Origin of the sequence: Pseudolactococcus laudensis (genome assembly GCF_013449735.1) — a bacterium.
GTDB classification, from domain to species: domain Bacteria; phylum Bacillota; class Bacilli; order Lactobacillales; family Streptococcaceae; genus Pseudolactococcus; species Pseudolactococcus laudensis.
In genome coordinates this window covers 115,344-340,329 of record NZ_JACBNY010000001.1, presented here as the reverse complement: position 1 = coordinate 340,329, position 224,986 = coordinate 115,344, and the positions used below count along the sequence as shown (strand labels likewise).

The following is a 224,986-nucleotide window of genomic DNA, read 5'->3' as shown; positions in this document are numbered from 1 at the left end:
AAGAGGGTCTCCTTTTAAACTTAATTTTTCAAGATAGTCGCTATCTCCAAATAAATTCATCTTCAATACCTCGTTAGCTTATTTTTAATCTATTATACCTCTTTTCATACGTTTTTAGAGGTGCCCTTTATCATAAGTCCTTAGACCAGCTTCAACGTGACCAACAGGTACTTGATGATAAAAAGCCGTGAGTGCTGCCGCAAAAGTCGTTGTCGTATCCCCATGAACCAACACCATATCAGGTTTGACCTGGTCAAAGACCTCATCTAATAAAGCGATTGAACGACTTGTAATTGCAGCTAACGTTTGATTTGGCGTCATGATATTCAAATCATAATCTGTTTTGATAGCAAATGTTTCTAACACCTGATCAAGCATTTCTCGATGTTGTGCAGTCACAACCACACAAGACTCAAATCGTACATCCTTCTCAATTTCTTTTATAATGGGTGCCATTTTTATTGCCTCTGGTCGTGTCCCAAATATTGTCATTATTGTTTTCTTCTTCATATTCCCCCAACACCAAAGTCTATCTAAATTCACTTCAAGACAACGATGCCACAAATTAAATATTATAGCTTATTTTAATTTATTCATTAGTAACTGTCAAGATATTTATTTAAATTATTTCACACTTTTATCTATAACATAGTTTTCAAATTTCAATCCCTATCTCAAACGACTTCCTGTCCTGAAATACCACAAGATAACAGCTTAAAACACTGACTATTCCCGTGATATAAAAACAAAAAAACAAGGTAATGTCGATTTAAAAACGACGTTACCTTGCGGTTTATGATTTGTTTTAACGATTTCTCTCAAACCTTTGTTTCAATTTTCAGCATAGGAAATGATTATCTAATCTCAGCACCAAATTCAACTAATTTCTTGGTGATTTTAGTTACAGCTGCTGAAATTTCATCATCTGTTAATTGATTTTCAGCTGACTGGAAGGTCAAAGTATAGGCCAATGATTTTTTATCTGCCGCAACATTGTCACCAGTATAAACATCGAAAAGTTCTGCTTTAATCAGAGTTTTTACCTTGCTTGACGTAATCACATCGAGGACTTCTTGGTTAGTCGCTGTCCGGTCAACCAAAAGTGCAATATCACGTTTAGAGGCTTGGAATTTTGGAATATCTGTAAAAATGACTTGAGCTGGTTGTTGTGCCAATAAAGCTGTCAAATCAAGACTCGCCACATAAGTTTCTGAAATGTCGTAGGCTTTGGCAGTCGTTGGATGAACTTGACCGATAAAACCAACTTCAACATCATCAACTAAGATACGTGCTGTACGACCTGGATGGAGTTCAGCAATTGTATTGTCTGCTTCAAAGCGGACATTGTCAAATTTAACAAGCAGGTTTTCGACCACACCTTTGGCAGCATAGAAATCATAGCCTTTACCCGTCATGGCAATCGCGACTTGTGGTAATTCTGTTGGACGGTTGTCTGTTTCGTTACCGAATTTAGCAAAAACCTGACCAATTTCGTAGACTGCAATCGTATCATTACCACGCGCCAAATTATAGCGCACGATATCAAGCATGCCACTGATAAGATTCAAACGGAGTGTGCTACGTTCTTCACTCATTGGCATGGCAAGCGCTGTTAAGTTGTCCTTTGGCAATTTCGTGAACTGCACTGCTTTTTCAGCTGTCGTCAATGAATAAGAGATAACTTCTGATAAACCAGCACCTTCAAGATTAGTGCGAACATCACGACGGAAGGCTTGCATAGGTGTCAATTCACCAATCGTATTCCCAGCTTGCGGCAAAGTATTAGGAATATTGTCATAGCCATAAATCCGTGCTACTTCTTCTACAAGGTCAGCTTCGATTGTAATATCCCAACGACGTGGTGGTACAGTTACATCAAACTTTTCACCAGCAACACTTGTTGAAAAGCCAAGTTTATCAAAAATCGCCACAACATCTGTCGAGTTAAGGGTCAAACCAAGAGCTCGGTTGATTTTATCAAGTGTGATAGATACAGTCACATCTTGCGCAACGAAATCATTGCTTGAAACTACGCCTGATGTGATGGTACCACCAGCAAGTTCAACAATCATAGCTGCTGCATAATCTAGCGCCAACTCAACGTCAGCATGGTTAATGCCTTTTTCAAAACGAGCACTTGATTCAGAGCGCAAGTTGAATTTTTGAGACGTTTTACGGATACTTGTCCCGTCAAAAATCGCTGACTCAAGGGCAACACTGGTTGAACTGTCAGTGATTTCAGTGTTTTCGCCTCCCATGACACCCGCAAGTGCCACTGGCTGACCGCCAACTGTGATGACAATGTCTTCTGCTGCTAAATCGCGCACCGCGCCATCCAATGTTGTGAGTTTTTCACCATTTTCAGCTTGACGGACGAGGATTTTCTTGTCGTCGAATTTAGCATAATCAAAGGCATGAAGGGGTTGACCAAAGTAGAGAAGGACGAAGTTGGTCACATCCACAACGTTGTTAATCGGGCGAATGCCCTCGTTCATCAGGCGGTTTTGCAGCCACTGTGGACTTGGGGCAACGGTGATGCCTTCAATGATGCGCATTTTGTAAGTCAAGACTTTGTCTGTCGTGACGTCCACTGCAATTTTTTCTGATGTTTTGGTGTCAGATTCTGTGACAACTTTTTCGTCAAATTTGACTTGTTTGTTATCGTAGATTGCTGCAACTTCATGAGCAACACCACGCATAGATAGCGCATCCGCACGGTTTGGTGTGATGGAAAGTTCCAGCACTTCATCGTTCATCTCAAGGTAATCAAAAATTTCTGCACCATTTTCAGCATCAGCTGGTAGGTAGTAAATCCCTTCAGCGTATGTTTTAGGCACAATGCTTTCTGGGAAGCCAATTTCTTGGAGGCTGCAGATCATGCCAAGACTTTCAACGCCACGGATTTTCCCTTTTTTGATTTTGTGATTACCAGAAATCCGAGCACCTGGCAGGGCAACGATAACTTTAATGCCTGCTTTGATATTGGGCGCACCACAGACGATTTGTGTCGGTTCAACTTCACCAACATTAACTTGACAGATATTCAAGTGTGTTTCTGGAATTTCTTGCGTGCTGAGCACTTCACCAACGACTAATTTTGATAGCCCTTCGCTTCGTGTTTCAACACCCTCAACTTCAATCCCGCTAGTTGACATTTTTTCTGATAGGTCATGTGAAGTCACGTCGATGTTGACGAGCTCTTTTAACCAATTATATGATACTTGCATTTTTTAGACTTTCTCCTTATTTGAACTTCAAGCTAACTTTCTAGGAAAAAAGAGATTTTACGAACCTGCGCAAGCGCAGAACCCTTAAATCCTATTTTTCTACGAAAGTTTGCGACTATGTCGCATCGCTTTTCCGTATCATGTTATTTGAACTTCAAGCTAACTTCCTAGGAAAAAAGAGATTTAACGAACCTGCGCAAGCGCAGAACCCTTAAATCCTATTTTTCTACGAAAGTTTGCGACTATGTCGCATCGCTTTTCCGTATCATGTTATTTAAACTGTTCACTCATCCGTGCATCACCCAGATAAAAACCACGAATATCATTAATCCCATATCTCAGCATGGCAATCCGCTCTTGGCCTAAACCAAAGGCAAAACCTGAATATTTCGTGCTGTCAATACCAGCCATTTCAAGGACATTCGGGTGCACCATACCAGCGCCGAGGACTTCAATCCAGCCGGTCATTTTACAAACGTTACAGCCCTTACCGCCACATTTGAAACATGAAATATCTGCTTCAACAGAAGGCTCTGTAAACGGGAAATAGCTTGGACGCAGACGGATCTTACGTTCTGCACCAAACATTTTCTTAACAAGCGTATCCAACGTCCCTTTGAGGTCACTCATAGCAATATTTTCGTCAATCACAAGCCCTTCAATTTGGTGGAATTGATGACTGTGGGTCGCATCATCTGTGTCACGACGGTAAACACGTCCTGGTGAGATCATTTTAAGTGGCCCTTTGGTAAAGTCGTGCGCATCCATTGTCCGCGCTTGAACAGGACTTGTGTGCGTCCGCAACAAGATGTCAGAAGTGATATAAAAAGTATCTTGCATATCACGCGCCGGGTGATCCTTAGGCAAGTTCATACGCTCAAAGTTATAGTAATCCGTCTCAACTTCGTACCCATCAACGATTTGGTAACCCATGCCAAGGAAAATATCTTCGATTTCTTCCGTTGTTTGGGTCAAAATATGACGATTGCCTTTGGCTACTTTTTTCCCCGGTAAAGTCACATCAAGCGTTTCATTTTCAAGCTTTTTGGCAATGATAGTGGCTTCAATCTCAGACTTTTTGCTTTCTAAAAGACTAGTGATCTCATCTCTGAATTCATTAGCTAGAGCGCCTAATTTAGGGCGTTCCTCATTTGATAAGTCCTTCATCCCTTTGAGAATATCGGTCAACTCACCTTTTTTACCCAGAACTGAAACACGGAAATCATTCAAAGTTTTTTCATCAGCGATTTTGGGCAATTTTTCAAGTGCACTCGTACGCAAATCAGCGATTTTTTCTTGTAAAGTCAATTTTTTATCTTCTTTCTATTTTGGCATTTACTTTTGGTAGATAAGTAATGACAAGAAAAAATACCGCAGTCATCACTCCAACGTAAAGGAGCGAAAACCGCGGTACCATCCTAATTCCTAGATTATCTCTAGCTTAATTATCATTATTTGTTTTGTTGAGAGATTGACATGAATTTCTGCGCCTTGAGGCTAGGAAAATAAATGATTTGTCCGCATAAGCGACGCTTATTTACGGCAAATCCCTAATTTTCTACGCCTCAAAACAGTCGCATCAATATCTTGATTGAAGTGAACTTCACAAACCTGCCGCTAAATGGCTCTCAGTCATAACCATTCTCCCTGTCAACTTATCAGCTTGCTACTCTTTTCAATACATAACCAAATCATACTAAATTTCAGCAAGTCTGTCAAATTTCTGCTAGGCAATCTACTTCTCCAAGCTTTAAAATACGAATGCTTTCCAAACAAGCACGCTTAACAAAATAACCAGACCGGACAGCCTCAGACCACGACCCAACAGCCGGCAATTTTTCCTGATAGTCCATCATCGTCATATCAGCCAACACCGCATCAATAGCGTTTAAATCATCTAGGACAATACCCAAATTATGAACGCGTACAAGTTCCGCTTGCGCCATGTTCGACCTAATGACGACAGGCAGTCCCATTGACAAATACTTAGAAAGCTCAAGTGAATTCGTGTAAGCCTCATATTGCGACCTAGCAGCCGGCACGACACCAAAGCCACCATCTGCCATTGCAGTAAATGGTAGCTGTCCATGATACGACAACTGCTCTTCGTCATAACTAGAGTCGATGACAACCAGTTTTTTGAAGTCTGCTTTAGCATTGAGTGAGCCTTGACATTTAAAATCCGTTAGCCCCATTGCAAGAATTGGTGAAGTTATCCCACCACTATCTCGTAGCTGTTCAGCAAGCTTGCGATTTGCCACAAGCAATAAATCAAAGTCACGTAATTTAGTCATCTCAGGATGCATCCCATCGGACAAATCATCAGTCATCAGCCAAGGCATAACTTCCCAAAGCAAAGCAGCAATTTTGACCCTTGGGATCAACCGAATTTTCTCGATAAAGATTTTTTCAAATCTAGCATCAGCCTGCCACATCGGCCACTGAACAATTACTAAATCATCAGGTTGCACACCTGATAAAAGCGTTGTAACCCGAATCTCGACATCTTCATCAGCAGCATCCCGCAACTGATAAGGCGCATAGTTTATGACACTAAAGCCGACCCCCTCAGCACTCTCAGCAGCTTGTTGATTTAAGATAAAATGCGCATCAGTCGTATTCTGCACATCTGAACCATTTATTTTTGTTATCCAATTGGTCATATTTACTCCTTAGAACTGCTTAATATATCGTCATTTTATCACGTTTGAGACCAAAAAGAAAAAATATCCGCATCATTGCGAATAGCCTTCTTGAAAGATATAACGATTAGTTATCTTGTTTACGATTAAAAATCAAATTCAAGATAATCGCCACAAGGGTTGCCATGACAATCCCGTTATTTAAAAACATTTCAACTGTATTCGGTAAAGCTTGGAAGAGCGTTGTCCTATTAAAGCCAACACCTGACGCGACTGCCATTGCAGCAATAAGCAGATTATGTTCATTTTCAAAATTAACACGACCCAACATCCGAATCCCTTGAATCGTTACCATGCCAAACATGACTAACATAGCGCCACCCAAAACAGGTGCTGGAATAATCTGTGCACAAGCACCAAATTTTGGTAGCAGTCCTAAAATCACGAGGAAACCTGCTGTGTAGAAAATCGGACGGCGCGTTTTGATGCCTGATAACTGAACCAAACCGACATTTTGCGAAAAGCCTGTATAAGGGAAGGTGTTGAAAATCCCACCTAATGCGACTGCTAAGCCTTCTGCTCGGTAACCATTTCTCAATCGTGTTTCAGAGATTTCGTCCCCAGTAATATCTGAAAGCGCTAGGTAAACGCCTGTAGACTCAACCATTGACACCAAAGAAATAATTGTCATCATCAAGATCGATGAAAAATCAAAAATCGGTTTTCCGAAGAAAAATGGTGTCGGAATATGAATCAGCGGTGCTTGCGCAATAGGTGAGAAGTCGACGATACCCATGAAGGCAGCCACGACAGTACCGATGATGAGGCCGATAAGGATAGCAATAGAGCGGACAAAACCTGTTGTAACGGCATGAATGAGCAAAATGACAAGAATCGTCACGACCGCTAAAATCACGCTGGAAAGTTCTGGTTTTGCGATGTTATTCCCCATGTTGCCAATGGCGACTGGAATAAGCGTTAGACCAATTGTTGTAATGACGCTACCTGTTACAAGCGGTGGAAAGAACTTGCGAATTTTCGAGAAAAAACCTGAAATTAAAATGACAATCAAGCCTGAAACAATGATTGAGCCAAAGATAGCACCAGAACCGAGTTTAGCCCCAATGATTGAAAGGGGGGCAACGGATTGAAAAGCAACACCTAGAACAACTGGCAAGCCGATACCGAAGTATTTATTAACTTGGAGTTGTAGAAATGTCGCAACGCCACACATGAAAATATCTGTCGAGATCAGATAAGTTAGTTCTTTTGTTGAGTAACCGAGTGCACCTGCAATCATGATTGGTACTAAGATAGAGCCAGAATACATGGCTAGCAAGTGTTGCATGCCAAGGACTGCTGATTTAGAATGTTTGATTTCTTGAGTTTGCATATTATAAATCCGCCTCCGCAAAGACGACTTGTCCTTGTTCAAATCCTGCGATTCTAGCTAGGCTAACAACAGGGATGCCAGTTTCTTCGACCAAGGCACGGCCTGTCTGAAATGATTTTTCAATCACGATGCCGACGCCTGCGATTTGCGCGCCAGCTTCTTTTAAAATATTAATTAAGCCAAGTGCCGCTTGCCCATTTGCCAAGAAATCATCGATAATCAAAACTTTATCATTTTCTGACAAGAATTTACGTGAAATCTGAACGGTCGATGTAATTTTTTTAGTAAATGAGTAGACTTCAGCAGTTAGCAATTCGTCATTCATCGTCACGTTTTTCGCTTTTTTAGCGAAAATCATCGGAATATTAAGTTCTTCGGCAACATAGCCTGCAGGCACATTCCCACTGGCTTCAATTGTCACAACCTTTGTAATCCCACTATCCGCAAATTTTTGCGCAAAAGCTTGCCCAATTTGTCGCATCAATTTAGGGTCAACTTGGTGTGTTAAAAAACTATCGACTTTTAGGATATCATCTCCCAAAACAGTACCATCATGTTTAATTCTTGAAACTAATGCTTCCATGTTCAACTTTCTATCAATTAAAAAAGGCCTTGCGAAAAAAAGTTCGCAAAGAGCCTGACTCCTTGCTTATTGTTTGGCATTACGGTGCCAAGTAGAGACGCTCGACCAATTACGAGCATAAATAAGCTGTTATTATTAAATCATATATTATGTATCATGTCGTTCACAATCAAGTGAACGATTACAAAAAAACATCAATTGAACTTGATGATTTTATAATATCTATTTTATCATATTTTCTAAAACAAAAAAAGTGAAATAGATTAATTTTTCTCTGGATGCAAGGCAAACATTGGATAACTTTAATCTCATCCAATGATCTCTATAAAGCATCCCCAAAACACACCGAGGTCATAGCAAAAAAGGACAAGAATACCCAAAATAAAAAAAGCCTATAAACAGCTTTGTACTAGGCTCCAAGCCCTTTATGCCAGAAATCGGAATCGAACCGACGACCTTCACCTTACCATGGTGCTGCTCTACCGACTGAGCTATTCCGGCGTGTTTGTATTTTAGATAGTTTGAACTTGTTGCTATGTCTGCTTTTTTTCAAAGAGCAGCATGAGGTAGAAATTCTGCGAATTTCTTTATCCGCAGATTCAAAGCAGTGCTTTGAACTCTACCGACTGAGCTATTCCGGCGTGTTTGTATTTTTTTGACTAAAAATATTACCTTACACTAGTGCTGGAAACAGGAATCGAACCTGCGACCTACGCGTTACGAGTGCGTTGCTCTACCGACTGAGCTATTCCAGCAGGATTAAATATTGTTTTAGTTTAAGATTTTAAAAGCGTTGCTACTCTTGAAAGAGCAACATGCGGTAGAAATTCTGCGAATTTCTTTATCCGCAGATTCAAAGCAGTGCTTTGAACTCTACCGACTGAGCTATTCCAGCAGGATTAAATTTGATTTTGTCCAAGAAGTTTTAGATTCTTTACTTTTCTTGAAAGAGAAACGAGAAACATAAAATCATTTTTTATTAGCGCTTTCAAACCCTACCTTTCTATTTTACCCAAAAATCAACTATTTGACAAGAATTTTAACAAAAAAATAAAGATAGCATTTTGGCTTATCTTTATTTTTCTCAGACACAAATTACATTTTATATTTTTACTCAAGCAACCAATAATAATTCAATCGCACGCGCAGCATCTTCATGAATAACTGGGAAGAATGCCCCTAAGATAGCACCACCAGCGATTGGTTTCTCCCATTTATAAAAAATTAACGCACCGATTGTTGCACCAATCCCGACTGGAATAGAGGCAATTGTTGCCGATAAAATAATGAGTGGTCCTAGAAATCTACCTGCTGAATTCCCTGCACCCATCATAATATCTGCACCAAATGTACAATTGGCTGAATTCACAGTGAATTTCCTAATCGCAATGATCATCGCACCAATGAGTAGACCAATTCCACCACCAGTCAGTAGAGCTAACGGAAAATTCTTAATCGGTGCATCAACACCCATACTCATCAATAGCGCTGGAATTCCAATCCCAACACCTGTCAACAAAGAACCACCTAAGTCCAAAATTCCGACTAGAGACCCTTCTAATATACGTGCAAACAAGAAACTTGCGCCAAAAGCTGCCGCTGCGCCATAACCCTCGCCGTCCATGCCAGCTTTTAACATGGCAACAACTGATACTTCATTAAAAGCACCAACACCATAAGTCACATACATATGAGTACCTGCAAAGGCTGCTGCTCCCATCAGGGCTACTATAATCGGAAAAGCCCAATCTGCATACCAAAAACTCGTTGTTTTTTGGGCTTCTATTTCACGCTGTTCAATTTCCCATTGTTCTTTCGATTCCATTTTTTACCTCCATTTTTATATTACGGATAATTTCTGATTGTCTATTGTTTCACTGTAAATAGATTGTGGAAATTTTGTAACCAGCTAGGAACACCAAGTTTAAACTGCTCAATCAGATTCAAATCGAAACCACGGAAGAAAGCACTCAAAACAAAGAGGATAATAACTGTAACGAATAAGATTTTAGTTAATCTACTCCAACCTAACTCGTCAACACCTTTACCAACAAGAATCCCTAACACAACACCTGGTACAGCATTCCCCATGATTAACTGTGCAAGTCCACCAAATAAAGTTCCCCAGAAACCAGTTCTTTTCCCTGCATCCAAAGCAGCCAACCAAAAAACAATTGGCATCACTGTACTAATGAGTAAAGTTGCGGCTGGCACCAAAACATCTACCGCTGTGACTTGCAGACTTGAAGGAATGGCTGATGATGTCGCATTTAAGAAAGTTACAATCGCAGCACCAATAACAGCACCAACAATCGCCATTCTTTTAGGATTATGCACTGTTTCTGAAATATTTTTATTTCTTGAAAGCAAAGCTGCCGCTGTCCAGTTTGGCAAAATACGGTGAGTCACATCCTGCGTATAAGCCCCCGCACCAACTGCTGATGCCCAGGCATTAAAGAAGAATCCTAAACCGAATGAAAAGTGAGAGGCAGCATCACCTTCACAAGCATTCATTTCGCCCAATGTTCTAAAAGCACCTAGGGCTTGAACCGTAGGTGAATGAAACATTCTTGCTGTACCCAATGCTGCTGCAAACCCCATTAATCCACCGATAATCACGGATTTAAATATTACAATTATAATCTCCAACGTCTTTCCTCCTCATATTTGAACATCCTACTAAGGCTCAGTATCACGTTCTTTTAAAGTCAGCTTTCTTGATATCTTTTTGATGTTTCGTCGTGACTTTTTGATTTTCAACAAATCTGACATCTGACATTGCAATAACAGTCATTGATACATGAACCAACAACGTTACAGTATACTTTGTTTTCTTTCTTGGTAAAAAGAACAAACAAAATTTTTCTATGTAAGATTCTGCTGTTGCTGAAAGGACATCAATGCCCGTCGGAGTAATCTGTAAAAAGACATCTTCACTCCCAACATTATTTTTCTTTGAACTTGTGAAATAGCATATGAAAAGGCACTTTGTTTCGTCGCCCCTTTTCCAGATACAGTCACACTCTCTTCTCTTGTCGTTGTCATAGTTGCCAAATGTCTACGCTCCGAATTTCTTAATATAGGCATCTGCCAATGCTTGACCTAGCTCTTCTGTATCCATAAAGCCAAAGCCTAGTGCTTTAATGCCATCATTAATCGCTGTCACACCCTCACCAACTGAGCGCATACTATGTCTTTCTGGATAGCCATATTTTGTTTTAGCAGTAATTGACCCTGCGCCACCACTCCCACAAAATGAAATACCGAAGTCTGCATCCTCTGATTTCATGACATCGCCTAGGCGCATATCTGCTCCCATTCCCGGAACTACGACTGCTACACCACCTGCTGCCTCAACACCTTTTGCAACATTTTGACCTTTACCTAATCTGTCTGCAATCACTACTTTTACCATTTTATATCTCCTTTTTTTAATTTAATTTTGCTGATTCAAAATGAATTGATAATAAATATTTTTCATCTGGTGATAGATGACCAATTTCTGAAACAATTTTCTCTGCCAATTGCAGCGATGTCGGAGAAATCTCCGAAAATAATTGCGCGTCTACTTCTGGTATTGTTTCGCCAGTTTTAGACCGCTCAACCATCTCATTAACATGATTGAGCAAAATCCGCCATTGCAACTCACTAGGGGTAACACCCATGCCTTTAAGCACAATGTCTATTTTTCGAATGACCTCTTGAACTTCCTGCGAAATCTCTAATTCACGGTATAACGCGACTAATATGTCGTTCATTGCCACTCCTCCTTTCAATGGTATTTATAAAACACTCATAGACTTTTTTACTTGCATCATTAGACCAAAAGGCTCAGAATACAAGGTTATGATTTAATAAAGTATTCCGTGATAGCCCTTATTTCATTGTCATTGATTGACAAATCATGTTGATTGAAAATCACTTCAATATCATCTAACACTTGATTTGAAAAAGCAACCGTTGCTGTTTCTTCGTATTGCGCATCAAACATAATCCGATGAACTGTTAATAAAATATGTAATAGGAAACCCTCACTGAATTCCGAGCGTAGTCTATCTTGAAATGATTGTTTTAAAGCTTCATAAACCATAAACCCTTTGACGATTGTTTCCTGATTTAGCTCTTGGGCTGAAACAGCTTGCGGTACACTCGTAGATTTTATTGTAGGAAAATGGCCTTTTCCTTGTTCTAACAAACTTGTCACCGTTTTTTGAATCAACTGTATGTCTTTCTCAGAAGTCAATGGTTTGACCTGTAAAACCGGAATATCTTGACTGTCAACCGGAAAAGCGCTGATAATTAAGTCTGGCTCAGTCTGTGCGACAATCCGAGCATAGTTTAATACACTCGCAAAGCCAACAATCTCTATTTCTGAAATCACACCGTTTATTTTTTGTTGCAAAAATGACGTCACACCCAATCCTGTAGCACAGACATATACGACACGAATTTTTCTCTCACCATTACCAACTCGTTCTTTTGAAGTCATAAAATGTAGTGTAATGTAAGAGATAAACGAATCATCTTTTGCAATATCAAGATTTAACTCTCGAGCGACAAATTGTCTGACTCTCGTAAATAACAAGAGTTCATTTTCTTTAATTTCCTTTAAAAACGGATTGTAACTATTAATGTAATGGTGTGTTCGTTCCAGACTTAAAGTCAAATGTGCTGCCAAATTTTGAAATAAAATACTATCTTCATTAAACGGGATTTGTGTTGCTTCTGTCACAAATGCTATCATTCGACTCGTTAAGTCTAGAACATTAATCGACGTATTAGAAAGGCTTAAATCGCTATAAACATAATCGTACTCCGCTTGAAGTAAAGGCTGATGATAGATTTTCCCAATTTCGCAAAACAGAGAAACAGTTAAGCCAGAGCGGTTGGTAACGTCTAACGCTTTACCGTTGCCAATTGAACAATTCTCGATGAGTCGAACTAGTGAAATCGTCAACCTAAGCGCTAGGGTGAAGAGTTCAAAATAAGGGGTGTTATGGCTCATTTGCTCAGAAAGACGCGTCGCGATTAATTTTAAAATGGATTCATAATAAACCGAAAAGGCTTGTGGTAGAATTGATTCAAAATAATTGATAACTTCTTCTTTTTCAAAATGATTTAATTTTGACATCATCATAAATAAATCATAGTCAGTAAAGTTTTCTTGAATCAATTTTTCCAACAATAATCGTCGTTTACGTTCTTCACCTTTAACGCGAAAACCTAAATGATTAGCAACGAGTTGAATATCATTGGCAGTGAATAGCGCTTTGATTTGCTGTAAGTCAAAAATAATTGTATTTTTAACGACACCATATTCATCTGAAAATGAGGTTGAGCTAATCGGTTTTTCAAATAATAACAGTTGAATCATCATTTGTTTTTTGCGCATTTCAGCATCAATAGGAGCACACAAGCGTTCAGTGCCTAACAGTTGACTGAGCAATTTTTTACAGGTAACATCATCCCCTTCTACAAAATAACCAAGCCCAGGTTTAGAGACAAGCAACACCTGCTCATTCTTTAGCCATTTTCTAATATTTGCAATATCACTTTTTAACGTCCTGGGGCTGATTTTATTTAAAGCAGCTAACTCTACCGCTGTTTTAGATGCTCGGGATGATAGTAATTCTATCGTCGTGTCAATTTCCCTTTGCGTTAATTGCATTTAATTTCCTCCTTACTTTATTAGTATACTATGGATTGACTTGTTTGAAAATACAGTTAAATTGCACGATTGACTCGTGCAACACTAACATTTTTCGCATTCCAAATATATAATTTTAATGACTTCATATCATAAAAAATCCCTTTAACTTTCGAAAGTTAAAGGGATTTTTTCATTCTCAAGTAGATATAAACTCAATCCTAGCTTTATCTCTGTATTATTTCAATGTTTCTGCCATCATAGCATGTAATGTTTTAACGTCTTCAACTTTTGTATCACCTGTTGTTTTGTCAATGATTGATGAATAAACGTGAGGAATAATCTTCTTAACACCTGCATCTACTGCAATTTGAACGATTTCTTGGAAGTTTTCAAGATCAATCCCACCAGTTGGCTCCAAATAAAAATCGTTCTCTGCACAAGCTTTAGCAACTACTTTGTATTCTTCAATGTGGTCAAGACCTTTCATATTGAAGAACTTGATTGAGCTACCACCGATATCTTTTAATAATGCAATCGCTGTTTCAATCGGAACAATCGCTGCTGGTGCTTGAGATGATAAAGGACCTGTTGCTAAATTAACCATGCCGACAGTTCCCGTTGGTGAAACAAGTCCGTTAATGATCGTATCATCTTGCCCCAAAAGAGCACGGCTTGCGCCGACACCAGTAAAGACTTGGTTAACATGTTGTGGTTGTAAAACTTTTGAGAGACGTGCAACCATTGCTGACTGGTTTGGATCGCCTGCACCAAGACCTACTGATAAAGCATTGTCAGTCGCCTCAATATAACGCTGCATATCTGCAATAGCTGCCTCATCTGTGTCATAATTTTTTGACAGAACGCCAAGGACAACATGACCTTATGCCGCCTCATAACAAGCTTTGGCATTCTCAACTGAATTGGCTAAAACATTTAGACAAAGACGGTCTTCAAGGTAGTTAGGTGTTTTTTTCATTTTATTTTCTCCATTATCTATTTTAAATGATTTATCTCATGACATCCAGATCGTCATATTTCATTTTTTCTTGTATGAAACTTTTGGTTAATATTGGGCTATCGCCATATGTCGTATGTGCTAATTGAGTACTTATTATTGCAAAGTCAACCGTCTCTTGTAATGAACACTGATCAATCAAGCCTTGAATAATACCCGCTGCAAATGCATCTCCTGTACCGATTCGATCATAAGTCGTCACAACTTTATCATCTGAAAAAACAATGTTTTCCTTATCTGCAAGAAAGCCACGAACAAGTTTGAAATAACCTTGAGCAGATTTTTCAGTGCCACAAAAATAAGTCAAATCATAATCATGTACAAAGCGTTGATATAAATCTGCGAGCGATTCATGCTCTTCATCAAAAGGCATCTCTAAAAGCAAAGTTAAATCTTTCTTACCACCAATAACAATATTAGCCTCGTTAAGAATCTGCTTATAGTCTGCAATTAAGCTCGAGCGTTCTTCTGGTTTTACCAAACTCATCCGATAATTAAAATCAAAACAAAGCGGTATCGACATGGCAGTCGTCATTTTAGCAAGTCGTAAAGCATTTTCTCGACCGATTTTTGAAGTGGATAAAGCGATACCACAAATATGCACTAAATCAACGCCAGATAAAGCTGCTTGCATCTGACCATCTGAAATTTCAGTTGTACAAAAAGCACTTTCACTTCGATTAAGATAAGTCACTTGACTCGGACGATTCCCATAACCCATCTCCAAAAGATAGGTTCCAATATGACCACCTTTAAAAATTAAGTGATTATCTTGAACACCTAATTTCCTAATACTCGCCGCCGCAGCATGACCGACTGGATTTTCTGGTAATACCGTAAGCAAACTCGTCTGTACACCATTTCTTGCTAAACCAGATAAGATATTCAACCCTGTGCCACTATAACTCATATCAAGTGTATCTGTTTGGTCAAGCATTTTATAGTGTTGTGGACACAACCGCAACATCACTTCACCAAAAGCTAAAATATTTTTCATGATTGAGACTCCATCACTGTCTGTAATTTGTTGACAATTGCGGACATTTCTGTACGATTAACTGCACGAATATCAAACTCAATGATGCCATTATTGCCTTGATATTCTCGTGTGTAGACAGCCAAATCACCTTCTTTTAAGGCTGCAATAACTTGTAAAGCTGTGATTTTATCTGAGGTTACTTTAACACTCGCTCTGTAAATGTCTCGTCCTGCAGAATCTTGAACTTCTTTTGCTGATAATCCTGAGATCGCATTAAGTTCCGTAACAAATGGCGCGAGACGCGCTTTCATACTATCTCAAGTTTCACTACCATTGTCTAAATAATCTTCTAAAGCAGTGACAAAACCGATGATATTATCCTTGCCTATTTTCATGGCACGTCCAATGCCTTTATTTTGAAGTTGAATCCAAGGAATATAAGGGTCTCGACCAATTACCATAGCACTTGACGGTGCCTCAATTGCTTTAGCACCTGAATAAATGATGAGGTCAGCACCGGCTGCATAATATTTTTTCAAGTTTTCTTCAGCAGCCGCATCAACAATCAAAGGTAAATTGTGTTTTTTAGCGATTTCAGACATCTGCGGAATCGTCAGCATACTTTTTTGAACGGTATGATGACTTTTAATATAGAGCAATGCTGCCGTCTTGTCGGTTATCTCAATTTCAACTTGCTCTGGTGTGCATTCATTTGCCCAGCCAGCCTCTACCAATTGTCCGCCACCTAATGTGACCATGACTTCAACACCTGTACCATAATTGACATTATGGCCTTTGGGTATGATGATTTCGCGTTTAGTTATCCGATTCGTCAAATGATGATAGGTGTGATAAATATCTCCTTGCCCAATCACTGCAGCTGTTGACAAGGCGATACCGCTACTTGCGCTTGAAACAACTGTTGCATTTTCCACGTCTAATAACTTGGCAATATACCGGCCTATCTTAACCGTCAAATCAGCCATTTCAAAAAAGGTTTGCCCTGCCTCTTTTTGAGCTTGTGCGACTTTGTCACTAACTTTTGAAACACCTAAAATTGTCATTTTACCAGAGGCATTAATGACTTGCTTTAAGTTAAATTTTTGATGAATTGTCATTTTTTCTCCTCAATCTATCTCATAGACTTTTCCAGCAATAATCGTAGCTGTCGGCTGAATTTGGACAGAAGTTTTAACCGTTTCCTGATTGGAATCAATTAACTGCTTAGATGAATCATCTGTCACTTTAAATAAAGTAATGTCTGCATCGTAACCGACAGCCAACTCACCTTTACTGCTAAGTCTCAAAGCTTTTGCTGGTGTCTGCGTAACACGATGAATGACTTGTTCAAGTGAATAACCGACATACATCAATTTTTCCATTGTTGTAGCTAGATTATAGACTGGTCCATCCAAACGATTTCTCGAATAAATATCAGTTGAAATAGAGTTTGCTAAGATATTTTCAGATTTTGCTTGCATGGCTACTTGGAAATTAAAACTTTCTGTCCCATGTCCGATATCAAAATGAACGCCTGCCTCATAAGCCTTTTTAGCAAAATCCTTAATCTGACCAGCTCTATCTAAAATGCCATTGTCCTTGCCATTAAAACAGTGTGTGACAATGTCGCCAGCATCCAAATAACTCATCAATTCCTCTAACTCAACTGGCGCTGTACCAATATGTACCATGAGTGGTAAGTTCGCTTTTTTTTGAAGTGACTTTGCCATAATCAAAGGTCTGACACCATTTTGCCCAATGACACTTTTACTCATTCGCGCTTTAATGCCAATAATAAACTCGCTTAACTCTTGGATACGTTCTAAATTCTTAGCCTCATTCACCTTTGTTAAATCAGACAATTCATCCTGAAAAACAATACCGTCTTTTGAAATATTTAAAAGTGCATAAACATTGGTTTTAGATTTTCTGGCCAGTTTGTAAAATTCACCTATATTATTTTCACCGGTTGACCCTGCATCAACAATGGTTGTGACACCATTTTTAACGCCAACCTCATCTGGATAGTCATAATAAAGTGACATTTTTTCATAGCAATGCACATGTGCATCAATCCAGCCAGCAGATATAAACTGCCCTTTAGCATTGAATATTTCCTGACTATCAGCTGCAATCACAGCACTAATCTCTGAAATTTTACCATCCTTAATCGCCACATCAATTGTTTGATGTTCTAACGTTCTAGCATTTTTTATAATTAAATCATACATCCTATATCCTCCTTTCCAACTTATTGCTTAAAACGAAATTTTGTCCAAGGTTGAATATAATCCAGTAACATCAGCTCATTTTCTTGAATCTGAGCTACTTTATTTTTTCGTGAATCCATATGAGGTTCTAAAACAATTTGTAATTCGTTTTTATATTTACCAAAATCATCATTTCCCACAACAACATCACCAAATTGGAAAATTTGTTGATTATCGTGTAATGGATTTTCTTGCTTATAATCTTTTCGAACTTGTGTTGAGCGAACCATTTGTGATGTGATGTCACCTCGTCTAAAATGCTGATTATCAAGTACAATCTCACGCTCCACAGGGTTAGCAGACGATAAAAAATCAACTGTTAACTCAATTTGATAGCGATTGATATTGCCCAGCGCCTCAAGCTCTGCTTCACTCGCATAGGCATTCCCAATAATGACATCATCAATCAGACCCGTCGCAAATAAATGTTTAGCTTGCACCTCAACTGGTAAGTGATGGTGCAATTCAAGTGTTGGTAAACCGTCATTGATATCCCAAGGACCGCCTGTCGCAACTTGACTAGATACAAACGCCGCTGTTCTGATGCCATGCTTTTTAAAACGCTTCGAGCATGATACAAAGAAATCAAGCGGTAATGCACTCCCCTCTTGCGGATAAAAATTATGACAACCATAAATATAAGGTTCATTTGCTTGATAAGTCAAAATATTATCCAAGTAAGCAACATCATTTGACATGTTTAACTCGATAATCAAGCCATATGATTAAATGACAAGGTCGCCTCCTTGTTACCGTCAAAACCAGCGTCCAAGCGCAATCCGTCTGCACCCAATTCAGCAAAGAAACTTAAATCATCATATGAAATTTGTAACTCATCAAAAATATTAGGTGCAATATCCAAAATCACTTCGTAACCTAATTTTTTGGCTGCTGAAATAATCTTAGAAAATTTTTCAGCAACTACTCCCTTACCTTGAGTCACTTCAAGCATAGACATAAAAATGCGTTCAAAACCTTGCGATTTGGCAAACGTGATATAAGCTAAGTCTTCTTCAAATACACTATTATCTGGATAAACTGATAAACCTAATCTTCTAAACATTATTTTTTTTCCTCCATTTGACCCCATGTCTCGGTATGTTTATGATAGCGCCAGAAAATAAGACAGGCACTCATAATTGTCACGACAATTACGAAGTAAAGCAAGTGGGTCAAAACAGTCACCCCCATGCTAAGCAAAATCGCAAGCAAACAAAGCGGGACTATTTTTACCATAGATAGTGTCTTAACAAACATCGGGACATGATTTTTCTCCAAACAAATCATACTGATGATAAAAGTTATGACTGAAATAATCGCTACATCATATGTCATGGCAACTCCTTTAAATTTTGTTCATTATGTTCTTTTGCTCACTAACTCACATCATATTTTTAGGCCAATCAATGACATTTAAAAGTGAACAAATTGAATGACTATGTAACTTTGGCTTTCGCCAAAGATATTTTTTAACCTTCCGCAAGTTCAGAGGCAATCTGTTCTTTTTCAAATACTTTGAAAAACGGATAGTAGATCACTAAACTCACTAAGAAGTTAATCACGACAAGAACGCCAGCCATAATATGCCAGTTTGTTACCATCATCGCACCAATTGGCGAAGGCACTGTAAAGACAGTCCGAGAAACTGTCATCGGCACAATATGTGTAATCGTCGCAACATAAGCGATGACCGTCATTACCATAGGTGAAAGAATAAATGGAATAGTTAAGGTCGGATTCATCACAATCGGTGCCCCAAAAATAATCGGTTCATTAATATTAAATAGACCTGGCAAGAAACCAATTTTTCCTAATTCTTTCAAATATGCAGATTTAGATGTCAAGAATAAGCAGACAAGCGCCAAAGTTGCACCCGCACCACCAATCCAAACAAACCATTGTAAAAACATTTCCGTAAAAATATTTGGCATGTCAGTCGCTGCCACATGATTTGAAAAAGCCTCCATATTATCAGCAATCGAACTTTCCCAGAAAGGACGAATTACCGGTCCCATAATTGCAGGACCATGAATCCCTAAAATCCAGAAGAAACAGATTAAGAATACTGTTACAAGCCCTCCAAGTAAGCTATTTCCTGCAAGGAAACCTTGCAATGGCATCAGTAGATTTGAAAGCGTTGCATTGATATCAAAACCAAGCATATGACGAATGACCCAAAAAAGAATTAAACAAGCACCTGCTGGGAATAGTGCGATAAATGAATTGGCAACTTCTGGTGGCACACCTTCTGGCATTTTAATCGTAATATTTTTAACTTTCATAAAACGATAAATTTCAACAGAAATAAGAGCAGTGACAATCGCGCCAAATAGAGATTGTGCCCCAAGATTTGCAATGTTAAGATAACGACCTGCTGCAACAATTTCAGGTTTATTAGTTAGAAGATTAGTTGTTGATGCTTCCGCCCACAAACGAGCAGGAGCGATACTTGTCACGATAAATGACATCACTGCAATAATCCCAGCCGTTAACTGGTCTAGCTTATAACTCTGAGCAAGTGAACTTGCAATGCCAAATGTTGCATAAAGTGCCAGAATACCAACTGTAAAACGATAGGGAATATCCAAAATAGGCAAGAAAGGTGTTAATTTTTCAGCCACCGCTGGAATTGGAAAATTAAGAAAAATAACGAAGAATGAGCCAACCAAGGTCAATGGCAAAGTCGAGATAATCCCTTTTCTGACAGCAAGCATGTGCCTCTGTCCACCGATTTTAGCAGCAATAGGTGAAACCTTTTGCTCTAAAAATGTAATCAATCCGTTCATACAGACTCCTTATAAGTAAGATATTGAGTCGACTACTTTGTCTATAGATTTTGGCGTGAGTCTCAAACGAACGTCTTCGTTATAATATTAAGCAAGACTTATCCTCAAAGTACCGACTATCGATTAGAGGTAGAAAACATATTTGTAAGCGTTTCCTTACTTTATAGTATAACATTATAATATTATTTTGTCAATAAAAAAAAAAGAAAATCAAGTTTTCTCAAACTTGATAATCTATTAAATAAGGCATCGTCCCAGAATCATAATATGACGTTGTATACTCTACAAGTTGACCCATTTCAGTATAGGCTGATCGTGTCCGATTCAAGACAACATCTGAAACTTTAGGTAAAATTTTAGTCAGTTGTTTCGGTGTTTTTTCAGCACAAAAGGCATCTTCCATATTGAAAATTTCAAACCCTTGCTTAACTAAAAACGAGTAAAATGAAAATTGGTTGGCGCCTTTTTCAGGTAAGAACTCAGATTTTGTCAACGGGAAATAATGTTTAACAAAGATACTCGCAACACCATCTAACTGATACACACGATGAATTTCATAGACATTATCAACATCAAATTTTTCATTTATCGTAGCATTTTCAGACTTGCCAATATAAACGACAGCAGTTTGGACATCTACGCCATGGTCCTTTAAAATTTTTGTAAATGTTTTTGCTTTATTGAAAACATTTATCGGTTGATTACTGATAACTTTAGTTCCCATACCGCTTTGACGATGTAAATAGCCACCTTCAACTAATAAATCTAATGCCTTGCGAACCGTGATTTTACTCACTTCAAAGCGTACTTCTAACTCATTTTCTGTTGGAAAGAAACTCCCCACTTCATACTTGCCATTAATAATATCTGATTTTAAAGCATCAAAGACTTTTTGATATAAAATTTGATTTTTCTGTTTCATGTTCATACTCCTAACTTAACAAAACTTGGCACTACCTCACATTGCCGAATTTGAGCGGCAATAAAATCATGTGCATCCCTAAAAACGACTGTTTCGAACTCACGTTCATCAAATGTCAAATTAAAACGGTAGCTCTCCTCCTCATATTTCACAATATAATCATATGCTTCAAGTGTCTTAACAAAAATATCTGGTCGCTTCTGCTTTACGACATCTTTTTTTGCAAATTTTAGTAAAAATGTTGTCATATATTTAAGAGCGTAATCCAAATCAACATCACCTATAAGCTTAAATATTTGTTGCTCAAAGGGCGTCAGGGCTACACGTTTTTCCACATGATAAAAATAATTGGCTAAATTATTAGCCGTTCTAGCAAAATCAGACGAAAAATGTAGTTCAATGGCATTTGTCTGATTCGCTAGGGTCTGCTGAACTTGCGAGGTTTGAATTTTTGAGACGAGTTCCGAACCTTCTGCCACAAAAAAGGGTTGCTCAAAACTTAGGTGCTGCGGTTCTGTTGCAGGTAAAGTCAAGTCAAAGTCAGCATCAGTAAACACTTGAAATTGAATGGCATAGCGTTTGTCAAGACGTGAGATAAACCCTGCTTGAACAAATTCTTCAATCTGACGTTCTAAATTTTGTTCATTTCCGAATGCCGCTTTTATTTTGCGTAAGGTCACATCATCATGATTGGTCAAAAAATTGATTAATTCTTGAAAAAATGGTCGCTCAGTTAAGCGATTATGATTGAAAATCTTAATTTGCATCTGATAGAGTTCCTATATATTCTAAACCTGAATATGTCGCTAATTCTTCTGGGTTACTCCCTAACTTCCCTACTGGTACAGCCAGTCCGAGCTTATCAAAATAGGCTTGCCAATAGTCTGAGATAAACGTCTCCTTGCTACCAAAAGACATGACCGATTCTGGCAGTTTGACCTGATTGGCAAAAGCGGCAACGACTAACTGCGAGCAATAAAACCCATCTGCATCTGGATAAAAGCTGTTGTTATACGGCTTCCCTAGATGCTTCTTGGCTTCAACTAACACGGTTGGCGCATCAATATCTAACATTCTAAAACACTCAACTTGCGCATGTTCAGATAAAAAATCTGCTAGAGTTTCCTCTATGACACCATATTTAGGCGTTGCATGGATGACGGTTGTTTCACTGGTTGCAATGGCAACATGGCTATAAGCACCGGTAGACTCAGAAATAGCGGCAGCAAATTCATCCCCATCATTAGGGATTGTTTTGACAAACAGTAGGTCAGCTGGTTTTAGTCGTAAGGTCATGATTCTCATTATACCAAATTTTTTCCAGTTTTGTTGTCTTTCTTATATATAAAAAATAATATATAAAAGTACGATTCTGATTGCCTTAGATAAATATGACTGACCTCCCTAAATTTTGCTTTCTAGCTTACATGCATCGCTAAAAAATGCAATTAAAAAAAGCACGCTTGCGCGTACCTTCTTATAAACCGTATTTTTTATTGAAACGGTCCACACGGCCATCGGCTTGTGTGAATTTAGCTTTACCAGTGTAGAATGGGTGTGAATCTGATGATGTTTCCACACGGATTAATGGATATGTGTTACCATCTTCCCACTCAACAGTTTCTTTTGAGCTTTTTGTAGAACCGCTCAAAAATTTGAAACCTGTTGAAGTATCCATAAATACAACTGGTCCATAATTAGGATGGATGTCTGCTTTCATGTTCGATATTTCCTTTCTGCCTTGGGCTGTTTGCCAGTCCAAAGTAATCAATACTAGATTATTCTACCAAAATTCCAACGTGTTTTCAAGTCCAAAAGTCAATTAGTAAGGAGTTTTTTTACACTGATACAGATGCTATCCTTTAAATTAACTAATCCTAAACAAATAAATAAAGAGAAGTGCCGCAAGTGTTTGAACTATGCCGACTAGTACGCCATAAGTTAAAAAGCTAAGCCCTTCTTTCATGAATTTTTTGAAATCTAGTCTCAAGCCAATCGCAGCTAATGCGATTGTTTCAAACCATGTGCCAATTTGATGTGCGCTGTCATTGAAAATATGTGGTAATTTGATACAACTATTTAAGATACAAACGATTAAAAATGCGATAACATACCAGGGAACTGATACTTTTTTCAGATTTGTAACTTGCGTCGTTCCTTGCTTTTTCGTCCGTTGTTGAAAAATGAAAACAACAACAACTAAAAATAATATCCGAGTTATTTTAAATAACATGGCATAACTAACTGTTTCTTGATTGATTAAACTAGCACCTGCAACAACTTGTCCAACAGATTGTAAAGTTCCTCCCAATAAAGCGCTATTCGCTAGTAAGTGTTTCCCGTATAGCATCGCCCCCAACAATGGTAAAGTCAACATCATGACAGTGCCTAACAGATTAACAAGTGTAATTACTTGACCTTTTTCTTCATCTTTTGCCCCAATACTTGGGGCAATGGCACCAATTGCTGAAGACCCACATACAGCGTTTCCACCAGCCATCATCGTTGACATATTGTCAGAAAAACCTAAACTCTTGCCAATTAAAATGGTCGAAATAATCACTGTTGTCATCATCGCCATAATATAGCCTAAACCATTCAAGCCCAAACGACTAATTGTTTGAAAAGTTACTGTAAAGCCTAACAAAACAACTGAATACTCTAGCAAAACACTCTCAGAAAATTTTGTCCCAACTTCTAAAACTTCTTGCTTAAAAAAAGTATTACCTAATACAATGCCAAAAAGGATTGCAAGTGTTGCCCCACCTAAATCTGGCAAGAAAATAGCACTAATTTTGGCAATGATTGCTACTAAGATAGATAACCCTAATCCTGGTAGGATTGTTTTATATTTATGTAATGACTCATATCTCATCATATTTTTTCTCCTTCTGTTCCGATAAATAATTAATTTCTATTACTATTATAAATCAATACTTCCATTATTTTGATTAATTGATATAATAGCTTTAATCAAAAAAAATGATAGGAGTAAATCGATGTTCAAAAAATTAACAACTTTTAAGGTAGTCTATGAAACAAAAAATTTCTCTAAGGCCGCTGAGCTCTTATTCGTCGTACAGCCTACGGTTTCTGCGCAAATTAAACAATTAGAAAATGAGTTAGGAACGACACTTTTCAGACGTAATGGCAGAAAAGAAGTCTTAGCGACGCCACAAGCTGATTTACTATATCAGAAAACAGGAAATCTATTAGATGATTGGGAAGACTTAAAACTCGAGATACAAAATCGAAAAGATAAAATAACAAATTGTAACATCGCTGCATCTCATACATTTTCTATTTACTTATTACCCGATTTGATCATCAGTTTAAAACAGTACTTTCCAAACATTTCTTTTAATATTAAAATGATGAACTCACTCGAGGTTCTAAATGCACTAGAACATCATGACATTGATTTTGGTTTTATCGAAAAGCCCTTATCAGCGAAAAATATACGTCGATTTCCTTTGTTTAACGATCAGCTCGTCTTAGCAGGCAATCCTACGACAGGACCTTGGCTTATCCGGGAAAAAACATCTGGTGTCTACTACTACACACAACGGTACTTAGAAGAAAACGATATTCAAAAAGAAACCATGACCGTCCAAAATAATGAAATCATTATTGCACTTCTTAAAAAGGGGTTTGGTTGTGCCATTATCTCTCAACGTGCAGCTAAAGGGCTAACATATCAAAAACTATCAGAAAAATATAGTCGTCAATTCTATTTAATCACTCGAGACCAGAATGCCTCCCCAGAATTAACAAATGTCATGCAATGGATTCAAAAAAGGGCCGATTTTAAAACAAACAGCAGCAAGAATATTTCTAAAAATGATATTGCTTTAGGTAACAACAAGACCCAATGATTCGCTAGAATAAAGTAGATGATACAAAAGGCATCTGTCATAGCAAAAAAAGCAAGCTACCCAATCAAATAAGTTGGGTAGCTTGCTTTTCTTTTGCCAATTATTTTTACGTAAAGAACACAAAGTCGCATAAAATCAGCGTTTTTATTACCTTCTTTGTATGCTTTCTTATATCATAATCACCTACCATGTTGGTTGACAAATTATTAAAAATGAGACAAAAATAGGCAGTAAAACATTCAAATAACATTTAAAATCGTTCATTGTTTATTTTTAGAGACTTTTATCTCAATTTTCATCAACTAATTTAATATCAACACCTAGCGACGTCATTTTTTCAATGATATTATCGTAACCACGCAAAATGAACTCAACATTTGAAATTTTTGTTTCACCTGTTGCCATCACACCGGCATTGACCAAGGCAGCTCCTGCACGCAAGTCTGTTGCCATCACTTCTGCGCCATGCAAGTCATTCGGCGCATGATAAGTAATTTCACCGTAATTTGCAACGATATTAGCCCCCATACGTGCCAACTCTGCTGCATGGTTAATCCTTTTTTCATAGATAGTATCGATAACTTTACCACGACCATTGGTCATCAAAAGAAGGGGTGTAATTGGCTGTTGCAAGTCTGTCGCAAACCCTGGATAAGGCACGGTTTTAATGCTAACAGATCTAAGATTTTCCGATTTCAACACTTCAATTGAATCATCGCGGACAATCATCTGAACGCCCATCTCTTCAAGCTTGGCAATGAAAGACTCCAGATGCTCGTAAATCACGTTGTTGACTACGACACCGTCGCCAAAAGCTGCCGCAAGGCTTAAATAAGTGCCAGCCTCAATACGGTCAGGAATGACCGTATGACGTGCACCACCTAATTTTTGAACACCATCAATCCGAATAACATCTGTCCCTGCACCACGTACTTTTGCCCCCATGTTATTGAGCAAAGTCGCAACATCAATAATCTCAGGTTCACGTGCAGCATTCTCAATAATCGTCCGACCTTCAGCCTTAACAGCAGCCAACATCGTATTAATCGTCGCACCAACTGAAACCATATCCATGAAGATGGTCGCAGCGTGTAAAGGCGCACCATCAGTCGTTAAATGCATGGCATTTTCTTTAAAAGTCATGCGTGCACCCAAGGCTTCAAATGCCTTAATATGTAGGTCAATTGGACGAGGTCCTAAATCACAACCACCGGGCAAACCAACCGTTGCTTCTCCAAATTTACCCAACAAAGAGCCATTAAAGTAATATGAGGCACGCAAAGAATTAATCTTACCGTAAGGTAGCGGTTTCGATTCAACACCGCGTGGGTCAATAACTACAACTCCTGCTTCGATATCGCGCTCAATCTTAGCGCCCATAATCTCTAAAATTTCAATTAAACTTGCAACATCGGAAATATCCGGTACACCTTCTAAGGTCACCACATCGTCCGCCAAAATGGTTGCAGGAATCAAGGCAACGACTGAATTTTTTGCACCAGAAATCGTCAATTCCCCTGAAATGCGTTTACCACCATTAATTACTATTTTTTTCATTTTTTATTATAATCCAATTCTCAAATGTCAATTTCATGCTTATCTATTTTACCATAAAAATGAAAATTTGACACCTACAAGACCAACAAAAAAGCAGACTATGTTGGCCTACTTTTTCAGTCATTTTCTCTTTTATTCAAAGACAAATTGATTATGATAGAGTTCTGCATAGAAACCGTTTGGCACATGCAAGAGTTCTTGGTGACTGCCTTCTTCAATGACAACACCATCTTTTAGCACGACAATCTTATCTGCATTCAGAATCGTTTTAAGACGATGCGCGATAACAAATGATGTTCGACCAGCAATCGCTGCTTCCATAGCCCATTGAATTTGTTGCTCAGTTACAGTATCAACGTTTGACGTTGCTTCATCCAAAATCAAAAGTTTTGGATTGGTCAAAATCGTCCGAGCAATTGAAATCTGCTGTTTTTGTCCAGTTGAGAAGACGTTTTCGTCATCATCAACGACGGTATCATACTTATCTGGTAGGCTATCAATAAACTCATGGATATGCGTCGTTTTAGCAGCTGTAATGATTTCTTCATCCGTTGCATCAAAACCAAACTTGATATTATCCTTGATAGTGCCACTGAACAGAACTGAATCTTGTAGCACAATCCCAACGCCACGGCGTAATGAGTCCAAATCCATATCGCGGATATCAACGCCGTCAAATTTAATACTGCCATTGTCCACGTCATAAAAACGATTCATCAAATTCATGATAGTCGTTTTACCTGAGCCAGTTGGACCGACAACAGCGACCATTTGGCCTTTTTTAACGTTGATGCTGACATCTTTTAGGATTGGTTTACCTGGCAGATAGCTGAAATCGATGTGGTCGATTTGAACTTCATCTTTAATTCCGTCAAAGATGATGCCATTTTCAGGGCGAACTTCTTCTGGCTCATCAAACATTTCTTGCAAACGACGTGCACCTGTCACTGCCATTTGGAGTTGTGAAAATGACGATGAAATTTGCATGACAGGTTGATAGTATTGTTGTGAATACTGGACGAACATGACAACCAAACCAAGCGCTGCAGCTGTTGACATTGATTTATAATTGAGTGCAATCATAGAACCTGCAAAAATAACGATTGCCAGATTGACAAAGCTCATGCCGTTCATAACTGGCATCAGCATACCCGAATAGACCTGACCTTTAAAAGTCGCTTGACGCACTTTGTTATTTTGCTTGACAAAACCGTCAATAGCATCTTCTTCCAGTCCCTCAACGATGATGACTTTTTGACCTGAAATTTTCTCATCCATATAGGCGTTGAGTTTACCGACTTCATCTTGTTGCAAGTCAATATATTTCTTAGCCTGACGAATGATAATCACAACCAGTAAAATGGCAACTGGCGTTGAGGCAATGGTTACCCACGCTAGAGAGACATTTTGACGGAACATCATGATAATCACACCGATAAACATGGCAACCTGTGTCGCAACAAGCGCGAGTGATTGGTTGAGAGAGTTTTGAATGTTATCCAAGTCTGATGTGAAACGGCTGAGGATATCGCCATCTTGGTGGCGGTCAAAAAATGAAATCGTCAAGCGCTCAAGTTTACCAAATAAACCTTTACGCATTGAGTTTGTTGCATGAGAAACGATTCGTCCAAAAAGAACTTCATACATCAGCATGGCAATCGTCATGAAAACATAAGACATGAGCAATTTCCACATGATGCTGAAAAAGACTGTTTTTTCAGGTGTATGTTTGGCTAAATCAACCAAAGCAGTTACATCCGTCGGCATCCCATTTTTAGTTAATTCACCAATCATAGCCTGAGGAAGTTCTGCTGGAATATGACCGTTAAAGGATGCGACGATTTTTTCAGCACCTTGGTGTTTGAAGTAAGCTGTGACCCATTCACCCAACTGTGTCAGGGCATCACCAATAAAAACGGGCACTTTAACCTGTAAATAAGTGGCAATGATAATCGTTAGTGTGATGATGAAAAATGAGACCTTGAATTTCTTGAAATAATTCCAGAAAAACTTAATCGCTTTACTATATTCTTTCATTAATCATCACTTCCTTTCTGTGTTTCATAGATTTCACGGTAGGTCGCATTGTTTTCAACAAGATCTTTATGCGTTCCGACGCCGATTAATTTACCGGCATCCAGAACAAGTATCTTATCTGCATGGACAACTGATGAAATCTTTTGAGCAATGATAATTTTAGTGGTGTTTGGCAGTTCACCCGCCAAAGCCTCTTGAACTAATTTTTCAGACTTGGCATCTAGTGCAGAGGTTGAGTCATCTAGGATCAAGATTTTAGGCTCCCCAATAACGCCTCGAGCTATAGACATCCGTTGTTTTTGGCCGCCTGAGAAGTTGGTCCCACGTTCTTCAACCGGACTCTCAAAGACATCCGACATTTTTTCAATGAACTCACGGGCTTGCGAGATAGCACTGGCATGTTTCATATCATCAACAGTAGCATCAGCTTTCCCGTGTTTCAAGTTTTGAGCAATTGTTCCTGAAAAGAGAATCGCGCGTTGTAAAACGATAGAAACGGTCTCACGCACGGTGTTTCGGCTGAGATCGCGTAGATCATGACTATCTATTTTGATTGAACCTTCAGTTGGATCAAATAAACGTGGAATGAGTTGAGCAAGCGTTGATTTACCAGCACCAGTTGCCCCAACGACTCCGACTAATTCGCCAGCTTTGATGCTGAAGGAAACATCTTCTAAAGTTGGCTCATCATCTGTCGGATAAGTGAAGGTTACATGGTCAAATTCAAGATTACCTGTCAAATCTTGATCAGGAACATCTTTAAAGGTCATGGCTGGTTCAGTGTTAATGACTTCACCAATCCGTTTCAGTGAGATGAAAGCACGTGATGCCATCATCGACATCATACCACCCATGATAATGGCAAACATGATTTGCATCATGTAAGTCATAAATGAGGCAATGCTTGCCAAATCTTTAGGTTCTTTTTGAACATAAGTTGAAACAAACCAAATCGCACCAAAGATTGCCAGGTAAGCCGCAAAGGTAAAGGCTGGAATCATGGCAGAAAAGATGTAGCTGACAATCAGGTTATGACCGAGCAACTCATCTGAATTGGCATCGAATTTAGCAGCTTGTTCTTTTTCTTGGACGAACGATTTCACCACGCGCGTGCCACGGAGATTTTCCTTGGCAATGCCGTTGAGTTTATCCATCAAGGTTTGGAAAGCGCCGAAATGTTTGCCCATGCTTCCCATGGAAACACCGGTGATCAGGACGATGACGACTACCAAAAGAACAATAATCCACCATAATTTAGGTAACGTTTGAATAGCTAAAATGAATGAGCCAACAAATAAGAGCGGCACACGAAGTAAGACTTGAAATAAAATCATAATCAAGTTCATAACTTGGTTGACGTCATTGGTCATGCGAACAACGAGGTTTCCGGCATTAAATTTTTCAATATTGGCATATGAGAAACTCTGGATTTTGCGGAAAGTTTGTTCCCGCAAATCAGCCGAAACACCTTGAGCAATCTTAGCCGCAAAAATCGTATTCACCACACCAGCTAAGAGGCCAATCCCCGCAATAATAATTAGTTGAATCCCGTAATTGGTTATCTTATCTTTGTCGTTATTAGAGACAGCCTCCAGTACTTTGGTTAAAATTTGTGGCTGCCAAAGCGTCGTACCAACGACCAAAATGACCATAGCAAGTGAGCCTAGCGCCCAAAACTTGTATTGTTTAATTGCTTTAATGAGCATATCTTTCCCTTCTGACTTTCAGTATCAGGCATCTCCATCAAAAATAATCTTTTGCATAGACATCCACAGTATCCTTTTCATTCTAACATATTCTATGAAATTTTTCTGTCTTATGCGTCCAAAATCTGTTATAATAAGAGGATGAAAAATACACGCTATCAAGATTTGAAATTAGCAGAACGTGGCGCCCTCATCAGTATTTGGGCCTATGTCGTCCTTTCTATCCTAAAACTCGTCATTGCCAACACGACGCATTCCGAAAGTTTGCGTGCAGATGGCTTTAATAATATCACCGATATCCTAGGAAATATCGCCGTCCTGATTGGTCTAAAAATCGCACGTCGTCCTGCGGATGATGACCATACCTACGGCCATTGGAAAGTCGAATCCGTCGCTTCTATCATTACTAGCTTTATCATGTTTGCTGTTGGTTTCTTCGTTTTAAAAGATACGATTACAGCCATCATCAATAACGAGCATACACCTGTCGATTTATCTGGTTCAATTGTTGGCATCTTCTCTGCTATTGTCATGTTGATCATTTACTTTTATAACCGTAATCTAGCACTCAAATCTAAAAGCTCCGGGTTGATGAGCGCTGCCAAAGATAACTTATCCGATGCCGTATCTTCCATCGCAACCTCTATTGCCATCTTTGCAGCCAGCTTTAACCTCACAATCATTGACCGACTCATGGCAATTGTCATCACAGTCTTTATCTTCAAAACAGCCTATGATATTTTTGCAGAGGCCGTCTTTAGCCTATCAGACGGTTTTGATGAAACAAAAATCAGTATTTATACAGCTGCCATTGCCAAATTACCTAAAGTTATGGCAGTTAAATTCATTCGCGGTAGAACCTACGGCAGCAATATATTCCTCGACGTCGTCGTCGAAATGTCGCCTGACCTTTCAGTGTACGAAAGTCATGAGGCAACGGAAGTGATTGAAAAAGCTTTAAAACAAGATTACGATGTCTTTGATGTAGATGTACATGTCGAGCCTGCGATATTACCTGACGAGGCACGAGATGCTAGCCTTGCCTTAGTCATTTTAGGATTAGAAGAAAAAGTATTGAATGGCACAGACCCCAACCTACTCTCTGAGCATTTCACAGAAATCAGAGCAGACGGTGTCGAAATTGACAAAGCAGAAAAACTTTTGGAACAACATGAACACCTTGCCATCGGTGGTTTCAAACCTGATCGTATTTCTAAAAAAACCTTTGTCATTACCTACCATTATTTTGAAAAAGGACAAAATTTTGCTGTTACCAGCATTTGGCGTAGACAGACAGACTGGTACTGCGAGGCACGTCAGTTGACCCTAAAAGCAAATTTTTCTAAACTAAGTTAACTCAAAAAAAACTCCCCTCGCATTTTGATGTAAGGGGAGTTTCTTCTATACTTAACTAAGTCATACCTAAATTGTTATTCCTAAAGGATTGTCTTACTTCTATCCAGCCCAAAAACCATTAAATAGACCTTGTTCTAACTCTCTAATCGCGCGTCGTGTAAACGACCCTTCTCGAATAAAATAACTAAATTCATTGACTCTTTTTTTGAGTTCAACTAATGCTTCATCACTGGTATTTTGTAATAAAGTATCAATTTCATCTAACGAAGTAATTGTAAAACCGAGTCCATATTTATTAACTAACACAGCAGTAGCAGATTCTTCCCAAACAATTAAAGGTATACCAAGCGATAAATAGAGGGCAACTTTGTGAGGGGAAGTATAGCGAGAGTAGACTTGATAATTAAATCCTTCATCCCAGAATATACCAAATCTATCTCGTGGTATCCGCTGTAGAAAATTATCAATTCCTAAAAATTCTACCTTTGGACTTATTGGAAATGTCTCTTTTGAGTTTCCATAATATAAAGACCCAAAAACAGAAAGCTCTGTCTGATAATTCCAAGTGCTAATAAAAGGACTTTTATCAAAACTACCAACAAAAGTTAGTTTCTTTTGGAGATGATTAGTAAGCTGTGCCTCAGTATCAGACATCAAGTAATCAAATGGTCCCCTTTGAATCATCATAGACGTATTTCCAAGTTCTTTTAACTTATCAGCCATCGCTTGACCATGAACGATAAGCGCCTCAGCCTGATTGAAAAGCGTATATTCTTTACCAACTTGCTCATAGCTAAATAATTCTTTTGGATACCGCAGTTGCTCCTAATCCAAAATAGAAATTGCAAATCTACAACCCCTAGCTTTTAAATTGCCAATAAAAGTCTTGTCAAAACGAAAACCATTAAGCACAGGATAAAGATATAAAATGATATCTCCAGGTTTTACTGCGGCTGTAATACCATCTATCCTAGCATTCAGTGCTTCGTCTGATTCATTACTGCCATCATATCTAAAAATATAGAGGGGTTTATAACCCATTTGCATCGCAACTTCTCTGACATCAGCATTTACTTTTTGAATGGCATTTGCACCCTCTCCATGTAAAGTAAAAGTAACCCATTTATTCATCTTATCTCTCCTATAATCGTCCAAACAGGACAACATTCCTAATTCTTAATCAATATAAAATTTTAGTATATAGGCTATTTATAGCATCACTTTTCTTAACGATTTGTCTTTTACTAGCAAATCAAATTAATAATAAAATCAAAATGTTATTATATCATTATTTATATAACTTTGTCAAAATAATATTATAAATAGACAGCCAATATATTTACCATCCGACAGTTCATTGAATAGCTTTCTAAAAACAGAATTGATGATTTCAAGAATAATGCAAATCTCTTTTTCTTCTCTCCGAATAAAATTAAGCTGATTTCAAGTACCTTCTTTGATAATACAATCCTTCTGAAATTGTCTTGTATGAGTCATGCATCGATATAAAACAGTTAGTTAACTTAAAAAATCCGACAATGTTTATTACCATTGTCAGATTTCTTAAGTTAGTGTTTTTTAGTTATTTTCTCTTCTTATACATTCTCTGATGCAACTTGTAATGCTTTTTCGTAATCAGGCTCATCAGTCATCTCAGGTAAGATTTCTGCATAAATGATTTGACCCTCTTTGATAACAAAAACACTACGAGCCAAGAGATTAGCCTCAGCCATGACGATACCGTAAAGTTTGCCAAATTCATTATTGGCATCAGATAGAATCGTCATTTCAACACCTTCTGCCGCACACCAGTTGGCTTGTTCTTCTGGCGTATTGTTAGAAATTGATAGGAAAGCAATTTCTTTGTGAGCTGCGGCTTCTTGATTAAAACGACGCGTTTGAACTGAGCAGACGCTGGTATTAATATTTGGAAAAACACTAATAATAGTTGGGCTAGGCAATTTTGACAAAGTCACGATATTTTCGTGTTGATCCTTCAGGCTGAAGTCAGGTGCTTGACCTGTTGTTAGTGGGTTAATCTCTGAAAAGTCTTCACAATTTCTTGTAATAATCATGTTTTGTTCGCTCCTTTATTCTCTTTGATTTTATTATAATAAAAAATCGCTTGAGTTTACACTCAAACGACTTACATATTTACTCAAGCATAAACTCAAAATAGTTTTTATACTTGAACGACTAGTTTTTATAGACGGGCGTTTAATTCAGCACCAAGTTCTTCAAAGCCTGGTTTACCAAGCAAAGCGAACATATTTTTCTTATAAGCTTCAACGCCTGGTTGGTCAAATGGATTAACACCATTGAGGTAACCAGAAAGACCGATAGCGATTTCGAAGAAATAGATAAGGTAACCCAATGTAAACTCATCTTGTTTTTTAATCGTTACAACTGAGTTAGGTACACCACCATCAGTATGAGCAAGGAGCACACCTTGGAAAGCTTTGGTATTGACGAAGTCAACATCTTTTCCTTCAAGGTAGCCAAGACCATCAAGATCTTCTGCTTCTGTTGGGATATTGATGTTCAATGTTGGTTCTTCAATTTTAATAACGGTTTCAAAAAGGTTACGGCTACCTTCTTGGATAGATTGACCGATTGAGTGCAAATCTGTTGAGAAGTTAGCTGATGTTGGGTAAATACCTTTATAGTCTTTACCTTCTGATTCGCCGGCTAATTGTTTCCACCATTCGCTGAAGTATTGCAATGACGGTTCATAGTTAGCCAAGATTTCAATTGTTTTACCTTTACGGTAAAGGATGTTACGAAGAACTGCGTATTGGTAAGCTTGGTTGACTTTCAAGTCTGGTGTGCTATATTCTTCACGGGCTGCAGCTGCACCGTCCATCAAAGCTTGGATATCTGCACCACTTGCTGCGATTGGTAAAAGACCAACCGGTGTCAAGACTGTAAAACGGCCACCAACAGCATCTGGTACGACAAATGATTCCCAACCTTCTGCATCAGCTTGGACTTTAACCGCACCCTTAGCTTTATCAGTTGTTGCATAAATACGTTTGTTCGCTTCTTCTTGACCATATTTTTTAATCAAGAGTTCTTTGAAGACACGGAAAGCGATAGCAGGCTCTGTTGTTGTACCAGATTTTGAAATAACATTAACAGAGAAATCTTTATCACCAACATATTCAACTAATTGTGACAAATAAGTTGAAGAAATTGAGTTACCTGCGTACAAAATTTGTGGTGCTTGGCGTTTTTCTTTAGATTCCAAGTTAACAAATGAGCTGTTCAAGAAGTCAATCGCTGCTTTTGCACCAAGGTAAGACCCACCAATCCCAATGACGATTAAAACATCACTGTCAGATTTGATTTTTTCAGCTGATTTCAAGATACGCGCAAATTCTGCTTTATCGTAATCTTTCGGCAGATCAATCCAGCCTGTGAAGTCTGACCCTTGTCCAGAACCATCGCGCAAGGCAGCATCAAATGCTGTCACTGCTGGTTGTAAGTAGTCAAATTCGTGCTGAGCAACGAACGGTAAAGCTGTTTTGTAATCAAATTTAATGTGTGACATGTTTTCTCCTTAATTAATTGGTGTGGGAACACACGTTTCTCTTAACGCTCATGCGTCAAGTTGGATTTTCTAGCAAACTGTTATCGTTTTCACTAAAAAATCAATTTGATTCATTTTACCGCTTTTTAGGGATTTTTTCAAGGATTTTGTCATGAATTTGTGACTTATTTTTCAATGGTGCAGCAACCATTTTCCAAAAGCTCCTTAATAACAAAATTAGCAGTTCTATTACCAATTTCGTATTCTTTCTTACAACCATCAAAAGCTATACAAAAAAGACTATAACCAATACCGATTAATATCGAAATCGTTTATAGTCTATTTGTTACAAGATGTTTGTCTCAGTCTCGTTTTTAGTTATTTTTCGTGACCATTACTGATTTGAATAAAGACTGTGCAAGATAGTGGGACAAACTCATTAAGCGAACTCTGACCAACAACGGTACCCTTGGTTTCAGGACTGTTAACATACTGCACGCGATAGGAAATATTAGCACCTTTCGATGTATAGTCATTATAAAAAGTTCCCTGCAAGTCGCCCTCAGTTTGCCCTTTCAAATCCTTAATATAAACTCGTCCAAGTGAGTAAACCGCCGTAATATCAGGTATTGTATCTTTTGCGAAATACTGGGTACCTGCTGGTATCGACTGGCTGATAAAGCCACCATAGGGGACTGTATCGCTATAAACTTGTTTTGAAATAACAGGTAGATTTTTAGCTGCTCCGCTAGATTCATCAAAAGTAAACCTTGAAAAATCTGGTACAGTCATTGGCTTACCAAGAGAAAGCTTGATTGTAATCGTATCTACTTTCGATACTTTCTGACCCTTAGCAACTGATTGAGAAATCACCTTGTCTGCCTCAAGCGACTCACTCTCAGCGTATTCGAAAGCGACCTTTACACCTTTTTCCTTACTCCAAGTGTTAATTTGTTCCTTAGTTTGACTTGAAAAGTCTGGAACCTCGATATTTTGTACGACAGGTTCTTTACCTTTAGAGTAATAAAGTGTCAAATTATCTTCACGCTTAAAGGTTTCAGGCGTGACAGCCTGATTTGCAAAAGTTTGTTTGAGATAAGTATCTTTTGCTACTGTCTCCGAATAATCAAGTTGGACAGATGTATTTTCTAGTTTATTTTTCTTGATAAACTCACGCGCCTCAGCAACTGGCATCTTAGAAAAATCTGGGAGTTCAATTTTTTCTTTTGGGTTTGCCCCTAAACTAGCTGTCAGATTAACTGTTTTTTTCTTAGAAATTGTCCTATTTTTATCAGATTCTTTGATAACAATATTGGCTTCTTTCTCAAAATCATAAACACGTTTCACTTCTAATTTGACCTTATGTTCATCTGCCCAAGTTTGTGCTGTACTTACAGATTTCCCTGTAAAATCAGGTAGTTTAACATGTGTCTGACCATAATAAAACCACGCAATCGCAATGACCGCCAAAAGACTTGAACCTGCAATAATGCCTCGTTTTATTTTTTGTTTTTTAGCAAAAGATTGATCTTTGACTACCATATCATCCTCAGAAGAAGAGGCAGCCAGTTCCATCAGAAATGACTCTAAATCATCGTCTGATACGTCAGTTTCGTTGTCTAATTCATCTTCTGACACATCAGTAAAGTTTTCTTCATTTTTTTCGCCTTCGAATGCTTCATGAGAAAAGTCGCTAGTGATAGCGTCTTCTAACATTTCATCAGATACAGCATCAGAGATATCAACTTCAGATAGATCAGGCGTCACATCTTCTAAAGTATCTGAATCGACAGACGCAACTGACGAATTTTCTATATCCGTCTCTGTCACTTCTGTATCGGGCATTACAAGCTTATGCTCTTCGGCATCCTTCTTGTATTTATCGCTCGTAAAATTTGATAAAAAATCACTCATTAATTAAATTTCCTTTTTTCAAACGGTAAGTCACATCAGATTTTTCTGCCACCTCTTGAGAATGTGTCACAACAATGACCGCTTTTTTATTGTCATGTGCCAAACGTTTAAATATTTCGACAATCTCACCTTCACGATCTTCATCAAGGTTCCCAGTTGGCTCATCTGCTAAGATGACATCACTATTGGTTGCAAGTGCTCGAGCTATCGCAATCCGTTGTTGCTCCCCACCTGATAACTCGCTCACTAAACGGTCTGCCTTCTCATGTGTAATCCCGATATAATCTAGTAGATTGTAAGCCACCGTTTTTTGATCAGCAAGTAGTGTATTATCTGTGATATCCATTGCCACAAGGACATTTTCAATCGCTGTTAAATAAGGCACTAGATTATTATTTTGAAAGACAATCGAGATTTTATTGCGACGATAATTTTCAAGTCCGATAGTCTGAATATCGGTTCCTTCAAAAAGAACTTGACCATCTTTTGCCACATCTAAACCAGCAATCATGGCTAGAAAAGTTGTTTTCCCAGAACCGGATTCGCCAACAATCGTGTAGAATTGTCCTTTTTCAAAGCTAACCGATATATCTCTTAAAATATAGCGTTGCATATCACCATCTTGATAGTAATAATTCAGTTTCTTAGTTTCAATAATTGACATAGCTCATTACCCCAACAAAATTTTCTTTGGCTTTAATTTAAAAATATAAAGCGTTGATAAAAGGACTGACACAATAACTGTACTTAAACCTGCAAGCAGATAAGTGACAATATAAAAAGGTGTAAATGAAACAGCATAATTTTTCGCTATTGTATCTGCATCAACCGCTATACCTGTATTGAACATAGCAGATGAACTCATCATACTACCACTCATTCCACCATTTGCAGACTGACCACTATCTGAACTTAGAAAGGCTTCTGACGCGAAACTTCCCAAGAATTTCCCAGTAGTCAGCGAAATAACTAAGGCAATGATAGCTACGGTTAACACTTCAACCATAATTTGCAAAATAACATTCGATTTCTTGTCACCAAGTGATAGATAAATGCCCAATTCGCGTTTGCGGTCTCGCATAAAGAGTAGGATAACCAGTAAAATCAAGACAATTGAAAGCAAAACTGCTGCGATAATAACCGCTTTGGCAATTTTAGAGAGCTTATTGAACTGTCCTGCAATATTATCAAATTCATCTGTTGATGCCATAACTGAATAGTTCTTGGGTAAAAGAGGTTTGGTATCAGCCTTGAACTTATCTAAATCATCAACTGATTTCAGCTGATAAATAGTTGTATAGTAAGGTTTATCAGCTGCGTCAATATCTTCTTGGCTAACACCTGACATCACCTCAGGCATTTCTGCTTGAAGGAATTTTCTAAAGCCTTGTGACATATTATGAACTGCTTTGTTAGGCATGTAGATAGTATTATAATTATCAAAATCAAACATATCTTGCGGTGAGCCACCAGGAAAAGCTGCCGCATGAACAACTGAGTCATTAGATGCTTTACCTGATTGACCAGATTTTTTCTGAACTTGTTCTAGTACATCATAGGTCCCAACAACCTTAAATTTGGTATCAAATGACTTGACTGGCTCTGAACTTTCTGCTTTTTCTGGATTTACCATACCTTCAGTCGTTTGGTCAATGGTCATTTCATCGCCAACGTGAAGGCCGTTTTTCTCAGCAAATTTCTTAGAAATAAAGACGACATTTGCCCCTTTACTTATATCATCTGCTGTAAAAATACTACCATCAACTAGCTTGATTTTTCCTAAAGCAATATCCATGATTTTTGGGTCCTGTACGCCCCTAACCGGAATATAGGTATTAACAAACCCTCCATCTGCGCCATTATCTGGTTCTTCAGCTTTTTTATCTGCTGCTGGGTCATAAGGTTTAAGCAACTTAGAATTATAACCAGTTTGCTCAGAATAATCATAATTTTTGACATAAGGACTATCCGCAATCTTTTGAATGATTTTTTCAGTTAATGCTGAGTATTCATCCGCCGTCATTTGTTCAATGACTTTTTGATTTTTAGGATTACTCCAGTCTATCCCAACGGTTGCAATCGCCCCCATTTGTTCCTTAGTCGTTTTTTCAACATTTTGTGTAGATTGCTGAATAATAACACTACCTGCTAAAATATTACCAAGTACGAAAATAACAGCAAATAGAATCATCGATTTTGACTTTTGTCGTGTCACTGAGCGAATGGCGCGGTTAAAAAAATTCATAATGCTCCTTTAATTAGTATGAGCATTAGCTAAAAGCAAAGTTAACTAAGAGGTTATTGTGCTAATTAACATCGGATTGTTCAGATTTGTTAGGCAATAGAAATCCGTAACAATCGTTTTAATATTTGACATAAAAAACACCTTGAATGCCAAAATGGTACCAGACGACTTCTTAATCCTTAATCCAGTTGTAATTTATATCTCAATCATAACATAATTCTAAATTTTCAACACTAACAAACTTGTCTTTTTTATCAATTATACCTCAAACAAGACTTTCAAAGATATGCTACAATAAAAGATATGAAAACAAATTACGATACAATTATCATTGGTGGCGGACCCGCAGGTATGATGGCAGCAGTTGCCAGCAGCTACTACGGCCACAAAACACTAATGCTAGAAAAAAATAAAAAACTCGGAAAAAAACTCTCTATGACAGGCGGCGGACGCTGCAATGTAACTAATAATGGTACCTTAGAAGAAATTCTCGAAAATATTCCACATGGTGGTAAATTTCTATACAGCACCTTCGCCCAGTTCGACAACCATGATATTATCAACTTCTTTGAAGACAACGGCACGTCTCTCAAAATTGAAGACCACGGTCGCGTCTTTCCGACGACTGACAAATCACAAACGATTATTTCCGCTTTACAAGCTAAAATGGTTGAACAAGGCGTCACGATTTCAACCAACTCCGAAGTCTTATCAACGACCAAAGTAGAAAAAGGCGACTTCTTGATAAAAACAGCTGATACCACCTTCACCTGCCGCAAACTCATCGTCACAACTGGTGGAAAATCTTACCCGTCGACCGGCTCAACCGGCTACGGTCATGATATCGCACGACATTTCAAGCTAAAAGTCACCGATTTAAAACCCGCTGAAAGTCCCTTGACGACAGACTTTCCCCACAAAACCTTACAAGGCATTTCCTTGCGCGAAATTACTTTGACGATTAACCAACACCCTATCACCCACGACCTCCTCTTCACCCACTTTGGCCTATCTGGACCTGCTGCCTTGCGCGCCTCTACTTTTGTGACGGGAAATGGTACTGATGATGTGACACTCGATTTTCTTCCGACATTGTCTGAGGATGATATCTCTGACAAATTTGAACAGCTGCGAGACAAGTCAGTCAAAAATGTTGCAAAGTTACTCCTCCAAGAACGTTTGGCTGAGTTTCTAATCACCACAGCTGGAATTGACTTAGAGGCTAAAGTCAAACAAGTCTCTGTTAAAAAATTATCCGAACTCTTTCATCTCATGAAGTGTTTCCCTATAAAAGTCACTGGTACCATGAGCCTAGCAAAATCTTTTGTCACAGCAGGTGGCGTCGATTTAAGTGAAATCAAGCCCAAAACGTTGATGAGTAAATCTGTAGAAAACTTGCATTTCGCAGGCGAGGTCTTGGATATTAATGCACATACTGGTGGCTACAACATCACCTCAGCGCTTGCAACTGGCTGGGTAGCTGGGATTAGTTAAATCATTTTAGATAAGTAAACTTGTGGGAGATTGCCTACAAGTTTTTTTTCCCTAAAGGGAATAAAAAAACAAGTCATTTTTAAAATGACTTGTTTCAAACTAGTGTTTAAATAATTTCCCAGATTTCACGCGCATATAGCTCGATTGTATCATCACTTGTGAAACGACCTGAGTTGGCGATATTTTTCATCGCCTTAGATTGCCATGTATTCTTATCCTTGTAAAGTTCTGAAATATAGGCTTGCTTAGCCACATAATCATCAAAATCTTCAAGCAAGAAATATTCATCATTATAAGAAATTAAAGCATCCCAAATCTCATGGCCTTCATAGTGAGTATTAGGAATCGTACCATCAGTGAACGCATCAACGACGCGTTTCAATCTCGGATTGGTTTCATAGATATGACGTGAATTATAGTCATGACGTGCATAGTGACCATAAACTGCATCCTTATCCATTCCAAAGATAACAATATTATCCTCTCACCGACTGCATCTTTGATTTCAATATTGGCACCATCAAGTGTCGCTAAAGTAATCGCGCCATTCATCATGAACTTCATGTTAGAAGTACCACTCGCTTCTTTCCCAGCAGTTGAAATTTGCTCAGAAACATCTGCCGCAGGGACAATGAGTTCAGCTAGGCTGACATTGTAATTTTCTAGAAAAACAACTTTTAACTGATTTCTCAAGCTCTCATCGTTGTTAATCAAGTTTGCCAATTCGTTGATGATTTTAATCACTGATTTCGCAAAGTGATAGCCAGGGGCTGCCTTTGCACCGAAGAAAAAGACACGCGGTGTAATCTCTAATGCTGCATTATCTTTCAAATCTTGATAGAGTTTGATGATATGCATGACATTGAGTAGCTGACGCTTGTAGGCATGGAGCCGCTTAACTTGCACATCGAAAATCGCATGAATTGGTAAGTCGATACCTTGTGTTTTCTTGACATAGTCAGCTAAGCGTTGTTTATTCGCCTGCTTGACTTGATAAAAATCAAGCTGAACAGATGCATCGTCTAGAAAGTCTTCTAATTTTAATAACTCATGAATATTTGAACGCCAACCATCACCGATTTGCTTATCTAATAACGCAGACATGCCAGGGTTAGCAATCTGACTCCAACGACGTTGCGCGATACCGTTAGTTTTATTATTAAACTTCTCTGGATAAAGGAGGTAAAAATCTTTAAGGACATCTTCAATCAACAGCTCTGTATGGAGTTTTGCCATACCATTGACCGAATGCCCACCAATAATCGACAAATTCGCCATATGAATCTGATTATTTTGGATAATCCGTGTATGATTAATCACAGGCGCATCAACTTTACCTACCCACGCTTTCACAAACTGACGATCAATTTCACCGACAATCTGGTAAATCCGTGGCACAATCTCTTTAAACAGACCCGCATCCCATTTTTCAAGTGCCTCTGACAAAATCGTATGATTGGTGTAGCTCATGACTTGTGTCGTTGCTGCCCAAGCATCATCCCAATCCAAATCATACTCATCGACCAAAATACGCATCAATTCAGGTACCGCCATTGCAGGGTGTGTGTCATTAATATGCACGGCAACTTTTTCATGAATTTTCGCCATCGGAAGTCCCATCTTAGCGTAAGACGCGACAATCGTCTGCAAACCAGCTGACACCATGAAATATTCCTGAATCAAGCGTAGAGATTGACCCTCACGTGTCGCATTATCTGGATAAAGGACACTTGTAATATCCTCGATACGACGACGATCAGCTAGTGTCGGATAATCCAACTCATATTTCTCTGGAATTTCCACATCCCACAAACGCAGATTATTGACCACATCATTTTTAAAACCAATTTGCGTAATGTCGTAAGGGACAGCGCGAAGGGTCTTAACATTTTCGTAGATAGGTTTTAAATCGCCATTCTCTTGAGGCACGAGATAAACATTACCATAGATTTTGACATCCACTGCCGAGTGGGGCTTCTTAGTTTCCCACACATTACCATCAGAAGATAACCAAGCATCTGGTAGTTCAACTTGGTAGCCATTCACGATTTTTTGTTTAAATAAACCGTACTTATACCGTATGCCATTGCCAAATCCTGGCGCACCGATTGTCGGTAGACTATCCATAAAACAAGACGCTAAACGTCCTAGACCACCATTTCCCAAAGCCATATCACGCTCTGCATCGACCAAATCCATCAAGTCAACACCGATTTCACACAAAGCTTCTTGAACCAAGTCATAAATACCGAGGTTCAAAAGGTTGGTCTGTAACATCTTACCTGGTAAAAACTCGATTGAAAAATAGTAGGCAGTTTTTTTCTGTTCTTTGACAATTTCGTCACGACGACGAAGCCAATCCGGCATGACATAACATTTAATTAGTTTCGCTAATGCAATAAAGCGCTCATCAGCTGTCGCCTCAGTATTTTGAATCATGAAATCTTCATGAAGTTGCATTTTAAAATCTTGGATAATTTTTTCTTTGGTTAATTGCATCACGATAGCCACCTCATCTTATTTAGTATGTTTAAAATGTTTTTTCACATTTATTTCATTTTAACACACTTTTAGGGCAAGGTTCTCTCTAAATTTTCTAATTTCGAGTATTTTAGAGCGACCTTAGTTCAGTAATGATTTATAGAGCTCAAGATAGGCAAGACTTGCCGTATCCCAAGAAAAATCAGCTATCATGGCATTTTTTTGTAAGCTTGACCAAGCAGTTGGATGATTAAAGTAAACATCTAAGGCATAAAAGAGTGTCTGCACCAATTGGTAGCCGGAAAACTCATGAAAACTAAAGCCTGTACCGCTACCATCAAATTCATTATAAGGTAGAACAGTATCTTTCAAACCACCTGTTTCATGTACCAAAGGCAATGTACCATAGCGCATACTCATCATTTGCGATAAACCACATGGCTCAAAGGCTGAAGGCATTAAGAAGAGATCACTACCAGCATAAATCATCTGTGCTAATTCTAAGTTAAAAGTGATATTAGCCGAGAATTTATCCGGATAAGCTTGACCAAAGTAAGCAAAATCATGTTCAAATTTTGGATCACCTGTACCTAATAAGACAACTTGCACATCGCGTTGCAAAATATGAATCATCTCATCAACTACAAGATTAAACCCTTTTTGATAGGTCAATCGACTGACGATACCAATTACAGGCACATCATTTCTAACGGGTAAGCCTAGACGTTCTTGAAGGATTTGTTTATTGGTATATTTACCAGATAAATCTGCTGCATTAAATGGTACTGCAAGATTAGGATCTGTCATTGGATCATAAAGTGCTGTATCAATCCCATTAATCAAGCCGGTTAACTTGCCTGATTCCATGCGCAAAATAACCTCTAAACCTTTACCAAACTCAGGCGTCTTAATCTCCTCAGCATAAGTGGGGGATACAGTGGTCACACGGTCTGCGTAGAGAATCCCCGTTTTTAACCAGTTGAAACAATCCGCCAAACGAACAGTTCCATCATCGTAGCGCTCTGTTCCCATACCAAATAAATCAGGCAGCATATTCGGATCGAAATAACCTTGAAATTCAATATTATGAATGGTTAAGACAGTTTTAATCTGAGAGAAGGCTTGAATCCACTTATACTTTTCCTTAATCAGGAAAGGCAGTAAAGCAGTATGGTAGTCATTGACATGAAGAATATCTGGCACATAATCCAAGCGCTCTATAACTTCTGCAACAGCAAGTTGGAAGAAGGCAAACCGTTCACCATCATCATCATAACCATAAACTTCGTCACGGCCACCAAAATAATCCACATTGTCAACAAAATAGAAAATAGTCCCCTCAAATTCTATTTTTTTAATCCCGACATATTGATGACGCCAACCAACGTCGATAAATGTCCAAAAGACATCCTCAGTTTGTGCACCGTATTTCTCAGCAATCTTTTTATAGTAAGGCAAGATAACTCGCGTTTCAGTTGTCGCATCTTGCTTTAATGATTTAGGTAAGGCACCAATAACATCACCCAAGCCACCCGTTTTAATAAACGGTGCAGCCTCTGCAGCCACTAATAATATCTTCATAAGATTCTATCCTCTGTCACACGACCAAATTTTTCAATAATGATTGGCTTTTCTTTTGTACCAATGACTTGAATACCTGGTGCAATCTCAACTTCTTTATCCAAAATGGCATATGCCACACGAGCACCCGCACCAATTTTGACATTAGGGAAGATGATAGAATCCTTGATAGATGCTTCTTTGTCAAGATGACAACGGCGAGAAATGATAGAATTTTCAACACGTCCCTCAATGACTGAGCCAGAGGCAAATTGTGAGTTAAAAATCTCAGACGAATTGGCAAAATAAGTTGCCTCTTCATTTTTTACTTTCGTATAAACTTTTTGCGTTGCATGCAACAATGACGTGAATTTCTGAGGATCTAGCATATCCATGTTCGCATCATAATACGACTTCACATCATGAATATTTTTCATGTAACCCGCATATTCATAACCAAGTGCGCCAAGTTCCACAAGTTTATTCAACAAGAGAAAACGTAATTTACGTGGTGCTGCTTCGTACTGCTCAACTTCCATCAGACTAATCAAGAAGTCGGTATTGATGATATAAATTCCTGTTGACATTGCAATTAAATCATCTTCACCATAGCGGCTTGCATCATAGTCTTTCACATCTGATACTGTATCTGTTTCATCCAGATCAAGAACGCTGTTAACTGAACTCATCTGTTCTTTCGGCATTTTTTTATAGACAACACTCATCGTCCGTTGATTGACCTCGTGCACATGAATCAACTGCTCTAAGTTGATATTACAGAGAACATCAGCTGTTGAGAAAACGGTGTAAATACTGTGTGACCGACGCAAGAAAGTCAAAAGTTGTGGGTAATAGGTCTGATCCGTAACGGTTTCACCAATATCATCGTTACTATAGAAACCTACGAAGAAATGGTTCAAAAGTGAGTTAAGTCCCCACTCACGACCTGTTCTAATGTGGTCTAAAACAGACGGGACATTTTTTTGTGAGAAAACCCCACAAATATTAGTAATTCCTGCATTAACCAAGTTAGAAAGTTGAAAATCGATCAAGCGATATTTACCATCAAATGGTAATGTGGCAAGTGGTCGTGAATTCACTAATTGGTCTAGTTTATGTGTTCCTAGTGCATTTCCTAAAATAGCACAATATTTACCGATCTTCATCTTCTACCCTCACTTTTTCTTTATACCCTACAACTCCGATTTCTTTCTTCGTACCAATGATTTTAACATTAGTACCGATTCGGCTACCTTCACCAATAATGGCGTTTTTGACAACTGCGCCTGGCTCAATGATACAATTCGTCATGATAAACGAATCCTCTACTTCGGCTGTCTCATGGATATGCACATCCGTTGAGATAATCGAATGTTTCACTGAACCTGAAACAATAGCACCGTCGACAACGAGAGAATCTCGGACTTTTGCTGTCTCACTGATAAAGTTAGGCGGTGCAATTTCATTATGAGAATAAATTTTCCAGCTACGGTCACGGCTATCTAATTCGTTATCTGGTGAAATATACTCCATGTTGGCTTCATGCAAAGATTCAATTGTACCAACGTCTTTCCAATAGCCTGAAAATTCGTAAGCATAGACACGTTCTCCGGCTTCCAAGTAAGTTGGAATGACATTTTTACCAAAGTCAGACATGTCAATTTGATTTTTTTCGCCACTTTGTAGAATTTGACGCAATTCTTTCCAGTTGAAAATGTAAATCCCCATAGAGGCTTTTGTTGATTTAGGAACCTCTGGTTTTTCTTCAAATTCAACGATACGATTAGATGTATCCGTATTCATGATACCAAAACGACTAGCTTCTTCTAATGGCACGTCCATAACAGCCACGGTCAAATTAGCCCGGCTGTCCTTATGCGCATGTAACATGTCGTCATAGTCCATTTTGTAGATATGGTCACCTGACAAGATCAAGACATACTCAGGATCTAGTTTGTCAATGTAGCCAATGTTTTGATAAATAGCATGACTGGTTCCTTCGAACCATTTATTGCCTTCCGTTGCCGAATACGGCTGCAAAATCGTCACGCCACTGTCAATACCATCAAGGCCCCAAGCTGAGCCATTTCCAACATGAGCATTGAGTTCAAGCGGTTCATACTGCGTAATCACACCGACATTTTTAATGCCTGAATTGACACAGTTTGAAAGCGCAAAATCAATAATCCGATAACGGCCACCAAATTGAACTGCTGGTTTAGCAACAGTTGAAGTTAGAGCACCTAAACGCGTGCCTTGCCCCCCTGCTAAAATTAGCGCAAGCATTTCTTCTCTCATACTTTCTCCTTTTTTCCATATACAATTTATATCAAGGCAATATCATGACGCCTGTTGATAAATCATCATGTCCTGCCAGATAGGCTTAATTTTTAGAGTTGTTTTTTAAAGTACATCCAACACATGTTGCCAACTGCCGTTTTTCAAAGACCGTTTGTAAAAGGCATACACACTACCATATGGTGGATAATTTTCAGGTAGTTTAGCCCAGACCGTTCCAGTCTGCTGAATATACAGAGCAGCGTTGACCAAGTCACGCTTCTCATATTTGGAGCGGCTCCCCATTGGGAAATACTCAGCCAGTGATTCCCACTCTACCTGAGTGAGTTGTTTCACGTCCTCTGACGCAATAGCATGACTAGTCGTTTTACGACTTGATTTAGTCACATTCTTAGTTGATTTAGTTGACTTTTTTGCCTTAGTTTTAGCTGCACCATCGGCTTTCGATAGCGTCCAAATCACTGCACCAAGCGCCGGCAATGTAAAGCTCAGCGTGTTTTGATAATCCTTCCACTGACCTTTTTGTGTCGCTGTATCAGCATTGTGTGCTAACCACGAACCGCCAAATTCAGCCATTTCTGAATTTAGCACCTCAGTGTAGGTTCCCGCAAACGGGACCCCAATGGTAAAGTTTGAACGTTCAATCGGTGCCATATTAAAGACACAAATCAACTGATTGCCTGACGCATCTTTCCGAATGAAACTCAGGACACTCTGCGCAGTATTATCAGCGTCAATTACTTCGAACCCTGCGTAATCATGGTCTAGTTCAAATAACTGAGGCGATGCCTGATAAAAATGCGCAAGAGCTGTCGTGAAGGCTTGCATCTGGTCGTTCATCTCATCAGAGACGGCCCATTCTAACTGCCAATCATATTTCCATTCAAGAAACTGCCCGAACTCTTGTCCCATAAACAAGAGATTTTTACCCGGATGACAAATTTGGTAGGCTAACAAGTTTCTCAAACCTGAAAACTGTTGATAGCGGTCGCCCCACATCTTATGCATGAGGGATTTTTTTACCATGAACGACTTCATCATGTGAGAAGGGTAAAATGAAATTTTCATCCATCATATACATGAAACTAAAGGTCAGCAGACTAAAGTGTTGACCACGATAAAGTGGGTCCATCTGATAAAATCTCAAGACGTCGTTCATCCAGCCCATGTTCCATTTGAAATCAAAACCTAGGCCGCCCATTTCAAGCATCCCAGTAATCTTGATTTGACTACTGGCTTCTTCTGCTGCCATGATAACATCTGGATGTGCAAGTTTAATCACACTCGTTAATTTTTTAAAAAATTCTACACCATCATGATTGGTATTAGAACCATCTGGATTTGGCGTCCAAGGACCTTGATCGTAATCAAGATAGAGCATGTTAGACACCGCATCAATTCGAACGCCATCAATATGATAGAAGTCAATCCAAAATTTAAGTGATGAGATTAAGAAAGATTGAACTTGTGGTTTAGACACATCAAAATTTAGTTCTTGCCAACCAACATTACGAGCGCGATTACCATCTTGATACTCATAAGTAGGTGTCCCATCAAAATAGGCAAGTGCATCATCATTTTGTGAGAAATGTCCCGGCACCCAGTCTACGATAACGCCTAGTCCCGCCAAATGCGCTGCCTCGACAAAATCTTGAAACTCTTCTGGTGTACCATAGGTATGCTCTAAAGCAAAATATCCAGTTAACTGGTAGCCCCAGCTCATGCCCAGGGGATGCGTCATGAGGGGCATAAACTCAATATGCGTATAACCGAGTGATTTGACATAGGGAATCAAAGTTGCAGTCAAATCTGAGAAGGTATAAAGTCTACCGTCTTCATGACGTTGCCAAGACCCCGCATGAACTTCATAGATATTCAGTGGTGCACTGAACATGTTGCGCTTGCGACGCGCAGTCAGCCAATCACCATCTTGCCATTCTTTAGGGCTGACATCATAGATTTGTGCAGCCGTATCCGGTCGCTCGCCAAAACGAATTGCGTAAGGATCCATTTTTTCAATCACTTGTCCTGATGCGCGTGTCACCAGATACTTGTAGTAAACACCTAGACTAGCTTGTGTATCAGGTAGTGTCACTTCCCAAACGCCTTTTTCGTTACGTGACATTGGCACAGGATGCTCTCGCCAATCAGTCATGTCTCCAATCAATTGCACCTGTTGCGCATGCGGTGCCCAGACTCGAAAAACACGGCCATTTTCTGTTTGATGACACCCTAAATAGTGTTGCACATGGAAGTTTTCCCCCGTCGTGAACGTTCTTAGCGCCTCATCTGCTAATGTTTATCCCATAAACATCCCTTTATCATAATTTATTTCTTATTTATATATTTTATATTATCATATTACTATTGTAATAGCAAAGAATACCGTAAAAAATGAGAAAAGACTATCTTTTCAGATAGTCTTACATTTAGTTATTTAAATTTATAGATACTTTCAAATGCTCCTAAAAAGAACGGTGAACAATCAACTTCCTCGCTTAAAAAGGTCATGTTACTTAAATCAACCATAATTCCTTGGTTTGATATATTAAAGATGAAGATTGCTGTATCATTAGCGTCTTATCTAATAAGTCCGAAAATTCTATCAGAATAGAACAATGATAGATTTCCAGTTATCAAAACTGGGGCAGATTGTCTAATTTTAATCCATTTTTGATAAATTTTGCTTGTTGATTCATTGACATTTTTCCAAGGGAAGAAAGCTCGATTTTCAGGGTCTTTATGACCGATTAGGCCAGCCTCATCCCCATAATATATGGTTGGAACACCTGGCAAAATCATTAACAAGCCAACTGCTAGATCAAGTTTTGTTAGGTTTTCACCTAAACGCGTTAAAATTCGCTCAGTATCATGTGTGCCAATGTTGTTAAAATTGTTTAAAAAGACATCTGCTGGGTAGTTTTCCGACAACTGCATGAGTTTTCTCGCAGCCGTCTCAGGTGACATCTCGCTTGTCACAAGCCCGATAATAATATCTCGAAAAGGGTAGTTCATCGCTGCATGCAAGGCATCACCATAAATATATTTACGATGTTGCTCATAAGCAATTTTACGTGATGCATCTTCCCAAACTTCACCGATTAAAACTTGCTCAGGATAATTTTCAAGTGTATCCCGAATGCCTTTGATAAAATCATCTGGTAACTCATCTGCGACATCTAGTCGCCAACCGTCAATCCCCAGACCATTCCATTTACTGAGCACGCTATCGCTTTCACCATAGATATACTGCTGAAAACTCTCTTTCGTTTTATCAATGGTTGGTAAATCTTTAATCCCCCACCAAGACTTATAATCATCTGGATATTGATTAAATGTAAACCAATCAAAGTAAGGAGATTGCGTCGTTTGATAAGCGCCTTGACCGCCAGACTTGCCGTCAAAATCAAAATATTTTGAATTTCTACCGACATGTGAAAAGACGCCATCTAAAATAAGCCGCATATCATGCTGGTGTAAGGTGTCAACTAACTGTTTAAAGTCAGCCTCAGTGCCTAAAACAGGATCGATTTTCATGTAATCACTGGTATCATAGCGATGAGAACTTCTTGCCTCAAAAATTGGATTGAAATAAAGCGACGTGACTCCCAGCAATTTGAGGTAGGGTATCTTATCAATAATGCCCGCTATATTGCCACCATAATAAGTCCAATGTGTAATATCACCATTACCTTCTCTAATATAGTAGGGAGGGTCTGTTTCTTTACCGTAGAAAAAGATATTATCTTTGGGATTCTCTAAATGACCTTTCCTAGCAAATGAGTCTGGGAAAATCTGATAGAAAATCGCTTGCCGATACCAGTCTGGCGCCTCTTCACGTTTCAAAAAAATCGTTTGTGTGTAAGGTATAACTGATATTTCATTTACATAAGTTGTACCTGGTCCACCTCCAATTTCGGTAGCCCCATAAAAATACCGGTATTCATGCGTATCGTCAAACTCTGTAATTTGAAAATAATAGTTATAATAACCAATCTCTGTCAAATTAGATAGGGTCATACGAAAAATACCGTCAGAAATAGCCGTCATTTTTTCATAAGATTTAAAGCCATTTTCAAATTGTAAAACGATATTAACCGTAACTTGATGATTGGTTTGAATCATCAGATCAAACTCAATCGTTGTGCCAACAAGAACAGCACCAAATGGTCTTTTATGTTCTTGTAGCCATGAATTGTAGGTGATTTTAGCCATACTTATTCCCCATCGTGGCTGGCAATGATGCACAATTGGCCATCGAATTGCCAATCCAAAATATCACTTGTCAAAATGAAGTGATTACCTTTTTTAACTGGATAACTTACCCCTGCAACATGTAAACTGCCTTGTCCCTCCAAAACTGAACACAGGGTGTAAGGTGCCGTTTTGGCAATAGATACAGGGCCTGAAATCTCCCATTTTTCAACTGTAAAGAAGTCGTTAGAGACATAGGAAGTCTTAACAAAATTTGGTGACTCTATCACGACAGGTGTTGTATTGGCAGGTGCACCGTAATTCAACACATCAATTGATTTGTCAATATGCAGTTCACGCAAATTACCCTGGTCATCTTCCCTATCAAAATCATAGACACGATAGGTCGTATCTGATGATTGTTGTGTTTCTAAAATCAAAATCCCCTTACCAATGGCATGCATAGTACCACTTGGTACATAGAAGAAATCACCAGCCTTAACTTTTACTTTCGTTAATAAGCGATCCCAATCTCCTGCCTCAATCATAGCGCGTAATTCCGCCTTATTTTTGGCATGGTGACCATAGATGATTTCAGCATCAGGCTCCGCCGCGATAATGTACCAACACTCTGTTTTTCCTAACTCACCTTCATGCGCTAAACCATAGGTATCATCTGGATGAACCTGAACACTGAGCCAATCATTAGCATCCAAAATTTTGGTTAAGAGTGGAAACACTTCTTTTTGAGAATTTCCAAATAAATCCCGATGATTTTTGTAAAGTACATCTAAGGTTTGACCGGCAAATTCACCATTTTTTATCGTTGATAAACCATTAGGATGAGCAGAAATCGCCCAATATTCCCCGATTTTATCTGTCGGCAAGTCATATCCAAAAGATTTGAGATGATCGCCACCCCAAATTTTTTCCTGAAAAACTGATTGAAGAAATAATGGTTCTGTCATGTGTCACTTCTTTCTATACTTACTATTATTTTTTTGAAAACGCTCTATTTATATTTTACCAAATATCCCTAAAAAATAGGGAATTGATGCAAATTATTCTGATCCAGCTTTTACACACTATGGACTTGCTTTCTCTAAAAACATATGATAAAATATTCATATGAAAAACATTTCAAATGAAGTCCTTACAGAAATTGTCCATATTCACAAGATTTTAGCCAATCCTTCTCGCGTTAAAATCTTACTACTCTTATCTGAGGGACAACAAAACGTCTCTCAAATTTCTGAGGCTATCGGCTTAGAACAATCTGCCGTCTCCCATCAACTCAAGATACTCAAAGCCCATCAGCTCGTTACTCAAGCCAGAAATGGCAAAGCCATCAATTATCAAATTGGCGATAGCCACATCCTACAACTTCTCAAACTCTCCATTGCCCATGCGCAAGAATTAGAAAGCGACCACATCCATGACTCACAAACATCATCATACGACGCCTAACGCGGAATCTGGCAAACGCATCACGATTGTTTTTGTTTTAAACATCGTTTTCGCTATTCTTGAATTTATTTTCGGCGCCATGTTCGGCTCTGTCGCCATTCTCTCTGATGCCGTCCACGATTCGGGTGATGCGATTGCAGTCGGTTTTGCCTGGTTTTTCGAGAAAGTCTCGCGTAAGAAATCGAATCATTCCTACACCTTAGGCTATCGTCGCTTTTCCTTGCTTGGTGCCTTGATTACTAGTGTCATCCTGCTTATCGGCTCTACACTTGTTATCTTAGAGGCGATTCCTCGGCTGCTACATCCGACACCTGTTCAAACGACAGGAATGTTCTGGCTTGCTGTTATCGCCGTTATTGCCAATGGTTACGGGGCTTATTTGATGACGAGAGGACAATCTCGCAATGAAAGTATCCTTAACCTCCACATGTTAGAGGATGTCCTCGGTTGGATTGCTGTACTAATTTTGTCTATTGTCATGCATTTCAAACCTTGGTATTGGCTAGATCCACTTCTATCCCTATCAATTTCAATCTTTATCTTGACCAAGGCCATTCCTAAATTTATTGGTACGTTGCGAATTTTAATGGAGGCGGCGCCTGAAACGGTTAACTATGCAGCCTTGGTAGCTGAATTAGAAAGCGCACCAGAAATTGATAAAACAACTGAACTTTGTATTTGGTCAATTGACGGTGAAAAACACGCGGCGATGTTACATATGACCATCACCATAACCGACCAAGCCCTCGCCAAATCAGCAGCCCGAACAATCTTAGAAAAACATGACGTTGCCTACTCTGCTATTGAAGTAGACGAGAATATACAGGAACATCAAGCACACAAAGAAAACTAACTTGAAGAGATTAAAAAAATCCCTGAGCAGTATTTGAACTGTTCAGGGATTTTTTGATCATGTGATGTCGGCTAATTATTCACCGATTTTAGTTAAAATAGCATTGATAAACTTAGCATCTTTTTCATCGTTGAAAGCTTTGGCAAGTTCAATTGCTTCGTTAATTGCCACGATACGTGGTGTTTCAGCAAACAAAATCTCAAAAGCACCTAATCTTAAAATCACACGATTAATAGGTGATAGACGTTTTACAGACCAATTTTTCGCTAAATAAGTCGTAATCTTATCGTCAAGTTCTGTTTTCTTAGCACGAACCCCGTAAACTAAAGCCATCATAAATTCTAAATTTGGTTTATGAACATCATCAAACCGGTCTGTCAAAATATAGGCAGCAGCCGGAATAACAACAGTTGGCTCTGGATTAACGTCAGCATTGTCTGCTCCCAAGGCTTGCTTGGTCACGCCACCTTCACGGTTGGGTGTAAAAGAGTAAACAGTGCCTGGCCCTTTGTGTTTAGGCTTAACAACGACTGGGGGTTCATCAACCAATTCTTGACTTGACAGTCTATCGTCATTCGTCAAGGCAAAAACCATCGCATCTTCCACAGTTTCGTCTGGTGTCATTTCAAGTTGATATAGGGCTTGCACAGCACGAATGCGAATTTCATGCTGGCTTAATGGCTTAGTCGACATCCAAAAAGTCCTCATCAAAGAGTTCTTTGAAATCTGGTTTTGGTGTTTTTTCAGGTACAACACCAGCTACGTGAATATTGACTTCGTCAATGACGATATCACTCATATCAAGAACATTGTCTTTGACAACACGTTGCATTTCCATGGCAACATTTGGCACAGAAACACCATAAGTCAAGTAAACATAAATATCTACAACAACTTTGTCATCTTCTTGGTGGACATATACACCACGACCATCTGCTTTTTTGCCAATACGGTCTGCAAAACTTTTATTGCGTAGACCATAGACACCATCAATTTTTGCTACCGCAACTGCAACAATTGTTTCAACAACTTGTGGTGCAATGACGATTTCGCCGAGTGCTTCGGCATTTGTAATTTTATTTGTATCTGTCATAATTTTTCCCCGTTTCTTAAGGACATAGGTGGTGCGGTGACGAATGGTTTCGGAGAGACTATTCATCACCAGTGAACTTCATCACGAATGTGATTAAGCACGTTTCAAGTAAGCACCTGTCTCGGTATTAATTTCAAGTTTTTGACCCACTTCGATAAAGTCAGGAACATTAACAACGAGACCTGTCTCCATCGTAGCTGGTTTACCAGAACCTGTTACAGTTGCGCCTTTAATAGACGGTTGTGTTTCAGTTACTGTCAAAACAACAGTTGTTGGTACTTGAACACCAATCACCTCTGAGCCAAAGAATTGGATTTTCACTTCTTCGTTTTCAAGGATAAATTTCAATTCGTCTGCAACACTTGCTACTGGAATTTCATATTGGTCATAAGTTTCATTATCCATGAAATAAGCTGTATCATCCATTTGATAGAGGTATTGCGCATTGTGTGTTTCAATAATCGCTTGATCAAATTTTTCTTCTGGACGATAAGACGTATCAAAAGTCGAACCAGTCCGGACATCACGAAGTTTCATACGCATAATCGTATTCCCTTTACCAGGTTTGTGGTGACTTGCTTCTAAGACGCGCAAAAGTTTGCCGTCAGTTTCAAAAGTCATGCCCGCCTTGAGTTCGTTTGCTGCTACCATTTTCTATGTTCTCACTTTCATTTTTTGCATATTGATAGGGTACCTTTAAAATCATCAACAACATTTTTAAGGGTACCCTACAGGTTCTCTCCATTTTAACATATTTAGAACTATTTCGCTAGATTTATAACCATTTCGGTGGATTTAGAGGATAATTAGCTCTTTTGGCGCTTGAGTCAGCACTTCAACACCTTGGCTTGTAATCAGTAAATCATCTTCGATTCTGACACCACCAATATTTTCGAGATAAATACCAGGTTCATTTGTGATAACCATATGCTCTACCAAGCGTTCTTGAGATGTCTTTGGAAAATAAGGTATTTCATGAACATCAAGCCCTAGTCCGTGACCGATACCATGCGAAAAGGCTTCACCGTAGCCTGCAGCCTCAATAATATCACGCGCTGCACGGTCATAATCACCGTAAGTCAACCCTGGTGCACTAATATCGGTTACAGCTTGTTGCGCTTGTTGCACGACATGATAAATTTCTTGCATTTTCGGACTCACCTCACCGACAAAGAAAGTCCGCGTCATATCACTCGCATAATGATCGTAATAGCAACCAAAATCAACTGTTACAGTATCTCCAAATTCAATCGGCTTATGCGTTGCACGACCATGTGGCAGAGCACTTCGCTTACCCGATGCAACAATCGTATCAAAACTAATCCCGGATGCACCAAGGTCGCGCATTTTAAAATCTAAAAAGTTTGCGATCTCAATTTCTGTCTTCCCAGGCTCTACATATTTCAGCAAGTCATTAAAAGCTTGGTCTGAAATCGCACAAGCCTTTTTAATCGTAGCGATTTCGCTAGGACTCTTAATTTGTCTTTGCGTTTCTACGAAACTTGTCGTCGCATGGAGCGTCAATCCAGCAAGCTGATGTTGCATGGCTTGAAACTCAGCATAGGTCACACCGTCCTCAAAGCCAACTTGTGAAATCCCTTCTTTTTTTAGCAGTTTAGCAATCTCAACAAATGCTTCCCGTGTTTCAACAATCTCAAAATCTACTGCAACCTCGCGCGCCGCAATACTATAACGTGAATCTGTCAGCAAATACTGAGCCCTTTGCGTCACTAAAATCGTGCCAGCAGTCCCCCAGAAACCACTCAAATAATAAATATTTTTCAAATTTGTGATGATAATCGCATCCAAATTTTCAGATTGCATCCGCATTCTAACACTTGATAGTTTAGGCATTTTTATCTCCTTTATTTGATGATGATTTAATCGTTTGATTATCTTGGAGCAATAGTGCTAACATGACGAAAGCGATGTTGGAACTATGCGAGTAAGCTGTATATCTCGACTCCCAAGATGTCACATATTTTTTCTTGTAGTTGCGTAAGCCTTCAAAATTGTAAAGTGAATCTCCAAATTGATAAATCAAATTAGCAATTCTCTCTGATACAAAAGCACTTCGAGCTGTCCCAACATTAGCAAGTGGTGTCATCCCTAAATCAAATTTAGCGATACCTTCAGCTTGAAAATACTCAAATAGTTTAATAAATAAGAAATCCATAACCCCTCTTGGTGCATCTGCGGTATGTCGCATCAAATCAATGGTAATGAAATCTTTGGTATAAGTCGGCATGATATTGGCAAAGGCAACAATGTCATCTTCTGAGCGTACAACCGCAATTGGTGCTTTCGAAAGATAAGCCTCATCAAAATAGCCTAGAGAAAAGACTTTTTCGCGTCTGCCATCCAACCACTCATCAGAAATTTCTTTCAGTCTCACAAAGAGTTCTGGGGTCAAGTCGTCTTGCGCAATCATTTCCAATTCAAAGCCAGCTTTTTCAACTTGATTGACGGCTTGGCGTTTACTTTTATTTTTCGAACCTGTCAGGGTAAAATCAGTCAGATTAACATGACCTTCTTCACCTTGCTTAATAAAATGATAGCCTAATTCATGTAGTATCAAGGTTGTCTTTTTATCAATTTCATAAAAGACAGGGCGATAACCTAAGCGGTCGGATTCTTGAATAAAGGCTGTCAAAGCTTCTAACAAACAAGTATGGTCTCCTGACGGTGTCCCCATGACTAAAATCTTGTCCTGACGAATTGCAAATTGAATGACTAAACGATTGTCATAGACCCACATCCGCTTATCACCCATAAAAAGAAGTTGACTTTGGGTGTTACCCCCATAGGTCGTCAAAATGTCGAGCGCAACTGTTTCATCCAATTCTGTTCCAATCTTTTGAAACTTGCCTTGTAAATAGCGCATGTAAAGTATCCAAACTGCTGCCACAATGAAGATAGCAAGCAAGCCACTCGCCCACATTTTTTCAGAAGGAAAGAGGAGAAACTCATTGACTTTATGGTGGAGATGATAGTCAGGTCGTGACATGGTACCGACAACGATATAAAGTATCATGAGAACAATGACAAAGAAACTGTCAAAAATAATCGTCTCATAACTTAAAACCAGTTGTTCTCGGTATAATTCACTTTTGATAAAAATGGTCAGTAATAATAATACCGTCAATAAGACAATAGAATACCATGAAAAGTCATCTAAGAAGATGTAAACAACGGTTAATAATTCAATCACAAGGGTCGGAATATAAGCGCGAGAGACACGATTTTTAACGGCACGACTCGTAATTATGAGCAGAAAGCCGAGAATGATTTTTGGCGACTCAGCGATTAAGTTCGCATTCCAAGGCGAGATTTGGCGTAACCATCGCAGTTCTAGGAAGGCTTCAGGTACTGTCGCTGTCAAAACAAGAAAGCCACCGGTTACTGCTGTCATAAATGTCACGACTTTGTGCAGAATCTCGCGACTCAAATTTATTGGAATCCCGCTAAAGCGGGCATCAAATTGGCGTCCTGTCGTCATGACCCAAGAAATAAGTCCAAGTGCAAGTGGCAAGAGATAGTAGGCTAGACGGTAGAGCAAGAGCCAGACAAGAACGATTTCGCGTGGTACACCGAGATGTAGTAGTCCTAACATCATCATGACGTCGAAAGACCCGAGGCCGCCTGGAATCATGGATAAGATACCAATAACTGAGCTTGCTGTGATGAGGACAATTAAGCTAGCTACTGAAATTTTGACATCTAGAACATGCCCGATGACGATGAAGGTGAGCATGACGCCGCTCCACTCAAGGAAACTAGTCAGTAGCAACTCAGCTTGAAGGCGTTTTTTGAGACCGCCTAGATTTTTTCGGGTAAAAAGCAAAACGAGAACAAAATAAACTGCAGCGCCTACGAGCCAGATAGTATATTGGCCTAGAAATTCGTCAACCTGTCCCGTCTGAACTAAAATAAAACCGATTAAACCATATAATGAGAGGCCTGAAAGAGCAAAGAAAAACACTTTTGAAATGTTGGCATGTAGCTTTTCTTTGACGTTTTTACCGTAATAATGACTTCTCAATCCAACAGAAACAGCACCGCCAAAACCTGCGATATTATTTAGCGTATTGATTAACCAAGACATTCTGATAAGCTTAGGCAGGGGATAATCTGTACCAATTAATTGATTGAGTACACGGTCATAATTGAGCATAGGCACAACGCTGATGATCCCCGTTAGGATAACCAACATGATGTCAAATAAATTAAGCCGATCAAAAATCAGGCTAATTTTATCGGGTTGGACTTGTTTGAGTAGGCCAGTGATTTGGGTCAGTGCGATGAAAGCAACTGCAATCACAAAAATGAGTTTAAAATACTTTTGATTTTTCTTAAAAAACTGAACCATTCTGGTCTCTTTCTACTTTTGAAATTAAGAGGTGAGGGATGAGAGATTAGGATGAGGCTTGCAAAAATTTCGTGACAACTTCATTAAAAGTTTTAGGACGAGATTGAGATACCTTATGAAAAGCATCCGGTATCTCTATAAATTGACCGTGACAAGCTTCCGCAATTTTTCTAGAAGATGATAGCTTAATCAAATCATATTGACCTGCAATCACGAGAACTGGCATTTTAAACTTGTTAAGATCAGCCGTTGTGACACCGACATCTTTAATCAGCAATTCTGAGACTGGTGTATTAAAGAAAATATTTTGCAAAATAGATGTCAGTCTAGAGAAAAAATGCATATCTGACAGAGATAAATTCCCTGAATTTAAAACTAATTTGTTAACTCGATCAGGATGATCTTTGGCAAAAACCATGGCGAGATTAGCACCATCAGAAAAGCCTAAAATGTCAGCTTTCTGTATTTTAAGCTGATCCATGACTTCTAAGACATCTTGCGCCATCATTTCAAAATTTAATTGCTGTGAACTGCTTGATTTGCCATGATTTCTAGAATCTATCGCAATCGTGTCAAAAGGCAAGTCCATCTGCGGCTTGAAATACTTGGCGCTCTGGCCATTACCATGCAATAAAATCAGCGGTGTTCCTGTTCCTTTTCGAACATAATGTATTTTCTCGCCATCATGGGTTTTGATATAGACTGATGTTAAGGTATCGGCTTTAACTCGTATTGCCATCAGACTTACTCCTACAATTAATAGTGTGATTAAACGTTTCATACCTATATTTTACACTTTTTTACTGGAAATGTTACAGATAGACTGTGGCATAACCCTCATCATAAACACATTTAAAAAGCAATGGATAAGTTTTTGATAATGTTTTGCATTATCTTCATTATACCACACATCCCTAAATAATCGTTTCAACCTACATCTTACTTATCCTCCTACGACACTCTAAGTTTTTGCATACCATGGCACTAGCGACATCAAATACGGTACGATTTTTTCATCTTTTAGTGCGTCAAGTTCAGACATCCAGCGATAGCTCTGATGCTCTTGGGGATCAAGCACAACCTCTACCGGCTCATTCTCTGATATCCTAGCCGCATCAACTAACCTTGTAAAAACTGTTGCTTTACCAACATCATACTGACTATCTTCATGGATAATCTGACCCAAAGTAATCTCTAAGCCTACTTCTTCTAGGGTCTCTCGTCGCGCCGCTTCTTGGGGCGTTTCACCCGCTTCTACGCTACCACCAGGAATATCCCAAAAATGGGGATAGATATTTTTTTGACCTCTTTTAATTGCAATTCCTTGAAACAGTAGATATTTGTTCTCTTTTTGAATCAAAGCATGGACGATGAGTTTGACAGTCATTTTTTATCCTTTTCGTTTCTTATCTTTTCTTATCTTTTCGATATAATAAAATTATAAATATTTTTATTTGGATCAATCCTTAAACTTTTTTTGTTATTTAAACTGACGTATTCTCCTTAAATTTTTGGTATAATTAAATTCGAAAGGAGGTATATGTATCTAAACCACACAGATATATTAACCGACAAGATTCTTGGAGCAACCTGCTAAACAACGTAAACTCAACATTGATATTCAAAGGTTATGAACTTAAAGATGATGGACGTGTTCATAAAACAAAAGTTGCTCAAACTTTTACGGAAGCACAGAATCGTTTAAAATCTCTCAAAGAAGAGATAGGTACATTGAATTTACACGATAATGTAACGAAATATTGTACTGAAGAGCTTCTGAATGAAGATTACTTTCATGCCGTATTTGAAGCTTGCAAGGGATTATTTGATAGAATAAGAGAATTATCTGGTTTAAATCTAGATGGATACCCTTTAATTGACAAAGCTTTCAATATCGATAAAAAACTTTTTCAACCTAAAATATTTATAAAAGGTAATAATTTATCAAATCAAGATGAAAAAAATCAGTATTACGGATTGATCAGCTCTATAAAAACTTGCCTCTATCTCTACAGAAATCATCAAGCTCATATCCCTAAAATTTATGACAAGCTATCTCTTAAAGATGCTATGAGAGGATTAATTTCTGTTTCTCTCGCTCACGAACTCCTTGACCGTTGTGTTTCCATCAATGATCTTTAAAACCAAATTATTAAATTCAGTAGTTAATTTAGCGAGTTCAATTGTATCTTTATCTAATGACATATTGATGTTATCGCTATTATCTAGAGTATTATCTAATTTTGAGTTTAATTTATTAGCTATTGCAAAAATAGTGTCCTCATAATTGTTTCTAATCATATATCCCCTTAGCCCCCCCACGGGCTTTTTTTATTTACCAAACATCATACTCCTGAATTTAGCTTTCCAGTCCGTCGTACTAGCACCGTTCGAGTTGTTTTGTTTGATATGAGTTAATTATAACACGGTTAAACCGTGCTGTCAATCATAAATTTTACAAAATCAAGGTTTTTTTTATTTTTAACCGTATTATATTGACAAATTGACGGTTTAACCGTAAAATAGTAAGTATGAAAACTAAAGATTTAGGCAATAAACGAATAATGTCTAATAATATAAAAAGACATTTAGCACAGAGAGGACTTAATGTAAAAGACTTCTCTACTGAAATGGATTTCAAATACACTACTGTATTGGATTGGGTAAATGCTAAAACTTATCCTCGCATTGACAAGATAGAACTTATGGCTAGGTACTTTGGCGTAGATAAATCTGACTTAGTAGAAGAATACAATCCTATTAAAGAAAAACAATCTACTACTAAACAAATTCTTGATAATGTTTTTTCTAAGCTAGAAACTAACCGTCAAGACAAAGTAGTTAGTTATGCCCAGTCAGAATTGGAAGAACAAAATAAAGAAAATTTAATTCAATTATTTCCTTATAACGTTCAAGAAAAGTGTTAAATAAATTCGGCAAGAAATATTCGCAAGAAACAATAGAAAACTTCCACTACCATATAAAATCAGCTATGAAGATAGCAGTGCATGAGAAAATAATAGATGAAAACTTCGCAGATTTTGTAAAGGCAAAATCACAAAAAGCACCACGACCTGTTGATGACAAATATCTACAAGAAGATGAATATCTTTCTCTTATTAACGAAACCGAAAGCAACATCAAATATAAGAGCTATTTTACTTTATACCTAATTGCAGTCACTGGTTTACGCTTTGCCGAAGCTCTAGGGCTAACATGGGACGATATCGACTGGGACGATAATATCATCTCTATTAACAAAACTTGGAATTACTCGATAACTAATGACTGGGCAGACACTAAAAACGAATCATCAAAAAGAAAAATACCAGTATCAAGTAAGACTTTAGAAGTTTTGAAAGATTACCAAAGAAACTTTTGGGAATATAACGAATACAATCGGATTATTTTTGGAGTGTCCAACGCAGCATGTAATAAGACTCTCAAAAGATTGACAGGCAAAAATGTACATCCTCACTCTTTAAGACACACTTATGCATCATTTTTAATTTTAAAAGGTATTGACCTAATTTCCATATCAAAAATTTTAGGTCATGAAAATCTCAACATCACTTTAAAAGTATATGCGCATCAGCTTGAAAAACTCGAAAATAAAAACTTTAAACTGATAAATGGCATATTTGATAAACTGTGACCTGTTTGACCTAATTTAGACCTAAAAATTTATACTTTGTATGATTTTGTATGATTTATAAGTATGTAAAAACCGCTTAATATAGCGGTTTTTGTGTTTATATGAACTTGTTAAAAGTTATAAAAAAGGCGGTAGACGGATTTGAACCGACGATCAAGCTTTTGCAGAGCCGTGCCTTACCACTTGGCTATACCGCCACAACCATTCCATTATATAATAGAATAGTAGGTTTTGTCAAGATAGGAATGGTTAATTCCGTATCATTTTTTGTATTTAGTTGGTGATCGTTAACTCATTACCATTTTTTTGGACACCTTCAGGCATGGTCCAATCAGTATTATCGGTCGTTGAGGCCAGATAGGTCATCATTTCACGATAAACATCAAGTGCTAGGTAGAGTTTCGATCCCCAGACTGGTGTCATTCGATTATCATACCCTGACCACACCGCCATTGAATAATGAGGTGTATAGCCGACGAAGTTTTCATCTGGTGCAAGTGAGCTGCCATCATAAGGGCCATCTATATTTTCCATCGCTTGGTCATACTGGGTATCATCATAGTTTGATGTTCCGGTTTTACCAGCCTGATTGAGACCAGGAATAACCCCGTTAGTCATCGTACCGTTTGTAATAACTCCTTTGAGAATGTCTGTCATCACATAAGCTGTCGATGCTTTCATCGCACGCTTCCGCTCAGGTTTCATGGTCGTTTCTTTTCCTTCTGCATCAACAATTTTAGTGACATAGTAAGGTGTCGTATAAATTCCGCCTGCGCTAAACGCTGCATAGGCAGCAGCCATTTTTTCTGAACTTGCGCCAAATTTTCCGCCTTCACCATTGTTATTACTTGAAATGGCATTTGAATATTGCATATTTGGATATTTGATGCCTAAAGTTTCAAGAAAGGCTTGTGACTTATCAAGGCCGACAGATGCTAATGTTTTGACCGCTGGGATATTTCTTGAGCCCCAAACTGCTTTACGAACTGTAATATTGCCTTGATATTGCTTATCCCAGTCATAGACTGGTATATTGGTACCTGGATAAAGATACCAAGTATCACCAATGATATCACCTGTTGATTTATAGACGCCATATTCAAAAGCAGGCGCATAATCTGTTGGGGGTTTCATAGTTGAACCCCAATCTCGGTTTGTCTCAACGGCTTGGTTCAAGCCAAATGTCACATCAGTCGGTTGTTTACGACCACCAAGCTGCGCAATGACAGCGCCAGAATTAACATCAACTATTGTTGATGCAACTTGGAAAAGATCATCTGGGAAATTCACATATTGATCTGTATTGAAGATATCCCAAAGTCTCTGTTGCGCCGCATTATCCAATGGTGTATAAATTTTAAGACCTGCTTTGTTAACATCCAAACCAGTTTTATCTTCTACTTCTAAAATAACTTGTTTGATGTAGTTATCAAGATAACTTGGAATCGATTTGCTAGTTGACGGCGCTTGTAAACCTTCCGTGATAGGTTCAGCAATGGCTTGATCCATTTGTTTTTTCGAAATCTTTTTGTAGCGGTACATGGCACGTAGCACCATATCACGACGTTCTTTTGCTGCTTCCGGATGGGCATAAGGATCGTAAGAATTGGGTGCCTGTGGCATGCCAGCAAGCAGCGCAATTTGCGCCAAATCCAGAGACTTGAGGTCTTTGCCAAAATAACTCTTAGCCGCAGTCAACATCCCGTAGTAACCATTACCTAAGTATGTTTTGTTAATGTAGTAGGTGATGATCTCTTCTTTAGTGTTCTGGCGCTCAAGGTTCACCGCCATCCAAGCTTCTTGCGCTTTACGTTTAATCGTCGCATCTTTGGCTTTAGTCGAGAAGAAAGAGAGCTTAATCAGCTGCTGAGTCAAGGTCGAACCACCTTGCATGCTGTCATTTTGCGTGTTATGAATAACCGATGATATAATCCGAATCGGATCAACACCACGGTGCTGGAAAAAGCGATGATCCTCGATTGAAGTTACGGCATCAACCAACTCCAATGGAATATCCTTTGTGTCAGCTAATTCACGTTTTTCAATCCCCAAATCGACTAGAACCTGGCCATCTTTATCGTAAATAACCGATGACGGTTTAGATTGCAACTTAGACTCTTCCAATTTTGGCGCATCTTTAGCATAATAAACAAAAAGACCAACACCAGCTGCAAAACCGATGATAATGAGCATGAAAACTGAGATGAGACACCATTTGACAACTCTTATGACACGTAAATTCATTTTTCGTTTACTTTTTCGTAGGTTAGAAATGTGAGTCACCTCCTATAATTTTTTGGATGCAGTCGAGATAAGGTATGCTAGGTAATTGGTTAGTTGGAAGTTCATACCCTTTTGTTTCGATGAATGCTAGTGCAATCGATTTTTGACCTTCTTTTTCTTTAAAAAATGGGATTAAGTCGCTTGCTTTAAGCAAGAAAGTCCTTGATAGGGCAGAAAAGTGGAGCAAGACAAAGACGATCCCCTCTTGCTTTAAGACATTTTCCATGTGAACAATTTGATGTTCATGAAAATTTTTAAGCGGAAAACTCGTTTTATTCTGTGTTTCTTTAGCCTCGAAATCCAGATAACGTCCCTGATAAACACCCGAATAATCGGTTGTTGAGGCTTGACGAAAATAAGCTTCTGTAATCTTAGCGCGACTTCGTTTAGGATAATCCACTTTAACAATCTGAACCGGCGTTGGTTTCTTATGAATCACTGCCAAACCATGCATTAAATAATACTCATTTGTGGCATTGATTTCAGCTTCAAAATTCATCCCGCGCTTGCCAAATTTAACTGTTTTAAGTTGTTTAATTTGCTGTTTACGTGCAATCGCAATACCACCAGGATATTTGACCATGACTTCCCCTTCAATACTTTAACTCTAACTGCTATTGTTTCGCTAGGTTTAACCTCTTAATGACTAACACAAGAGGACTTTCTTACCCGCTTTTAATAAAATACAGTTATAATTAGTTTACAGTATTATAGTAGAATATACAAGCATATTGCCGTATTAACCACTAAATATAGCGTTTACATCGATTATCTACTGACGATATATCAATTTTGCTATCAAAATTTTTTTCGGTAGGTGTTGGCATATATTGCGTTATAATGAATCATAGCACAATTTAGAAACGGATACTTTAAAAACATGAAAACATTGCTCATCGTTGGCTATAATGCCTTTGACTTAGGAATTTTTGACGAAAAAGATATGAAATTAACTGTGATTAAGAGAGCGGTTCGCAAAAATTTGGAATCTTTTGCTGCAGATGGTCTAGAATGGTTGATTTTTGGTGGCAACTTAGGTTTTGAATACTGGGTACTTGAAGTGGCTAATGAGATGAAAGAAGATTACGATTTTAAATTTGCGACCATTTTCCCTTTTAAAACACATGGTCAAAATTGGAATGAGGGTAACCAAGCCAAATTAGCCTTGTTTAAGCAAGTTGACTTTGTTCAATATGCCTACGATGACTATCAAAACGCTGGTCAATTTCGAGAGTATCATCACTTTTTAATCAGCAACGCTAATGGTGCATTTGTGTTTTACGATGAAGAAAATGAAACCAAATTGAAGTATTTAGTCGCGCAATTAAATCAAGCAGACAATTTCCCCGTCCGCATGTTACGATTTGATGCCTTGCAAGATATTGCTGATGAAATGGCAGATGAGATGAATCAAGATTAATATCAAAAAAAACTTGCCCACTGCTAAAAAATGGTGGACAAGTTTTTTTATCTCAAGGTGAGGCCTTTTATACCCCAAAATGTATAAACAGTAATCATAAAATTTTGATCTATAATTTATGCTTGCAGACTACTCATCATTACTTTAATAATATCAACAGATGCTTCAAAACTGATCTCTCTGGCGTATTTAAAACTCTGCTGATATTTTTCCCAGAGTTGCCTTTGATAATCAGACGAACGAATCAATTCAACCTGAGATATCCAATTACTATAGGCATTTTGAGTTTTTCTCTTTATTACTGTATTATTTATTGCTTCTTTCAATACTGCCAGATTAATTTCTTCCTGTCTAAATTGCCAGATAGTATATAAATCAAAACGATCACGTGGCCTAGTCGATCCTTCACCACGACTTATAACGGCTTCAAGCTTTTCCGCAAGAACTGTTTCCAAATTATATGAAAGAATATTAATTTCATCATCATCAAATACTGATTTTATTGAAAAATGTATTTCATGAGGTGTTATTTTGTCACGCGTCGTAATATCAATAAATACCACCTCACGTAACATATCAAAGTTTGCATTTATTTTAACTTCAAAACCACCATAATCATCATCCTTTCGAATTGATGCAAGTGATATGACTTGAAACTGAAATCCTCCCTCAGTATCATGATGCAACACATTTTCGAAGATATTTAACAAATTCTCTTTTCTCAATTTAGTGTCTTTTAGTGTAACATCTAAATCCATTGTCGTTCGTTTATCAATACCTATGACATTGCTAATCAAATAACCACATTTGACAATAAAATTATCTTTATAGTCACTATTTGCAATTCGACGTAGTACTTGTTCAATTAAATAAATTTGCTGAACTTGTTGGGCTGGTATATTTTTTTCTTTGGCAATCTTTTTTATTTTAGCTTTAAAACTGTTAGCATTTGTATAGTTCAATCTAATACCTCCAAGTAGGATTGGATCTTGCGCTCTACTTTAAACAGTTTGGCATATTTAAATAGTTGAGAATAATTAATTTTATTTTGTCGCGCATACATTTTAAATGCTGGCGCGATAATTTGGACATCAATTTTATAAATAGATCTTAAACATTCTGCAAGTGTGCGCTCAACTGAGTAAACATTAACAGCTTGCCCCTTAATAGGCATTACTTCAACTATCCCTTCATCATAGTTTGATCTGAGAATAATTGGTTTAATACCATATTCTTTTATTAATTTTGTATTTGTACCATATGGAAAACTCATCATAGGCTCAAAGGGAATTGTCAGCGATAAGCCATGTAACCAAAGGGCAGTTTCAAGTGAGTAAACTCCCTTAGGATATCGGTGCTGTATAGAATAATACTCATCTATGTATACTTTTGGTAAGCGATATAGACCCGGTTCATCTTTTTCTAACTTGCCCTCCCCAATCATTTTCTTCACCGTATAATAACTCACACCTGACTCTTTGACTTGATTAAGTGTGACAAAACCATTATTTTCCTGAAGTAACTCGTAGATGACAGCTTGTTTTTTCATCATTTATCTCTCCTCAATCCCAAGATAATAAGCTAACGTTTTAACACTATGTTAGCATATTATTTTTAAAAATCAAACTTAAAAGCTAACAAAATGATAGTTCGTTAGCTTTTTATTACACAAAATATACATGGCTTATTTACCTCAATCAAAAAATCACAAGACAAACGTGTCTTTTAACGTTTGTCTTGTGATTTTCACTATTATATTTGGTTTAGCGATGTAAAATTGTCAGCACGCATTACCAAATTTTAACACGGTCGCTAGGTTCACGCCACATGCCGTCACCTTCTTGAATATCAAAAGTCTCAAAGAATTCATCTAAGTTACTAGCTTGCACATTAGCACGGAGTTTACCTGGGGCATGGACATCCATTGATAGCAACATTTGTTGGTATTCTTCTGAGGCTTTGAGGCGCCAGATTTCTCCCCACTGGGTGAAAAAGGCTTTCAAATCTGCGTCAGGTTCTCTGAGTGCTGCGGTCATGGCAGCTGTTAATCCGCCGGCATCGGCGATATTCTCTGAAACGACCAGTTTACCATTGACCTTACCGCCAGCGATTTCTAGACCGTCAAACTCAGTAATCATCAGCTCTTGCTTGGCTTCGAAGGCTTTGAAATCTTCATCCGTCCACCAGTTGTTCATATTGCCAAAGGCATCAAAGAGGGCACCGTTATTATCAAAGGCATGAGAGATTTCGTGGGCGATTACCGCACCGATGCCGCCGTAATTTTGACTAGCCGTTTGCTCTGTTGCTGAGTAAAAGGGCTTTTGCAAAATGGCTGCAGGAAAGACGATAGTGTTGCTATCTGGGCTAAAGTAGGCATTGACCATATGCGCTGGCATGTGCCACTCCGTTTTATCGACATCTTCATTGAATTTCGCATAATGATGATGACTACGTGCCACATCAAATCGCGCAATATTGCTATAAAGGCTATCATGAGACACGGTAAATTGCTGATAAATTTCTGGTAATTTATCAGGGAAACCGATAAATACTGTCATGGCATCGAGTTTTTTGATAGCTTTATCAATCGTCGCACGACTCAACCAAGTATTTTTATCCAGACTCTCTTGATAAACTTTAATCATCTCAGAGGTCATGCGTTTCACATCGGCCTTGGCTGCTTCACCAAAATATTTGTGACCATAATATAGGCCAACAGCTTGCGAATACTGACTCGTCGCTAAATCAAAAGCATGTTTTTCTTGACTCCGTGCCTCAGATGTACCCGATAATTTGCGCGAAAACTCAGAACCTAAAATTCGCATATCATCAGACAGATAATAAGTTGAACTTCCGATAAGTTTAACCAACATCCAAGATTTAATCAACTCAAAATTATCCGCATTAACGATATGATCAAAATTTTCATAGAAACGTTTTTCATACACAACGATTTTTTCAGGTAATTTGCCAATCAGCGCTTCGATGATTTGGGAAAATGGTACAGACTTGATGTGCGACGTGAACTCACTGATAGCAATAGGATTATAAAGCTCAGCATACTTAGCCCATTCTTCTGATGTATTAACATACTGGGCTAAGATAGCATCGAATTTGACTGTATTTTCAGCTTGTTGCTGTGCCTCATTTTCTGAAAAACCAAACTCACGTAAAATCGCAACTGTATTGCTCACATAAAAATCAAGCAACTCAGCCTTACGTGGATGTTCATCCGCATAGTACGTCGTATCAGGTAAAATCAAGCCAGCGCCAGAGAATGTCAAGGCATAGTGTACGGCATCTTTCATATCAGTATCGACTGACAAGCCAAACGGTACTGGCACTTGTGAATTTAAAATCAAATTCGAAAATTGACTTGTCAAATCATCAAAATCTGAAATGGCTGAGATTTTTTCCAACTCAGGTTTAACAGGCTCAGTCCCAAACTCAAAACGTTCGATAAAATCGCCTGCTTTTTTGTAGAATTTCGCAAATTCAGTCATGACTGGTTCATCAAATTCATGAATCGTCGCAAAATCGTGCATTAACGTTTTTTCGTTGTTAATCACAAGTTCATCAAAGGCTGCAATTCGTGGTCGGTCTGACGGAATTTCCGTTTTTTCCAACCATTCAGCGTTGACTGCTTCAAATAAATCATCCTGAATTCTAACCATTCTCAAAACCACCTTCTAAAATTTCAATGACACGCAACATCTGCGCATCCGTTATCAACTTGTCTGCACCATTGACCAGAGTCTCGTAAGCCGTATCGTAAATTCGACCGTAATCCCCACTTTCAGAAGGGATATATTTCTCAATTCGGTCACCATTTTGGTTAAGATAAGTCAGATGACCGTAAGCTTGTGGGCTATCCTCGCCAAAACCTGATGTGCCTGGCATAATGCCTGCTTTCAGGTCATTTTCTTGTTGGTCAACATCTTGCTTGATGAAGGTACCTTTGGTCCCTTGGATCAACCATTTAGGATAGGGAACCAATGCCGATTCCGTCACATGGACACTTGCTTTGAGTTGATTAGGATAAAATAAATCCACGGCAAAATGGTCATCAACTGTACTCAAAGGCTGGCGGGTACTTCTAATATCGTACTGCACCTTCTCAGGGCTACCAAATAGACTGACCATTTGGTCCACTAAGTGAACACCATGACCATAAAAAGCACCTTCGAAGTTCGATCCTGTCACAATTGTGTCATCCGCTCGGAAGTGGTCCATGTGAACCTGAATATCAATCACGCGCCCAAGATAACCCGTCTCAATCACTTTTTTAACTGTTAAAAAATCACTATCAAAACGGCGATTTTGGAAAGGCATGAAAAAGAGGTTTGCTTCATTGGCAATAGAAACTAGTGCTTGCATCTCAGAGAGTTTTTCAACTGCTGGCTTATCTAGCAAGACATTTTTACCTGCTTGTAACAATTGTTTAGCTAAGCTAAAATGTGACTGCGCAGGTGTTACAACAACAACCAAATCAATTGTATGATCAGAAATAATATCCTGAATATCAGTTGAAAAAAGGGTCCCTGTTTTTTCCAGAGCAAGTTGCGCCTCAGGGTTTTTCATCAAAGTAGGTGTTACAACACGAGCAATCTCGAAATTATCTCGCATTTTCAAATAAGGTATATGGTAACGATTTGTCGATTTACCAAAACCAACATAAGCTATTTTCAATTTTTTCATGTCTATATTTTAACACAATCACGAAACAAAAGCGGTACTTTAAATTCTATCAAGAAATAACCGTCTGAACAGCACAAGCAATTAGCTTTCTAATTGGACAACAATTCGATTTTGAGAGGGGTCTTCAATCACTAGTCCAGTATCCGTCGCAGCGCGTAATTGACCTAGACTTTCCGCCTTTGTTTTAATTTGTGCCATATGGACTGGATTCACCACATAAACTGTAAAGTCCAATAATCCCAACACCTCATCTTGCGCATGACTGACTAATTTTGACCCTGCCCAACTATTGAAGGCAAAATGATGATGATAACCACCTGATGAAATCCAACTCGCAGCAGGCACCGAAAATTTTTCAGTCATGTCAAATACGTTCTGGTAAAAACTAGTAGCCTCTGGGACTGATGCAACACTCAAATGAATATGACCCATTTTACCTTTTTGTGGAAAGCGAAATGCACTATCTTGATTCTGCTGATGTGCACTTTCAAGTATGCCAGCAACATCTAATTCCTCAGTAATTGAATTGATTTTATCACCTTGCTTATCCCAGACCGATTCACTTTTATCATGATAGACCTCAATGCCATTGCCTTCTGTATCTTCTAAATAAATAGCCTCACTATAGCCATGATTAGCACCACCAATAATTGCAATTTGATGCTTGATTAAGTGATTAAGAAAATCACCTAAATCTGAGCGAGACGGTAAAAGTAAGGCTAAATGATATAAACCATAAGACTTCGATAACTCCGAGTCAACTTGCACAAGGCGAACTAAGGCATCTTGAGTAGACAAAACACCTAGTGTAGCACTTGTACTCTCTCTATCTAACACATCTAGTCCCAAAACTTTTTGATAATATTGGACTTCAACCTCTAAATCACTAACATTTAGGCTGACTGCGCCTAATCTGATATTTGATTGATATGGATACATGGCCATCTCTTTTCTATAAATCATGATAAAATTGTTTACATTTGTAAACTTAACGTTATTATAACGAGTTTTATCATGATAAACAAGTAAAGTAACTTACATTTTCAATCTTTAAAACATCAAAAAAAGTGCCGCAGCACTTTAAATTAATTTTTCTTTATGAAACTGTTCCACGACCTGCTTGCCATCATTGAGTTTTTCCCAGATGACAACTTTTCCTGCTTTCAGAGATTTTTGAACATCAATAATCCGCTGATTACTTGAACCGCGGAATTGCAGCAAGAGATTTTTCTTAGAGAGGTCAAAACGGCCATCAACTAAGATGTCAATATTGGCTAACAACTCGAGTTTATCTGGCGTCTCTAACATGAGCTCATCCCAAGTATAGCCAGTCCATGACCAGATATCCTTGCTAGGTAACTCAGACTTGATTCTTTTCACAAGCGGTAAAACCGTGCCAGTGTTAAGGAATGGCTCGCCACCAAGCAAGGTCAACCCTTGTACGTAAGACAGAGCCATGTCTGCCATGATACGCTCTTCCAACTCAGGCGTATAAGGTACACCAAATCTAAAGTTCCAAGTCGCCTCATTATAGCACCCCTCACAATGAAAAGGACAGCCACTCACATAGAGACTATTGCGCACACCCTCACCGTCAACGAAATTAAGCGGTTTATAATCTGCGATATAACCTTGAGATAAATCTTCAGCTCGCCATTCTTGTGGTTTGGGATTATTCATTTTTTGCCTGATTTCTTCTTGTTGAGATACTGCGCTTTAATCGCTTCAAGTTTCAATTGCTTATCGGATTTTCCGATATTTTTTTCATGAAATTTTTGGACACTTTGCTGTCCCTTATTATCTAATTGATATTTACCCATTTTCTTACCTCATACTAACTTATACTAATCTTAAATATGCAATTTCCGTCGGATAGATGTGCCTTTTGCACCGAATAGTTTTTCTAAGTACCCTAGTTTTGCTGCCATAACTAAATAAACAGCGAATCCAAAGCCACCCGCTATAACTGTTTCCAGCAGAACATGGTCAGGCAGCAACCATTTAACCAAGCTCACGACAATCGCCATGATAAAGGTCATCATCGCAATACCTAAGAACCCACGGAAAGTCACCTTGACCGAAAATTCAGAGACTTGCTGTACTTTGCGCAAGAAGAGATAAACCCCGACGCCAAAGGCAATCGTCGTTGCAATCATAGGACCATAAGCCTCGTAAAGCAAGATTGCCGGTACTTGAATCACCAACTTAATGACGAGCGTCAAACCAAAGTACCGCATCGCAATGCGACTATGGTGCAAGGCTTGTAGCATCGGTGATAACAAGGCATAACTTGCAAGAAGGAAACTCTGTAGAAAGGCAAAGACAAACAAATTGAGCTGGAGTTGGCTTGGAGACACGTAGAAAATCGTGTAGATTTCGCGCGCGAGAATACTCATCCCTACAACGGCTGGCAGCATAAAGATAGCAAACAACTGGAGACTATAACTAATCAGATGCGCTGTCTCTTTTTTGTCACCCTTGACATAGGCTGAGGTGACTAACGGAATACTAACACCGCCCAGAGTCGTTGCCACACCAATCAAAACCATGGTCAATTTATCTGTATTGGCAGAAAAGTAAGAGAAGAAAATCGCCAACTGAGCATCTGTATAGTTTGCAATCATCCGCATCACGTGTGGGAAAGTCGTTTGGTCAATCAGTTTAAAAATTTGAATTGCAGAACCAATCACGATAAACGGAATCGCCTGCGTCAAGGTTTGCGTGAGTAGACTCACCGCATTAATCTGATGTTTAGACGGCCCAGGATTAGCAATATTTGTAATGTCGCCTTGTTTCATCAAAGATAAAATCAAAACAACAGAACTTGCAATCATTCCGATAAAAGCGGCAGTTGTTGACTGCGTTACCGCTGCCACCCAGTCGCCAGAACCGAGTTTCATAATCATAAAAGCAGTGACAAGCATCCAAATGACACGAACAATCTGCTCAAAAAGCTGACTGAGCGCATAAGGTTTCATATTGCTCAACCCTTGGAAATAACCCCGAATGACTGACATGGCCGGAAAAACAAGGACAGCCAAGGATAAACTCTTCATGACTGGAATTAAATCTTTGCCGCCGCCTGATAGTGCCGCAAAAAACGGCGCTAGCATGTACATAATCCCAGCAAAAATCGCCCCCAAAATCACCATGAAGACCAACATTTGACGCACCAGACGATAAGACATATTCCTATCCCCTAGCGCATTATACTTGGCCACTTCCCGAGAAATGGCGACTGGAATACCAGCCGTCGAAATCAAAAGGAAGAGGGCGTAGACGTTATAACCCATGGAAAACAGCGCATTGGCCTGGTCACCATGACTGCCCATCCACGCATACCACGGAATGATATAAACAGCACCCAAAATTTTCGACAGGAAATCACCAGCCGTCATCCAAAAAGTACCTGCCAGAATCTTATTCTGATGATTTTCTGAGTTAGAAATCTCTTCTTCTATGAACTCTGCATTTTCCATTTTAGACAGCCACCCTTAAAAATCATCCTTACGATAACCCATTGCCTGGATATCAATTTTTTTGTCACGCCAGTTAGACTTAATTTTTACCCAAGTTTCGAGATAAACTTTATCGCCTAGCATGACTTCGATATCACGTCTTGCCATTTTACCGACCTTACGAATCATATCGCCACCTTTACCGAGAATAATCCCTTTTTGACTCTTACGCTCAACATAAATCGTCGCCATGATGTGGATTTTCCCTGTGTCTTCATCACGTTTCATCGAATCAACCGTTACAGCAATTGAATGTGGGACTTCTTCACGTGTTAGAATCAAGACTTTTTCCCGAATCATCTCACCAACCAGAAAACGCTCAGGGTGATCAGTAATCATATCATCTGGGAAGTATTTAAAACCTTCTTCAAGATTACTTTTCAGAATCTCAAGGAGTTTTTCTGTATTATTTCCCTCAAGAGCAGAAATCGGCACAACTTCTTTAAAGTCCATTTGTGTACGGAAATCATCGATTTGTGCTAAAAGTTGGTCTGGATGCACTTTATCAATTTTATTAACAACCAAAATCACTGGGACATTGGCTTGCTTCAAGCGCTCAATAATCATATTGTCACCCTTACCACGGGGCTCATCAGCTGGCACCATGAATAAAACCGTATCCACTTCACGCAAAGTTGAATAGGCAGACTCAACCATATAATCACCTAAAGCGTTATGTGGTTTGTGAATCCCAGGCGTATCAATGAAAACAATTTGCTCATTCTCAGTTGTATAAATCCCTTGAATTTTATTACGCGTTGTCTGCGCCTTATCACTCATGATAGCAATTTTTTGCCCCATCACATGATTAAGTAAGGTTGATTTCCCGACATTTGGTCGGCCAATAATTGAAACGAATCCTGATTTAAAAGTCATATTTTTTCTTTCTGTTTTAAGGTAATCTTGACACATACTTGAATGCGTATATTTGTCAACGACTGAATTTATTTTTACTAACTATCCAAGATTGGACAGACTTATTTTATTATAACATAAAAAGCCGTTGCCGACTTTTCAGTTTTGTAACGTGAGCAGTTTACTCTCGTCTTATTTATCGCCTTTATTACGAATCACGAAACCAGGTTTCTTCTCAGTCGCTTTAGGGTGAACTTTTTGTTTATCTTTTTTGTAGTAATCTTTTTTGTTGCGGTCATCACGGTCGCGACCACCACCACGTTTGTCACGGTTGTAACCACCGCCACCACGACGGTCATTACGACCACGGCCACGATTGCCACCACGGCCGCCGCCTTTACCACCTTCACCGTTAAATGGTAATGGTTTTTCAGCAGCGATTTCTACTTTAGGACGTGTATCAGGATCGTTAACTTTGGCTTGTAACAAGAGTGAAACCAAAAGTTTCGCATCGTATTCAGCAAGTAAGTTTTCAGCATCTTGATCAAATTTATCTAATTTAGCTGAGATTTTTGGATCAGTCAAATCACGTTTGATTTCGTCGAAAGCAACAGCGAGGCTAGATTGGTAAGCTTCTTCGCGTGTTGGTGGCTTCATGCCTTTCATTTCTTTCTTAGTCAAACGCTCAATCGCACGTAAGTAACCCATTTCGTTGTTAGACACGAAAGTGATTGACAAACCAGATTTACCAGCACGACCAGTACGGCCGATACGGTGAACATATGATTCTTGGTCTTGTGTGATATCGTAGTTATAAACGTGAGTTACACCAGAGATATCCAAACCACGTGCCGCAACGTCAGTTGCGACTAAAACGTCAAGGTTGTCATTTTTAAAATCACGCAAGACAGCCAAACGTTTTTGTTGAGCCAAGTCGCCATGGATACCCTCAGCACGGTAGCCGAGTAATTTCAAACCACGTGTGATTTCGTCAACACGACGTTTAGTCCGACCAAAAACAATTGCCAATTCAGGTTTTTGCACATCAATCAAACGTGTCAAAACATCGAATTTCTCGAATTCTTTTGTTTTAACATAGTATTGATCGATTAAGTCAGACGTCATTTCTTTCGAAACGATTTTAACGTGTTGTGGGTCTTTCATGAATTTCACGCCGATTTTCTTGATAGCATCAGGCATTGTTGCTGAGAACAAGAGTGTTTGGCGTTCAGCTGGTGTCGCTTTGATGATGAATTCAAGATCATCAATAAAGCCCATGTTCAACATTTCATCTGCTTCATCAAGAATCAATGTTTCGATGTCGCCAAGTTGCAAAGCACGACGTTTAATCAAGTCAACCATACGACCTGGTGTGCCGACAACAACATGTGCACCAGATTTAAGGGCTTTGATTTGTTTGTCGATGCTTGCACCACCAAAGACTGAACGAACTTTGATCCCTTTATCGCGACCAAAGCGGAAAAGTTCTTCTTGTGACTGTACTGCTAATTCACGTGTCGGTGCAATAACAATTGCTTGTAATCCACCGTTAACATCGATTTTATTCAAGGTTGGTAAACCAAAGGCAGCTGTTTTACCAGTACCTGTTTGGGCTTGACCAATCACATCTTTGCCTTCAAGGGCGAGCATGATTGTTTGTTCTTGAATTGGTGTTGGTGTTTCGTAGCCAGCTTTAACAATGGCTGATAGGATGTCTTCTGACAATCCGAGTTCTGTAAATTTCAAGTGTTTCTCCATTCATATAGAAGTGGAGTTTTCGGTTATTTTTTCTAGTTTTCTGTGAGAAGATGCGAGTGTGTCACATCTTCGATAGCTAGTGATGCCTTCAAAATGAGACAGCCACAACTATCAATATATAAAAACTTGTCTGCATTTCAAGCAAACAAGCTCAAAACGCTAAATACAATAGATAACTCTAGACTTCATCAGTCTAAATTCAAACGTTGTCTATCAATCCAAATACTCCATTGGGTGACGGTTGCCCCAATTGGACAACTTAATCAGTATAGCACAATTTTAGAGTAAATGGTAGGGATGCATTCAAGAATACGTTTTCACGATAAATGCGATTTTTTATTCTATCAAACTGACAAGAATTTTAACTGGAAAGATTACTTTTTTCCTAATCTATCCCAATGGTAATCACAGATATGAGAAATCAACGGTTTTTTACCGATTTCGTATTATTTTGTCAAAACAATCCCAATTTCGTCAAAAATCAGCACATTTCTTACCTTTTTCGTATTGTTTCCCAGAAAGAATGCCAATTTCGCAAAATATCAACACTTTTCTTACCTTTTTGGCATTGTTTCCCAGAAAGAATCCCGATTTCGCAAAATATCAACACTTTTCTTACCTTTTTCGTATTGTTTCCCAGAAAGAATGCCAATTTCGCAAAATATCAACACTTTTCTTACCTTTTTCGTATTGTTTCCCAGAAAGAATGCCAATTTCGCAAAATATCAGCACATTTCTTACCTTTTTCGTATTGTTTCCCAGAAAGAAGCCCAATTTCGCAAAATATCAAGCACTCAATACTTGATTTCAAAAGTTTATATTTTAGGGTTCACATCAAAAAATGCCGACACATAAGCATCGACATTTCATTTATTGATTATCTCTCAACAAACGGTGTATCACTCAAGACAACATCCGGATATTTGTCCGCAAACCAGCGTTCTGCAAACTGATTTTCAAACAAGAATAAAGGATTGTCAAACCGGTCTTTAGCCAAAATATTACGTGAGCTAGACATGCGCTCATCCAAATCTTCTGGCTTAATCCAGCGCACTGTCTTTTTGCCCATCGGCGTCATGACCACTTCAGCATTGTACTCGCCCACCATACGATGTTGGAACACTTCAAACTGAAGTTGACCGACAGCACCCAGCATATACTCACCTGTTTGGTAATTTTTATAAAGCTGAATCGCACCCTCTTGTACCAACTGCTCAATCCCTTTATGGAAAGATTTTTGCTTCATAACGTTTTTCGCTGAAACTTTCATGAAAAGTTCTGGTGTAAAAGTTGGTAGTGGCTCAAATTCCACTTTAAGCTGCCCCGTCGTCAGCGTATCGCCAACCTGGTAAGTCCCCGTATCATAAACCCCGATAATGTCACCTGCCACGGCATTTTCCACGTTCTCACGGGCCTCCGCCATAAACTGCGTCACATTACTCAGCTTAACAGCCTTACCAGTACGCGCCAGTTTCACCGACATCCCACGCTCAAACTCGCCTGAAATAATCCGAACAAAAGCGATGCGATCACGGTGACGTGGGTCCATGTTAGCTTGAATTTTGAAAACGAAACCTGAAAACTCAGGGGTCGTAGGTGACACAACCTCATCAGTTGTGGTCTTGTGCCCTTGCGGCTCTGGTGCGTAGTCTAAAAATGAATCTAGGAAAGTTTGCACACCAAAATTCGTCAAAGCTGAGCCAAAGAAGACAGGTGTTAAATCACCAGCAAGAACTGCCTCAGCATCAAAAGGATTTCCAGCTTCCGTCATCAACTCGATATCATCTTTGGCTTGTTGATAGAACGGATTTTGTGCAAAAACTTGATCTCCCTGCTCAAAATCAACAAAACGTGTGTCGCCTTTGTAGAGTTCCAAACGTTTATTGTGCATGTCATAGAGACCTTCAAAGTTTTTACCCATCCCAATCGGCCAGTTCATCGGCGTTGAGAGAATGCCCAAGACATCTTCCAACTCCGCCAACAAATCAAGCGGCTCACGACCATCACGGTCAAGTTTATTGATGAAAGTAAAGACTGGAATACCACGTTGTTTGACAACCTGGAAAAGTTTTTTGGTCTGTGCCTCAATACCCTTGGCACTGTCAATCACCATGACCGCAGCATCTACCGCCATCAAAGTTCGGTAAGTATCTTCTGAAAAATCCTCATGTCCTGGTGTATCTAGGATATTGACGCGCTTGCCGGCATAGTCAAACTGCATCACTGATGAGGTCACTGAAATCCCACGTTGTTTTTCAATATCCATCCAGTCAGACTTGGCAAAGTGACCTGTTTTCTTACCTTTAACAGTTCCCGCCTCACGAATTTCACCACCAAAATAGAGCAACTGCTCAGTAATTGTCGTTTTACCAGCATCCGGGTGACTGATGATAGCAAAAGTGCGTCTACGTTTAATATCTGTTTCTAATGTCATTATTCTTCCTTTAAGTGTCTATATCAACTCTTGTCATGTCTAACTCGATGTCTAGTTTACATAATAATAGTTACCTCAATTTTTTACTCAATTATTACTATTATAGCACATTTCTAAAAGTCCTTTTGTAATAAATTGTCATATTCGTCATTAAAAATTCACGCATCTATCATATTAAGGTTAAAATTATCTGATAGAATAAAGAACATGAAAACTTATAACAGCAACACACACAACACACCAGCAAAACTGTCGATTAAAGCAGTAGCACTTCTAGCTGGCATACTTTTTACTAGCAGCCTATTCGTGACAAACCAATCAGCTAGCGCTGACCAAGTCACTTACACCGTTCAATCTGGTGATACGCTTTCAAGCATTTCAGAAAAATTCTATCATGACCAAACGCACGTTCAAACGATTGCTACAGCTAACAAAATAGATAACATCAGCCTGATTTACGTCGGACAAGAACTCAAATTCGATACAAATGCTAAGGCAAATAGTAAAGCATCCGCTACTACAAGTACAGTGACTAGCTCACCTGCTGCTGCCCCAGTCGCAGCTGTTGCACAACCTGCAGCAAGCATTTCGACCAACAACGGTTTTACCGCAAACTCAGCCAAAGAGGCGATCGCCATGACTGAGTCCGGTGGCTCTTACACGGCACAAAACGGACAATACTACGGTCGTTACCAACTGACATCGTCTTATCTCGGTGGTGACTTCTCGCCATCTAACCAAGAACGTGTCGCCGACGCTTATGTCGCTGGCCGCTACGGCTCGTGGGAGGCTGCTTGGCAGTTCCACCTTGCCAATGGTTGGTATTGATTCATCAACAACTGAAAACATATTGAACAAAAGCGTTTGAGGGCGCTTTTTTTGTTGCTTTCTTTGCTATTGTGTCTTGCATAATAGCTATCTTTTTGCTACTATTATGTTATACATAATAGCAAAGGAAGTGGTCATTATCGACTATATCAATGAAAGTCAACTTCGAAAAGGCATTGTTGAAGGGTTTCTACTCATGATTATCGGACAGTCAGTTGACCTGTACGGTTATGAAATTTCACAAAAATTTGCTGATATTGGGGTTGACGATGTGTCTATGGGGACAATATATCCGATTCTTACCAAGTTTGAGAAAAATAATTGGGTCACAACAGAAACTCGAAAATCTGACGAGGGACCAAGTCGCAAATACTATGCTTTATCAAAAGATGGAAAATTAGCAAAAACAGATTTTATTTCAAGATTTGGCACTTATATCGACATTTTTGAAAGTTTGAGGTAGAAAAATGACTAATCAACCGTATATAAAGCAATTAAAAACCGATACAGTTACTGCTCTAAATGCTTTAAACAAAGAAAACCAAGCCTTTGTTAGAAATTTGATGCTCTCAATGTATGGGGGCAATATTTTTAAAGATGAAACAGCGCTTGGCCTTAAACTAAATGAAATCATCAATGATTTTGCCCAAGCTGAACAAGATGGTCTGTCAGCTGAAGATTTTTTCGGTCATCAGCCTAAAAAGGCAAGTCAAGAAATTCTAGCCGCTATTCCTAATAAAAAAGTTAGCGATGTCATCAAAGATAATCTGTTGCTGTCTTTTCTCACGGTTTTCTTCGTTGCCTTTCTATCTAGTATCAGCACACGCACTATCAATGGCGTTGACCATGCTTATTTCTCAATTCTATCTACGATTTTGACACCTACGCTTATTGCTTTGTTAATCTATCTTGTTTTTAAAGTCATCAGTTTTACCGCATTTGCCAAAGATTTTTTAAAAATAATTGTCCTAGCTTGCTTAATCTTTGCTACACTCTATTTTATCGTCTTCCTCTTTGGACATCCTATTCACTGGCTGAGTTTTGAAGTGCCAATGTTTTGGATTGATTGCCAATTGATTGCTACATTGCTTTACCTGACAAGCGTGATTATCATCACCATATTAACAATTCGTAAAAGCAGAAAATCATCATCACTATAAGAAAGAAAGGAAGTATCAATGACAAAAACGAAACAACTCATGAAAAATCCTATCAGATTTTAAACTCCTTAACACCTGATAATGGTAAATTTTTCTTTGATTTGATGAGTTATTTACGAACAAAAGGATTTCTCAAAAATGCCTTAAGTCTTGAACTTAAAATCAATGAAATCGCAAATGATTTAAAAATCGCTGATTTAGAAGGTCTTTCAGCAGAAACTTTTTTCGGCAATCAGCCAAAAGAAACAGCACAGGAAATTCTAAAATCCTTGCCCAATGATAAGATCAGCCACCTATTCAAAACACATTTCTTACTCTTGATATCATTTTTAGGTACAATACTATTTATTTCTAGTACCTATACATATGAAATGAATGGCATCGACCATTATTATATCTCACTTTTAGCCGTCCTCATCATGACGATTTATTTGATTCTCTTTACCTTTATCATCACATCATCCATAATAAGTCATGGTGTCTTTAATCAAAAAATGCGTAGAAGAACGCATTACCTCATTTGGGTGGTTACGATGCTTGGTCTAATTATTCCGAGGCTACTTCATGTATTTCATCTTGATATTTGGCGCTATGAAATTCCTGCTTATTGGCAAGGCACTGCACTCAAGATTATCATGACCACTATTGTAGTCTACGTCATCCAGCAGTTTCCTATAGTTGAAATATTTAAAACGCGAAATAGATTTTAAAATATATAATTGTCTAACTTGCTTTATTTGACTGCATCATTATACTCAGAAAGAGTTTGAGTAAAGTAAATCCCTAAACTGGACTCAATATCCAAAATATAAGGAGCATTACAGAATGATTTCCGACATTAATTGAAACAGTTTATGACCTATTTCTGTATTATTTTTAGATAAATCGTAGAGTAGTAAGAAAAATACCAATTTCGTATTCTTTTGCCAAAACAATACGAAATCGGTAAAAATACAATGATTTCTCTATAAACTCGCACTCTTTCTACAATAGAAAAAAGAGAAAAGCAAACTCGCAGGTTTGCTTTTCTCTTTTGCTAACTAAGGACTTCTGTCCTAGCTTTTATTTATCATGATACAACTTCAAAATCCAACTCTTCATTCACCTGCAACTGCCCTGTTTTCTCCAAATAGGCAATCATCAGGTCTTGAATCGTCAAGCCTGTGTCTTGCACGACTTCTGCTGCTTTATAAGCATTGTACTCACCACCACCGACTGCTCGATAGTTATTGAGCGCAACACTCAGGACATCCGTGTCTTGAACTGGCTGACCTTGGTAAGTCAGCTCGCGCACACGACTGCCGACTGGCTGAGATACATCCAGTGTATAGCCCAGACCATAATAGAAATCGTAATTATAATGCTCCGTTTTCGGCACCAACCACTTAGGATTGATGACGATTTCTCCCGCCTCCAAGGCAAAATACTCGGCTGTCTTCTCAAGATTTTGCTTGAGTTGCTGACCTGTCACCTTCATCAGAAAAAGGGTATTATCATAAGGATAATTTCTCAGAATATCCCGGACTTTCACATCTTGCGGCAAATACAGAGTATTGTTATTCATGCTGACGATTGAAATATCAGCCCCTGTCGCAAGCCTTTGAACATGCGCGGTGAGCGCGAGGATCGCGTTGCTGGTTTGTGCCAAGTCTAGGTGACTTTGCACCGCAACTTCGGTATCGAGATGAACGATAGGTCTATCCAAGTAACGATTGACCTCAGTCTGGAGGTCGTCCAAGGCTGCTTTCAAGTCAGGAGATTGGTTAATCCCTGGCGTTTTCAGCTCACTTGTGATGCTCGGTTGTAGCGTATCGTCAAAATTAACGGCAATCTCAAAGTATTTGCGTGCCATGTTGGGTGGCTGCAAGGTATAAGTCCCGTGGACAGATTGCCCCTCGATTGTCGCGTGCTGATGTCCTGTTAAAAGGAGGTCAAAATCCAGTTCTTCTAGAAGTTGATAACCAACATTTTCGACGGTATCCGACAAGCGCTCACCTGTTGCCAAGTCAGACTCAAAGCCACCGTGATAAATCCCAACCACAAAGTCAACTTGAGGTTTCAAGCGCTCAAGCTCAGCTTTCATGGCTGGAAAAACTGGTGTAATTTGGATATCTGCGATATTTTCAGGATTTTCCCAGATATTAACATAGTCCGTGACAGCACCTATCAAGCCAATTTTCAAGCCATTGCCCAGTGTCTTTATCTGAGCTGGAAAGAGTTGCGCACCAGACTTGTCTAAGACATTGACCGCTGTGACTTGGGCATCTAGGTTTGAGAGATTTTCTTTTAGAAAATCAAAACCGTAGTTAAAGTCGTGATTGCCTAGTGTAATGACATCATAGCCACCGGCATTCATGACTTTAGCGATACCATTGTCAGACCGTTTTTGATTTTGAAAATAATTGATAAACGGTGAACCTTGGAAAATATCACCACCGTCAATGACGAGGGTATTCTCATCCTTATCAAAGTCAGCGATAGTCTGCATCAGCCCCATGCCTTGTGCCTCATCTGAGAGGTAATCGGTTGGGTAGAGATAGCCATGCACATCACTGGTATAATAAATCTTCATTTTTTTCATGAAAAGATTATCCTTTCAACAAATAAGACCGAATTTGATCAGAAATTTGCTCAATCACAAGGATTAAGACAAAGAGACCAATCAAGATAGAGCCAACCTGCGGCCACTTATAAGCACTCATGGCGAAAATCATTGGTGCACCGATACCGCCAGCGCCTACAAGCCCTAAAATACTAGCATCCCGCAAGTTCATATCCAAACGATAGAGCAAGATAGACAAGAAATCAGGCATGAGCTGAGGCATGACGCCAAATCGAATTTTTTGGAAGGGTGTTGCACCTGCTGCCTCCATGGACTCCAAAATCCCTTGGTCCAAGTCCTCAATGGTTTCAATGAAGAGTTTAGAAATCATCCCAATCGACATGAGGCCTAAAGTCAAAGCACCCGCAGATGGCCCAGGCCCTGTCACGCGGATAAACATTAAGCCGTAGACAAAAGGTGGAACAGTCCGCAAAGCCATGATGAAAAAGCGAATCACGTAGGCAACCCAAGCCGGCATCATATTGGTTGCTGATAAAAATGATAAAGGTATGGCGATAATCGCGCCAATTAAAGTCCCCAAAATGGCAATGGCAATGGTTTGGAGCAAGAGATAGCCGACGCCTGAAGTGTCAAGTGCAAAGAGGAATTTCAAGTCTGGGTGGAAAATCCCTTTGAAGATATTTCCTGCAATCGCAGTGCCTTTTTCTGACATTCCTGACATATTCATCACGGTCATTGACCAGACGAAGATGCCTGCTACAATAGCGAAAATCACCAGATAATACGGCCAACGACGAGGACTCTGTGCATATTTTTCTTTTATTAAATCTGTCATGTCATCCTCCTTAGGTCAGCTTACGACGAATCACTTGACTTACCAGTTCAATCGTCATCACGGTCACAAGTAAAGCAAGTAAAATCATGCCCACACTCGTATAGTCTCGATTATTTACCCGATCATTCAAAATCATCCCGATACCGCCGGCACCGACATAACCCAAAATCGCGGCATATCTGACATTTCCTTCAAAGTTAAAGAGGGTTGTTGACAGATAAATCGGCATAATTTGTGGCGCAATAGCAAAGGTGAAGGCTTTCAATTTCGTCGCCCCCATTGATTCCATAGCCTCAAAAGCTCCCATATCAACCGTTTCAATCACTTCAAACATTTGTTTACCCATGTAAGAAAACGAGAAGATGAAAATGGCAAGCGTTCCTGCAAAAGTGCCCAGACCAAAAATGTAAGTGGCGATTAAAGCTGTCACAAGCGTTGGTAATGTCCGCAGGAAGGTAAAGATAATCCGCACGATTTTATTAAACCAAACGTTATGTACGATGTTGCTGGATGCCAAAATCGCAAATGGAATCGCCAGAACACTCCCGAGAATTGAACCGATAAAACTCATTTTTATCGTGTCAAGCAAAGGTTTGATAACCTTAGGCAGGTAACCTGTATCTGGTGGTACCATTCTTTTCAGCATGTCAAAGAAATTCGAGCCGCGCTCGATGAGTGCTGAGAATTGGAAATTCGTAAATTTGATTGAGAAAATCAAGAGAGCTAGGAAAATGAGCCAAGCGATTGGTGTGCGCGTTGCTTTTTCATAAACGACCTCACCCGAGTCCAAGACTAATTTTTTAGGCTTGAAAATTTTATCATACATCCTAAGCCTCTTTTCTGTAAACATCATCTAAAATGTCTTGCGTCACGCTACTAGATGGCCCGTCGAAAACGATTCTACCTTTTTTTACAGCGATAATGCGGTCTGTATATTCAAGCGCCAACTCCACATGGTGGATATTAATCAAGACTGTTTTATTTAACTCTTGATTAATCCGTTTAAAATCATCCATGACTTCACGCGCCGTCACTGGGTCAAGTGCAGCTACCGGCTCATCCGCCAAAAGAATGTCAGCATCTTGAGCCAATGCTCGCGCTAAAGAGACACGTTGTTGCTGACCACCTGAGAGTTGGTCTGCGCGGATATAAGCCTTGTCAAGAATGCCCACACGATTTAAGGCATCAAGCGCTTTGAGTTTATCCTCTTTAGAAAAGAGACCAAAACAGACTTTTAGAAAAGACATATTAGGCACACGAGAGCTTAGGACATTACGGATAACAGATACACGTGGCACGAGATTATAAGACTGAAAAATCATCCCGACGTATTTGCGGAATTCACGCAGACCTTTGCCTTTTAGTTTGGCAACATCTGTATCATTGACGATGAGTGTACCTGTTGTGATATTATTTAAGGCATTAATAGTGCGGATAAGCGTTGACTTCCCAGCACCAGAGGTACCGATGATGCCCACAAATTCGCCTTGTTCAATTTCAAGATTGATATCTTCAAGACCGCGGGTACCGTTGGGGTAAACTTTTGAAACATTTTCGAACTTAATCATTTAGCTGATTGCTCCTTATTAGTAGGGGGATAAGATGACTGCTTTGCTAGTATCAACAGAGCGATGAAACTGTCCTAGACACGAAAAACAAACAGTCAACGCTTGTCTGACTGCTTGTTTTTTTGCGTTTTAGTTAGTCACGCTAATATCTAGCTTATTTAGCGTTTTTTTGCAACAATTGTTCTGCTGCAAATTCTGATTTATAATCAGATTCTTTTGCATCTTTGTATCCTTCATGTGAATAGACAGCAAGTACTTTTTTACCTTCGTCAGTTTTTGCCATGTCTTTAATCGCTGCTTGCAAGGCTTTTTGGAAGTCTGGTGTCATGATTTTAGACTCTTTTGAAACCAAGATTCCGTCGTTATAAATCGCTGGTGTGACACCGATAACGTTTGTTTCAGCCCAGATAGACTCTTTTTGACCGTAAGTTGATGTCCAAGCATCAGCGTAATCACGGCGTGCATCTGCATACATTGGTAATACATCGATTTGTCCTGAGGCAAGACGTGCCAAACCAGAACCATAAGAATCGATTGTCACTGTATGTGCTAAATCAGTCACTGTATGTTTGAAGTTGTCGTTTAACCAAAGTGAAGGATAAACATATCCTGCCGCTGAGGTAGTTGAAGAAAGTCCCCAGTTAGCATCTTTTAAATCATTCCATGTTAATTTTTCGCCAGCGTTGACTTTTTTAGCCAAGGCTTGACCTTTCTCAGATGGACCGGTAACTAAGATTGAACGGTAGCTTGTCGCTTGTTTATCCGTTGGCTCAGTCGCTTTACCATCATTCCAATCTTTAGCGTCACTAGAGTCTTTATTGAGACCCGCACGTGTCGCAGTCAAGATAACATTCACGTCGTCTTTATACAAAGCATAAGTCGAACCCGGAACACCGTAACCTACATCAGCAGCGCCAGAGGCTAAAGCCTCACCGACTGCCTCAAAGTTTGTGCCGACAGAGACATCAACTTTTTTCACATTGTAACCTTGTTTCTTCAGCTCATCTTGTAACAATGATGCCATAGGTTTCGTTGCGACAGCAATATCATCTGGGTTTCTAGAAGGGACAAACGAAATTTTCAAATCGTCAATTGTCTTATCTTCTGATTTTTTATCAGAAGATTTACTACCACAAGCTGCCAATGCTGCAACTGCAAACAAAGCAACACCTGCTGTAACGAGACCACGTGTCAATCCTTTTTTCATGAAAATGGATACTCCTCAATATTTTTTGCAACCTAAATATCAAAGACAATTCTCTGACATTTGACTACTTGTCTATTATATAATACTTTTGTCTTTTTGGTACCTTTTTTTAACTATTTCTTTTAATATTTTTCGAACAACTTTTCAAATAAATACATCTAAAGTGTTATTTTTTTGGCAGACAAAAAGAGACGATAACACCTTTTATTATAAAGCGTTTTCGTCTCTGTATCTTTGTTTTTTTATTTTGAAAGAGCTTATATTACAATTGATTGACAATTTCCGCTAAACGCATAGAATTACTGCCTTTAAGCAAGACTTGGTCAGCCAGTTTTAGCTCATTAAGCAAGTCTTGAGACAGGATATCATGTTCATCTTTTTCATCATCTTTACGGAAATATTTGACCGTTTCAGGTGGGAAAATTTCTTGAGCGAGCTGTGCTAAAGATAACATATTTTCCCCATAAAGATAGAGTAAATCTAGTTTTTCTGGATTAAGTGCGGTAATCATCTCTGCATGTAGTTGCGCCGTCTGATCGCCCAATTCTTTCATATCTGCTAAAACAGCAATTTTTCTACCTTCAGGATTACGTGCAATGGTTTGGAAAGTTTCTAAAATCAATCGCATAGCTGTTGGGTTGGCATTATAGACATCTGATAAAACATCCGCTCCATTGCTTGCTTTAAGCCACTCAACACGATTTTTAGTCAAGTTAAGACTTGCCAGAGCTTTCTTGATATGTTGTGGCGAAACACCTTCTAAAGTCCCGACATAGGCTGCAATCATGGCATTAGTCGCATTAAATTTCCCAGGAACTGGAATTGTCAAATCCTCATCTAAGAAATTAACGGTAAAGCTCAGGTGGTCTTTATGCTCATAAAGGGCTGTCAGGTGAATATCCGCGTCTGCACCAAACCGCGTGATTTTCTGATTTTCAGGTAAATAGGCGTTGATAATTTTATCTGCTGGAGCAATGAGTTCACCGCCATGGACCAGGCCGTCGATAATCTGCATCTTGCCTTCAGCTATTTTCTCGCGGGTGCCGAAAAACTCGAGGTGGCTTTCACCAATCAGCGTGATGACTGCTAGTTTTGGTTTGGCAAGAGTAGACAGTAAATGAATGTCGCCCATGTGGTCTTGACCCATTTCAAGCACCAGTTTTTCAGTGTCATCAGGCATGTGGAGAACGGTGTAGGGGAGGCCAATCTCGTTATTGTAGTTGCCCTGCGTTTTGTAGGTCTTGTAAGTCGTCGCAAGAATTTGCGCAGTCATATCCTTGGTCGTCGTCTTGCCGTTACTGCCGGTAATGGCGATGACATCAACCGCGGTTTTAGCTAGATAATATCGTGCTAAATCCTGAAAAGCCTGCTCAGTATTTTCAACTAAAATGTGAGGAAATGCCACATCTTGCTCTGAAAACGTGACAACAGCACCGTTTTCAAAAGCCGTTGGGATGAAGTCATGACCATCACGCGCACCCTTTAGGGGTAGGAAAATGTCGCCAGGCTTGATGAGCCGACTGTCGAACTCGATATTGCCAAGCACACGATTCTCATATTTTGAAACATCGTTTTGCGCCTTAACGGCGTCTGCTACTTCATGTAAGGTTAAATTCATAAGTACACCTGATTCTTTTTCATATCTTTTATTTTATCAAAAAAATGCCGAGATTACTCGACATTTATCATGCCTCAATCATGAGTAGACATAATTGACGCCTGAAATTAAAAATGAGCAGCTCACGCAATAGGTAACAACCCAAGGCATGATTAACTGCTCACAAGTGTCTAACAAACTTATTTCTTCTCTTTATAGCCTTGGTCTTCTAACAGTTTGATACTGTTTTTAAGACTAATACCTTTAGAAATATCACCACCGTCAGTTGATACGCCCACTAACTCTTTAGCTTTTTTCATATCAACTACCGTATAATCAATCTCGACTTTTTCGGTGACAGCATCTTCACCATAGGTTAGCTCATCTTTGACACCTTTGATATCATTGTATGACTTGAGAACATCTTTCAGGCGTTCTTTTGCCTCTTCTGCTGATTTAACGCCCATCGCGCTATAAGGAATAATATTTTCAGATGTTTGTTTTGTCACTTTGTCACCTTTAGCATAGTAAGTCAGAACGATTTTAACACCTTTTTCTTCTTTTTCGTAGCTTACTTTTTGTTCTTTAGCAGACATACTACATGCTGTCAAAACAAAGACACCGATAATGACGATAACAGATAGCAATCCTTTTTTCATTTTTTTCATACAGACTTCCTCCTAAATTTTATAACTTATTATAACATATTTTATTATATTTTTTTTATAAAATAAAAACTTTTCGAGGTATAAAATCCTTTAACCTTGCCAACTAAATTAAAAAGCTAGTCTTGCTTTTTTACAACACTAGCTCAAAACTTATTCTCAATCATGTTCAAGGCTTATTTCTTCTCTTTAAACCCTTGTTCTTTTAATAATTTAATACTGCTTTTCAGACTAACACCTTTAGAAAAGTCGCCATCATCAGTCATCGTACCCGTCAGTTCCATTGCTTTTGCCATATCTACAACCGTATAATCAACCACGACTTTTTCTGTGACAGAATCTTCACCGTAAACCAACTGGTCCTTGACGCCTTTGAGCTTATTATAAGACTTGGCAAGCTCTTCCAGTTGTTCTTTTGCCTCATCAGCAGTCTTAACCCCTATTTCACTATAAGGAATAATATTTTCAGACGTCTGCTTCGTCACCGTATCTCCCTTAGCATAATAGGTCAGAATAATTTTGACACCGTTCTCTTCTTTTTCCATCTTCACTTTTTGTTCTTTTGCGACAAGACTACAGGCAGTCAAAATGATTAAGCCAACAGCTACCGCAACGGATAGTAATCCCTTTTTCCACTTTTTCATAAACAATCCCTCCCAAAAAATTCCTTAACTCATTATACCACATCTATGACAATAAAATGATAAAATAAAGAAATTTAGCAGGAAATTTAACTTACTTGAAATTGGTTCTGACGAACAATCTAATAAGCTAGACAAAAGCTACATTTTTTGTACAATCTCTTTTGCCAAAACAATGCGAAACCAGTGAAAAATTCGCTGATTCTATTAGCAAAGCCATACAAAAAAAGAAAAGCAAACTGGCAGTTTTAAGTTCATTACCGAGTTTGATTTTCTCTTTTAGTGACTGAAGACTTTTGTCCTAGCCTCATTTTTATTTCATGACGTGATATCTGCTGCTACTTACAGTTCTTTACCATTACTTTTAATCACTTTTTGATACCAATCAAAAGAGTCTTTCTTACTGCGACTCAGTGTGCCTTTACCGTCGTTATCTTTATCGACATAAATCATACCATAACGTTTTTTCATCTCGCCAGTTCCGGCAGAAACCAAATCAATAAAGCCCCACGGTGTGTAGCCAAGTAAGTCAACCCCATCTATTTCGACGGCATCTATCATTTGTTCAATGTGGGCACGTAGATAAGCAATGCGATAGTCATCGTGAATCTTGCCATCGACAACTTCATCTACTGCACCAAAACCATTTTCAACAATAAACAATGGCAATTCATAGCGCTCGTTAAACCAGTTCATCACATAGCGTAAGCCAAGCGGGTCAATCTGCCACCCCCATTCGCTCGCGTCAACATAAGGGTTCCGAATCAACTCCTTCGCCTCGTCGTAATCAAAACCAGCACCATTATCCGTGTCTTTCACCGCAAAGCTCCTGTAGTAAGAAAAGCCAATGTAGTCCACTGTTCCTGCTGCCAAATCTTTTTTATCAGCCTCAGTGATGTCAAGTTTGAAACCACGACGCTTGAAGTAAGCCGTCAGGTAGCTCGGATAATGACCACGCGCATGCACATCGCTAAACCAGTAACGGCGCTGCATGGCAACCTGCGCCTTCATGATGTCCCGCGGATCCATGCTCGCCGGATAAATCGGACACATGGCAATCATACTCCCAATTTGAAACTCAGGATTGATGTCATGACCGATTTTGACAGCTTTCGCACTTGCCACAAGCTCATAGTGAGCAGCCTGATACATAACGGGTTCTCTATCTTCGTCGTCAGTAAATTTAAGCCCTGAATTTGTAAACGGTGCAAAATCTTCGGCATAGTTGGCTTGATTATTAATCTCGTTGAAGGTCATCCAATACTTGACCTTGTTTTTGTAACGTTTAAAGACAGTCTCCGCAAAACGAACAAAGAAGTCTATCAGTTGACGATTCCGCCAACCACCATATTCAGTCACCAAGTGATAAGGCATTTCAAAATGCGACAGCGTAATAACTGGCTCAATCCCATATTTCAGACATTCATCAAACAAGTCGTCATAAAATTGCAGACCTGCTTCATTAGGCTCTAGCTCATCACCGTTTGGAAAAATCCGTGTCCAAGCGATAGAAGTCCTAAAACACTTGAGCCCAAGTTCTGCAAATAAAGCCACATCTTCTTTATAGCGATGATAAAAATCAATTGCTTCATGATTGGGATAATTTTCATCGGGCAAGACACCATCTGTAATCCGGCGTGCCACACCATTAGCACCAACTGTCATAACATCCGCAACAGAAACACCTTTACCACCTGCTTGCCAGCCACCCTCAAGTTGATGTGCAGCGACCGCCCCACCCCATAAAAAATCATTTCTTAAAGTCATTTTTTCTCTCCAATAGTTTTTCTCAATAATTTACCAAGCGACTATTGACTAATCTCTTGCAAAAGTTTATTACAAGAGACTCAAATCATCGCCATTGCTTGTGATAACGTCTTTGTACCAATAGTAAGAATCTTTCGGAATGCGTTTCAGTGAACCTGTCATTGTTTCATCTTGATCAACATAGACGAAACCGTAGCGTTTTTGGTAGCCGTTGAGCCAGCTCAAAAGGTCGGTATAGCTCCAAGTGGTGTAACCGATGACGTCAACGCCGTCAGAAATTGCTTCTTTGATAGCTAGGACGTGTTTTTTCAAGAAGTCAATGCGGTAATCATCGTGGACTTGGCCGTCTTCTAGTTTGTCGTATTCGCCCAAACCATTTTCCGTGATGAGGATTGGCAAGCGGTAACGTGAGGCGATGCGGCGCAAGGCGATTCTTAAACCAACTGGGTCAATGGCCCAATCCCAGTTTGTCGTTTCAAGAAAAGGATTGGTCACACTTTTTTGTAGGCCAAGGATACCGGATGCTTTAGCCGTTCCTTTTTTTCCTGTCGTGTTCATCTGATAGCTGTCTTTATTTTCAACACCGCCATCAATTGGGTTCCAAGTATTCGTTCCGCTTTGATAGTAGTTCAAGCCCATAAAGTCAGGTTTGGCAGATTTGAGTAATTCAGCATCACCAGGTGCAAACTCAGGCGCCAGACCTCTTGCTTTCAAGTAATTCCAAGCAACGATTGGGTATTCACCGTAGGCATAAACATCCATCCAGAAGTGTGCACCCAATTCTTCAGCGTTTTCTGCTGCCAAAACATTTAAAGGATTTGAATCAAAAGCATATTGTGGTGAATAGGCAAATGAAGGGCCAATTTTACCGTCAATATTCATGTCATGAAATTTATTAATGACTGCCGCATTTGCCAAATTCGCATGGTGGTTAACTTGATAAAAAAGTTTTGGATCTTTTTTACCAGGTGGGTGTGTGGCAATTTGCCATCCCATGTGTGTGAAGATATTTTGCTCATTCAATGACACCCAGTATTTCACGCGATCACCATAGGCTTTAAACAAAGTCTCAGCATAGTTCACGAAATCTGGAATGATTTTGCGCGATTCCCAGCCACCGTAGGCATCTTGAAGTGCTTGCGGGAGATCCCAATGATAAATGGTCACCAAGGATTCAATCCCATTGGCTAATAGATCGTCAATTAAATCGCTGTAGAATTTCAGGCCCGCTTCATTCACTTCACCTGTGCCGTTTGGAAAAATACGTGTCCAAGCGATTGAGAAACGGTAGGCTTTCATGCCCATCTCAGCCATGAGTTTGACATCTTCTTGATAACGGTGGTAATGGTCAACGGCGACATTGCCATTGGTGCCTTTAAAAGTCTTGCCTGGAATGCGAACGAAATCATCCCAGACAGACAAGCCTTTCCCGTCTTCATCGTAAGCGCCCTCTACTTGATAGGCTGCAGATGCACTCACCCAAAGAAAGTCTTTGGGAAATGTTGCTAAATTTTTATGTTCCATGTAACTCCTTCGACATGCTTTGCAATTTAAATATATAGTGATTTAAAGAAAAAGTCAATGATCTCATGACTTTTCCTGTAGCTTTCAATGTGTTATATGATATTTCGATTCAATCAAGAAACTTGATGCTTAAACTTCTTCTTTTAGGCTGTTTGCCGCAACAACAAACGGGAACCAAATGGCAAATGTTGCTGCAAATGAGACAGCTGTTACAAGAATCGCACGCCAGTCAAAACCTGTCGCCATGAAAGCATTAAGAAATGGTGGTGTTACCCACGGCACTGACAAGACAACTGGTGAAACCAAGTGTAAGACTGTCGCAACATATCCGATCGTTACTGACACCATTGGTGCTAATAAAATTGGAATGAAGAAAAGAGAATTCAAAACTAATGGCATCCCGAACATAACAGGTTCATTGATATTGAAAATACCTGGGGCAACAGACAGTTTGGCAACTGTCTTATAGTCGTCACGTTTAGAGAACCAAAGGATAGCAATGATCAATGACAAAGTACCACACGTTCCACCGAAACTTGAATAGGCATCCCATGATCCGCGTACCCAAAGCGTCAAGAAATTTCCGTCGATTGCATGCGCTTTATCGATTGCACCTTTAGCGACAAGATCATTAACACCTTGTAAACCAACTTTATTGTAGACTTCCATATTGGCAAGTTGAAGTGGTCCCCAAATGCTATCTAGTACAGGTCCTAATACATTTGTGCCATGAATACCAAAGAACCAGAAAAGTGAGACGAAGAAAGTAACAATTAATACCGAAACAAGTGATTGTGATAAGGCTTGGAATGGTTCAGCGATATATTTACTGATCAAGAAGATCATATCGTTCCCAGTCCATACTTTGATAAAGTAGTAAACGATTGAAACAGCATAAACTGAAACAATTGTTGGGATGATAGCCAAGAAAGCTTTGGATACTGCTGGGGGTACTGAATCAGGCATCTTAATTGTGATATCAGCAAGCATGAGTTTGGCGTAAATAACGACAGCAACTCCTCCCATAAGGATAACCGCAAAGTAGGCGCCTGAATCCATATGAGCGACTGAAATGCCCATTTTCCAAGTTGCAATGCCCTGTGCTGCAATATTATTGTTAACTGTTGTCATCGCTTTTTCAGAAAGACCAGCAGTTGCTAACGACAAAATATTAGGCAGACCTGAAATTAACGCCGCAACCCCAACAATCCCACCAGCAAGTTCATTGACTTTGTACGCTTTCGAAAGGTTGTAACCCCATGAAAAAGCAAAAATAAGACCGATAACTGTCAAAGTCCCCTGACTAACAACATTCGAGATGCCAGCAAGTTGTTCAAAGACTGGTGTATGCGAAAGTGTCCAGGAACCATCAGATGCGCCACGTTGTACAAATTGTTGGACTGCAGCTGGTACTGTGCCAATCAGAACCGATATTAACGTTGCCATTGCCCCTACCATCGTCGCTGGCATCATACCAACGAATGAGTCACGCAGAGCAACTAAGTGTTTTTGCGAACCGATTTTTGCCGCGACTGGAACAAGATGCTTTTCCAACCAATATTGTAATGCATTCATAAATTATTCTCCTTTTATTTCATCAACTGACAAGCTTTACATTTAAAAAATGAACGAGTAGTCATCGTTTTCAGAGAAAAAACTAGAAGTATTTGGCAGCCCTGCCCTAATCTCTATCGTTTTACCCCTTTAATCATCTTGTACAATTCAATGATTGCTTTCGCAAAATCAGCACAAGCAAATGTCAGCATCCAATGGTTTTAGACGTGCACCATCATCTCCTACAAGAATTTCTAAAATATTACAACAGTAAGCGCTTACTTGTACCTAGTATAAACCAGACGATGACAAAATGATATAGTTTTTAATCAGGAAGAAACTTGTTACATAAGTTGAAACAAAATGATAATTCCCTTCCATAACTTGATTAGCGATGCCAATAATTGTCGTTGTTTTTTTAAAAATCCGTAGCATTTCCAAAAGCGCAAAAAAAAAACGATTACAACCTTGAAATTCACATTCCCTAAGGTTTGTTATCGTTTCCCTAGCCATTCTAAAATAATTATTGTGCCACTCGCACATGATGCGCCAAAATTTCAATCAAAGCTAAAACTGGTAACTGTGTCGTCAAAATTAACTTATTAATCGACTTGTTACTAGCATATTCATCAATCATATAGTAGGAAAAATTTAGGTCTGACAGCTTTGAAATAGTGGATTTTTCGTCATTCGTAATTGAAATAATTTTCACACCATTCTGCTTAAACTGCAGTACTCGTTCCATAATACCTTTATTCTCACCTGTAACAGATAAAACAATGAGGCAGGCATTCTGATAGCCACCATCCGTAATAGCGATTGCCTGAATACCAACACTATTAAAATATCGATAACCATACTTAGACAAAGCGCCGCTAGTGCCGGCTCCCCTAAATACCGTGTAAGCACTATCCTCAATCATCTGACAGGCTTGCGCCAATTTTTTCTGAAATGTCGCCCCCGTCAAACCTTTCAAAAAGGAATTGAGCTCCAGAAAATTAGCATAGTAGCTCTCCAAAGAAGGTTCATAGTGATTAGCCTGCATCATATGGAATTTAAGTTCTGAAAAACCCGCAAATCCCAAATGCCGGCAAAATCTGACAATGGTTGCTGCTGACACGTGTGTCATTTGGGCTAATTCTCGAATTGTCATCTTGCTGACATCAGCCATATGCTCCATCAAAAAATTGTAGATTTGAAATTCCGTCTCGTTTAATTTTTTGATTTTTTCAATTTCAAACATGATATGTCCTTTCGCTCTTTCATATAGGGACATATAAGACATTGTCTAAAATCCACTTAATCCGAAAGCTTACTCTCCCGAATGTTAAAGGCTTCAAGCGCTAACTCAACCAATTTTTCAATCAAATCCGAGTAGGCTAACCCCATGTTCTCCCACAAAAGAGGATACATTGAAAACTGCGTGAAACCAGGAATCGCATTAATTTCATTCAGATAAATCTGTTGATCAGCAGTCATGAAGAAGTCACAGCGCGACAAGCCTGTTCCTGCAACTGCACGATAAGCAATTTCCGCGTATTTTCGCATCGCCGCCATGGTTGCCTCAGGAATACTCGCCGGAATCGCCATAGTGATCTGATTGTCGATATATTTGGCATTGTAATCGTAAAACGCCACATCTTTGACCACTTCGCCGGGCAAGGTCGTCATCACATCAGAATTGCCAAGCACCGCCACCTCGATTTCACGCGCATCAAGCCCTTGCTCGATGAGAATGCGACTGTCGAATTTTAGTGCTGCTTCTATGGCAGAACGTAAGTCAGATTCAGATGCGACTTTGGAGATGCCGACAGACGACCCCATATTGGCCGGTTTAACAAAGACTGGATAAGTCAAAGTCGCCGTCACTTCAACGATTTTAGCGTCAAGTTCAGCTAAATCCGTCAAAGCAACATACGGTACTTGTGGTACACCGACAGACTCAAAGACATGCTTGGCCATGATTTTATCCATGGTCACACTAGCTGAAGTAATGTTCGGCCCCACATAAGGCATCTTGAGTACCTCAAGAAAACCCTGAATTGAGCCATCTTCACCCATAGGACCATGAAGGACAGGAAAAACAACAGCTCCTGCTTCATAAATACTAGCAGGTGACACGATATCAGCCGCAACAACCGTTGCGTTGGTCATTAATTTCGTTCCCCGAACAGGTGTCTCAGTGAAAACTTGTGTTTTGACAAACTCACCCGTTTGCGTGATAAAAAACGTCTTCACCACAAACTTGTCGTAGTTAACCGCAAACATCACACTCTCCGCTGATAATACCGATACCTCACGCTCAGCACTACGACCGCCATATAATAAAATCAAACTTTGTTTTGACATCTTGTCTCCTTGAAATAATCTAGTCAAATTTATTATATCACAAAAGCGACGGTGCGATTTGATAAAAATTCCCTCAGTATGACACTATCATACTGAGGGAAATATTTTATATATCTTGACAACAATACACACAATGATATAATTAGTGTATAAATATATCAGGAGGTAAAGATATGACAACAAGTACAATTAATTTTAAAATTGATGATGAATTAAAAAAAGAATTTCAAAAACTATCAAAAGAGTTAGGCTTAACAACAACATCATTTTTAACAATGTTTGTCAAAAAAGCTGTTACTGAACAGGGTGCTCCTTTTGAAGTCCGAGTCCAAAATAAAGTTTATAAGCAGTTGTGGCAAGAAGAACAAGAAAAAATACTAGGTATCATTGAAGACGATGCTAAAGAGATACCTGGGGATTATTTTGAAAAAGTAAAGGCAAAGTACACGCATGACTAAGTTTACCATCAAAACAACAAACCGATTTGACCGACATCTAGCTACCTTAGACAAACGTTTAGGTTTAAATTTTGATGAAATTATGTCTGTTATTGAGGAAATCAAAGTCGCCAAAGACATTCTAAAAGAATTTGGTACATTGCCACAGGAATATGTCTATTATTTGCATCGTTTAGAGGACGAACCTTGGGCTGGCTTTATGGAATTTCATGTTGCTGATGATGTGCTAGTTGTCTACGCAGATGTCACAGCGAAACACGAAATTCGTCTAGTTGGCATTTATAATCATGAACGACTTAGACAAGGCAAGCTTGACTAAATAAACGAAAATGCTCTCCCAGACCTTGTATCTGGGAGAGCATTTTATTTTTATTAGTTTTTTAAATCTCCTGCCGATTCTCGACAGCCTTACTGAGCGTGACTTCATCAGCATACTCAATATCACTGCCAACAGCAAGACCACGCGCCAGACGCGTCACCTTAATCCCCGCGGGCTTAATGATGCGCGCCAAATACATGGCAGTCGCCTCACCATCACTTGTCGCATTGGTGGCAATAATCACCTCAGCGACCTGACTATCCATCAATCGCGTAATTAAGGTTTTAACATTAATATCATCAGGGCTGACACCATTCATCGGACTAATCGTGCCATGCAGGACATGGTAGAGACCGTTATATTCACGAATCTTTTCCATAGCAAGGACATCCTTTGATTCCTCAACCACAAAGATAGTCGTTCGATCGCGCGATTCGTCACTGCAGATGTTACAAGGGTCCGCATCCGTCAGATTCCCGCAGATGCTACAGAAGTGGAGATCGCGTTTAGCCGACAAAAGATTGGCTGCAAACTGATTAACATCATCGTCTGACATACCAATCGTATAAAAAGCAAGACGAGTTGCCGTTTTTTGACCAATACCGGGTAATTTTGCGTAAGACTCGATTAGCTTGGCAATTGGTTCTGGATAATAAGCCATATTTGAGCCTTTCATTTTTAGGTTTTATTTGAAATCGTACATTGAATTGTAGAGATTGACAATATCTCGTGTGATGTTTTGATTGGCATGAGTCGTTGTGCCGTCAGGTTTAATAATCGTATCAGGTACCATGACACCAATCGCGATTTGTGGTTTTTCAGACGGTGCATATGCCACGACATTATTCACTGACAGATAGACTTGATTGCCATTGGCATCGAGTTTATACGTCTCTGATGTTCCGGTTTTCGCATTAATATTAACACTCGCATTTGCCATAATATCTTTACCAGTCGCCATGTTACCACCATGCGTGACTTGATACATGCCTTGCTGGAGCAAGCTCACATTTTCAATTGAAATATCAACCATATTAAGTGTTTTGGTTTCGATTTTCTTAGTCAGAGCGCCGAGTGAACCGTCTGTATTGCTGTCATAGACACCTTCTATCAGATGAGGAGCAACGCGCTTACCGTCATTGGCAATGGTCGCTGCATACTGGGCTAACTGCAAAGGCGTATAGTTATCATACTGACCGAAACTTTCATCCAAGTAGTTGGCTGCTGTTTCATCTTCACCGTTAAAGCCTGGTGACTCACCTGGAATATCAAGGCCTGTCGGAACACCTAAGCCAAATTCACCATAAGTTTTTCGGAATTTTTTAAAGGAATCCTCAAGTTTTGAGGTGTAGATTGTCATGTTGGGGTGGTAGGGCTGACCTAGAATGTCTAGTGCAGTCTGAATCATATAGGTATTAGATGAATATTCCAAAGCCTGAACAGCAGAAATCGGTGTTGACATCCCATTTGTGAACCAAGACTGTTTCACTTGTGAACCTTGAATTTGAATCGGTTGGTCATTTAAGACTTGATTACCAGATAACACACCATTTTGCCAACCTGCAGCGATTGTACCCATTTTGACCACAGACCCTGGAATGAAAACATTTTGAATCGTACCAAGCGTATCATCTGAGAGCTCACCAGTTTTTATGTCATAATGAATCCCACCAAGAGCATAAATAGCTCCAGTAGTTGGGTTCATGACCACAGCGTAGGCACCTTCTGAATGACCACCAAAACCTTCAGCTTGAAGGATAGCAAAATTATTTTTCAGAATATCCTGCACACCTTGTTGGAATTTCGAATCAATGGTCAATTTCAGGTTCTTGCCTTTTTCGCCTTGTTTCAGGACTTTTTCGCCTGTCACATTACCATTTTTATCAACCGTAATTTGTTTCACAGCATTGGTACCATGAAGTTCATCTTCATAGCCTTTTTCCAAGTATGAAGTGCCGACACGATCATTGCGTGAATAACCTTTTTTCAGATAGTCATCCAGACTTTCTGCCGGAATACCTGTTTTTTCACTGGTAACAGTCCCTAAGATGCTGGTCAAAGGCGAATCTGCATACTCTCGCTCCCAAGTCGTACCAACTGAAATCCCTTTAAATGACCGCTCATTTTCAGCAATTGTCGCTTGTTGTTCAGCGGTGAAATTCCCTGACGCAATAATGGTCGTCGCAAAATTAGACGTAGCGTTCATTCGCTTATAAAGTTTGGCAGCTAATTCTGTATCCGCATCATAAGCAATCTCTTCATCAGTCACTTTTTTGACATATTTAGCATAGATTTCTCCCTCAGACAATTTTTCGCCTGTTTTAGAATTAATGCGTTCTTTTGCCGGGACACGCTCTTGAACCTTAGCTAAATTTTCAGGATCAGCTAAGAAGAAATCCTTTTTATCACGCTCAGTCAAGGTATCTGTTTTGACAGACTCTGGAATTACACTGACAAGCTTAATCGCAACTTGTCGCATTTCTTCTGCTGTCATCGTATTACTACGCGTAAAATTAATCGTCTGTACCGCTTGATTCGATACCAAAGGCACGCCATTGGCGTCATAAATTTGACCACGGGCTGTTCCTTCAGTAACCGTTGATAAAGATCCCGATGTCTCAAGTTTCTTGTCATAAAAGCTTTTATTAGCAATTTGCATCTGATATAGTCTACCAACCAAAATCAGGAATAAAGCAAAAATAAGGAAAAACAAGACATTAATACGTTTTAAGATAGCCTTAGAAGGATTTTCTAAGACTTTAGGTGATTTATTTTTTTGAGAACTATTTTTTGATTTCATTACTTACCATTATACGATACTTTTGTCTAAAAAAAAACTGCCAACCTCGCTAAAAGTTGGCAATTCAAATTGATTGACTTGATGTTACGGGCTTAGACTTCCTTTATCAAGAAAGTCAGCCTGTATGACCAGGCGATTCTCGCCATCAATATCAGTACAGGTATACAGAGTGAGTTGCGCTTGACCAACCTTATCCGCCATAGCCTGATAGGTCGCGTTGAAGTTACCTTGCCCATCATCAATAAAGAGTTTTGTAATCTTAAATCGGTATTGCGTTTGTTCAGATGCTTGATTAACTTTAATCTCATCACCGATTTTTAATTTCAGTTTTTCCAATACAATTGGCTGTTTCATATCAAAACTGCCGTCTTCATTGACTAAAAGCGGACTGAAATAATCTGTCGCTGATAGATAAGTACTGTGGGCAGATAAAACATAATTATTCACACCTAATTTTTGGGTTGTTTTATTGGTACAAGCATATATCGCCTTATCAAATCCGGTGCCGTCTTCTTTCCCTCTACCTTTTACAATCGGCAAATCCAAGCCAACCTTGTCAATAATGACTTGGCCTATAAAATTTAGGCTCTCATCAAAATCAAGCATACTTTCTTGCATCGGTATGGTCTGTTCTTTAGAATCATTAGCTTCCTTCGAATATTCCGATAGTAACTGCCGATCAATCGCAACTTGCGAATGTGATGTTTTTGGTTTTTCAACCTTGGTATCAGGGATAAGACACCAAATTGCTAACACCATCATCAAACTAGCGACAATTAATACAATCGTGCTCACACGATTTTTAGTCTTTTTAGACGCTTTTTTTATGATTTCTACTAGCTGCTTAGGTCTCACGTTTCTATCCCACTTTACATTTCTTTTTTCATATCTACCATAATTATACTATAAAACAAAAATGATAGAAGATAATAAAAACCAAGCAACCCTAGAACTGTCACTTAGTTTTTAAACATCCTATTGATTAGTCTGCTTTGCGAATTTTATAAGCAACAGAACCTAACATTGAAAGTGCACTAACTTCTAAAAGCGCAAAAGGTGCTACTGTTGACTCTTTTGCTACTGGTGTTGCATTTGTTTTAGCCACCGCACCTTTAGGTGCTGATATTGTCGGCAAGTTTTTAGCAACTGTCGCAGTAGGTTGTGATGTTGCACCAGCCACTAACAAATCAATACTTTTATTGATTAATGCTGCGTCGTGGTCAACTGAATCTTGAAGTTGAGCTGCAGTCTGGCCTGTCATTCTTAAAAAATAAACCACTTCATCTGGTGTCAACGATTCAAAGTCAGCTATCTCTGCCTCATAAGCATTGACATCAAATGGTGCACCTTTTTTATCAACTAAACTAGCTTGAATGCTGCCCATGATTCAGGTGTGTAATCAGCTTCTTTCAAAGCTTTATATCTTGCAATCGCAGCTTTGATTCCTGATAAATTAATGTTTGCAACTTCTGATTTTTTAACCAAAAGTGTATCAATTGCGTTATTTAAGTTTTTAGCAAACAAATCAAGCTCAGCTTGAATCTCAGCTTCTGTTGATCCATTCTCAGTAATATTGGCAGAAACCTCAGACGGAGTTAACGCTTTCATTTGTTTGATCATTTCTTCAAACTGTTTTGTTTTTGGCTCAACTACTTTCAAAGTAGCCCAAGATGTTGCTGTATAATCTGCTTCAACCAAAGCGTTGTACTTCGCAATCACTGCATCAGCTTTACTAAAATCAATACTTTGTGTTGCAGCTTGTGCCACAAGTGTCCCAGAAAAATCTGTCGGTGCCGCCAATACTGCTGCCCCAGTCAATGCAGTCGCAATTGTAACCGCTGTCAAAACTTTTTTGCTTTTTGAAAATCCCATAATTTCCTCTTTTTCTTTTTTAAAATTGTTAATGTGCTAAACTTTATGCAACATCTACTCCCATAAACATCATGAATTCATCACAGCTCGCAAGCCACCAACTATTGCGCCGTAATGCCTAATCAGACATGACCTTCCTCCTCACCACTTATAAATTTAATCTTCTAAGCCCCTCAACTAAAGATTACAAGTAAAAATGAGTATGCGCTTTGCACCACTACACTCGTTATCTTAACATAAATTTTATATTTTTTAAAGAATAAACTGGCATTTTGTCCATATTTTTTATTTTATGATACTTTTATTCATTTTAATGCCAGTGAGATGCTAAATAGATGAGAACTATCTCAAGTTTACAGGGGATGCATCCGCTATACCTATAACAAAATAAGGTACTTGTTACACGTCTGCTACCATTCTCAGGAATAAAAAAACCACTACATAAGCAGTGGTTTGATTTATATTATTTGTCTTCCAAGTAATATTGAGCTGTTTTGTTCAAGTTATCGTCGAATTCGAATACCAATGGTGGGAAGTTTGGAATTTCGAATTTCAAGATTTCTTCAGCGCTCATTTTGTTGATGTGTTTGACAAGGGCACGAATTGAGTTACCGTGTGCGCCAACGAAAACGTTTTTGCCATCTTTAAGTGCTGGTGCAATTTGGTCTTCCCAGAAAGGCAAAGCACGTTCAAGTGTCAACTCAAGGTTTTCAGCATCTGGTACGATTGAATCTTCAAGGTGTGCGTAACGACGGTCACCATGTGAAGAAAATTCAGCATCATGAGCCATTGGATCTGGGCTCACGTTGTATGAACGACGCCAGATAAGAACTTGTTCGTCACCATATTGAACAGCCGCATCAGCTTTGTTAAGACCTGTCAAAGCACCGTAATGACGCTCGTTTAAACGCCAAGATTTTTCAACTGGTACCCAAAGTTGGTCAGAATATTCAAGGACATAGTTAGTTGTTTTGATCGCACGTTTAAGAACTGACGTGAAAGCAATATCGAATTCGATACCAGCATTTTTAATCAACTCACCAGCTTTTTTCGCTTCTGCAACACCTTGCTCAGCAAGATCTACGTCAGCCCAACCAGTAAAGAGGTTCTTTTCGTTCCATTCAGACAAGCCGTGGCGTGCGAATACTAATTTTACCATGTTTTTAATTTCTCCTGTAAGATATTAAGTTTTGTTTTTGCTAAGATATCAATGTGTAACGACTATTTGTCAATCCACCAATCAAATTACAAAGCACAAAACTCAAATGATTTTAAAACAATACCCTATTATTTTACACTATTTTTGAATGATTTACCACTATTTTTGAGCGCATTTTCATGATTTTTTCAAGATTTATCTCAAAACTTATTCTGCTCAAAATAGTTTTCCAGACTGCGTTTGTAGGATTTAGCAACTTCTGATAAGACTTGACCTTTTTTCTTGATAAAAATCAAGGTATTGGCATTGCCATCTTCTAATGGAATTACTCGGATACCGTGAACACTTTCTTTATCGATAAATCCTGAGCCAGTGGCATAGGCATCTGTACGCTCTAATATACCATTAAGTGATGCTCGGTCTGTCACATTATATATCTTAGTATTTTCAAAGGTTTCAACCAAGTCTTCTGAATAATAGAGAAATTGCTCATTTTCTTGCGTAAATCGAGCCCGACTTAAATGTCTCAATTCATCATTAGTCACAAACTCTTTATTGGCTAGAGGATGAGATTGCCGCAGATAGATATGCGTTTTAAAAGTCATCAACTCTTCAAACTCAAGATCCAACTTATCTAGCATTCGGGTGATCCCTAAGCGATTGTGATTATTTAAGTAAGCAATTCCAACATCGGACAAACCGTCTGATACCTCACTCAAAATGTTATAAGTTGTTGATTCAAATAATCTAATATTTTTGATCTCAGGATTTTTTTCAGAAAACTCAACTGAAACTGGCGCCAAAAAATCATAATGCTGACTGGCAACTGAAAAGCTATGTTGCATTGTCGTCGGCGCTAGATATTTAGCCTCAAAGGTATCAAAATCACGTAAAACACTCTGAGCTTGCTCATAAAAACGCTCTCCAGAAATCGTCAAACTCACGCCAGTATTAAGACGCTCAAAAATCTTGAATCCTAATTCAGTTTCAAGATCCTTAACAGCGATAGACATTGACGGCTGACTGACATAGAGTTGTTCACTTGCCTCTCGAAAAGTACCTGTATTAGCGATTGCGACGACATATCTTAATTGCTTAATGTTCATTTTTACTCCAATAAAAAGTGTATAACATACATTATACACTTTTTTTACTTATTTATCAGCTGGTTCTGCCGTTTAAAAGGCTCTAGCTTATAGTTGAATTCGGTACTAACTCATTGATTTCTCTTTGTCTTTTCTTGGTCATTCCTTGTAAAATCAACTGGTATGCGTTTTGTATCATAGCTTTAATCGTCTCATCAGGAACTTGACCCGCAAGGTCAATCGAATTCCAATGTACCTTATTCATATAGTAACCCGGTACGATTTCAGCGTATTGCTCTCGCAGTAATTCACCATCTTCGGGTTTTAACTTAACTGTTAAAATCCGTTTTCCTGACTTATCTTGTCCTAGCATGCCAAACATTTTATCATCTAGTAGTAAACGCGTCGCGCCCCACTCTGCTTTATAATCAGTATGAGCCGCTGGAAACGTCTCTGCATAAGTACAAATATCAACTTCTTTCATCTACTAGAGTCCCTTCAACTTATATTAAGAAACAGAAGGTTTTTGTTTCTGATTTTGCCACAACTCACAGCTGTACTTTTCGCACCAAAGCTCGAAATCTGCTTCATCAGACTTGGTCTTCTTGATAAAGATATCATCAACCTCAACATCTAAAGCTTTGGCAATTTTGAAAGCCAAATCTAAAGACGGGTCATACTTATTATTTTCCACAGCATTAATTGACTGTCGAGTGGAATGCGTCAGACGCGCCAAGTCTTCCTGAGAAAATTTCATCGCCTTGCGCAATTTTTTAATATTATTCTCCATGGAACCTCCTTCTTAAATCTATTTCCCGATGCATATTGTCAAAAGACCTTTACATATTTTCATTGTATTATAAATTCGTGTTTTTGACAAGAAATTCAGTTTCATTTAGCAAAGCCATCAAAAAATAGGTAAGTAAGCACTACACTGGCTAATCTGCGAATAACGCAAGATATTCTGGATACCCAGCCTGAACCAAATCTGCTTTTGGAATAAAACATAGTGCTGCTGAATTAATACAGTAGCGTAGACCACCTGTTTCTTTAGGACCATCTTCAAAAACGTGTCCAAGATGTGAGTCCGCATCAGCCGAACGAACCTCAGTTCTATCTCTACCGATAATTGAGCGGTCTAGCTTTTCAATGATTTCCAAGGTATCAATTGGCTTACTAAAGGCCGGCCAACCACAACCTGCATCAAATTTATCCGTTGATGAAAATAAGGGTTTCCCCGAAACAACATCAACAAAGATACCATCTTGCCACCAATCATCATATTTGCCAGTAAACGGTCTCTCCGTTGCTGACTCTTGTGTGACAGCATATTCTTCCTGGGTCAAGCGTTTCTTGAGTTCCTTTTGATCGTATTTTGTCATAGCGACACCTCTTTCTGCGATTCATCTTAACGAACTACGCCCGCTCAAAGGCTTTCTACGATTTCTCTTCGTGAAATCTTGAAACTTGACCTACGCTGGCGCTTCGTCCAAGCGGGGTCATTCGCGAACTGCGTCCGCTCAAAGGCTTTTACTCATTCGATAAGACTAATATCTTTTAAAATCAACGGCCTTTTGAGGCTGCTTTAACACCTAAATTACCAAGTACTTGACTGATGAAAACAATCACCAAAACAAAGACAAGGGATAAGAAAGTCACATCACCACGACCACGTTGATACCCTTGTTGCAATGCCATTGAGCCTAGACCACCACCACCGACAGTGCCAGCCATTGCTGTCAAACCAATCAAATTAATTACTGTAAAGCTCGACGCCCGAATAATTGACACTAAACCTTCTTTTAAATAGACACGATAAATAATGCCGAAATTCCCGACACCCATGGCACGCGCAGCTTCCACAACACCCGGATCAACTTCAAGTAAGGCATTTTGAATCTGACGAGCAAAAAACGGAATCGTACCTAACACCAATGGTACTGTAACGGCAGCTGTCCCAACAGAAGTGCCAACAAGGAAACGCGTCACTGGCATAATCACAGCCAATAAAATGATAAAAGGAATAGAACGACCAATATTGACAATCTTATCCAAAATCGTATAAATCAAACGTTGCGGCGTCAGACCACCTTCATCAGTCATCAACAAAATGACACCTAAAATCAAGCCCAAAATCCCCGCAATCACTCCCGTGATAAAAGTCATTTGCAAGGTTTCAAGCGTTGCAGTCCAAAAATCAGGCCACAACTCGGCAGCATTTGGAAAAAGTTGATTAATCATTTGGCACCTCTGTTTCTTTTACTTCTGAGCGTTTAATTTCAGAAATTCGCACTTGTCGTTCTGCTAAATAGTTAGTAATCGCCTCCAAATCAGGCTGCTTACCATTCTCACCCTCAAGCGTCACAATCATCGTACCAATCGGCACATTTTGCAGAAACTCGATATTACCATACAAAATATCTGCCGTCACAGCAAACCGCTTGTAAAGCTCAATAATAACTGGTTCCGTCGCATTTGAAAATTTAAGCTCATAGACAGGTTGGTCTGTATGCGCCAATAATTTCTTCTCAGCCTGCTCGACATGCGTCGCCGTTCTGATGAAGTCTCGCGTCAAATCCGCTTTAGGTTCATTGAAAATGTCAATCACATTGCCACGCTCAATCACACGACCATTTTCCATGACCGCCACCTTATTACAAATTTCCTTAACCACTTGCATTTCATGCGTTATGATGACAATGGTAATGCCTAGTTTATGGTTCACCTCTTGGAGCAATTCTAGAATTGATAACGTTGTCTTTGGATCAAGAGCAGAAGTTGCTTCATCACAAAGTAAAATTTTGGGGTCATTAGCCAAGGCACGTGCAATTGCAACACGTTGCTTTTGACCACCTGATAATTGACTCGGATAGGCGTCTTTTTTATCTAAAATACCAACTAGCGCCAATAAATGTGCCACCTTAACTTCAATTTCATGTTTGGACAAGCCTGACCCTTTTAAAGGAAAAGCAACGTTATCAGCAATCGTCCGTGATGCCATTAAATTAAAATGTTGGAAAATCATCCCAATCTTTTTACGCTCTTCACGCAAGTCACGATTGGATAATTCAACCAGATTTTTTCCTTCAATACTCACGACACCCTGCGTTGGCTTTTGAAGTAAATTAATAACTCGAACAAGCGTTGATTTTCCCGCACCTGAATAACCGACAATGCCGTAGATATCCCCTTTGTCAACTTTCAGTGAGACATTATCAACCGCAACAACTTCACGATCTTTCTGTGTGAATTTTACACTAATATCTTTTAAATTTATCATATCCATTATTTTACCATTTTCTCAGACAATCTGTCGCCCTTTTTGATAGATGATTCCCTATTAATAACCCAGCAAAAAGCCTGAGTATAAAACTCAGGCCCTAAGCGATAAAGGTGTAACGGTTTTACACGTCTTATTTTGCGCCTTCCCAAGCTGGGTAGTCGTTTGTTTTCTCAATCAATTTCGCAATTTCTGGTGTTTGATAAGCTTTGACAATTTTCTTGAAGTCTTCTTTATCTTTGTCTTCTTTGCGAACAGCGATGATATTTTTATACAGGTCACTTACTTTATCCAAGTGATCTGTGTCAATATAAATCGCAGATTTTTTAGGTGTTGTATGCAATTGGTCAGTCACATAGTTAGTGTTGATAAAGGCAGCTGTCACATCTGGTAACGTCGCAACCAATTGGTCTGCTTGAATTGGTTTAATCTCAATTTTAGTGTTGTAAGATTCGATATCTTTCACTTCTGGTGAATCAGGCGCATCTTTTTTAAGTTTGATAATATTAAGTGTTTCGAGCGCTTGAAGTGCACGACCACCATTTGTTGGGTCATTTGGAATGGCGACTGTATCGCCATCCTTCAAATCTTTTGGATCTTTAATTTTTTCAGAGTAAAGACCAAATGGTGAAATCAAAGTATAACCGATATAAGTTAAATCTTTTTTGTTTTCTTTATTGTAGTTGTTCAAATAAGCCACATGTTGGAAACTATTCAAGTCAAGAGACCCGTCAGCAAGTGCTGGATTTTCTTCTGTATAGCCACTAAATAATTTCACATCAATTTTAATCTTGTCATCTTTTAGAGAATCACTGACTTTTTCCCAGATTTCTTTTTGTTGGTCACTTGCGACACCTACAACATAGGTTTTAACACCGTCTTTTTTAGCGCCACAGGCTGCAAGTGTTCCTATTGCAAAAACAGCAACAAGTGCCGTCAAAACTTTAGTCCATTTTTTCATGTATTCATTCCTCCAAAATTTGTTATCTCATTAGTTAACTAAAACTAGTATAACACTAACTTGACTATCCTCGTCTTACCAAAATTTTATAACAGACTTCAATTTTTTCTATATCAAATCTCTAAATAATTTCTCTTTATGGTTTGGATACTCTGAGCTAATCGATTGGTTTCTGAGTTATTTAATGGTGGTAAAATACGTCGTATAACGCCATCTTTCAAGTTAAATTCTGTTAAAGTGGCATAAAAACAATTTTCAGACTCATCATAAGATGAAACTGGTAACAACTCTCTCGTGTCTGTTTTTAAAACACGAATGATGCGTGCCACACTTGATGAAATACCGAAGGCAGTATGATGCTTGGCAGCGTAAATCTCCCAACCTGTACCAGTCGCCAACTTTTCAACTTCACTCGACACATTAAGTGCGACTTGGCTTTCACCATGCTCTCCAATGACTAGCACATCATCGCGTTCTGCTCGATGTTTCAAACGATTAGTATCAATCAATGTCCCACTTCCGATAATTTTTGCTTTATCAAAGCCAGTCATATTTGCCAAATATAGAGCTATGACATCGCAAGGATTAGTAATTGAAATGACGATGCCTGAAAAACCAGATGCCTTTAATTTTGGTGATATATCTTCAACAATTTTAGATGTCACGCGCAATTCTGCCAGTCGGTCTGTCGCTGTTTCCAACACTCTAATGTCTCCTGCACAAAAAACGACGATTGCTGCATTTTCAAGGGCAGCATAGTCATTTTTGATAAGTTTAACATGATGATTTAAATTTTGTACGGTATCTGATAACTCAAGATACTCAGCTTGGACCTTCATTTCATTTGTATCAATCAAGACTAGCTCATCGGCTAATCCTTGTAGACAAAGCGTATAAGCTAGTGTTGCACCGACATGTCCCATGCCAATAATTCCGATTTTCATCCTATTTCCCCACTTTCAACTTCTGTGCTTAGCAATTGTAACTATGCTGTTGCGAGTTCCAAATAATAGCGCTTGCATTTACATTAGTATCATGATAAACTAATATTGTAAAAAATACAAACACAAGGGGTACCGCAAACGCGGTTGAGATTTACCCTCAGAACCTGATGCGGTTAATACCGCCGTAGGGATGTGTCAATTTGATGAATCAATCGAATGACTTCTGATGACCCCTCCTTGTGAAATATAAGGAGATTTTTTTATGTCACAAACTCAAGTTTTCAGCATTCGCATCTTAGCTGAGGTAGCGATTGTCGCTGCGTTGGCTATGGCGCTTTCTCTCATCCCACTCCAAGTTGCCTGGTTTGAGATCAGCCTAGGGACGACACTCATCGTCTTGATTTCATTACGTCACGGAACACTTGTTGGGCTGATAACCGGACTCATCTGGGGTCTACTTCATTTCGCCTTAGGTACAGCCTACTTTCTTAGTGTGCCACAAGTCTTGATTGAGTACGTTTTGGCTTTCACTTTTACGGGATTCGCAGGACTAGCACGGAAACCTTTTGCTCAAACAGGCAAGAATCGCTATATTGTTCTTGCGGTCATCATCGGTGCTTTTGCCAAATACTTCTGGCACTTTGTCGCCGGTGTCATCTTCTGGAGCGACTATGCTTGGAAAGGTTGGGGAGCAGTTAGCTACTCTTTAATTATCAACGGTATGAGTGGTATCATGACAGCCCTTGCTGCAATCATCATTCTCATTGCGGTTAAGAAAGCCTATCCTAAATTGTTTAATTGCTAATCGAAAGCGCTGTTCAGGCGCTTTTTTTATGCGCTTTTTTTATATTTTGATATAATAAAATAATACAAACAAAATATAAGGTGGTTAAACAAAACATGTCATGGCTTATTAGACTTATCAAAGGAGTGGTCATTGCTCTAGGTTTCATTTTACCGGGTGTTTCAGGCGGTGTTCTAGCAGCTATTTTAGGGATTTACGAGCGGATGTTATCCTTTCTTGCACACATTCGTCGCAACTTCAAGGCAGATTTTTTCTATTTCCTACCTGTCGGGATTGGTGGCATTTTAGGGATTGGGCTCCTATCACGACCGCTTGAATTCTTGTTAGCTCATTATCAAGTTATCGTCCTCTGGGGTTTTGCGGGAGCTATTGTTGGGAGCTTACCCGCCTTGTGGCAAGAGGCAGAAAGTCAGTCACAGCGCGATAAAATTGACTGGTCTTGGTTGATTGGCACATTTGTTGCTAGTCTTGTCATTTTATATAGCATGCCCTATATCTTCGGCACACTACCTGCCAATTTTGTAACCTTCATCTTAGCTGGTGCTTTGATTGCTTTAGGTGTCTTAATTCCAGGTCTCTCGCCTTCCAACCTCCTTTTGATTTTGGGTCTCTACTCACCCATGTTAGTCGGATTTAAAAACTTTGATTTACTCAATGTTTTCCTACCGATTGCAATTGGCGGTATCCTTGCCGTGCTACTCTTTGCTAAAAGTATGGAGCATCTCCTTGAACATCATCATTCACGGGTCTTTCATTTCATTTTAGGTATCGTATCTGCCTCTACCGTACTTATCCTCGTGCCAAATAGCAAGAGCGCTGAAAGTATCAGCTATGCCGGAAGTAACCTACTTACCCTTGTGTTAGCTGCCATTTTCACAGCCCTGGGGCTGTGGTTAGGTCTATGGATGAGCAAACTCGAGGAGCGCTATAAATGAAAAAAGGGAAGTTGAAGAAAATACTGGTCGAACAGATCTTGGATAAGGCAGGGATTGCCCATGAGCCGCTCGCCTTAAATGCTTTAAAAGACGACCTGCCGGAGGGTATCTCTAAAGCTGATATTTATAAAACGTTGGCTTTAACAGGCAACAATGGACCGGTGATTGGCATCATCCCATTAACGCAGCATTTATCTGAGAAAAAACTCGCTAAAGTTTCCGGTAATAAAAAAGTCAGCATGATTCCTCAGAAAGATTTGCAAAAAACAACGGGTTATGTCCACGGTGCTAATAATCCTGTCGGGATTCGTCAAAAGCATCCTTTTCCGATTTTTATTGACGAAGTTGCGCTAAGCAAAGACTTCATGATTGTCTCTGCTGGCGAAGTAGGGCGCAGCATTAGCATTCAACCCCAACTTTTAGCCGATTTTGTTAAGGCAAGTTTTGTGGATATTTCAGAGTAAACAGCAGGACTTTTTAACCAATGTTTTAGTGATTGGTATAATAAAAGCATGCAATGAACACGTATGCTCCCAGTAGAATCGTTTAAGACGGTAGCTATTAATGAGTTGAAAATAACTGTCTAACTTGCTAAAGTTAAGAGACGGTTATTTTTTCTTGTCGTTTTTATGCAGTATTACAACCAAACTCGTCAAGACAAGGATAACCGTACAAACCTTAGAGATGATTTGAATTGCTCCAAATACTGTCAACAATTAACTCTATTTACTTACCGACTTGTCAAATCATATTTTTTATTGTATACTTAAAAAATAGTTTAGGTTTACAAATAAACCCAAACGCCATTAAGAAAGGAAAGTGTCTCACCATACTTGACATTTTGAGACATCAGACAAAAAGACATGACAAACAATAAAGTACAACGCTTGGCAATCATTGCCATTGCAACAGCATTTCTTGCCGTCGCAAGTCAACTAACGATTCCACTACCACTTGTCCCCCTTACACTTCAAACCCTCGCAGTAGGTATTATTGCAACACTACTAAAACCATTGGATAGTATTTTAGCGATTTGTCTCTATCTCATTCTTGGTGCCATTGGTATCCCAGTTTTTGCTGGAGGCGCTGCAGGTTTTGGTGTGATTCTTGGACCAACAGGTGGATTTTTGATTGGTTTCTTACTTCAATCTCAACAAGTTTCACTATTGGGTCAAACTGCTTTTATGGTGAAAAGCACACGTGGTAAATTAATTCTATATAGCGCAGCCAACATTATCGGTGCTGCTTGGTGTTTAGCCTTAGGCACGATTTGGTTATCACTTGTCGCACGTCTATCACTTCAAGTTGCTTTTAAAGCTGGTTTCCTACCTTTCATTATTCCTGGTATTGTCAAAGCAATTCTTGCTGCCTTCATCGGCTATGCACTTCGTCGCGCTTTAAAAACACATCCTTATTTCGCAGTTGCGCCTGCCAAACAAGCTGACAAAGTCGAAAAAACAGAAGTAGCCGAAAAAGTTTAACCTATCTTTGTCAAGATTCAGGTATGAATGAGTAGACTGCTGTCGAGTTGTATTTTCAAGTTAAAAAAGTTAAAATAGTCATATGCTCATGAAACTATTGATTACGCTTTATCCGATAATAATATTTACGCTCATCGCTATCTTTTTTAACTTTTTTAAAATCAGAAAACATCTGCCGTTTAACGTACCCGATGTCGTGACTTTTTTCTTGATTTTCGGTCTCCATTATTTTTCACGCCAAGTGACGCACGTCAGTATCCTGCCTTATTTCTTACTGCTTGTCTCAGCTTTGGCGCTTATCTTGCTCCTACTCGATTTATTTTATTATCGAGAATTTAGTGCAAAAAAATTCCTACATTTTTTCTGGAGAGTGACCTTCTTTATGACCTTACTCCTCTATATTTGTATGGTTTTCGTCATCTTTACCAATTAAAAAATATCGTCAGATTTCAATCATCTGACGATATTTTTTTACTTCTTGAGTTCGTCCACTAATTTTTGGAACTCTTCATTGGTCAAGGTTACACCCTTTCCCATTTTTGTATAATCTGGCGACCATTGACGGATATCAAATTTAGCGGGTGCACCATTCCAAGAAACACGCGTCAGCTCTTTTTTCCAGCCTTTTTCGTTTTCAGACAAGACAATCAAGTGCTCTTCAATTTCAAATTTAAATTCGCTCATTTTATGCTTTACTCCTTTGTTTTTACTATACTCATTTAAGTATATATCTTATTATACGAAATCTAGACCAATTTATCTCAAAATATGTTATAATTTTTGTATGAAAAATTTATTTAAAGGAATTCGCAACTTCTTTTCAGGGAAGTCTGCGCATCAAAAACAGGATTATACTAAAATTGATCTTGAAGTTCTGGCCAATCTCGAACTTGCCCACTCCTTTAATCATGCCGTTTATCTTCATTTCAATGAAAAAAATGGTGACCTTGTTAGTTTCACTGGCAGCATCTCGAGTATCACTGAGCGACAAGTTGTCGTAAAAGACTTACAATCCAATCAAATTCGGATTATTCTTTTGAGCAAAATCAGAAAAGTAACGTTTGTGCCAGAGAATGTCAGAAAATCAATTATAGATAAGAAAAACGCTTAGAATTTATTTTAAAATTCTAGGCGTTTTATTTCGATACCGGTTCGTGCTTTAACAGCATCAATCGCATGATGATATCGACTGAGATACCCCCCCTGGTCGCGACCATCACCTGTATCATCGAGCAAAACAACTTTATCCATTAACCCAAACTCAGCTAGCTGGCGCATTAACTCGTCATGAAAAGCTTGTCGAGATGACTCCCATGCCATATTACGGAAACCATCATTGACATAGGTTGTAATCGGTGGAATAACCAAAATCAAATCCATCTGCTCATTGCGAATTGTTTGTTGGAACAAGGGCTCAAGCTGCTCTTGCTCTGCCTTGCTCAAGTATAGTTTGGCATAAACGCGCGTCACAATGGCATCCGTATCAAGAAAAACAATGCCTTGGTTTGCTGGTGAATTTATTTCGTGTGAATTCGCATCATACTGACCTGTAATCAAGCGGGCATAGTCATCCATCCCCAGTTCATTATCATCAAGATTAGCTCGTTCTTCATAAATTCTAGCATATTCTTCAGAAAAAGGTGCATTAATCGAGCGGGCAAGCCGACGCACCAGAGTCGTTTTGCCAGTTGAGGCTGAGCCCATAATTGTCACAACTTTTGAAAACTGACGACGAAAAACGCGATTGATTTCCTGCCAATAGGTTTGCGGATTTTGCCGAATCATGGTTGCAGAAATCTGGATATCCTTGCGATCAGCTATTTCGACTGCATAGGTATTACCATCGTTTTTGGGGAAACGCTTGCTCAATTCAGTGACGTAATCTGCTTCACCAACGTAAAAAGTGACCTCAAGATTTTCCGATATGGTGTTGGCACGAATCAGATCAAACAGCCGATTAGTCCAGTCATCCCAGCCATGTGGCATTTCAGGAATACCATTCTCGTCAAGTTTCGCCACTTTAATCACGGGTTCATCATTAAAGGCTTCCCTTAGATAACGAAAGCGTTTCTCCAAATGCAGACCGATTTGCGAGCCACGATCACCATCGTATCCTGAGACAATTAGTAAAACGCCCTCATTTAGAGCGGCAGTTTTATAGATTTGCTGCTGATGTCCAGTATGTAGCGGCGCGAAGGTACCAAAATAAACCCCAATTTTTTTTCCGGTTAATCTGCCTTTTGAGATGTTATTTGTGTTCATATTCGCCCAATCTCTCTTGATTTTTAAGACTATTATATCAAAAAAAGCGAGGATTCTCGCTTTTTGACTGAATTAGATTCTTGATTACTCGTTTAAAATCCTTGTGGAAATCCCAGAATCAGGCGAATCAAATAGTATAAAAAATTGATACCACCCATACTCAAAAGTAACTTTAAATAAAAGCGTTTTTTCTTAACTAAATATAAAACTAGGATAAGAAAGAAAACTGGTACTAGCCAAAATAAGGCATGAAAAGTAAACGCTCTTGTCATATGACCTGATAACAGACTACAAAAAGCGCGTGTCATACCACAACATGGACAAGGTATGTTTGTCACCAAACGAAAAGGACACCTATAATTTATTTCCAAGAGCCAAACTCTGAATCAAAATAAAAATCAGGTCCATCATAGTTACTCAGTTTTACCAAAGCAATAATAGCGTCAACAAGAGCAGCAATGGCACAACCACCAAAGGTTAAGATGTATAAAATACCTATCCCAACTTGACCTCGTAAAAAACGATGCACTCCCAATTCTCCGGCAAGCCAAGCTAAGAGGACATATGCAATTTTTGAAACACGCTTTGTATTTGGACCATAGTCAGGGACTGAAAAAGTTTGAGATTGTGTTTTACTCACAACTATATTGTCACCGCTACCATAAACTTCAACACTGTCTCCAACTTTAGGAAATGTATAGTTCAGCTTATCTGGTGAAATACTTAAAATTTCCTTATCATCTAGTCCAATTAAGACTTCATTTTCCTTAATACCAATAATCTCTGCCATACCATGAAACCCTCTTTCTTAGTTTTAAGTAACAAAATATTTACAAATAAATTATATCAGGCAGATTTATGTTTGTCAATTTTATATCTGATCATATAAAAAAGCTAGTTTTTTTAAACTAGCTTTAACTTTTTAGGCTCTAACCGTTTTAGCCGTCCCATTTTTTTCATACAAATTAATCAAGCCTGACCCATTTTTACGGATCATATCACCTGGTTCTACAGCTGTTGGCACGGTCATGGTTAGAAGTTCCATCGGATTTGGTGCTCGATCAATGCGTTCACCGTCCTCGTTTCGGAGATTTTCTACTGTGGCTGTGAAATGACGGAAACCTGGACCGTAAAATTCGATTTCATCACCTTCTGTAATCACATTACGTTGACGAACGGTTGCAGTCATAGTCTTGGCATCAAAAGCAACAACTTCACCAACAAATTTGTACTGCGGAATTTTCCGACGCGCACCAAATAATTGCTCTTCTTCACTTGGTGTTTGGTAGTAAAAACCAGTCGCAAGCTCGCGCTGGGCTACTTTCCAGAGTTCATCAACCAAGGCTGGTTTAATCGCTTCAAAGGCTTCGGGACTTTCCAAGTAAGTATCCACTGCTTTTTTATAGACATTGCTGACAGTTGACACATAATGAATGGACTTCATTCGACCTTCGATTTTAAAGGAATTGACGCCATTTTCAATCAAATCTGGGACGTGTTCAATCATGCTCATGTCAACCGCACTCATTGAGAAATCCTCAGGAATTTCGCCTTGAACGGAGCGGCGTTCAGCCCCAAAAGGCATATCATAGAGGTCATATTTCCAGCGGCAAGACTGTGAACAGCCACCACGATTGGCATCCCGGTGACTCATGTAGTTTGATAGGACACAGCGACCAGAGTAAGAAATACACATAGCACCATGAACAAAAGCTTCGATTTCAACATCTGTGTGCTTCCGAATCTCAGCTAACTCAGCCATCGAAACTTCACGCGCCAATACGACACGTTCCAGACCAAGACCTTTCCAAAATTCTAGTGTTTCATAGTTGGTGGCACTGGCTTGTGTTGACAGATGAATAGGTAACCCCGGTGCTTCACTAGCTGCAATGGCAATCAGGGCTGGATCACTGACGATAACGGCTGAAATACCGATATCACGGAGGGTGCGGAACCACTCGCCTGCACCGATTTCATTGCCTTCATGTGTGACCATGTTAGCCGCGACATAGACTTTTGCGTTGTGCGCTTGTGCGAAAGCCACACCTTCACGCATTTCATCAAAGCTGAAATTCCCCGCTCTTGAGCGCAAACCATAAGCATCACCGCCGATATAGACCGCATCTGCCCCATAACTAATGGCAACCTTTAATTTTTCCAATGTCCCGGCAGGTGCCAATACCTCAGGACGTGTGAGTTGTTTGTGTGACATTAAATGTTTCTCCTATTTTCAAGATAGTGAGTAAGTTGAAAAGATCTCAATACACATCGACATTTCTATCGTTTTCATGTAGATAGTGCCGACAACGAGACCAAAACTGTTACTTTAACTCAATCATTATACCATAATTTAATAAAATGCTCGAAAAAATCATAATTTGCTTTTAAATTAAGTCTTAAGACTGATTAATTTTAGACTAAGAAAAGTTACAATAAAATGAAAATTATTTTTTAAAAAAATAAAAAAAGGAATGTATTATGACACTTATGGAAGTAAAAAATGTGCAACGAGTATTCGGTAAGGGAGAATCCGAGTTTATTGCACTGAACGATGTTTCCCTTACCATTGAAAAGGGAGAATCCGTCGCAATTATTGGCAAAAGTGGCTCTGGTAAGTCTACTCTGATGCATATTTTAGCCTTATTAGACCGACCAACCAAGGGGGAAATCATCCTAGACGGCAAAGATGTTACCCAAATTAAAGAAAAACAGCTTAACCATGTTCGCAATCAGCAATTTGGATTTGTCTTTCAACAGTTTTTCATGAATGCTAAGGATAGTGTACTGGATAATGTCACACTTCCCTTAAAAATTTCAGGTGTCCCTGCCAAACGACGGAAAGAATTAGCCATGAAGGCCTTACAACAAGTTGATTTAGCAGAAAAAGCCAAAAGTAAAGCCAATGATTTATCAGGTGGTCAAAAACAACGCGTCTGTGTGGCACGCGCCATTATTAATCAACCTCAAGTGATTTTTGCGGATGAGCCAACTGGGAATTTGGACAGTACGACGGGTGAACGTATTGAAAATTTATTATTTGACCTCAATCAATCACAAGGAATTACCTTAATTATCGTGACTCACGATGAGGATTTAGCGGCTAGATGTGACCGAAAAATTCGGATGCGTGATGGCAAGATTATTGAAGAGGTGAAATAAATGAAATTTGTAGATATTATAAAAACAGCAACTGCTAACTTGCTGAGAAGTAAAACACGCACTATCTTAACGATGATAGCCATTTTTATTGGTGCATTCACCATTGCCATGACCATTGGGATGAATATCGGTGTCAATGATTTTGTCACCCAACAAGTCGGAAGTATCGGGGGTGAGCAAACATTATTTGTGCAACCTGACGTTGGAACAACTGAAGAGGGCCCTCAAAAATACGAGGCTAAAACTGCTGACACAAATGGTGGCACTGTCCTAACTCTCAAAGACTTAGAAAAAATTAAAGCGGTCAAAGGGATTGACGCTGTTACGGTCATCCCTCTATCTAGTGCTGACTACATCTCTGGTGCCAATCATCAGAAATATGTGCTGTCGACAATGGTAGATGTGGGTGCTAAAAACCAAATCGCAACTGGACGTAGCGTCAATCAAGATGATAAAGAAGCTGAAATTACACTAGAGAAAGATTTAGTTAAGGCCTTAGGCTACAAGTCTGAAAAGGCAGCGCTGAATCAAACTGTTGAAATTGGTGTGACTTCACCAGCAACAGGCGAACAAAAAACATTCAAGGCTAAAATTGTTGGCATCAAGAAATTCACTCTCGTCCAAGGAGGGTTGTCAACGGTCAATCAAGCATTTGACCAAGCAACTACAAATTTTCACGAAGCAGGGTTACCTGATTCAATGAAAAACCAGTACTACGGTTTCTTCACAAATTCAAAACCTGACACTTCTAAAGCAGACATGATAAAAATCAAAAAGCAGTCACCAAACTCGGTTACCATGCTGAAACACTTGAAGACCAAATCACGACAATTCGACAAGTTGTCAATGCCATTACAGGCACACTGATTCTCTTTGGCTCTATTGCGCTTATTGCAGCAAGTTTTGGCATCATCAACACGCTCTTTATGTCTGTCCAAGAACGAACACGTGAAATCGGATTGATGAAAGCCATGGGACTTAGTCGCGGTAAAGTCTTCTTACTCTTTAGTATTGAAGCAATTTTGATTGGCTTTTTCGGTTCTTTGTTCGGCATTCTCGCTGCCATACCTGCCGGTCACCTTATCAACGATATGGGGACAAAATCATTCTTAAAAGGCCTAGAAGGACTTAAACTCATCGACTTTAATCCCCTGGCTATATTAAGTATCATGTGTCTTATCATGTTTATCGCTTTCCTTGCTGGTACCTTACCAGCAAGAAGGGCGGCAAAACTTGATGCCATTACTGCTTTGAGATACGAGTAAAGCTGATGAAAACTCAGTATAGGTACTAGACTTTTTCATTCTATATTAGGTAAGGTTTTGTATTTTGAAACTTCTTCAAAGAAAAACGCCAACAGTTTGATCAGACTGTTAGCGTTTTTTTGGCTCAAATACCAATCGTTTACTGAATATCATCCGGTTCTAAATCATAGAAACCATGTCCCAAAGTCCGACCTGCTGGATGTAGGCTGCGGATTTCTTCATCGAGGGCAAAGGCTTGAATAGGTGTTAACTCGCCTGCCTCTAGCAATTTTCTCGCTTGAACAAATCGTTCGGCAATCTTAACAAAGGTATCACCTGGCGTGTAGATGCCATCTAACTTCCAGTGGGTGTAATTCAAATCGCTCAAGGTAGCAAGTTCGGTCATCATGTCAACATCATCGGAAGCAAAAATGTGAGTGCCGTGACTATCTTCATAGATTGAATAATGCGTTGTTTCATCCTTAGGCTCGCTCAAAAATAGGTTTCTGGCTTTGGATTTTTCTTCATCAGTTTTGATGAAATTATAGTAATTTTCCAGAAGTGGGCGTTTAGATTGATGAATAATCGTTGCACCATAGACCAAAATTTCACCGAAAATCTCAAGATTCTCAGCCATTTTAATCAGCTCTTCTTTTGGCAACTCACGTGATAGGACAGCACCGATAGCGCCTTGTTGTCCCCAGAAATTCACTTGGCGACTACTTGTTACCATGGTTGAGGCATCATAAATGTAAGGAAGCTCATATTTATCACGATTCAAGACGAAAATCACACCTGTATCGCCGACTGCGATTTGATCGACTTTGATGTCTTGTAAAAAATCAAGATAAGGCTTGATTGTTGCCATTTTTTCAGGGTGCATAATCGCATTGACTGCTACTGTTACTTGCGCTCCTGCTGCATGTGCCAGTTCTGTAATGGCACGGATTTCATCCCAAGTGAAAGTATTTGGTAAGCGAAGAGCGTACTCACTTTCCCCAATATAGAGCGTGTTAATCCCCAAATCAAGTAATGCTTTAGCTTGTGCGAGATTTTCTGCTGTTGCAGTTATCTTTATTTTCTTAGTCATAAATTTATTATAACAAGAAAAGACATTTTCGTCTGATATTTTTTATCAAAAAACCAGAGAAATGTCTATCATTTATTTGTTAATAAACAGAAAATTTATGAATAACACGGTTTTGTAACCAAGATGTAATATTTTAACTGAATTGTAAAGTGTATTTATGTCTTAGCGTGGTATCATAAGGAAGTACGATAAGGGAGACAGTATGGAAGCACCTAAATACGATGAAGATTTAGATTACTGGCAAGCGCCTACGCGCGAATATTACAGAGAAGAAAAGGCATCGGATGATAAGATGATGGCCGAAAGATTTAACGAGATTGCCTTTTTCTTCAATATTGCTGTATTTTCAATCTTCATGATTTTAAGTTGCGCCATACTCTCGGCATTTATGTCAAGTTTCTTGAGCGTACTACTATCGATTGCATTATCTCTTACGATGTTGAAAGTTTCAAAAAAAGCAATCAAAACATTCCTACGGATTATAAAGAAATAAGCCACAAGGCTTATTTCTTTTGCTTTCTAAAGATTTTCTCTATCCATTCAATCTTAAAATCTGTCAACATCTATTTTACAATAAACAAAAAAAGTCTCGGAAACCCGAGACTTTTCATATAAATTATTTAACGAAGTCCAAAAGTGCCAAGAAGCTGTCAGCTTCAAGTGATGCACCACCAACAAGGGCGCCGTCAACGTTTTCTTTGCTCATGTATTCAGCAACATTTTCAGGTTTAACTGAACCACCGTATTGGATACGAACAGCTTCAGAAACTGCTTTACCGTAAAGTTTTTCAACTGTTGTACGAACAACACCACAAGTTTCATCAGCAGTGTTAGCATCAGCTGATTTACCAGTACCGATTGCCCAGATTGGTTCGTAAGCAATAACAAGGTTAGAAACTTGTTCAGGTGTAAGGTCTTTCAAAGCTGCAGTGATTTGACCTTCAACCCATTCAGCTGTTTTACCAGCTTCATAAGTTTCAAGCGTTTCACCACAACAAATGATTGGTGTCACACCGTTTGCGATAATAGCTTTCGCTTTTTTGTTGATGTCTTCATCAGTTTCGTGGAAATATTCACGACGTTCAGAGTGACCGATGATAATGTATTCGATACCAAGGTCAGCGATTGCTGCTGGAGAGTTTTCACCAGTGAAAGCTCCTGCATTTTCAAAGTAAGCATTTTGTGCAGCCAATTGGATAACATCATCTTTCAAGATGTCAGCAAGTGGTGCAAGGAACAAAGCTGGGCTACCGATAACAGTATCCACAAGGTCAGCAGATGGTGCTTTACCTTTTACTGCTTCAGCGAAAGCTTTTGCTTCAGCCAAAGTTTTATTCATTTTCCAGTTACCAGCGATAATCGGTTTACGTGACATGAGTCCACCTCTAAAATTTTATTATTTGGAACTATACTTGACTTGCGTCAATATAAAATCCATGCACTATTATTTTAACATAAAAAGCGATAATATTCACAATAAAGTGCGATATAGCTGAAAATCTACTGAAAATTTACCAAAAAAATCTCGCGTTAACGAGATTTTTTAATAGCAACCAAATTATAGTGCCTCAACCGCCTCTTTAATCGCCGTCACTAACTTGATATCTGTAAGCCCAGTGACAGATTTAATCACCTCAGTCAAGTCTTCTGTCGCCAAACGTTTTTGAAGTTCAACTGCTTGAGCATCTGAATCGTCTGTATATTTGAAAATCTTCGCAACTGTTGCCAGATGTGTTGCAAAGGACAGATTCCGGTCATTTAATTCTCGGATAGGACGAATGAACCGTTCATCGTAGCCTAATTTGCGAATAGGTGTACGAGCAACACGAGAGATATCATCAGACAAGTGAGGATTAACGAAACGCCCCCGAATTTTCTCATGATAAGCGCTAAGCTCCGATTCGTTGAATAAATCCCATTTGGCCAACAAAAGCTCACGCGTTTCTTGTTGCGTTTGCAGGAGCGCAGACATCACACGCTCGTCCTTTAAAGCACCGTCTATCGTTTCACTACCATAGTAAAAACCATTATAAGCAACTGTCGCGTGTCCCGTATTAACTGAGAAAAGCTTACGTTCGATGAAAGGCTCTAAATCCGTCGCATAATGGACGCCAGTCAAATGTATCAAAGTATTGCGGATTTGACTTTGGTCGATGACCCATTCGCTAAAGGGTTCCACGACGACGAACAATGGATCTGCATGAGTTTGACCGGGTACAATTCGGTCAACTGCAGCATTTGGAAACCCAATATAAGTAGCAGCGTATGCCTTATTTTCTTCTGTCAGAAAGGCATCAACCTTAGTTTTCAAAAACTCTGAGCCACCTATCATGTTTTCACAAGCGATAAAATCAAGGGGTGCCACAATCTTAGCAGCTTGACGTGCTTGAATGCCTTTGGCAATGAGTTCTGCGATAAAGGGGAGGATATTAGGACCGATAGCTGTTGTCACAATATTAGCATTTTTAATGGCCTCAATGACTGTCTCTGGTTGTTTGGCATTGTTAAGACCAGAGACATGATTAATCGGAATCCGTGTCGCTGCATCCTCTGCCAGCTCTATTTCATAATTGCCACGTTCGTTTAGGGCATTAATAATCGTTTCATTGACATCGACAAACACAACTTCGAAATCATTCTTGTGTAAAATTTCTCCGATAAAACCTCGTCCAATATTTCCTGCACCAAAATGTACTTCTTTTTTCATGTTATACCCTTTCTATTTCTTGAATAATTTCACAAGTAACTATTTAAATAAAACAACTTTTCAGTCATTCTAAATTTGCTAGACTTTCAATTCCTTTGCTAAGACTTAAACTTCTACCGAATTAAGTAAGTCTGCAATTTCCTCTGCCGTTTGGGCATCCGCTAGTTTGACAACATTATCAACATCTGCACAAAAAATCGAAATTTTCTGAATCAAATCTAGATGTTCATTACCAACACCAGCAATACCAAAAAGCATCGTCGCAATTTTCGGCTCTGCATCATCCCCAAAGTTCACGCCACGTGGCACTTGCACAATGGTAATCCCAGTTTTTAAAACTTCTTTCTTAGCAGCGTCCGTTCCATGAGGAATCGCAATGAAATTTCCCATATAAACCGAAAGTTCACGATTGCGCTCTATCATAGCAGGAATATAATCTGCCGTGACATAGCCTCCCGCAAGTAACTGTTCCCCACAAAATATAATCGCCTCCTCTTGTGTTTCAAAGACTTGACCTAACTTAATTAAATTCGTTTGTATTTCCATTTTTACCTCTTTCTGCGCCTTCACTTTATGAAGGTTTGAAACTTGACATGCCATTTTGTGTTCCTGCCAAGTGGGGTATCCGCTCAAAGTCTTTCCCTTTAATTTCCCTCTTGATACTTTAATTGTAATCGCTTTCTATACGAGCGTAAATAAAAGCCTTGTCACAAAAACTTGTGACAAGACTTAGTAGGGTGTTAGGCAATTTATTGCTCTTCTGTCGTATATTTAGTAAAACTTTCACCGATAATTTTATTCAATAGTTCATAGACAATCTCATAATTACCCGAGCTGTAAATCGTCGTGTAAAGGGTATTTTCGATGATAGAACTTGAGATTTTACCCAAGATATAATTATAAATCTCATCAATGGATTGTGGTGCTGTCAAAAATAAAATCCGATTAGCAGTCATAGGTTCTTTATCCATACCCATCACTTCAATCTCTTACGTTAAATCAAAGATTTTAAATTCCGGGCGTGGCACAACTTTGGAAATACCATGAATCAAAACCAAATTAGTTTTGGGAATCCCAAACGATGTCCGTTTAAAACGTTCTAGCAAATCCCAGTCAATTAAATTATCAGCACGCATGAGGTCATAAATTGTTTCGTTAAAATCAGCAATATTAGTCAGTTCAGAAATACTAAAATTCTGTAAAATGACCTGACTTTTCAAAAAGAAATCTTGAAAATCAAGTGGATTTTCAATCATTGTGTCATTTTGTGGGCGTGGTGTCCGCTTTGCTCTTAACTTACGAATATCACGCGCAATACCCGAGACATTGGACAAACCGATACTCGAACTCAATTGGATAAATGACACCGATGATAATTCTTTCGCATCATCTTCAATTTTCTCAGTCGTAAAAATGATGTCAAAATTCGATAAATCTTCCTGATGCATCTGACTGACTTGAATAATCTTAATTGATGTAATGAAAGGAAACTGAGTCTGCAGATTACGTGCTAGAATAGCCATTGACACACGCCCTCGACTGGTAATCAGAAGCGCCGTCATCTGGAAAACACGACTAGAACGCTCCAAGGTCGCTAAAAAATGGAGCGTAATTAAAGCCACTTCATGCTTTGAAAATTTCTTATCAAAAACATCAGCTAGGCAACGACTAATCACCTTAAACAAACGTGCGTGTTCTTCTTGAACACGAATAACCAAATCATTTTTATCATCCGAAAAAAGCTGAGGTAGGGTAAAACTACTGCGCAAATGCGTATTTAACAAGGCAAAAATTTTCTCATCTCGACTGAAATTAAGACCAGTGGTTACACTAACATCTTCAATAAACTGGCGAACTTTATAAGAAAAACTCGTATCATATTTTTCATTAAATAGAAAGTTCCCACCTTTATCAAAATGCAAGACATCTACCATATGAGATAGATACATAATTTCTGGAAGATTCAATCGAAAATCAGGCAAGTTTTGAACAATTTTGGTCACAAAATCCAAGGCTTTTTTCGACGGTCTAAACTGATAATGATTTTCAATCAGATGTTGCTGTCCCAAGCGCTCTAAAGTCACAATGAAAAACAGTCTTAAAATCCCTTGCGTGCGATCTGAAATATTGCTAATCTTTGAGCGTTCGAAAGCAATTGTGACACTCTCAAAATATGCTTTCTGAAAAAGCTGAACGACTTTATTTTCTTGGTAAATAGCATCACTAAAATTAAAAATATCACGCGTTGACAAATTGCTAACGAGACAAGATACGAGGAGCGTTCGTTTACTGTACTCGCTTGCGATAACTTCTAATCCTCCCTCCCGTACAAGACCATTGCCTGCGAAGGTCAGATTTTTTTCGATGATTTTCAAATCGTTTGTAGCTGTCGGCTGGCTAATAGCAAAGCGTGACATGAAGTCTGCTAACTTGGCCTGCTCGAAAATCAACAAAATTAACTCCATAAAATGGCGCTCATTTTGGGTATAGTCCTCCACCACGCGCTTATCGGTTAAGTTAGATAACTCACCTTTAAGGCTGTAAAACTGGTCGATTTTGATTAGGCTGACTTGGTAGTTGGGTAGGAAATCTTGCAAATTTTGTAAGTCTCTGTAAAGCGTTCTGCGACTTACACCGACAACGTCAAGTAGCTCAGCAATGCTGACTTGTCCTTTCTTGACAATTTCATCGATAATCTGCTGTTCGCGTTTCGTGACGAGCATGACGCCTCCTTTAATGTCTGAAATCGTAATTAAATTGTACTCTAGATAGAGACCACAAAAACCCGACTTGCGGGTCTTGTGTTTTTAAATTTTTCTGACTATTTCTTCATTCGTGCTACCATTTTATCATACTCAGGTGTTGTTATCAAACTGTCAACGCTGAGATGTTGCGCGTTAGGTGCATGATGTTTTGCAATTTCAGTATTGTCTTTTGTCGTCACAACAACAATATTCGGCGCATTATAGGCTGCGAGTGCTAGAAACTCGACATCTGAAACCGGAATCTTCACATCGTGATTTCTGAAAATCGCTAGAATCGTTTCTTTGCCCATAGTCGCGCTACCGACAGATGTTGCATCATGTGCAAAGACAACCTCATCAATCAAATTCAAGTCAATCTCATCAATCACTTCAGCAACCGCTTGTTTGACTGGTGCTTGCGCTGCACTACCGACACCAGTCAAACTTTCGATAATCTCATCATATTTGGGTGAATTCAAGAAATTAGATACCGCAACTCTTGTTGAACTTGGTGCCATTTGCGCTGCACGCGGCGCCAACTCTTCTTGCGTCACGACCAAGGTATCTGCCGCATCAGACAAATTCGCAATCGCCCGATTGGTCACATCAATGTTGAGACCTGCTTTTTTAACTTTATCACGGAGGATAGACGCACCCATTGCAGAAGACCCCATGCCTGCATCGCAGGCAAAAATGATGTGTTTGATGTCGCCTAGGTTGCTAAGTGGTACAACTACAGATGATGTTTGCACTTGCCCTTTAGCGACTGCTTTATTAGCAGCAAGATCAGCTTGTGCAGTGGCGAGTGCTGTATCGTCTACCATTGATTTATCATTTTTTAGAATGATTGCAGAAACTAAGAACGAAACTGCCGCTGCTGCAAGGACACCTAATAAAACAGTGATATGTGGCCAAAGACCTTTTGGTGCCATTGCCTCAATCGCAATAATAGAACCAGGTGATGCTGGAGATGTCAAAGCAGACCCTAGAATTGAATTCGTAAATGTCCCTGTTACACCACCAGCAATTACTGCAAGGAAAAGTGCAGGTTTCATCATCACATATGGAAAGTATATTTCATGAATACCACCCAAGAAATGGATGATGATAGCACCAGGTGCAGTCGCTTTTGCTGAACCTTTACCGAAGAACATGAATGCTAACAAGAGACCAAGACCTGGCCCAGGGTTTGCCTCAAGTAAGAATAAAATAGATTTACCAGTCGCTGCGACTTGTTCAGTTCCGATTGGTGTTAAAATACCGTGGTTAATCGCGTTATTCAGGAAAAGAATTTTGGCTGGTTCAATAAAGATATTGGCAAGTGGTAAAAGATGTGCATTGATAATCGTCTCCACACCTTTTGCCATGGGATGTGTCAAAGCCTCAACAATTGGTCCAATTAAAGTATAGCCAAATAGTGCTAGGGCAAAGCCTAGAATACCTGCTGAGAAGTTATTCACCAGCATTTCAAAACCGGCTTTGATTTTAGGTTGAACAGTTTGGTCAAATTTTTTCATTAACCAGCCGGCAAGTGGCCCCATAGCCATTGCCCCGATAAACATCGGAATGTCTGTTCCGACAATGACACCCATAGCAGCAATCGCACCAACAACACCGCCACGACCATCACCATAGATGTTTTTACCACCTGTATAGGCAATAAGTAACGGTAATAGATAACTGAGCATCGGTCCGACTAGCTCAGCAAAGTTCTTATTGGGTAAATAACCTGTTGGAATAAAGAGTGCGGTGATAATCCCCCAAGCAATAAATCCACCTATATTGGGCATAACCATGCCTGAGAGTGCTGTTCCCAAACGCTGAACTGCAACTTTTAAGTTGAATTGTGACTCGTTCATATTTTTCTCCTCATATGTTCAAATGCATGAACACGATTTTTAAGTCTGACGTTGAAACAAGTTAAAGTGTTCAATAAAAATAGCATTGCTTGTTTCAAGTATCGGTTAACTTACAAACTCATTGTAACCGTTTCCACTTAAAGGAACAATAAAAGCCTTGACACAAAAAAGTGTGTCAAGACTTATAACCTTGTAAAATTTGAACGTGAATTGTTGCTTTCTTGGGTGGATTTTTAGCAATTTCTAGTTTGTCTGCCTCAGAAATCCGCCATTCTAATGGACTCATAGATAAAAAATCCTGCTGGAGATTTTTGGGGAGCTCAAACTCATATTTGACTTCTTTTTGCGTCAGACCAGGGAAGTTTTCAGTGAATTTTGCTAAGACATCACGGTTATCATAATCTACCGGTAAACCAAAAGCAGAGCGCAATTCTTGCAAATAATATCGGTCAGGAATAACCTTTATCACTTGAGCACCATGTCCTAAAACGCGATTAAACTCTCGATAGTTTGACGGTGTGAAGATGTTCAGGACTGTTGCCATACTTTGGTCAGCAAAGGGGAGATTGGTGAGATCTGATAGGCTGAAGAAGGCTTGCATGTCAGTCAAGTCGGTCGCCATATTGACTCCGTCTAAGGCAATGTCAAAACCAAATTTATGTCCGGCTACATCTAGCAATTCTAAAAAGCTACCTTCGCCACTGCCAACGTCTAGCAGGTTACCCGGAGTAAGCATGGTTTGAATCTCGCTTAAAACTGGGGCGTACATGCCAGCTTGAATCAGTTTGCGACGTGGTTCAAACATTTTGCGCGTGTAGTGGGTGGTGTCTGGTTTGATAGTCAGGAAATTCACCACACCTTTTTTGCTGATGTTATAAGTATGACGGTTGTCACAGATTAGGGCATAATGATCAAGATGAAAAGATGTGTGACATAGAGGGCATCTTAATAAGTCAATGTTTTGTGCCAAATAGTGGGCGGTTTTATCAATTTTCTTTAACATTTAGTTTTAGCACTTTCCACTTCCAGTGTGAGACTGTTTCTAAGCTGCGGAAGTATATCAGCCATTATCAACATCTCATCACTCACAGTTTCGATTTTATCACCAGGTTTAAAATGATAGACTTCATAGGTAATCAAATCACGAAATTTCGACACACAAGTCCAATCCAACTCAGGAAGTGTTCGCTTGGTTTCGTCTGAAATTTCTCTTATATTGTAAGCGACATGTTCTAGGTCAATCATATAGTCAACATCAATTTGCTGACCAACTGTCTTTTTCAAGAGTTTAACATGGTCTAGCATCATATTAATGAGATATAAATCAGCTTTCAAATAATTGTACAACTAGACCATCCTACCCTTCTAATAGATTCTTTTGTCTATTATAGCATAGAAACTGATGCCTACTCAAGTTATACTTTTTTTGACATATTTTTATCATATATTATTTGAATTAAGGTATATTTCATTTAACTATGATACCTTATAACATATAGTATATTTTATATAAATACTACTTTTTTATCACTAATTATGCGTAATTTATGGCTTAATTCCTGACATTCCATCAACTATTTTATAACATTGTTAAAAATCAATAAAAATATATTATCCTAGTTTTTTTATAACTAATTATAATAAAAAAAAACAGTAATTTTTTTGTCAAATAATCGAAAAAAGATTAGCTTATCATTAGAAATTTTAAATGAATTGCGCTATAATAAAAACAAGTTTTATTTCCTATTATACCTGATATCACTCTTATTTGATATCAGGGTTTCCGATATATGGTATTGATGAACTCAAACTCCCATCTGATAATATCCATTAAAAAAAACAAGGAGAGCATTAGAAATGAAAAATTTTCTATTAGATAAAGACTCACATTATATCTTAAAAATGATCAGTTTGCTTAACGCCGCTCCCAATCATGAGCTTGCATTGAGTGAGCTGGAGACAGAGTTGGGCCTCGCAAAACAAACTGTTAAAAGTTATTTTAACAAGCTACTCGACTACTGTCACGAACAGGGACTAACGACTTTTTCAGTCAAAGCCAATCATTTCAAAATGGCACAAGGAACACCTTTCAATCTATTTAAGCTCCACCATTACTTGGTCGAAAAATCAGTCAAGTATCAAATGATGTATCGTATTTTTTCTGATACTTCTACAACTTTTACAAGCTTGCATAAAGATTTAGAAATTAGCCGTAGTAAATGTTCCGTTCATATAAAACAGTTAAATGACTACCTAGATTTCTACAACTGCTACATTAATTTTCTACAAAGAAAACCCATGCATGGTGAAGAATACCAAATTAGATTTATCTACCATAACCTTTTTTGGGGATTAGATTTGGAACAAATTATCCAGAAAACACCAAGTCTCGAGGCAGCAAGTCAGCTTGTCATTGATTTTGTACCAAATATCGATTATTCTACTTTTTTGAGAATCAAATTGAGTTTCTACGTTTTTCAAGTCAATACAAGACATGGTTCTTTCCTAACACCAGATGAGGATATATTTGCAATACCAGATTCACCTTATGTCACATTTGATGATTTTTTCGACAAAATTGAGGCTGTTGGTTTCCTTGATACCTGTCCTGATTTCGAGACCAAACAACGAGAAGGTCGTTACCTCTACTTTATATTTTGTCGCGCGAACTTAATCATGTTGGAAACTTTTCAAACAACTGACTTCCAGATTGAACGCTCAAAATCACCAGAAGTACATGATTTGATTACCCAATTCCAAAAAAATATTACCTTTAGCTTGTCACCAGAAGAGTTAAACTACCTCCACTACAATCTCACCCTCATGAACAAAGAGGCTGAAATTTTTAGAGGGCGAAATAAAATCTTCGACCTAGAAGAAACAGCTGAAGAAATTTATCGATCAGAAGCAATAACTTTTGAATTTATCAACGACTTTGTTATCGAACTCCGAGACCATAATATTAAAATTCAGAAACTCATTTTAAATTTCCCTAACCTATATTATCACTACATTATCCTCTTTAAAAACATCCTTAGAAAACACAAGAAACCGCTTAAGATATTGGTTCAAACAAACTCATCGCCACTCCATCGTGAAATGCTGATTTCTAAAATTCAAGATACGACTCCTGCACCTATCATAGTATATACCTTTAATCAGCTCAAAGGCGAAAAGCCAGATGCCATCATCTCAAATTGGATGCCAGAAAATAAATATGCCGACGTGCCGTTCTTCTCAACTTCCTTATTTTACTCAAATTGGAACAAGGCAGAACTTGATAATTTCTTAAACAAACTCTCAGACCGTAAAAATAATTTTTGCCGCTCAACTAACTAATCAAAACTGCCAACTTTCCGAGCAGACACAGGTATGTTATAATCAAAGTAATTGAAAAAACAGATTGGAGACACACCCTTGTTAATCAGAGAATTTTGTGCTGAAAACTTTACCGATATTCCTCGAGCGGTCGCTGCTGGTGCTGAACGCATTGAGCTCTGCGACAACCTCGCAGTTGGCGGCACAACCCCAAGCTACGGCGTCATCAAAGAAACCGCCGACTACCTCAAGGATACCAAAACAACCTTTGCTAGTATGATCCGCCCACGTGGTGGCGACTTCGTCTACAACTCTATCGAGCTACGCATCATGGAATCTGACATTCTGAAAGCCGTTGAAGCTGGCACAAGTGAGTTGGTATTTGGTGCGCTAACAGATGATAATAGCTTAGACCTAGAAGCTTTGGAAACGCTAATGATAGCGAGCCAAGGCCTTCCCGTAACTTTTCATATGGCATTTGACGAGATTCCGACAGACCTACAAAAATCTGCCCTAGACGAACTCGTCAACCTCGGGTTTGATAAGATTCTCATGCACGGTGATAGCCTTGACAAACCCATCAATACAGCTAAAATAGCCGAACTCGTCAGCTATGCAGCGGGCCGTATCCAGATTTTAGCAGGTGGTGGCGTGAGCGCTGCCAATGCTGAAACAATTTCAGCAGAGACTGGCAGTCCTTATGTACACGGTACAAAAATTGTAATCCTTTAAGTTTTAAATAAAAAAAGCCTCAGATTTCAAGATAGAAATCTGAGGCTTTTTCTATTATAGCAGTTCAACCGCTTAAAAGTCTTTAACCAAATGTTTTTCTGAAATAGCTTTGACTTTTTCAACACGGCGAATATATTTTTCTTCTGGAAGAAAATCAGTCGTCATCCAAGTCCGAACAATCTCAAGCGCAAGCGCTGAACCAATGATTTTACCGCCTAAACATAAGACATTACTATCTGTATGCTCACGCGCCAATTTCGCACAGAAAGGGTCTTGACACACAACGGCATCAATACCATAAATTCGATTAGCAATTAAGGCAGAGCCATAGCCCACACCATCAACAAAAATGCCACGAACTTTTTCCTGACTGACTTTGAGAGCTGCCGGATAGACGAAATCTGACAAATCAACCGCAGTTGTGTCATAAGGTCCCATATCATCGACCTCATGCCCCATTGTTTCTAGTAATGCCTTAATTTCTGCTTTTAACTCGACCCCTGCGTGATCACTTGCCATGATAATTTTCATTTTTTCGTTTTTCTACTCGACTTTCTCTATTTTTGGTGCTTAATCTTCGATGCGATAAACATCGCGATCTTTCGTTTCTTGGATATTACGGTAATTGCTCCGCAATTTATCTTGTAATAAATCTTTTTCTGCTGGTGAAATTTTGATTGGTTCTTCTAAAATCAACCAAGTAATCGTTTGGTTCAATGGTGGTGTCGTCATTGATCCCTTATAAGTCCAGAAAGTCTGATTTTGGGGTAACAATTTATTGATATCAAAGTCAACCAACTTATGGGGAGCATCTAACAAAGTTAAGATACTGTCATCTGTACAGTCTTCATCGACATCGGCAAATACAGCCAAAACCAGTTGGTTAATATCAACACTCTCAAAAGCAAAGTGAATCTCTGCTGCATGTCTTTTACCATCAACCAAATGCTCAGCACCATCATGAAAATGGAAACGGTTGAGCATATATTCATGACCACGCCATTGCAAATCACCATCCGCATAGATCTGAATCCCTATCGGCGTATCTTTCACAATAACTTCTTGATCACTCGGCAAATTAATTTGCAAAGATGTATCAACCTTAGCTAGCAACTGATCCGTCTGCACATCAATCGGCGACTGAGGGATCAAAGTATTATCAGCAAGCGCCCACTTCTCTTGGTGCCTGTAATCTAGATGTTTCATCATGGCAACTCCTTTAATGATGAGCGGATTTATCCGCGAAGAATTTAGGGAAGTTGCTACGTACAACGTGGCTTAGCGATTTAGCATTGGCACTTTGCGCTTTAGCGCATTACGTGCCCTGCTATGTACAGTAGACTTGATTTTTGAAAAAAATCTTAGTCGCTGGACAATCACTTAGCCGTTGGACCGGCAACTCCTTTAATGATGAGCGGGGAAATCCGCTATAAATTCGATAAATATCTCTTTATAAAAGATAGAACAAGATAGGAATATAGACTTTAAAAATAAAAGTCACTTAATTTAGTATTCATTTCAAACTCTATCTCATCTATCATACCATATTTTGATTGGATACCTAAAATTTTTCATCCGAAATATATGATTTGTTGTGATAAAAGGCAACATCGCTAGGCTATTTTCTAATATTATCATCATCTAATATCAATCAATATAAGATTTCCTAGATAGATATCTTGCGACCATTCACCGAATTATCCGAATAATCAACACTTTTTTAAAAATAAAACACATTTTATTAAGCTAAAACCCTCATGATTATGGTAAGATATGAGAAAGAAAAAAGTAAAGTCGCAATTTAACTGACAAGACACGGAGAAAACATGCTAAATACAGTCCTTTCACTTCAAGCACAGAAAAATAAACAGCAAAAAATCACAATGTTAACTGCCTACGACTTCACAACAGCCAAACTCTTTGATGAGGCTGGTATCAATATGCTTTTGGTCGGTGATTCTCTCGGAATGGTCATGCTGGGGTATGAGGATACCTTGAGCGTGACAATGGCTGATATGCTCCATCACACCAAGGCTGTCTCACGCGCTGCAAAAAGTGCTTTTGTTGTGGCCGATTTACCCTTTTTATCTTACCATGTTAGCACCGAAACTGCCGTCATCAATGCTGGCCGCTTGATTCAAGAAGGTGGCGCAAATGCCGTCAAACTAGAAGGCGGCGAGGCTTTTGCCGATGTCATCACTGCTATCACAAGAGCCGCTATCTCAGTCGTCGCACATCTCGGTCTAACCCCACAATCTGTCAACGCCTTTGGTGGTTTCAAAGTACAAGGGCGCACCGAAACCGATGCACGACAAGTGATTAAAGATCCCCTTGCCGTGCAACATGCCGGTGCTTTTGCAGTTGTCTTAGAAGGTATTCCCTCACTATTGGGCGAGTTCATCAGCCAACTTTTACACATCCCGTGCATTGGCATCGGTGCAGGCAACGCAACTGACGGTCAAGTCCTAGTCTATCAAGACATGCTAGGTATGATCGATACCCTGCAACCAAAATTTGTTCGTCGTTTTGCTGAAGGTGGTAGGCTCTTCAAGGATGCTGTCACTAGCTACCAAAAAAATGTCCAGTCTGGCGATTTTCCAAACGAGACTGAGAGCTACAAAATTGATGCCGATATCATCCAAAAGTTAAAACAAGAATTCAGTACAACTAGTAGCATAGAAGGAGAAAAATCGTGACAATTTCAACTGCCACAACCATTTCGGAGCTCAAATCAAAACTCACATCATGGCGATCTGCGCATCAAACAGTTGGTTTCGTCCCAACCATGGGCTTTTTACATGAAGGACACCAAAGCCTTATCCGTAAGGCCGCCTCTGAGAATGACCGAGTCGTCGTTAGTATTTTTGTCAACCCAACTCAGTTTGCTGCAGGTGAAGATTTGGCAACCTATCCACGAGATCTCGCACAAGACCAACTCAAATGTCTGGAGGCAGGTGCTGACCTCATCTTTACACCTCACGTTTCTGAGATGTATCCGTCTGGCTTTAATACCTATGTCACAACATCTGGCGTCAGTGAGCTCCTAGAAGGCAAAAGCCGGCCTACGCATTTTCGCGGCGTCACAACAATCGTCACCAAACTCTTCAATCTCGTCCAACCAAACAAAGCTTACTTCGGACAAAAAGATGCCCAGCAAGTAGCCGTGCTACAACAAATGGTGCGTGACCTCAACCAAGATCTTGACTTGATTGTCTGCCCGATTATTCGCGAGGCAGACGGCCTAGCTAAAAGTTCACGCAACACCTATCTCAGCACAGATGCTCGACAACAGGCCGTCGTCTTATTCCAAGCGCTAACACTAGCCGAAACCCTCATTTCAAACGGCGAGCTCAAAACGAGCAATATTATAGCTGCCCTCAACACACATATCCAAGCCCAATCCCTAACCCAAATAGACTATATCAAAATCGTCGACCCTACCACCCTACAAGACATCGACAACATCACCACAGACATCTTACTGCTACTTGCCGTTTATGTTGACCAAACACGACTGATCGATAACAAACTGATACATTTGGAGGCCTAACACATGCTACTAGATATGCTGAAATGCAAAATTCACCGCGCCACCGTCACACAGGCCGAATTGGACTATGTCGGTAGTATCACTATCGACGCTAAATTATTAGCAGCGTCAGGCTTACTCCGCTATGAAAAAGTACACATCGTGAACATTAATAATGGCGAGCGCTTTGAGACCTACGTGATTGAAGGCCCAGCAGACACAGGCGTCATCTGCCTCAATGGTGCAGCTGCTAGAAAAGTCCAAGTCCAGGATAAAATCATCATCATGGCCTATGCGCAAGTCACACCAGAAGAGGCTAGAGTTCTCAAACCGCAAGTCGTCTTTGTCACAGATGACAACAAAGTAGAGAAAATCACAGATTACGAAAAAATCGGTAAAATTGGGTATTAAAAAATAGCGCGTGAAACGCTATTTTTTATTTTAATTTCCATTTTGGATAAAGCACACCCAGAAAGACAGCAAGTAGAACAAAAATACCTGCAATCAGTTTATTCTGGAAAGTTAGCAGGCTCACTACTAGCTCAACCAGACTAACCGCAAACACCAGATTTCGAATCAACTTGCTCGCTGCCAAATTTTTAGCACTTGCTTTAAGTGGGTAGAGATTGGTCAAGATTTGATAATCCTGAGATTGACGAATCGGAAACAGTTGAAAAACAAGTAAGTAATCAAAAATTAAAGCGAGTAACAAAGCAAAAATATCCGCATGAATAAAGATAAGCGAAAGCACAGCAAGTCCTAGCAAACGCAACATAAGCATCCAATAATCACCACTTCGCAAAAAAGTTCTGATAAAAAGATAATCATAGGTCATTTTTGACTTAGGCAGCAGAACATCCAGATACTTGCGGCGTTTAGCCTGCTGCTGTAAGCCCTTGACATCTGTAAACTGGCTAAATACCTTCAGCACCGCATTTTGACGATTTTTTTCATAATTGATAAGTGATTGCCACTGAATCAACTCATTTTGAACAAAGGACTGCGCTTTTTTTGAAAGCAGAAAATATTTAACCGCGATTAAGACGATAGCCCAGACTAGCGTTAAGGGAAGTGGCAATTTAATAAGCGGACTGATAATAACCGTCATCAAAACAATCACAACCGCTGGAAAAACTAACGATTTTTTCACTGCGCTTATCAGATAGGCTTGAACAGCTTTTTCTTTTGCTAGGAGAAATTGTTGGTCTGCGCGTTCGACAAACGTTGCTAATCGTCCGAAAAACAACACCATTATAGAGATTAGGGCTGCTATCACATAACCCGGTAACCAGTGAGCCGGTAATTTTTTCAAGAAATCAGCATACTGGTAAGCTAGAAAACCAATGAGAAACATGAGAACAAGAACAAAATGGTCGTTAAATACATAGCGAAGATATTTAAGATTCTGCGCTCGCCAGTTGCCACGCCTTTTGGCAAATAAATCATAGATGTCTTTAGCCATGCGCCTGCCAACTTTCATCAGTCAAAGCGACATAAATCTCATCAAGACTTGCCTCAGGCAAGTTAAATTTCACACGTAATGCCGCTAAATCACCGTCTGCAATGACTCGACCCTCATGTAAGACGATAAATTTATCACAGAACCTCTCTGCAGTTGATAAAATATGCGTCGACATCAAGATAGATGCCCCTGTTTTTTTCATCTCTAACATCAGGTCAATCAAGTCATTTATAGCAAGGGGGTCAAGCCCCAAAAATGGTTCATCAATAATATAAAGTGACGGCTCTGTTAAAAAAGCACAGATAATCATCACTTTTTGTTTCATCCCCTTAGAAAAATTCGCCGGAAACCAGTCTAACTTATCAGAAAGTCTAAATGTTTTCAGTAATTTTTCAGCACGTGACATAGCCACTTCTGGCGCAACATCATAGGCTAGTGCAGTGACTTCAATATGCTCACGCAAGGTCAATTCTTCATATAAAGACGGTTGCTCAGGAATAAAACCAATTTTTTTACGGTAGGTTTCAGCGTCCTCACGGATACTCAAACCATCTAGCAAAATCTGACCTTGATAGGGTGTCAGCAACCCAATAATCTCCTGGATTGTCGTCGACTTACCTGCACCGTTTAGGCCAATCAAGCCGACAAGTTCACCGTCATTGACCGTAAAATCCACGTCTTTCAGAACGGTCGTCCCGAAATAACCACCTGTTAAATTTTCAATTTTTAATGTCATATGCGCTCTCTATACTCTTTTTTACATAAAATGCTATAATGTAATTATAACAAAATTCAGAAAAGAAACGGTAAAATTCATGACAGATTGCATTTTTTGTAAAATTATCTCTGGGGATATTCCCTCTTATCAAATTTATGAAGACGATGATGTTCTAGCCTTTCTCGATATCACACAAACGACTAAAGGCCATACGCTAGTAGTTCCAAAAAAACATATCCGAAACGTTTTAGAAATGACTGCTGAAGATGCTGCGACTCTATTTTCTAAAATCCCTGAAATCGCTGCTCACATTACCAAAACATTAGGTGCAAGCGGTATGAATATTCTTCAAAATAATGAAACTATAGCAGGACAAACTGTTTTTCATGCGCACGTTCACTTGATTCCGCGTTATAGCAAAGATGACGGTTTCACGGCTAACTTCACTGAACACGACATCGACTTAAACACACTTCAGAGCACTCTGACCACCCCTTAATTTGTTGACATGGCATCAGACATCTAGCACCATTAACTACTTTGAGCAGACGCAAATTCGCGAATGACTACGCTTGAACGGAGTATAAACATAGAAAGGAAAGCTGACATGAGTATTATTGACTATTTTAAAGACTTAAAAGCTATCGGTGGTGATTTTATTTCAGAGACAGCTGAAGCTAAGAAACATTTGGATACAGTCAAGTTTGAACTTGGCTATGCACAATTTGTCATGGATGATATCAAAAAAGACATCAAAGAATATCAGTTCCAAGCACAGCCAAGAATTGATGCGATTAACACACTATCGACTAAAATTCAAAACGAGCTCTCAAAATAATTGAGAACTCGTTTTTTTATGTACTTAATGATAGCTTATCTTGAAACTATTAACGGCAATGATTAATACAACACTTACTTAAAATTGATTACGAGCAAACTTTCGCCCCCAGAACACTCCGAATAATTCAGCAGTCACCATGGCACCAATAAAAAGTAGCAACATGCCTGTGTTTTGAATATAATGAAAGGTATGCTCAGAGAACCAAAGCGTTAATATAACAACTGCGAGACAAATATTAGACGCAATCATTTCTTTTATTCTATCATCTTTTATCAAGACAAAGCTCAAGCATAACATCCCAACAAACATCATGTAGTCGCCCATTACCGTCATTCCAATCGCCTGGAATGCAAACAAAATAGCAAAGGCAGCCATCATGTAACACCATACAAATTTTAACATAAAATAACACCCCTTAAAAAGCAATAATAACAGAATATCAAGTTTTGACTATCTGATATTATAGAAAAAATAACGAAACAAGATTTAAAACCCTGTCAATACTTCTGATCTAGACAATAAATCATGAAATTATCGCTATCTATCACCTAAAAAACATCCTAAAATACGGAAATATCTTAGTCTTATTAAATCTTATACAAACTCTGCCCTAATGTCAACTAAAATAATAATAAGAAACGCTAAAATTTTCTTATTATTACTAAGCCAGTCATAGCAAATGATAACAATCCTTTATAAATCACTGTTCCTATTTTCTTTTAATAACAGTTTTTTATTTGTAAAAAAAATCACGAATTAAACGTCTTCTCTATCATTTTAAAGTCTATTACCAAATCAATTTTAAAACAAAGAAAAAAGCCATTCGTAACTGAATAGCTTTTTAATAGTCGTTTGAATTAGAAGTTTGGATCTACTTTGATACCAGGACCAAAAGTAGTTGTCACTGTCAAGCTTTGGATGTAAGTTCCTTTAGCAGTTGCTGGTTTCGCAGCAGCGATAACAGCGTTGATTGCTTTGAAGTTTTCAACCAATTTTTCAGTTTCGAATGACACTTTACCAATAGCAACGTGTACGATACCAGCTTTTTCAGCACGGTAAGTTACTTTACCAGCTTTAACTTCTTCAACTGCTTTAGTAACGTCCATTGTTACAGTACCAGTTTTAGGGTTAGGCATAAGGTTACGTGGTCCAAGCACACGACCAAGACGACCAACAACAGCCATCATGTCAGGTGTCGCTACGACAACGTCGAAGTCAAACCAACCACCGTTGATTTTTTCAACGTATTCCATTTCACCAACATAGTCAGCGCCAGCAGCTTTAGCTTCTTCAGCTTTTTCACCCTTAGCGAAAACCAAAACTTTAGCTGTTTTACCAGTTCCGTTTGGCAATACCATTGCGCCACGGATTTGTTGGTCAGCTTTTTTAACGTCGATGTTCAAGTTGTAAGCAACTTCAACAGTCGCGTCAAATTTAGCGAAGTTAGTTTCTTGTGCCAATGCAACAGCTTCTTCAACTGTGTATACTTTAGTTGCTTCTACTTTTTCCAAAGCAGCACGCAATTGTTTGCTTTTTTTAGCCATTATAAATTTCTCCTTGTGGTTTTAGCGGTTGCAAGCAACCTTCCACCGCTTCATCATAGTCGATCGGTGGTTTACATCATTCAGACATCAGTCTGAAAGCAGCTTTTTGATACTCTCTATCATTCAAAAGTGACCCAAAGTCATGTCTGAAATTACGACAGAAAAATCGAAAATTAACCTTCGACAGTGAAGCCCATTGAACGTGCTGTTCCTTCGATCATGCGCATTGCAGATTCGACAGATGAAGCGTTAAGGTCTTCCATTTTAGTTTCAGCAATTTGTTGTACTTGTGCTTTAGTAACAGTTGCCACTTTAACAGTGTTAGGTGTACCAGAACCTTTTTCAACGCCTGCTGCTTTTTTAAGCAAAACAGCTGCTGGTGGTGTTTTTGTAACGAAAGTAAATGATTTATCTTCGTATACTGAGATCACAACTGGAATGATCATGCCAGCTTGGTCAGCTGTACGTGCATTAAATTCTTTTGTGAAGCCCATGATATTGACACCAGCTTGACCAAGTGCTGGTCCTACTGGTGGAGCTGGTGTTGCTTTTCCGGCTGGAATTTGCAATTTAACGATGTTTTGTACTTCTTTAGCCACGATAATTTCCTCCTAATAATGATTTCTTGCGAAATCTCTTCTCGTGATGTGGTTTAATGGACGAATGCCCTCCCACGCAGTCTGCTTTTTATAAAGCATACCATAATATTGTACCGCTATTTTTGTATCTTGTCAAGTTATTTATCACTTGATTTTCTGAGTCTGATTGTACTAAAATATCCTCTGTTTTATGGTACTGGTTTTCTCCCGTTTAATTGTTAAACAGATTGATAGTGCTGATTTATCAGGTCGTTTAAGTCTTTTATCTATGTTTAGACGCCTTCTATTTTCATATTTGTTCTATCTTTATTATTAATACTTTAAGTATTTTTGTGTCATCTTCCCCAGAAATTTTAAAACAATACAAAATTGGTAAAAATAAGTTGTTTTTTGCTGAAAAATTCAGGGTCGTTCAGCGAATAACACTAAAAGAGGGAAGTAAACTGATAGTTTTACTTCCCTCTTTTAGGACTGAGACCTTTTATCCCTAGCTCATTTAAATAAATCAAGCAAGGTCACACTCACCCCGCTAAATACAACTCCCAAATCTCATCAAAAGTTGATAGATTAAAGGCAAAGTTTGCATGAGTTTCCATATAAGTCGAAATTTCATCGAAACTTGAAGATTGTTTTGGAAATGTCGTGTCATCATAAACCAGGTTTGCAAGTTTGGTGATATCATCGACTTCTTTATGCGCCCGATGTTTCATCAAAAAAGTATAAAAACTCATTTCTCCCCCCATTGTTTGGCTAGAAAATCATGTCTCATTTGTGAACTTTGGGCATATCGAGTTGGATTCTTTTTATAAAAACCTTGGTGGTAACTTTCTGCTGGCCAGAAGGTCTGACTCGGTTCAATCGCCACAACAATCGGAAAATCAAAGCGTCCTGAAGCCTGCAACTGCGCTTTACTTTCAGTCGCTACCTGTGCTTGCTCGACATTGTCATAAAAAATCACTGGGCGATAGTTATCGCCGCGGTCTTGAAATTGGCCGAAAGCATCCGTCGGGTCAGTCAGCGTCCAATAAAGTGCAACTAAAGCCTCATAACTGACGATGTCATTATCAAAAATAATCTCGACAGCCTCAGTATGGCCGGTTTGGTGACTCAAAACATCTTCATAGGTTGGGTTTTGCGTGGTACCACTTGTATAGCCGCTCAGGACACTCAGAATGCCTGGCATTTCCTCAAAGGGTTGCACCATACACCAAAAGCAGCCACCTGCAAAAATTGCTCGTTCTTGACTCATAGTAATGTCGTTCCTGTCTCATCTTGTTTGATTTTGCCTTGTTTCATTAGACCACCTAATGCTTTTTTAAATTGACCTTTTGAAATGGCAAACGTTGCTTTGATATCCTCTGGTGCTGATTTATCGTAGAAAGGCATATGACCTCCTTGTTGTTCCAAGTAAGTCATAATCAGCTGTGCATCAGCATCCAGCATCTCGTAAGAGCGCGGTTTAAGGCTGAGATTTAACGTTTTATCGATTTCACGATAGCCAATCACGCGTACATCAAGTTCTTGTCCCAAGCGCGGCTCAGAAAAGCGCTCATTTGGATGAATAAAGCCAAGCATATTATTTTCCGGCAGATAAACAAAGCTACCAGAGAATTTATTGCGGTAGACAATGGCGTGTAAATTCTGGTTTTGCATGTTATCATAAGCTTTGCCAGCCATCTGAACAAAGGTTTCAGGATAGGCTAGCTCTCCCCAGATACGGTCTTTATTGTCAACATCCAGCTTAACGTACAGCTTATCGCCTTTTTTCGGCCACAACTCTTTAAGTTCAGGCAAAATATCAACGGAAACGACGACGTCTTTTTCAGGAATGTTGACATCCAGAAAAACACCTAAGTCTTTTCTGACATCAGTTACAGTCCCCCAACCGTAAGTGTCTCGTGTGGCTGCAGGTTCTGTTAAAGTCAAGCGTTGCTTGCCGGCCTTGTCCGTGTAGGCGAAGCCTGTCACATCGTCGCCAATCGCAAAGTCACCTTCAGTTTTCGGTAATCTGAAAATCAGACCATCTTTTTGAATGTAGTAATTTTGCTCATTTTCATCGGTGATTTTTCCGGTAATCATAGTTGCCATAAGGGCATTTAAATCTGTCATAGTATCCTCTTTATTTTCATATCTCATTGGTTAAATAGATGCAATTTTCTCCATTATACCATAAAAAGCAGACTGTTTCTTGACAGCCGTCCAGAGTTGTGTGCGCTCGAAAGTATCAAAAAACCACACAAATGATCTGTGCGGTTCTATAATACTTAAACTGTCAAAAGCTCTTCTTCTTTATTGGCAGTGTGTTGGTCGATTTCTTTAACCGCAGCATCTGTCACTTTTTGAATTTCTTTTTCAAGTGTTTTCAACTCATCTTCAGTGATTTCTTTTGCTTTTTCAGATTTCTTAGCATCATTCATGGCATCTTTACGGATGTTACGAATCGCTACTTTACCACCTTCAGCTGTTTTCTTCACTTCTTTTGCTAATTCTTTACGACGTTCTTCAGTCAGAGCTGGAATTACCAAACGAATCACATTCCCGTCAGATTGAGGATTAATTCCCAAATCACTCGCATTCAATGCAGCCTCGATATCTTTAATCACTGTTTTGTCAAACGGTGTAATCAAAAGCACACGCGCTTCAGGCACAGAAATCCCTGCCAATTGGTTCAAAGGCGTTGGTGCACCATAATAGTCCACAGTAATGCGGTCAAGCAAGCTCGCATTAGCACGGCCAGCACGAATGCTACCAAATTCACGTTGCAAGCTGTCAATAGATTGTTTCATACGGTCTTGAGCCGTTGTTACGATGTCATTTGTCATGATAGTCTTCCTTTTATATTTCCTTCAAAATTAATTAGACACGGTTGTTCCAATATGTTCACCCAGAACGACACGTTTGATGTTACCATTTTCATTGAGATTAAAGACAACAAGGTCGATATTGTTATCCATAGACAAGCTAGATGCCGTTGAATCCATAATCTTCAAGCCCTGTTTCAACACTTCAATATGCGTCAACTCCTCAAATTTAATCGCAGCCGCATTGGTGCGTGGGTCATCATTGTAAACCCCATCAACCCCATTTTTAGCCATGAGAATGGCATCTGCACCAATTTCAGCGGCTCTGAGAGCAGCCGTCGTATCCGTTGAGAAATAAGGCGACCCAGTTCCAGCAGCAAAAATCACGATACGCTCTTTTTCAAGATGGCGCAAAGCACGTCCCCGAACATAAGGTTCAGCTAATTGTTGCATATTAATCGCAGTTTGAACACGTGTTGTCACACCAACTCGCTCAAGCGCATCCGCCATGACAAGGGCATTCATGACAGTTCCCAACATACCTGTATAGTCAGCTGGAACACGTTCCATACCTGCTGCAGCAGCTTCTTCACCACGCCACAGATTACCACCACCGATAACCAAGGCAATTTCGATACCTAAATCGTGAACTTCTTTCAGCTCATTGGCGATTTCCTCAACCGTCGCAATATCAATACCGACACCGCGTTCACCCGCAAGTGCTTCTCCGGAAAGTTTGATGAGGACGCGTTTATATTTTACTTGAGACATAATTCACCTTTCATACTGTTCATTTCATACTTTATCTTATCCATTTTACCACAAAATTGAAGAATTTTTAAAAATCATAATCAGATTTCTAAGTTTATTTCAAATTGATTGACTCGTCACAATACACAAGACGATATCTTTCAATATCATTTTAGCAACAACAAGTCCATTTTACGATACCTAGTAAGCAATAAAAAAACTTCCCTATGCAATGGCATCAAGGAAGTCTTCAATCTTTTTTAGGCTAGTGCCTTAAATTTTTCAACGTCACGCGCGATGACAAGTTCTTCATCTGTCGGAATGACAAGTACTTTTACTTTAGCATCTGGCGTTGAGATGATACCATCCGCACCAAAAACGTTTTTGCTTTCGTCAATGTCTAAGCCAAACCATGATAAACCATCAACAACTGCTTTCCGAACGACATCTGAATTTTCACCAATACCCGCTGTAAAGACAAGGGCATCCGCACCATTTAATACAGCTAAATATTGACCGATATATTTTTGAAGTCGATTGATATACATATCGAAAGCCAGTTTAGCCTTCTCATCTCCTGCTTCACAAGCAGAGATGATGTCACGCATATCAGATGAAATTTCAGAAATACCTGCCAAACCAGACTTTTTATTAAAGATATCAATAACTTCAGCTACATCCGTGATACCTGTTTTAGTCATAATGTAAGGAATAATTGAGGCATCTAATTCACCAGTCCGTGTGCCCATCATAACACCAGCAAGAGGTGTAAAGCCCATAGATGTATCAACTGATTTGCCACCATCGATAGCTGTCAAACTACCGCCATTACCGATATGTGCTGTAATAAGTTTAAGCTCTTCGGGTGCCTTACCAAGACACTCAGCAGCTTTTTGCGCCACATACATGTGACTCGTACCATGCGCACCGTACTTGCGGACTGCATATTTATCGTAGTATTCATTTGGCACAGGATAACGATAAGCAACTGCAGGCATAGTTGAGTGAAATGCGGTATCAAAGACAGCGACGTGAGTCGCTTCTGGCAACAACGCACAGAAAGCATAGATACCGGCAGCATTAGCTGGATTATGTAATGGTGCTAAATCTGATAAGGCTTCAATTTGGTTAGCTACTTCATTAGTAATCAAAACTGAATCTTTAAACAGTTCACCACCAGCAACGACACGGTGACCAGTACCAGTGATTTCTGAAAAGTGAGCAATAATGTTCAAATTTTTGAGGTCATTCATTAAAATTGCCACAGCCTCTGTATGGTTGTGAATATTTTTTACCGTGACATGTTTATCCCCTTCAAAACTAACTGTCGAAACCGACTCCGGCAAGCCAATCCGCTCAATCAGTCCTTTAGCTATCACTGTTTCCTCTGGCATTTGGTAAAGCTGCCATTTAAGACTTGAGCTACCGGCATTAATCGCAATTGTTTTTGACATTTTACATTCTCTCCTAGATTAAGATGTTGAGGCGACTGTTCTGAGACTATGAAAAATAGGAAAAGACGTCAAGACACAACAGTGTCTGCGTACTTTTATCTTTTTTCCTAGTCTCAAGGAGCCGAAACTCAGTTAAATAAGATGTTGAGGCGACTGTTTTGGTGGCAGCCGTTTTGGTCATTTCAACGACTCCAGTACCTCAGATGTTTTTAAGTAATGCATCAGATATCGTTTACTATCTAAAAAAACGCTTGTGTTGAAAACGTTTTCCATTAAATTATATCATATTTTGACGAAATTGCGTCATAAAAGACTGCACAATTTCCGGATTTGTCAAACTTGTCAAAGGAAAAACAAACGGTGCTTTACCTTGTGCTGATTTCTGTAAAACAAAGATCGCCTTGCTATTATTTTCAGTGACAATGTCTTCTGGTAAGGTAATAACAGCAGCGACGCGTGCATAGTCCTGCAACCATTTTTTCAACAAATTGGCCTGCGGACTTGATAGCAAATCACTTGGTGCAACAAAAATGGCATATCCTTCTGCCTTTAGGTATTTGAAACCTTGCGCCATCAATAAATGGTGGGCATAAGTATGCTCTAGCTGACTACCAACTACTGAGCGTTTGGCAATCTCATCATCAGGATAGTAACCAACTGGTAAATCTGATAATAATAAATCAACAGGTTCAATGACTTGTGGTCGGACCGCATCAATCTGTAAAAATTGGGCTGAAGTTTGCATGACATCAGCAATACTAGCCGACAAGTCAATCATTAAGTCATCAACTTCAAAACCAGTATAGGTCAAGTCTTTATCTGGCATCCCAGTCAATAATGTCTCTGCTAAATTACCTGTACCAGAGCCTAATTCCAAAATAGACAAGCTAGTTTCAGTGGTCAAGGTCTCAATCATAAACTTAATAATATAACCAATCGCGTCGGGTGTTAATTGGTGATTGGCTTGCAAGTGCATTTCTTTTGCACCTTTTACTAAAGCAAATTGATAGACTTTTTGCCATTCTAGTTTTGTCAAATTGAGTGCTCGCAATTGCTCATTACGGTGTTGCAAGTCATCCGAGACAGCTTTACCAAGATAGCTTACATTTTGCTCAATCAAAGCATCGTAAAAATGTGTGGCTAAATGTGTTTCAAGTTGCTGAACATTGGCTAATAACAGACCAAATGCCGTTTCAATTTTTTCCATATTCATAACCTTTATTATATACTCAATTAAGTAAATAAAGCAAACATTTTTTGCTATTTACCACTACTTCCTCGCAGTCAAGTCTTGATTTGTTGGGGAAATATCTCAAAATTTTCGTTCCCTTTCTTTCCTTATATGAGTCTACCACAATCCGATTCTTGAACTTTAAGCTTTGGTTTAAGTCTCATTTAAGCATGCTTGGTTATACTTAAATCATTCCTAAAATATTTTTTCATAATAACTCCCCAAAAAAATCTCGTAGGCTTGTATAGTCTACGAGATTTTTTATTTTAAACTGTTGTTTCCCAAACCATATCAAACCAAATGGCACCACCATGTGCCGATTTCGATTGACCATCGTTAATAAAGCCATTTTTTTCATAGTAGGGAATCAGATAATCATGACAAGTCAAGGTAATCCCTTCACGTTTTTGCTCATATGCGAGGTCTTTCAAAGCTGCGATTAATTTCGTCCCAACAGCTTGACCTTGAAAAATATCTGCAACAGATAAACTAGTGACTGCAATATAGCCACCTGTTGTGGGATTTTCAGTCACGGTTTGAAACAAATCATCCGTCAAATGTCGCGCATGAATCACTGGTCCCTCTATGTAGCCTGCGACTTGACCATCAATTTCGGCTACTAAAAAGGTATCCGGTATTTTAGCTATTCTTGCCTTAATCGCCTCGTAACTTGCCGCCTCACTCTCTGAAAAATTCGCGATTTCTATGCTATAAGCAACTTCTAGGTCTGCTGGGGTGACATGTCTAATATTCATCTCTTTCTCCTCTTTTTTATATCTTTTTCCGCTGTATGAGACAAACGCCAACTTTAATAAAAAATTGGCGTTTGTTTTATTTTATTTAAGTTTACTGAACATTACTTGTCAGTTGTGATAAGAGTGTTTCAAAGGCATATTCATACTTTTGAATATCACCAGCACCCATAAAGACATAGACAGCATTGTCATGGTCAAGTAAAGGTGACACATTATCAACAGTAATGACTTTAGCTGGCTTTTCGATTTTCACTGCTAGATCTTCAACCTTGACATCACCATGGTCAACTTCACGCGCTGAGCCATAGATTTGTGCTAAATAAACGGCATCAGCTTGGTTTAAGCTTGTCGCAAACTCATCAATCAAGGCAATTGTTCGTGTGAAAGTGTGCGGCTGAAAGACAGCGACAATTTCTTTATCCGGATATTTTTGGCGCGCTGCGTCCACCGTCGCTTCAATTTCAGTCGGATGGTGCGCAAAATCATCGATTATGACTTGGTCACCAATTCGTTTTTCTGTGAATCGACGTTTAACGCCACCAAATGTCGCCATGTATTTGGCAACTTCTTCAGCGTCAAAACCATCTTGATGTATCACGGCAACAACTGCTAAGGCATTCAAGATATTATGTTTGCCATATGTTGGCACGACAAATTCACCGATTTTTTGGTCGTGGAAATAGGCTGTGAATTTTGAGCCACTTGTTGTCCGCGTCACATCTTTAGCAATATAGTCATCGCTATCAGAGAAACCATAACGATAAATTGGCACATTAGCCTTTATTTTTTGTAAATATTTATCATCGCCATAAACAAATACACCTTTAGTAACTTGTTTTGCATAGGTTTGGAAGGCGTCAAAAACATCATCAATACCTGTGAAATAGTCAGGATGGTCGAAATCGACATTAGTAATAATTGTGTACTCAGGATGGTAAGGTAGGAAATGACGCTCATACTCATCAGATTCAAAAACAAAGAATTTAGAATCTGCAGAACCACGACCTGTGCCATCACCGATTAGATAAGACGTGTCTGTCACGTGACGCATCACATGCGCTAAAAGACCAGTTGTTGATGTTTTACCGTGCGCACCAGCGACACCGATTGAGGTGAAGTTAGTCATAAATTGGCCAAGAAACTCATGGTAGCGAACAAAGTGGTAACCGTTTTTATTAGCGTAAGCTACTTCAATATTATTATCATCTCGGAAAGCATTGCCGACAATAATTTCAACGTCTGGCGTGATATTTTTAGTGTCGAATGGCAGAAGTGGAATACCCGCCAATTCTAATCCACGTTGGGTAAAGTAATAATCAGTTGAATCAGACCCTTGAACTTTGTGCCCCATTTGATGTAGCATGAGCGCAAGTGCTGACATACCTGACCCTTTGATTCCAATAAAATGATAAGTTTTTTGTGACATTTGTCTACTCTTTTAAGCTGGGTTGGGCAATCGTGTAGATAGCGGTGGAAATTTCCACCGCTATCTACACGATTGCCCAACAAAACTCTATTCCTTCCTAATTTAAACTTCGAGCTCACTTTTGTACAAAATAAATCATTTTCTACAAAAGATTATGACATCGTCGTCCTGCTCTCAGTGTTATTTTCTAGCGATAACGAATTGTCATCTTTGTGTCCCTTGATTACCTTGCATTAATCAACTGTATCAAAACCATCACGATGCTGATGTTTACTAGCAAAATAATCTTGTTTTGGCTCATCAAATAAAGAGCCGTTTGACTCCCGAGCGGCAGTCTTGTCAAAGCCTGAGACTGATTTCCCTAATGAATGTTGCGTTTGAGCAACTTTTTTATTAGCTAAACCTTTGATACCTAACTCATCTGCTGATGCCCGTTCCAATGGATTGACATAAGGTTTAACCGGTTTAGGCGCAACCGCATTTTCACGTGCGCGCTTTCTGGCATCTTCAACCAAGGTTGATTTCTTCTTAATCGGCACTTGATTTGCAGACGACGCCTTAAAATTTTTGCTCAACGGACGTTTTCCAGCGACTGTTGGCGTTTGACGACGCGTCTCAAAAGAACCGAATTGCTCCTCTTCAGCAGATGCCTCAGAGACACTACCAGACGATGCATAATTACCAGTAGACGACTCAAAACGCTCGAGAGAGGCATCTGGATTTTTGGTTAAAAGTTGTTGATTGGTCATAATAACCCGATTATCTGGTGTTAACACCGCATCATCGGGCATAATCGGAAATGTAATTTTATTTTTGTAATACGAATTTTCCATAATTGGCCTTACTTTCACTTGAGTTAAAGAATGTTTTAATAGCACCAGTCGATTAAAGAATCATTCGACAAGAGATACCAACTACATTGTACCAAAATTTTGAGGAATAGTCTCGGCTTATACGAATTTCTCCCACTCAAAGCCCCAAAATAGACTTCATTTCATCCTTAGAAATCGTACTATCATCCGCACCACCATCTAAAACTGTCGATACCATATCACGCTTGCTATCCTGCAACGCCATGATTTTCTCCTCAATCGTACCTCGGGTAATCAAGCGAATGACTTCTACCGTTTTCGTTTGGCCCATGCGGTGAGCACGTGAAATAGCTTGCTCTTCGACAGACGGATTCCACCACAAGTCAATCAAAATGACGACATCAGCAGACGTTAAGTTAAGACCTGTCCCGCCAGCCTTGAGCGAAATCAAAAACGCATCTCGTGAACCAGCATTAAAAGCCTTGACCATTTTCATCCTATCTTTAATCGGTGTTGAACCCGTCAATTGATAGCTCGAAATCCCTACTTCTTCCAATTGTCTCTCGATATGTGGAAACATTTTTCTAAACTGAGAAAAAATTAGTGGTCTGTGTCCTGCATCCTTGATTTGCTGCAAGAGCTCTGCCAAACTTTTGAGTTTACCTGATGTTCCTGTATAATCAGGCATGAATAAAGCAGGTGTATCACAAATTTGACGTAGGCGTGTAATTCCCGCCAGAATTTCGATCTTCGAACGTGAAAATTCATAGTCGTTCATATTTCTCACGCGATTTTGAATGGCCTCAAGCTGCGCTAGATAGATAATTTTTTGCGACTCCTCAAGCTCACTATACTGAATCATTTCAAGCTTGTCTGGTAATTCCAGAAGAACATCTTCTTTACGACGACGCATCACAAATGGTTGAATCATACGAGAAATCGCATCATGTTTCAGTTTACGAAATTTCTTTCGGTCACCTAAAATCCCCGGCATGATGATTTGGAAAATCGCCCAAATTTCGTCAACACGATTTTCAATAGGTGTACCAGATAAAGCAAAGGTATGGTCAACTTTGAGTTGAGACAATGCTTTGTTTGTCTTAGAATTAAAGTTTTTAACCGTCTGCGCCTCATCAATTAGTAAATAATTTAACTCAAGCGCTTGATAGGTATTCACATCTTTCAAAAAACTACCATAACTCGTGATAAAAATCTGCGTCTTGGGATTGCTGATTAACGTTGAACGTTCATGTTTAGTACCATCCACAACGACAACTTCAAGGTCTGGTGCAAATTTAGCAAACTCACTCGACCAGTTATAAATCAAACTAGACGGTGAAACAATCAAGGCAACATCGCCTTGGGCCAAATTGCTTGCCAGATAAGTAATCGACTGCAAAGTTTTACCTAATCCCATATCATCGGCAAGTACACCACCCATATGGTAGCTACTCAACATATTCATCCAACGCACACCGTCTTCTTGATAGGGGCGTAAAGTCGCCTTAATTTGTTCTGGTTTTTGATATGGAAAAGCGTGTGGATTGGTCAAATTCTCATATAAAGTTTCAAATTTTTTCGAAAATGAGACCCCATCCTTGTCACCAAAAATTTTAGAGAGTTGGAAGGTTTTAAAAGTCGGAACAGCAATTTTGCCTTCTCCAACCTGAACAGCATCTGACATATCTGTCAAGACTTGCTTGACCGCATCAAATTGCTCATCTAGCAAGATAAGTTGACCTGACTCTGTCACATAATAACCAGCATTTTCTTGAAGTCTCGCCACAAGTTTTGAAAATTCTTGCTCAGGCACATGAGGCATACTGAAATTGATTTCTAACAAACCACCATTTTGGTCAATATCAATATCAAAATTCTCTGTGATTTGTAATTCTTGAATGCTTGGTGAAAGTGTAACGTCTCCTAATTTAGCAAATTGTGGCAAAATTTCAGTGAAAAACTCATAGATTTCCTCACCTTTAGGTGGCACTGTCTGCGTATCAAAACCGACTGGAAAGCCAGAGCGTTTGACCAAATCAAAAATGCGTTTTTCTAAACGTAGATGCCGTGAAAAATCAAGAGTATCTAAATCTCTAAAACTTGTAATTTTAAAATCGCCATAATCAAAAGCAATCTGCAAGGTTAAGAAACCATCTAAGTCAAAGCTAAACTGAGGTTTAAATGGTCGGATTTTAAAGGCACTAGGTGCATCAACGTATCCTAATTTTTCAAAAATTTGTAAAGCCTGAGCTAATTTATCCTTGTCGTCATAATCAAAATGAATCATTCTCAAGTCGTCTGTTGCCATTGGCACCTTGGATAAAAGATTCAATATCTCCAACTGCTCAGCATCCAACTGATAGAAAACATGGTCCCGATAGATAATCTCACCGTCAAAGAAGGTTTGATATGGCATCTCTTTAATCGTTAACTCAATGACATCATCCAGAGGTTTAACCTCGAATTGATACAAGTCACCTTCATCATCTAATGGCAAAACACTAAAATATCTGACTGGTTTTTCTGATATTTTCATCGAAAAATCCATAGCCGCAGTCAAGGCTAATAACTCAGGTAATAGTCCTGCATGAGGGACAAAATATCGCCCCAACTTACGAAAAAGATTCGTCAAGGCCATTTCTTCATGGCTCGGCGTGATTTTCAATAGATAACTTAGAAAATCTTGACTGGCTTTATCAAAATGTGACAGCATTAGTGTCACATAGTGTGAGCTCCCAATCAGATAAGTGCCACCTTTTCTAAGCAAGGTAATAAAATGCGGAATATCTTTAATGATATAAGAGCGAGACATGGTAGATAGACGAATTTTGAACGTAAAAGCTAAAAAGTTACCACTATAATAAAAGGACTCCATTAACTGAGGGTCAGAAACTTCAACCTCTAAAATCATTTTTTCCGATTGGTTTGCCCATTTATCTTCATTGACTTTAGCTAAAAAGTCAGCGGATGCTTGCAATTCTTTTGATTTTTCGACCTCAGCTTCGTAGGCTTTCTTTTCTTCTTCAATTGCTTCAATATCTGCTTTTTTCAGATATTCTTCGACAGCAGCAATATGTTGACAATAGCGTTTATTACGTTGAAAGACATCACAAAAACACAAGTCATTTTGCCCGTCTAGGTCATAAACGACTTGTTCACCATCAACATCAGCCGAAAGTTTCATTCCACTGACAGACACATCGGTCATCAGTCCTTTGTCAAAAAGTTCCGCACCCTCGGCACGGATGCGCGCTGGCATCATTCGGCTCATATCATTTGTCCCATCTTCAAAGCATCTCTCAAAAGGCTAATACTCAAAACTTCCTATCTTTATTTTAGTTGGCATCGGCGTGATGGCACGCTTCTTTTTGTTGCTATTTCTTTGCCAAATGCGCTTAAATTTTGGCACTATTATACCATATTTTCTAGAAAATTTCAGAGATTTTCTATATCTTAAAATATGTCACTTTCGTGAATAATTGCAACTTAACTGTGCTTGTGTTCCAACCAAAGGTGATATTCACGACCTTGTAGTCACACAACATTTTCCATCATTTTTAAAAAAGCTTGAATTAAAACATTTCGGTCTGCAATCCATTGCTTTCGCTCATCACGTAAATGGACGCGATTGGACAGAAAAATTACGGCTTGTTGGGTTTTTAAGTTTAACAGAATGAAAGTACCAGTGTATCCTGTGTGCAGTAACCATTGTCCCACTTGGTTTTTGGAAGTTTCTGCTGAGGTTTCAAGACCTACCAAATCCCAAGCTAAGCTCCTAGCTTTGTTTGCTTTTGCGTAATCTTGCATTAGCGTTAGGTAGGCTGGGTTGGCAAAATAGGCTTGAGAAAAAGCAATCAGGTCGTCTAAGTCTGAGAAGAGACCGGCTGAGCCAGTATGACGACCTAAGACCTGAGCTTTAGGGTCGTGGACAAGTCCTTTAGGCAAATCCCAAGCTGTCGCAACTGTTTTATCAGGCGCGACAAAACTTGTATGGTGCATATTAAATGGCTTAAAAACACGGTCTTGCAGAATATCTGCCAAATCTTGTCCGTAAATCGCCTCTAACATGAAACCTAGTAAAATAAAATTCACATCTGTATAGTGAAACGTCTTATCTGATGTGACAGTTACCTGATTGAGCGCTGCTCGTAGTTCGTCGTAAGCTAGGTTATGACGATTTTCTATAAAGGGGTCAATACCTGAGGTGTGGGTTAAAAGCTGCCGAATGGTAAGCGTGGTGCTGCCTGATCCTTTAAAATCTGGGTAATAATCCGTGAGCAACTCATCAAGTCCGACTTTCCCTGACAAGATTAAATTAATCATCAATGTGCCAGTGCCGACTACTTTTGAGACACTGGCCAAGTCATATGTCATATCAGCTTGTAACAGCACTGGTTCAGGTTTCAGGCGTTCATAGCCAAAGACATGTTTTTCTATATCCTGTCCGTTGATAATTGCAAAAGACGCACCCGGGAAAATTCCAAATGCGACGTAAACTTTTACAAGTTCTAAAGGACTGTCTGGCGTTGCTACAATCATTTCACAAACCATATTTCTATATTTTGACCATCTGTTAAGGTCAAAATTTTACCTTTTTTATCAACATAATAATCTAAGCCTAAGTCATCTAATTGGCTCGCAATTTGATGCAAATCAACTTCTGGTGCGACTTCAAATTCGATGATTTCTAAATCCCAGACTTCTTCTGGATTGGCTAACAAATCCGGTCCTTGCGCCTCAAAATATGAAATTTTTCCAAAAGGCAACTGCACAGCGTTTTTCTTCTCAGTTAAACCAAATCCCTCAACATAAAAGGCTAAAGTATTTTTTATGTTACTCGTATTGAGTTGAATCTCCGTGATTTTAATATCCAGAGAATCAGACTGGATCGGCACAATTTCAAAAACATCACCTTCTGGTGAAGTTGCCTCAAACCCTTCTGTAAACTCTGGACTTTCAATCACAATTTTACGCAATTTTTTCACGCCATTTACAGCACGTGTTCGCATACTAGGTGATTCTTCCAAAATCAATCGAGTATCCATGCGAGTTTTAGCTGATTTACTACCGAGCATTGCTAAGGCATTTTCTTCTGAGATAACTTTCAATCCCAAAGTTTCCTTATAAAACGCTAAGTTCAAATCGCGATTATTCACACGAATAACTGGTACGGCTTTGGTAATATTATCAAAAACTGTCTTCATTTTCTCTCTTTTTCTCACTTTTCTCACGTCATTAAAGTTATTTCAGACTTTAACTCAGAGGCAATTTAGTTTTTTGGATATTTTCTGTTATCTCTATTATAGTCAACTCTGTCAAATTTTACAAAAATTTATCATTTTTTTACGTTAATTTATTAACTAGCGGTTAGCAAAAACAAAGATAATAATGAACTTTTTCACAAACACGCAGCATCGGTAGACTTTTTAAGAAAAAATATTGTGAAAACTTATTAAATATGTTATCTTATAAACATGAATTATTTAGAAATTGCTAAAAATAAAGCTAAGCAACAGCCACAATTGCCCACTCTTGAGACACACAACCAAACTTGGAAAACACGTCTCACCTTCATCTGGGCCCTTGTTTTATGGCAGATCTCATCCGCCTTACCGGCAATCACTTCGAATCGACAAGGACATTTTGAACTTTGGAAAATCGGACTCTTCCTAGTACTCTTCGCCGCTTGCGTCTGGCTATCTTACATCTGGGCGCTTAAATTTCACTTGATCCCTAAAATTAACTGGCGCTACTTCCAACTCAGCAAAATCTCTGCTGGCTTTGGACTCATGTTTGTATCAGCATTAATTTCAAGTATCATCATGATGTTAACCGGGACAAATGGTACTGAAAATCAAGATATCATCAACAGCATCGGTAAAGTATTACCACCACTTGTCTTTGTTATTATGGCAACGTCTGCTGGATTTTTCGAAGAATTAATTTTTAGAGTGAGTCTATTTGAACTCTTGTTTAATAAATGGCCTAAAGTAGCAGCTATTTTTGCCTGGGCACTCTTTACCGCAGCTCATCGCCCGACTGATTTTGCAAGTTTTATGACTTATGGGTTGATGAGTCTCGTTTTAACAGGACTATATGCCAAATATCGTAACTTTTACCTTAATCTATCTGTTCACTTCCTTTGGAATGCCTTAGGGATGGTTGGCTTTTTCTTAACTAAGTAAATTTTTACTATTATATCATGTCAAATAAAAAGAGGCTATAAATGATTTCTGACCTTAATAGAAATTATTCATAGTCTTTTTCTATGTCATTCTCTGAAAAAAATTTAGGACAACATTCTTGTTCATTGAAAATCTTACCACTTTCGTATTGTTTTGGTAAAACATTACGAAAGTGGTAAGAAAAGTGCCGTTTTTGTGCGAAATTGGAATTCTTTTGCCAAAACAATACGAAATCGGTAAAAATAAGTTGTTTTTCGTGAGAAACTCAAATTCATTCAGCCAACAATACGAAAAAAGAGAAAAGTAAACTTACCAGTTTACTTCAGACTGAAGACAAACTCCAATAATATTTGAAGTTTGTCTTTTTTCTTTGTAAAATAAAGGTATCAAGTCAGTGATTAGGGAGGTTTTAGGCATGTTTCATAAACAAACAATGATTGGCCGTGGTCAAATGGGCTTCTATTCTCTTGAAGATCTGGTGCCCCAAGACCATCTTTTACGGCATATTGATCAATATGTTGATTTTGACTTTATTTATGATTTAGTTGTGGATAAATACAGCCTTGAACATGGCAGACCAAGCCTTGATCCTGTTATGTTGATTAAAATTCCGATTATCCAATACCTCTTTGGTATCCAAAGTATGCGTCAAACAATTAAAGAAATTGAAGTCAATATGGCTTATCGTTGGTTTCTTGGGCTTGATTTTCAAGATGACGTGCCACATTTCACAACTTTTGGTAAAAATTATAGCCGACGTTTCAAAGACACTGACTTATTTGAACAGATTTTCTATCACATTTTGGATCAAGCTTTTGCGGCTAAATTAGTTGAACCGAAACTAATTTATCTTGACGGGACACATATCAAAGCACATGCCAACCGCAATAAATTTGTTAATCAAGAAGTTGCGGTTGAAGCTTTGATCTATCAAGAAAGTTTAGAGAAAGAAATTGATGAGGTGCGGGCGAAAGTTGAAAAAAAGCCCTTCAAAAAGTCAGAAGAAAAAATCGTCAAAAATAATAAAGTGTCAACGACAGATTCTGATAGTGGCTGGTTTCATAAAGGGGAACACAAAGAAGTTTTTGCTTATTCGGCCCAAGTTGCTTGTGATACTAACGGTTGGGTACTAGGTTATACAGCAGATCGTGGTAACCTCCATGACAGTCGGACATTCTTTGATTTGTACGCTAAACTGATTCAAAAATTTCCAGAAATTGATACAGTTGTCGCAGATGCAGGCTATAAAACACCTGCCATCGCTAAAAAATTGATAGATGATGGTCGAACGGGATTGTTCCCTTACACACGACCACGTGGGAAAAAGGGACTTTTCCGCAAACAAGATTATAGTTACGACTATTTAAGCAATACATATATCTGTCCAAATGGTAAGCAATTGATTTATAAAACGACCAGACGTGATGGTTATCAGGAATATCGTACGACTAAAACAAACTGCATCACTTGTCCGCTTTTGACACAATGTACGCTTTCACAAACCAAGCAAAAGACTGTATTCAGACATATTTGGCAGCTTTATCTGGATAAGATTGAGCAGAATCGATTAACAACTTGGGGTAAAGTAACATATAATCGACGAAAAGAAACGATTGAACGATTATTTGGGACTGCCAAAGAGCACCACAATCTCAGATATACACATGAAAATGGCCGAGATAAGATGCATATGAAACTTGGTCTTACTTTTGCGTGCCTGAACATGAAGAAAATGGCGAAAATCATGGCTAATCGAGATAGAGGGAGGGCGTTTATTTCCCATTTTCAGATGATATTTAAGGTTATGAACTATCAAAAAGCACAATTCGCTTAGGAATTGTGCTTTTGTCTTCAATCTGAAGTAAACTTACCAGTTTACTTTTCTCTTTCAGTGACTAAGGGACTTTTGTCCCAGCCTCTTTTTTAGCTATTATCAGTTAAATAATAATGACTTACATGAAAATAATTTTGAACAAGGCAATGGCAGAAATACCAGCCAAGATTGGTGCCACAACGGGAACCCAAGCATACCACCATTTTGAATCAGACTTGCTTTCGCCAAGGATTGATTTTGGAAGGACTGCATGAAGGATACGTGGACCAAGGTCACGCGCTGGGTTAAGACCTGGACCAGTAGGACCACCGAGTGATGCAACAAGTGTCATCACAAGGAAACCAAGTGCCAAATGCGCTACTGCAAGTGAACTAGCATTACCAGTTGTTAAACCAACAATACCTTGTTGAACTTTAGTTGCAATATCCATATCCGCAACTTTCGTTCCAGCAGCACCTTGCGATGACAACAATTTGTCAATAGCAGGAATAACTTCAGCACCAAAGAAGTTTTTAGTCAGACCAAGTGCCGCGAAGAAAAGCACAAATGAACCAAAGAACTCGTTTAAGAAACCGTTGATTGTCGCACCACTACGTGATGTTCCAGTGCCATCATCAACGTTATCAATTGTTGAGAAAGTCCCAAGAATATGATTTGAGTTTGTTGTTTTTAAGTAGTAAGGGCGATAAACCATTACGATAACTGCTTGACCAACGATTGCCCCAAGTAATTGTGCCACGATGTATTGTGCCACGTGTGCCCAAGGGAAGAAACCTGAAACGGCAAGACCAAGTGTGAAGGCTGGGTTGATGTGGTTACCTGAAACATTACCAAACATCAAAGCAGGAATCATAACCCCGCAACCATAACCCCAAGCAATGGTCATCCAACCTGAAGCGAATCCTTTAGTTCCTTTGAGGTCAACGTTTGCGACCGCGCCGTTACCGAGGATAATGAGAATTGCTGTTCCGAGGAATTCAGCAAGATATTTTGTCATCCATGTTACGTCCATTTTTGTGCGTAATCTCCTTTGTTAAGTTATTGAGTTAACTGATACGAGATTTCAAAAAAAAAACCTCAAAATTCAAAACTCAATTGTTAATGATAAGTACCTTATAAGTTTATCAGAAAATACTAGACGTGTAAAGTCATACTGAACACTTTCATGAAAATTTAAGGTTCATTTAAGACCTTTTGATTGACCTTTTTGTTATAATTTTGTAGAATGCTTGTTTTATTCAGACAATTTGACCGATAAAAACTCTAATTTAAGGGGACACGATGCAATTCAATCACTTTTCTATTATTGACAAATCATTTGACCAAGAACTGAGCGATTTGACTAGTCTTGGATTTAAATTTGATACCTCATCTACTGCCAAAGTAAATCTTAAAAATTGGCTGCTGACTGCGCCGATTGCGATGACAAGTTTAGCAGCTACTAACCAAGAAACAGTCCGTGATTTTTTAGATTCCGAAACACCATTAACTTGGAACATTTTTTATGCCATTAGTTTACAGTTGCTTGATTTTGTAGCGAATTTTGACTTTCAACTGACAGAGGCAATCACTTTTGCTAACTCTATCAACTTACCTTTAGTTGACTTATCTGCTGAGACATCTCCAAAACAACTGATATCTGCTATCTATCTTTTGATGAATTCCCGTCGTCAAACTGGTATGACCTTAGTCGAACACTGGGTATCCGAAGGCTTGTTGCCGCTTGATAACCACTACCATTTTTTCAATGATAAGAGCCTAGCAACCTTTGATACTAGCCAGCTCATTCGTGAAGTGGTTTATGTGGAAAGTTCAGTTGACACGCAAAATCGCGGTGAGTATGATTTAGTTAAAGTCGAGATTATTCGGCCACTATTTGACGGCAAGGTGCCTGCGATTATGACGGCAAGTCCTTATCATTTTGGCACCAATATCAAAGCAAATGACGATAAATTGCATCAAATGAATGTAGACTTAGTCGAAAAACCGCTTGATAGAATTGCGATTTCTGAGTCGACCCTCACACTGCCTGATTATCCGGCTACTGAGATACCGTCTGCAGACAACAACCAAGCTACTGAGCACTTCACCCACACTTGGACCTACTCGCTTAACGACTATTTCCTCGCGCGCGGTTTCGCATCGATATACGTCGCGAGTGTCGGCACACGTGATTCTGATGGTTTCCAGACCTCAGGTGATTACCAACAGATTGCCGGTGTGACTGCTGTCATTGACTGGCTGAACGGTCGCGCACGCGCCTTTACCAATCGCCAAAAAACACATATTTTAACCGCAGATTGGGCAAATGGTCACGTCGCCATGACCGGCAAATCTTATCTCGGCACCCTCGCTTACGGCGCCGCAACGACAGGCGTTGCAGGCCTCGACGTCATCCTAGCAGAGGCTGGTATCACGAACTGGTACGACTACTACCGTGAAAAAGGCCTCGTCCGAAGTCCTGGCGGCTACCCTGGTGAAGACCTCGATGTTCTCGCTGAACTGACTTACTCTCGTAACCTCGATGCCGCAGATTTCTTGGTCAATAATCCTGCCTACCAAAAACAACTCGCTGACATGAGCCAGGCGCTAGCTCGCACCTCTGGCGATTATAATGCCTACTGGCACGCTAGAAATTATCTGCCACATGTGGATAAGGTTAAAGCTGACATCCTTATCGTGCATGGCTTGCAAGATTTCAATGTCACGCCCTCTCATGCCTTTAACTTTTGGCATGCGCTACCTGAACATGTTACCAAACATGCTTTTCTACATCAAGGTAGCCATATCTACATGAATAACTGGCAGTCTATTGATTTTTCTGAAACAATCAATGCCTACTTTTCAGCTAAATTATTAGAACGTGACTTAACGCTTGATTTACCACCTGTCATTTGGCAAAAAAACAATGTCGCCCAATCTTTTGAGGAACTACCTGAGTTTGGTGGGCATGATATTGAAGTCTTGCCACTTGGTTTTGCAGGTGAGCTTGACCAGTTTGAGAATCACTATCCTGCTGAAATATTTGATCAATATAGTAAAAATTTCCAAACGTTTAAAACGGATTTATTTGAAGACAAGGCAAATGCTGCCATTATTGATGTGCATCTCCCTGAAACTTTACAAATCAATGGCCAGATTGTGCTTGACTTGCGGCTGAAACTCAATGATACAAAAGGGATGCTGTCGGCTCAGGTTTTAGATTTCGGCTCCAAGAAACGTCTGACGGATGTCAGCACGCTGCTTGAGCCCAAGACCATTGACCGAGGGCGGAACTTTATGTTGGATGATTTGCGTGATCTGACTTTGGTGGATAAGCCTTATCAGGTCGTGACTAAGGGCTTTATGAATCTACAAAATCGCCAGCAACTGACGGAGATTAATTCTGTTATTGCGGATGAGTGGTTTCGGGTTGAGTTGCGTTTGCAGCCGACGATTTATGATTTTGAGGCGGGGGATACGCTGCGACTTGTGCTTTATAGCACGGATTTTGAGCATACGGTTCGCGATAATCGTGAGGTTAGCTATACCATTAATCTGGAAAAATCACGCCTTTATCTGCCCAAAACAAAAAAAGAAAGACATAAGATATGACCACTATCGGTATTCTAGGCTCTCAATATTTAAGTACACCTGAGCTGCCTTTTCATCAATTTCCTGTAACTTATACACGAACTGCTTTTATCGACGCCTTGCAAAGCGTCGGGGCAACTGTGATTATGATTCCGATTGACCGTGATCTGGATAAGCTCGCTGACTATATCAAACTGGTGGATAAAGTCTTGCTAACAGGTGGTGAAGATGTTGCGCCGCTGTTTTATGGTCAAGACCCGCATCCTTTGCTTGGCAATATCAATCCTGAGCGTGACCGTTTTGAGATTGCGGCTATCCATGAAGTCATTAAGCAAGAAAAAGCCTTGCTTGGTGTTTGCCGTGGTCATCAGTTGCTTAACGTCGCACTTGGAGGTACTTTGTATCAGGATGTCAGCCTTTATCGAAATCCTGAAGTTGCAACCCTGAAACATATGCAAGCCCCAACTAAATCACAATTTACGACACATTTCGTTAATGTTGCTCCAACATCAAGCCTTAATTTTCTACCTGAAACCTATCATGTCAACTCTTATCATCATCAGATGATTGACCGGTTGGCTGATGATTTGACAACGATTGTCACGGCTAGTGACGGCGTTATCGAGGCTGTCGAAAACAAAGCCAAACGTTTACTAGGTGTCCAATGGCATCCAGAAGGAACTTGGGACACAATATCTGACGAACGCACCATTTTTGATTTCTTTGTTAATCAACTTTGAATCTAAATATTTCAAAAACATCAAGTAACTTATTCAAATTACTTGGTGTTTTTTACGGAATATTCTGTCAATTATGCTATACTGTATTTAAAATATTTTTTAGGAGATACCATTGAAAATAAACCCTAAACTGAGTATTGATGCCTATACCCTCAAAATAATTGCCATTATCGCGATGACACTCGACCATATCGGCGGTACATTTGAAAATCATTTATCTCTTACTGCACGTGTGCTACTCATGACGCCTGGTGGCTTAACTTTTCCAATTATGGCTTTTTTGCTAGTTGAAGGCTACCAGCATACACGTAGTGTCCCAAAATATGGGCAACGACTTTTAATTTTTGCTTTTGTAGCACTCATACCTTATATGCTGGCTTTTCAAGTGCCAATTTTAGACGTACTATTTACGCTATTTTTAGGACTCATCACCTTCTATTTATATGATAATATGACAAATCGCATCGGTTATTGGTTTACCTTTGCTGGCTTTGTCTTACTTTCATCTATTTGTGACTGGATGCTCATGGGTATTCCTATGATTTTATGCTACCACGCTATTAAAGACCCACTTAAACGACTCATTATTCCAATTTTGTTTCCTATTATCTTAACTGGTTTGGATATCTTTGCCACCTTAAATATGGATACAAGTCAGACACTTATAACACTGTTACCCGAAATACTTTATGTGGTGATTGGTTGTGGTGCAACAATTCCCTTGCTCTATCATTATAACGGTGAACGAGGTAAACCAATGAAATACTTTTTCTACGCCTTTTATCCAGCCCACCTCTTAATCTTAGCCATCATTCGGATAAGCTTTTTCTAAAGCATTCAAAAATGACCTCAACAGTGAGGTCATTTTTTTTCATTTCACAAACTGCGCCAAGTGATTGACAGCTTTTTCCTTGCCTAGAAGATAAATCGTATCAGGCAGCTCAGGACCATGCATCTCGCCAGAAACAGCGATTCGAATCGGCATGAAAAGATTTTTCCCTTTGATACCTGTTTCTTTTTGCACTTCCTTGATCAGCGGGAAAATGTTGTCTTTAACATAATCCGCATCCGCCAAACCTTCAAGTTTTTCTTTAAAGGCTTTGATGACAATAGGTGCAGTCTCAGTTTCTAGTACTTCTTTTGCAGCATCGGAAAGTGATGGAAACTCAGCATAAAAGAGATCCGTTAAAGGCACGATTTCATCTACTGATTTTAACTGGGGTTGATAAAGCTCAACCAAATGTTTAGACTTGTCATCCAAACGACCAGCAGCTTCCAAGAATGGTTTCGCCATGTCAAAAATCTTATCCAAATCAGCATGTTTGATGTAATCATTATCTAACCAGTCTAGTTTCTTTTGGTCAAATGCTGCGGGTGATTTAGACAAACGATTTTCATCGAACAAGTCAATTAATTGAGTTTGAGAGAAGATTTCCTCTTCGCCACCAGGATTCCAGCCCAACAAAGCGATAAAGTTGAAAACAGCTTCTGGTAAATAACCTTTTTTACGATAGTCCTCTATAAATTGTAAGGTATTAGTATCACGTTTTGATAATTTTTTACCAGTCTCAGAGTTGATAATCAGAGTCATGTGACCAAACTCAGGAGCATCCCAGCCAAGGGCTTCATAAATCATTAATTGTTTAGGCGTGTTTGCAATATGGTCGTCGCCACGAATGACATGAGAAATTTGCATATCATGATCGTCAACAACAACAGCAAAGTTATAAGTTGGATAGCCATCACGTTTTTGAATGACCCAATCACCACCGATATTTTTACCTTCGAATTCAATATCGCCTTTAACGATATCATGCCACTTGTAGATAGAGCCTTCTGGCACTCTAATTCGAACAGTTGGCACGATACCCTCAGCCTCACGCTGTGCCACATAGTCTGCAATCTCAGACTCAGATAGACCAGCATATTCGCTGATATATACTGGTGGAAGACCTTTTGCTTCTTGTGCTTCACGGTCAGCTGCAATTTCTTCTTCTGTCTTATAAGATTTATAAGCCTTACCTGATGCGAGTAACTCATCGATATAAGTTTGATAAAGTGACAAGCGTTCAGATTGGCGGTAGTTCTCATGTGTTTCAGGTGATTCATCCCAATCAATACCAAGCCAACGCAAGTTATCTAGCTGTGAACGCTCGCCATCTTCAACATGGCGTTTACGGTCTGTATCTTCGATACGGATGATAAAATCTCCACCATGATGACGGGCATACAGATAGTTAAAAAGTGCAGTCCGAGCATTTCCGATGTGTAATAAGCCAGTAGGTGATGGTGCATAACGCACACGAATTTTGTTTGTCATTTTTACGTCCTTAATCTAACTTATAAACCAAGATTGGTTTATAAACTTTTGTTTCAATCGTCATTCCTATTTTACCAAAATATCAAAAAAAGCGCTAACTTTCTTGCTGCGCTTTAATCTTCTTTATCTTTCTTGTGCTGGTCATGGTCATACAGACTACCAAATAATACACCAAGACAAATACCTAGAGCTAAATTTTTAAAAATCAAGCCTAAACTAACGCCCAAAGCGAGACCGGTCTCTATGCCTGAATTATTATTTTTTTCTTCAGGGTATTTCTCCTGACTTTAAACTTGACTAATCAAGACGACCGCTTCACAAGCCATGCCTTCACGACGACCGACAAAACCTAATTTTTCAGTTGTTGTCGCTTTGATATTGATGTTGGCAATATCTGTCTGTAAAATTCTGGCGATATTTTGTTTCATTTGTTGTAGATGTGGTGCCATTTTAGGTGCCTCAGCCAAAATCGTGGCATCAATATTGCCAATCTCATAGCCTTTTTCAATCATTTTTTGATAAATATCAGCTAAGATTTGTGTTGAGGCGATGCCTTCCGTTTCTGGATTAGTATCCGGAAAGGCATGACCAATGTCCCCCATACCCAATGCCCCAATGATAGCATCCGTGATCGCGTGTAAAAGCACATCTGCATCTGAATGGCCTAAAAGTCCTGTCTCATGCGGAATGTTCACACCTCCGATAATCAACTGACGACCATTTACCAACTGATGCACGTCATAACCGTGGCCGATTTTAAGTGAGGGCATCAAATAATCCTCCTAGTGGGTTGCCAGATGAGCCTGAGTGGCCGTCTGTTATGATGTAGTTTTTCATGATGTTGGCAAAGGTTTCAATGTTAAGGCTTTGCACGTAGATTTCGCCGGTGCCACGGAAGGTGTTGACGATACCTTCACCAGTGCCTATGGATTGCACGAAACCATTTTCCAGGTGAATATTGTAGTCCAATGTGTCTGACCAAGCGACGACATGTGCATTATCAATTGTGATTTCTTGACTTTGGAGTTCGATTTTTTTAATGCTACCAAAGGCATTTACAAGTAATGTGCCAATGCCATTTGTCGTCATAACGAATAGCCCACCTTGTCCGCCGAAAAAGGCTTTTCCAACACTTTGCCGTTCCATGGTGTACTGAGCACTACCGTCAAGCGCCAGAAAGGCGCCGTCGTTTAGACGATATTGTTTGCTACCGAGGTCTAAGGGCATAACTTGACCAGGCGTTGAAGGGGCTAGTGCGATGATACCGTTATCGTTATTTGACACTGCTTTGGTGATAAATACACTTTCACCTGATGTCATAGCACGACCCGCTGCTTTAAACAGCTTACCAATACCACTTCCTTTTGCATTCAACTCAGACGTTAGCGTTACTGCGGCATTATGATAAATCATACTGCCACGCTGAATGTAGGCAAACTCTCCTGTTTCCAGTGCAATTTCAATCATCGGAAACTGCATATTGCTGTCAATCGTGTACTTCATTTTGTTATCAGCCATAATCTCCACTCCATTCTTTTGATTGTTGTTTATCAAAAATTTAAAGGTACATTTTCGCTACAAATATAAGCCTTTTTCAACACTTTCATCGATAAGCTCTTCAACAAGCTGCCAGAGTTTCTCAGAGTCTTGCTGAATAAAAGATTTCTTTTTCAAGACCATCTCTGATGTGATGTTATCAGGATTATAATTATTTTCTGATACAACCAAATGATTAATGAGTGGCGTTATGGCGTCTATAGCTCTTGCATATCTTGATTCATTACTGTTACCATGTTCAAACTCTTGCCATAAAGCTTGTAAATCTTTTGATTGGTCCTGAGGTAGTTTACCAAAACTAGTCTTAATCGACGCTAATTCTCTTTCTTGGGAAGTTGCCTTGCCTGAATCATCAAAAACCCAGGTATCTCCTGCATAGATTTCTCCCAAATCATGAAGTAATAACATTGTCATTACTTTTTCCATGTTGAGCTCACTCGGATAATACTCTTTTAATAGCGTTGCAACAATTGCAACTTGCCAAGAATGTTCCGCACTATTTTCAAAACGCTTGTCTAGCGTTCTATTAAAGCGTGTCACTGCTTTTAATTTCTCGATTTCGCCTATAAAAGATACTTGTTTTTCTATTCTTCTCAAAGACATATCCTTTCAATATAAAGCTAGTCTATCAAAAAAGTTATAACATTACCTCAGGCCTCAGACCGATGTGTCAAAATCGCTTGACCAAAAATCAAATCTTCTGGCGTCGTGATTTTGATATTTTCATAAGAGCCTGGGACAATGGTAACAGGCTTATCAGAAAAGACCTCAACTAAACTCGCATCGTCAGTTCCCAGAAACGCTTTCGAATGCGCATCCTGATGAACTTTTTGGATGAGACTGGTCTCAAAAAATTGTGGTGTCTGAGCCCCCCAGAGATTTTCACGTGGTACAGTTTGACTGATTTGCTCCTGATGATTGACCTGCTTAATTGTATCTTTTACCGGCACTGCCAAAATCGCATTATTATAGGCTTTTAAGGCTGCTAATTCAGATAGCGTGACAAATGGCCGCGCCCCATCATGAATCATAACAGCATCCTCCGAAACTTCTTCAAGCGCATGTCTAACCGAATCTTGGCGTTCTGCGCCACCAACAACAAAGCATACCCTATCTGATAAAAAATCAGTAAAATAAGATTTCTCTTCAGCTTTTCCAACCAAAATCACTTGCTTACAATCTGAATCTGACAAGAATAACTCTAACCCATATTGAAAAATCGCCTTATCTGCTAAGGTCAAAAAAATCTTATTACAAGCAGCAGCCATTCGACTTCCTGAACCCGCAGCTAAAAGCACTGCACTATAGGCTTTATGAACCTGCCCAATCATCGTGCCAATTCTCCAAAAATCATGCGACCAGCTGATGTTTGAAGTGACTTAGTCACCTCGATTTTAACTGTTTTATCAATTAAATCAGCCGTCTCTTCAACAACAATCATCGTACCATCTGGCAGATAACCTATCCCTTGACGACGCTCCGTCCCTTTTTTCACAATTTGAATGTCGAGCGTATCACCGACAATAAGCTGCGGTTTTACCGCATTTGCTAAATCGTTGATATTTAAAACTTGCACGCCTTGAATTTCAGCTACTTTATTGAGATTGAAATCATTGGTAACCAGTGCTGCACCAGTTTCTGATGCATAACGTAAAAGCTTAGTATCGACTTCATGAATATCAGAATAGTCCTTGCTCGTTACTGTGACTTTCGCAATTTCCTTCATGTCATTGACTAAATCAAGTCCTCTACGACCTTTGGCACGCTTTAAGTTATCATTACTGTCAGACAATAGTTGCAACTCTAACAAAACAAAGTTAGGCACGATAATTTCACCGTCCAAAAAGCCTGTTTTCAAAATATCAAAAATCCGACCGTCAATCAGAACACTTGTATCCAACAGTTTAGCGTAATTTTTATTTTTACGTTTTTCTCTCTTCTCGGGTTTCTCTGCTTTTTCAGCCACCGCTGCTTTTTTTCGACTGAAAAATTTGAAAATATCAGCCTCACGTTTTGACGAAATGCTATACCCAACATAAATCGTCAGCATCATCAATAAAAACGGAATAATCGTTGATAAAATCGGCGTCCGCAAAATCCATAGTGGGATACTTGCAATGGCGCCAATGACAAGACCAATCACTCCCCCCATAAATCCCCAAGTAATTTTAGGAATATTGATAGTTGCAATCGTTTGGTCAATTTTTTCGACAAAGTTCAGCAGTAGTCTGATAAATATAAAAGAAAAAATCAGAAAAATAATTGCGCCAATTAAACTATTGACCACTGCGTTGTTTTCAAATTGCCTTTGATGGACGAGTACCCAAAATTCGGGTAAAAACGTATCGCCAAGCGTAGCGCCGACAATAGCCATCAAGGCGTGAATGATGATCCTCTTCATACATTCATTCCTCCTTCAAGATGTTGAGGCGACTGTTTTGAGACTATGAAAAATAGGAAAAGACGTCAAGACACGTCAGCGTCTGCGTACTTTTATCTTTTTCCTAGTCTCAAGGAGCCGAAACTCAAGTGCGATTGTATGATAGATTGGTTGCGCTACCATACTTGAAAAATAAAGATGTGTCACCCAAAGGTACACATCCTTATTTTATCATAATTAGCATAAAAATACCTTGATTAAGCGAATACCTTCTGCAAAACTTCCGCTAAAGTTGTGACGCCAATTACCTCTATTGAGGGTGGTATATCTAAACCTGCTAAAGAATTTTTAGGGGCATATAGTTTCTTAAAGCCTAATTTTGCTGCCTCATTAATTCGACTCTCGATACGATTGACACGACGAATCTCCCCAGTCAATCCGATTTCACCGATAAAGGCGACATCTGGTGCAGTCGGTTTTTCTTTATAACTTGAGGCGATAGCTACTGCAATCGCTAAGTCAATTGCTGGTTCATCAAGTTTCACACCACCTGCTGATTTGAGGTAGGCATCTTGATTTTGGAGCAAGAGATTGGCGCGTTTCTCAAGCACTGCCATAATCAAGCTGACGCGATTAAAGTCAAGACCCGAGGTTGTCCGTCTGGCATTACCAAAAATTGTTGGTGTGACGAGCGCCTGAATCTCAACTAAAATCGGTCTTGTACCTTCCATAGAGACGACGATAGCTGAACCTGTCGCCCCTTCTAAACGTTCTTCCAAAAAGATTTCACTTGGATTGGTGACTTCAACGAGTCCTTGAGATTGCATCTCAAAAATACCGATTTCATTGGTTGAACCAAACCGGTTTTTCACTGCCCGCAAGATCCGAAAGGTATGTTGGCGCTCCCCTTCAAAATAAAGCACCGTATCTACCATATGCTCTAGCATTCTAGGACCGGCAAGGCTACCTTCCTTGGTCACATGACCGACGATAAAGGTGGCGATATTATTGGTTTTTGCGATTTGGAGTAACTCTGCAGTCACTTCTCGTACTTGACTCACCGAACCTTGTACACCTGTGATTTCAGGGCTCATCACGGTTTGGATAGAGTCAATAACTAGAAAATCCGGCTGTAATTTTTCAATTTCAGTTCGGATGTTCTGCATATTATTTTCTGCATAAAGGTAAAAATCAGAATCCAAATCACCCAAACGTTCTGCTCGCATTTTAATTTGTTGGGCTGATTCCTCGCCTGAAACGTAAAGGACACGCCCAATATTAGCCAACTGCACTGAAACTTGTAAAAGAATGGTTGATTTTCCAATACCCGGGTCACCACCGATAAGAATCAGGCTACCTGGTACGACACCGCCACCAAGTACACGATTAAATTCTCCCATATCTGTCAAAACGCGTGGTGTATCCAAGCTCTCGACTTCACCTAGTTTAACAGGTCGTGTTTTTTCCCCTGTCAGGGTCACACGCGCATTTTTGACCTCTTTAGCCTCAACTTCTTCGACAAAAGAGTTCCATGCGCCACAATTAGGACAGCGACCCAGATATTTGGGTGACTGATACCCACAAGATTGGCAGACGAATTTTGATTTTGCTTTCGCCATATTATGCCCCTGTGCTACCAAAGCCACCGATGCGTGTACCTTCAGCACTATCTGCATCTGCTAATAGAAATGGTGCAAAAACGCCTTGGACGATGCGTTCGCCTTTGGCAACTTCTACGATTTGGTCGGTGATGTTTTTCATTTGAGCAAAGATATGTCCTTCGTTATCTGGATTGCCGTAGTAATCACCGTCAATAACACCAACGCTGTTAATCAAAACTAGACCTTTTTTTCGTGGATTAGATGAGCGGTCATAGAGGTAGAGGACTTCTCCTGGTTGCATATAGGCTTTGATACCTGTCGGAATGAGTTTGATTTCACCTGGGTTTAGGCTGATTGTTTCTGCTGCGATAAAGTCGTAACCTGCTGCGTGTACAGTACTTCTAAGGGGTAGGTCGATTCCTGCATTTTCATAAGCTGTAACGCGTTCAAATCCTCTTGTTTTCATGATTTCTCCAATATTTTAATTTCTATATCCTATTATACGAAAAAAGCCGAGAAAAATCTCAGACTCTTTTCGTTATTAATTTTACTTGGCAAATTGGGCTTGCTGTAACTGATAATAATAGCCATGTCTCGCCATTAAGTCGTCATGGCTACCTATTTCAACGATTTGGCCTTGATTTAAGACTAAAATCTGGTCGGCATTTCGAATTGTTGATAGGCGGTGGGCAATAACGAAACTTGTGCGTCCGGTCATCATAGTTAAGAAGGCCTGTGAAATTTTTTGCTCTGTCAAGGTATCTACTGAACTTGTTGCCTCATCTAAAATCAGCATATCAGGCTCGCTAATCATCGTTCGAGCAATGGTTAGAAGTTGGCGTTGACCTTCAGAAATTTTAAGAGCGTGAGCGCCAATCTGGGTCTCTAGCTTTTCTGGTAGGCGCATGACAAAGTCATACATGTGAGCTTGTTTCAAGGCTGCATAAATCTCATCATCTGTCGCATCTTCGCGACCATAGCAAAGATTAGCGCGTAAGGAGCTGCCAAACAACCAAGTTTCTTGCAGCACCATACCAAAGCTTTGACGCAAACTATCGCGTGTGAAATCTCTGATGTCAGTACCGTCAATTGAAATTGACCCTTTATCGACATCGTAAAAACGCATCAAGAGATTGATCAGGGTTGATTTACCTGCACCAGTTTTTCCGACGATGGCAATCATTTCACCAGGGGCGACCTTGAGTGAAAAATCAGTAATCAAGGACTGTCCAGGATTATAACCAAAGCTGACATCTTGAAAGTCAATTTCACCTTTGGCGTGTTCCAAAACTTGCGCATCTGGTGCATCTGGTTGCTCTATCGGTTGATTCATGAGTTCTTGGGTGCGTTTCAAGCCAGCAAATGCTGTCTGAATCTGTGTTGTAATCCCTGAAATCTCAATAAAAGGTTTAGAAAACTGAGTGGCATAAATTGTAAAGCTAGAAATCACACCAATCGTCACTGTTGCAGACCCGTTGAGCGCCATAATACCCCCAACGCAGCCCACTGATAGATAAGCCAAATGGTCAACAAAGCGTGATAGGGGATTCGTCAATGAAGAAGAAAACTGTGCTTTTTGACCTTTGACATAAAGTTCTTGATTCAAGTCTTCAAATTGCGCTTGATTGACTGTTTCGCGTTGAAAAGCTTTGACTGTTTTTTGATTGCCAATCATTTCTGTAATATAACCTGAGATGTCTCCGATAATTTGCTGTTGGCTAACGAAGTCTTGCTGTGATGCTCGTGCAACTAGCCAAGACACTAAGAAAATAATCGGTGTCGAAATCAGAACGACCAATGTCAAAATCGGGCTCAAATATAACATAAAGACTAGCGCAACAATGACAACTGTGATACCAGAGAAAAGCTGGTTAAAAACGGCTGCGCTTGCTACTGAAATGTTATCCATATCATTCGTGAAACGACTGACAATATCACCATGAGCCGTTTGGTCATAGTAGCGTAACGGTAACTGATTCAGGTGTTCGTAAACATCTTTACGTAAAACAGCGACTGAGCGATAGGATAGGCGATTACTCAAGCGTTGAATGAGCCACTGACTAACGACCGTCACGAGTAAGACACCCACAAGTAGCGTTAAAATATGACGAAGTGTTGAGAAGTTAACCTGACCTTGATTAACCATTTGGTCGACACTTAAACCAATGTAATAGGTTGTCAAAACGACTGTAATACCACTAGCTAATCCAAAAATAATCGATAAGATAAGCTCTAAACGAAAGGCGAGTAGGTAGGGTAAAAAGAACCGCCATGAGGCTTTTTGATTTGTTTTAGTCATGTTCTTCCTCCTGAGATGCAACAATAGCTTGGTATTCAGGCGAGCTTGCAAGTAGCGATTCGTGGCTACCTTTGCCAACTAAACGACCGCTATCTAAGACTAAGATTTCTTTAGCTTGTTGAATCGAGCGAACGCGTTGAGAAATAATAATCATAGCACTATCTAAATCTCGTGCGAGCGCTTGTCGCAAGTCTAAATCGGTCTGATAATCTAAGGCAGAAAGTGAATCATCCAAAATTAAGAGATTAGGCTTACGAATTAAGGCGCGTGCAATCGTTAGGCGTTGGCGTTGACCACCTGAAAAGTTTTTACCATTTTCCATGACCATAGTATTTAGTCCTTCTGGTAATTTTTCGACAAATTCACGACACTGGGCCGTTTCCAAAGCTTGGAAACAGTCTTCGTCTGTTGCATCTGCTTTTCCCCACTGCAGATTCTCACGAATCGTGCCATGAAAGAGCACTGCGGTCTGTGGACCGAAAGCTGTTTGGTGGCGCAGAGCCGCCAAATCCCATTCTCGAACATCTAAACCATTGACTAGGATACGCCCTGCTGCTACATCGTAAAAACGTGGGATGAGCTGGGTCAATGTGGATTTACCACTACCGGTTGGGCCTGTGATGCCTATGAACTCACCGGGTTTAAGGCTAAAGTTGATGTCTTGCAAAGCCAGACCGCCGTTTGCATCGTAGCGAAAGTCGACGTTTTCAAAATGGATGAAATCTGGCTGACTAGGGGCAGTTTTTGCTTGTTCGGGCTGAGTCAAAGAAGGGGTCGTCTCAAAGACTTGGTTAATACGTGCACCAGAGGCTGCTGCGCGTGTAAAGATGACCACTAGGTTGGAAACAACGATTAGAGCCAATAGCATCTGATTCATGTAGTTGATTAAGGCTAGGACTTCACCGGGTGCTAGGTGGCCGGTGTTGACCTTAAAGCCACCGATATAAATTAAGGCAACAATACCGAGGTTCATGACTAGGGTCGTTGCAGGTGATAATAGGGCCGATAAATTGGTCACGCGTTGGTAAATATTTACCAAATCATCGGTCGCATCATCAAAACGCTTGACATCTTCTTTTCGACGAGCAAAAGCACGGATCACGCGCACACCGCTAAGATTTTGATTGACCAGTTCATTTAACTGGTCCAATTTTTCTTGGACACGTTTATAAAGTGGCACGCTGTAGCGCACAATGAAAAATAAAATGACAAAAAAAATCGGCAATAAAATTAAATAAAGCAAACCTGTTTGCCAATCAATATAAAAGGCCATGATGATAGAGCCGATGCTTAAAAATGGTGCACGAACAACCAAACGAATTAACATGGCTAAAGCGAGTTGAAGTTGATTAATATCACTGGTTAGGCGTGTAATCAGCGTATCTGTTCCAAATTGATTTAAATCTTGGTGAGACAGTTGGTTGATTTTCTTCATGAGTTGTGTGCGTAATTCTGTACCAAAGCCTTGCGATGCAATTGAGGCATAATACTGACAAATAACCGCACAAATCATGCCAATGACTGACATGGCAACCATCCAAGCTGTCATTTGCCAAACTGTGGCCTGATGACCTGCTCTCACGCCTTGGTCAATCAAGCGTGCCATAAATAAAGGCAGTACCAATTCAAAAACGGCCTCCAAAAACTTGAAAAAGGGCCCCAAAATAATCTGCTTTCGGTATGCCTTTGCATGACGCAATAAATGTATCACAAGATTCCCCTATCTTTTTTAAATTACCTCTATTGTAGCTTAAATACTAACGGATAGCAAAAAAATTCTGTGAATTTAATGCCAAAAATTTGCCTGATAATGGCTCACTGCAAGCAAAAAAGCCGCTCACAACTGTCGGCTTTCCTTCTTATTTTCAGGGCATAACAACTTATTCTTAAAGATGTCATCGCTCTGAATTTCTTTTTACGAAAGTGTCGTCTCTCTTATAGACTGAATACCTTTATGATAGCAGATAAGATGATCATCATTGACACATTTATATCAACTTTAAATTGGCTATATCACATGAAAAATTAAATTCATTTACTATTTAATTAAAAACTGTCTTTTTTGTCAATTTTACATTATAATGGTTCTAGCTAAATACTTCAAAACAAAGTGTTTTTTAGTTACAGGGGGAAAAATGAAAACGCAACTGAATCAAATTGGAAAATCCGCACTTTCAATCATTAATAGCACAATTATTGTATTGCCATTTATGATTTTTATTCAAATTGCCAATCAGCATACTTTTATTTCAGTACTGCCGTTTGTTTTATTCTATACATTCAGAATGACTGGTATTTTCTTAATCAGAGGGATTAAAACGAGCTTTAATAGTTACACGTTACTCCATTTTTCATTGTATTGTGGGAGCTTAGGCTGTTTATTAGGGGTGTTGGGCACGCTTTATTTTCCTTTATACATTATTTCAGGGATTCTATTAGGCTTAAGTGCTGCTTGGCTACCGATGTCAAATACTTCAGTCACTTACTTTCTCAAAAAAAATAATCGGTTGACGAAAACTCATTTGCCTCTTTTATTAGGCATGTTTCTACTGATTGGTTGTTCACTCTTCTTTCCAGCTCCGTTTAAATACTTAGGGTTCTTTCTTTTATATGGTATCCTATATTTATTTTCTTTTCGTAACTTGTCACAACTGACTGATTATGAGGTTGATATACATGATTTAGAAGGCATATCTTATAAGTACTTGGTGCTCTTTTTCTCTTTTTTCAGTTTGATTTTCTTTTTGCGAGCTAGTCGACTTCTCTTTAATCATGTTGAGTTTGACTATTTCATCTATGGTTTCTTTTTCTTAATCATCCTATACACGATTGCCACTAGCATTTTCAAGGATAAAATTCATAGAAAAATTTCAGCCGATTTAACTTACTTAACCTATATCAATGGTGCTGTGGGGAATTATTTATTCTTGTTCTGTTCTTTGTATGCCGCTGGATATTACGGTCACAAGCAGTTGTTCTTGCAATTTTATCTGCCTTACGTTTTTGGGATTATTCTTGCTGCGAAAATCCGACCACTGTTAGGTCACTATGCTAAGCAATATGCTTTATTAGGTATCCTGTTCGGGTTAATCACTATCGTGTTTACGCCTTTCTTTCCAATTGGTGTGCTTTTAACGAGTACGTTTAAGGGGGCATTAAACGCTTGGATAACTGCACAATATGAAGAAATCGAGACTGTTTCTGAGGATAAAAGAATTTGGGTCAAATATAGTTTGCAGAATATCGGAAGTATTTTACATCAATTTTTATTAATGCTTTTGGGCTCATTCATTATTCTCGATAAAGGGCTATCTCTTAAAAGTTTTTTTGTTATCACAAGTACGCCGGTGCAGACATTGAAAAGTATGCAGCTTATGACTTCTTGGAACGTGATTGCGACATCTTTGATTATCTTGATTATTTTGATTTATGGTTTTGTGTATTTACGACCTAGGAAACGTTAAAATAGCAACAATATCATGTTCTGGTGCTGAAAAACACTAAAAAACAAAAAAACGAAGAGAGTCTCCTCTTTTCGGTTTTTTAAATATCTAATGAGATTAAAGCGCAGCTCTTTTCTACAAAGAAATATGCTGCATTAACTTTTGGTAGGAAACAAAAGAAGGGTGTTGCATTAATTTACTGTCTTCAATTGTCAAAGATTGTTGCTCAATAATCTTTCTAGTTAAATCGTTAGAAAAGGTCACAAAATCATTGTTTGTTGCCGCATTATAATCTAGTGAAAAGTATTTTGACTGACGATAATAGGGTTTCAATTGGTCTGCATTAATTTTTTCAGGTTGATCAGCAAAGTATTCATCATAACGTGCGGTTTGAATTTTACCATCCATTACGGTTAATTGAAGTCTACCTATCAGTCCGTCACCAAAATCTTCGGTGTAGCCAATATATTTGGTTTTAGAGGGTTGTTTGATTTCTTCTGACAATTCAGTTGCAATCGCCATCAAGCCTTGTCTGGCAGTGGTCGATGACCCTTTTACAGTTTCAAAATTACCTGTAACGCGATTTTCTTCACGCATTTGTTTTTCAACAAAGGTAATACCATTAACCACTGTCACAAGAGTTGTATCTGTTCTTGGATTTTTTGCTTGAAGAAAGGCATAGTCAGAAAGGCGTTTATTAGCACCGGCATATTTTGAGGCATAATAATTTTCAGCAGCATATTCGTTAAATTCAATATTAATGATTTTATTTGTTTCATCTGTTACGATTTCGACGATGCCTTTATTTCCAACATCAAAATAGCCTTCATTTGTAAAATAATTCCCTTCCAGTAACCCTAATGGCGGCTGATTTGACCAAAACATTTTCTTTAATTTCTCTTCATAAGAGAAAAACGGTTTCGGATTGGAGCCAAATGTCGTTTGGGTAGCACCTGTGACAACATCATATTGATAAGTTGTATTTTCAAAGTCTAGTTCATTGGCTTTTTTTTCTTCGGTTGACGGCGTGACTTCAGATTCAGACAAAGTATAACTGAATTTCACTGGTTTGGAAACTTCGCTAGAAGGCTCCATATTTTTTTTGTAAACTTTATAACCGACAAGTCCGATAATACTGCATAAAAAGAAGGCAGTCAGAAAATGTCTTTTTCTCATAAAATTTCTCCCTTTATGTTGTCATTAGGCATTAAAGCGGTAGCCGCTGCCCCAAATTGTTTCAATTGGCATTTCTGATAATTTAGCTTTTTTTAACTTTTCCCTGACTCGTCCAACATGCACGACAACTGTGTAAATTTCGCCATCCAAATCATCCATGTCCCAGATTTGACGAAAGAGCTGTTCTTTCGTCCAAACACGATTAGGATGCACCATGAAAAAGAGTAATAAGTCAAATTCTTTTGCAGGAAAGAAAATCTCTTTTCCTAACACAAATGCTCTCCTAGCACTTGTATTGATTACAATTGCTCCTCTTTCGATGGTATCAAGGACCGGGTCTGATTGCGTCAAAAGTTGATAGCGTTTAATATGCGCTTGAACACGAGCGACTAATTCACTTGGACTAAATGGTTTTGTCATGTAATCATCTGCGCCTAAGCCTAAACCTCTGACTTTATCGATGTCTTCTTTTTTTGCTGAGACAATCATTAGTGGGATATTCTTTTTTTCCCTAATCTTACGACAAATCTCAAAACCATCCATTAATGGCAACATGATATCAATGATAACCAAATCAAACACTTCCGTTAATGCTCGATTCAGACCTACCAGACCATCATTCGCGATTTCGGCAGTCATATGATTGATTTCTAAACAATCTTTTTGTAGTTCTGCAATACTTGTATCATCTTCAATCAGTAAAATACGTGGTACTTCTTTTGACACTTGGCTATCCTCCTCAAGCTTTCTTTAGTAAAACCACAACGGTTGTTCCCTGGTAAATTTGACTTTCAATCATGACACTACCTTCATGCATCTCTATGATTTGTTTCACAATAGCAAGTCCTAAGCCACTGCCACCTGTGTCAGTTGGTCGTGACACTTCACCTCGATAAAAATGATTAAAAACAAATGGTAGCTGCTCAGCTGAAATTCCCTGGCCATTATCAGACACGCGAACCTCAACCATATCTGCAGTCTCAGAAATACCAAGTTGAACAGAAAGTGGTCTATCGTTAACTTTAAATTTCAAGCTATTTTCTATTAAATTGATAAAAACTCGGTTTAACTGTATACGGTCAGCCATTACATAACTTGCTTTTAATTCTTGACTAGATAATTGAAGTGAAATTTCGGTTGCTTGTATTTGAAACTCTTCAATGATGTGTTTCAAAAACTCGTTAAGATTAATTCGCTCAAAATTAAGAGGAATAGCAGCTGCATCTAATTTCGAATATAAAAATAATTCTTCAATTAAATCATTTAACGACAGGGCTTTTGTACGAATAGTTTGTAAATACTTATCCCGTTTTTCTGGTGTCGTTGCCACGCCATCCAATAGTCCTTCAACATAGCCGATAATTGATGTGATAGGTGTTTTCAAATCATGCGATATACTCGCAACAAGTGTTTTACGATTCTCTTCAAGTTTTACTTGTTCTTCTGTTGAATGAATCAATGCGCCACGCATTTTTTCAAAGTCATCTGTCAGTTGTTTTACTTCCATCGCTGTTTGTTTCATAGGATTTGTTACCGAAACTTCTAAGTGACCATTTCGTATTTCAGACATACCTGCACCAAGATTTTCCAATGGATTGATGATGGTTTTTTTTAATAAGTGATTTAGAAAAAGCAGGCCGCCAAATGCTACTAGTAAAATTATCACGCTAACTAATACGCCCCACTTTGTCATAAACTCTAAAAAGTTATTTTCTTTTATTAAAATCAATAAACTACCGGTATCGTGATTTTTAAAATAAAAATCATATTTCATATACCGATATAAACGACCTGCATTATCTATTGTGCCTCTTGTTTTGATATTGTTCACATCAAATTGAGGGAAATGAACGACTAGTGATTTTTCTACTAAGTCCTGGGAATAGTAACATATCTTTGTATCTTGACGAACAACAACACCTAATTCCTTATGTTCAAATGTTTGAATCATTTCTTTTAATTCACCACTCGGTTCAAGTAGTTGTTCAGGGTCAGACTTGGCTATCTCTCGTAATTTGATATATGCCAATTCCTCTTCTGGGTTTAGCGAGCGTTGCTGTGTAAATGTCTTATACAAGGTATTGGGACTTGGTACTTTTCCAGTATTTATATAAAAAGCAATACCTATGATTGAAAATAATGACAGACAAGCGATTGCTATACCGCCAATATATGAAATGAGGAATCGTTTTTTTATTGTCATTTTTTCTCCTTCACTTCATTTTATGGCAAAAACAATCGCTTTAAGATACCCACATTACCAGTGCAGTACTTTTAGAAACTAAATTCAGGATTGAAATTACCTGTATAAGGTTCATGTTCTACGAATACTGTAATATCTTGACCAGTTTGATCTTTCCCCATTCGTTTATAAGTGAATTTTTTATTGTTTAGTTCTGTTAATTCTAGCGCTGCACCATGTTTGTTTTGACCAATTGATACGTGTGCTCGAATTTTATTATGATTCAACACGTCAAAGTAGCCAAAATCACCACGGCTAACGCCTGTTTCTAAATTGTAAAATTCATATTCATTTGTATCCGCTACAAATTTAGCCAAACTAATAAAGTTTTTATTGAATTCCGTAACATCATTACCCGATTCATCAAGAACTTTGGTGCCATTCCACAATGTTTCACCTAAAATGTCTGTACCAGCAGTTTTAGTTTCTATTGTGCCAGTTGTTGTATCTAATGTCTTTTCTTTTTCTGTAAATGCTAGTTTACTTTTAAGATAAGGCACATGCTCCACAAATACATCTACTTCATTACCTTCTTTGTCTTTACCTTTTCTCGAATAAGTAAACATTTCATCCGTTAATTCAGTTATACCAACAACTGCTTGATAATTCATCGTATCAGAAATCAGAATTCGCTTTGCACCATCATTGGTAATGAAAAATGTGCCACGGTCTCCACGGGTTTCACCAGTTTGTGCGTCGAAAAATTCATAGCGTCCTGTTTCAGCATCGTATTTCGCTAAACCAATAAGTTGGCATTTTCAGCTGTTAAATCGTTCTTATCTTTGTCATAGACTTTTGTCCCTTGCCAATCGGTTTTACCTAAGTTTTTTGTTAACTTATCCCCTTTTGTTTCGTTCTTCTTAGCATTCGATTGTTCTGTTTGTTGGCTGCTTCCTTTTGAATCTAACGATTCCTGAGTAGCAGCACTGCAACCTGCCAAGAGCAAAGCGAGACTAGATACACCTACGATAATTGTTTTTTTGTTCATGGTTGTTTTCCCTTCAATATATAAAGTTGGTTTTCTTATTGCTTATCTTTATTATATAGAAGGGATGTAAATATATTATAACAATAAAGCAAACAATTTATAAACATTTTATCTATTATATCGGTGTATTTCGAAAATAAAAAAACATAGATTTCATTTTTGAGTAGGATACACTATTCAATATATTTTGAAAATGAATAAAAAAATAGCATTTCAAGCTTATGATTAAGCTTGAAATGCTATTGTTTATTAACCTGTATGAAGTCTTATTTCACCTCTTTAAAAATAACGTGCTTACGCAATTTTGGAGAGTATTTTTTAAGTTCAAGACGGTCAGGGTTGTTACGTTTGTTTTTTTGAGTCAGGTACAAACGTTCGCCAGATTCTTTGTGTTCAAGAGTAATATTTACGCGCATCTTAGTTTGTCCTTTCTATTATTTTGTAACTTTTTTACCTTTGTAATATCCTTTGAGGGATACACGGTGGCCGCGGCTGTAATCACCAGTTGTTTCATCAAATGAAACTGTTGGTGCTGTCATTTTATAGTGCGTACGACGTTTGTTTTTCTTAGATTTCGATGTGTGACGTGCAGGTACTGCCATTGTCTTAAATCTCCTTTGGTTTTATTAGATAATGTTGCCTTGATTTCTCAATACTTATCTATTCTATCAAAGTCTAGACGAGAAATCAAGCATTTTTGTCAAGTATTTTTACTTGACGTGATTTCAGCCTGAGTTTTCATCTTCATCACTTGATTAAAGCATAAAACCAGCAGCACCGTTACCACGACCATGACCACGGCGACGCCCGTGTGATGAATGTAAACCGAAAAACTGACCAGACTGCCAGACAGAACGCTCCCAATCGGATCTGTAATGGTCACAAAACCTGAGTAAGTCCCGATTTTCTCCTCATTCATCAGATCGGCGCGCAGACTTTGTGAGGACGGCACGAGGATCATCTCACCGATCGTCATGACAATGGATGCTAGGATGAGCGGTATAAAGCTGTTCATTAAAAAGGCGGCAGCAAATCCTAGCCCTTGTAATAAGGCACCGGTGGTGAGGCTTTTTCGCTCTGACCACTTGCTGGTGAGTTGGTTGACAAAGGTCATGCTGAAGATAATAATCAGGGTATTTAACATGACAAATAGGGTCAACATTCTCTGACCATAAATTTCAAAGCCAAAAATCGTCGTCGTTTTGAAACTGTCTGACAAGTGAACTGGAAGATAGAAGTCAATATTGCCAAAAATCACCTTGTTTAAGATGACGGCGCCGATAAACAACAGAAAGATTTTATCCCGCGCCACGACGCCATAGTTTTGAATGAAACTTTCGCGTTCTTTTTTGGCTTTAGGTGCTGGCACGAAACTCTCGCTGATTAGGAAATACTTGATACTGCCATTAATCAGTTGCGCGATTAGCAAACCTAAAAGCAACTCAAACAAGTAATCTCTGAACAGCCAGCCACTGAGTGCTGCCCCAAAGGTAATCGAGACATTGATAATCCAGTAACTCAGACTGTAGACATATTTTCGGTTACTTTCATCCGAGACATCAATGATCATGGCATTATCTGCCGCGGACTCAAAAGAAAAACCGAAATTTAAGAGAAAAAAACCAACAAATGTTGTCCAAGGATTTTGGAAGATCGGACTATTTGAGAACACCGCAATTAAGGCACCCACAACTGAAATTGTCGAGCCGATGAGGAGAATTGGTCTTCTACCATGTCTATCTGCCAAGTGCCCGCCATAAAGTCCGATGAAAAAACTAGAGACACTTGAAATAATGAGGAGTACACCCGTAATCGCCGCACCTAGATAATGATTGTAGTAAATCGTCATACTTGATCCGACGGTGCTGTAGCCCAAAACCCCGATAAAAGTCATGAGAATTCGGAGTTTGAGCGTCCGATTGAGTCGCATAAATGTTGTCATGAAAAACTTCCTATTCCTAAAGTTATTTCTTAATTATAGCAAAAAAAGCCTTATTTGTCGGCTTTTTTCTGGTATCTTATAGTTTTTCAAGATCAGCAATCCGCGCTTGGGTCGTATCAAATTTTGTTTGATAATCGGCTTGTTTAGCTTGTTCTTTTTCGACAACTTCTGGTTTGGCATTGGCAACGAATTTCTCGTTAGAGAGTTTACGTGAGACCATGTCCAATTCTTTTTGCCATTTGGCTAATTCTTTTGTCAAACGGGCAATTTCATCTGTGATGTTAATCAAGCCTGCAAGTGGCAAGTAAATTTCAACGTTTGATAGAATCGCTGTCATAGCTTGCGCTGGCGCTATGATGTCAGCAGAAATCTCTAAGGTTTCCGGATTTGTGAAACGTGTTAGATAGTTGCTATTCTCTTTCAAGAATGTTTCAATTTCAGCATTTTCTGTCTTGATCAGAATTGGCACTGCCTTGCTTGGTGCTGTATTCACTTCCGCACGGATATTTCGAACTGACTTGATGATGTCTTTCAAGACTTCCACACCACGAACGGCTGCATCATCTGAAAATTCTGGACGAACTTCTGGATAGGCTGCAACAACTAAGCTACCCTCAATCAAGCCGAGATTTTCCGAAATTTCTTCAGTCACAAATGGCATGATTGGGTGGAGAAGGCGTAGAATTTGGTCAAGAACATAGACAAGGACACTACGTGTCACATCTTTTTCTGCCTCATCTTCACCGTAAAGGACTTCTTTAGTCAACTCAACATACCAGTTAGCAAAGTCTTCCCAAATGAAGTTATAGAGGGCACGGCCTGCTTCACCAAATTCAAACTTATCGAAGTTTTTCGTGACATGGTCAATCGTTTCATTGAGTTTGGTCAAGATCCAACGATCCGTCACATTGCCTGCTGTTTTTTGGGCGACTTTATCAACATTAGCATAAGTATCCGCTGCGCTGAGCGTTTCCTTGTTCATGATGATGTAGCGTGAAATGTTCCAGATTTTGTTAATGAAATTCCAAGCAGCATCCATTTTTTCATAAGAGAAACGGACGTCTTGACCTGGTGCAGAACCATTTGACAAGAACCAACGCAAGGCATCAGCACCGTATTTTTCGATGACGTCCATTGGGTCAATGCCGTTACCTAAGGATTTAGACATTTTACGACCTTCTTCATCCCGAATCAAACCGTGGATGAGAACGTCTTTAAATGGGCGTTCGTTTGTAAATTCCAAACTTTGGAAAATCATGCGGCTGACCCAAAAGAAGATGATATCATATCCCGTAACAAGCGTTGACGTTGGGAAGTAACGCTTGAAGTCTTCGGCTTCCTCATCTGGCCACCCCATGGTTGAAAACGGCCATAAAGCTGATGAGAACCATGTATCTAAAACGTCAGAATCCTGTGTCCAACCGTCACCTTCTGGCGCTGTTTCGCCGACGTACATCTCGCCGTCTGCGTTATACCAAGCAGGAATTTGATGTCCCCACCAGAGTTGGCGTGAGATTACCCAGTCATGGACGTTTTCCATCCATTGTGTGAAGGTGTCGTTAAAGCGTGGTGGGAAGAACTCGACTGCGTTATCTGTTTTTTGGTTAGCGATAGCATTTTTAGCTAGCTCATCCATTTTAACAAACCATTGCGTTGATAAACGTGGTTCCACAACGGCACCTGAACGCTCAGAGTGACCGACACTGTGGACCATTTTCTCGATTTTAACAAGTTGACCCATCTCGTCGAGTTTGGCAACGATTTGTTTGCGTGCTTCAAAGCGATCCATATCCGCAAATTCTGCCGCAAGCTCATTCATTGTGCCGTCATCGTTCATGACATTAATCATTGGCAAATTATGACCTTGGGCGTTGAGGCGTTCAACAACATCAAAGTCGTTGGGGTCATGCGCTGGTGTGATTTTAACGACACCTGTGCCTTTTTCCATATCCGCGTGTTCATCTGTGAGGACTGGGATTTCACGGTTAACAAAAGGTACGGTCACAGTTTTACCGATAATATCTTGGTAGCGTTCATCTTTGGCATTGACAATAACTGCCACATCGCCGAGCAGGGTCTCTGGACGTGTTGTTGCGATTTCAACATTGCCTGAACCATCTGTCAAAGGATAAGTGATATGGTAGAACGCACCTTCGACATCTTGGTGGATAACTTCGATATCTGAAAGCGCTGTGCGGGCTGCTGGATCCCAGTTGATAATGAATTCACCACGGTAGATAAAGCCTTTTTCGTAAAGTTTAACGAAAACTTTTTTAACCGCTTTTGATAGGCCTTCATCTAGGGTAAAACGTTCGCGTGAATAATCAAGCGATAGCCCCATTTTGCCCCATTGTTCTTTGATCGTTGCGGCATATTCGTCTTTCCATTCCCTGACTTTTTCTAGGAATTTTTCACGACCGAGGTCATAGCGTGAAATACCTTGCTCACGCAAACGTTCTTCAACTTTAGCTTGCGTGGCAATGCCGGCATGGTCCATCCCTGGTAACCAAAGCGTGTCATAGCCTTGCATGCGTTTGGCACGGATGATAATATCTTGCAGCGTTGTATCCCAAGCGTGTCCGAGGTGAAGTTTACCTGTGACATTTGGTGGTGGGATGACGATGCTATAGGGTTTGGCTTTTTTATCGCCACTTGGTTTGAAGACGTCAGCTGCTAGCCATTTGTCATAGCGACCTGCTTCTACTTCTGTTGGGTTGAATTTTGTTGATAGTTCTGTCATGTTATACTCCTGTTTCTTTGTTTTTTGAAATGTGTTCAAACCATAATTATTCGATTTTGATATTTTCCTTATCTGGTTCTCAATTCTCTAACAACCAGTCTAAAGCATTTTTCTTCAAAATACCATTGTAATTCGCTGTTTTGTGTATCGTATCGAGTGTCAAAAGATATTTAGGATAGGCGTCTGAGATGTTTTCCAAACTGCGTAATTCTCTTGTCAATGCACTTTCATCCAGTGTTTGTAACGCGACTTGATAATAGACCAAGCTATTATCACTATTCAGACAAACAAAATCGACTTCTAGACTGCCTTGCTTGCCAACATAGACTTCTTTGTATCTTCTTTTTAGTTCTAAAAAGATGATGTTCTCTAAAATATGACCGGCATCTTCTTTTTTATCTGGTAAAATCATTTCACGAAAGCCCAAGTCTACAACGTAATATTTTTCTAGACGTTGTAGTAACTTTCTCCCTTTAATATCATATCGAGGTGCGGGATATAAAATTAAACCATTGACAAAGGCGTCTACATATTTTTCTACTGTATTATTAGATACTGAGACATTTTGAGATTTCAAAGTATTAGCAATTTTATTAATAGAAACTTCCGAACCAATGGCACTGACTAAAAATCGTAGCACCCTTTCCAGAATCCCTTGTTCAGTAATTTTATATCGTGTCATGATATCTTTCAGCGTGATATCATTGTAGGCACTTCTCAAGTAGAAATTTCTTTCCTCTTCATCATCTTTATTGACCAAATAAGGAAAGGCGCTCTTTTGATATTTGTCATATACTTCTGTCAATGATAAATCCGTGTGTGCGCTATAAAATTCTTTAAAAGAAAGGGGTAAGATCGATAACTCAATGTAACGTCCTGTCAATAGTGTTGCCAATTCACCACTCATAAAATAGGCATTACTACCTGTGATATAAATATCTAAGTTGGGTTGCAAATTTAAACTATTAACAACTTCTTCGAATTTTTCGACAATCTGTATCTCATCTAAAAAGATATAATATTTTTGTTCTTTTGTTCTTTTGATATCTTTTCTTGGATATAATCATTCAGGGAAAGAAAGTTCCTGAGTTCGTAATATCTTAAATCTTCAAAGTTTAGATGGATGATTTGTTCATCTGTGACATGCTCAGTTTTTAAATGGTCCTTAAATAGCTCAAATAAAGTGGATTTCCCACTTCTTCTGACGCCGGAGATAATTTTGATTAGGCCATTTTCTTGATGCTTAATCAACCAATTCAGATAAGTTTCTCTCTTGATCACTGTTTTTTCCTCCTGTACGATTATGTGCATTTGAGACCATTATAACACAAAATATCATTAGGGTGAAAATATCGCCGGGATACCCCTCTTATTTTCAGTATAGTGAAAATAAGAGGGGTTATCAACATAATTTTCAGTCAAGTGAAATTTATGGATAAAAATTTCAAAATCTCTGTCTGTGGCAAATTACTTTTATCACCTACCCAACAAACTTAACATTAATCACAATAATCGCATCGATCAATATCAAAAGCAGCACGGTAAACACAATATGTCGTTTTTTATGCATGAAAATGATAGCGACAAATTCGCGGATGAAAGCGTTGGGGAGGAAATATCTAGCTGTTCTGCTACCGATACCGTCACTGTTTAGACCAACTTTCTTAGCAAACAGACCTGCTCGAAAGATATGGTAATCGTTGCTGACAAAAGCACTTTGATACGGCTTACCTTGACTTCTTTCGTCCATTAGGTTTTTTGAAAACTGCAAATTTTGTAGGGTCGTTTTACTGTTTTCTTCCGTGATAATCTCAGCTTTCGGCACACCTTGTGACAAGGCATAGTTTTCCATGGCTACCGCCTCTGGCATTTTTTCGTCTTGACCTTGCCCCCCACTCATGATGAGTAGCGGCTGCTTTCCAGTTCTTGCTTGCTGTTGGTTCGCAAACGCCAAGGCTGCATCTATTCTGCCCGCGAGCAACGGTGTAACTGTCTTACCGTTGAGTAGACCTGAACCCAGAACAATGAGATAGTATTTATTGAACTTGGGTTTGATGTGATTGAAGAGTAGACTGCTGGTTAGAATGGTCATAAAGCTAAAGAAATAATAGATTAGGAAAATGACGATAACCATGTAGATATATTCAAAAACGCTGCCTTTTTTGAGCAATAAATGCTGAAAAAGGATGAGGAAAAGCCCTGCTATGCCTAGTAAAAGTGTCAGCATGTTGCCGAGACTTCGGCTCTCTTTTTTCAAGACGATACGAGCATTCCAAAGGAGGTAAACAATTAAGGCATAACCGCCAAAAGAAAGTAGCACAAAGGCCATGAGGCCGATGATGAGGCTGAGAAGGATTGGCAGTGGTGTCGAGAATGGAAAGCAAAGGATGACAATGTAGCCAATGGTAATGACGATGCTCAAATTAAAGACATAACCCGTGAGTAGGCGGCGTTTGTCTTTATGAATGATGCGATAGGAGACTAGCCAAGAGCCCAAGACCATGACTAGCATAAAGGTAAAGAATGCGCCTAAATCTATCTTGCTGTAAGTGATAATGGTGTCAACCAACAGGACTGTCCCTAACCATAGGGCGAGCGCAGTCAGACGAAATTTGACTTTTTTAATGCGAACTAAGACCAGATAAACGATAAGCGCCAAGATCAAAATAAGGTCTGGAATGATAACCATGTGGATGCCTTTCTATCAATTAAACGTGTTGATGGCGATGGTGACTGTCCAAGCGCGGACAAAAAGCGCCCTAATCTATTATGATTAGGGCGCTTTCACGTGGTACCACCTAAATTCCCAGACATCATGTTTCTGGACACTCATTTTTTTATTTATACTCACTTAACTCTTGAGTATACGATTGTCAAGAAGCAACAATCATGAGGACGTTTGTAGGATTTTCAGCACCCTCCTACACTCTTTATAAACGCAGTCTCACGATACTCTTCTCGTTTCCTTTATTCTATCAATTTTTAATTAGAAAGGCAATCCTTTTGTGAATTTACCAAGTTTTTGCTCTGTTGTTTTATCAATGTCCACCAAGGCTGCATTAACGGCTTGTGTGATCATGTCTGACAAGGTTTCTGAATCTTCTGGGTCAATCAAGTCTGGTGAGATATCAATCTGTGTCATTTTACGGTCACCTGTGAAGGCAACTTTTACCAAGTCTTGAGCAGACGTACCATAAAAGGTTGTCGCTTCAATTTCAGCTTGCGCAATTTTCATATTTTTTTGCAAGTCTTGAGCTTGTTTCATCATTTTTTGCATATTCATCATCGTAATCTATATCTCCTTAATTCATGCGCCTTGATGGCTTTTGTTTTTTATCGTCTTCTTTTTCCTTACTTTTTTAGATAGGTAATAGAAGCGAACTGATTATTTCAATTATAGCATTTTCTATCTTTAATTTGTAGTTAGACATAGCCTATGCATCCTCTGACAATAAGTTAAAAATACCACCTAATATAGTAAGCCATCTTGTTTTGAAAGGTTATCTAATATCATCACAAGTTTACTAAAATTATCATTAACAACCGAATTTTTTAAGAAGGCATATTGCACGTAAAACATCTCTTTATCTTCCGGAACTAATGAAATTTCAACTAGTCCTTTCATATTTTGAAAGGGGAGATAAGGCGTCATCAATGTAATGCCAACATTTGATTTGACAAGTTGACCTATTGTATTAATATCAGAAAAATGAACCAAGACTTTGGCTTTCCCGTGATACTTATCATTTAAATGATCAAAAGCTTTGGTATGCGACAAACCGTCTTCCAATAAGATAAACGGATAGGCTAACGCTTCTTCAAATGTAATTTGAGATTTTTGAGCTAACGGATTATCTTCTGAGACATAAATTTTAAATTCATAACTGTAGAGTAATTTGATGTTTAAATCAGGATGTTCGATAGGCGTCACACTCCCAAGTAAACTAAGTTCTAGGTGACCTGATAGCAGTTGACTGAGTAAATCTGTCGAACTTCCCGAAATCAATTCAAAATTTGATATGAAATCAACATTATCTTCCGTCTTAAAGAGTTTAGAGAAAACTCTTGTTTTGATCAATGATGGAAAACCAACATAAACTTTTTGCTGTTTCGCATGTTCAATGGCTTTTTCAATCATCTTAAATTCTTCCAAAATACTCTTCAGTTGGTTCTTTAGAATTTGTCCTTCTCTGGTTAAAAGAACTGAGCGATGAAGAGAACTTTTTTCTATTAAATTGCATCCATAATACTCTTCAAGCCTTTTTACAGCGTAACTAATACTGGGTTGACTAACATTAAACTTTTTTGCCACTAATGTAAATGAGAGCATATCTCCCAAGAAACTAAAATACTCGAAATCTCTTAAATTCATTTTGAATTTTCCCCTTGTTTTACATTCTAGCATATTATAGAGAATATGTTAGCCTAATTTTTTAGTAAAATTTATAGGTTATAAGCAAATTATATGGTAGCTATTCGAGTTGACTATAAACTATTTCAAGCGATACACTATGACATGTAATCAATATTTTAATTTTGGGGGAGCAAATGAGTAGCTATCAGGTCATCATCATACCATACTTAAATAAAGGGTCGACAGTTGATGCAACTGTCTAAAAAGTAAGTCAATCGACTTATTTTATACCTACACGCACCAACCTTTTTTAGAATTTTAAGCCTAATGCTTCTGATACTAAAAATAGCGATAAAAAAGAAAGAGAGCAATACACATGAATAACTGGACAAATGAAATTATTAACCGTTTAGACACTGCCTACAATGCACGTTTTGAAAAAGAAAAATCATTGGTTTTCTTGAATGATGCTTATCAAAACTTGCTCTTCCTTAAATTAAAATATGCCATTGATGAAGATGCTGAACTCTCTAACTTCGCAACTTCTTTCATGGAAGTCAGAGATTTATTTATCAATGAGTTGAGCGACCGCTATCCAGAGAATTATGCCCAAGTTGCTTGCCAAATTCAAAAATTGCATGACTTAAATGGTCACATGTCACCAAACATCTAGGAAGAGGTCTACCAACCATTGAATAACACGAATCAAAAATTATTTAACAAAGGCTTCATTGCGATTACTTTTATTAACTTTATTGTCTACTTAGTCTACTACCTTCTGATGGTCATTATTGCCGTGATCGCACAGAGTAACTTACATGCCTCACTAGGTCAAGCAGGATTAGCATCTGGTATTTATATTATCGGGACTTTGCTTGCGCGATTACTCATTGGTAAAAAACTAGAGTTAATCGGCAGAAAAGCGACTTTAAGATACGGCGCTTTGTTTTATTTGCTTACAACAATTGCTTATCTTTACGTACCAGCTATTCCCGTGCTCTATCTCGTCAGATTTTTAAATGGTTTTGGCTATGGTGCCTTATCAACTGCGACAAACACCATTGTCACTGCCTATATTCCTAAAGCTAAACATGGTGAAGGTATCAATTACTATGGTCTCAGTACAAGTCTAGCAGCGGCTATTGGTCCTTTTCTTGGCCTGATTTTATTAAATACAACCGATTTTCACTTTATTGTCGCTTTTTCAATTGTCCTCGTTTTTATTATCACAATTATGTGCTATTTATTCCCAGTTAAAAACGTGAAACTCTCAGAAGAACACATCAAAGCACTTAATAAAAGTTCTTTCGATAGCTTCATTGAAAAAAAAGCATTATTTATTGCCTTTATGGCCTTCTTAATGGGGCTTTCTTACTCAAGTGTCCTCGCTTTCCTATCATCCTATGTCAAAGTCATTGATTTAGTACAGGTCAGCTCCTTATTTTTCGTTGTTTATGCCTTGGTCATCACGTTTACTCGACCACTTTCAGGCAAAATATTTGATAATCTTGGCGAAAAATTTGTCATGTATCCAAGTTACTTATTTTTGAGTGTCGGCCTCATTTTACTGAGCATGACAACCAGCAGTTGGTTGCTCCTAGTTTCAGGTGGTGTCATTGGTCTCGGCTACGGTACTTTCATGTCAAATGGACAAGCCGTTTCTTTAAAGACTGTTAAAGACGAGCATCGGATCAGCGTTGCCCTCTCTACTTATTTTATTGGGCTAGACCTTGGTTTGGGTATCGGTCCTTATGTACTAGGGGAATTAAGAACTTTCCTATCTTTCCAAAACATCTACTTAGTTGCAAGTATTTTACCAATCATTTGTATGGTACTTTATAAAATTTATACGTCTAAGAAAGCTGTCAAAGCAGCACTATAAAATACTATCAAGACGCTAGGACAAAATTCCTCAAAAAATAGGCTATGAGCAATCTTCAATATTAATTGGAATTGACCATAGCCTATTTTTGTATAGCTTTTTTGATACATTGTAGCGTAGCGTGATCATGTTGTAAGAGGTAATACCAAATCGGTATTCTTTTGGCAAAACAATACGAAATTGGTTAAAAATTCGCTGATTCTTTACCAAATCGGTATTCTTTTGGCAAAACAATGCGAAATTGGTAAATAAAATTCTGATGTGAACCTTAAAACACAAAAAAACCGAGCGCTAGGCTCGGTTATTAGTGCGGAGAAAGGGACTTGAACCCTCACGACCAAAGTAGGTCACAGGATCCTTAATCCTGCGCGTCTGCCAATTCCGCCATCTCCGCGAAACAGTACTTTATTAGTATATCAAAGTAGCTGGCACTCGTCAAGAGTTTTTAAAAAAGTTTTTTATTTTAGACAATCAATAATTAACTTGATCAAACAAGCCGTCAGGTAAATCATAGAATCCTTTGCCAGCTTTATAGTTTTCAAATTTGCCTAGCAAAAATTTATAGGCATCCATCCGGCTTTCATAACGAATGATCGCATCTTTAGCGCGTTCATCGTCTGTTTCATCCGCAACCTCTTGGCTTTGGTTCATGGCCATTTCATTGACCATGATTTGTGTTGCTACCCAATCTTCAAATTCTTGCATAAATTCTTGTTCATATGTCATATCTAACACTCCTTTATCTTTCTTTTCTCTCAGCAATTCTGAGCATTAATCTTCTAGCACTTTCTGATAGGCCCAACGGGCGCCTTCAAACATCACCACACCGCATTTTTCAAAGCCGAGTTTGGTCAAAATATGCTGCATGATCTGATTATCTGGATGCGTGTCGACACGAAAATCTTGATAAGTACTGAACGTCTCAAAAACTGAGGTCAAAAATCGCTGTCCCAGAGCCTGGCCGCGAAATGCTGTTGATACCGCCATGCGATGAACGGTCACATAGTCGTGATTATCGTTACGCCACGCGCCTTGAATTAAATCATAAGCGGGGTCGAACCCAGCAATCACCGCCCCATATGCTGCAACTTTACCGGCCACTTTCAGAACATAAGCCACATCATTTTCAATGTCCGTCCTAATATCTGATATAGCAGGATAGGCGCTTTTTTGCCACTGGTCAATCCCTTGCGCCTTCAAATAGGCACGCGCACTCTCTATCACTGCCACAATTTCTGACAGATCCGTCAATTTGGCTTTTTCAATCATTTGCGCACCAACTTCACAACTGCCTCCGTCCGCGCCGTGTGCGGGAACATATCAACTGACTGGATATATTTGACATCATAAACCGACGCTAACTTAACCAGATCACGCGCCAAAGTCGACACATTACAGGACACATAAACCATTTTTTCAGGCTGCGTCGCAATAATAGTGTCTAGCAACTTGTCGTCCAGCCCCGTCCGAGGCGGATCAACGATCAAGGCGGTCGCTCTGAACCCTTCAGCCACCCACTTAGGCATCACCGTTTCAGCCGTCCCGACTTCATAAATCCCGTCCGGCACATTGACCTTAGCGTCCTCTATCGATTCCGCAATGACATCCATGCCACGAATACTTCTAACCTTGCCCACAAAGGCGCGGCCAATGGTACCAGTCCCAGAATAGGCATCTATTAAATCATCGTCAGCACTCGCATCCATCGCCTTTACCGCCTCGCGGTAAAGCACATTAGTCTGTTCAGGATTGAGTTGATAGAAGGCCCGCGGGCTGAGTTCAAAGGTATAATCAAGCACGCCTTCTAAAATCGCACGCTCGCCCCAAAGCATCTCCGTCTCATCGCCATAAATCTCAGACGACTTCTTACGATTGATATTCAAAGCAATCGTTTTAATCTCAGGAAATTTCTCCGTCAAACTCGCAATCGTTCGCGTCAACTCAACCGGAGTCGATGAGATGAAAATAAGCTGAACTTCCCCAGTATGATTAGCCCGACGGACCATAACCGTCCGAATGCCATCGAACTTTCTTTCATTATAGATTGGAATTCGATGAAAAGTCAGAAGTTCAGTGACTTCATTAATAATCGCTTGCGTTGTTTCATCTTGCACCAAACAGTTTTTGATTTCAACTAACTTATGCGAATTCTCTGCGAAAAGCCCTGCTCTGACTTTCTCGCCTAAAAACCGTGTTTGAAATTGTAACTTAGCCCGATAGTGCTCGGGTTTTTTCATCCCTATCGTCTTACGGACTTCGTAAGTTTCATAACCTTCAGGTTTAAACTTTTGTAGCGCCTGTCTCAGCACATCTTGCTTAAAAAGCAGCTGTTGCGGATAAGCCAAGTGCATGATCTGACAGCCGCCACACTGCTTATAGATATCACACATCGGCACAACGCGGTGAGGTGATTTTTTATTGAGTTTGAGGACTTTTGCCGTCGCATAATTGCGCTCGCTAGTCACGATTTCCGCATACACATCTTCGCCCTTGAGCGCACCCGGCACGAAAACCGTCGTTCCCTTAAAATTACCAACGCCTTCGCCATTGATACCGATTTTTTTGATTTTTAGTGGAATTTTTTGCTTAATTTTAAGAGTCATGTACCCATTTTACCATTTTTTTACGTATAATAAAGTATGCCTAAAATTATTTCACTTGAGAAGAAAAAACGTTTATATAAGGTCGTTTTTGACGATGAGCGCACGATTTATGTGACTGAGGATACGATTGTTCGGTTCTTTTTGTCAAAAGGTGCTGTGTTTGAAAACGCTGAAATTGAGAAAATTGCTGAATTTGCTGATTTTTCTAGGGGAAAAAATCTGGGACTCTACTATATTTCTTTCAAGCAACGGACTAAAAAAGAAGTCATTCGTTACTTGATCGACCATGAGATTCCAAATGTGCAAATCGCTAAAATCATTGATGCGCTTGAGGCATCACGTTTTATTGACGATCCTGCTTATGCTGAGTCCTTTGTTCGCGGCAAAGTCCTAGGTAAGTCAGCTGGCCCTTATCAAATTCAGCAAAAATTGGTTGATAAAGGCATTGATAAAACTTTGGCACTAGAAAAGTTAGAACTTCTTTACGACTTTGACATACAAGTTGAAGTCGCAACGCATCTGGCTGAAAAATTAGTCATGAGCAAGTATAGTCGCCTGCCACTCAAGGCCCTGAAAATGAAGATTGCAACGAATCTGACAAGTAAAGGCTTTTCCTACGATATTAGTAAGATTGCTATTGATAATTTAGAACTCGAATCCGATGAAGACAATGAATCAGAACTCTTGCAAAAAGAATTAGATAAAATCATGCGCAAATACAGCCGAAAATATGACGGCTATGACCTCAAACAACGCGTCAGCAATGCCCTTGCCAGAAAAGGTTTTGACTTTGATGTCATTAATCGCGAGTTGCGCGAAATTGATTTTTAAACCAAAAAAAGCTCAGATTTTGAGCTTTTTAATCCGCTTTAAAATAAGGTGCTAGACTTTGGATTTCAGATTTTGTCAGCGCGCGATAATCACCTGGTTTCAAGCTCTCATCTAACTGTATCGGCCCGATTTGAGTTCTCACCAGTTTGGTCACGAGTTTCCCAACACTTAAAAACATCTTGCGAATCTGTCGGTTTTTTCCCTCGCTAATGCTGACAATGGCGGTGTGGTCTGAAAGGATTACTAATTGAGCAGGGGCTAATGACACATCCCCATCTATCACTAGACCTGCTCTGAATTTTCTGACGTCGTCAGGTTCTAGGGGTTCCTTCACCTCTACTTGATAGACTTTTTCAACGTGGGCTTCAGGTTTGATCAAATTGCGCCCCAACTTGCCGTTGTCGGTGATGAGAAGTAGGCCTTGAGATAGAAAATCGAGACGTCCAATGATGTAGAGGTTGGTTTTGTCGATGTCGTTTGGCAAGACGTCGAAAACGACTGGCAATTCAGCATCCTTGTTGGCTGAGAGGGTGCGCATAGCTTTGTTGACCATGAAATATCGATGTGGTGGAAAGTTGATTTTACGACCATCTAGAGTAAGGTGATGTATGCTACTATCGACCTGTTCATTACGCGCTGTTATGACCTGACCGTTAACTGATACGCGGTGCTCACGCATGATTTTTTTGATGTCGGACTTTTTGACAGCAGCATATTGGCTTAAAACGTCATCTATTCGCATTTTGAATTCCTATTTCTTGACCTTTTTTGACTTTTAAAATATAATTTAATTATAAGCGTATACTCAGTTGGGTAATAAAGCGAATGAGGCTTTTAAACTATTTTTCAACGACGAAGTGGCGAGAAATAATTTGAAGTATTTGCTTTATTAACCGTAATGAATATATTATACCTATTTGGGATAGAAAAAGCGAGGTAAACCTATGGCTTTTACAAATACAATCGCCCGTTATGCAAGTTTCGGCACTATTCAATCCATCCCTGGCGAAGTCATCGACAGTTTTTGGTACATCATTGACAACAACCTCAAAGGCGTTTTCATCTTGGAAAATACGATTAACTTTGAATTGATGAACAACCACGGGACGCTTTCAGTTCGCTTTTCGCAAGACGATGACCCTAACACGTCTATGGTTATTGACTTTAATTACGAATTTGACAACGACTGGCCACGACTATTTCATGCCGTTGATAACATGGGGCGTGAAACAATCATGACACCAATGGAAATGTAAGCATTAGCCAAATCACAACACACAAACTGACCGTTAAACGTCAGTTTTTTTGTCTTCTCGCATCCTCCAGACACTCGCAGACAAACAAAAAACACTTTTCTATTTTTGGTTTTTTTGTCTACTCGCATCTTCCTGATGCTCGCAGACAAACAAAAAACAAGCCTCGTAAGACTTGCCTTCAAATTTTTTTATTCAGAATCGTTTGCTACGAATGGAAGCAAAGCCATGATACGTGCGCGTTTGATTGCTGTTACAACTTTGCGTTGGTTTTTAGCAGAAGTACCAGTAACGCGACGTGGTAAAATTTTACCACGTTCTGAGATGAAACGTTTCAAAAGCTCAGTGTCTTTGTAGTCAACGTTTTCGATTTTGTTAGCTGCGATAAAGTCAACTTTTTTGCGGCGTTTGAAGCCACCACGACGTTGTTGTGCCATGTGTTTTCTCCTTATATTATTCTAGGCAGTTAATCTGCCCATCATTGATTAAAACGGTAGATCATCATCACTCAAGTTCATGGGTGTGCCACCAGAAAACGGATCGCTATCGCGGCCAAAGTCTGGAGTGGCAGGTGAACTCTGAGTTTGTGACGGTTGATTGCCACCGAAGTTTGCGTTTGTAGGTTGAGACTGTGAAGGTGTGTAACCTCCGCCTTGTTGACCACCTTCGCGCGCGCTACGACTTTCTAGCATTTGGAAATTATCAGCAACCACTTCAGTCACGTAAACACGTTGACCTTGGGCATTCTCATAATTACGCGTTTGGATACGACCAGTAACGCCCAGAAGCGCACCTTTTTTCGCCCAATTTGCTAGATTTTCTGCAGCTTGACGCCAGATGACAACATTAATGAAATCCGCTTCACGCTCACCATTAGCATTCTTGAAGGCACGATTAACCGCAAGGGTAAAAGTAGCCACTGCTTGATTGGCAGGTGTGTAACGAAGTTCAACGTCTTTGGTCAAACGACCTACTAAAACAACATTATTAATCATGTTTTGTCCTTCCTGAAAACTAAAGTGTGCTTAGAATTAAGCTTCAACCTTAGTGATCATGTGACGTAAGATGTCGCCATTGATTTTCGCAAGACGGTCAAATTCGCTTGTTGCAGCTGAAGCTGAATCAGCTTCAAGTGTTACAAGACGGTACAAACCTTCGCGGAAATCATTGATTTCGTACGCAAGACGACGTTTTTCCCAATCTTTTGATTCAGAAATAGTTGCACCATTTTCTGTCAAGATTGTGTCAAAACGTTCAACAAGCGCTGTTTTGGCATCTTCGTCAATGTTCGGACGAATAATGTAAAGAATTTCGTACTTTGTAGTAGCCATTGATGTATCTCCTCCTTTTGGTCTAATGACTCGGGGCTTTTCCCCGAGTAAGTGAGGGTTGCTCACAAGTATCCATTATAACATAAAACTCGAAGTTTTGGCAAGTTTTTTATTTTTTTTGGAGGCGAGAGATTATCAATCCTAAACTAAAAACCTAGAATTAACTAGGTTTTATACTTTTTTTCAGTAAGTTTGCTTAATTTAACATATTTGTTGTAAATGAATAGGCATGATTTAGCTCTTCTTCATTATGGTAGGTGAATAGATTATTCTCACGCATGTCATCCATCGTCGGTTGCTCAATGACTCGACCATCTGTCAAAGTCATTTTTGAAAATTTAAAATTATTATTTTTGTCAGATTCAGCACTTTTCACACCATATATTAAGATTGACGGATTTTTTATGGGATTAAGTTGCAAGGTTACGGCTGCTCCGGCAAAGAAAAGAATTGGTACTAAGGCATACAATATATACCATTTATTCGTAAACAGTTTCTTTTTAGTCATCTTTAATTCTCCTATTTTCTCTTAACATCCCCTCTGCACACTTATCGCCTTAATTATACACTTAAAACTTAAAGCAAACTTAATTTACCTTAATCTAATCATTAAATTTCTGTGCAAACAAAAACTGGGAGCAGATTAAAATCCACTACCAGTCTATTCGTCTATATCGTTAGGATTTTCTTTTTCTGAAAAACCAACCAATCACATAAAACAAGGTATAAATTACTGTCAAGAACAAAAGATAAATCCCACAATACATTGCAATCACCTGAAACCAACCCCAAGTATAATACATTTGGTACCAGTCATCATGCACCTTTGTCAAAACATTCCAAAACCATGAGATAAGTAACATTGACACGATAATTGAAAAATTAAAAACCAAGGCACTCAAAAATTTTCTGCAACGTTTGCCCTGTATAGCACCCTCGAAAGCGTAAGAGCTGGGAATGAGAAACAACAGCACCTCCATATTATAGGCGCTAACTGTTCCTCCCTCCGTAAGCTTGAGCAACACGAAAGCCAGCAACATTATAAGAATCGGCATAAAACTTGTCCATGACTTTACCTTTTTCATCCACCAAATACCGCTGAAATACCTGCATAGACTAACAAAATCGCGCCGAGAACAATCCGATATTTACCAAAGAAAGTGAAATCGTGTTTCTTGATATAATCCATCAAGAATTTAATGACCACAATAGACACCAGAAAAGCTGTCACACTAGCAACCATTAAAATGGCAAACTGCGACAAACTAAAGCCCACTCCGCTGAACATGAATTTGACGATTTTCAAAAGACTCGCACCGAACATAACCGGAATCCCAAGGAAAAATGTAAACTCAGTCGCAACGAAACGTGACGCTCCTAGGATAATCGCGCCAAGAATGGTCACACCTGAACGAGATGTACCTGGCATTAATGACAAGACCTGAATCAAGCCAATATAAAAAGCAAAGCGATACGACATTCTATCAAGGTTAGTCAAAGTATCTGGACGTGTTTTCGCCCACTTCTCCACGTAAATGAAAGCAAAACCGTAAATAATCAACATGAATGCGATAGGAACAAATTTATGAAAATGCGCATCCAACCAATCATCCAGTGGCAAGCCAATAATGACTGCCGGAATACATGCAATAATCACTTTCAACCAAAGTTGCCATGTTAATTGGGTCTCACGTGGTGTCTTACTTGAATCAAAGGGATTGAGTTTTTTAAAATAAATCACAACAACCGCTAAAATCGCACCTAGCTGAATCACGACATTAAACATATTCATGAACTCAGTGGATTGTTTGAGCTTGATAAATTCATCAGCTAGAATCAAATGTCCAGTCGAGCTAATCGGTAACCACTCCGTGATACCTTCAATAATCCCTAAAATAATTGCTTTTATAAATTCCATTTTATCTACTTTCTCATGTTTAATTTACACGTTTGAACTTCAAGCTAACTTCTTATCAACGCCTAAGTGATAAATCACTTAGGCACGTTGCCTTTGGCTTTTCCGTACGCCGCTAAAGCGACAACTGCAATGCCATAGGAAAATAGATGATTTCTGAACCTGCGCAAGCGCAGAAGTTTCACCAGCGAATCGCAGGAGCACCATAAATCCCTAATTTTCTACAGAAGTTTACGACGATGTCGTACCGCTTTCAGTATCATTTATTTTACAACTGTTTGATTTTATTATAACAAAACCCTTTCAAATTTTGTGAATAATTACTGATTTTTAACAATAATCCTATCAACAAGCAAAATACTGACTTATCTATATTGAACATTCTGTCAATTTTTAGTAGAATTAAGAGATAACCTATAGAGATTAGAAAGAGACCTATGAAAAAAATATTTTCACTTATCTTTGCGACACTTCTTGTCTTCAGTCTTGTACCAGCAACACTTGTCAGTGCTGCTAGTGATGACAATGAATTCCGTGTCGGCATGGAGGCAGGCTACCCGCCTTTTAACTGGACCCAGAAAACACAAGCTAATGGTGCTGTCAAAATTGACGGTAGTAACCAATACGCTAACGGCTATGATGTTCAAATCGCTAAGAAAATCGCTGAAAAACTAGACAAAAAATTAGTGATTGTCAAAACGAAATGGGACGGCCTCTTGCCTGCCCTCACTTCTGGTAAAATCGATGCCATTATCGCTGGGATGAGCCCGACTGCTGAACGTAAAAAAGAGATTGATTTCTCACAAAATTACTATACAAGTCAGTTAGTTGTCATGGTCAGAAAAGATGGTAAATATGCTAATGCGACGTCTATCAATGACTTCAAAGGTGCTAAAATTACTGGTCAACAAGGTGTCTTCCATTACGATTTAATTCCACAGATGATAGGTGCCACACAAGAACCTGCTATGGGCGATTTTTCGGCCATGCGCGTTGCCCTCGAGGCAGGTCCCATTGACGGCTATGTCGGCGAACGTCCTGAAGGGATTACGGCTGAGTCAAAAAATTCAAAATTTAAAATGATTACTTTTTCTGAAGGGAATGGTTTCAAAACCAACCCTGATGATACGCAAACGGCTGTCGGTCTACGCAAGGGTGATAAAAATCTCGAAAAAATCAATGAAGTGCTTGCCACAATGAGTCAGGCTGAACAAACTAAAATCATGGACGACATGGTTGGTCTCCAAACTCAATCTGATAAAGAAACTGGGTTTTGGGCACAAGTTGGTGCAATTATCAAAGACAATGGTGGTGACTTCGTCCGTGCTGCTGGCATGACTTTATTCATTTCAATTATCGGGACTTTTATCGGTACCTTTATCGGTCTTTTGATTGGGGTCTTCCGCACCGCTAAAAAATCTGCTAATCGTGCACTTGCTTTGCTGCAAACTCTTGTCGGTTGGGTTATCAATATCTACGTTGAAATTTTCCGTGGTACGCCTATGATTGTACAAGCCATGGTCATCTACTATGGTTCTGCGCAGTTCCTCGGTCTTTCTATGGATAAGACTTTAGCCGCTCTCATCATCGTCTCAATTAATACAGGGGCTTACATGAGTGAAATCGTACGTGGTGGGATTTTCTCTGTTGATACAGGTCAATTCGAGGCCGCAAGTGCTTTGGGAATGAATCACGGGCAAACCATGCGTAAGATTGTCTTGCCACAGGTCATCCGTAACATTCTCCCTGCGACAGGTAATGAATTTGTCATCAACATCAAGGATACATCTGTTTTGAATGTCATTTCTATCACAGAGCTTTTCTTCCAAGGGAACACGGTTGCACAACAAAACTACCAGTATTTCCAAACTTTTACTATCATAGCAGCCATTTACTTCATCTTGACTTTCATAGTCACACGTATTTTAAGATTTGTTGAGAAAAAACTTGACTCTGAAAGCTATACGACGGGTGCTAATCAAATGCAACTGCCATTAAAAGAAGCTACTATTGAGTTAGGAGGCGAAAAATGAGAGATATCGTACTTGACATTAAAAATCTCAAAAAATCATTCGGGCAAAACGAAGTCCTCAAGGATATCCACATGACCGTTGCCTCTGGTGAAGTTATCTCTATCATTGGTAGCTCAGGTAGCGGTAAATCAACCCTACTTCGCTCAATCAACTTGCTAGAGCAACCAACATCTGGCGAAATCATCTACAAAGGCGAAAACGTCCTCAAAAAAGGCTACGACCTTAACAAATACCGCACCCACCTGGGCATGGTATTCCAATCTTTCAACCTTTTCAATAACCTAGATGTCCTAGAAAATGTTATCGTGGCACAAACAACCGTGCTGAAACGTCAGCGTGCCGAGGCGAAAAAAATCGCTTTAGAAAACCTGACTGCTGTTGGCATGGATCGATTTGTTAATGCCAAACCAAGTCAACTCTCAGGTGGTCAAAAACAACGTGTTGCAATCGCTCGCGCGTTGTCTATGAATCCTGATGTTCTCTTATTTGACGAACCAACTAGCGCCCTCGACCCTGAAATGGTCGGCGAAGTTCTGAAAACAATGAAAGAGCTAGCTGAAAGCGGCTTGACCATGGTTATCGTGACACACGAAATGGCCTTCGCCCGCGAAGTGTCTGACCGTGTCATTTTCATGAATAAAGGTGTCGTCGCTGAAAGTGGCACACCAGAAGAAATCTTTGTCAATCCAAAAGAAGAACGAACAAAAGAATTTTTGACACGGTTCTTGCAGGATTAAAAATAAGACAAGACTAAAAAGTAATATTTATTTTAAAAGATAGAAAAAGCGCTTGAAATTCGTTTTAAAAACGTCATTTCACGCGCTTTTTCTGTTCATTTCAGGAATTGAAATCCTGAAATGAACAGAAACTTATAAGAACTCTTGTCTCCAAGGTGTCAATTTTTGGTAATATTCGGCTTTATTGATACTATCAAATAATACCATCTTGTGTTTGACTACTTTTTTACCTTCAATCATACACTCTGGAAAGATATTATTTGGATCCCAACCTTCACGAGTTGATAAGACTTCACGTAATTTTTTATAGATAGCAAATTTGAAATCAGAAGAAATATTAACTTTTGAAATTCCTAAACGGACTGCTTCACTGATTTCTGAATCGGGATTATTTGAGCCACCGTGTAAAACTAATGGAATGCTGATTTCTTGTGTAATTGATTTCAACACATCCATGTTAAGTTTTGGTTCAAATCCTTTTGGATAAATACCATGTGCCGTACCTATCGCAACTGCTAAAGTATCAACACCAGTCGTTTCAACAAAGTGTTTCGCATCTTTAGGATCTGTATAGGTAATTCCATCAACACCTTCTTCCATTGTTGCACCCATACTCCCAATTGTTCCTAGCTCACCTTCTACCGAAATCCCTAACAAGTGACAAATATCCACCACTTCTTTCGTTATTTTCAGATTCTCTTCAAAAGGTAGTAGCGAACCATCAATCATAACTGAAGTGAAACCACAACGAATTGCACGCAATACCGAGGTCATACTGTCACCATGATCTAAATGTAAAACAAAGGGGATGTTACTATTTGAAAGTCGTGCAACAACGTACTTAAAGAAATCATCTTTAGCAAATGTCAATTCATCTGGATGAACTTCGATAATTGCTGGCGAAAGATTCTCTTCTGCTGTTTCAACTACCGTTTGAAATAATTCATTATCTGAAATGTTGTACGCACCAACTGCAAAGCCTTGTTTTTTTGCTATTTCTAACATTTGTTTCATATTGATTAACATAATTTTTTCTCCTTGGATTTTTAAATATCTAAGTGATTAAGCTACTTTATTATCACTTAAACTTTGGATATTTGAGTTCGTAAATTTTAGAGTTTTGTCGTAAATAACTAAATTCATCGGATACAGCATCCAATCCGTTATTTTTAAAAAACAAAACTTAGTTATAATTATTTAAAGTGATTGATTAATTGAACCAGATAAATTTAAATATTTTTGAATTTCATCTTTTGCTGCTTGAATTGTTCCGTGAATTAAAGTAGGGTATTCAATATCGTTATCTACTTTAATAGCTTGTCTAACATACTCACGTTGTGCTTTCATAATATCTGTACCAATATTAATTTTATTAATACCTGATTTTATAGATTGCAACAGATTTTCTTCTCCCGCACCGCTACCACCGTGGATTACTAAAGGTAAATGAGTCGCCTTCTTTATCTGCTCCACAATATCAAACCGAAATTCAGGAATATAATTCTCGGGGTAATCCCCATGTGTTGTCCCAAAAGATATCGCAAGACAATCTACCCCTGTTTCTTGAATAAATCGAATAGCTTCATCCGGATTCGTATACATTGAATCAACTGTCCAATTTCCTTCTGCCACACTCCCCATGTGGCCTACTTCGGCTTCTACACTCGCATCATAAATTTCCGCCAGCTTTACAATCTCTTTGGTAATTGCAATATTTTCTTCAAATTCATGAGTAGAGGCATCAATCATCACACTGAGCATCCCTTGTTGTAACACTTGTTTGACATGAGGGACATGCTTACCGTGATCTAAATTAATCGCCACCTCTATCGAAGAGTCTTGACACATTTTCTTAATGCCTTCTGCCATATATTTGTAATCAATATGCTTTTCAAGATGTTCTTGCAATAAATCAATAATAATCGGTGCACGGTTTTCCTCTGCTACATCAATAATCGCTTTGCAAGTTTCTAGATTAAAAGCATTGATTGCCAACACAGCGTAATGATTTGCATTTGCCTTTTTCAACATAGATTTCATCGAAGTATACATTTTTTATACGCCCTCCTTACTAAAGGTTTAGTTAAATGTAATTGAAGCAATGTCGAGCTCTTCTTCCTTGATATCTTCTAATTTCACGTCTTCTTTCGGCTCTTTTTTCAAAATGAAAAGTAAGATTCCCATTGCCAATGAACCTGCAAACAAAGATAGAAAAGCCATCAATGGATTTGACATTGTTGGTACTATGAACATACCACCACTTGGAACTTTCGATCCAACATTAAATGTCATTGATAAGGCGCCGCAAATACTACATCCAAGCATACTAGAAGCAATAATACGAATTGGATCTACCGCTGCTAACGGAATGACCCCCTCAGTGATCATACAAATTCCCATTGGAAAAGCGATTCCGATATTATCTTGTTCTTCTGTAGTAAACTTTTTCGTATGAAATAGTTTTGAAAGCACAAGGGCAATGGTCACTCCAAATGGTGGTACCATTGAACACAGAACCTTTACAGCTTCTGGTTGATAAATTTTTTCAAGCAACATCCCATCGGCAAATAGACTAGCTACTTTATTGACTGGTCCTCCAAAGTCAAAACCAACCATCAGACCCATAATTCCACCAAAAACAAAGCGACCACTACCTTGTAGGCCAACTAAAAATTCATGTAATGCATCAGTTGCCCATACAATCGGAACACCGAATACAAAGTACATCAAGACACCAATAATCACTGTTGAAAAAAGTGGAATTATCAGCATTGGTAGCAAACCTTCTGCCCATTTGGGTACTTTTAGATGTGTTTTTAATAATAAGACAAACCAACCGACGATGAACCCACCGAGCATACCACCTAAAAATCCAGCACCTATCGAGTTGGCAATTAGTCCCATAAATAGACCTGGTGCAATCCCTGGCCTATCTGCAATAGAATAAGCGATTGCTCCGGAAATAACTGGCGCCAATAATCCCATTCCTAAAACACCAAGTGAAACAAGTGCATCCCAGGCAGAGTAAGATTTGGAATAATCCGTAATAACTTGACCACCAGTAAAATTACCTATTGCGATTAATAAACCAGCTGTAACGACTAAAGGCAACATATACGAGATCGCTGTTAGGGCGTGTTTCTTTAATTGCATTTTCTTCAACATTCTCTTTATCCTCCATAAGTTTTGACTATTTTATTGATTAATCCTTTTGGGGATTTAATCACAACATTAGTTGGCACATCAACAATCGGTTTACCTATAAATCGTTCTCGTCCATTAACTTTAATGTTGGCTGCAACGATAACCACATCTGCTTCGTCAATTTCACTTTGTGTTAAAGCATCTTTGTCAGAAAGCTTTTATATGCAACAAAACCAATTCCTATTGAAACTATATCTGAAACAATTTTTGTCGCTGAAAGTACAATCTATTCCTATTTAAAACCGATTCGTGCACTCGTCAAGAAATATAATCTTAGACTAAAAAACAGAACAAATCTCGGACTCTCCATAGAAGGCAATGAAATCGACAAACGAAGATTAATCACTAATGTCCTTGTAGAGCATAACTTTACTGAATACATCTCAGGTTATACAGAAATAGAACAAAAACTTTTTCAAGATATTGAACTTGAGAAAATTAACTATATTTTCGATTACTATTTCGGTAACTTTATAACTGAAATCACCGATTTCAAAAGAAAAAATATTTTATTTCATATTGCACTTTGCATTTCAAGATGTAAATCTAACTATAGCTTAAAACTAGATACAATCAATAAAGTGGCCTTACCAGATACAATGATTGATAATTTCGAAAAAATGTTAAAAGCCTATGAAGATGAATTTGATATACTCATACCTAAAACTGAAAGAAATTATCTAGCTTATCATATTTTAGGAAATGCAGTTGAAATTTGGGCAACGCCATCAAAAAGAGAACTACAAGTTGAATAATATGTTACTATTTTATTGAAAAATATTGATGATTTTTTCCATAATAAATTTGAACTTAGCAAAGACACCCTGCTAATTAGCGATATGCTATGGCACATCAATGCTATACTAAAATTAAAATACTTCCAGAGAATGGAAAAAAATCCGATACTTAATGATATAAAAACAAATTATCCTTTGTCTTATGAGGCAACTTCGACTTGCGTCTCTATATTAGGCGAAAAATTTCCATTTGAATTTACACCTGATGATATTGGTTATATCACTCTTCATATTGAAGCGGCTATTAAACGAAAACAAGTTTCATTTTCTAAACGTAAACGAATCTTACTTGTTTGTGGAAGTGGGAATGCAACCAGTAGGATTCTTCAAGCAGAACTTGAAACTAATATCCCCAATATTGAGATAGTTGATAAAAGCTCATTGAAAAACTATCAGCATATACTTTTAACTAAGCCTGTTGATTGTATTATTTCAACTTTACCAATTATTGACAGTATTGTGCCAACGTTAATCGTAGACATTTCTAATATCAATAAAGAAATACAAATAATAAGCGACTTCTTAGCTAATCTAGACTATCATCCTACCAAAAAATCATGGCACCTTTTTGATAAACAACTCTTTTTTCCAAATTTACATATGTATTCAAAATTTGAAGCTATTAAATATGTCTGTGATAACTTGGAACAAGATGGTTTCGTCTCAGATAATTTCTACGATGATGTCATTGCGAGAGAAAATATTGCTGAAACTTATATTAGAAACGGCATAGCTATTTCTCACCCTCTTGATTTTCCTTCACCAGTCACAAAGATTGCTATTGCAACTTTTAATACACCGATTAATTGGAGCAATACAAGAAAACAAGTAAAATTATTATTCCTAATAATTCCTGGCGAGAAATATATCGATGAACTTGACTATTTTTTTGATTTATTGCTACCAATTCTAGACAACAAACAAAAAAGGCAACAATTACAAAAAGCAACTAACCTCCTGTCGTTTATCAATCATTTTGAAAAGATTTAATCCCTCAGCACTATATCTCTACTAAAAATAATATTCACATTTATATTAGTCACAGCACAAATAAAATTAAGTATAAAGTGAATACCTTAACAGCCTAGTTTTCTATCTACTCACCTTAATATAAAACACGCTTGTATAATTAAAATGGTACCTATAAAATGGACACTGAAAAAAAACACCTTTTCTGTAGTGCTCCCATTTGAGAATACGCTTCAGTGCATTTTCAAAATAGATATTATCAATGAGCGTTTTTGAAATGGTGTTGATTTGATGATAGAAACTAGCTTGTTCGACTGAATTTAAGTTATTCCAATGGCGAATAATCCAATTTGGTAGCGTTCTATCTTCAATTCTTAGTTTAAAAAGTTCTAGTTCGATATCTAGCCTAATTCTGATAACAATAAAGGCGCTATCCCTTTCTAGGAGTAGCGCCTTTATTTTGTCCTCCTTTGAATTCAGGGTAGACTATTTTTTTAATATTGAATAGGTGTTTTTTCACTTTGTCCTTGACATGGGGGTCCACAATATAACACGACAAGGGTGCTTTCCTTCTTCTCTCAATATTTTCGATAGATATCATAATCTCCTATCGAAATGACGTAGAACGTTACTAACTTTAGATGTTTCTTTTAAGACTGTTCATCATCTTTAAGCATTATTTTACCAAGTTTAAACCAAGACAAGAAACTTACCGCAGCGACTGATAACCAGCTTAACATGAGATACAAGATGTTTTGGGTTTCTCCTGTTTCTGGCATAATCGGTTCAGTTTTTGGAGAAGTAGGTTCTTCTGACTTAGCCGATGCATACATAAAGCTAAAAGTATGATTCTCATGGTCCAAAATCTGTAAGCAAGTTACTACAGCTACTTTTGGCGAAAGTTCATCAGCGCAAACTCTTTCCGAGGGCGCAAAAATAGTAGACACTAGACTCAAGACGAGTAAGAGTGGAAAGATAATTTGTCTAATTTTAGACTGATTTGTCTTTTTCATGATAATGCCCTCTATCTTAACGATACTTAAATATGCAAATAGATAAAAAACTGTTCATCAAGCAGAAGTCGAGATCAGATGATTGCGCCTAAAGTCTCTTCTTCTTATCCAATTAACCTTGTCTATTTTTAATAAAAATTTATTTTATTACTATTATTCAAATGATTATGTTTATTTTATATCTTTATTCTAACATCTTACTAGTTTTTTGCAAGATAATATAAATAGAAAATGAGTTTATTTTGACATTCAAAACAAAGCATACGAGATTTAACAAATAACCATTGTCCTATTTCAAGGCATTGACGTCAAAAAAATCAGCTCTCACGGATTTAAATTAGGGAATAATTATATTTTAATTTTTTAATTTATCATTTAGCATCCTAACTTGGTGGACTGCCTTAATTAATAAAATTATTTTCTTTTTTTAACGAATAGAGGTAACCAAATCAAAACTAGGAAAAAAATAATCAAACTATTTATCAATAGTTCTGGCATTTCCAAAATATGGCTGCGCCCTAGCCAAAAAAGTACTATGATTATCGTACAAACGATGTTGAGCATCATTGTCTTCTTTTTATTCATGTGCCTCTCCTAATTTTCTACGGAAGTTTACGACTGCGTCGTACCACTTTCAGTATTATGATTTAGTCCTCTATTACTTCTACCACATCACCAAATAAAGCTTGAGCTTGGTCAATCACGCCATTTTTTTCAGTTGTTGCAGTCTCTTGTGGCGCTTCGTCTCCTCCCGCTGCTTGTTGCTTGCGGAGCTGAGCATATTCTGTTCTGATTGCAAGCCAGTCAGCATCCGTCAGCGCAATAATTTCAGGTGCAAATCCGACGATATTTGACATGAAGTTACCAAATTGGACTTGTAACTCTTGATTTTGCATAGCCTTTTGCGCTGTAAATTCACTTTTGAATGTTACGACGACGAATTGCTCAGAGGCTGCCACGGCTGATGTATTTTGTAGCATGGACTTACCAAAGCCACTATCGAAAGAATTGATGACCTCTTCCCAAGCGCCTTGAATAGCAGTCCGTGCCTCATTTGTCGCCTCAGATAGCGCTTTGAAAACGAAATCTTTACTGAAATAATTTCCGCTCGCTTTTGGTGTGACTTTTTTCTCTGACAATGGTTGCTGAGGAGCTTGAGACGACTGAAACTGACCTGATTGGAGTTGACTTGTTAACTCTGACACTTGCCGTTGTAAATCTGCAATCACTTGTGAGTAGTCTGCAGTTTTGAGGGTTTCTGACAAACGCATGGTCATCACATCTGCTGCAATTTTTTCCTGCGTTGTATTTTTCAGAGTTTGCAAAGTCTCCGTTGCAATATCAATCCAGGCAAAAATCTGAGCCTTATCCACATTTACCGTAGGGGTTTCAGCTAAGAGCATATCTCGGAAATGCGCCATTAGGTCCTCAGTGAAACGAATCATGTTCTTGCCGTCGGCAAATATCGTATCCAGTTGGGTTAGGGCATCTTCAACCTGCTGGTCAGCAATGGCGGAGATATAGGCATCTAAAGCTTGCTTTGAGATAGCGCCAGTCACGAGAAGAGCGACGTCCAGTGTCAAGCCATTTTCCGCGAAACTCAGGGCCTGGTCTAAGGTCGAGAGCGCATCACGCATACCACCGTCGGCAGCATTTGCAATCAAGGCAACAGCTGACTCGTCGAAGGTCACGCCTTCTGCCGTCAGAACTTCTGATAGATGCTGGGTGATATCATGGCTAGTAATGGCACGGAAGGCAAAGCGCTGCACGCGCGAAAGAATCGTCGCAGGAATTTTTTGAATCTCAGTCGTTGCCAGAACAAAGACAACATTTTCCGTCGGCTCTTCCAGCGTTTTCAGGAGGGCGTTAAAAGCGCCCGTTGTCAGCATATGCACTTCATCGATAATATAGACCTTATACTTGGCACGGGACGGTGCGTAGGTTGACTTATCCCGAATGTCACGGATTTCATCAACACCATTATTTGATGCTGCATCCAGCTCAATGACATCTTCCAATGAACCATTGGTTACCGCCTGACAAATCTCACAAACATTACAAGGCTCGCCGTCTGTTTGGTTAGGACAGTTAATCGCCTTAGCAAAAATTTTAGCGGCAGATGTCTTCCCTGTACCACGTGGCCCCGAAAAGAGATAGGCGTGGGAAATCTGTTCCGTGATAATAGCGTTTTTTAGGGTTCTCGCCACCACTTCTTGGCCGACCATTTCGTCAAAGCGTTGGCTGCGATATTTACGATATAGGGCTTGATAACTCATTTTACTGCCTCATTTTTTAGGGTGAATTGATTAAACTGCCAGTCTGTTTTCTCGATCAAAATCTCGGTAAATTGTTCTAAGAACGCTTGCTCCAACTGTCCATAATCAGCAACGACAGCTGAATCTAAATCTAACACACCGACGAGGTGACCATTTTTATACATCGGAACAACAATCTCAGAGCGTGCTGCGGAGTCACAGGCGATATAATTGGCATGTTGTGTCACATCTGGTACAATCATTGTTTGTGCTTTTTCAGCAGCCTCACCACATACGCCTTTACCTAGGGTAATATTGACACATGAAACGCCACCTTGAAAAGGGCCTAAGACAAGTTTCTCACCGTCAAATAGATAGAATCCGATAAAAATTGAACGAGGTAAAACACCACGCAATAAAGCACTGGCATTACTGAGATTGGATAAAACATTGCCCGTTTCATCAAGCAGCGCATCAATTTGTCGGAGTGCTAAGTCGTACTTTTCTGTTTTCGTCATATTTCCACCTATTTTTTGCTATAATATAACTATTATAACAAATTTTGGAGATAAACATGAACCTTGATGATATTCGCTCAGATATTGATACCTTAGATGCTCAATTAGTCCAGCTATTAGAGGCACGAATGGCCTTAGTTTCACAAGTGGCTACCTTTAAAAAAATGACTGGTGGTATGGTGCTAGATAATTCACGTGAACTCGTGATTTTAGACCGTGTGGCGAGTCAAGTTGAAAATCCTGATTATACAGAGACAGTCGTCAACACTTTTAAAGACATTTTGAAAAATTCACGCGCTTATCAAGAGAAAGTGTTAAAAAATTGAAAAGTTATTATCAAAATATCGCGATTTGGTCAGGTTTGGCTATTCTAATTGGCCTTGGTGCTGGTGTATTAGACGCGCTATTCGGTCGCGTCTTGATTGGTGTAACAGACTTCCGGCTACAACACTTTAACAATCTGATTCCTTTTTTACCATTAATTGGGGTACTGATTGTTTTTTTGTATCATCGATTTGGTAAAACAGCCAGCCAAGGTATGGGGCTAGTCTTTAGTGTGGGACATCAATCCGATGATGTGATTCCAAAGCGCCTCATACCGCTCGCCATGGTAGCAACCTGGCTGACACATCTATTTGGTGGCTCTGCAGGTCGTGAAGGTGTCGCCGTTCAAATTGGGGCAACCTTTGCGAACTTTCTGGGTGATGTCTTTAAGGTTAAAAATCGTCATATTATCGTGATGATTGGGATGGCAGCTGGTTTCGGCGGTCTCTTTCAAACACCTTTTGCAGCGACATTATTTGCACTCGAGGCGCTGATTGCTGGTGCCATCTATTATCGAGCAATTGTTCCTGCCCTCATCGCAAGTACTGTCGCGGCTCAGACCTCACATTTTTTGGGGTTAGAAAAATTTTCATTTACACTAACTAATTTACCAGTCCTTGATGCTAACCTCATTGCTAAACTACTGCTCATGGGGGCGATTTTCGGCCTCACGGGCTTTGCATTTGCTTGGCTCTTAACATTTGCTAAATCTCGCTTGACGATTTTGTTACCAAATCCTTACGTCAAAGTTGCCGCTTGCGGCGTTATTCTCTCGTTGCTTTTCACCATGCTCGGACACGGGCGCTACTCGGGCCTTGGTACTAACCTAATTACAGCAGCATTTGGTGGTGGGCAGATATTTGCTTGGGATTTTGCTCTGAAACTGCTATTGACGGTCCTGACGCTTGCAATCGGCTTTCAAGGTGGCGAAGTGACGCCTTTGTTCGCCATTGGGGCTGCGCTTGGTACAACGCTCGGTTTGGCGCTTGGCCTTCCCGTCACCTTCGTTGCCGCACTTGGCTATGCTGCGGTCTTTGCCTCAGCCACCAACACCTTTTGGGCGCCGATTCTGATTGGCTGCGAAGTCTTTGGCTATGCGCTCATGCCTTACCTCATGATAGTCGTCATCATAAGCTACATGCTCAACTTCAACAAATCCATCTACACCGCACAAGACATGCTTCAGAACATGTTCGAGGTGAAAAAGAAAGATTGAAAAATAAATAAAAGACTGTGAACGTATCCCCTGACTTATCGGGGGTGTTGACAGTCTTTTTCTATTTTCAGATTTAAACAGTAATCTCCACCTTATTGCCATAAGGGTCAAGGACGACAGATTCATAATAGCCATCACCATTTGTACGGGGGTATCCGACAACCTCAAAGCCTTCTTGGGCTAGGCGATTTGTTAAATCATCTACTTGCTCTTTTGTGCCAACTGACATGGCTAGGTGGGCGTAACCAAAGTCATCTTTTACTTTTCTTTCTGCGATATCAGGACGTGTCATAATCTCTAAACGCGTTTCATCATCAAAACTAAGAAAATAGGATTTAAATTCAGTTTTCTTGTTATGATAAAGGGCATTGCTTTTAGCGCCAAAATAAGTGATATAAAAGTCACGCATTGTCTCTAGGTTACGCGTCCATAATGCTAAATGATTAATTTTCATTTCAATTCTCCTATCAAGCCAAAAGGATCTCAAAAGTTTAAAACTTCTGAAATCCTTTTGTTTTATGACTTGTTCTGTCTTTTTTCTCACATCAGGATAGATACCTGATTGGTTTAGACTTCGAACAACAAGTCGCCATAAGATGGCATTGGCCATGCTTCTTTGTCAACAATCATTTCTAATTTGTCAACTGGTGCACGAAGTGCATCCATGGCTTTAAAGACAACTTCATTGTAAAAACGAGCTTGTACCTTGCCTTCTTCTTTCTGTGTCGCCTCTGCTGTTACTTTCTCAAGTTCAGAGAGCGCTACTTTAGTTTCTTTCAACAACTCAGAAACTTCTGTCAGGATACTCGCTTGAACTGTTGCATCACAACCAGCTGCCTTAACGGCAAGTACAGTATCCGCCAATGATTTTGTATACTTAATGACAGCAGGGATGATTTGTTTAGTCGCCATATCAATCATCGTAAGTGCTTCAATATTGATAACTTTACCATAATTTTCGTACTTAACTTCTTCACGCGCTTTTAATTCTGTTGGCGATAAGACACCATACTTGTTAAATAACGCGATAACATCAGCATCTCCCAAAACTTCAGTTGCATCTACCATTGTTTTCAGATTTGGCAAGCCACGTTTTTCAGCTTCTACAACCCACTCATCAGAGTAGCCATCTCCATTGAAGATAATGCGTTTGTGTTCTTTGGCATATTCTGCAATCAAAGCATCAACTGCTGCATCAAAGTCTTCTGCGTTCGACAAACGTTCTGATGCATCATCAAAGGCTTCGGCAACAATCGTATTCAAGACAATATTTGGTGACGCAATTGAATCACGTGAGCCAACCATACGGAACTCAAACTTATTACCTGTGAAGGCAAATGGTGATGTCCGGTTACGGTCAGTCGCATCTTTCGAAATATCACGAAGTGCAGAAGACCCCGTCGCCAACACGCCACCTTTAATAGAGGTTGCAGCTGATCCACTTGCCACGTATTGGTCCATAATATCTTCTAATTGTGAGCCAAGGAAGATTGAGATGATCGCTGGCGGCGCTTCATTGGCACCTAAACGATGGTCATTACCTGGGTCGGCAGCTGATTCACGGAGCAAGCCAGCGTATTTATCCACTGCTTTAATGATACACGCAAGAACTAACAAGAACTGCTTGTTTTCATGTGGTCGTGAGCTAGGTTCAAGTAAGTTTTCACCTTCATTTGTCACAAGTGACCAGTTATTATGTTTACCAGAACCATTGACACCCGCAAATGGTTTTTCGTGCAAAAGACACTTCATGTCATGACGACAAGCAATGCGTTTCAAGGTTTGCATCACCACTTGGTTTTGGTCAACAGCAACATTGGCATTGGCATAAATTGGCGCAATTTCATGTTGAGCTGGTGCCACTTCGTTATGCTGTGTTTTTGATGTCACGCCAGCTTTCCAAAGTTCTTCATTGACATCTTTCATAAAGCCAGCGACACGTTGGCGGATTGTCCCAAAGTAATGGTCATCCAATTCCTGACCTTTAGGCGCAGCAGCACCAAACAAAGTACGGCCAGCGTAAATCAAATCTTTACGTTTTAAGAAAGTCGCTTCGTCGACTAAGAAATACTCTTGCTCAGCACCAACGGAAGGTGCCACACGAGTTGCAGTCGTATTGCCAAAAAGGCGAAGTAATTTAATAGATGAATCAGAAATAACTTGCATAGAGCGGAGCAATGGTGCTTTTTGGTCCAATGCTTCACCGTTATAAGAATAAAATGCCGTTGGAATCAAAAGCGTTGTACCAGCCGCATCATGACGAACGAATACTGGAGAAGTCGTATCCCAAACTGTGTAGCCACGCGCTTCAAATGTCGCACGCAAACCACCTGAAGGGAACGATGAGCCATCTGGTTCACCTTTAATCAATTCTTTTCCAGAAAAAGCAGTCAAGACACTACCATCTGCTTTAGGTGCTGTGATAAACGAATCTTGTTTTTCAGCTGTTACACCTGTCAATGGCTGGAACAAATGCGCAAAGTGAGTTGCACCTTTGCCAATCGCCCATTCTCTGATCTCATTTGCAATGACATCTGCTGTCGCAAGATCAAGATCTTTGCCTTCTTCAATCGATTTTTTAAATTGTTTGTAAATGGTCTTTGGCAGACGTTGCTGCATGACCGCATCCGTGAAAACATCTTCAGCAAAGATTTCCGGAATATTGACTTTCTCCATCGTTAAGTTCTCCTGACATTTTATATGTTATAACTTCTAACACCATCATTATACATTATTTTTTTATTGATTGCAACAATAGTTGTAATTTTTAGAATTTTCTTTTTACTATACGCATTTAAGTAAAGAAAACGAACGACATTTTTGAGATATTTTCTGTCAATAAGGTCAACGGCTAAACGGTAAAACCGCTAAGCCACGTTGCCCATAGCTTTTCCGTAAATCGCTAAAACGATAACTTCAATGCCAGAGGCGATTAGGTGTAGGCGTACAGGTGTACGCCAAGGCTTTTGTCCCACGCCTAAATGGTAAAGCCACTAAGGTACGTGGTACATAGCTATTTATCTAAGCGCTAAAGCGCAAAGATAATAGCCAAACGAAGAAGTGACCGAAAATAGCCAAAAATGTTTGTTTTATTTGCTTAAATGGGTATACCGTTCGTTTTTAACAATTTATAAAAAAGCACACCAGTTCTCATATACTGAGTACTGATGTGCTTCGGTCTATTTAATATAGATAGAGATAGTTGTCAATCTCCCATTGAGAGACGAATTGGGCGTAAGAGGCCCACTCTACTTTTTTCGTTTCTACAAAGTTGGTGTAAATATGTTGACCTAAAGCAGCTTTTACCACGTCATCTTCACGTAGGGCTTTCACTGCATTGTGCAAGGTTGACGGTAGGTCTGTGATACCGACTGCCTTACGCTCATCACCTGACATCATATAGATATTATTTTCAACTGGCGCTGGCGCTTCGAGTTTCCGCTCAATTCCGTCCAGACCACATTCTAGCAAAACAGCTAGTGCCAAGTAAGGATTCGCTGTTGGATCAACTGCTCGAAGTTCAAGGCGCGTTCCTTTTCCACGTGAAGCAGGAACACGAACTAGCGGTGAACGATTGCGACCTGCCCATGCGATATAAACAGGGGCTTCATAACCTGGAACGAGTCGTTTATAAGAATTTACCGTCGGGTTGGTAATGGCGGTGAAATTATAGGCATGGTCTAAGATACCACCCAAGAAATGGTAGGCTGTCTCTGATAACTCCAACTCACCTTTTGGATCGTAAAAGGCATTGTTGCCTTCTTGGTCAAAAAGGGACATGTTACAATGCATGCCACTGCCATTGATGCCAAATTTTGGTTTAGCCATGAAGGTCGCGTAAAGACCATGCTCACGGGCAATCGTTTTGACGACCAGTTTAAAGATTTGGATGTTGTCGCAGGCTTCCAGGACATTGGTGTACTTGAAGTCGATTTCGTGCTGACCGACGGCCACCTCATGGTGACTGGCTTCGACTTCGAAACCAAGGTCAGTTAGGACGTTGACGATTTCACGGCGGGTATTATCCGCTGTATCAGTCGGTGCAAGGTCAAAATAGCCGCCTTGGTCATTGACTTCAAGGGTCGGATTGCCTTTTTCGTCAAGTTTGAACAAGAAAAATTCAGGCTCAGGGCCAAGGTTGAACGACTTGAAACCAGTCGTTTCCATGTGGGTCAGAGCACGTTTGAGGTTTCCACGAGGGTCTCCCGCAAATGGTGTGCCGTCGGGATTGTAGACATCACAAATCAAGCCTGCGACTTTGCCGTTCTCATCTCCCCAAGGGAAGATAATCCAAGTATCGAGGTCAGGGTAGAGATACATGTCTGATTCATTAATGCGAACAAAACCTTCAATGGAAGAACCGTCAAACATCATTTTGTTATCCAAAATTTTCTCTAGCTGTTCTTCTGTTGCGGGTACTTCTACGTTTTTAAGCGTCCCTAAGATGTCTGTAAACATCAGGCGCAAGAAGGTGACATTTTTCTCTTTGACTTCGCTAAGAATGTCTGCAGGTGTGATCGTCATGTTAAAGAACTCCTTTATTTGAACTTCAAGCTAACTTTTCAAGCAAGTCAGCTATTAATTATGTAAGAAAAGCGTGCTGAACACGCATTCTTTTTTATCGCTGATGCTGATTAGCGCAACGTTGATTTGGGTTTATTAAATCTTGATTGTTGCATGATTTCTTGTTCTAAGATTTTGCGTACTTCAGCGTCAGAAATGGACTTACTTTTGACTTTATCCAAATCTTCCTTGCTTTGCTCATAAACGCGCTTGATGCCCGCAATGTTTAAGCCGTCATTGAGGTAGTCCTTAATTTCTAGTAGGACATCCATATCGTTTAGCGAATACATTCGGCGATTACCTTCATTTCTCGCTGGGAAAATCAAACCTTGATCTTCGTAGTAACGAATTTGACGCGCTGTCAGATCTGTTAACTGCATAACCGTGCCAATTGGAAAAACTGCCATTGACCGTCGTAGCTCACGTTCTTTCACTAACATACACCTCCTCTATCTTCTCATTATATAAAGACTTTTCAGAAAAGTCAACGGTTAATGTGAGATAAAATCACATCTCGGATTAACCGCTTTTGAATCTTTTTATAGCTTAATAATCATCATTATTTCGGATAATTTCACCTTGATAATCAATCATACCGGGTGCGACCATTTGTATATCAAAGCCGGCATCTTCAAAAATATGACTGGCACGGTAGGCTTTATTAGTCGTGCGACAGATGACATAGTAAGATTTAGTTGGATCTAGCTCAAACTTACCGTCCTCTACATCATCAATCGGAATGTTGATGGCTGTCGGAATATGAAAGCTCTCAAACTGCTCACGTGGGCGGACATCCAACACATCTAATCTAGGAATATCAAGTTTTTCAAATTTTTCTAATGGTATCAGATTAAAGGTCATCACTCAGTCTCCTTTATACTCGTAACCAAAATGCGCATAGGCCTTGGCAGTCGCACAACGTCCTTGACGGGTCCGAACCAAAAAGCCAGACTGTATCAAATAAGGCTCGTACATATCTTCCAGAGTTTCGCGTTCTTCCGATATATTAACCGCGAGCGTCCCTAGACCGACCGGACCACCATTGTACATCTCGATCATTGTTTTAAGAATTTTTTGGTCGACATAATCAAGTCCTGAGGCATCTACATCTAACATGGTCAAGGCTTGGCGGGTGATGTCATCGTCAATGAGACCTGTTCCCTTAATTTGCGCATAGTCTCTGACACGTTTGAGCAGGCGGTTAGCGATACGCGGTGTCCCACGACTCCGACGGGCCATTTCAAAAGCGCCATCCCCTGTGATGTCAACTTCAAAAATATCTGCGGTACGCTCGATGATTTCGGTCAAATCTTCCAGATCGTAATAAGCCATATGGGCATTGATCCCGAAACGCGCCCGCAAAGGGTTTGAGAGCATGCCTGCACGCGTTGTTGCACCAATCAAAGTAAAGGGCGGTAGCTCCAAATGAACGCTACGACTGGCATCTGCGCCACCAATCATGATGTCAATATAGAAATCCTCCATGGCACTGTAAAGTACTTCCTCGACAGACATAGGCAGACGGTGGATTTCGTCAATGAAGAGGACGTCGCCAGCTTCTAGCTCATTCAAAATTGCGACTAGGTCGCCAGCTTTTTCGATGGCAGGTCCAGAGGTCTGTTTAATGTTGACGCCGAGTTCATTTGCAATTACGAATGCCATGGTCGTTTTACCTAAACCTGGTGGGCCAAAAAGTAAGACATGGTCCAATGATTCTTCACGCAGTTTGGCTGCCTTGATGAAAATATCTAGTTGTTCTTTGATTTTATCTTGACCGATATACTGATTTAGGTATTGTGGTCTAAGGGTCCGTTCGACTAATGTCTCGTCTTGTTCCAGATCGTAGTCCTGTAACTCCCCTGATGTTAATTTGTCGTTTTCCATATCTTTATTGTATCAAAAAATAATGATTAAGTCGTTAAAGATTAGCTATATCACAAGGGTTATCCTTGTGAAGATATTAATTGGTTTCTAATCGGATACTCCTTCTAAATTGTCATACAAAAATAAAAAAACTAATCTTGTGATTAGTCATTTCATCATTAATTTGAGGGCGGTTTTGATGTAGCCTTCGGTTGAGTCTTGTGTGCCTTCGAGCTTTTTTTGTACTTTCTTGAGCTCAGTTGCTTTATAACCCAAGGCAACTAAAGCTTCTAAAGCGTCGTCCAACTCTGTACTTGCTACTGTTTGTGATGTTGTAACGTCAGTTGTAACATTCTCAAATTTCCCTTCAAGGTCTAGGACCATTTGACTGGCAGTTTTTTTGCCAACACCTGGGAATTTGGTCAGGTACTTGATGTCGCCACTGTCTATGGCAGTGACTAAACCAATGTTGTCATCAGCTGCGATAATGGCGAGCGCTGATTTTGGGCCGATACCTGACACGGAAATCAGTTGTAAAAAGAGGCGTTTTTCTGTTTCGTCCATAAAGCCATAGAGGGTGTGGGCGTCGTCGCGAATGACTTGGTGGACGTAGACTTTGATGTCGGCATTCACGAAGTTTGAAAAGCTATAAGGATTTGCGACATGTAGTAGATAGCCTACGCCTGAGACGTCAAGCACGATGTAGGTCGGCGTGATTTTGACGAGGGTACCTTTGAGATATTCGTACATAATTTCCTTCTATATTAAGTGAGGTGAGTTTAAAATCGGATGTTCCAAGAGATTTTGTGAGTCTACCAACTCGCAAGTTCGTAGGCCCTAAGTTTATTTAGGATAACTTGGAGTTCGTGCTGATTTTTAAAACTGGGTATTCCAACCGCCTTTGTGTGTTTGTTGAATGCGTCTGAACATTTTTTCAAGGTCGGTATTTGAAAAGGCGACGAGGGCTGGTCTGCCGTGGGGACAGTTATAGGGATTCTCACAATGTGCCAATTGCTGCAATAAATCACGCGCACTGGCAGGATCTATATACATATTGGCTTTAATCGAGCTTTTACAAGCAATCATAATCGCCAAATCTTCTCGATATTTTTTAACCGAAACTTCACGCCCGTCCAATAACAAATCAATCAATTCATAAGTGGCAGACTCAATCTCATCATCTTGCATCCAAATCGGATGTTCCCGTAAAATCAGCTGATTGTCGCCATAGGCATCCAAGAAGACACCAGCTTCAGCGAGCAAGTCTTTTTTCTCAAGAACAGTCAACAAGTCATTTTGTGGGAGATTGATAAAAATCGGCGCTAAAAGTTGTTGCTGGTCATAATTGACTTGACCGATTTTATCCCGGTAATATTCATATTTCACTCGTTCTTGTGCGGCATGCTGGTCGACGATATATAGACCTTCTGGCGACTGACATAATAGATAAGTGCCATGCATTTGTGCTAAAAACTCGAGTTCTGGGAAAGTTTGATTGCTCTTTGACGCTTCATCAGATTGCAACTCAACCGATTCTGTCACTACAAACTCTCGTGGTGGCTCAGATTCAGTCTCAGACTTATCATCTATGGCTTTAACATTAGCTTCTTCTAAATCCAACAACGTTTCTGGCACTTTTTCAAACGTTGCATTTTCTTTCACGTAGAAGTCTTGGCGCTCCGTATCATAATATAAGGACTTGTTTTGCAAAGGCAACTGTGTCTGCTCGTGTTTTGGTGTTGGAAAGACTGGCTTAGTCTGCTTCGTTAAATTCTCCAGTGCATCTGGAATCAAGGTTTGTGGCTGAAAAGCCTGACTAATGGCTTGAGAAATCAAGCCCATTAACTCGCGCTCTTTTGAGATTCTGACTTCTTGCTTGGTTGGGTGGACATTGACATCTGCCAAAAATGGATCAATTTTAATGTCGATGACCGCAATCGGAAAGCGCCCCACCATGAGTTTCGAGCCGTAGCCATCGACAATTGCGCGGTTGATCAAAAAGTTTTTGATGTAGCGACCATTGAGCAAAACGGTGATGTAATTTCGATTGGCGCGGGTCAGCTCAGGTAGGCTGACATAGCCCGTCACATCAAAGTCCAGGTCTTGCGCCGAAATCGCGATCATTTTTTTGGCAGTCGAAATGCCGTAAACACCAGCCAATGCTTGCTTCAAGTCGCCCGTTCCAGCCGTCTTCATCATCTCACGACCATCATTAATCAGCGTAAAAGCCACCTCAGGATGCGCAAGGCTCAGGCGATTGATGATGTCCGTGATATGCCCAAGCTCCGCTTGCAAACTCTTGATGTATTTGAGGCGGGCGGGTGTATTATAGAAGAGATTTTCAACTTTTATCCGTGTTCCGACGCGTTTGGGTGCTGGACTATTTTGGATGATCTCGCCACCTTTAGCGACAAGCAAAGTCCCACTTTCATCTCCATTATCAGCTACTGATGTATTAATCGTTAGCTCACTAACACTAGCGATAGAAGGCAAAGCCTCACCCCTAAACCCAAGCGTCCGAATACGAAAGAGGTCATCGACATCTTTGATTTTACTTGTGGCATGACGCTTGAGGGCAAGCGCCACTTCATCGTGGGCAATTCCTTCACCATTATCAATGATTTCAATTGACTTAAGGCCAGACTCTTCAATCTTGACTGTGATTTGTGTTGACTTGGCATCAATGGCATTTTCTAGTAATTCTTTCACCACACTAGCCGGTCGTTCAATCACTTCACCCGCTGCGATTTTATTGGCTAAATTATCATCTAATTCGATGATTTTTTGATGTTTTTCCTGTTTTGTCATAGGTTTATTATATCACAAATCTATTTGCTGCTTGATACCATAGACAATGTCTTTAATCAGCCTCACCTAAAATTTGTCGGATACCAGAATCAATCGGTGTGATCGTAAATTCTGGAAAGGCTGCTTTAAATTTATCAGAACCGAAGTGATTGTCAACCTGATAGCGTGGCAATAGTTCTTGAAGTTCTTTTAGGTTATGATTGACATAGCTACCTAATTTGAATTGCCACAGCTTAATGACTGAATACTCCAGCTTTTCGCCTGTTATAGACTGTGCTAGGGCGATCATCTCTTGATAGGTTAAGCTATCCTCACAGGGAAGATGCCAGGTTTGACCATAGGCGCTTTCCTATTACCAAGCAAGGCCATAGCACGACTAGCATCTGGTGTCCAAATCAAGGTTCTCAGCGTTGACGCACTGACTGGCACTTTAATGCTTTTTTTGTTTTTTATTGGGTTAAAGATCATGGTGTTGGTGATACTCTGTGTTTTTCCAGGTCCATAAAATTCAGGTGCGCGACAGATAAGCGCCTGTAAGTCACTTGTTGCCATTGCTTGCAAGACCATTTCTGCCAATTGGGCACGTACTGCTGATTTCCTGCCTACAGGTTCAAATGGGCTATTTTCATCTTGAATTGCTGCTGTTTTGGCATACATATAGGTGTTATCAAAGAATACAAGTTTACTTTGGTTCATTTGACAGGCTTTGATGACATTGGCCATCATTAATGGAAATTGTGCTTCCCACAGCTTTGAATCCATGGGCAATCCAGCTGTCAAGTAGACGATATCACTGCCGGCGATGGCCTTGTTCGCCTCTTCGTACTTCAGTAAGTCAGCTGATACTAGCTCATCAGTAGCATTGACCCGTATGGGTTTACGACTGACCAAGCGGATATCTTTTGTGTAGGTTTGATGTAAGGCTTTCGCCATTTCTTGGCCAATCTGACCGTTGCTGCCTAGGATGGTTTGCATGCGTTCAACTCCTCTATGAGTAATTTAGCGACGGCACGGACTGAAAATGGGTTTTGACCTGTGATGAACTGGCCATCCTGTAGTGCGTAGGATTTGTAAAATCGTTTTTTCTGGAAGTTAGCACCGTGTGCTGTTGCTAAGGTTCGATTTAAGAAAGGGACGACTTTTTTCTTGCCCGCAATGATTTCTTCTGATGTTGTAAAGCCTGTTATCTTTTTGCCTGCAATGAGATAATGGCCTTGCTCATCTTTAAGGTTCAGTAGACCTGCAATGCCGTGGCAGACAGAGGTTAGATAACCTCCAGCCTTGTAAATCGAGCGAGCAATGGCTTGGATCTCTGCGTTTTCTGGAAAATCCCACATCACGCCATGCCCACCGGTAAAGTAGATAGCAGAATAATCGGCAGGGTTGATTTGATCTGGTTTTAAGGTATTTCTGAGTCCTCTGTCTAAGAAATCCTGACTTTCATAGATTTTCCAGATTGACGCATCCATATATGCCATGCTTCGTGGGTCAAGCGGGACTAAGCCACCTTTTGGACTGACAAAATCATAAGCAATACCTTGCTTTTGAAGTTCCTCTACAAACTCTGCACTCTCACCTAACCACAATCCTGTTGCTTCATTTGTGCCTTGGTAGCGGCTGACATTTGTTTCTACTATCAATACTTTTATCATGCGTTTCTACTTTCTTGTGTCATTATCGTTGTGACTTGGGTTAAGAAGTGTTGTAATTTCGAAATTTCGGCGGTGTCGTGATTCAGATAATAAAAATTCTTGGTGCCTTCTGAACGATAAGCCACAATTTTAGCTTGTCTCAATATTTTTAAATGGTGTGAAATTGCTGGACGCGATAAACCAGTCGCTTCAATCATTTCTCCTACTTGTATTCCCTGACACGTCTCCTCCTCCAGTAACCTGATAATGATGGCCTGCCTTTTCTCATCCCCTAATGCGATGAGAAAATCGCTCACGTCTGTTAGCTCTTTTTTCATATGATAATACTTGTTCAC

Annotated in this window: 211 protein-coding genes, 4 tRNA genes, 12 pseudogenes and 2 riboswitches; of the genes and pseudogenes, 48 read left to right on the top strand and 179 right to left on the bottom strand. The window is 39.2% G+C overall.

The window, feature by feature from the left end:
* Positions 1–126: 126 nt before the first annotated feature.
* The 26 genes and pseudogenes from HZR21_RS01695 to HZR21_RS01570 all read right to left on the bottom strand — a co-directional run.
* A pseudogene (locus HZR21_RS01695) lies at positions 127–510 on the bottom strand (UDP-N-acetylglucosamine 2-epimerase); the annotation flags it as partial.
* A gap of 344 nt (positions 511–854) precedes the next feature.
* Positions 855–3,227, bottom strand: coding sequence for a phenylalanine--tRNA ligase subunit beta (gene pheT / locus HZR21_RS01690; protein WP_180745834.1), 2,373 nt, complete (start codon positions 3,225–3,227; stop codon positions 855–857).
* 270 nt (positions 3,228–3,497) lie between these two features.
* Positions 3,498–4,535: a phenylalanine--tRNA ligase subunit alpha gene (gene pheS, locus HZR21_RS01685; protein WP_180745832.1), complete on the bottom strand. Its 1,038-nt coding sequence runs from the start codon at positions 4,533–4,535 to the stop codon at positions 3,498–3,500.
* A gap of 407 nt (positions 4,536–4,942) precedes the next feature.
* The gene (locus HZR21_RS01680; protein WP_180745830.1) at positions 4,943–5,890 is read right to left on the bottom strand and encodes a glycosyltransferase; all 948 of its coding nucleotides are present in this window, start codon (positions 5,888–5,890) and stop codon (positions 4,943–4,945) included.
* A 106-nt stretch (positions 5,891–5,996) separates the two neighbouring features.
* Positions 5,997–7,262, bottom strand: a complete 1,266-nt coding sequence (locus HZR21_RS01675; RefSeq protein ID WP_180745828.1) for a nucleobase:cation symporter-2 family protein — start codon at positions 7,260–7,262, stop codon at positions 5,997–5,999.
* 1 nt (position 7,263) lies between these two features.
* Positions 7,264–7,845, bottom strand: coding sequence for a xanthine phosphoribosyltransferase (locus HZR21_RS01670; RefSeq protein ID WP_180745826.1), 582 nt, complete (start codon positions 7,843–7,845; stop codon positions 7,264–7,266).
* Positions 7,846–7,894: 49 nt separating this feature from the next.
* Positions 7,895–7,990: riboswitch (purine riboswitch) on the bottom strand.
* Between the two features lie 283 nt (positions 7,991–8,273).
* Positions 8,274–8,346, bottom strand: a tRNA-Thr gene (locus HZR21_RS01665).
* Positions 8,347–8,527: 181 nt separating this feature from the next.
* Positions 8,528–8,600, bottom strand: a tRNA-Thr gene (locus tag HZR21_RS01660).
* Between the two features lie 359 nt (positions 8,601–8,959).
* Positions 8,960–9,670, bottom strand: a complete 711-nt coding sequence (locus HZR21_RS01655; RefSeq protein WP_180745824.1) for a DUF4310 family protein — start codon at positions 9,668–9,670, stop codon at positions 8,960–8,962.
* A 41-nt stretch (positions 9,671–9,711) separates the two neighbouring features.
* Positions 9,712–10,494: a DUF4311 domain-containing protein gene (locus HZR21_RS01650; protein ID WP_180745822.1), complete on the bottom strand. Its 783-nt coding sequence runs from the start codon at positions 10,492–10,494 to the stop codon at positions 9,712–9,714.
* A 193-nt stretch (positions 10,495–10,687) separates the two neighbouring features.
* Positions 10,688–10,890, bottom strand: a pseudogene (locus tag HZR21_RS12125) (DUF4312 family protein); the annotation flags it as partial.
* A gap of 13 nt (positions 10,891–10,903) precedes the next feature.
* Positions 10,904–11,260, bottom strand: coding sequence for an SFCGS family glycine-rich protein (locus tag HZR21_RS01640; RefSeq protein WP_031366655.1), 357 nt, complete (start codon positions 11,258–11,260; stop codon positions 10,904–10,906).
* A 16-nt stretch (positions 11,261–11,276) separates the two neighbouring features.
* Complete coding sequence (locus HZR21_RS01635; RefSeq protein WP_180745820.1) at positions 11,277–11,603, bottom strand: PRD domain-containing protein; 327 nt, start codon at positions 11,601–11,603, stop codon at positions 11,277–11,279.
* Positions 11,604–11,689: 86 nt separating this feature from the next.
* Positions 11,690–13,513, bottom strand: a complete 1,824-nt coding sequence (locus tag HZR21_RS01630) for a BglG family transcription antiterminator (protein ID WP_180745818.1) — start codon at positions 13,511–13,513, stop codon at positions 11,690–11,692.
* Positions 13,514–13,730: 217 nt separating this feature from the next.
* Positions 13,731–14,471, bottom strand: a pseudogene (gene dagF / locus HZR21_RS01625) (2-dehydro-3-deoxy-phosphogluconate aldolase).
* A gap of 31 nt (positions 14,472–14,502) precedes the next feature.
* Positions 14,503–15,507, bottom strand: coding sequence for a sugar kinase (locus tag HZR21_RS01620; RefSeq protein WP_180745816.1), 1,005 nt, complete (start codon positions 15,505–15,507; stop codon positions 14,503–14,505).
* Positions 15,504–16,607: pseudogene (locus tag HZR21_RS01615) on the bottom strand (DgaE family pyridoxal phosphate-dependent ammonia lyase). The gene HZR21_RS01620 and the pseudogene HZR21_RS01615 overlap by 4 nt, the downstream one beginning before the upstream one ends.
* Positions 16,608–16,616: 9 nt before the next feature.
* Complete coding sequence (locus tag HZR21_RS01610) at positions 16,617–17,720, bottom strand: amidohydrolase/deacetylase family metallohydrolase (protein ID WP_180745814.1); 1,104 nt, start codon at positions 17,718–17,720, stop codon at positions 16,617–16,619.
* A gap of 20 nt (positions 17,721–17,740) precedes the next feature.
* Positions 17,741–18,822, bottom strand: a pseudogene (locus HZR21_RS01605) (DUF871 domain-containing protein).
* Positions 18,822–19,094, bottom strand: coding sequence for a hypothetical protein (locus HZR21_RS01600; protein ID WP_180745812.1), 273 nt, complete (start codon positions 19,092–19,094; stop codon positions 18,822–18,824). The pseudogene HZR21_RS01605 and the gene HZR21_RS01600 overlap by 1 nt, the downstream one beginning before the upstream one ends.
* A 134-nt stretch (positions 19,095–19,228) precedes the next feature.
* Complete coding sequence (locus HZR21_RS01595; protein WP_180745810.1) at positions 19,229–20,545, bottom strand: PTS sugar transporter subunit IIC; 1,317 nt, start codon at positions 20,543–20,545, stop codon at positions 19,229–19,231.
* 220 nt (positions 20,546–20,765) lie between these two features.
* Positions 20,766–21,467, bottom strand: coding sequence for a GntR family transcriptional regulator (locus HZR21_RS01590; protein WP_246307769.1), 702 nt, complete (start codon positions 21,465–21,467; stop codon positions 20,766–20,768).
* Positions 21,468–21,469: 2 nt separating this feature from the next.
* A complete protein-coding gene (locus HZR21_RS01585) occupies positions 21,470–22,234 on the bottom strand; it encodes a DUF1803 domain-containing protein (RefSeq protein ID WP_180745806.1) in 765 nt (254 codons plus the stop codon).
* Positions 22,224–22,763 (bottom strand): YiiX/YebB-like N1pC/P60 family cysteine hydrolase, encoded by a 540-nt coding sequence (locus HZR21_RS01580; RefSeq protein ID WP_180745804.1) that lies wholly within the window; start codon positions 22,761–22,763, stop codon positions 22,224–22,226. Before HZR21_RS01580 ends, HZR21_RS01585 begins: the two co-directional genes overlap by 11 nt.
* A gap of 181 nt (positions 22,764–22,944) precedes the next feature.
* Positions 22,945–23,187 carry a type B 50S ribosomal protein L31 gene (locus tag HZR21_RS01575; protein WP_003138626.1) on the bottom strand — a complete coding sequence of 81 codons (243 nt, stop codon included), beginning with the start codon at positions 23,185–23,187 and terminating at the stop codon, positions 22,945–22,947.
* A gap of 147 nt (positions 23,188–23,334) precedes the next feature.
* Positions 23,335–24,342, bottom strand: a complete 1,008-nt coding sequence (locus HZR21_RS01570) for a YeiH family protein (RefSeq protein WP_180745862.1) — start codon at positions 24,340–24,342, stop codon at positions 23,335–23,337.
* A 124-nt stretch (positions 24,343–24,466) separates the two neighbouring features.
* Between HZR21_RS01570 and HZR21_RS01565 the strand changes: the two genes are divergently transcribed.
* Positions 24,467–25,342, top strand: coding sequence for a LysR substrate-binding domain-containing protein (locus HZR21_RS01565; RefSeq protein WP_180745802.1), 876 nt, complete (start codon positions 24,467–24,469; stop codon positions 25,340–25,342).
* Positions 25,343–25,630: 288 nt separating this feature from the next.
* On the opposite strand, the gene murA is transcribed toward HZR21_RS01565, so the two are convergent.
* From murA to HZR21_RS01550, 3 genes are all read right to left on the bottom strand, one after another.
* Positions 25,631–26,899: a UDP-N-acetylglucosamine 1-carboxyvinyltransferase gene (gene murA, locus HZR21_RS01560; RefSeq protein ID WP_180745800.1), complete on the bottom strand. Its 1,269-nt coding sequence runs from the start codon at positions 26,897–26,899 to the stop codon at positions 25,631–25,633.
* A 132-nt stretch (positions 26,900–27,031) separates the two neighbouring features.
* A complete protein-coding gene (locus HZR21_RS01555; RefSeq protein WP_180745799.1) occupies positions 27,032–28,936 on the bottom strand; it encodes an ABC transporter ATP-binding protein in 1,905 nt (634 codons plus the stop codon).
* On the bottom strand, positions 28,936–30,642 hold the full coding sequence (locus HZR21_RS01550) for an ABC transporter ATP-binding protein (protein WP_180745797.1): 1,707 nt from the start codon (positions 30,640–30,642) through the stop codon (positions 28,936–28,938). The genes HZR21_RS01555 and HZR21_RS01550 overlap by 1 nt, the downstream gene beginning before the upstream one ends.
* Positions 30,643–30,783: 141 nt before the next feature.
* Here HZR21_RS01550 and HZR21_RS01545 point away from each other — a divergent pair, with 141 nt between their 5' ends.
* Complete coding sequence (locus HZR21_RS01545; RefSeq protein WP_180745795.1) at positions 30,784–31,998, top strand: cation diffusion facilitator family transporter; 1,215 nt, start codon at positions 30,784–30,786, stop codon at positions 31,996–31,998.
* A gap of 99 nt (positions 31,999–32,097) precedes the next feature.
* Here the strand turns inward: HZR21_RS01545 and HZR21_RS01540 are convergent, their stop codons facing one another.
* The 7 genes and pseudogenes from HZR21_RS01540 to HZR21_RS01510 all read right to left on the bottom strand — a co-directional run bounded on the left by HZR21_RS01540 (position 32,098) and on the right by HZR21_RS01510 (position 39,686).
* Positions 32,098–32,652 carry a glycosyltransferase gene (locus HZR21_RS01540; RefSeq protein ID WP_483605843.1) on the bottom strand — a complete coding sequence of 185 codons (555 nt, stop codon included), beginning with the start codon at positions 32,650–32,652 and terminating at the stop codon, positions 32,098–32,100.
* A gap of 33 nt (positions 32,653–32,685) precedes the next feature.
* Positions 32,686–33,129 (bottom strand): annotated as a pseudogene (locus HZR21_RS01535) (glycosyltransferase); the annotation flags it as partial.
* A gap of 464 nt (positions 33,130–33,593) precedes the next feature.
* Entirely contained in the window at positions 33,594–34,073 is a 480-nt protein-coding gene (locus HZR21_RS01530; RefSeq protein WP_180745790.1) for a thiol peroxidase, read from the bottom strand.
* A gap of 128 nt (positions 34,074–34,201) precedes the next feature.
* The gene (locus HZR21_RS01525; RefSeq protein ID WP_180745788.1) at positions 34,202–35,548 is read right to left on the bottom strand and encodes a glucose-6-phosphate isomerase; all 1,347 of its coding nucleotides are present in this window, start codon (positions 35,546–35,548) and stop codon (positions 34,202–34,204) included.
* A 357-nt stretch (positions 35,549–35,905) separates the two neighbouring features.
* Positions 35,906–37,441 carry a PASTA domain-containing protein gene (locus HZR21_RS01520; protein ID WP_180745786.1) on the bottom strand — a complete coding sequence of 512 codons (1,536 nt, stop codon included), beginning with the start codon at positions 37,439–37,441 and terminating at the stop codon, positions 35,906–35,908.
* Positions 37,434–38,105, bottom strand: a complete 672-nt coding sequence (locus HZR21_RS01515) for an ABC transporter ATP-binding protein (protein WP_180745784.1) — start codon at positions 38,103–38,105, stop codon at positions 37,434–37,436. The genes HZR21_RS01520 and HZR21_RS01515 overlap by 8 nt, the downstream gene beginning before the upstream one ends.
* Before the next feature lie 6 nt (positions 38,106–38,111).
* Positions 38,112–39,686, bottom strand: a complete 1,575-nt coding sequence (locus tag HZR21_RS01510; RefSeq protein ID WP_180745782.1) for an FtsX-like permease family protein — start codon at positions 39,684–39,686, stop codon at positions 38,112–38,114.
* Between the two features lie 303 nt (positions 39,687–39,989).
* Between HZR21_RS01510 and HZR21_RS01505 the strand changes: the two genes are divergently transcribed.
* A complete protein-coding gene (locus HZR21_RS01505) occupies positions 39,990–41,180 on the top strand; it encodes a BaiN/RdsA family NAD(P)/FAD-dependent oxidoreductase (RefSeq protein ID WP_180745780.1) in 1,191 nt (396 codons plus the stop codon).
* Between the two features lie 106 nt (positions 41,181–41,286).
* On the opposite strand, the pseudogene HZR21_RS01500 reads toward HZR21_RS01505, so the two are convergent.
* The 8 genes and pseudogenes from HZR21_RS01500 to manA form a co-directional block, all read right to left on the bottom strand.
* Positions 41,287–43,679 (bottom strand): annotated as a pseudogene (locus tag HZR21_RS01500) (glycogen/starch/alpha-glucan phosphorylase).
* 123 nt (positions 43,680–43,802) lie between these two features.
* Positions 43,803–45,242, bottom strand: coding sequence for a glycogen synthase GlgA (gene glgA / locus HZR21_RS01495; protein ID WP_180745778.1), 1,440 nt, complete (start codon positions 45,240–45,242; stop codon positions 43,803–43,805).
* Positions 45,239–46,387: a glucose-1-phosphate adenylyltransferase subunit GlgD gene (glgD, locus tag HZR21_RS01490; protein WP_180745776.1), complete on the bottom strand. Its 1,149-nt coding sequence runs from the start codon at positions 46,385–46,387 to the stop codon at positions 45,239–45,241. Before glgD ends, glgA begins: the two co-directional genes overlap by 4 nt.
* Positions 46,374–47,519, bottom strand: a complete 1,146-nt coding sequence (locus HZR21_RS01485) for a glucose-1-phosphate adenylyltransferase (protein WP_180745774.1) — start codon at positions 47,517–47,519, stop codon at positions 46,374–46,376. Before HZR21_RS01485 ends, glgD begins: the two co-directional genes overlap by 14 nt.
* A gap of 105 nt (positions 47,520–47,624) precedes the next feature.
* A complete protein-coding gene (locus HZR21_RS11680; RefSeq protein ID WP_246307773.1) occupies positions 47,625–47,804 on the bottom strand; it encodes a transposase in 180 nt (59 codons plus the stop codon).
* A gap of 123 nt (positions 47,805–47,927) precedes the next feature.
* A pseudogene (glgB, locus tag HZR21_RS11675) lies at positions 47,928–49,767 on the bottom strand (1,4-alpha-glucan branching protein GlgB); the annotation flags it as partial.
* A 332-nt stretch (positions 49,768–50,099) separates the two neighbouring features.
* Positions 50,100–51,734: a glycoside hydrolase family 13 protein gene (locus tag HZR21_RS01475; RefSeq protein WP_180745772.1), complete on the bottom strand. Its 1,635-nt coding sequence runs from the start codon at positions 51,732–51,734 to the stop codon at positions 50,100–50,102.
* Between the two features lie 2 nt (positions 51,735–51,736).
* On the bottom strand, positions 51,737–52,681 hold the full coding sequence (gene manA / locus HZR21_RS01470; protein WP_180745770.1) for a mannose-6-phosphate isomerase, class I: 945 nt from the start codon (positions 52,679–52,681) through the stop codon (positions 51,737–51,739).
* A gap of 160 nt (positions 52,682–52,841) precedes the next feature.
* Here manA and HZR21_RS01465 point away from each other — a divergent pair, with 160 nt between their 5' ends.
* Together HZR21_RS01465 and HZR21_RS01460 are read left to right on the top strand one after the other, a co-directional pair.
* Positions 52,842–53,180, top strand: a complete 339-nt coding sequence (locus tag HZR21_RS01465; protein WP_180745768.1) for an ArsR/SmtB family transcription factor — start codon at positions 52,842–52,844, stop codon at positions 53,178–53,180.
* A complete protein-coding gene (locus HZR21_RS01460) occupies positions 53,149–54,033 on the top strand; it encodes a cation diffusion facilitator family transporter (protein WP_180745766.1) in 885 nt (294 codons plus the stop codon). Before HZR21_RS01465 ends, HZR21_RS01460 begins: the two co-directional genes overlap by 32 nt.
* A gap of 75 nt (positions 54,034–54,108) precedes the next feature.
* Here the strand turns inward: HZR21_RS01460 and nusB are convergent, their stop codons facing one another.
* From nusB to HZR21_RS01425, 7 genes are all read right to left on the bottom strand, one after another.
* Complete coding sequence (nusB, locus tag HZR21_RS01455; RefSeq protein WP_180745764.1) at positions 54,109–54,726, bottom strand: transcription antitermination factor NusB; 618 nt, start codon at positions 54,724–54,726, stop codon at positions 54,109–54,111.
* Positions 54,716–55,126, bottom strand: coding sequence for an Asp23/Gls24 family envelope stress response protein (locus tag HZR21_RS01450; RefSeq protein ID WP_180745860.1), 411 nt, complete (start codon positions 55,124–55,126; stop codon positions 54,716–54,718). The genes nusB and HZR21_RS01450 overlap by 11 nt, the downstream gene beginning before the upstream one ends.
* A gap of 93 nt (positions 55,127–55,219) precedes the next feature.
* The gene (gene efp, locus HZR21_RS01445) at positions 55,220–55,777 is read right to left on the bottom strand and encodes an elongation factor P (RefSeq protein WP_003138870.1); all 558 of its coding nucleotides are present in this window, start codon (positions 55,775–55,777) and stop codon (positions 55,220–55,222) included.
* A 144-nt stretch (positions 55,778–55,921) separates the two neighbouring features.
* A complete protein-coding gene (locus HZR21_RS01440) occupies positions 55,922–56,980 on the bottom strand; it encodes a M24 family metallopeptidase (protein WP_180745762.1) in 1,059 nt (352 codons plus the stop codon).
* The gene (gene mprF, locus HZR21_RS01435) at positions 56,973–59,495 is read right to left on the bottom strand and encodes a bifunctional lysylphosphatidylglycerol flippase/synthetase MprF (protein ID WP_180745760.1); all 2,523 of its coding nucleotides are present in this window, start codon (positions 59,493–59,495) and stop codon (positions 56,973–56,975) included. The genes HZR21_RS01440 and mprF overlap by 8 nt, the downstream gene beginning before the upstream one ends.
* 46 nt (positions 59,496–59,541) lie before the next feature.
* Entirely contained in the window at positions 59,542–60,234 is a 693-nt protein-coding gene (locus HZR21_RS01430) for an alpha/beta fold hydrolase (RefSeq protein WP_180745758.1), read from the bottom strand.
* A 222-nt stretch (positions 60,235–60,456) separates the two neighbouring features.
* On the bottom strand, positions 60,457–60,882 hold the full coding sequence (locus HZR21_RS01425) for an NUDIX hydrolase (RefSeq protein WP_180745756.1): 426 nt from the start codon (positions 60,880–60,882) through the stop codon (positions 60,457–60,459).
* A gap of 227 nt (positions 60,883–61,109) precedes the next feature.
* Here HZR21_RS01425 and HZR21_RS01420 point away from each other — a divergent pair, with 227 nt between their 5' ends.
* The 3 genes from HZR21_RS01420 (at position 61,110) to HZR21_RS01410 (ending at position 63,150) form a co-directional block, all read left to right on the top strand.
* Complete coding sequence (locus HZR21_RS01420) at positions 61,110–61,637, top strand: TIGR02391 family protein (RefSeq protein ID WP_246307768.1); 528 nt, start codon at positions 61,110–61,112, stop codon at positions 61,635–61,637.
* 389 nt (positions 61,638–62,026) lie between these two features.
* A complete protein-coding gene (locus HZR21_RS01415; protein ID WP_246307767.1) occupies positions 62,027–62,422 on the top strand; it encodes a helix-turn-helix domain-containing protein in 396 nt (131 codons plus the stop codon).
* A 65-nt stretch (positions 62,423–62,487) separates the two neighbouring features.
* On the top strand, positions 62,488–63,150 hold the full coding sequence (locus HZR21_RS01410) for a site-specific integrase (RefSeq protein ID WP_180745755.1): 663 nt from the start codon (positions 62,488–62,490) through the stop codon (positions 63,148–63,150).
* Positions 63,151–63,276: 126 nt separating this feature from the next.
* Here the strand turns inward: HZR21_RS01410 and HZR21_RS01405 are convergent.
* The 3 genes from HZR21_RS01405 to recU form a co-directional block, all read right to left on the bottom strand.
* A tRNA-Cys gene (locus HZR21_RS01405) sits at positions 63,277–63,347 on the bottom strand.
* A gap of 76 nt (positions 63,348–63,423) precedes the next feature.
* Entirely contained in the window at positions 63,424–65,394 is a 1,971-nt protein-coding gene (locus HZR21_RS01400; RefSeq protein ID WP_180745753.1) for a PBP1A family penicillin-binding protein, read from the bottom strand.
* Positions 65,395–65,416: 22 nt separating this feature from the next.
* Complete coding sequence (gene recU / locus HZR21_RS01395; protein ID WP_180745751.1) at positions 65,417–66,016, bottom strand: Holliday junction resolvase RecU; 600 nt, start codon at positions 66,014–66,016, stop codon at positions 65,417–65,419.
* 297 nt (positions 66,017–66,313) lie between these two features.
* Here recU and HZR21_RS01390 point away from each other — a divergent pair, with 297 nt between their 5' ends.
* Positions 66,314–66,853, top strand: coding sequence for an SLOG family protein (locus HZR21_RS01390; RefSeq protein WP_003138882.1), 540 nt, complete (start codon positions 66,314–66,316; stop codon positions 66,851–66,853).
* 116 nt (positions 66,854–66,969) lie between these two features.
* Here HZR21_RS01390 and HZR21_RS01385 read toward each other — a convergent pair whose 3' ends face one another.
* The 11 genes from HZR21_RS01385 to HZR21_RS01335 all read right to left on the bottom strand — a co-directional run bounded on the left by HZR21_RS01385 (position 66,970) and on the right by HZR21_RS01335 (position 80,116).
* Complete coding sequence (locus tag HZR21_RS01385; protein ID WP_180745749.1) at positions 66,970–67,815, bottom strand: nucleotidyl transferase AbiEii/AbiGii toxin family protein; 846 nt, start codon at positions 67,813–67,815, stop codon at positions 66,970–66,972.
* Positions 67,812–68,402, bottom strand: a complete 591-nt coding sequence (locus HZR21_RS01380) for a type IV toxin-antitoxin system AbiEi family antitoxin domain-containing protein (protein ID WP_219605544.1) — start codon at positions 68,400–68,402, stop codon at positions 67,812–67,814. Before HZR21_RS01380 ends, HZR21_RS01385 begins: the two co-directional genes overlap by 4 nt.
* 241 nt (positions 68,403–68,643) lie before the next feature.
* Positions 68,644–70,527 carry an endopeptidase PepO gene (gene pepO, locus HZR21_RS01375; RefSeq protein WP_180745745.1) on the bottom strand — a complete coding sequence of 628 codons (1,884 nt, stop codon included), beginning with the start codon at positions 70,525–70,527 and terminating at the stop codon, positions 68,644–68,646.
* Positions 70,520–71,551, bottom strand: a complete 1,032-nt coding sequence (locus HZR21_RS01370; RefSeq protein ID WP_180745743.1) for a Gfo/Idh/MocA family oxidoreductase — start codon at positions 71,549–71,551, stop codon at positions 70,520–70,522. Before HZR21_RS01370 ends, pepO begins: the two co-directional genes overlap by 8 nt.
* Before the next feature lie 81 nt (positions 71,552–71,632).
* Positions 71,633–72,514 carry a VOC family protein gene (locus tag HZR21_RS01365; RefSeq protein ID WP_246307766.1) on the bottom strand — a complete coding sequence of 294 codons (882 nt, stop codon included), beginning with the start codon at positions 72,512–72,514 and terminating at the stop codon, positions 71,633–71,635.
* A gap of 117 nt (positions 72,515–72,631) precedes the next feature.
* On the bottom strand, positions 72,632–73,231 hold the full coding sequence (gene nrdG / locus HZR21_RS01360; RefSeq protein ID WP_180745741.1) for an anaerobic ribonucleoside-triphosphate reductase activating protein: 600 nt from the start codon (positions 73,229–73,231) through the stop codon (positions 72,632–72,634).
* Positions 73,228–73,371, bottom strand: coding sequence for a hypothetical protein (locus HZR21_RS01355; protein ID WP_003138887.1), 144 nt, complete (start codon positions 73,369–73,371; stop codon positions 73,228–73,230). Before HZR21_RS01355 ends, nrdG begins: the two co-directional genes overlap by 4 nt.
* 30 nt (positions 73,372–73,401) lie before the next feature.
* On the bottom strand, positions 73,402–75,030 hold the full coding sequence (locus tag HZR21_RS01350; protein WP_180745739.1) for a putative polysaccharide biosynthesis protein: 1,629 nt from the start codon (positions 75,028–75,030) through the stop codon (positions 73,402–73,404).
* Between the two features lie 15 nt (positions 75,031–75,045).
* Positions 75,046–75,945, bottom strand: a complete 900-nt coding sequence (era, locus tag HZR21_RS01345) for a GTPase Era (RefSeq protein ID WP_031366560.1) — start codon at positions 75,943–75,945, stop codon at positions 75,046–75,048.
* Positions 75,946–76,116: 171 nt separating this feature from the next.
* Entirely contained in the window at positions 76,117–77,670 is a 1,554-nt protein-coding gene (cshA, locus tag HZR21_RS01340; RefSeq protein WP_180745737.1) for a degradosome RNA helicase CshA, read from the bottom strand.
* An 889-nt stretch (positions 77,671–78,559) separates the two neighbouring features.
* Positions 78,560–80,116, bottom strand: a complete 1,557-nt coding sequence (locus tag HZR21_RS01335) for a peptide chain release factor 3 (protein WP_180745735.1) — start codon at positions 80,114–80,116, stop codon at positions 78,560–78,562.
* Positions 80,117–80,323: 207 nt separating this feature from the next.
* Between HZR21_RS01335 and apf the strand changes: the two genes are divergently transcribed.
* The 4 genes from apf to HZR21_RS01315 all read left to right on the top strand — a co-directional run bounded on the left by apf (position 80,324) and on the right by HZR21_RS01315 (position 82,814).
* A complete protein-coding gene (apf, locus tag HZR21_RS01330) occupies positions 80,324–80,944 on the top strand; it encodes an aggregation-promoting factor (RefSeq protein ID WP_180745733.1) in 621 nt (206 codons plus the stop codon).
* A gap of 106 nt (positions 80,945–81,050) precedes the next feature.
* Complete coding sequence (locus HZR21_RS01325; RefSeq protein WP_180745731.1) at positions 81,051–81,407, top strand: PadR family transcriptional regulator; 357 nt, start codon at positions 81,051–81,053, stop codon at positions 81,405–81,407.
* A gap of 4 nt (positions 81,408–81,411) precedes the next feature.
* Positions 81,412–82,104, top strand: coding sequence for a hypothetical protein (locus HZR21_RS01320; RefSeq protein WP_180745729.1), 693 nt, complete (start codon positions 81,412–81,414; stop codon positions 82,102–82,104).
* A gap of 101 nt (positions 82,105–82,205) precedes the next feature.
* On the top strand, positions 82,206–82,814 hold the full coding sequence (locus HZR21_RS01315; RefSeq protein WP_180745727.1) for a hypothetical protein: 609 nt from the start codon (positions 82,206–82,208) through the stop codon (positions 82,812–82,814).
* A 359-nt stretch (positions 82,815–83,173) separates the two neighbouring features.
* Here the strand turns inward: HZR21_RS01315 and HZR21_RS01310 are convergent, their stop codons facing one another.
* From HZR21_RS01310 to HZR21_RS01250, 13 genes are all read right to left on the bottom strand, one after another.
* Positions 83,174–84,685 (bottom strand): bifunctional metallophosphatase/5'-nucleotidase, encoded by a 1,512-nt coding sequence (locus tag HZR21_RS01310; protein WP_180745725.1) that lies wholly within the window; start codon positions 84,683–84,685, stop codon positions 83,174–83,176.
* A 7-nt stretch (positions 84,686–84,692) separates the two neighbouring features.
* Positions 84,693–85,502, bottom strand: coding sequence for a phosphonate ABC transporter, permease protein PhnE (gene phnE / locus HZR21_RS01305; RefSeq protein ID WP_180745724.1), 810 nt, complete (start codon positions 85,500–85,502; stop codon positions 84,693–84,695).
* A 10-nt stretch (positions 85,503–85,512) separates the two neighbouring features.
* Complete coding sequence (gene phnE / locus HZR21_RS01300) at positions 85,513–86,328, bottom strand: phosphonate ABC transporter, permease protein PhnE (protein WP_180745722.1); 816 nt, start codon at positions 86,326–86,328, stop codon at positions 85,513–85,515.
* A 1-nt stretch (position 86,329) separates the two neighbouring features.
* Positions 86,330–87,070, bottom strand: coding sequence for a phosphonate ABC transporter ATP-binding protein (gene phnC / locus HZR21_RS01295; RefSeq protein ID WP_180745720.1), 741 nt, complete (start codon positions 87,068–87,070; stop codon positions 86,330–86,332).
* Between the two features lie 154 nt (positions 87,071–87,224).
* Positions 87,225–88,277: a phosphate/phosphite/phosphonate ABC transporter substrate-binding protein gene (locus HZR21_RS01290; RefSeq protein WP_180745718.1), complete on the bottom strand. Its 1,053-nt coding sequence runs from the start codon at positions 88,275–88,277 to the stop codon at positions 87,225–87,227.
* A 262-nt stretch (positions 88,278–88,539) separates the two neighbouring features.
* On the bottom strand, positions 88,540–89,895 hold the full coding sequence (locus tag HZR21_RS01285) for a UDP-N-acetylmuramoyl-tripeptide--D-alanyl-D-alanine ligase (RefSeq protein ID WP_180745716.1): 1,356 nt from the start codon (positions 89,893–89,895) through the stop codon (positions 88,540–88,542).
* Positions 89,896–90,074: 179 nt separating this feature from the next.
* Positions 90,075–90,542 carry a YehR family lipoprotein gene (locus HZR21_RS01280; RefSeq protein WP_003138912.1) on the bottom strand — a complete coding sequence of 156 codons (468 nt, stop codon included), beginning with the start codon at positions 90,540–90,542 and terminating at the stop codon, positions 90,075–90,077.
* Between the two features lie 173 nt (positions 90,543–90,715).
* Positions 90,716–91,183 (bottom strand): YehR family lipoprotein, encoded by a 468-nt coding sequence (locus HZR21_RS01275; RefSeq protein WP_180745714.1) that lies wholly within the window; start codon positions 91,181–91,183, stop codon positions 90,716–90,718.
* A 339-nt stretch (positions 91,184–91,522) separates the two neighbouring features.
* A complete protein-coding gene (locus tag HZR21_RS01270; protein WP_180745712.1) occupies positions 91,523–92,947 on the bottom strand; it encodes a 6-phospho-beta-glucosidase in 1,425 nt (474 codons plus the stop codon).
* Positions 92,948–93,016: 69 nt separating this feature from the next.
* The gene (locus HZR21_RS01265) at positions 93,017–94,471 is read right to left on the bottom strand and encodes a glycoside hydrolase family 1 protein (protein WP_180745710.1); all 1,455 of its coding nucleotides are present in this window, start codon (positions 94,469–94,471) and stop codon (positions 93,017–93,019) included.
* 129 nt (positions 94,472–94,600) lie between these two features.
* Positions 94,601–96,046: a PTS sugar transporter subunit IIC gene (locus HZR21_RS01260; RefSeq protein ID WP_180745708.1), complete on the bottom strand. Its 1,446-nt coding sequence runs from the start codon at positions 96,044–96,046 to the stop codon at positions 94,601–94,603.
* A 502-nt stretch (positions 96,047–96,548) separates the two neighbouring features.
* The gene (locus tag HZR21_RS01255) at positions 96,549–97,268 is read right to left on the bottom strand and encodes a MurR/RpiR family transcriptional regulator (protein ID WP_180745706.1); all 720 of its coding nucleotides are present in this window, start codon (positions 97,266–97,268) and stop codon (positions 96,549–96,551) included.
* A gap of 56 nt (positions 97,269–97,324) precedes the next feature.
* On the bottom strand, positions 97,325–98,374 hold the full coding sequence (locus HZR21_RS01250) for a D-alanine--D-alanine ligase (protein ID WP_180745704.1): 1,050 nt from the start codon (positions 98,372–98,374) through the stop codon (positions 97,325–97,327).
* A 173-nt stretch (positions 98,375–98,547) separates the two neighbouring features.
* Between HZR21_RS01250 and HZR21_RS01245 the strand changes: the two genes are divergently transcribed.
* Positions 98,548–98,832, top strand: coding sequence for a type II toxin-antitoxin system RelB/DinJ family antitoxin (locus HZR21_RS01245; RefSeq protein WP_180745702.1), 285 nt, complete (start codon positions 98,548–98,550; stop codon positions 98,830–98,832).
* A complete protein-coding gene (locus HZR21_RS01240; RefSeq protein WP_180745700.1) occupies positions 98,825–99,151 on the top strand; it encodes a type II toxin-antitoxin system YafQ family toxin in 327 nt (108 codons plus the stop codon). The genes HZR21_RS01245 and HZR21_RS01240 overlap by 8 nt, the downstream gene beginning before the upstream one ends.
* Positions 99,152–99,212: 61 nt before the next feature.
* On the opposite strand, the gene recR is transcribed toward HZR21_RS01240, so the two are convergent.
* From recR to HZR21_RS01170, 14 genes are all read right to left on the bottom strand, one after another.
* Positions 99,213–99,812, bottom strand: a complete 600-nt coding sequence (gene recR / locus HZR21_RS01235; RefSeq protein ID WP_031366547.1) for a recombination mediator RecR — start codon at positions 99,810–99,812, stop codon at positions 99,213–99,215.
* A gap of 24 nt (positions 99,813–99,836) precedes the next feature.
* On the bottom strand, positions 99,837–101,951 hold the full coding sequence (locus tag HZR21_RS01230) for a penicillin-binding transpeptidase domain-containing protein (RefSeq protein ID WP_180745698.1): 2,115 nt from the start codon (positions 101,949–101,951) through the stop codon (positions 99,837–99,839).
* Between the two features lie 84 nt (positions 101,952–102,035).
* Positions 102,036–102,713: a sortase domain-containing protein gene (locus tag HZR21_RS01225; RefSeq protein ID WP_180745696.1), complete on the bottom strand. Its 678-nt coding sequence runs from the start codon at positions 102,711–102,713 to the stop codon at positions 102,036–102,038.
* 220 nt (positions 102,714–102,933) lie between these two features.
* Entirely contained in the window at positions 102,934–103,335 is a 402-nt protein-coding gene (locus HZR21_RS01220; RefSeq protein ID WP_180745694.1) for a hypothetical protein, read from the bottom strand.
* The gene (locus HZR21_RS01215) at positions 103,311–103,823 is read right to left on the bottom strand and encodes a hypothetical protein (protein WP_180745692.1); all 513 of its coding nucleotides are present in this window, start codon (positions 103,821–103,823) and stop codon (positions 103,311–103,313) included. The genes HZR21_RS01220 and HZR21_RS01215 overlap by 25 nt, the downstream gene beginning before the upstream one ends.
* A 463-nt stretch (positions 103,824–104,286) precedes the next feature.
* Positions 104,287–104,982, bottom strand: coding sequence for a phosphoglycerate mutase (locus HZR21_RS01210; protein ID WP_003138937.1), 696 nt, complete (start codon positions 104,980–104,982; stop codon positions 104,287–104,289).
* A gap of 200 nt (positions 104,983–105,182) precedes the next feature.
* A complete protein-coding gene (locus HZR21_RS01205) occupies positions 105,183–106,088 on the bottom strand; it encodes a LysR family transcriptional regulator (protein ID WP_180745690.1) in 906 nt (301 codons plus the stop codon).
* An 82-nt stretch (positions 106,089–106,170) separates the two neighbouring features.
* Positions 106,171–106,551, bottom strand: a complete 381-nt coding sequence (locus tag HZR21_RS01200; protein WP_180745688.1) for an MmcQ/YjbR family DNA-binding protein — start codon at positions 106,549–106,551, stop codon at positions 106,171–106,173.
* Between the two features lie 24 nt (positions 106,552–106,575).
* Positions 106,576–106,857, bottom strand: a complete 282-nt coding sequence (locus HZR21_RS01195) for a helix-turn-helix transcriptional regulator (protein ID WP_003138942.1) — start codon at positions 106,855–106,857, stop codon at positions 106,576–106,578.
* Between the two features lie 148 nt (positions 106,858–107,005).
* Positions 107,006–107,449, bottom strand: coding sequence for a peptide-methionine (R)-S-oxide reductase MsrB (gene msrB, locus HZR21_RS01190; protein ID WP_180745687.1), 444 nt, complete (start codon positions 107,447–107,449; stop codon positions 107,006–107,008).
* Between the two features lie 181 nt (positions 107,450–107,630).
* A complete protein-coding gene (locus HZR21_RS01185; RefSeq protein ID WP_180745685.1) occupies positions 107,631–108,308 on the bottom strand; it encodes a methionine ABC transporter permease in 678 nt (225 codons plus the stop codon).
* The gene (locus tag HZR21_RS01180; protein ID WP_180745683.1) at positions 108,301–109,347 is read right to left on the bottom strand and encodes a methionine ABC transporter ATP-binding protein; all 1,047 of its coding nucleotides are present in this window, start codon (positions 109,345–109,347) and stop codon (positions 108,301–108,303) included. The genes HZR21_RS01185 and HZR21_RS01180 overlap by 8 nt, the downstream gene beginning before the upstream one ends.
* 133 nt (positions 109,348–109,480) lie before the next feature.
* A complete protein-coding gene (locus tag HZR21_RS01175; RefSeq protein WP_180745681.1) occupies positions 109,481–110,308 on the bottom strand; it encodes a MetQ/NlpA family ABC transporter substrate-binding protein in 828 nt (275 codons plus the stop codon).
* 113 nt (positions 110,309–110,421) lie between these two features.
* On the bottom strand, positions 110,422–111,252 hold the full coding sequence (locus HZR21_RS01170) for a lactate/malate family dehydrogenase (protein ID WP_180745679.1): 831 nt from the start codon (positions 111,250–111,252) through the stop codon (positions 110,422–110,424).
* A gap of 115 nt (positions 111,253–111,367) precedes the next feature.
* Positions 111,368–111,460: riboswitch (TPP riboswitch) on the top strand.
* Positions 111,461–111,514: 54 nt separating this feature from the next.
* On the opposite strand from HZR21_RS01170, the gene thiT reads away from it, so the two are divergent.
* The 5 genes from thiT (at position 111,515) to HZR21_RS01145 (ending at position 114,906) form a co-directional block, all read left to right on the top strand.
* Positions 111,515–112,057 (top strand): energy-coupled thiamine transporter ThiT, encoded by a 543-nt coding sequence (gene thiT / locus HZR21_RS01165; RefSeq protein ID WP_003138950.1) that lies wholly within the window; start codon positions 111,515–111,517, stop codon positions 112,055–112,057.
* A 62-nt stretch (positions 112,058–112,119) separates the two neighbouring features.
* On the top strand, positions 112,120–112,992 hold the full coding sequence (locus HZR21_RS01160; protein ID WP_483605841.1) for a DUF368 domain-containing protein: 873 nt from the start codon (positions 112,120–112,122) through the stop codon (positions 112,990–112,992).
* Positions 112,989–113,456 (top strand): aminoacyl-tRNA deacylase, encoded by a 468-nt coding sequence (locus HZR21_RS01155; protein WP_180745675.1) that lies wholly within the window; start codon positions 112,989–112,991, stop codon positions 113,454–113,456. Before HZR21_RS01160 ends, HZR21_RS01155 begins: the two co-directional genes overlap by 4 nt.
* Before the next feature lie 399 nt (positions 113,457–113,855).
* The gene (locus tag HZR21_RS01150) at positions 113,856–114,473 is read left to right on the top strand and encodes a biotin transporter BioY (RefSeq protein WP_180745673.1); all 618 of its coding nucleotides are present in this window, start codon (positions 113,856–113,858) and stop codon (positions 114,471–114,473) included.
* Between the two features lie 82 nt (positions 114,474–114,555).
* Positions 114,556–114,906, top strand: a complete 351-nt coding sequence (locus HZR21_RS01145; protein WP_180745671.1) for a DUF3397 family protein — start codon at positions 114,556–114,558, stop codon at positions 114,904–114,906.
* 38 nt (positions 114,907–114,944) lie between these two features.
* Here HZR21_RS01145 and HZR21_RS01140 read toward each other — a convergent pair whose 3' ends face one another.
* The gene (locus HZR21_RS01140) at positions 114,945–115,157 is read right to left on the bottom strand and encodes a YdbC family protein (RefSeq protein WP_003138959.1); all 213 of its coding nucleotides are present in this window, start codon (positions 115,155–115,157) and stop codon (positions 114,945–114,947) included.
* A 100-nt stretch (positions 115,158–115,257) separates the two neighbouring features.
* Between HZR21_RS01140 and HZR21_RS01135 the strand changes: the two genes are divergently transcribed.
* A complete protein-coding gene (locus HZR21_RS01135) occupies positions 115,258–115,584 on the top strand; it encodes a hypothetical protein (RefSeq protein ID WP_003138961.1) in 327 nt (108 codons plus the stop codon).
* 8 nt (positions 115,585–115,592) lie between these two features.
* On the opposite strand, the gene HZR21_RS01130 is transcribed toward HZR21_RS01135, so the two are convergent.
* The 4 genes from HZR21_RS01130 to HZR21_RS01115 form a co-directional block, all read right to left on the bottom strand.
* Positions 115,593–116,735: a nicotinamide-nucleotide adenylyltransferase gene (locus HZR21_RS01130; RefSeq protein ID WP_180745669.1), complete on the bottom strand. Its 1,143-nt coding sequence runs from the start codon at positions 116,733–116,735 to the stop codon at positions 115,593–115,595.
* 92 nt (positions 116,736–116,827) lie between these two features.
* Positions 116,828–117,076 carry a DUF2752 domain-containing protein gene (locus HZR21_RS12120; protein WP_374940017.1) on the bottom strand — a complete coding sequence of 83 codons (249 nt, stop codon included), beginning with the start codon at positions 117,074–117,076 and terminating at the stop codon, positions 116,828–116,830.
* Between the two features lie 20 nt (positions 117,077–117,096).
* A complete protein-coding gene (locus HZR21_RS01120) occupies positions 117,097–117,525 on the bottom strand; it encodes a TM2 domain-containing protein (protein ID WP_180745665.1) in 429 nt (142 codons plus the stop codon).
* Between the two features lie 132 nt (positions 117,526–117,657).
* The gene (locus HZR21_RS01115; RefSeq protein WP_180745663.1) at positions 117,658–118,947 is read right to left on the bottom strand and encodes a peptidase U32 family protein; all 1,290 of its coding nucleotides are present in this window, start codon (positions 118,945–118,947) and stop codon (positions 117,658–117,660) included.
* A gap of 266 nt (positions 118,948–119,213) precedes the next feature.
* Here HZR21_RS01115 and HZR21_RS01110 point away from each other — a divergent pair, with 266 nt between their 5' ends.
* The 3 genes from HZR21_RS01110 to HZR21_RS11670 are packed head-to-tail and all read left to right on the top strand — an operon-like array spanning position 119,214 to position 121,159.
* Complete coding sequence (locus tag HZR21_RS01110) at positions 119,214–119,894, top strand: ABC transporter ATP-binding protein (protein ID WP_180745661.1); 681 nt, start codon at positions 119,214–119,216, stop codon at positions 119,892–119,894.
* Positions 119,895–120,761, top strand: coding sequence for an ABC transporter permease (locus HZR21_RS01105; protein ID WP_246307765.1), 867 nt, complete (start codon positions 119,895–119,897; stop codon positions 120,759–120,761).
* Between the two features lie 59 nt (positions 120,762–120,820).
* Positions 120,821–121,159: an ABC transporter permease gene (locus HZR21_RS11670; protein WP_246307764.1), complete on the top strand. Its 339-nt coding sequence runs from the start codon at positions 120,821–120,823 to the stop codon at positions 121,157–121,159.
* Between the two features lie 139 nt (positions 121,160–121,298).
* Here the strand turns inward: HZR21_RS11670 and HZR21_RS01100 are convergent, their stop codons facing one another.
* Entirely contained in the window at positions 121,299–122,228 is a 930-nt protein-coding gene (locus HZR21_RS01100) for a peptidase U32 family protein (RefSeq protein WP_180745659.1), read from the bottom strand.
* A 202-nt stretch (positions 122,229–122,430) separates the two neighbouring features.
* On the opposite strand from HZR21_RS01100, the gene HZR21_RS01095 reads away from it, so the two are divergent.
* Positions 122,431–122,721: a DUF3270 family protein gene (locus HZR21_RS01095; protein ID WP_180745657.1), complete on the top strand. Its 291-nt coding sequence runs from the start codon at positions 122,431–122,433 to the stop codon at positions 122,719–122,721.
* Positions 122,722–122,844: 123 nt separating this feature from the next.
* Here the strand turns inward: HZR21_RS01095 and tpiA are convergent, their stop codons facing one another.
* The 8 genes from tpiA to HZR21_RS01055 all read right to left on the bottom strand — a co-directional run bounded on the left by tpiA (position 122,845) and on the right by HZR21_RS01055 (position 130,885).
* Positions 122,845–123,603: a triose-phosphate isomerase gene (tpiA, locus tag HZR21_RS01090; protein ID WP_003139524.1), complete on the bottom strand. Its 759-nt coding sequence runs from the start codon at positions 123,601–123,603 to the stop codon at positions 122,845–122,847.
* 183 nt (positions 123,604–123,786) lie between these two features.
* On the bottom strand, positions 123,787–124,935 hold the full coding sequence (locus HZR21_RS01085) for a mannitol-1-phosphate 5-dehydrogenase (protein WP_180745655.1): 1,149 nt from the start codon (positions 124,933–124,935) through the stop codon (positions 123,787–123,789).
* A gap of 105 nt (positions 124,936–125,040) precedes the next feature.
* On the bottom strand, positions 125,041–125,481 hold the full coding sequence (locus HZR21_RS01080) for a PTS mannitol transporter subunit IIA (RefSeq protein WP_180745653.1): 441 nt from the start codon (positions 125,479–125,481) through the stop codon (positions 125,041–125,043).
* Between the two features lie 203 nt (positions 125,482–125,684).
* Positions 125,685–125,906, bottom strand: coding sequence for a hypothetical protein (locus tag HZR21_RS01075; protein WP_180745651.1), 222 nt, complete (start codon positions 125,904–125,906; stop codon positions 125,685–125,687).
* Between the two features lie 18 nt (positions 125,907–125,924).
* Entirely contained in the window at positions 125,925–127,658 is a 1,734-nt protein-coding gene (locus HZR21_RS01070; protein ID WP_180745648.1) for a BglG family transcription antiterminator, read from the bottom strand.
* Between the two features lie 98 nt (positions 127,659–127,756).
* Positions 127,757–129,538 carry a PTS mannitol transporter subunit IIBC gene (locus HZR21_RS01065; RefSeq protein WP_180745646.1) on the bottom strand — a complete coding sequence of 594 codons (1,782 nt, stop codon included), beginning with the start codon at positions 129,536–129,538 and terminating at the stop codon, positions 127,757–127,759.
* 175 nt (positions 129,539–129,713) lie between these two features.
* Positions 129,714–130,541, bottom strand: coding sequence for a putative RNA methyltransferase (locus tag HZR21_RS01060; RefSeq protein WP_180745644.1), 828 nt, complete (start codon positions 130,539–130,541; stop codon positions 129,714–129,716).
* Positions 130,535–130,885, bottom strand: a complete 351-nt coding sequence (locus tag HZR21_RS01055) for a hypothetical protein (RefSeq protein ID WP_003139515.1) — start codon at positions 130,883–130,885, stop codon at positions 130,535–130,537. The genes HZR21_RS01060 and HZR21_RS01055 overlap by 7 nt, the downstream gene beginning before the upstream one ends.
* A gap of 510 nt (positions 130,886–131,395) precedes the next feature.
* On the opposite strand from HZR21_RS01055, the gene HZR21_RS01050 reads away from it, so the two are divergent.
* Positions 131,396–132,877 (top strand): helix-turn-helix domain-containing protein, encoded by a 1,482-nt coding sequence (locus tag HZR21_RS01050; RefSeq protein WP_180745642.1) that lies wholly within the window; start codon positions 131,396–131,398, stop codon positions 132,875–132,877.
* A gap of 78 nt (positions 132,878–132,955) precedes the next feature.
* The gene (locus HZR21_RS01045; protein WP_180745852.1) at positions 132,956–133,588 is read left to right on the top strand and encodes a copper homeostasis protein CutC; all 633 of its coding nucleotides are present in this window, start codon (positions 132,956–132,958) and stop codon (positions 133,586–133,588) included.
* Positions 133,589–133,660: 72 nt separating this feature from the next.
* Here HZR21_RS01045 and HZR21_RS01040 read toward each other — a convergent pair whose 3' ends face one another.
* Positions 133,661–134,119 carry an RpiB/LacA/LacB family sugar-phosphate isomerase gene (locus HZR21_RS01040; protein WP_180745641.1) on the bottom strand — a complete coding sequence of 153 codons (459 nt, stop codon included), beginning with the start codon at positions 134,117–134,119 and terminating at the stop codon, positions 133,661–133,663.
* A gap of 39 nt (positions 134,120–134,158) precedes the next feature.
* Positions 134,159–134,797, bottom strand: a complete 639-nt coding sequence (locus tag HZR21_RS01035) for a carbonic anhydrase family protein (RefSeq protein WP_003139510.1) — start codon at positions 134,795–134,797, stop codon at positions 134,159–134,161.
* A gap of 617 nt (positions 134,798–135,414) precedes the next feature.
* On the opposite strand from HZR21_RS01035, the gene panB reads away from it, so the two are divergent.
* Genes panB through panD form a run of 3 tightly spaced genes read left to right on the top strand, consistent with a single transcriptional unit; the run spans position 135,415 to position 137,528 of the window.
* Positions 135,415–136,284: a 3-methyl-2-oxobutanoate hydroxymethyltransferase gene (panB, locus tag HZR21_RS01030; RefSeq protein WP_180745639.1), complete on the top strand. Its 870-nt coding sequence runs from the start codon at positions 135,415–135,417 to the stop codon at positions 136,282–136,284.
* Positions 136,285–136,286: 2 nt separating this feature from the next.
* A complete protein-coding gene (gene panC / locus HZR21_RS01025; protein ID WP_374940016.1) occupies positions 136,287–137,138 on the top strand; it encodes a pantoate--beta-alanine ligase in 852 nt (283 codons plus the stop codon).
* Positions 137,139–137,141: 3 nt separating this feature from the next.
* Positions 137,142–137,528 (top strand): aspartate 1-decarboxylase, encoded by a 387-nt coding sequence (gene panD / locus HZR21_RS01020; protein WP_180745635.1) that lies wholly within the window; start codon positions 137,142–137,144, stop codon positions 137,526–137,528.
* Positions 137,529–137,553: 25 nt separating this feature from the next.
* On the opposite strand, the gene HZR21_RS01015 is transcribed toward panD, so the two are convergent.
* Positions 137,554–138,579, bottom strand: coding sequence for an ABC transporter permease (locus tag HZR21_RS01015; protein ID WP_180745633.1), 1,026 nt, complete (start codon positions 138,577–138,579; stop codon positions 137,554–137,556).
* Complete coding sequence (locus tag HZR21_RS01010) at positions 138,572–139,315, bottom strand: ABC transporter ATP-binding protein (protein ID WP_003139501.1); 744 nt, start codon at positions 139,313–139,315, stop codon at positions 138,572–138,574. The genes HZR21_RS01015 and HZR21_RS01010 overlap by 8 nt, the downstream gene beginning before the upstream one ends.
* 79 nt (positions 139,316–139,394) lie before the next feature.
* On the opposite strand from HZR21_RS01010, the gene HZR21_RS01005 reads away from it, so the two are divergent.
* The gene (locus HZR21_RS01005) at positions 139,395–139,796 is read left to right on the top strand and encodes an HIT family protein (RefSeq protein WP_003139499.1); all 402 of its coding nucleotides are present in this window, start codon (positions 139,395–139,397) and stop codon (positions 139,794–139,796) included.
* 108 nt (positions 139,797–139,904) lie between these two features.
* A complete protein-coding gene (locus tag HZR21_RS01000; RefSeq protein WP_003139497.1) occupies positions 139,905–140,135 on the top strand; it encodes a hypothetical protein in 231 nt (76 codons plus the stop codon).
* A gap of 78 nt (positions 140,136–140,213) precedes the next feature.
* Here the strand turns inward: HZR21_RS01000 and HZR21_RS00995 are convergent, their stop codons facing one another.
* From HZR21_RS00995 to HZR21_RS00920, 16 genes are all read right to left on the bottom strand, one after another.
* The gene (locus HZR21_RS00995; RefSeq protein ID WP_040526111.1) at positions 140,214–140,540 is read right to left on the bottom strand and encodes a hypothetical protein; all 327 of its coding nucleotides are present in this window, start codon (positions 140,538–140,540) and stop codon (positions 140,214–140,216) included.
* 455 nt (positions 140,541–140,995) lie between these two features.
* Positions 140,996–141,682 (bottom strand): 50S ribosomal protein L1, encoded by a 687-nt coding sequence (gene rplA / locus HZR21_RS00990; protein WP_180745631.1) that lies wholly within the window; start codon positions 141,680–141,682, stop codon positions 140,996–140,998.
* A gap of 173 nt (positions 141,683–141,855) precedes the next feature.
* Positions 141,856–142,281 carry a 50S ribosomal protein L11 gene (gene rplK, locus HZR21_RS00985; RefSeq protein WP_180745629.1) on the bottom strand — a complete coding sequence of 142 codons (426 nt, stop codon included), beginning with the start codon at positions 142,279–142,281 and terminating at the stop codon, positions 141,856–141,858.
* Positions 142,282–142,802: 521 nt separating this feature from the next.
* The gene (locus HZR21_RS00980; RefSeq protein ID WP_003139486.1) at positions 142,803–143,012 is read right to left on the bottom strand and encodes a YozE family protein; all 210 of its coding nucleotides are present in this window, start codon (positions 143,010–143,012) and stop codon (positions 142,803–142,805) included.
* Positions 143,009–143,530 (bottom strand): peptide-methionine (S)-S-oxide reductase MsrA, encoded by a 522-nt coding sequence (msrA, locus tag HZR21_RS00975; protein ID WP_180745627.1) that lies wholly within the window; start codon positions 143,528–143,530, stop codon positions 143,009–143,011. Before msrA ends, HZR21_RS00980 begins: the two co-directional genes overlap by 4 nt.
* Positions 143,527–144,390 carry a CvfB family protein gene (locus HZR21_RS00970; protein ID WP_180745625.1) on the bottom strand — a complete coding sequence of 288 codons (864 nt, stop codon included), beginning with the start codon at positions 144,388–144,390 and terminating at the stop codon, positions 143,527–143,529. The genes msrA and HZR21_RS00970 overlap by 4 nt, the downstream gene beginning before the upstream one ends.
* A gap of 155 nt (positions 144,391–144,545) precedes the next feature.
* Positions 144,546–145,103 (bottom strand): ribosome recycling factor, encoded by a 558-nt coding sequence (gene frr, locus HZR21_RS00965; RefSeq protein WP_003139483.1) that lies wholly within the window; start codon positions 145,101–145,103, stop codon positions 144,546–144,548.
* Between the two features lie 30 nt (positions 145,104–145,133).
* A complete protein-coding gene (gene pyrH / locus HZR21_RS00960) occupies positions 145,134–145,853 on the bottom strand; it encodes a UMP kinase (RefSeq protein WP_003139482.1) in 720 nt (239 codons plus the stop codon).
* A gap of 239 nt (positions 145,854–146,092) precedes the next feature.
* Positions 146,093–147,286: an acetate kinase gene (locus tag HZR21_RS00955; protein WP_003139481.1), complete on the bottom strand. Its 1,194-nt coding sequence runs from the start codon at positions 147,284–147,286 to the stop codon at positions 146,093–146,095.
* A gap of 277 nt (positions 147,287–147,563) precedes the next feature.
* Entirely contained in the window at positions 147,564–148,499 is a 936-nt protein-coding gene (locus tag HZR21_RS00950) for a class I SAM-dependent methyltransferase (RefSeq protein WP_180745623.1), read from the bottom strand.
* A 284-nt stretch (positions 148,500–148,783) separates the two neighbouring features.
* A complete protein-coding gene (locus HZR21_RS00945; RefSeq protein WP_180745621.1) occupies positions 148,784–149,272 on the bottom strand; it encodes a GNAT family N-acetyltransferase in 489 nt (162 codons plus the stop codon).
* A 91-nt stretch (positions 149,273–149,363) separates the two neighbouring features.
* A complete protein-coding gene (gene murC / locus HZR21_RS00940; protein ID WP_180745619.1) occupies positions 149,364–150,698 on the bottom strand; it encodes a UDP-N-acetylmuramate--L-alanine ligase in 1,335 nt (444 codons plus the stop codon).
* Between the two features lie 233 nt (positions 150,699–150,931).
* The gene (locus HZR21_RS00935; protein WP_003139477.1) at positions 150,932–151,531 is read right to left on the bottom strand and encodes a hypothetical protein; all 600 of its coding nucleotides are present in this window, start codon (positions 151,529–151,531) and stop codon (positions 150,932–150,934) included.
* Positions 151,532–151,667: 136 nt separating this feature from the next.
* Positions 151,668–154,769 carry a DEAD/DEAH box helicase gene (locus HZR21_RS00930; protein WP_246307763.1) on the bottom strand — a complete coding sequence of 1,034 codons (3,102 nt, stop codon included), beginning with the start codon at positions 154,767–154,769 and terminating at the stop codon, positions 151,668–151,670.
* Between the two features lie 275 nt (positions 154,770–155,044).
* Positions 155,045–156,049, bottom strand: a complete 1,005-nt coding sequence (locus tag HZR21_RS00925; protein ID WP_180745615.1) for a serine hydrolase domain-containing protein — start codon at positions 156,047–156,049, stop codon at positions 155,045–155,047.
* Positions 156,046–156,714, bottom strand: a complete 669-nt coding sequence (locus HZR21_RS00920; RefSeq protein ID WP_180745613.1) for a CppA N-terminal domain-containing protein — start codon at positions 156,712–156,714, stop codon at positions 156,046–156,048. Before HZR21_RS00920 ends, HZR21_RS00925 begins: the two co-directional genes overlap by 4 nt.
* 270 nt (positions 156,715–156,984) lie before the next feature.
* Here HZR21_RS00920 and HZR21_RS00915 point away from each other — a divergent pair, with 270 nt between their 5' ends.
* On the top strand, positions 156,985–157,695 hold the full coding sequence (locus HZR21_RS00915; RefSeq protein WP_180745611.1) for a CPBP family intramembrane glutamic endopeptidase: 711 nt from the start codon (positions 156,985–156,987) through the stop codon (positions 157,693–157,695).
* Positions 157,696–158,110: 415 nt separating this feature from the next.
* Positions 158,111–159,529: an IS1182 family transposase gene (locus tag HZR21_RS00910; protein WP_180745609.1), complete on the top strand. Its 1,419-nt coding sequence runs from the start codon at positions 158,111–158,113 to the stop codon at positions 159,527–159,529.
* A 118-nt stretch (positions 159,530–159,647) separates the two neighbouring features.
* Here HZR21_RS00910 and gla read toward each other — a convergent pair whose 3' ends face one another.
* Positions 159,648–160,541 carry an aquaglyceroporin Gla gene (gene gla / locus HZR21_RS00905; RefSeq protein ID WP_180745607.1) on the bottom strand — a complete coding sequence of 298 codons (894 nt, stop codon included), beginning with the start codon at positions 160,539–160,541 and terminating at the stop codon, positions 159,648–159,650.
* A 269-nt stretch (positions 160,542–160,810) separates the two neighbouring features.
* Between gla and HZR21_RS00900 the strand changes: the two genes are divergently transcribed.
* The 3 genes from HZR21_RS00900 (at position 160,811) to HZR21_RS00890 (ending at position 164,674) form a co-directional block, all read left to right on the top strand.
* Entirely contained in the window at positions 160,811–163,123 is a 2,313-nt protein-coding gene (locus HZR21_RS00900; RefSeq protein ID WP_180745605.1) for a Xaa-Pro dipeptidyl-peptidase, read from the top strand.
* Complete coding sequence (locus HZR21_RS00895; RefSeq protein WP_003140572.1) at positions 163,120–163,842, top strand: gamma-glutamyl-gamma-aminobutyrate hydrolase family protein; 723 nt, start codon at positions 163,120–163,122, stop codon at positions 163,840–163,842. Before HZR21_RS00900 ends, HZR21_RS00895 begins: the two co-directional genes overlap by 4 nt.
* A gap of 112 nt (positions 163,843–163,954) precedes the next feature.
* Positions 163,955–164,674 (top strand): TraX family protein, encoded by a 720-nt coding sequence (locus HZR21_RS00890; RefSeq protein ID WP_219605538.1) that lies wholly within the window; start codon positions 163,955–163,957, stop codon positions 164,672–164,674.
* A 39-nt stretch (positions 164,675–164,713) separates the two neighbouring features.
* On the opposite strand, the gene gltX is transcribed toward HZR21_RS00890, so the two are convergent.
* The 11 genes from gltX to HZR21_RS00840 all read right to left on the bottom strand — a co-directional run bounded on the left by gltX (position 164,714) and on the right by HZR21_RS00840 (position 175,710).
* Complete coding sequence (gene gltX / locus HZR21_RS00885) at positions 164,714–166,162, bottom strand: glutamate--tRNA ligase (RefSeq protein WP_180745603.1); 1,449 nt, start codon at positions 166,160–166,162, stop codon at positions 164,714–164,716.
* Positions 166,163–166,275: 113 nt separating this feature from the next.
* Positions 166,276–166,407, bottom strand: a complete 132-nt coding sequence (locus tag HZR21_RS12230; protein WP_483605838.1) for a glycine zipper domain-containing protein — start codon at positions 166,405–166,407, stop codon at positions 166,276–166,278.
* Between the two features lie 42 nt (positions 166,408–166,449).
* Positions 166,450–166,932, bottom strand: coding sequence for a 2-C-methyl-D-erythritol 2,4-cyclodiphosphate synthase (gene ispF / locus HZR21_RS00880; protein ID WP_180745601.1), 483 nt, complete (start codon positions 166,930–166,932; stop codon positions 166,450–166,452).
* Positions 166,919–167,680, bottom strand: coding sequence for a TIGR00266 family protein (locus tag HZR21_RS00875; RefSeq protein WP_003140582.1), 762 nt, complete (start codon positions 167,678–167,680; stop codon positions 166,919–166,921). The genes ispF and HZR21_RS00875 overlap by 14 nt, the downstream gene beginning before the upstream one ends.
* Before the next feature lie 57 nt (positions 167,681–167,737).
* Positions 167,738–168,316, bottom strand: a complete 579-nt coding sequence (locus HZR21_RS00870) for an HD domain-containing protein (RefSeq protein WP_180745599.1) — start codon at positions 168,314–168,316, stop codon at positions 167,738–167,740.
* Between the two features lie 53 nt (positions 168,317–168,369).
* Complete coding sequence (ispD, locus tag HZR21_RS00865) at positions 168,370–169,050, bottom strand: 2-C-methyl-D-erythritol 4-phosphate cytidylyltransferase (protein ID WP_180745597.1); 681 nt, start codon at positions 169,048–169,050, stop codon at positions 168,370–168,372.
* Positions 169,047–170,120 carry a PIN/TRAM domain-containing protein gene (locus tag HZR21_RS00860; protein WP_003140587.1) on the bottom strand — a complete coding sequence of 358 codons (1,074 nt, stop codon included), beginning with the start codon at positions 170,118–170,120 and terminating at the stop codon, positions 169,047–169,049. Before HZR21_RS00860 ends, ispD begins: the two co-directional genes overlap by 4 nt.
* A gap of 236 nt (positions 170,121–170,356) precedes the next feature.
* Positions 170,357–171,718, bottom strand: a complete 1,362-nt coding sequence (radA, locus tag HZR21_RS00855) for a DNA repair protein RadA (RefSeq protein WP_180745595.1) — start codon at positions 171,716–171,718, stop codon at positions 170,357–170,359.
* Between the two features lies 1 nt (position 171,719).
* Positions 171,720–172,166, bottom strand: a complete 447-nt coding sequence (locus HZR21_RS00850; RefSeq protein WP_180745593.1) for a dUTP diphosphatase — start codon at positions 172,164–172,166, stop codon at positions 171,720–171,722.
* An 81-nt stretch (positions 172,167–172,247) separates the two neighbouring features.
* Positions 172,248–173,999 carry an ABC transporter ATP-binding protein gene (locus HZR21_RS00845; protein WP_180745591.1) on the bottom strand — a complete coding sequence of 584 codons (1,752 nt, stop codon included), beginning with the start codon at positions 173,997–173,999 and terminating at the stop codon, positions 172,248–172,250.
* Positions 173,992–175,710 carry an ABC transporter ATP-binding protein gene (locus tag HZR21_RS00840; protein ID WP_180745589.1) on the bottom strand — a complete coding sequence of 573 codons (1,719 nt, stop codon included), beginning with the start codon at positions 175,708–175,710 and terminating at the stop codon, positions 173,992–173,994. Before HZR21_RS00840 ends, HZR21_RS00845 begins: the two co-directional genes overlap by 8 nt.
* Positions 175,711–176,134: 424 nt before the next feature.
* On the opposite strand from HZR21_RS00840, the gene HZR21_RS00835 reads away from it, so the two are divergent.
* Positions 176,135–177,463: a hypothetical protein gene (locus HZR21_RS00835; RefSeq protein ID WP_180745587.1), complete on the top strand. Its 1,329-nt coding sequence runs from the start codon at positions 176,135–176,137 to the stop codon at positions 177,461–177,463.
* Positions 177,464–177,577: 114 nt separating this feature from the next.
* Here HZR21_RS00835 and HZR21_RS00830 read toward each other — a convergent pair whose 3' ends face one another.
* The 12 genes and pseudogenes from HZR21_RS00830 to HZR21_RS00775 form a co-directional block, all read right to left on the bottom strand.
* Positions 177,578–178,618, bottom strand: coding sequence for a hypothetical protein (locus HZR21_RS00830; protein ID WP_180745585.1), 1,041 nt, complete (start codon positions 178,616–178,618; stop codon positions 177,578–177,580).
* A 24-nt stretch (positions 178,619–178,642) separates the two neighbouring features.
* Complete coding sequence (locus HZR21_RS00825; protein ID WP_180745583.1) at positions 178,643–179,344, bottom strand: response regulator transcription factor; 702 nt, start codon at positions 179,342–179,344, stop codon at positions 178,643–178,645.
* A gap of 13 nt (positions 179,345–179,357) precedes the next feature.
* The gene (locus tag HZR21_RS00820) at positions 179,358–180,821 is read right to left on the bottom strand and encodes a sensor histidine kinase (RefSeq protein ID WP_180745581.1); all 1,464 of its coding nucleotides are present in this window, start codon (positions 180,819–180,821) and stop codon (positions 179,358–179,360) included.
* A gap of 71 nt (positions 180,822–180,892) precedes the next feature.
* Positions 180,893–181,848 (bottom strand): annotated as a pseudogene (locus HZR21_RS00815) (DUF4822 domain-containing protein).
* A gap of 266 nt (positions 181,849–182,114) precedes the next feature.
* Positions 182,115–182,264 (bottom strand): 50S ribosomal protein L33, encoded by a 150-nt coding sequence (gene rpmG, locus HZR21_RS00810; protein ID WP_003135293.1) that lies wholly within the window; start codon positions 182,262–182,264, stop codon positions 182,115–182,117.
* An 18-nt stretch (positions 182,265–182,282) separates the two neighbouring features.
* Positions 182,283–182,450 carry a 50S ribosomal protein L32 gene (gene rpmF / locus HZR21_RS00805; RefSeq protein ID WP_003138753.1) on the bottom strand — a complete coding sequence of 56 codons (168 nt, stop codon included), beginning with the start codon at positions 182,448–182,450 and terminating at the stop codon, positions 182,283–182,285.
* Positions 182,451–182,548: 98 nt separating this feature from the next.
* Entirely contained in the window at positions 182,549–183,790 is a 1,242-nt protein-coding gene (locus HZR21_RS00800; protein WP_180745579.1) for an MDR family MFS transporter, read from the bottom strand.
* 76 nt (positions 183,791–183,866) lie between these two features.
* Positions 183,867–186,530 (bottom strand): valine--tRNA ligase, encoded by a 2,664-nt coding sequence (locus tag HZR21_RS00795; RefSeq protein ID WP_180745577.1) that lies wholly within the window; start codon positions 186,528–186,530, stop codon positions 183,867–183,869.
* Between the two features lie 79 nt (positions 186,531–186,609).
* Positions 186,610–187,841 (bottom strand): annotated as a pseudogene (locus HZR21_RS00790) (ATP-binding protein).
* A 169-nt stretch (positions 187,842–188,010) separates the two neighbouring features.
* Positions 188,011–189,219 (bottom strand): YdcF family protein, encoded by a 1,209-nt coding sequence (locus tag HZR21_RS00785; RefSeq protein WP_180745568.1) that lies wholly within the window; start codon positions 189,217–189,219, stop codon positions 188,011–188,013.
* A 297-nt stretch (positions 189,220–189,516) separates the two neighbouring features.
* Positions 189,517–189,816 (bottom strand): YbaB/EbfC family nucleoid-associated protein, encoded by a 300-nt coding sequence (locus HZR21_RS00780; RefSeq protein ID WP_180745566.1) that lies wholly within the window; start codon positions 189,814–189,816, stop codon positions 189,517–189,519.
* Positions 189,817–189,999: 183 nt separating this feature from the next.
* Positions 190,000–190,902 (bottom strand): LysR family transcriptional regulator, encoded by a 903-nt coding sequence (locus HZR21_RS00775; RefSeq protein WP_180745564.1) that lies wholly within the window; start codon positions 190,900–190,902, stop codon positions 190,000–190,002.
* A gap of 358 nt (positions 190,903–191,260) precedes the next feature.
* On the opposite strand from HZR21_RS00775, the gene HZR21_RS00770 reads away from it, so the two are divergent.
* Together HZR21_RS00770 and HZR21_RS00765 are read left to right on the top strand one after the other, a co-directional pair.
* Positions 191,261–191,557 (top strand): hypothetical protein, encoded by a 297-nt coding sequence (locus HZR21_RS00770; RefSeq protein ID WP_180745562.1) that lies wholly within the window; start codon positions 191,261–191,263, stop codon positions 191,555–191,557.
* 18 nt (positions 191,558–191,575) lie between these two features.
* The gene (locus HZR21_RS00765) at positions 191,576–192,766 is read left to right on the top strand and encodes an MFS transporter (protein ID WP_180745560.1); all 1,191 of its coding nucleotides are present in this window, start codon (positions 191,576–191,578) and stop codon (positions 192,764–192,766) included.
* A 308-nt stretch (positions 192,767–193,074) separates the two neighbouring features.
* On the opposite strand, the gene HZR21_RS00760 is transcribed toward HZR21_RS00765, so the two are convergent.
* The 4 genes from HZR21_RS00760 to rlmD form a co-directional block, all read right to left on the bottom strand.
* Positions 193,075–193,160: transfer RNA gene (locus HZR21_RS00760), tRNA-Leu, on the bottom strand.
* 77 nt (positions 193,161–193,237) lie between these two features.
* Entirely contained in the window at positions 193,238–193,492 is a 255-nt protein-coding gene (locus HZR21_RS00755) for a DUF1912 family protein (RefSeq protein ID WP_180745558.1), read from the bottom strand.
* Between the two features lie 45 nt (positions 193,493–193,537).
* Entirely contained in the window at positions 193,538–194,035 is a 498-nt protein-coding gene (locus tag HZR21_RS00750; RefSeq protein WP_180745556.1) for a GNAT family N-acetyltransferase, read from the bottom strand.
* Positions 194,032–195,369, bottom strand: a complete 1,338-nt coding sequence (rlmD, locus tag HZR21_RS00745) for a 23S rRNA (uracil(1939)-C(5))-methyltransferase RlmD (protein ID WP_180745554.1) — start codon at positions 195,367–195,369, stop codon at positions 194,032–194,034. The genes HZR21_RS00750 and rlmD overlap by 4 nt, the downstream gene beginning before the upstream one ends.
* 36 nt (positions 195,370–195,405) lie before the next feature.
* Between rlmD and recX the strand changes: the two genes are divergently transcribed.
* Positions 195,406–196,200 (top strand): recombination regulator RecX, encoded by a 795-nt coding sequence (gene recX, locus HZR21_RS00740; protein ID WP_180745552.1) that lies wholly within the window; start codon positions 195,406–195,408, stop codon positions 196,198–196,200.
* A gap of 28 nt (positions 196,201–196,228) precedes the next feature.
* Here the strand turns inward: recX and HZR21_RS00735 are convergent, their stop codons facing one another.
* Positions 196,229–196,942 (bottom strand): pseudouridine synthase, encoded by a 714-nt coding sequence (locus HZR21_RS00735; RefSeq protein WP_180745551.1) that lies wholly within the window; start codon positions 196,940–196,942, stop codon positions 196,229–196,231.
* 202 nt (positions 196,943–197,144) lie between these two features.
* On the opposite strand from HZR21_RS00735, the gene HZR21_RS00730 reads away from it, so the two are divergent.
* On the top strand, positions 197,145–197,456 hold the full coding sequence (locus tag HZR21_RS00730) for a DUF960 domain-containing protein (protein WP_003140391.1): 312 nt from the start codon (positions 197,145–197,147) through the stop codon (positions 197,454–197,456).
* Positions 197,457–197,644: 188 nt separating this feature from the next.
* On the opposite strand, the gene rpsR is transcribed toward HZR21_RS00730, so the two are convergent.
* The 6 genes from rpsR to HZR21_RS00700 all read right to left on the bottom strand — a co-directional run bounded on the left by rpsR (position 197,645) and on the right by HZR21_RS00700 (position 200,702).
* Entirely contained in the window at positions 197,645–197,890 is a 246-nt protein-coding gene (rpsR, locus tag HZR21_RS00725) for a 30S ribosomal protein S18 (protein ID WP_003140392.1), read from the bottom strand.
* Positions 197,891–197,938: 48 nt separating this feature from the next.
* On the bottom strand, positions 197,939–198,448 hold the full coding sequence (ssb, locus tag HZR21_RS00720; RefSeq protein WP_003140394.1) for a single-stranded DNA-binding protein: 510 nt from the start codon (positions 198,446–198,448) through the stop codon (positions 197,939–197,941).
* Positions 198,449–198,484: 36 nt separating this feature from the next.
* Positions 198,485–198,784: a 30S ribosomal protein S6 gene (gene rpsF, locus HZR21_RS00715; RefSeq protein WP_003140396.1), complete on the bottom strand. Its 300-nt coding sequence runs from the start codon at positions 198,782–198,784 to the stop codon at positions 198,485–198,487.
* 196 nt (positions 198,785–198,980) lie between these two features.
* On the bottom strand, positions 198,981–199,292 hold the full coding sequence (locus tag HZR21_RS00710) for a hypothetical protein (protein WP_003140397.1): 312 nt from the start codon (positions 199,290–199,292) through the stop codon (positions 198,981–198,983).
* 169 nt (positions 199,293–199,461) lie between these two features.
* The gene (locus HZR21_RS00705; protein WP_180745549.1) at positions 199,462–199,839 is read right to left on the bottom strand and encodes a hypothetical protein; all 378 of its coding nucleotides are present in this window, start codon (positions 199,837–199,839) and stop codon (positions 199,462–199,464) included.
* A gap of 26 nt (positions 199,840–199,865) precedes the next feature.
* A complete protein-coding gene (locus HZR21_RS00700; RefSeq protein WP_180745547.1) occupies positions 199,866–200,702 on the bottom strand; it encodes an undecaprenyl-diphosphate phosphatase in 837 nt (278 codons plus the stop codon).
* 434 nt (positions 200,703–201,136) lie between these two features.
* Here HZR21_RS00700 and HZR21_RS00695 point away from each other — a divergent pair, with 434 nt between their 5' ends.
* Positions 201,137–202,732, top strand: coding sequence for an ABC transporter substrate-binding protein/permease (locus HZR21_RS00695; RefSeq protein WP_180745545.1), 1,596 nt, complete (start codon positions 201,137–201,139; stop codon positions 202,730–202,732).
* Entirely contained in the window at positions 202,729–203,469 is a 741-nt protein-coding gene (locus tag HZR21_RS00690) for an amino acid ABC transporter ATP-binding protein (RefSeq protein WP_180745543.1), read from the top strand. Before HZR21_RS00695 ends, HZR21_RS00690 begins: the two co-directional genes overlap by 4 nt.
* Positions 203,470–203,601: 132 nt before the next feature.
* Here HZR21_RS00690 and HZR21_RS00685 read toward each other — a convergent pair whose 3' ends face one another.
* The 4 genes and pseudogenes from HZR21_RS00685 to HZR21_RS00670 all read right to left on the bottom strand — a co-directional run.
* Positions 203,602–204,495 (bottom strand): ketose-bisphosphate aldolase, encoded by an 894-nt coding sequence (locus tag HZR21_RS00685; protein WP_180745541.1) that lies wholly within the window; start codon positions 204,493–204,495, stop codon positions 203,602–203,604.
* A 171-nt stretch (positions 204,496–204,666) separates the two neighbouring features.
* On the bottom strand, positions 204,667–205,521 hold the full coding sequence (locus HZR21_RS00680) for a class II fructose-bisphosphate aldolase (RefSeq protein ID WP_180745539.1): 855 nt from the start codon (positions 205,519–205,521) through the stop codon (positions 204,667–204,669).
* A 27-nt stretch (positions 205,522–205,548) separates the two neighbouring features.
* On the bottom strand, positions 205,549–206,634 hold the full coding sequence (locus HZR21_RS00675; protein ID WP_180745537.1) for a PTS fructose transporter subunit IIC: 1,086 nt from the start codon (positions 206,632–206,634) through the stop codon (positions 205,549–205,551).
* A gap of 5 nt (positions 206,635–206,639) precedes the next feature.
* Positions 206,640–206,816 (bottom strand): annotated as a pseudogene (locus HZR21_RS00670) (PTS fructose transporter subunit IIB); the annotation flags it as partial.
* Here HZR21_RS00670 and HZR21_RS11995 point away from each other — a divergent pair.
* Together HZR21_RS11995 and HZR21_RS00655 are read left to right on the top strand one after the other, a co-directional pair.
* Positions 206,814–207,428, top strand: a complete 615-nt coding sequence (locus HZR21_RS11995) for a PRD domain-containing protein (RefSeq protein ID WP_343037642.1) — start codon at positions 206,814–206,816, stop codon at positions 207,426–207,428. The pseudogene HZR21_RS00670 and the gene HZR21_RS11995 sit on opposite strands and share 3 nt — an antisense overlap.
* 15 nt (positions 207,429–207,443) lie before the next feature.
* The gene (locus HZR21_RS00655) at positions 207,444–208,460 is read left to right on the top strand and encodes a BglG family transcription antiterminator (RefSeq protein ID WP_180745533.1); all 1,017 of its coding nucleotides are present in this window, start codon (positions 207,444–207,446) and stop codon (positions 208,458–208,460) included.
* A gap of 629 nt (positions 208,461–209,089) precedes the next feature.
* Here HZR21_RS00655 and HZR21_RS00650 read toward each other — a convergent pair.
* The 3 genes from HZR21_RS00650 to HZR21_RS00640 all read right to left on the bottom strand — a co-directional run bounded on the left by HZR21_RS00650 (position 209,090) and on the right by HZR21_RS00640 (position 212,225).
* Complete coding sequence (locus HZR21_RS00650) at positions 209,090–209,452, bottom strand: hypothetical protein (protein ID WP_180745531.1); 363 nt, start codon at positions 209,450–209,452, stop codon at positions 209,090–209,092.
* A 647-nt stretch (positions 209,453–210,099) separates the two neighbouring features.
* Positions 210,100–211,728, bottom strand: coding sequence for a DNA polymerase III subunit gamma/tau (gene dnaX, locus HZR21_RS00645; RefSeq protein WP_003140403.1), 1,629 nt, complete (start codon positions 211,726–211,728; stop codon positions 210,100–210,102).
* Entirely contained in the window at positions 211,725–212,225 is a 501-nt protein-coding gene (locus HZR21_RS00640) for a free L-methionine (R)-S-oxide reductase MsrC (RefSeq protein ID WP_180745529.1), read from the bottom strand. The genes dnaX and HZR21_RS00640 overlap by 4 nt, the downstream gene beginning before the upstream one ends.
* A gap of 56 nt (positions 212,226–212,281) precedes the next feature.
* On the opposite strand from HZR21_RS00640, the gene HZR21_RS00635 reads away from it, so the two are divergent.
* Positions 212,282–212,551, top strand: a complete 270-nt coding sequence (locus HZR21_RS00635; RefSeq protein ID WP_180745527.1) for a chorismate mutase — start codon at positions 212,282–212,284, stop codon at positions 212,549–212,551.
* Entirely contained in the window at positions 212,548–213,765 is a 1,218-nt protein-coding gene (locus HZR21_RS00630; RefSeq protein WP_180745525.1) for a chloride channel protein, read from the top strand. Before HZR21_RS00635 ends, HZR21_RS00630 begins: the two co-directional genes overlap by 4 nt.
* A gap of 73 nt (positions 213,766–213,838) precedes the next feature.
* Here HZR21_RS00630 and HZR21_RS00625 read toward each other — a convergent pair whose 3' ends face one another.
* The 11 genes and pseudogenes from HZR21_RS00625 to HZR21_RS00575 form a co-directional block, all read right to left on the bottom strand.
* Complete coding sequence (locus tag HZR21_RS00625) at positions 213,839–214,219, bottom strand: VOC family protein (RefSeq protein ID WP_180745523.1); 381 nt, start codon at positions 214,217–214,219, stop codon at positions 213,839–213,841.
* Between the two features lie 113 nt (positions 214,220–214,332).
* Entirely contained in the window at positions 214,333–216,441 is a 2,109-nt protein-coding gene (locus tag HZR21_RS00620; RefSeq protein ID WP_180745521.1) for a glutamine synthetase III family protein, read from the bottom strand.
* A 507-nt stretch (positions 216,442–216,948) separates the two neighbouring features.
* Positions 216,949–218,289: a type I glutamate--ammonia ligase gene (glnA, locus tag HZR21_RS00615; RefSeq protein WP_180745519.1), complete on the bottom strand. Its 1,341-nt coding sequence runs from the start codon at positions 218,287–218,289 to the stop codon at positions 216,949–216,951.
* Positions 218,290–218,399: 110 nt separating this feature from the next.
* On the bottom strand, positions 218,400–218,762 hold the full coding sequence (locus tag HZR21_RS00610; protein ID WP_040526482.1) for a MerR family transcriptional regulator: 363 nt from the start codon (positions 218,760–218,762) through the stop codon (positions 218,400–218,402).
* Positions 218,763–218,874: 112 nt separating this feature from the next.
* Positions 218,875–219,189, bottom strand: a complete 315-nt coding sequence (locus HZR21_RS00605; protein WP_003140413.1) for a rhodanese-like domain-containing protein — start codon at positions 219,187–219,189, stop codon at positions 218,875–218,877.
* 3 nt (positions 219,190–219,192) lie between these two features.
* Positions 219,193–220,212: a Holliday junction branch migration DNA helicase RuvB gene (ruvB, locus tag HZR21_RS00600; RefSeq protein WP_180745517.1), complete on the bottom strand. Its 1,020-nt coding sequence runs from the start codon at positions 220,210–220,212 to the stop codon at positions 219,193–219,195.
* A 147-nt stretch (positions 220,213–220,359) separates the two neighbouring features.
* Entirely contained in the window at positions 220,360–220,941 is a 582-nt protein-coding gene (gene ruvA / locus HZR21_RS00595; protein ID WP_180745515.1) for a Holliday junction branch migration protein RuvA, read from the bottom strand.
* 126 nt (positions 220,942–221,067) lie between these two features.
* Complete coding sequence (gene mutL / locus HZR21_RS00590; protein ID WP_180745513.1) at positions 221,068–222,999, bottom strand: DNA mismatch repair endonuclease MutL; 1,932 nt, start codon at positions 222,997–222,999, stop codon at positions 221,068–221,070.
* A gap of 52 nt (positions 223,000–223,051) precedes the next feature.
* Positions 223,052–223,974, bottom strand: a pseudogene (locus HZR21_RS00585) (NAD-dependent epimerase/dehydratase family protein).
* Positions 223,959–224,651 carry a type 1 glutamine amidotransferase domain-containing protein gene (locus HZR21_RS00580; protein ID WP_180745511.1) on the bottom strand — a complete coding sequence of 231 codons (693 nt, stop codon included), beginning with the start codon at positions 224,649–224,651 and terminating at the stop codon, positions 223,959–223,961. Before HZR21_RS00580 ends, HZR21_RS00585 begins: the two are co-directional and overlap by 16 nt.
* A complete protein-coding gene (locus HZR21_RS00575) occupies positions 224,648–224,968 on the bottom strand; it encodes an ArsR/SmtB family transcription factor (RefSeq protein WP_180745846.1) in 321 nt (106 codons plus the stop codon). The genes HZR21_RS00580 and HZR21_RS00575 overlap by 4 nt, the downstream gene beginning before the upstream one ends.
* Positions 224,969–224,986: the final 18 nt, after the last annotated feature.

What these genes read in the sequence shown, in the direction of transcription:
- HZR21_RS01355 (WP_003138887.1), bottom strand. Translation starts at nt 73,371, where the DNA reads ATGGGTAAATATCAATTAGATAATAAGGGACAGCAAAGTGTCCAAAAA.
- HZR21_RS00845 (WP_180745591.1), bottom strand. Translation starts at nt 173,999, where the DNA reads ATGACTAAAACAAATCAAAAAGCCTCATGGCGGTTCTTTTTACCCTAC.
- HZR21_RS01505 (WP_180745780.1), top strand. Translation starts at nt 39,990, where the DNA reads ATGAAAACAAATTACGATACAATTATCATTGGTGGCGGACCCGCAGGT.
- HZR21_RS01545 (WP_180745795.1), top strand. Translation starts at nt 30,784, where the DNA reads ATGAAAAATACACGCTATCAAGATTTGAAATTAGCAGAACGTGGCGCC.
- ruvB (WP_180745517.1), bottom strand. Translation starts at nt 220,212, where the DNA reads ATGGAAAACGACAAATTAACATCAGGGGAGTTACAGGACTACGATCTG.
- HZR21_RS00775 (WP_180745564.1), bottom strand. Translation starts at nt 190,902, where the DNA reads ATGAATTTAAGAGATTTCGAGTATTTTAGTTTCTTGGGAGATATGCTC.
- frr (WP_003139483.1), bottom strand. Translation starts at nt 145,103, where the DNA reads ATGACAAATGACATCGTAACAACGGCTCAAGACCGTATGAAACAATCT.
- HZR21_RS01635 (WP_180745820.1), bottom strand. Translation starts at nt 11,603, where the DNA reads ATGAACGACATATTAGTCGCGTTATACCGTGAATTAGAGATTTCGCAG.
- HZR21_RS01525 (WP_180745788.1), bottom strand. Translation starts at nt 35,548, where the DNA reads ATGTCACACATTAAATTTGATTACAAAACAGCTTTACCGTTCGTTGCT.
- HZR21_RS00635 (WP_180745527.1), top strand. Translation starts at nt 212,282, where the DNA reads ATGAACCTTGATGATATTCGCTCAGATATTGATACCTTAGATGCTCAA.
- HZR21_RS01610 (WP_180745814.1), bottom strand. Translation starts at nt 17,720, where the DNA reads ATGTATGATTTAATTATAAAAAATGCTAGAACGTTAGAACATCAAACA.
- HZR21_RS01275 (WP_180745714.1), bottom strand. Translation starts at nt 91,183, where the DNA reads ATGAAAAAGTGGAAAAAGGGATTACTATCCGTTGCGGTAGCTGTTGGC.
- HZR21_RS01170 (WP_180745679.1), bottom strand. Translation starts at nt 111,252, where the DNA reads ATGAAAATCGGAATTATTGGCATGGGACATGTCGGTGCAACACTAGCT.
- HZR21_RS01260 (WP_180745708.1), bottom strand. Translation starts at nt 96,046, where the DNA reads ATGAATGCATTACAATATTGGTTGGAAAAGCATCTTGTTCCAGTCGCG.
- HZR21_RS01000 (WP_003139497.1), top strand. Translation starts at nt 139,905, where the DNA reads ATGAGTATTATTGACTATTTTAAAGACTTAAAAGCTATCGGTGGTGAT.
- manA (WP_180745770.1), bottom strand. Translation starts at nt 52,681, where the DNA reads ATGACAGAACCATTATTTCTTCAATCAGTTTTTCAGGAAAAAATTTGG.
- HZR21_RS00680 (WP_180745539.1), bottom strand. Translation starts at nt 205,521, where the DNA reads ATGTATACTTCGATGAAATCTATGTTGAAAAAGGCAAATGCAAATCAT.
- HZR21_RS01680 (WP_180745830.1), bottom strand. Translation starts at nt 5,890, where the DNA reads ATGACCAATTGGATAACAAAAATAAATGGTTCAGATGTGCAGAATACG.
- pyrH (WP_003139482.1), bottom strand. Translation starts at nt 145,853, where the DNA reads ATGTCTCAAGTAAAATATAAACGCGTCCTCATCAAACTTTCCGGAGAA.
- HZR21_RS01250 (WP_180745704.1), bottom strand. Translation starts at nt 98,374, where the DNA reads ATGTCAAAACAAAGTTTGATTTTATTATATGGCGGTCGTAGTGCTGAG.
- HZR21_RS00755 (WP_180745558.1), bottom strand. Translation starts at nt 193,492, where the DNA reads ATGACATATGAACAAGAATTTATGCAAGAATTTGAAGATTGGGTAGCA.
- HZR21_RS00675 (WP_180745537.1), bottom strand. Translation starts at nt 206,634, where the DNA reads ATGTTGAAGAAAATGCAATTAAAGAAACACGCCCTAACAGCGATCTCG.
- HZR21_RS01155 (WP_180745675.1), top strand. Translation starts at nt 112,989, where the DNA reads ATGAAAAAAGGGAAGTTGAAGAAAATACTGGTCGAACAGATCTTGGAT.
- HZR21_RS01410 (WP_180745755.1), top strand. Translation starts at nt 62,488, where the DNA reads ATGAAGATAGCAGTGCATGAGAAAATAATAGATGAAAACTTCGCAGAT.
- mutL (WP_180745513.1), bottom strand. Translation starts at nt 222,999, where the DNA reads ATGACAAAACAGGAAAAACATCAAAAAATCATCGAATTAGATGATAAT.
- HZR21_RS01310 (WP_180745725.1), bottom strand. Translation starts at nt 84,685, where the DNA reads ATGAAAAAAATGAAGATTTATTATACCAGTGATGTGCATGGCTATCTC.
- HZR21_RS00800 (WP_180745579.1), bottom strand. Translation starts at nt 183,790, where the DNA reads ATGACAACATTTATGCGACTCAATCGGACGCTCAAACTCCGAATTCTC.
- tpiA (WP_003139524.1), bottom strand. Translation starts at nt 123,603, where the DNA reads ATGTCACGTAAACCGATTATCGCTGGTAACTGGAAAATGAATAAAACT.
- HZR21_RS00900 (WP_180745605.1), top strand. Translation starts at nt 160,811, where the DNA reads ATGCAATTCAATCACTTTTCTATTATTGACAAATCATTTGACCAAGAA.
- HZR21_RS01120 (WP_180745665.1), bottom strand. Translation starts at nt 117,525, where the DNA reads ATGGCAGAGATTATTGGTATTAAGGAAAATGAAGTCTTAATTGGACTA.
- HZR21_RS00795 (WP_180745577.1), bottom strand. Translation starts at nt 186,530, where the DNA reads ATGACAGAACTATCAACAAAATTCAACCCAACAGAAGTAGAAGCAGGT.
- HZR21_RS00935 (WP_003139477.1), bottom strand. Translation starts at nt 151,531, where the DNA reads ATGGAAAATTCGTATTACAAAAATAAAATTACATTTCCGATTATGCCC.
- HZR21_RS01255 (WP_180745706.1), bottom strand. Translation starts at nt 97,268, where the DNA reads ATGTTTGAAATTGAAAAAATCAAAAAATTAAACGAGACGGAATTTCAA.
- HZR21_RS01600 (WP_180745812.1), bottom strand. Translation starts at nt 19,094, where the DNA reads ATGACATATGATGTAGCGATTATTTCAGTCATAACTTTTATCATCAGT.
- HZR21_RS01415 (WP_246307767.1), top strand. Translation starts at nt 62,027, where the DNA reads ATGAAAACTAAAGATTTAGGCAATAAACGAATAATGTCTAATAATATA.
- HZR21_RS01450 (WP_180745860.1), bottom strand. Translation starts at nt 55,126, where the DNA reads ATGACAGATACAAATAAAATTACAAATGCCGAAGCACTCGGCGAAATC.
- phnC (WP_180745720.1), bottom strand. Translation starts at nt 87,070, where the DNA reads ATGATTAAGTTCGAAAATGTTTCAAAAGTTTACCCCAACGGTACCCGC.
- HZR21_RS01070 (WP_180745648.1), bottom strand. Translation starts at nt 127,658, where the DNA reads ATGCTCGTCACGAAACGCGAACAGCAGATTATCGATGAAATTGTCAAG.
- HZR21_RS00835 (WP_180745587.1), top strand. Translation starts at nt 176,135, where the DNA reads ATGAAAACGCAACTGAATCAAATTGGAAAATCCGCACTTTCAATCATT.
- HZR21_RS00830 (WP_180745585.1), bottom strand. Translation starts at nt 178,618, where the DNA reads ATGAGAAAAAGACATTTTCTGACTGCCTTCTTTTTATGCAGTATTATC.
- HZR21_RS01460 (WP_180745766.1), top strand. Translation starts at nt 53,149, where the DNA reads ATGACTCACAAACATCATCATACGACGCCTAACGCGGAATCTGGCAAA.
- HZR21_RS00850 (WP_180745593.1), bottom strand. Translation starts at nt 172,166, where the DNA reads ATGAAAACAAGAGGATTTGAACGCGTTACAGCTTATGAAAATGCAGGA.
- HZR21_RS00625 (WP_180745523.1), bottom strand. Translation starts at nt 214,219, where the DNA reads ATGAAAATTAATCATTTAGCATTATGGACGCGTAACCTAGAGACAATG.
- HZR21_RS01015 (WP_180745633.1), bottom strand. Translation starts at nt 138,579, where the DNA reads ATGGCTAAAGACATCTATGATTTATTTGCCAAAAGGCGTGGCAACTGG.
- HZR21_RS01075 (WP_180745651.1), bottom strand. Translation starts at nt 125,906, where the DNA reads ATGGATAAAGAACCTATGACTGCTAATCGGATTTTATTTTTGACAGCA.
- rpmF (WP_003138753.1), bottom strand. Translation starts at nt 182,450, where the DNA reads ATGGCAGTACCTGCACGTCACACATCGAAATCTAAGAAAAACAAACGT.
- HZR21_RS01150 (WP_180745673.1), top strand. Translation starts at nt 113,856, where the DNA reads ATGACAAACAATAAAGTACAACGCTTGGCAATCATTGCCATTGCAACA.
- HZR21_RS01465 (WP_180745768.1), top strand. Translation starts at nt 52,842, where the DNA reads ATGAAAAACATTTCAAATGAAGTCCTTACAGAAATTGTCCATATTCAC.
- HZR21_RS01005 (WP_003139499.1), top strand. Translation starts at nt 139,395, where the DNA reads ATGACAGATTGCATTTTTTGTAAAATTATCTCTGGGGATATTCCCTCT.
- HZR21_RS00685 (WP_180745541.1), bottom strand. Translation starts at nt 204,495, where the DNA reads ATGTTAATCAATATGAAACAAATGTTAGAAATAGCAAAAAAACAAGGC.
- murC (WP_180745619.1), bottom strand. Translation starts at nt 150,698, where the DNA reads ATGTCACAAAAAACTTATCATTTTATTGGAATCAAAGGGTCAGGTATG.
- HZR21_RS01555 (WP_180745799.1), bottom strand. Translation starts at nt 28,936, where the DNA reads ATGAAAGAATATAGTAAAGCGATTAAGTTTTTCTGGAATTATTTCAAG.
- HZR21_RS00580 (WP_180745511.1), bottom strand. Translation starts at nt 224,651, where the DNA reads ATGATAAAAGTATTGATAGTAGAAACAAATGTCAGCCGCTACCAAGGC.
- msrB (WP_180745687.1), bottom strand. Translation starts at nt 107,449, where the DNA reads ATGACAAAATACGATCAAAAGGAACTCAAGAAACGCTTGACCCAGGAA.
- HZR21_RS00605 (WP_003140413.1), bottom strand. Translation starts at nt 219,189, where the DNA reads ATGACCTTTAATCTGATACCATTAGAAAAATTTGAAAAACTTGATATT.
- HZR21_RS01380 (WP_219605544.1), bottom strand. Translation starts at nt 68,402, where the DNA reads ATGAAAAAACAAGCTGTCATCTACGAGTTACTTCAGGAAAATAATGGT.
- HZR21_RS01540 (WP_483605843.1), bottom strand. Translation starts at nt 32,652, where the DNA reads ATGTCTGATACTGAGGCACAGCTTACTAATCATCTCCAAAAGAAACTA.
- rpmG (WP_003135293.1), bottom strand. Translation starts at nt 182,264, where the DNA reads ATGCGCGTAAATATTACTCTTGAACACAAAGAATCTGGCGAACGTTTG.
- panD (WP_180745635.1), top strand. Translation starts at nt 137,142, where the DNA reads ATGCTACTAGATATGCTGAAATGCAAAATTCACCGCGCCACCGTCACA.
- phnE (WP_180745724.1), bottom strand. Translation starts at nt 85,502, where the DNA reads ATGACAGATTTAATAAAAGAAAAATATGCACAGAGTCCTCGTCGTTGG.
- HZR21_RS00700 (WP_180745547.1), bottom strand. Translation starts at nt 200,702, where the DNA reads ATGGAATTTATAAAAGCAATTATTTTAGGGATTATTGAAGGTATCACG.
- HZR21_RS01225 (WP_180745696.1), bottom strand. Translation starts at nt 102,713, where the DNA reads ATGATGGTGTTAGCAATTTGGTGTCTTATCCCTGATACCAAGGTTGAA.
- HZR21_RS01475 (WP_180745772.1), bottom strand. Translation starts at nt 51,734, where the DNA reads ATGGCTAAAATCACCTACAATTCATGGCTACAAGAACATAAAAGACCA.
- HZR21_RS11670 (WP_246307764.1), top strand. Translation starts at nt 120,821, where the DNA reads ATGTCTGTCCAAGAACGAACACGTGAAATCGGATTGATGAAAGCCATG.
- pheT (WP_180745834.1), bottom strand. Translation starts at nt 3,227, where the DNA reads ATGCAAGTATCATATAATTGGTTAAAAGAGCTCGTCAACATCGACGTG.
- nrdG (WP_180745741.1), bottom strand. Translation starts at nt 73,231, where the DNA reads ATGAATAATCCCAAACCACAAGAATGGCGAGCTGAAGATTTATCTCAA.
- HZR21_RS01425 (WP_180745756.1), bottom strand. Translation starts at nt 60,882, where the DNA reads ATGACTGTCAAACTCATCGTCCATGCTTTGATTCAAAAAGAGAACAAA.
- efp (WP_003138870.1), bottom strand. Translation starts at nt 55,777, where the DNA reads ATGGTAGCAGCAAACGAACTCAAGGCGGGCATGACTTTTGAAACTGAC.
- HZR21_RS00920 (WP_180745613.1), bottom strand. Translation starts at nt 156,714, where the DNA reads ATGAAGACAGTTTTTGATAATATTACCAAAGCCGTACCAGTTATTCGT.
- HZR21_RS01200 (WP_180745688.1), bottom strand. Translation starts at nt 106,551, where the DNA reads ATGAAAGAAGTTGATATTTGTACTTATGCAGAGACGTTTCCAGCGGCT.
- HZR21_RS00770 (WP_180745562.1), top strand. Translation starts at nt 191,261, where the DNA reads ATGAATAACTGGACAAATGAAATTATTAACCGTTTAGACACTGCCTAC.
- HZR21_RS00915 (WP_180745611.1), top strand. Translation starts at nt 156,985, where the DNA reads ATGAATTATTTAGAAATTGCTAAAAATAAAGCTAAGCAACAGCCACAA.
- HZR21_RS01655 (WP_180745824.1), bottom strand. Translation starts at nt 9,670, where the DNA reads ATGGAATCGAAAGAACAATGGGAAATTGAACAGCGTGAAATAGAAGCC.
- HZR21_RS00950 (WP_180745623.1), bottom strand. Translation starts at nt 148,499, where the DNA reads ATGAATATGGAAAAAATTGAAACGGCATTTGGTCTGTTATTAGCCAAT.
- HZR21_RS01510 (WP_180745782.1), bottom strand. Translation starts at nt 39,686, where the DNA reads ATGAATTTTTTTAACCGCGCCATTCGCTCAGTGACACGACAAAAGTCA.
- HZR21_RS00945 (WP_180745621.1), bottom strand. Translation starts at nt 149,272, where the DNA reads ATGAATATTAGACATGTCACCCCAGCAGACCTAGAAGTTGCTTATAGC.
- HZR21_RS00955 (WP_003139481.1), bottom strand. Translation starts at nt 147,286, where the DNA reads ATGTCAAAAACAATTGCGATTAATGCCGGTAGCTCAAGTCTTAAATGG.
- murA (WP_180745800.1), bottom strand. Translation starts at nt 26,899, where the DNA reads ATGAAAAAAATAGTAATTAATGGTGGTAAACGCATTTCAGGGGAATTG.
- HZR21_RS01575 (WP_003138626.1), bottom strand. Translation starts at nt 23,187, where the DNA reads ATGAAAGCAGACATCCATCCTAATTATGGACCAGTTGTATTTATGGAT.
- HZR21_RS01400 (WP_180745753.1), bottom strand. Translation starts at nt 65,394, where the DNA reads ATGAATTTACGTGTCATAAGAGTTGTCAAATGGTGTCTCATCTCAGTT.
- thiT (WP_003138950.1), top strand. Translation starts at nt 111,515, where the DNA reads ATGTCACAAACTCAAGTTTTCAGCATTCGCATCTTAGCTGAGGTAGCG.
- HZR21_RS00710 (WP_003140397.1), bottom strand. Translation starts at nt 199,292, where the DNA reads ATGACTAAAAAGAAACTGTTTACGAATAAATGGTATATATTGTATGCC.
- HZR21_RS00695 (WP_180745545.1), top strand. Translation starts at nt 201,137, where the DNA reads ATGAAAAAAATATTTTCACTTATCTTTGCGACACTTCTTGTCTTCAGT.
- HZR21_RS01010 (WP_003139501.1), bottom strand. Translation starts at nt 139,315, where the DNA reads ATGACATTAAAAATTGAAAATTTAACAGGTGGTTATTTCGGGACGACC.
- HZR21_RS01675 (WP_180745828.1), bottom strand. Translation starts at nt 7,262, where the DNA reads ATGCAAACTCAAGAAATCAAACATTCTAAATCAGCAGTCCTTGGCATG.
- HZR21_RS00995 (WP_040526111.1), bottom strand. Translation starts at nt 140,540, where the DNA reads ATGTTAAAATTTGTATGGTGTTACATGATGGCTGCCTTTGCTATTTTG.
- HZR21_RS01035 (WP_003139510.1), bottom strand. Translation starts at nt 134,797, where the DNA reads ATGATGAAACATCTAGATTACAGGCACCAAGAGAAGTGGGCGCTTGCT.
- HZR21_RS00690 (WP_180745543.1), top strand. Translation starts at nt 202,729, where the DNA reads ATGAGAGATATCGTACTTGACATTAAAAATCTCAAAAAATCATTCGGG.
- HZR21_RS01270 (WP_180745712.1), bottom strand. Translation starts at nt 92,947, where the DNA reads ATGACTTTAAGAAATGATTTTTTATGGGGTGGGGCGGTCGCTGCACAT.
- apf (WP_180745733.1), top strand. Translation starts at nt 80,324, where the DNA reads ATGAAAACTTATAACAGCAACACACACAACACACCAGCAAAACTGTCG.
- HZR21_RS11680 (WP_246307773.1), bottom strand. Translation starts at nt 47,804, where the DNA reads ATGGGGAGCCGCTCCAAATATGAGAAGCGTGACTTGGTCAACGCTGCT.
- HZR21_RS00930 (WP_246307763.1), bottom strand. Translation starts at nt 154,769, where the DNA reads ATGCCAGCGCGCATCCGTGCCGAGGGTGCGGAACTTTTTGACAAAGGA.
- HZR21_RS01335 (WP_180745735.1), bottom strand. Translation starts at nt 80,116, where the DNA reads ATGACATTAGAAACAGATATTAAACGTAGACGCACTTTTGCTATCATC.
- HZR21_RS01060 (WP_180745644.1), bottom strand. Translation starts at nt 130,541, where the DNA reads ATGTTAAAGAAAATTGATAAAACCGCCCACTATTTGGCACAAAACATT.
- radA (WP_180745595.1), bottom strand. Translation starts at nt 171,718, where the DNA reads ATGGCGAAAGCAAAATCAAAATTCGTCTGCCAATCTTGTGGGTATCAG.
- HZR21_RS01350 (WP_180745739.1), bottom strand. Translation starts at nt 75,030, where the DNA reads ATGGAAAATGCAGAGTTCATAGAAGAAGAGATTTCTAACTCAGAAAAT.
- HZR21_RS01110 (WP_180745661.1), top strand. Translation starts at nt 119,214, where the DNA reads ATGACACTTATGGAAGTAAAAAATGTGCAACGAGTATTCGGTAAGGGA.
- HZR21_RS00620 (WP_180745521.1), bottom strand. Translation starts at nt 216,441, where the DNA reads ATGGAGAAAGTCAATATTCCGGAAATCTTTGCTGAAGATGTTTTCACG.
- HZR21_RS01130 (WP_180745669.1), bottom strand. Translation starts at nt 116,735, where the DNA reads ATGAACACAAATAACATCTCAAAAGGCAGATTAACCGGAAAAAAAATT.
- HZR21_RS01570 (WP_180745862.1), bottom strand. Translation starts at nt 24,342, where the DNA reads ATGAGATATGAGTCATTACATAAATATAAAACAATCCTACCAGGATTA.
- rpsR (WP_003140392.1), bottom strand. Translation starts at nt 197,890, where the DNA reads ATGGCACAACAACGTCGTGGTGGCTTCAAACGCCGCAAAAAAGTTGAC.
- HZR21_RS01040 (WP_180745641.1), bottom strand. Translation starts at nt 134,119, where the DNA reads ATGAAAATTATCATGGCAAGTGATCACGCAGGGGTCGAGTTAAAAGCA.
- HZR21_RS01100 (WP_180745659.1), bottom strand. Translation starts at nt 122,228, where the DNA reads ATGACTAAGAAAATAAAGATAACTGCAACAGCAGAAAATCTCGCACAA.
- glgA (WP_180745778.1), bottom strand. Translation starts at nt 45,242, where the DNA reads ATGAAGATATTATTAGTGGCTGCAGAGGCTGCACCGTTTATTAAAACG.
- ispD (WP_180745597.1), bottom strand. Translation starts at nt 169,050, where the DNA reads ATGATTGGGCAGGTTCATAAAGCCTATAGTGCAGTGCTTTTAGCTGCG.
- HZR21_RS00895 (WP_003140572.1), top strand. Translation starts at nt 163,120, where the DNA reads ATGACCACTATCGGTATTCTAGGCTCTCAATATTTAAGTACACCTGAG.
- HZR21_RS01080 (WP_180745653.1), bottom strand. Translation starts at nt 125,481, where the DNA reads ATGGAAATACAAACGAATTTAATTAAGTTAGGTCAAGTCTTTGAAACA.
- HZR21_RS01390 (WP_003138882.1), top strand. Translation starts at nt 66,314, where the DNA reads ATGAAAACATTGCTCATCGTTGGCTATAATGCCTTTGACTTAGGAATT.
- HZR21_RS01185 (WP_180745685.1), bottom strand. Translation starts at nt 108,308, where the DNA reads ATGATTAATCAACTTTTTCCAAATGCTGCCGAGTTGTGGCCTGATTTT.
- HZR21_RS01095 (WP_180745657.1), top strand. Translation starts at nt 122,431, where the DNA reads ATGGAAGCACCTAAATACGATGAAGATTTAGATTACTGGCAAGCGCCT.
- HZR21_RS01620 (WP_180745816.1), bottom strand. Translation starts at nt 15,507, where the DNA reads ATGAAAAATATTTTAGCTTTTGGTGAAGTGATGTTGCGGTTGTGTCCA.
- HZR21_RS01590 (WP_246307769.1), bottom strand. Translation starts at nt 21,467, where the DNA reads ATGAAACAGAAAAATCAAATTTTATATCAAAAAGTCTTTGATGCTTTA.
- HZR21_RS01670 (WP_180745826.1), bottom strand. Translation starts at nt 7,845, where the DNA reads ATGGAAGCATTAGTTTCAAGAATTAAACATGATGGTACTGTTTTGGGA.
- HZR21_RS00705 (WP_180745549.1), bottom strand. Translation starts at nt 199,839, where the DNA reads ATGCCGATTCTTATAATGTTGCTGGCTTTCGTGTTGCTCAAGCTTACG.
- HZR21_RS01230 (WP_180745698.1), bottom strand. Translation starts at nt 101,951, where the DNA reads ATGAAATCAAAAAATAGTTCTCAAAAAAATAAATCACCTAAAGTCTTA.
- HZR21_RS01115 (WP_180745663.1), bottom strand. Translation starts at nt 118,947, where the DNA reads ATGTCACACAAACAACTCACACGTCCTGAGGTATTGGCACCTGCCGGG.
- HZR21_RS00650 (WP_180745531.1), bottom strand. Translation starts at nt 209,452, where the DNA reads ATGAAAAAGACAAATCAGTCTAAAATTAGACAAATTATCTTTCCACTC.
- HZR21_RS01595 (WP_180745810.1), bottom strand. Translation starts at nt 20,545, where the DNA reads ATGAACGGATTGATTACATTTTTAGAGCAAAAGGTTTCACCTATTGCT.
- HZR21_RS00735 (WP_180745551.1), bottom strand. Translation starts at nt 196,942, where the DNA reads ATGCGAATAGATGACGTTTTAAGCCAATATGCTGCTGTCAAAAAGTCC.
- HZR21_RS01065 (WP_180745646.1), bottom strand. Translation starts at nt 129,538, where the DNA reads ATGAACGAGTCACAATTCAACTTAAAAGTTGCAGTTCAGCGTTTGGGA.
- HZR21_RS01640 (WP_031366655.1), bottom strand. Translation starts at nt 11,260, where the DNA reads ATGGTAAAAGTAGTGATTGCAGACAGATTAGGTAAAGGTCAAAATGTT.
- rlmD (WP_180745554.1), bottom strand. Translation starts at nt 195,369, where the DNA reads ATGACTCTTAAAATTAAGCAAAAAATTCCACTAAAAATCAAAAAAATC.
- ruvA (WP_180745515.1), bottom strand. Translation starts at nt 220,941, where the DNA reads ATGTACGAATATCTCAAAGGTACCCTCGTCAAAATCACGCCGACCTAC.
- HZR21_RS01285 (WP_180745716.1), bottom strand. Translation starts at nt 89,895, where the DNA reads ATGAATTTAACCTTACATGAAGTAGCAGACGCCGTTAAGGCGCAAAAC.
- HZR21_RS01530 (WP_180745790.1), bottom strand. Translation starts at nt 34,073, where the DNA reads ATGATTATTACAAGAAATTGTGAAGACTTTTCAGAGATTAACCCACTA.
- HZR21_RS01280 (WP_003138912.1), bottom strand. Translation starts at nt 90,542, where the DNA reads ATGAAAAAAATGAAAAAAGGATTGCTATCTGTTATCGTCATTATCGGT.
- msrA (WP_180745627.1), bottom strand. Translation starts at nt 143,530, where the DNA reads ATGAGTCAAGAACGAGCAATTTTTGCAGGTGGCTGCTTTTGGTGTATG.
- recR (WP_031366547.1), bottom strand. Translation starts at nt 99,812, where the DNA reads ATGGCTTATTATCCAGAACCAATTGCCAAGCTAATCGAGTCTTACGCA.
- HZR21_RS01205 (WP_180745690.1), bottom strand. Translation starts at nt 106,088, where the DNA reads ATGAACATTAAGCAATTAAGATATGTCGTCGCAATCGCTAATACAGGT.
- HZR21_RS01135 (WP_003138961.1), top strand. Translation starts at nt 115,258, where the DNA reads ATGAAAAATTTATTTAAAGGAATTCGCAACTTCTTTTCAGGGAAGTCT.
- HZR21_RS01210 (WP_003138937.1), bottom strand. Translation starts at nt 104,982, where the DNA reads ATGGTAAAATTAGTATTCGCACGCCACGGCTTGTCTGAATGGAACGAA.
- HZR21_RS01430 (WP_180745758.1), bottom strand. Translation starts at nt 60,234, where the DNA reads ATGGCAATACGAGTTAAAGCCGATACCTTAACATCAGTCTATATCAAA.
- gla (WP_180745607.1), bottom strand. Translation starts at nt 160,541, where the DNA reads ATGGACGTAACATGGATGACAAAATATCTTGCTGAATTCCTCGGAACA.
- HZR21_RS01440 (WP_180745762.1), bottom strand. Translation starts at nt 56,980, where the DNA reads ATGCCTAAACTATCAAGTGTTAGAATGCGGATGCAATCTGAAAATTTG.
- HZR21_RS01175 (WP_180745681.1), bottom strand. Translation starts at nt 110,308, where the DNA reads ATGAAAAAATGGACTAAAGTTTTGACGGCACTTGTTGCTGTTTTTGCA.
- panB (WP_180745639.1), top strand. Translation starts at nt 135,415, where the DNA reads ATGCTAAATACAGTCCTTTCACTTCAAGCACAGAAAAATAAACAGCAA.
- HZR21_RS01325 (WP_180745731.1), top strand. Translation starts at nt 81,051, where the DNA reads ATGTTATACATAATAGCAAAGGAAGTGGTCATTATCGACTATATCAAT.
- phnE (WP_180745722.1), bottom strand. Translation starts at nt 86,328, where the DNA reads ATGTATGATAAAATTTTCAAGCCTAAAAAATTAGTCTTGGACTCGGGT.
- glnA (WP_180745519.1), bottom strand. Translation starts at nt 218,289, where the DNA reads ATGACGATCACACCTGCAGACATTCTTAGCGAAGTCAAAGAGAAAAAT.
- HZR21_RS01180 (WP_180745683.1), bottom strand. Translation starts at nt 109,347, where the DNA reads ATGATAAATTTAAAAGATATTAGTGTAAAATTCACACAGAAAGATCGT.
- mprF (WP_180745760.1), bottom strand. Translation starts at nt 59,495, where the DNA reads ATGGTTCAGTTTTTTAAGAAAAATCAAAAGTATTTTAAACTCATTTTT.
- HZR21_RS01520 (WP_180745786.1), bottom strand. Translation starts at nt 37,441, where the DNA reads ATGAGTGATTTTTTATCAAATTTTACGAGCGATAAATACAAGAAGGAT.
- HZR21_RS00980 (WP_003139486.1), bottom strand. Translation starts at nt 143,012, where the DNA reads ATGAGTTTTTATACTTTTTTGATGAAACATCGGGCGCATAAAGAAGTC.
- rpsF (WP_003140396.1), bottom strand. Translation starts at nt 198,784, where the DNA reads ATGGCTACTACAAAGTACGAAATTCTTTACATTATTCGTCCGAACATT.
- HZR21_RS00820 (WP_180745581.1), bottom strand. Translation starts at nt 180,821, where the DNA reads ATGACAATAAAAAAACGATTCCTCATTTCATATATTGGCGGTATAGCA.
- glgD (WP_180745776.1), bottom strand. Translation starts at nt 46,387, where the DNA reads ATGAAGATCGGTAAATATTGTGCTATTTTAGGAAATGCACTAGGAACA.
- HZR21_RS01085 (WP_180745655.1), bottom strand. Translation starts at nt 124,935, where the DNA reads ATGAAAAAAGAAGTACATTTTGGTGCAGGAAATATTGGACGAGGTTTT.
- HZR21_RS00640 (WP_180745529.1), bottom strand. Translation starts at nt 212,225, where the DNA reads ATGACGAAAACAGAAAAGTACGACTTAGCACTCCGACAAATTGATGCG.
- HZR21_RS01585 (WP_180745806.1), bottom strand. Translation starts at nt 22,234, where the DNA reads ATGCAAATTAAGATTTTCAATCATAATCGCTTAACTGAGCGACCATTT.
- HZR21_RS00875 (WP_003140582.1), bottom strand. Translation starts at nt 167,680, where the DNA reads ATGGCTGATAACAAAATGAAGTACACGATTGACAGCAATATGCAGTTT.
- pepO (WP_180745745.1), bottom strand. Translation starts at nt 70,527, where the DNA reads ATGGTTAGAATTCAGGATGATTTATTTGAAGCAGTCAACGCTGAATGG.
- HZR21_RS00785 (WP_180745568.1), bottom strand. Translation starts at nt 189,219, where the DNA reads ATGGTTATCATTCCAGACCTTATTTTGATCTTGGCGCTTATCGTTTAT.
- HZR21_RS01580 (WP_180745804.1), bottom strand. Translation starts at nt 22,763, where the DNA reads ATGACCTTACGACTAAAACCAGCTGACCTACTGTTTGTCAAAACAATC.
- HZR21_RS01145 (WP_180745671.1), top strand. Translation starts at nt 114,556, where the DNA reads ATGCTCATGAAACTATTGATTACGCTTTATCCGATAATAATATTTACG.
- gltX (WP_180745603.1), bottom strand. Translation starts at nt 166,162, where the DNA reads ATGACAAACAAAATTCGTGTGCGTTATGCACCATCACCTACTGGCTTA.
- HZR21_RS01290 (WP_180745718.1), bottom strand. Translation starts at nt 88,277, where the DNA reads ATGAAAAAAGGATTGACACGTGGTCTCGTTACAGCAGGTGTTGCTTTG.
- HZR21_RS00575 (WP_180745846.1), bottom strand. Translation starts at nt 224,968, where the DNA reads ATGAAAAAAGAGCTAACAGACGTGAGCGATTTTCTCATCGCATTAGGG.
- HZR21_RS01515 (WP_180745784.1), bottom strand. Translation starts at nt 38,105, where the DNA reads ATGTCAATTATTGAAACTAAGAAACTGAATTATTACTATCAAGATGGT.
- HZR21_RS00860 (WP_003140587.1), bottom strand. Translation starts at nt 170,120, where the DNA reads ATGAAGAGGATCATCATTCACGCCTTGATGGCTATTGTCGGCGCTACG.
- HZR21_RS00780 (WP_180745566.1), bottom strand. Translation starts at nt 189,816, where the DNA reads ATGATGAATATGCAAAAAATGATGAAACAAGCTCAAGACTTGCAAAAA.
- HZR21_RS01245 (WP_180745702.1), top strand. Translation starts at nt 98,548, where the DNA reads ATGACAACAAGTACAATTAATTTTAAAATTGATGATGAATTAAAAAAA.
- HZR21_RS01370 (WP_180745743.1), bottom strand. Translation starts at nt 71,551, where the DNA reads ATGAAAAAATTGAAAATAGCTTATGTTGGTTTTGGTAAATCGACAAAT.
- HZR21_RS00910 (WP_180745609.1), top strand. Translation starts at nt 158,111, where the DNA reads ATGTTTCATAAACAAACAATGATTGGCCGTGGTCAAATGGGCTTCTAT.
- HZR21_RS01265 (WP_180745710.1), bottom strand. Translation starts at nt 94,471, where the DNA reads ATGGAACATAAAAATTTAGCAACATTTCCCAAAGACTTTCTTTGGGTG.
- recU (WP_180745751.1), bottom strand. Translation starts at nt 66,016, where the DNA reads ATGGTCAAATATCCTGGTGGTATTGCGATTGCACGTAAACAGCAAATT.
- nusB (WP_180745764.1), bottom strand. Translation starts at nt 54,726, where the DNA reads ATGTCGACTAAGCCATTAAGCCAGCATGAAATTCGCATTCGTGCTGTG.
- HZR21_RS01220 (WP_180745694.1), bottom strand. Translation starts at nt 103,335, where the DNA reads ATGGGCAGCATTCAAGCTAGTTTAGTTGATAAAAAAGGTGCACCATTT.
- rplA (WP_180745631.1), bottom strand. Translation starts at nt 141,682, where the DNA reads ATGGCTAAAAAAAGCAAACAATTGCGTGCTGCTTTGGAAAAAGTAGAA.
- HZR21_RS01630 (WP_180745818.1), bottom strand. Translation starts at nt 13,513, where the DNA reads ATGCAATTAACGCAAAGGGAAATTGACACGACGATAGAATTACTATCA.
- HZR21_RS01550 (WP_180745797.1), bottom strand. Translation starts at nt 30,642, where the DNA reads ATGCTCATTAAAGCAATTAAACAATACAAGTTTTGGGCGCTAGGCTCA.
- HZR21_RS01365 (WP_246307766.1), bottom strand. Translation starts at nt 72,514, where the DNA reads ATGATTTATAGAAAAGAGATGGCCATGTATCCATATCAATCAAATATC.
- recX (WP_180745552.1), top strand. Translation starts at nt 195,406, where the DNA reads ATGCCTAAAATTATTTCACTTGAGAAGAAAAAACGTTTATATAAGGTC.
- HZR21_RS01240 (WP_180745700.1), top strand. Translation starts at nt 98,825, where the DNA reads ATGACTAAGTTTACCATCAAAACAACAAACCGATTTGACCGACATCTA.
- HZR21_RS01485 (WP_180745774.1), bottom strand. Translation starts at nt 47,519, where the DNA reads ATGAGAGAAGAAATGCTTGCGCTAATTTTAGCAGGGGGGCAAGGCACG.
- HZR21_RS01195 (WP_003138942.1), bottom strand. Translation starts at nt 106,857, where the DNA reads ATGGAGAATAATATTAAAAAATTGCGCAAGGCGATGAAATTTTCTCAG.
- HZR21_RS00730 (WP_003140391.1), top strand. Translation starts at nt 197,145, where the DNA reads ATGGCTTTTACAAATACAATCGCCCGTTATGCAAGTTTCGGCACTATT.
- HZR21_RS00925 (WP_180745615.1), bottom strand. Translation starts at nt 156,049, where the DNA reads ATGATTGTAGCAACGCCAGACAGTCCTTTAGAACTTGTAAAAGTTTAC.
- ispF (WP_180745601.1), bottom strand. Translation starts at nt 166,932, where the DNA reads ATGCCCTCACTTAAAATCGGCCACGGTTATGACGTGCATCAGTTGGTA.
- HZR21_RS01140 (WP_003138959.1), bottom strand. Translation starts at nt 115,157, where the DNA reads ATGAGCGAATTTAAATTTGAAATTGAAGAGCACTTGATTGTCTTGTCT.
- HZR21_RS01105 (WP_246307765.1), top strand. Translation starts at nt 119,895, where the DNA reads ATGAAATTTGTAGATATTATAAAAACAGCAACTGCTAACTTGCTGAGA.
- HZR21_RS00970 (WP_180745625.1), bottom strand. Translation starts at nt 144,390, where the DNA reads ATGACAGATTTAAATGCCCTTATGGCAACTATGATTACCGGAAAAATC.
- ssb (WP_003140394.1), bottom strand. Translation starts at nt 198,448, where the DNA reads ATGATTAATAATGTTGTTTTAGTAGGTCGTTTGACCAAAGACGTTGAA.
- era (WP_031366560.1), bottom strand. Translation starts at nt 75,945, where the DNA reads ATGACTTTTAAATCAGGATTCGTTTCAATTATTGGCCGACCAAATGTC.
- HZR21_RS01215 (WP_180745692.1), bottom strand. Translation starts at nt 103,823, where the DNA reads ATGGGATTTTCAAAAAGCAAAAAAGTTTTGACAGCGGTTACAATTGCG.
- HZR21_RS00750 (WP_180745556.1), bottom strand. Translation starts at nt 194,035, where the DNA reads ATGATTGAAAAAGCCAAATTGACGGATCTGTCAGAAATTGTGGCAGTG.
- HZR21_RS01050 (WP_180745642.1), top strand. Translation starts at nt 131,396, where the DNA reads ATGAAAAATTTTCTATTAGATAAAGACTCACATTATATCTTAAAAATG.
- HZR21_RS01320 (WP_180745729.1), top strand. Translation starts at nt 81,412, where the DNA reads ATGACTAATCAACCGTATATAAAGCAATTAAAAACCGATACAGTTACT.
- HZR21_RS01565 (WP_180745802.1), top strand. Translation starts at nt 24,467, where the DNA reads ATGTTCAAAAAATTAACAACTTTTAAGGTAGTCTATGAAACAAAAAAT.
- dnaX (WP_003140403.1), bottom strand. Translation starts at nt 211,728, where the DNA reads ATGAGTTATCAAGCCCTATATCGTAAATATCGCAGCCAACGCTTTGAC.